Here is a 168,391-nt window from a genome sequence, read left to right on the forward strand (position 1 = left end):
CCCGCCCCGCGATGCGCCGGCCGGCGGCGCCGCACCCCCGCCGCCGACCCCGGCCCCGTCCGGCGCGCCCGCGCCTCCGTCGCGCGACGACGCCGCCGCCTCGTCCCCGGTGCCCGTCGACGCCGCGGGCCCGTCCACGTCGTCCGTCGACGCCGCCGGCCCGTCCTCGTCGCCCGCCGACGCCGCTGCGCCGCCCCCATCGCCGCCGGCCGCAGCCGCGCCGCCCGCGTCCTCCCCGAGCGCGGACGCGGTCCGGCGCCTCGCCGCGGAGCTCGAGCTCGTGCGGGGCCAACTCGCGGACGAGGTGGCCGGCCGTGCTGGGCTCGAGGCCGAGCTCGAGATCGCGCGCAACGAGCTCGCCGACGAGGCCGCTGATCGGGCGCGGGTCGAGGCGGAGCTCGAGCTCGCGCGCCGTCAGCTCGCGACGCAGGCCGGTCATCACGAGAGCGCGGTCGAGCGTGCGAACGAGGTGGTGCGCCTCGAAGGCGACGTGATCGAGGCGCGCACGCGGGCCGAGGCCGCCGAGGCGGCGCGTGACGAGGCAACGACCCGCGCCTGGTCCGCCGAGGCCGAGCGCGACCAGGCGACGGCGCGATTCGCCGAGCTCGAGCGGGCGCGCACGGCGGCCGAGGAGGCGCTGAACGACGCGACCTCGCGGGCCGAGGCCGCCGAAGCCGCCCGGGATGCCGCCCTCGCCCGCGTGGACCAGGCGAACGCGCGCGCCGAGGCGGCCGGTGAGGACGCGTCCGCCGCCGACGCCGACCTCGCCGCCGCGATCGAGCGCGCCGAGCGGGCCGAAACCCGCGCCGCCGCCGCGATCGAGCGCGCCGAGCAGGCCGAAGCCCGCGCCGCCGCCACGGCCGCACGCGCCGGCGTCGACACGGCGGCTCAGGCTGCGTCTGGCGTCGGCACGCCCACGGCCGCGTGGCCCGCACCCGATGAGTCCGCGGACGTGGCCGCTGGCTCGGCGTTCGCCGACGTCGCCGACCCGCCGGACGCGCGCGGCGCCGGAGCCGGACTCGTCGAGGCGATCGAGCGCGCCGAGGCCGCCGAAGCGGCGCTCGCCGAGACGATCGAGCGGGCCGAACGGGCCGAGGCGCGGGCGGCGGACCTCGCGTCCGCGATCCGGCGCGGCGAGCGCAAGGAGCAGGCGCTGCCGGCGGAGCTGCCACCGCTCGAGCGCCCGGTGCGAAGCCGGCGTACCGAGGCGCATCGGCGGGAGTGGACGCCGACCGAGCGATTGGCGACGGTCGGCGGCCTCGTGCTCGTCGCGATCGTCCTGCTGATCCTCCTGCTCACGCTGCTCTAGAAGCAGGCCTATCAGCCGTCGGACGCGGGTATTGGGCCTGCATGACGCTCGCGCTCATCCTCGCTGCCGGCGGTGGGGACGACGCGCCGGCTGCATGACGTTCGTTCTGTTGTTTGCTCGTGCCGTTCGCTCGTGAGCGGGCGCCCCAGCCCGCCTGACCCTGTCTGGAGAGGACAAACTGATGGCCGCACACAGCACTGAAAGCACCACCGCGTCCGCGCTGGACCAGCACGCGTCACCCGTCTCCGACCACCGGACCGCCAGTGGCGCCAAGAACGGGATGGCGGTCGCCGCCATGATCGTCGGCATCCTCGCGATCCCGGCGATCATCGTCCCGATCCTCGCGATCATCCTCGGCGTCGTCGCGATCGTGCTCGGTGCCGTCGCCCGAAGCCGCGCCAAGAGCGGCGGGATGAGCGGCAGCGGCCAGGCGATGGCCGGCATCGTCTGCGGCGCGATCGGCATCGTCGGCGCCGTCGCGATCATCGCGCTCGCGGTGTCCGGCTCCGGCGCCTCCTAGGCGCTGCGCACCGCCAGCACCGCTTCGAGCGTGTCCGCCTGCGCCGCCGGCTTGTCCGGCCGGTGGCGCAGGACGCGCGCGAACCGCAGGGCGACCCCGCCCGGGTAGCGCGGACTCGTCTGCACCCCGTCGAACGCGATCTCGACCACCAGCTCGGGCCGCACGTGCACCACGTGTCCCTCGCGGCGCGTCTCGAGCTCGAGCAGCTTCTCGGTCTGCCACGCGAGCATCGCGTCGGTCAGCCCTTTGAACGTCTTGCCGAGCATCACGAACCCGTCCTCGTGGCGCGCGCCGAGCCACAGGTTCGAGAGCTTCCCGCGCCGGCGCCCCGAGCCCCACTCGACCGCGAGCACCACCAGGTCGAGCGTGTGCACCGGCTTGACCTTCACCCACGCCGACCCGCGCCGCCCCGCCTCGTAGGGCGCCTCCAGCGCCTTCACCACAACGCCCTCGTGCCCCTGCGCCAGCGCGAGCTCGAGCTGCTCGGGCCCGCCGCGCGGCACCCGCCAGCGCTCCGGCACCAGCGCGTGCAACGCCGACACCCGCACGGACGCGGGCTCGTCGAGCAGATCGACGCCGTCCAGGTGCATCACGTCGAAGAACAGCGGCGTCAGGAGCACGGTGCCGGACTTGCTCGCGAACCGGCTGCCGGTCACCTGGAACGGGTGCGGGCGCCCATTTTCCCGCAAGGCGATCGCCTCGCCGTCGAGCACGAAGGACCGGGCGTCCAGCGCCAACGCCGCCTCGACCACCTCCGGGATGCGCGCCGTCACATCGTCCAACGTCCGCGTGAAGATCCGCACCTTGTCACCGTCGCGGTGCACCTGGATACGCGCGCCGTCGAGCTTCCACTCGACCGCGGCCGGCCCGGTCTTCTCCAGCGCCGCGTCCACGTCCGGCGCGGTGGAGGCGAGCATGGGGGAGATCGGCCGCCCGACCTCGAGCCGGAATTGCCCGAGATCCTCGCCCGCGAGCGCGACCGCCGCCACCGCGCCGAGGTCACCGCGCAGCATCAGCGCTCGCCGGACGTCCTTGACCGGCACCTCCGCGGCCTTCGCGACGGCGTCCCCGACCACCGCCGCGAGTGCGCCCTGCCGGATGTCCCCGAGCACGAGCGCGCGCAGGAACGCCTGCTCGGACGCCGTCGCCCGCGCCATCAGCTCGCCCAGCGCGGCCCGGCGCCCCGCGACCGATCCCGCGCCGCTCAGCGACGCGACGCGCTCCAGCGCGGCGTCCACCTCCGCCACGGTCAACGACGCCTCCGCGGCCGGCGCGGGCGGGTCCTCCTTCAGCGACGCCCAGCCCACACCGAGCACCCGCTGGCGCGGCGAGCCGGCCAGGTAGGACGCGCCGGCCGCGCGCTCGTCAGGCGCGAGGCCGCGCAGCGCGGCCGCGATCCGCTCGGCCTTCGCGAGCCGCCCCGACTCGGCGCGGACGTCCTCGGTGGCAGCGGCGAGCTCGGCGAACAGCATCGCCGGTAGTTTCGCCGACCATGCCCAAGACCGTGCTCGTCACCGGCGCGTCCAGCGGGATCGGGCGCGCCGCCGCCATCGCGCTCGCGCGCCGCGGCTTCACCGTCTACGCCGGCACACGCGCCGCGCTCGACTACGACGGCGTCACGCCGGTCGAGCTCGACGTCACCCGGGACGTCAGCCATCTGCGCGAGCTCGAGCTCGACGCGGTGGTCAACAACGCGGGCATCGCCGTGATCGGCCCGTTGGAGTACCTACCCCTCGACGAGCTGCGCCGCCAGCTGGAGGTGAACACCGTCGGCCAGCTCGCGGTCATCCAGGCGTGCCTGCCGGCGCTGCGACGCACGCGCGGCCGGATCGTGAACGTCTCGTCGATCTCCGGCCGGGTCGCGCTGCCGCTCTACGGGCCGTACGCGGCGTCGAAGTTCGCGCTCGAGGCCCTCAGCGACGCGCTGCGTCAGGAGCTCCGGGGCTCTGTGCACGTCTCGCTGATCGAGCCCGGCGCCGTCGCGACGCCGATCTGGCAGCGCACCCTCGCCGTCACCGAGACGCCGCCGGAGCCGTATGTGCGGATCGCCGAACGGCTGCGCGCGATGGCGGAGGACGCCGAACGGACCGGCATGCCGATCGACGTCGTCGTCGGCGCGATCCACCGTGCGCTCACCGCGGCCCGCCCGCGCGCGCGGTACGTCCTCGGTCGCGACGCACGGGTCATGGTCACGCTCGCGCGTGTGCTGCCCGTGCAAGCGATGGACCGGCTGATCGCACGTATTGTTGAACAATCACGATGATTGTGGAACAATCGCCGTCATGTCCCGGTTTCAGGTCTTGCTCGCCTCGCTCTGCTTCGGCACCACCGGCACCGCCCAGGCGCTCGGTCCGGCGGGGCTGTCGCCGGCGGGGGTGGGCGCGGCGCGGATCCTGATCGGCGGTGCGCTGCTCGTCCTCGTCGCACTGCTGGCCGACGGGCTGCGCGGTCTTCCGCGGCGCCCGCTGCTGCTCGCCGCGGCCGCGGTCGCGGCCTACCAGCTGTCGTTCTTCGCCGCTGTCGCCGACACCGGCGTGGCCGTTGGGACGATCGTCGCGCTCGGCTCCGCGCCCGCCCTGGCCGGGGCGCTCGAGTGGCTGGTCGAGCGGCGGGCGCCCACCCGTGCGTGGGCGATCGCGACGGCGCTGGCGTGCGCGGGCGTCGCGATGCTGGCGCTGGCCGGGGCGGACGCGTCGATCTCGGTTCTCGGCGTGGCGCTCGCGCTGGTCGCCGGCGCGTCCTACGCGGGCTACACGTACGCGGCCAAGCAGATGCTGCAGGCCGGCCACACGCCGGAGCGCGTGATGGCGGGGGCGTTCGGGCTCGGCGCGGTCGTGCTCCTCCCGGTGCTGTTCATCACCGGCGCCGAGTGGCTGGCCACCACGGACGGGCTGCTGCTCGCGGTCTTCCTCGGCGTCGTCCCGACCGCCGGCGCCTATCTGCTGTTCGCGCGCGGGCTCAAGCGGCTCAGCGCGGCCGAGACGGCGACGCTCACCCTGGCCGAGCCGCTCACGGCGACCCTGCTGGGCGTGATCGTGCTCAGCGAGGCGTTGAACGCGCCCGCGGCGGTTGGCGCGGCGTTGATCCTGAGCGGGTTGCTCGTGCTGGCTGCGCCGGAAGTGCGCCGGCCGGTTACGGTCCCGGCGTGACCGCGGTCGAGGCTGTAACGGACGCTTTACGTCAAACGATCCTTGACGGGGAACGTCCCGCGGGGTCGCGCCTGGTCGAAGCGGAACTGTGCGCGCGATACGGCGTGGCGCGGCATTCGCTGCGCGCGGCGCTGCGCGCGCTGGCCGCTGAAGGCATCGTCGTGATCGAGACGAACCGCGGCGCGCGGGTCGCACGGCTGACAGCTGACACAATCGTGAGTCTGTTTGAGCTTCGCACGGCTCTGGAAATTGAAGCCGCGCGTCTGGCACTTGACCGCGGCCCGCTTCCGCCGAGCGTGTACGCGGCGTTGGCCGTGCTGGAGCGGGCGTGCGAGGCGGGCGCCTGGGGCGCGATCAACGACGCACACAACGGCTTGCACCGGGCGATCGTCGAGGCGGCCGACTCGCCGCGGATCACGGCCGCGCACGCGGCGCTCGACGGCGAGCTCCGGCTCTTCATGAACCAGCTCGAGCCGCTGTGGAGCGCGGAGCGGATGGCAACCGACCACGTCGCGCTCGTGCGGGGGCTGGAGCGCGACGGGCCGGCTGCGCTGCGGGGGCATCTCTCCGAGTCGGCAGCGGCGTTGGTCGCGGCGGAAAGGGACTCCGAGCGGCCGGGTCGTGTCGGCGACCCGGCCGCCCGGCGGAGGCGAGGGGGGAAGGCGGCCACGCGGGAGGCAGAACGAAGCGGCTGGCCCAAGATGCCCACGGGTCCAGGCGGGAAACGCGCCGTGTCAGTACTTGAACGAAAACGGGTGTGATGGGCGTTGCGGCGATCCAGCGGGGGCGCTTGTCAGACTTCTCAAGCGATGAACCGTAGATTCGACATCGGGCCGTTCGTGCTCGCGCTCGGCGCGCTCCTGCTGCTCGTCGGCCTGTTCCTCGACTGGTACGGCGTGTTCAACGCGTGGGCCGTGTTCGAGATCGTGGACCTGCTGCTCGCCGCCTGCGCCGTCGCGGCCGTGATCGGGGCCGTCGGCCTGCTCACCCCGGAGGTGGAGTACGTCGACAAGCGCGCGTTGCCGTGGCTCGTCGGCGTGGCCTTCGTCGTCGTGGCCGCCCAGCTGATGGACCCGCCGCCGGTGCCGGACGAGGATCTCGGGCTCGGCGCCTGGCTCGCGCTCGCCGGCGCGTTCCTGATGGTCGTCGGCGCGGTGCTCTCGTTCTCGAAGGTGTCGTTCGCCGTGGCGGTCGAGGGGCGTGACCGTCGGACGCGCGTGGCCGCCGTCGATCACCGGCCGCCGCCGACCGAGACCGGCCAGCATCCCGTGGCGCGCTCGAGCACCTCGCTGCTGCACCCACGGCCCACCGAAGAAGATCCCCCCGAGGCGCGCGAGACCAGCTGATGCCGGACGCCGCGGACGTCTCGTTCGAGCTCGAGCGCTTCGAGTGGACGGCGGACGACCGGCTCGTCGTCGTCGGCCGCTGGAACGGCGTCAGCGGACGGCGCCTGCTGCGGCCGGCGCTGAACGTCGACGCCGGTGGCCGTCGCACGCGCGTGACGGGCAGTGCGGAAGCTGACGAGGCCGGCTGGCGGGCCTCGTTCGACTGGGACGTCGCGCGTGGCGAGGTGCTCGGCGCCGAGCTCGAGCTCGGCCGCTCGCTCGTGGTCGAGCTGCCGCCGCCGCGCCGGCGTCGCCGCCGCGGCGCGCAGGCCACGGCGGAAAGCGACATGCGCGCCGTGCTCGCGGAGCTGCGCTCCGAACGCGACGCGCTGCGGGCCGAGCTCGACGAGCGCCCGGATCTGCGCGCCGAGCTCGCTGCCGCCCAGGCCGAGCTGGACGCGCTGCGCGACGAGCGTCCCGAGGCGGACCGCCTGGCCGCCGCGCGCTCCGAGGTCGAACGCCTCACGCGCGAGCTGGAGGCGCTGCGCGTGGACGCGGACGGTTCCCGCGCGGACGCCGAACGGCTTGCGAGCAAGGTCGAGGCGCTGCGCGCGGACGCCGCGGCGCTGATCGAGGCCCGCGCGGAGCTCGACGCGCTACGCGCCGAGCTCCAGGCGCTGCGGGGCGGCGCCGACGACGAGGCGGCCGCGCTGCGCGCGGAGGTCGAGCGGCTACGAGGCGACGCCGACGAGCTCGCGCAGGTCCGGGCCGAGCTCGAGCGGCTCTTGGCCGACGCCGGGGCGCTCACCGCCGCGCGGGCGGAACTGGAAGCCGCGCGGGCGGAGGCCGAACGGCTCGCCGCCGAGCTCGCCGCCCTGCGCGACGAGGCCCCGGCGGAGCTCGAGTCGCTGCGCACCGAGGCGCAGGTCGCGCGGGCCGAGGCGGACGAGCTCGCCGGGCTGCGGCTCGCGCACGGCAGCCTGAAGGCCGCGCACGAGCGGCTCGAGGACGAGCTGGAGCAGATGCGCGCCGTCCGCGAAGAGCGCGACGAGCTCGCCGGCCAACTCGAGCAGTTGCGCGCGGCGGCCGGCGACGACGAGCACCAGCGCACCGCGCTCGGCGAGGTCATCCGCGAGCTGCAGGAGCGGACCACTCGGGCCGAGGACTCCAACGAGCGGCTCACGAACGAGCTGGCCGTGGCCCGCGAGGACGTGGTGCGTCTCCAAGGACTGCTGGCCCAGCGCGAGGAGGCGCTGACCGCCGTGGAGGCCGAGGCCGACGAGCGCCTCGAGAGCGAGCGCGCGGTCACCACCGAGGTCCACGAGCGGCTGGCGACGGCGCGTGAGGAGGCGCAGCGGTCCATCGTCGCCGAGGCCGAGGAGACCGAGCGCCTGCGCGCGGAGCTCGACCGGTCCCGCGAGGACGCCGAGCGCCTGCTCGCGGCCGAGCGCGCCGAGGTCGCCCGCCTGCGCGAGGAGCTGCTCAACAGCGAGGTTCCGGACGGTGAGCCCGACGAGGCTTCGCGCCGCATGGTCGAGCGCATCCAGCGTGAGCTCGACCGCGAACGCGCCGCCGCCCGCGGGCTGCGCCGCGAGCTCGAGGTTCTGCGCGCGGAATCGGCCGAGGAGCGCCGCTCGCAGACCAACGGCACGCTGAGCGAAGACGTGACGCTGCCTGCCGCGACGGCGGCCGGCCGCGCCGGCCGGCCGCCCATGGACGCGTCCCGCCGCCGCGCTGCCGCCCGGCCGGGCGCGGCGCACCGGGTGCCGTCCTCGCGCCCGTCCCCGGTCGCGCTGTGGGCCGTGCGCGTGATCGCGGCGATCCTGATCGCGGCGATGGTCGTCGCGCTCGTGTACGTCGCGCAGCTCGTGGTGCCGTGAGCGCGCCCGCGGCGGCGCGTCCCCCCGAACGCTCGCGACGCGCTCGGGTGGGCGCTGCGCGATCGCGTGGGTCGTGGAGAGCGTCCGCGGCGGTCGCGGCCGCCGTCGTGCTCGCCGCGCTCTCGCTCCTGCTGCCGTGGGCGCTCGCGTTCGACCCGCTCGCGTGGCTGGTCTGGGGCCGCGAGACCGGGCGGCTCACGCTGGACACGACCAGCGGGCCGTCCTGGAAGCCGTTCCCCGTGCTGTTCACGGTGGTGTTCGCGCTGTGGGAGCAGGGCGCTCCGGCGCTGTGGCTGATCGTGGCCCGGACGGGCGGGTTGTTCGCGCTCGCCGGCGCGTACGTGCTCGGCGCGCGGCTCGCCGGGCGCTGGGCGGGAGCCGCGGCCGTGGCCGCGATGGCGCTGTCGCCGTGGTGGCTGTTCAACACCGCGCTCGGCAACTCCGAGGGCCTGCTCGCGGCCGCCGTTCTGTGGGCCGTGATCGCGCACCTGTCCGGCCGGACCGCCGCCGCGCTCGCGTGCGCGACCGCCGCCGCGCTGATGCGCCCCGAGGCATGGCCGTTCCTCGCCGCGTACGGCGTGTGGCTGTGGCGCCGCGACGAGGACCGCCGCGCCGTGCTCATCGCCGCCGCCGTCGTGCCGCTGCTGTGGTTCGGCCCGGACGTGATCGGCGCGGGCGGCGCGCTCGGCGCCTCCCACACGGCCCGCGGCGTCCCGAGCCCGGGCAGCGCGAAGCTCGAGTCCGTGCCGTTCCTCGCCGTCCTCGGCGACACCGCGACGATCAGCACGCTGCCCGCGGTGATCGGGGCGCTCGTCGCCGCACTGCTCGGCGGCCGCCTGGCCCGCTGGATCTTCGCCGCGGCCGCCGCCTGGGTCGTGCTCGTCGCCGTGATGACGACCGCGGGGTACGCCGGAAACCCGCGTTACCTGGTCGCCGCCGCGGCGCTGGGCGCCGCACTGGCCGGCGCGGGAGCGGTGCGCCTGGCGAAGCGCGCCGCGGGCGCCGCTCGCGCGGCGTGGGCCGGTCCGCTCGGCGCGCTCGTGCTCGTGGCGTTCGTCCTCGTGACCACCGGCGGCACCCTGCGCGACCAGTGGACCGAGCTCGGCGCGCGCGCCGAGGCCGCGGACGCCTTCGATCCCGTCATCGAGCGCGCGGGTGGGCCGGACGAGCTCGTCGCGTGCTCGCGGGTCCGGACCAGCGCGCGGGCGCGGTCGCTCGTGGCCTGGCGCCTCGACCTGCCGATGCGCGACCTCGACGCCCCGCCGGAACGGCCCGCGGTGATCATTCGGTCCAAGTGGTTCTACGGGCAAGGCCTCGAGCCGGCCGCGCCGAGCGGGTTCACGCCGCTCGTCACGACCGAGCGGTGGCAGATCGTCACGGTGTGCGGTCCGGCGCCCCAGCTCGACCCAGGCGACAGAGGCTCCCCGGCCGCGGCAGCTGGATCCAGCCTTCGACCTCTGCGAGCCGGGCCAACTCGGGCGGCGGCGGCACGGTCTCATCGACCGCGGCCGCGCGCGCGACCAGCGCGCAGACGACCGCGTCGAGGTTGTCGTCGAACGCCAGGCACGCCTCGATCTGCGCCGCCGACAGCGGCGCGACCTCCAGCAACGGCTCGAGCAGCACCGCGCGCCGCTCCCGCGCGTCGCGCTTGTAGGACGACCACGGCCCGCCGACCCAGACGCGCAGCGCCGCGTCCGGATAGGCCTCGACCGCGATCTCGCACCCCTCGATCAGCGTCACGCAGCGCATCGCGCAGTAGGCGATCCGGTCCGTGGTCACCGACATCGGCAGCTTGCCGATCTCGCGGTGTACGAAGCGGTCGGTCGCGCGGTGGGTCAGCACGCGCCGGTCGCGCGGCCACGGCGCCGCGCCCGACACGGCGGCGACGAACGGCTCCGGCCAGCCGAACGGCGCGTCGATCCCGGCGCGGTCGGCCCGGGCGAGCGCGGCGCGGATGGCGTCGTCGTCCACGCCGCGCACGAGCGAGACGTCCCCGCTCGCCCAGTCGATCTCGCACGCCGCGGTGTTCGCCGGCTGTGAGGCGAGGTCGATCCCGAGCGTCCGCATGCTCGTATCGTGCCCGCGGATGATCACCATGGTCGTCCACGGCGGCGCGGGCCACTGGCGCGAGGAGCAGCGCGCGCGGGCGCGCCAGGGGATCCAGGCCGCGGTCGACGCCGGTCACGCGATCCTCCGGCAAGGCGGCAGCGCGCTCGACGCCGTTCAGCGGGCGGTCGTGATCCTCGAGGACGACCCGGTCTTCAACGCCGGGCGCGGCGCCGTCTCGGACGAACTCGGCAACGTCTCCCACGACGCCTCGATCATGCGCGGCAGCGACCGCGCGGCGGGAGCGGTCGCAGCCGTGACCGGCATGCGCAACCCGATTCAGGCCGCCCGGGCCGTGCTCGACGAGGGCCGTCACGTCCTGCTCGTCGGGCTCCAAGGCTCCGACACGGCGAGCGACGCGACCGGGGGAGGGGGCAACACCGTCGGCGCCGTCGCCCGCGACCTGCACGGTCACCTCGCCGCCGCCACGTCCACCGGCGGCATCTCCGGCAAGCACCCGGCGCGCGTCGGCGACTCCGCGCTGATCGGCGCCGGCACCTGGGCCTCGGACACGGTCGCGGTCTCCTGCACGGGCGACGGCGAGGGCATCATCCGCGTGGCGCTCGCCCACGAGATCGACGCGCTGGTGCGCCACGCGCATCTCCCGCTCGACCACGCGGCCGACCGCGCGCTGCACCAGCTCGCGCCGTTCGGGACCGGCGGCCTGATCGCGCTCGGCGCCGACGGCGCCCCCGCGACCCCGTTCACCACGAGAGCGATGCCGCGCGCGGTCCGCATCGGCGATCATCCCGCCAGGATCGATGTCTGAGCAAGACCTGTACGCCCTTCCGCTCGAGGAGTTCATCTCCGCCCGCGACAAGCTGGCCAAGGAGATCCGCAAGAGCGACAAAGAGGCGGCGGCCAAGCTCGCGAAGCTGCCCAAGCCGACGCCCGCCGCCTGGACGGCGAACCAGGTCGCGCGCGAGGAGCCGGAGCTGATCGCCGCGCTGCTGGACGCCGGTGCCGCGCTGCGCGCCGCCCAGGACGCCGCGCTCGCGGGCGGCGGCGCCGACGTCCTGCGCCAGGCCACGCAGGCCGAGCGGCGCGCGATCGACGACGTCATGCGCTTCGCGGTCACGCTCAAGCCGGGCGGCAAGCCGCTCTCGCGCGCGATGGCCGACCGTCTGCGCACGACGCTGCACGCCGCCGCCGGCGACCCCGACCTGCGCGCCGCGCTGCAGGCGGGCCGGCTGGTGGGGGAGGCGCAGCAGGGCGGCGCGTGGCCGTTCGCGCTCGAGACCACCGACCTGCCCGCGCCGCCGCCGAAGAAGCAGCCCAAGCAGCCGCCGCCCGAGGAGGTCGACCGCCAGGCCGAGGAGCGCGCGGCCCGCGAACGCCAGCAGCTGGAGGACGAGCTGCGCGAGGCACGCGCGACGCTCAAGGTCCGCGAGCGCGTGGCCAAGGGCGCCGAGGAGGACGCGCAGGAAGCGGTGGACACGCTGCAGCGCGCACAGGAGGCGTTCGAGGAGGCCAAGCAGGCGCTCGCGGACGCCCGCTCGGAAGCCGAAACCGCCGAGCGCGTGCTCACCGGGGCGCGCAAGGAGCGCGACCGGGCGCGGGACACCGTCGCGCGGCTGGAGGAACGGCTGGATTGATGGCGCGCCACCGCTGGGTATGGCCCGCCGCATGGCTGAATTGACACCACTCGACGAGAAGCTCGCGGAGGTCCTCGGGCTCGCCCAGGCCGCGCAGCAGGCGACCAAGCAGGTCGCGGGCATGGAGGGCGCGGAAGCCTTCAAGGCCGACCTCGACCGCATGAGCGATCAGGCCGCGCAAACCGAGCAGCGCACCGACGCCTACATCGACACGCTCGAAGGCCGCAAGACCGCGATCCGCGAGAAGGCGCGCGAGACGAAGTCCGAGGCCGTTGACATGATGAAGACCTACCTCGAGGGCGAGGAGGAGGCGCTGGACGGCTTCGAGTTCCTGTCCATGGCCGAGGCGGGCGAGCTGTGCCACTGGGAGATCGTGCAGGTGATCGCCTTCACCACCGAGGACGCCGCGGTCAAGGACCTGGCGGACTGGGCGGTCGGTGTGCAGCGCGAGCACGTCGAAGGCGTGCGCCGGGCGTATTTGGACCTCGCCGCCGAGGAGGCGAAGGAGATGACCTCCGCCTAGGAGGTCCGCGGGTAGCAGGCGAGGGCGAGCCGGAAGGTGTGGCCCTCGCCGCCGCCGTACTTGGTCAGCACCTCGCCGAACGCGCGCTGGAGCTCGGCCACGAACGCCGCGCCGTCCTCCGGCGCCAGCGTCACGTCCCCCGCGATCCCGAACGACGGCAGCACGACGTTCCCCATCGCGAGCTGCGCCAGATCGCGCGACATCTCCTCGGTCAGGTTGAGCAGGTAGCCGAGGCCGAGCATGGCTTCCCGGGTGCGCTCGGGTCCGAGCCGGCCGACGCAGTCCGGCGAGACCCAGAACGAGCGCGCCACCGCCTGGTAGATCCCCTCCGCGATCCCGCGCACGCGCCGCTCATCCACGAGCGTGACCAGGCCGGCGGCCTGCAGGCGCTTGACGTGGTAGTAGATCGCCTGCGGCGTCTCACCGAGCTCGCCGCCGATCGCCGTGCACGTCGTGGGCTCGGCCAGGCGGCGCAGGATCTCGACGCGCTTGGGCTTGAGCAGCGCGTCGGCCTGCGCGACATCGTCGATGTAGAGCGTGTCGAGCACCTACAAACGCAGTTGTACGTTTCGCGCGATATTCCTGCAAGGGTGCCGACCGTTCGCGACACCACGTTCGACGTCCTGCGCCGGCTCGAGCTGACGACGATCTTCTCCAACCCCGGCAGCACGGAGGTCCCGTTGCTGGCGGGGCTGCCGGAGGATCTGCGCTTCGTGCTCGCGCTGCACGAAGGGTCGGTCGTGAGCCTCGCGTGCGGGTTCGCGCTGGGGACCGGCCGGCCGGCGCTCGCGCTGCTGCACTCGACGCCCGGGCTCGGCAACGCGGTCGCCGCGATCGCCACCTCGCGCCTGAACCGGGCGCCGGTCGTGGTGCTGGTGGGCCAGCAGGACCGCCGCCACCTCGCGCAGGAGCCGTTCCTGGCCGGCAGGCTGCGCGGGCTCGCGGGGGAGTACCCGGTGTTCGAGGAGCTGCCGGTGCGCCCGCAGGACGTTCCGGGCACGATCGTGCGCGCCTTTCACGCCGCGGAGACCGCTCGCGGGCCGGCGCTGGTGATCGTGCCGATGGACGACTGGCTCGCGCCGGCGCCCGAGCCGCACGAGATCCTCGGCCCGCAGCGGTTGGTCCGTTCGGCCGCGGCCGCGCCGGACGCCGTGCGTGAGCTCGCCGCCTTCCTGGGGGAGCGGCCCGCGATCATCGCCGGCGCGGGCGCGGACTGGGGCTCGCTGGTCGCGCTGGCCGAGCGGCTGGGCACGCCCGTCTTCCAGGAGCCGTTCGGCGGCGCCGCCGGGTTCCCGCAGGACCATCCGCAGTTCGCGGGGATCGCGCCGGCGCGGCGGGAACGGCTCCGCGCCGCGCTGGACCCGTTCGACACCGTGCTCGTCGTCGGGACGGGCGCGCTGCGTCAGTACCCATACGACGCCGGCCCGCTCACGCACGCCCGCCTGGCGGTGATCACGGCGGACCCGGACGAGGCGCACCGCAGCCCGGCCGAACTGGCGGTGCTCGGGGATCCGGCGGCGATCTGCTCCGCGCTGGCGGCGGTCGTGGAGCCGCGGCGCAGCGCGGTCGCGTTCGAGCGTCCCGCGCCCCCGGAACCCGGCGAGCCGCTGTACCCCGGCCACGCCCTCGCTGCGCTCGCCGAGCGGCTCCCGCGGGACGCGATCGTGGTGGAGGAGTCCCCGTCGAGCCGCCCTGAGCTGCACGCGCGCCTCCCGGCGACCGCGCCGGGCGCCTTCGTGAGCGCGATGGGCATGCTCGGCTTCGCCCTGCCCGCTGCGACTGGGCTGCGGATGGCGGGCGACCGTCCGGTCGTCGCGGTCGTCGGCGACGGCTCCTCGCTCTACCAGATCCAGGCGCTGTGGACCGCGGCGCAGTACGGCGTCGGCGTGTTGTTCGTGGTGCTGCGCAACGGCGGCTACGCGATCATGGACCGCCTCGCCGAGCACGCCGGTGCGCACGGCCCGTGGCCGAAGTTCGACATCGACATCGCCGCGATGGCCACCGCCCAGGGCTGCCAGGCGCGCCGCATCACGACGCACGCCGAGTTGCTCAGCGTGCTCGACGAGTCGCCCTGGGACCGCTCCACGCCGCTGCTGCTCGACGTCGCGGTCGCGCAGGACGAGACCTTCGACCCGTAGTCGAGGGTTTTCCTAAAGAGGGACAGTCCCTCTTTAGGAAAGGGCGTCGGCGAGCACCGCGGGGTCGCGTTCGCCCTCGGGGAGCTCCATCGCCATCAGGCGGGCGAGCTGGGCGCGGCCGCGGACGTCGAGCTTGCGGTAGATCTGGCCGAGGTGGTACTCGATCGTCTTCGGTGACAGGAAGAGCGCCGCGGCCGCCTCGCGGTTGGTCATGCCCTGGGAGACGAGCACGGCGATCTGGAGCTCGTGCGGCGTGAGCTGGTCGGCGGCCGCGGGCGCCCGCCGGCCTCCCGCGGGGCCGCCGGTCGCGCGCAGCTCGGTGCGGGCGCGTTCGGCCCACGGCTTCGCGCCGAGGCGCTCGAACTCGTCGAGCGCCTGTTGAAGCGGTTCGCGCGCCTCCGCGCGCTGCTTGGCGCGGCGCAGGCGTTCGCCGAGCGCGAGCTGCGTGCGCGCCGTCTCGAACGGCATCGGCAGGTCCGCGTGGTGCTGCAGCGCGCCTTCGAACACGGCGCGGAAATCGTCGTCGGGCGCGAGGAGGCCGCGGCAGCGCTCGGCCGCGGCGCGCACCCAGCGCGGGCCGACGCCGATTACCGGCAGCGCCGCGAGCGAGTCGGCGCGCAGTGGGCGCACGTTGGTCGCGGCCTCCACGGCGGCGGCGCGCCGGGCCGCGCGGCCCTCGGCGGTGTCGGCCTCGAGGCGTGCGAGAGCGGCCTCGGCCTCCTCGCGCCGGCCGGCGCGGACGTACGCCTCGATCAGGTCCGGCCGCAGCATGACGACCGAGGACGCGAGCCCGCGCCGGATCATCTGGCGCTCGCCCGTCTCCAGCGCCTCGATCGCCTCCGGGATGCGGCCGAGGGCCAGCTCCAGCTGGCCGAGGGCGGCGTGCAGGTAGGGGTCCTCGGAGCGCTCGAGGCCCTGCTCGGCGTGTGCGCGGCAGTCGGCCTCGTGGCCGAGCCCGGCCTCGACGAGCGTGAGCGCCGCCAGCGCGTGGGGGAGGAGCGCCAGCTGCCCGGCCTCCTCGGCCAGCTCGACCGCCTCCGAAGCGCCCGCGAGCGCCGCCGCCCAGCGTCCGCGCCGCAGGTCCAAATGCGCCTGCGCGGCCAGTGGGTGGATGAGCGCGGACACGGCGCTCGCGGCCCGCGCCGCGCGGACGATCCGCTGCAGCGTGCGCGTCGCGCGTTCCCAGTCCTCGACCCACGTCCACGCGTGCCCGGCCATGCCGACGATCTCGACCATCCCGAGCGGGTCGGCTTCCATCAGGTACGGCTCGCACGCGCGCAGCTCCGCCACGCCCTGCTCGACCTCCCCGAGCGCGATCTGCGCCTCCCCGATCACCGCCGTCGCGAGCAGCTCGACCGCCGGCTCGGTGCCCGCCGACAAAGACCGCGCCTTCTCGGCGGCGGCCACCAGCGCGCCGGGATCACCGGTCATCAGGTGCGCGACCGAAGCCTCCAGGAACATCGCCGCCGCTCGCCGCGGATCGCGCCCGCGGACCCGGTCCGCCTCGGCCACGAGCCGCTCGTTCGCGTCGACCGGCGACCCGCGCCGCATCTCCACGTGCCCCCGCAACCGCTCGACGTCCGCGACGAGCAGCGGATCGTCGTCCGACTCGATCGAGTCCAGGAGGGCGCTCGCCGCGTCGGCCTCGCCGGACCGGACCGCGTCGTCGGCCGCCGCGAGCAGCCGCCGCGCGCGCGATGCGGCCTCCGGCGTGAGCTGTGCCGCCCGTTGGAGATCCCGCGCGGCGGTGGCGTGCGCGCCGCGCCCGCGCGCCTCGAGCGCCGCGGCCTCCGGCGCGGCCGCCACCCCCTCGTCCGGAGCAACCCCCCAGGCCCGGAGGTTCCCCCCCCCCCCGCCGCCCTCGCCCCCCCCCGTCCGCGCCGCGTGCGCCGCCCGCCGCTCGACCGGCGTGGCCGAGTGATAGACGGTCGACCGCATCAGGGGATGACGGAACTCGAGCTCGCCGCCGCCCAGGACGACGATGCCGGCGGCCTCGGCGGGGCCGAGTGAGGCCAGCGCGGCCGCGGGCGACGAGCCCGCGGTGGCGGGCGGCGATACGGCGGCGGGCGGGGACGCGGCGGCCGGCGGGGATGCGACGGTGGCGGGCGGCGAACTCGTGGCGGCGGGCGGGGATGCCGCGGTGGCGGGCGACGTGCCCGCGGTGGCGGGCGGGGATGCGGCGGCGGGCGGGGATGCGGCGGCCGGCGGGGATGCCGCGGCGGCGGGCGGCGAACTCGCGGTGGCGGTCGGCGAACTCGCGGAGGCGGGCGGCGATGCGGCGGGCGGTGAGCCCGCGGTGGTCGCGAGCGCCCGCGCGAGCACGTCGAGGCGGCGCGTGCTCGCCGCCGCCGCGACGAGCAGCGCCGATCGGGTCTCTTGCGGCAGCGCGGCCAAGGCCACGGCGAACGCGCGCTCGACGCCCGTCCCTGGCGGGAGTGGGTCCGCCAAGGGCTCGCGGCCGGCCAGCTGTGATGCGGTCAGCAGCGCCGGGATCTCCAGCAGGGCGAGCGGGTTCCCGGCCGCGGTGGCCACCAGCCGGTCGGCGACGCTCGGCGCGATCGAGGCGTCCAACAGCGCGCGGGCGTCGTCGTCCGCCAGCGGCGAGACGGCGAGTCGCTCCATCCACGGAACCTCCACACGGCCGCGCGCGGCGGCGAGCATCGCCACGCCCTCCGCGACCAGGCGGCGGCCGGCGAACAGGAACGCCTCGAGGCTCGGCTCGTCCAGCCACTGGGCGTCGTCGACCACGCACAACACGGGTCCGTCGTCGGCGGCGCGCGCCAGCAGGGACAGCAGCGCGGCGGGCACGGTGAAGCGATCCGTGGCGGCGGCCGGGCCCAGCGCCAGCGCGGAGCGCAGGGCGGCGGCCTGCACCTCCGGGAGCTCGTCGACGAACCCCAGCAGCGGTCCGACCAGCTCGGCGAGACCGGCGTACGGGATGCCGGACTCGGACTCCATCCCGCGCGCTCGCAGCAGCGTGAACCCGTCGGCCTGGTCCACCGCGAAGCGCAGCAGCTCCGTCTTGCCGATGCCCGGTGGGCCGTGCAGGAGCAGCGCGCCGCTGCGACCCGAGCGAGCGGCGTCGATCAGGGCGGTGAGGCGGGCCTGCTCTTCCGTGCGGCCGACCATGGTGGTGCGAGTCTATGCGGCGGGTGGGGCGCGGTGTGCAGCACGCGCCGCGCTCGGGCCCGGTCCGCTCCGACGGCGGGCACCGATGGGGGAGGGTCCCGTCCGCGCGGCGGATGGATGCACGTTCGCGGTCGATCGGCGCGCTACGGGCGCCAACCGATCATCTTCCATCACGACCGCGCTCCGAACAAAGGGGGTGCGGTCGCTCGCTATCGCTGAGCGCAAGTTTCCGACCGCACCCCTCCGCGGAGCGTGATCGTTTCCTCGCATCCTCGCCGCGGGGCCGGCGCACCCACTCCCTCGATGCTGTCGTTCATCCCGCGTAGACGGTCGGCTCGCGGGAGACCGCGGCCGGATCGAACCCGGCCAGCATCTCAGACGGAGAAGACCCCGCTAGCCCCAACGACGCGCCCATCCAGGCCAGAGCCGCGGACGGCGCCACCTCCCGCAGCGTCACGTCCCCATGCCGCTTGGCGAGTCGCCGCCCATCCGGCCCCAACACCAGCGGCACGTGCGCATACGAGAGCTCCGGACAGCCCAACGCCCGCCCGAGCCAGATCTGCCGCGGCGTCGAGTCGACCAGGTCGGCGCCCCGCACGACCTCCTCGACGCCCTGCGCCGCATCGTCCACGACGACCGCGAGGTTGTAGGCGAACGCCCCGTCGTTGCGCCGCACGACGAAGTCGTCCACGAACCCGGTCTGCGCCCCCAGAACGCGATCGACGAACGCGACCTCGACGCCGCCTGCGTCTACCCGCAGCGCCGGCGCCCGTTCCGCCCGCCGCGCGGAACGCTCCGCCGCGCTCAATCCGCGACACGTCCCGGGGTACGCCCCGACCGGCCCGTGCGCGGCTGATGCGGCCGAAGCGATCTCCGCCCGCGTGCAGAAGCACTCGTACACGGGCAGCGCCGACAACGCCGCCGAATACAAGTCGCCACGCGCCGACTGCGACACCACCTCACCGTCCCAGTCCAGCCCCAGAGCGGCCAGGTCACTCAGCTGGCGCTCCGCGAACCCCGGCCGCACCCGACCGACGTCGAGGTCCTCCACCCGCACCAGGAATTCCGAGCCGGCCGAGCGGGCGAACAGCCACGCCAGCAACGCGGTGCGCAGGTTCCCGAGGTGCAGGACCCCCGTGGGCGACGGTGCGAAGCGCCCTTTCACACCGTGAACGGCAGCGAGTCAGCGACCTCGGCCAGCGTAGGTGCCGAAGCGTCGCGCTCCGAGTACAAGAGCTCGACCGCGCTCGGCCACTCGATCCCCACGTCCGGGTCGTTGAACTTGATCCCGGCCTCGGTGGCGGGGTCGTAGTAGTTGGTGCACTTGTAGACGAAGTCCGCGACCTCGCTGAGCACCAGGAACCCGTGCCCGAAACCGACCGGGATGTACAGCATCGCGCCGGAGACATCGTCGAGCTCGACACCTTCCCACTGGCCGAACGTCGGCGACCCGCGGCGCAGGTCGACCACGACGTCGAACACGCGGCCGCGGGCGACCCGCACCAACTTGCCCTGGCCCGGATGGGTCTGGAAATGGATGCCGCGCAACGTCCCCTGGCGGGAGCGCGAGTGGTTGTCCTGCACGAACTCCGTGGGGACGCCGTGATCGCGGGCGACGTCCGCGCGAAACGTCTCAATGAAGAATCCGCGTTCGTCTCCGTGCACCTGCGGCGCCAGCAGCACCAGTCCGTCGAGTCGAGTCTCAAGCCGTTGCATTAGATGGCAGGAGGTTAGGGAGCGATCGTCGAAAGATCGCCTCGCCATGCCGAGGACCGCCACGATGCCCCCGGCCGCCCGCGGCCACCAAACGCTTTCCACGTACATCTCCGCGCGCTTCGAGGAGTTCTCGCGCTCGCAGAAGGACGTGGCCCAGTACGTCGTCGATCACCTCGACGAAGTTGCCTTCCACACCGCCGAGGAACTGGCCCGGCGGGCCAACACGTCGAGCTCGACCGTCGTGCGCTTCAGCCAGGCGCTCGGCTTCGAGGGCTTCCCGGAGCTGCAGGAGGCGGCCCGGGAGGAGTACCGCCACCACCACCGGACCACCGCGGCGCCCGAGCCGAGCGCGCCGCTGTTCAGCCTCGACCAGTCGCCGTTCGAGCAGGCCATCGCCGCCGATCACGTCAACGTCGAGGACACGGCCCGGCGCGTGAGCCGCTCCGAGGTCGACGGCGCGATCGAGGCGATCGCCAACGCCGAGAAGATCCTGATCGCCGGCACGGACCAGATGGCGTTCTTCGCCTCCTACCTGCGCCACCTGCTGATGCTGCTCGACGTCCGCGCGGAGATCGCCGCGAGCCCGAGCCAGGAAGCGCTGTCCCGGCTCGGCCGCATCGACGAGCGCACGCTCGTTATCGGCCTGTCCGCCGGCCGCCCGCACCCGCTGGTCCTGCGCGCGATGAAGATCGCCCGCCACCGCCGCGCGGCCACGCTCGCGATCGTCGATGCGACGCTCTCCGACGTCGCCAAGCTGTCGGAGCGCACGCTCTACTACTCGAGCAACTCGCCGGCCTTCGTCCGCAGCCACACCGGCCTGCTGAGCATCCTGCAGGCGCTCGCCTACGGCCTCTACGCGCGAGACAGCGCGCAGTACGACGACCGCATTCGCGCGTTCCGTCTGAAGTAGGGCGGGTACGCTCCGCCCGTGCTGGGCCTACCCGACCGCATCACCGCCCTCCTGTTCGACCTCGACGGCGTCCTCACGGACACCGCCGCCGTCCACGCCCAGGCGTGGAAGCAGACGTTCGAGGAGGAGGGCTACACGTTCGACATCGCGACGGACTACGTCCTGTACGTCGACGGCAAAGCGCGCGAGGACGGGATCCGCTCGTTCCTGGCCTCGCGTGACGTCCACCCGCCCGAGAGCGAGATCACGCGCATCGGCACGGTGAAGAACGACCTCGTCCTGCGCCTGATCCGCGAGCAGGGGGTGGAGGCCTACGAGGGCTCCCGCCGCTACCTCGAAGCCGCGAAGGCCGCCGACCTCCAGCTCGCGCTCGTGAGCTCGAGCGCGAACGCCGAGGAGGTCCTGAAGGTCACGGGCATGGATCGCTACATGCAGGAGCGCGTCGACGGCGTCGTCAAGCGCGAGCTCAACCTTCCGGGCAAGCCCGCGCCGGACACGTTCCTGGAGGCCGCGCGCCGCCTGCGTGTCGAGCCCGCACACGCCGCCGTGTTCGAGGACGCGCTCGCGGGCGTCCAGGCCGGGGCGGCCGGCCGGTTCGGGTTCGTGGTCGGCGTCAACCGGGCGAACCAGGCTGAGGCGCTCAAGGCCAGCGGCGCCGACGTGGTCGTGGACGACCTGGGAGAGCTCCTTTGATCACGCACCCGGCCTTCACCGTCGAGCCGTGGGCGGTCAGCGAGGAACGGCTGAACCTGCACGTGCTCGCACAGGCCGAGTCCGTGTTCGCGCTCTCCAACGGCCACATCGGCCTGCGCGGCAACCTCGACGAGGGCGAGCCGTTCGGCCTGCCCGGCACCTACCTCAACGGCTTCTACGAGACGCGCCCCCTGCCGTACGCGGAGGCCGGCTACGGCTACCCGGAGGACGGCCAGACCGTCGTGAACGCGACCAACGGCAAGCTGATCCGGCTGCTGGTCGACGACGAGCCGTTCGACATCCGTTACGGCGAGCTGCTCGCGCACACGCGCTCGCTGGACCTGCGTGAGGGGGTCCTGAGGCGCCACGTGCGCTGGCGTTCGCCGAGCGGGCGCGAGATCGAGATCAACTCGACGCGCCTGGTCTCGTTCGTCCAGCGCTCGGTGGCCGCGATCCGCTACGAGGTCAAGGCGGTCGACGACGAGCCGCTGCGGATCGTCGCCCAGTCCGAGCTGGTGGCCAACGAGCCGAACGCGCACAAGACCCGCGACCCACGCGCCGCGGCCGCGCTCGAGGCGCCGCTCGACGCCGAGGAGCAGGAGGTCCACGACCTGCGGGTCGTGCTCGTCCACCGCACGCACAAGAGCAAGCTGCGGATGGCGGCGGGCATGGACCACGTGTTCGAGAAGGTCGACGGGATCGTGTGCGGCGCCGAGGCGGCACCGGACCTCGGCCGCGTGTGGCTGACCGCCGAGCTGCAGCCCGGCCAGAGCCTGCGCTTTACCAAGTTCCTCGCCTACGGGTGGTCGAGCCGGCGCTCGCTGCCGTCCGTGCGCGACCAGGTGGACGCGGCCGTGGCCTCCGCCAAGCGCACGGGCTGGGACACGCTCGCCGCCCAGCAGCGCGAGTACCTGGACGCGTTCTGGGAGCACGCGGACGTCGAGATCGACGGCGACGGCGAGCTCCAGCAGGCCGTTCGCTTCGCGCTCTTCCACACGTTGCAGGCGGGCGCCCGAGCGGAGCGCCGCGCCATTCCCGCCAAGGGCCTGACCGGCCCGGGCTACGACGGCCACGCGTTCTGGGACACGGAGACCTACGTCCTGCCGGTGCTCACGTACACGCTGCCGACCGCGGCCGCCGACGCGCTGCGCTGGCGCCACGCGACGCTCGACCTCGCGCTCGAGCGTGGCAAGACGCTCGAGCTGGAAGGCGCCGCGTTCCCGTGGCGGACCATCCGCGGCCAGGAGTGCAGCGCGTACTGGCCCGCGGGCACGGCCGGCTTCCACGTCAACGCCGACATCGCGGACGCCGTCATCCGCTACATCCGCGCGACCGGGGACGTCGAGTTCGAGGCCACGACCGGGCTGGAGCTGCTCGTCCACACCGCGCGGCTGTGGCGCTCGCTCGGCCACCACGACCACGACGGCCGCTTCCACATCGACGGCGTCACCGGCCCGGACGAGTACTCCGCGATCGCCGACGACAACATCTACACGAACCTGATGGCCGAGCAGAACCTGCGCCACGCCGCGCTGGTCGCCTCCCGCCACAACAACCACGCGCGCCAGCTCGGCGTCGACATCGAGGAGATCGCGGCCTGGCGGGACGCCGCGTCAGCGATCCACATTCCGTACGACGAGCGGCTGCAGGTGCACCCGCAGGCCGAGAACTTCACGCACCACAAGCTGTTCGACTTCGACGGCGTGCAGTACCCGCTGCTGCTGCACGTGCCCTACTTCCGGCTCTACAGCACGCAGGTGGTCAAGCAGGCCGACCTCGTGCTCGCGCTGTACATGCGCGGCAACCGCTTCACGCCCGAGCAGAAGGCGCGCGACTTCGCCTACTACGAGCCGATCACGGTGCGTGACAGTTCCCTGAGTGCGTGTGCGCAGGCCGTGGTGGCCGCGGAGGTCGGGCACCTCGACCTCGCCTACGACTACTTCGGCGAAGCCGCCCGCATGGACCTCGGTGACCTGATGGACAACACGCGCGACGGCCTGCACATCGCCTCGCTGGCCGGTTCCTGGATCGCGGCCGTGGCGGGCTTCGGCGGGATGCGGGACTTCGGCGGCGACCTGTCCTTCCGCCCGCGGCTGCCGAACGCGATCACGCGGCTGGAGTTCCGGCTCCGCTACCGCGGAAGCTCGATCCGGGTTCGAGTCCGCCACCGCGACGTCACCTACGAGCTCGTCGACGGCGAGCCGTTCGAGATCCTGCACTACGACGAGAAGATCCTGATCGATCGGCCCGTGACGCGCGAATGGCACGTGGACGACCCCGGGCCGGAGCCGAAACAGCCGCCCGGGCGCGAACCCCGGCACCGGCGCGTGCGTGGATAACATCGTCTGGCAATGAGAGACGAGGCGACGTTCCGTGTGAAGGCCGGTCTGGCCGAGATGCTGAAGGGCGGCGTCATCATGGACGTCGTCAACGCCGAGCAGGCGAAGATCGCCGAGGACGCCGGTGCGGCGGCCGTCATGGCGCTCGAGCGCGTTCCCGCCGACATCCGCCGCGACGGCGGCGTGGCGCGCATGTCCGATCCGATCCTGATCAAGGGCATCCAGGAGGCCGTGACCATCCCGGTCATGGCCAAGGCGCGCATCGGCCACTTCGCCGAGGCGCAGGTGCTGGAGGCGCTCGAGGTCGACTACATCGACGAGTCCGAGGTGCTGACGCCCGCGGACGAGGCCAACCACATCGACAAGTGGGGCTTCAAGGTGCCGTTCGTGTGCGGCGCGACCCACCTGGGCGAGGCGCTGCGCCGGATCGGCGAGGGTGCGGCGATGATTCGCTCCAAGGGCGAGGCCGGCACTGGCGACATCGTCGAGGCCGTGCGCCACCTGCGCTCGATCCGGTCCGAGATCCGCCGCCTGGGCACGCTGGACGACATGGAGCTCGCGACCGCCGCGAAGGAGCTGCAGTCCCCGCTCGATCTCGTGCGCCAGGTCGCGGCCGACCAGAAGCTCCCGGTGGTGCTGTTCTGCGCCGGCGGCATCGCGACCCCCGCGGACGCGTCGCTGGTGATGCAGCTCGGCGCCCAGGGCGTGTTCGTGGGTTCGGGCATCTTCAAGTCCTCGAACCCGTCCGAGCGCGCGAAGGCGATCGTCGAGGCGACCACGCACTTCAAGGACCCGGCGCGCGTCGCTCAGGCGTCCGAGGGTCTGGGCGAGGCGATGCAGTCGCTGGAGACGCGCAAGCTCGAAGATCAGCAGCTGCTCGCCACGCGCGGTTGGTAGTCGGCGTTCTGGCGCTTCAAGGCGACTTCGAAGCGCACCGCAAGATGTTGGAGGACCTCGGCGCCGAAGTGCGCGAGGTCCGCGTGCCCGCCGACCTCGACGGGCTGGACGGGCTGGTGATGCCGGGCGGCGAGTCGACGACGATGACGCTCGGCATCCAGCGTGAGGGCCTCGGGGACCCGCTGCGGGACTTCGTACGGAGCGGGAAGCCCGTGCTCGGCACGTGCGCGGGGATGATCATGCTCGACCGCGAGCACCTGGGCGTGATGGACACGCTGGCGCGGCGCAACGCGTTCGGCCGCCAGATCCGCTCCTTCGAGGAGGACCTGGAGATCCCCGGGATCGAGGGCCCGGTGCGCGCGGTGTTCATCCGCGCGCCGTGGCTGGCCGAGTACGGCGACGCGGTCGAGATCCTCGCCGAGGTCGATGGGCACCCCGTTGCCGCGCGCCAGGACAACATGCTCGTGATCTCGTTCCACCCGGAGATCGCGGGGGAGACGCGCGTGCACGAGCTCTTCCTGCAGGGCCTGAAGCCTTGATCGTCTACTTCACGCGGCACGGCGAGTCGCGCTTCAACGTCGCCGAGCGCAACGGGCGGCCCGAGCCCGAGGACGGCGATCACCTGTCCGAGCGGGGCTGGGAGCAGGCGCGCGGGGTGGGCGAGCGCCTGCGCGGCGAAGGGATCGAGCGCATCATCGCCTCACCGTACGGTCGCGCGCAGGAGACGGCGCAGGGCATCGGTGAGGTGCTGGGCCTCGGCTTCGACACCGACGAGGACCTGCACGAGGCGGTCCAGTCCGACGCCTACCGCGCCGTCTCGCCGAACTTCAACGGCGAGGGCCACATCTCATGGATGCCGCGGTCCGCGCCCGATCACGCCGAACCGGGCGCGGAGTCGTTCAACGACATCGTGGGGCGTGTCGCGCGCGTGATGGAACGCCTCGAGGAGCGCGTGGAGAGCGAACGCATCCTCTGCGTTTCGCACTGGGGCTTCATTCACTACTTCACCGGCGCGGCGCTCTTCCGGGAGGAGTTCTCACCCGCCCACCTGCCGGCGCTGTACCGGATGGGGCACATCAACACCGGCATCACGATGTTCCAGCAGCGGCGCGACTACTTCATCGAAGGCGAGCGCTTCGATGGCTGGGCGCTGCTGACGTGGAACGATCAGGCGCACATTTGAGCACCTCGAGCCCGTGCAGCACCACCGTGAGGCCGATGAACGCGATCGGCCACAGCGGCCAGAAGTAGTCCGCGCCGGTCGCGGCCCAGACCGCGAGGCAGATGACCGAGACGGTGATCCAGAACCCGAGGTGCCCGCGCAGCTCGCCGACCTTGCGCCGGCGGAGCGCCTGCGGCGTGCGGGTCTCGTCCGGCAGGTCGGCGGTGAGCGACTCCAGCTCGCGGAACGTCTTGGCGCTCAGCGCGGCCTCGAGCCGCTCATCGAGCTCGACCGGGTCCAGCCGGCCGGCCCGCGCGTGGCGCTGCAGCGCGCCGACGACCCGCTCCCGGTCGTCGTCGCCCACACGCAGGTCCAGCTCGGACATCAGAATTCGATGACGAGGGAGACCACGCCGTAGGAGCCGAGCTTCGGGTCGCCGGTCCCGACGGTCAGCTTCAGCCCGGCCTGCGGGCCCTTGCGGGCCTCGACCGCCTCGCCGACCTTCTCGAACGCGGGCTTAATCAGCGCCATCTTCTGCCGCACGACCTCGTCGCTCGGGCTGCCGCCCTGCGCGAGGTGGGCGACGACCTCGTTGATCGCGGCCTCGGCCTGGACCACCGCGGCCGTGATCTCCTCCAGCGGCGGGCGGTCCTCGACCGTCTCGTCGCCGCCGATCGGGATCTTGACCGTCGCCGCGAACTTCGACCAGTCGTTGCCGGCGCCCTTGCGCAGCTGTGCGTCGAAGCTCAGGCCCTTGATCGAGGCCTTCAGGCCGACCGAGTCGCCCGCGAACGCCGCCTGGCCCATGACCGAGGCGTCGCCGCTCTTGACCGTCGCCGAGGCGCCGTCCTTGTCGGCCTTGACCGTGACCGGTCCGGCCTGGACCTTGGCCTCGCCGGCGAAGGCGAACGTCAGCGTGCCGGGCCCGGCGTGCAGCGAAAGCTCCTTTGGCGGCTTCGGGATCGAGTTCAGGATCCGGGCCGAGACCTCCTGCTGGCGGCCATCCGGCGTGACGACCTTGCGCACGGGCGGCGGCGTGTCGCCGCCGAGCACCTCGACGATCACCATCTCGATCTGGAACGGCGTCGCGGCCAGCGCCTCGGGCACGTTTTGGCGGACCTGGTTGACCAGCTCCGGCATCGAGATCGTGCCGTCCATGTTGTGGAGCTGGATCGCGAGCCGCATCCGCTCCAGGTAGGCGACGACGCGCATCTTGATCGCGTCTTCCATCGGCTGCGGCGGGCCGAGGCGCGGGACCAGGTCGGGCAGCTGGCGGTTGAGCATCGCGCGGGCGATCGCGGCGTTGCCGACGCCCGTCTGGAGCTTGAGCATCTGCTCCTGCTCGCGGGTGAGCGGCGCGTCGGGTTCCTTGCGGCGGGCGACGTGCCGTTGGTGCTCTTCCAGCTGCTCGCGCGTGAGCGTCACGGTTCGACGATACCGGACACCTCGGCGATGCGCACCCGGGTTCCGGGCACCGCGCGGCTGCGCAGCAGGGCCAGCGCGAGCGGGCCGCGGGTGGGGTGGACGACCGCGGTGCCGATCGTGCCCAGCACGCCCGCTTCGTCGTGGACCTCGGCGCCCTCGGGGACGGGCGCGTCGAGCGCGAGGCGCCGCAGCGCGCGGTGGACCGTGCCGGAGCGCTGCTGGCGCAGCACGGTCTGCATGCCCGGGTACATGCCCTTGTCCGTGCGCACCAGCGTCCCGACCAGGCCGGCTTCGGCGGGCAGCGTGCGTTCGTCGATGTCGCGGCCGAGCGCCGGGATGCCGCGCTCGACGCGTTCGAGGTCGGACATGGGCGGCTCGTGATGCTCGAACGGCGTCAGTTCGACCATCCAGCCGACCCGTCCGCGCTCGAGGGCCTGCCGCACCGCCGCCTGCTCGGAGAAGACGCGGAAGCCTTCGGCCGCGCGCTCGAGCCGCACGAGCCCGAGCAAAGTGCCCTTGGGCGCCAGCAGCGCGCCGTGGGCGTCCTCCGCGACGCGACACGTCAGGTGCGCGTCGAGGTACGCCGCCGCCTCCGGGCCCGTCACTTCAAGCAACGGCCGCCACCCGCGCCTGCGCGAAGTCCAGGACCTGCTCGGCCACGAGCCGCAACTGCGGCCGCGCCGCGTCCACGCCCTCGTCGACGACGTTGTGCGCGATCCCGAGCGGCGTCGGCCAGCCCTGCAGCGCGTGCACGGTGAGCCGCAGCGCCTGGAGCGTCGCGTTCGGCCCCTGCCAGCCGTCGCCCGTGGCGATCAGGCCGACGGGCCGGTCGCGCAGATACGGCCGCGGCCGGTCGCGCAGCGCCTCCAGGTGGTCGAGCGCGTTCTTGAGCAGCCCGGTCATCCCGCCGTGGTAGGAGGGCGAGGCGAGGATCAGCCCGTCCGCCCGCTCGACGGCGTCGATCACGTACTGCGCGGCTGCGTTCGGGTCCAACGCGGGATCGTAGGTGGGCAGGTCCAGCCGAGCGCCCGTGATCAGCAGCGTCTCCGCGCCGAGCCCGGCGGCGTGCTCCATGGCGATCTTGAGCGCGCGCTCGTTGGAAGAGCCGAAGCGCATCGTGCCGCCGAGTCCGACGAGAAAGGGCATGGGTCCATTGTGAAACCTCAAGTACGCTTGAATTCAAGTGCCGCAGCTTCTGACGATCGGACAGGTGGCGGAACGCACCGGCGTGGCCACGAGTGCGCTGCGTTTCTACGAGGAGCGGGGCCTGATCGCGTCCGAGCGCAACGGCGGCGGCCATCGCCGCTATCCGCGCCCCGTGATCCGGCGCGTCGCGTTCATCCTCTTCGCCCAGCGCGTCGGGCTGACGCTGGAGCAGATCGGCGAGGAACTGGCCCGGCTGCCCGCGGGGCGGACGCCCAGGCGCGAGGACTGGGCCGCGCTGTCGGCCGGCTGGCGAGCGCGCGTGGATGAGCAGATCGCGCAACTCGAACGGCTGCGCGACTCGCTCACGGACTGCATCGGCTGCGGCTGTCTGTCGCTGGACCGCTGCGCGCTCGTGAACCCGGAAGACCGCTTGGGCCGTGAGGGCTCAGGGGCTCGGCGACTTTAGGATCGCCCTCGCCACCGCGGCGACGTCGGCGCCACGGACGTGCGGCTCGGGCATCGCGACCGGATAGGCGAGGTCGGTCCGCGAGACCCAGGCGGTCTTCAGGCCCGCGAAGGTCGCACCCGCGACGTCCCACCAGTGACCGGCGACGAACCAGGCGTCGGTCGCGCCGAGCTTCTCCAGCGCGGCGCGGTAGGCGAGGTCCTCGGGCTTGAAGGCGCCCGACGCGGGTGCGGAGATCACGTCCTCGAAGTGCTCGCGGACGCCGGCGTTCGTCAACGCCAACTCGGAAGGCTCGACCGCGGACTGGGTGAGCACGGCGAGCTTGAAGCCGCCGTCGCGCAGCGCCTGCAGCGCGTCCGGCACGTCCGGATAGGCCGGCATGGAGCTCAGGTCGACCTCGACCGGCTCGCGCCCGGCGCGCTCGAGCCCGCGCCGCAACGCGGCCTCGAACAAGGGCTTGAAGGTCGTCTCGCGTCCCGCCAGGACGGTGACCATGGCCATCATGTTGGCCTCGTCGAGCGCGGCGATCGGGATCTCCGGCGGGTCCAGCAGCGCGGCGGGATCGAGCAGCGTCCCGTTGAGATCGAAGAGCACCCACATGGGCTTATAGGGTGCCGCACATGACCAAGATGCGTGCCGCGGTGTTGGAGGAGTTCGGCAAGCCGCTCGTCGTCCAGGAGGTCGAGCTGGCGGACCCGAAGCCCGGTGAGGTGCTGGTCCGGCTGGTGGCGTGCGGCGTCTGCCACACGGACATGTACACAGCGTCCGGGGCCGATCCGTCCGGGTACGCGCCGGCCGTGCTCGGGCACGAGGGCGCGGGCGTGGTGGAGAAGATCGGCGAGGGCGTCAAGGACGTGGCGGTCGGTGATCACGTCGTGACGCTGTTCTCGCCCCAGTGTCGTGAGTGCGAGCACTGCCTGTCGCCCAAGACGAACCTCTGCATGGCGATCCGCGCCGAGCAGAACCAGGGCCACCTCCCGGACGGCACGGTGCGCATCTCCCGCAACGGCGAGCCCATCCGCCACTTCATGGGCACCAGCACGTTCGCCGAGTACACGGTGATGCCGGAGATCGCGCTGGCCAAGGTGCCGCAGGAGGCGCCGCTGGACCGCTGCGCGCTGTTCGCCTGCGGCCTGTCCACCGGCCTGGGCGCGGCGATGTTCACGGCCAAGGTCGAAGCGGGCTCGACCGTCGTCGTCTACGGCGCCGGCATGGTCGGCCTCGGCGCGGTCGCGGGCGCGCGCCTGCAGGGCGCGGAGCGCATCATCTGCGTCGACATGAGCGAGGACCGCCTCGAGCTCGCCAAGGGCCAAGGCGCGACCGACACCTGGATCGGCGGCGACGAAGTCGTCCAGCGCGTCCTGGACGAGACGGGCGGGATGGGCGCCGACTACACGATCGAGGCCACCGGGCTGGTGAGCGTGATGCGCCAGGCCGTCGAGTCCGCGCGCATGGGGTGGGGCCTGTGCACCGTCGCGGGCGTCGCGGGCAAGGGCGAGACGCTCGACATCGTCCCGCGCTACCTGATCACGGGCCGGCGCGTCGCGGGCTCCTCGTTCGGCGGCGTCAAGGGCCGCGATCAGGTGCCCCAGCTCGTCCAGCTCTACCTCGACGGCCAGCTCGACGTGGACCCGTTCATCTCGCACCGGATCACGCTCGACGAGGTCAACCACGGGTTCGATCTCATGCACAAGCAGGACGGCATCCGCAGCGTCATCGAGTTCGCTGGGTAAGACCCGTAGATGCCGACCGATTGGACCCTGATCTCGCTCGCCGACCTCGTCCGCCGTGCCGTCGCGATCGTCGATCCGCCCGGCGAGGATGCGGCCGTGGAGGAATTCGCGGTGCGCTTCGAGGATGCGGACCAGCCCGTGCGCGGCATTCTCGACGGGCTCGAGGAGCGGGTCATGTGGGGCGTCGACGAAGACGCGCCGATCGTGATGGCCCAGGCCGTGACCCTCTACCTCGCGCACCGGCTCGACGAGCTCGAGAACACGCCCGAGCACATCCTCGCGCACGCCGCCAAGGCCGAGTTCGACGGCAAGCCGCCCGAGAACGTCAAGGCCTGGCTCGCCGACCAGGGTGTGAATTTGAACTGAGGCGGGCATTGAGCCGGAATGGGGAGGAGAGGCCTCGTTCCGGTTCTGGCGAGCGCGCTGCTCGTGGGCTCGTGCTCGCTGGAGGACCCGCCCGGCGGCGACGATCGCATGTCGATCGCCACCGGCGGCTCCGGCGGCGTTTACCAGGTCTATGGCGGCGGCGTGGCCGAGATGTTCTCGGCCAACGGCCATCCCACCACGGCGGAGACCACGAGCGCCTCCGTCGACAACCTCTTCCTCGTCGCCGACGGTGACAGCGAGGTCGCGTTCACGCTCGCCGACACCGCGATCGACGCGGTCCAGGGCAAGGAGTCGTTCGACGGCGAGAAGCTTCCGCTGCGGGCGCTCGGGACGCTCTACTCCAACTTCACCCACGTCGTCGCGCTCAAGTCGTCCGGGATCGAGAAGATCGAGGACCTCAAGGGCAAGACCGTCTCGCTCGGCTCGCCGAACTCCGGCACCGAGGTGATCGGGCTGCGGCTGCTGGAGGTCGCGGGCCTGGACCCGGACGAGGACGTGACCAAGCGGTCGCTGGGCGTGGGCGAGTCGGCCGCGGCGCTGCGCGAGGGCTCGCTGGACGCGTTCGTCTGGTCCGGCGGCCTGCCGACGGGGGCGATCACCGACCTCGCGACCACCGACGACATCGTCCTGCTTCCGCTGGACGCCTATCTGCCCGAGCTCAACGAGCGCTACGGCGAGGCGTACGTGGAGGCCGAGGTGGAGGCGGGCGAGTACCCGAACGTCGCGCCGGTGAAGACGATCTCGGTCCCGAACCTGCTGATGGTGCGCGAGGACATGGACCCCGCGCTCGCCCACGACCTGCTCAAGCTCATGTTCGACCACAAGGCCGAGCTCGCCGAGGTGCACCCGTCCGCCGAGAAGCTGACGCTCGAGGACGCGCAGAAGGTCGTCGAGCCGGTCGAGCTGCACGAGGGTGCGCAGCGCTACTACGAAGAGGCGGCCGAATGACTCGCGGTGCGCGCTCGCATTCGGTGTCGGGAACTCGCCTGGCGGCTCGTTCCCGCGGCGCCGCCGCCGTGGCGGCGGTGGCGCTGACCGGCTGCGGCTCGAGCGGGCCGGCGGTCGCCGCGCTCGACGGCGAGGGGCGCGAGTACGCCAGCGCCCCGCTGCCCGCCGACGGGCGCTTCGCCCTCACCTACCGGCACTCCGTGTACAAAGCGACCGCCGAGGAGCGCTTCCGCGCCACCGACGGCGGCTTCGAGCTCGACGCCGTCGCCTCCCGCGACGGGCGCGTGCTCGACTACTACGAGCTCGACGGCGACCGCACGCGCGAGGGCGACGTGTGGGTGCTGCACCCGTACGAGCCGGCGAAGTTCCGCACCATGCCGCTCGCCGCGACCCGGCGCGGGCAACGCACGCTCGTCGCCGGCGGCCAGCGCGTGCCGCTGTACGGCGGCCCTGTCCATCTGCGTCTCGTGGTGGAGCGATGACCAAGACCGAAGAGCTGCTGGACGAGTACGAGCCCGAGCGTCCCGGCCGCACGCTCGAGGGCTTCCCCGCGCGGCTCGTCGCCGTCCTCGGCGCCGGGCTCTCGATCTTCGCCATCTTCTGGGTCTTCCAGCCGCTGGCGCCGCAGGTCTACCGGCCCGCGTTCCTGGCGGTCGCGCTGCTGCTGACGTTCGTCGCGTTCGGCCGCGCCAAGCGGCCCACCGCCGCGGACTACGTCGTCGCCGGTCTCGCGCTGCTGGCGATCGGCTACGCCGTCTTCACGCCGGACCTCGTGCGCCGCGCGGCGCGGCCGGAGACGCTGGACATCGTGTTCGGCGTCGCGGCGATCCTCGTCGTGCTCGAGGCCACGCGCCGCACCACCGGCTGGGCGCTACCGGCGATCTGCCTCGCGTTCCTCGTCTACGCGTTCTTCGGCGGCCTGATCCCCGACTGGCTCGCGATCGGCCACAAGGGCTACGGCATCGACCGCATCGTCGGCCAGTCCTACATGGGCCTGGAGGGCATCTTCGGCATCCCGCTGGACGTCGCCGCGACCTACATCGTCCTGTTCGCGATCTACGGCGCGGTGCTCGAGTTCAGCGGCGCGGCGCGCTTCTTCGTCGAGATCTCGTTCGCCGCCTTCGGGCGCTCGAAGACCGGCCCGGGCCGCACGAGTGCGCTCGCGGGCTTCCTGCTCGGTACGGTCTCCGGCTCCGGCGTCGCCACCACGGTGACGCTGGGCAGCGTCGCCTGGCCGCTGCTGCGCAAGGCCGGGTACCCGAAGGACCAGGGCGGCGGCGTGATGGCCGCCAGCGGCATCGGCGCGATCCTGAGCCCGCCGACGCTCGGCGCCGCCGCGTTCATCATCGCCGAGCTGCTCGAGGTCAGCTACCTGCAGGTGCTGGTCTACGCGCTGATCCCGTCGGTCCTCTACTACGTCGGCATCCTGATGGCGATCGAGGCCGACGCGCGCCGCCACGACGTGCACGGCCTGGACATCGACACGCCCGGCGTCGGCAAGCTGCTCGCCCGCTGGGGCTACCACTTCTCGAGCCTGTTCCTGATCGTGATCCTGCTCGCGGTCGGCTTCTCCGCCTTCCGCGCGGTGATCATCGCCACCGTCGTCGCGTTCCTGCTCAGCTTCCTCGACCGCCGCGACCGGATGGGGCCCAAGGACGTCTGGGAGTCGCTTGTCGCCGGTGCGCGCAGCGTGCTGCCGATCGCGGCCACCACCGCCGCCGCCGGCATCATCGTCGCCGTCGTCACGCTCACCGGCCTCGGGCTCAAGCTCGCCGGGCTGATCGTCGATGTCGCGGGCGGCTCGCTCGCCCTTACGGCGATCCTGAGCGCGGTCGCCGTGCTCATCCTGGGCCTGGCCGTGCCGGTCACGGCGAGCTTCATCATCGCCGCCGCCGTGGTCGCGCCCGCGCTGATCGCGCTCGGCGTCGAGGACTTCGCCGCCTACATGTTCATCTTCTACTACGCGGTCCTGAGCGAGGTGAGCCCGCCGACCGCGCTGTCGGCGTTCGCCGCGGCGGCGATCACGGGTGGCAACGGCTTCAAGACGATGATGCTCACCTGCCGCTACACGCTGCCCGCGTTCCTGGTCCCGTTCGCGTTCATCCTCGCCCCGCGCGGCGAGGGCCTGCTGATGCAGGGCGGGCTGGAGACGATCGCGTTCGCGTTCGTGGTCTCGGTGATCGCGGTGATCGCGCTCGGGCTGGCGCTCGAGGGCTGGCTGAAGGGCCGCATCGCGTGGCCGGCGCGCGCGGTGATCGGCGCGGCCGCGCTGCTGCTGCTGTGGCTGGAGCCGACCGTGGCCCTGATCGGCCTCGCGGTGCTGGCCGCGGGCCTGGCGCTGCACTTCGTCACGCGCCGCCCGCCGGACGACCCGTCGTCCGGCGAGCGGTTCGCGCGCGGCGAGCCGGTGGCTCAGGCGGCGCCGTCGTCGCCTTCGAGCTCGTCGTGATAGCTGTCCTCGCGCGCCTCGGCGTCCGTCTTGGGCTCGTCGGGCTTGGGCGTCCGCGTCTCGTAGTCGCGGATCGGGGCGGGCTTGTCGTCCTTGTCGTCGTCGCCGAACATCACTCTTCGCCCTCGGCCTGATCGTCGGTCGTGGGATCGTCCTGCGGCGTCTCGGGCGCGTCCGTGTCCGGGTCCTGCTCCGGGTCGTAGTCGGCCTCGTCGTTGCGCGGCGTCTCGTCGATCATGGCTTCATCGCTGCCCATCCGGCGCGCGGCGCAACCACTGCTCGACCGTCTCCGGCGGGTTCAGGCGCCGCAGCCGCGCTTCCACGTCCTCGTCGTTGGCCTCGCAGACGAGCACGACGAAGTCCCGGGTGGTGTTGAGCACGCCGCGCCAGTCGTGCGCGAGCAGGAGCCGCCCGACCGCTTCGCCGACGGTGTCGTTGGGGTCGTCGACCGCGGGCGCGCCCGTGCGCAGCAGCGTGCCCTCGTCGTCGTCCATCCGCACCCACTCGGGGGCGGCGCCGCCGGGAGCGTCGTAGAAGGGGAAGCGCTCAGCGCGGTCGGCGAAGCCCACGTAGATCACCGCGAACGGGCCGTGCTGGCTGTAGTTGTCCAGCCACAGCGCGTCGACGGGCCGCTGCCGGTCCCGGTCCCGCCAGGCCGTGAGCGCCTCGATGACCGCGTCGGCGTAGCCCGGCGCGCGCTCGGCCAGCAAGGCGTCGAACGGCGGACCCGGCCGGTGCAGCAGTCGATCTCCTCGTACTCCTCGATGGCGACGAGCCGTTCGCCCGCGTAGAGGTAGCGCTCCTCGCTCCGTGGCTGTATTCGGTCCGCACGACGCGCCCGTCCACCAGCGTGTGCCGGATCAGCTGGAACAGCTGTGCCGCCCGGCCTTCCCCCGTGAACGTGACGATCACGACGGTGCCGGGGTCGCGAAGCACGCTCCGGCTCGGCCAGGTCAGAGTCGAACCGTGAGCTCACGAACGCGGTCCTCGGCCAGCGCGTCGAGCGGAGGGCGCAGGTTCGCCCACACGTCGTCGCCCGTGCGCGCCCGCATGATCGCCTTCAGCGCCGGGATCGGCGGGAAGCCCTCGAGGAACGAGCGCGTCTCGGTCAGCGCCGCCTGCTCGGCGTCGGCGGCCGCGTCGCCCGCTTCCCACAGGTCGTAGACGCGCCGCGACTGCGCCGCGGTGACGTTGCAGGTGGCCGAGATGCAGCCGTCCCCGCCCCAGCGCAGCGTGTCCAGCAGGAAGCGCTCGGTGCCGGCGAACACCGTCAGCTGCGGGAACTGCTTGCACAGGCGCTCGATCCGCGCCGCGTCGCCCGCGGAGTCCTTCGTCCCGGCCACGACGCCCGGGTACGCGTCCAGCAGCCGGCCGATCAGGTCGGGCGTGAAGCCCACCTGGGCCATGGGCGGGATGTGGTACAGGAACAGCCGCAGGCGGTCGTCGCCGACGCGCTCGATCAGCTCCGCGAAGAACCGCAGCAGGCCGTCGTCGCTGACGCCCTTGTAGTAGAAGGGCGGCAGCGCGAGCACGCCCGGCGCGCCGACCGCCAGCGCCTCGCGGGCCAGCGTCACCGCGTCGGGCAGCGCGCACGCGCCCGTCCCCGGCAGCAGGACGTCCGCCGGGATGCCGTCCTCCACCAGGCCCTCGCACGCGTCCACGCGCTCGCGCACCGACAGCGAGTTGGCCTCGCCGGTGGTGCCGAAGATGCCGAGGCCGTGGCAGCCGTCGTCGAGCAATCGGCGACAGTGCGCGGCAAAGGCGGCGCGGTCGACCGACAGGTCCTCCCGCATCGGGGTGAGCACGGCCGCGAAGACACCTTTCATAGGGGCCGACAGTACCCTGGCGCGCATGAAACGCGAGCCGGAGCTGCTGAGCGTGGTGGCGCCGATGTACGAGGAGCAGGACACGGTCGACCCGTTCACGGACCGGGTCGCGGCCGCCCTGGGTGACCTCAACTACGAGCTGATCCTCGTCAACGACGGCTCCAAGGACGGCACGCGGGACGCGATGGCCGCTGCCGCGGCGCGCGACCCGCGCGTGAAGGTCGTCTCGCTCGCGCGCAACTTCGGCCACCAGCCGGCGCTCACAGCCGGGCTCGAGCACGCGCGCGGAGACGCGATCGTGATGCTCGACGGCGACCTCCAGGACCCGCCGGAGGTGATCCCGCAGATGCTCGACCAGTGGCGCGCGGGGATCGACGTCGTCTACGCGGTGCGCGAGCAGCGGCTGGGGGAGACGGCGTTCAAGCGCGTCACCGCGCGCGGCTTCTACCGGACGTTCCGGCGCCTCACCGGGCTCGACCTGGCCGTGGAGTCCGGCGACTTCCGGTTGATGGACCGGCGCGCGCTGGACGCGCTGCTGTCGATGCCCGAGCGCAACCGCTTCCTGCGCGGGATGACGGTGTGGATCGGCTTCAGCCAGATCGCGGTGCCGTTCGTGCGCCAGGAGCGCCACGCGGGCGTCACCAAGTACCCGCTGCGCAAGATGCTGCGCTTCAGCTTCGACGCGATCACGAGCTTCTCGTCGACGCCGTTGCAATGGGCGACGTTCCTCGGCTTCTTCTTCAGCCTCGTCGCCTTCCTGGCGATCCCGCTGACCGTCGTCGCGCGCTACGCGAACATCTTCGAGCGCGGCGTGCCGACCACGATCATCATCGTGCTGCTGCTCGGCGGCATCCAGCTGATCACGCTCGGCATCATCGGCGAGTACATCGGGCGGATCTACGACGAGGTCAAGCACCGGCCGCTGTACGTGGTCGGCGAACGCATCAACGTGGAGGAACCGAGCCGGTGAGAATCGCGGTGCTGGGGGCCGGCGTCGCCGGCCTCACCGCCGGGCTGCGCCTGACGCAGGCCGGCCATACGGTGGACGTGTACGAGCGCTGGCCCGGGCTGGGCGGCCAGGCGGCGACGATCGACGTCGGCGGCGGGCACCGGCTCGAGCGCTACTACCACCACCTGTTCAGCACGGACCGCCACATCGCGGCGCTCTACGACGAGCTCGGGATGCCGGACGAGCTGGAGTGGCTCTCCAGCTCGGTCGCCTACTTCGCCGACGGCCGGCAATGGCCGTTCGTGACTCCGATGGACCTGCTGCGCTTCAAGCCGCTGCCGCCGCTGGCCCGCGTCCGGCTCGGCGCGGCGGTGCTGGCGATCCAGCGCGGCCCCGGCGCGCCCGGCCCGTTCGAGCGCGTCACCGCCCGCGCGTGGATCGAGCGCTACATGGGCAAGGACGCCTACCGCGTGCTGTGGGGTCCGCTGCTGCGCGGCAAGTTCGGCGAGCGCGCCGACGACATCGCGATGGTCTGGCTGCAGAACAAGTTCCGGCTGCGGCGTGGCGACGACGCCGCCGAGGAGAAGCTCGGCTACCCGAAGCGCTCGTGGGAGCCGCTCTTCCACGCGCTGCAGGAACGGATCCAGGCCGGGGGAGGGCGCGTGCTGATCGACCGCCCGATCGCGCGCCTGTCCGCCGACTTCACGGTCACCCCGGGTGCGCCCAACTCCTTCCGGCGCGGGCACGATCCCCGCGCGTTCGACACGATCGAGCCCGAGCGCTACGACGCGGTCCTGGCCACGCTGCCCAGCGACGTCTTCGAGCAGGTGCTCGAGCCGGGCGTGCTGCCCGAGGCCTACCTCGCCCGCGCCCGCAGCATCGAGTACTTCACCGCGCTCTGCCTGCTGCTGGAGATCGACCGCCAGTTCTCGCCCTACTACTGGACCAACATCGGCGACGAGACGCTGCCGTTCGTCGGCCTGATCGAGCACACGAACCTGATGGGCGCCGAGCGCTACGACGGCCGCCGCTTCCTGTACGTGGCCAACTACCTGCCGCGCGGGCACGAGCTGCTCGACCTCGACCCCGAAGCGCTGCTGGCGCGCTACACGCCCGGGCTGAAGGCGATCAACCCCGCCTTCGAGCGGGCGTGGGTCAAGCAGATCTGGTCGCACCGCGAGCCGGCCGCGCAGCCGATCGTCACCGTCGGCTACCGGGACAAGATCCCGCCGATGAAGACGCCGCGCCGAGGCCTGGTGCTGGCCAACACGACCCAGATCTTCCCCGAGGATCGCGGCACGAACTACGCGGTACGGGAGGGGGAAGACGCCGCGCGCGCCATGTTGGAATGGCTGCCGCGGTCCGGAGCGTGACGCACCTCACCAACATCGGCTACCTCTAAACATAAGTTCGGTTTGTCCCCCTGGAGAACCGACTCCCCGCTGCCGATACTGAGATTGCGATGCCCTCCTCCTCCCCCGACTCCAACTGGCTCTCCCGCGCCCTGAAGCGTTCTCCCCGCCCGCACGAGGACGAGCTCCATCACTGCGCCGCCTGCGGCAAGGACTACGTCAACCCCGTCGAGTGGGAGCCCGTCACGCCTGAGGCGTGGTGGATGCGCCTGCGCTGCGGCGAATGCCACGTGTGGCGTGAGGTCACGGTGACCAACACCGTCGCTGAGCGCTTCGACGTCGAGCTCGACCGTCGCGCCGACCTGATCCACCGCGCGCTGGCCAAGATCGACCGCGAGCACATGGTCCAGCAGGTCGAGACCATGATCGGCGCGCTGCGACACGGGCTGATCGAGCCGGCCGACTTCGCGCGCCCCGCTTAGATTTCTAGGCGTTCGTCCTCCAGGTCGAGCTCACGCTCGATCCGGTGCATGACGTCATTGGAGATCGTGCCCTCGTTCCGCAGCCGCACGATCTCCGCGCGCTGGGCCTCGAGCACCGAACGCACGATCGTCTGGTACTGCGTCGAGCGGTCCTCGAAGCCCTCGTCGTCCTCGATCTTGCCCGCCCGCGCCTTCAGCCGCCGGCGCCGGTACTCGTACGCGCCGCGCATGCGCTCGATCGTGTCGTCGCGCGTCCACTCCTCGCCGCCGAGCTCCTCGAGCCGGACGAGCGCCGCCTGCGTGGCGTAGAGGCGCGCGGTCAGCTCCTCGCGCTCCTCCTCGGAGCCGTCGTCGAGCACGCCGAGCATCCGGATCAGCGGCGGCAGCGTCAGCCCCTGCAGCACCAGCGTGACGAAGATGACCGCGAACGTCAGGAACACGATCTCGTCGCGGAACGGGAAGTCGACGGGGAGCGCGAGCGCCGCCGCGAGCGAGACCGCGCCGCGCATGCCCGCCCAACCGATGATGCTGCGCTCCTGCCAGCGCGTCCGGGGCCGGGTGCGCATGACCGCGCGGCGGTCCAGCCAGCGGATCGGGAACACGGTGAACCAGCTCCACAGCAGCCGGACGAACACGACCGCGGCGCTCACGGCGACCGCCCAGCCGAGCAGCGTGAGCGGTGACGTGTCCTCCAGCGCCTCCAGGATCGACGGCAGCTGCAGCCCGATCAGGATGAACAGGAAGGCGTTGAGGATGAACTGCAGCAGCTCCCACATCCCGAACCCCATCAGGCGGGTCGCGGGGGAGGCGATCCGGGGCGCCATCCAGCCGACGTAGCAGCCGACGGTGACCGCGGCCAGCACGGCCGAGACGTGCAGCAGCTCGGCGGGGACGTAGGCGGCGTACGGGCTCAGCAGCCCGATCGTGTTCTCGATCAGCGGGTCGTTGAGCCGCTGGCGGACCTGGGCGATCACGAACCCCACCACGAGCCCGATCGCGATCCCGCCCGCGGCCTTCCACGCGAAGTCCCAGGCCGCGTCGAGGAACGAGAACGCGACCGCGCTGGTCGTGGCCGCGATCGCGATCCGGTAGGCGACCAGCGCCGTGGCGTCGTTGACCAGCGCCTCGCCCTCCAGGACGGTCACGATCCGGCGCGGGACGCCGAGCCGGCGCGCGATCGCGGTCGCGGCGACCGGATCCGTCGGCCCGACGATCGCGCCCAGCACGAACGCCGCCGGCCACGAGATGCCGTCAATCAGCGCGTGCGCGGTGGCCGCGACGGCGACCATCGTCAACAGCACCAGCCCGATCGCCAGCAGCGAGATCGGCCGCACCGCGGTCCGCAGCTCGCGCAGGTTGGCGAAGAACGCGCCGCTGTAGAGCAGCGGCGGCAGGAACAGCAGCAGGACCAGGTCCGGGTCGAGCTCGATCTCCTCAAGCCCGGCGAAGCCCAGCAGCGCGCCACCGATCACCAGCATGATCGGGTACGGCACGTTGATCGCGCGCGCGGCCGCGGCCAGCAGCGAGACCGCCAGCAGCAGCGCGACGAGGATGACCTCCAGCTCGTCCACTAGGTCGTAGTGAAGCGAACGACGCCGGCGTGCTCGGTTTCGATCACGTCACCGCGCTCGATCAGCAGGTCCACGTGCCCGAGGACCTCGCTGAGCGTGAGCAGCGCCTGCGTGAACGCGGGCTTGCCCCAGGTCTCGAACGCGATCTCGTGCGCGGTTCGCGGCGCCTGGGCGATCAGCGCCGCGAACTTGCGCGCGCGCCGCTCGTGCATCGCGAAGCGCTCCTCGATCAGCGTCGCGTGGCCCGTGAACGTCGCCCCGTGGCCCGGGAACACCGTCCCGACCGGTTGCTCGCGCGTCTGCCGCAGCGAGCCCATGTAGGTCGCCAGGGTGTGCGGGCGCTCGGCCTCGGGCCCGGCCGTCGGCGGCAGCGCGATCAGCGGGTTGGAGGAGATGTGCCGCAGCAGATGGTCGCCGGCGAGCAGGTCGCCCGACGCCGGATCCAGGAAGGTCGTGTCCGTGGGGGAGTGGCCCGGTCGGTGGTGGACGGTGAACGCGCGGCCCGCGAAGCCCAGCTGCCCGCCGTCGCGCAGCACCTCGCCCACCGGCGCGCTCGCGCCCCATGCGCGGTACCCGCGCGTGACCGCGCCGAGCGTGATCACGACCTCGTCCGGTACGCCGTGGCGGCGCAGCAGTGCCTGCGCGAACGTGTCGTTGCGCTCGGCATAGCCCTCGAAGTCCTCCAGGATCGGGACGAGCGCGTCGAGCGCGCAGACGGCGGCGCCGGAGCGCTCGGCGAGCACGTCGACCAGGCCGAGGTGGTCGGCGTGCTGGTGGGTGATCACGATCCGCTCGAGCTCCTGCACGCGCCGGCCGAGGCGCGCCAGCCCCGCCTCCAGCGCTGCGAGCGAGCGGGCGGAGCCGGGGCCCACGTCGACGAGCGTGAGCGGGTCGTCCTCGATCAGGTACGCGTTGACGTCGCCGACCCGGAACGGCGTGGGGATCGGGAGCTGATGGATCACCGGGTGGCGACTATGACGTGTTGGAAGGTGAAGGGCGTGATCGGCGGCGCCAGCCGATCCAGCCGGCTCCCGCGCGTGAGCAGCCAGCGGCGGCGCACGACGGTGTGCGGCTGCAAGCCGGCCTGGCGCACCAGGTCGAGCGCGTCCCGGCGGGTGAACCAGCGCAGGTGCGTGGCGTCGAAGATCCCCTCGGGCCGGCGGGGCCAGCGGCCGCGGGCGAGATGAGCGAACGTGCTCCAGTGATTGACGTTCGGGAGGCTGACGACGACGGTCGCGCCCGGCTCGAGCAGCTCGGCGTAGCGCCGCAGCGTGGCCCACGGATCGACGAGGTGCTCGAGGATGTCGGCGGCGATCAGCGCGTCGAACGGCCCGTTCACGGTGGCGGTCGCGACGTCGCCCTCGATCACGGCGTCCAGCCGGGACGCGGCCTCGCGGGCGTACTCGGGCTCGATCTCGATGCCGGTCACGTGCGCGGCCTGGCGCTGCTTGAGCGCGGCGCCGGTGGTGCCGGTGGCGCATCCGAGGTCCAAAACACGGCGGGCGCTCGTGGGGACGTGATCGACGATCTCGGGCCGCGCGCGCTCGTAGGCCGCGGCCCGCGCCGCTCGCTGCGCGCGATCCATGGTTCGGATGAGGGTACGGCTAGCCCCCGTCACAGCTTTCAAAGAATCGAATAAGAAAAGGCGACACGTCATCCGGACCGGTGCGTCTACCCGGTCGACCACCCGCCCGCCCCGAGCCACCCAGGAGGATCCCCTGCCCGCCCACGAGGACACGTTCGCCGCCGAGTTCGAGCGTCATCGCCCCGTGCTGGCACGGCAGGCGCGGCGCTTGCTGCGCGGGTCAGGCCACGACCCCGAGGACATCCTGCAGGACGTCTACCTGCGCGCCGACGCCGCCCTGCGCGGCGGCGTCGTCCCGATCGAACCGCGCGCCTGGCTGCTGCGGCTCGTGCGTAACGCCTGCCTGGACGAGCTCCGGCGCGCGCGGGTGCGCGCGGCGGCCGGCGACGTGGAGCTCGAGACGCTGCCGTCGACGGGCGAGCAGCTCCCCGAGGTCCTGGTCGACCGCACGGAGGCCCGTGCCCTGCTCGGCGACATCCACCGGCTGCCCGACCGGCAGAAGTCCGTGCTCGTGATGAGCGCGTTGGATGGCCTGTCGCACGAGGAGGTCGCCGTCCGTCTGGACACGACCGTGGACACCACGCGCTCCTTGCTCGCCCGAGCCCGCGCGAACCTGCGCCAGACCGCGCAGGCGCGTGAGACGTCCTGCCTGTCGGTCCAGGACGCGCTGGACTCTGCCGCGGCCAGCGGCGTGCGCGCGAGCGAGATCGCCCGCCGCCACCTGTGGACGTGCGGCGAGTGCCGCGCGCACCAGGCGTCGCTGCGCGAGCGGCCGTCGCGGCTGCGCCGGCTCGCGGCCTGGAGCCCGTGGGGGATCGTGGCGCAGCTGCTCGGCGGCGGCAGCGTCGCGACCGTTCAGAAGGTCGCGGTCGGCGCGTGCTGCGCGATCGTGGTCGGCGGCGGCGCCGTGACCGTCCCCGTGGTCAAGCACCATGCGGCCGAGGACCCGGCGGCGCAGCTCGCGATGCTCTCGCCCGAGGACGTCGACGCGGCCGAGCCCAAGCGGCGCCCGGCGCGCAGCGCCGACGACGCGCCCGCGCGTCCGGTGCCCCCGGCGCCCGCCGCGCCGGTCGCGACCCGCACGCCGTCGTCCGCGCCCGCCACGACGCCCAAGGCGAAGGCCGAACCCAAGCGCAAGCCGCGCCCGCGGCGTGCCGTGGCCGTTCCCGCGCGCTTCGACGAGCAGCGCCACTACTCGATGCTCATGCGCGCGTTCCTGCGCTCGAACCCGACGCCGGCCGAGCGCGCCGAGGTCTTCCGCCGCGCGCGCAAGTTCATGATCTCGCCGAGGGGCTCTCGTGCCCGCTCGCGCGCGCTGGTGGAGCTGCAACGGGCGACGACGATCCTGCGCGTCCCGCGTCCCGCTCCGCCCAAGGGCCTGCCCGCGCCCGCCCGTCCGGTCCCGACCGCGACGCCGATGCCCAAGCCGGTGCGCACGGCCGAGCCCACGCCGGTGCAGCGGGTCGCTCCCGCGCCGGTCGAGACACCCGTGCCGACCCCGGTGGCGACCGCCACGCCGGCGCCGGTCGAGACCGCCGTGCCCACGCCGGTCGCGACCGCGACGCCCGCTCCGGTCGAGACCGCCGTCCCGACCGCGGTCGCCACGCCGTGAGGTGAGCGGGGCGGCCCGCCCGGCCGCCCCGCCCGACCCACCCGCGCGTTTCCTAAAGAGGGACAGTCCCTCTTTAGGAAACATCGGCGGAAGCGACCCGCCGAGGTCGCTCCCCGCGGTCAAATCGGCGCCAGCGAACTTAAAGAGGGACAGTCCCTCTTTATGTGCGTGTCCCGTCACACCAGCCTCGCCGCGATCGATTCCGCCTGCGCCGCGGTGGGCGCGGGGGCGACGCGGGCCACGATCGAGGAGCCGCTCGCGCGCACCGCGAGCGTCGGCCCCGGGTTCGGCGCCGAGGACTGCGCGGCCACGGCCCGGGTGCTGGCCGTCGCCTTGGTCGCGCCGCTGCGGATCACGACGACGTAGCCCGAGTGCTCGCTCTCGATGTGGAACCACTCGATGTCGTCGAGCGACAGCGTGCCGGTCACCGCCCGCCGCGCGCCCGACCGGTCCACGGCCGAGACCGTGGCCTTCGAGCCCCAGCTCGGGAACACGACCTCGACCCGCTTGCCGCTCGCGCCGTCGACGTCCCAGGCCGTCTCGATGTAGGAGGCGGCGAAGCGGTGCGTGGTGGTGATCGTGATGCCGTTGCGCTCGACCTTCCCGCGCACGCGCAGGCTCGTGAACGGCCCGGCGTGCGGGGGGTTGGTGAGCTTGGGGGCGAGCAGGTCCAGCGGCGAGTCGTCCTGGTAGGAGCGCTGGGAGGCGGCGATGATCGTGCCCGAGGCCTCGCGCACGACCACGCCGAACGCCGCGGGCGGGCGCCCACCGACGCCGCCGGCCACCTCCTGACGGCCGTCGAACAGGCGCGCGAGCTCGATCCCGCCGTACGGGAAGGCCTGGCGGTTCACGCCGACGACCGCGGTGTTGTAGTGCGGCGTCGTCACCGCGAGGCGGCCGACGTCCGGGTCGTAGGCGTACAGCGGCGGCGGCTCCTCCGACGGCTTGCTGCCGAGGCCGAGCAGCGCGGCCTGCGCGACGTTGGACTGCACGCGCGCGGCCGCCAGCACGGCGGAGCTCTCGTTGCCGTCGATCGACGGCACGCCGAACGCGTTCGCCGGCGGAACGCCGCCCGCGCGCTCGGTCCAGCGGTCGAACAGCTCGAACGAGCGGTCGAGCATGTGCTTGGCCCAGTTGCCGTTGCGGGCGAGCTCGGGCGCGACGGCCATGCCGAGCAGCGCCGCCTGGGAGAGCCCGAGCTTCTTGCCCTGGTGCCAGCGCTTGAAGCCGAGGCCGGTGTCCCAGTTCAGGTAGCCCGCGTGCGTCCAGTAGCCGCACATCACGCGCTCGGACCAGTTGCGGATGACCGCGCTGCGGGTGGAGTCCAGCGGCTGCATCCCCGCCTCGCGCGCGACCGCGTACGGGACCAGCACGCCGCAGACGATGTTCGCGTATTCGGCGCTGTCGAGGTTGTACTTGTGGTGCTCGGGCCAGCCCGGCAGGTAGTGGAAGCGGTAGGACGGGCCGAGGTTCGCGATCTTCGCGCCGCTCATCGGCTTCTTCGCGCCGTCGACGAACCGGCGCAGCTGCTTGAGCAGCTGGTCGTGCAGGTCCTCGCGGTCGCCGCCGACGACGCCCGCGGCAACGTACATGCGCGCGTACCAGTTGATCTGGTTCAGCCGCAGCGCGGGCCAGCGCCAGAAGTCACCGGTGGCGGTGCTGATGATCCGGTTGGCGATCAGGTCGCCGTCCACGCCGAGCACGTCCCGCGCGCGCCACGCATACGAGAGCGCCCACGCGATCTCGGTGTCCACCACGAGGTGCTGGATGCCCCCGCCGGCCAGCTCGCCGCGCCACCCGGGCACGTGGCCCTGCTTGCCGCTCGCGGGCTGTCTCGCCCAGGACGGGCCGTTGCACAGGTGCTCGACCAGCGCGCGGGCGCGCTCGTCCTGGCGGGCCGGGCCGGTGTGCCCGACGAGCGCCGCGGCCGCGTGCGTGAGCAGCATGTTCGCATTGAGCATCGACATCGCGGGCTGGTAGGCGCCGTTGCGCCACTTGGCGTCGAGCGCGAGCTGGAGGCGGTCGGCGTGGGCCCAGTAGGCGGCGTCGTCGAGGCCGGTGGTCACGGGTGCAGCATCCGCCTTCGGGGTCCGCGACATCGTCGGCAGCAGCAGCGAGGCGAGCAGGGCGGAGCCGCCGAGGACGAATCCGCGGCGCGTACTTGCGCAGGGGCGATCGGTCCCGCCGCGAGCGTGCAGCGGGACGCGACCGGCTGGGGCAGCCGGCATGGGGAGCACTTCCTTGGTCGTGTTAGAGCCGCCGGTGCGGTCTGTGCGGGGCGCGTGTCAGCCCCTGGGTCACCGGCGTGTCGACCGTGATGACGCACGGCTCTCCAGGCCGTGTCGGACTTTGTTTGCCTCTTCTAGAATCCGACGCATGGCCGGTCATTCCAAGTGGGCGGGGATCAAGCACAAGAAGGCGATCGTCGACTCGCGTCGCGGCAAGCTCTTCACCAAGCTCGCGCGGGCGATCACCGTCGCGGCGAAGGAGGGCGGCGGCGACGTCGACGGCAACCCGGCCCTCGGCTTGGCCGTGCAGAAGGCGAAGGCCGCCTCGATGCCCAAGGACAACATCGAGCGAGCGATCGCCAAGGGCACCGGCGCGGGCGCGGACACCGAGTCCTACGACGCCGTCATGTACGAGGGCTACGGCCCCGGCGGCGTGGCGCTGCTCGTCGAAGCGCTCACGGACAACCGCAACCGCACCAGCGCGGAGGTCCGCCACGCGTTCGGCAAGCACGGCGGCAGCCTCGGCGAGCCCGGCTCGGTCGCGTACCTGTTCGACAAGAAGGGCGTCTGCCTGGTCGACGGCCAGCGCTACTCGGAGGACGACCTGATGCCCGCGGTGGACGCCGGCGCCGAGGACATCGTCATGGACGAGGACGTCTTCGAGGTCATCTGCGAGCCGTCGGACCTGACCGCGGTGCGCACGGCGCTGACCGAGGCCGACATCGAGGTCACCGAGTTCTCGGTGCAGTACCGGCCGAAGACCACCGTGCCGCTCGACGAGGAGGGCGCGACCAAGCTCATGAAGCTGATCGACACCCTCGAGGACCTCGACGACACCGACGAGATCCACGCGAACTTCGACGTTCCCGCCGAAGTGTTGGAGCGGGTCGCGGGCTAAGGCTCGCCCTGCGGGCTCGCCTCAGCGGGGAGTGTTCGCCCAGGGGCGAAACTCCCGCCGCCAGGAGGGTCAGACGCGTCCGTACGATCGGAGCGTCTGGAGCGCTCCGATCGTCATCAGCCCGCTCCACTCGATCGCGATCGCGGGCGTCCACACGGGCCACGTGATGTCCCAGCCGCCGTGCTCGGCCTGGCGCGACTCGAGATGGTCAAGGGAGGCGTTGAGCTCCTCGTCGGAGAACCACTGCCGCGCGAGGCTGTCGGCGCGCTTGGCGAAGTCGTGCGGGTGGTGGATCTCGCCCTCGCCGTAGCCCTCGGGCTGCGCGCCGACGAGGTTCTGCTCGCGGACGAGCTGCCCGAGGCGCTGCGCGGCGGCCTCGGCGCGCGGGCGGTCCGAAGCGGCGTCCAGGAACGTGACCGCGGCTTCGACCTCGTACGGGTGCGTGGTCTCGATCGCGTCGACCGCGTCCCACAGGAACGTCTCCGCGCGGTTGAGCCACGGGTGCGCGACGTGCTTGGACAGCGGCGCGAACAGCAGGGCGGTCGCCAGCAGCGAGCCCTCGGTGCCGATCGCCCACCACGGCGCGACCGGCCACTCGGCCATGTTCGGCGTCGCGACCGGCACGCCGCCGTCCGGCGCGGTGATCGCCTGGAGGTGGTCGGGCACGCGCGGGTCGGTGGCGTCGACGTCCTCCAGCGTGTCCAGCGCGGTCCAGATGTGCGGCGGCTGGCTCGTCGGGCCGCGCCCATCGGGCTCCAGCGCGTAGCCGTAGCCGCCGTCCGCGGTTTTGTAGGGCTCCAGCGCGGCCTTGACCGCCGCGGGGTCGCCGTCCTTGAACACGGCCTCGAACCGCCGCTGCTCGAGCACGCGGGCGGTCTTCCAGATGTACTGCTCGGCTCGGTCGATCATCCCGCCGGACGGTACGCGCCGGGCGCACCGACCGCTTGAACGGAACGGACACGTTCGCCCGCCGCGCCGGCTCCCGAGGCGATCAGCTCGGCGGGCGTGCGCCCGGAGAGCCGCTTGGCCTCGCGCGTCAGATGCGCCTGGTCGGCGTAGCCCGCGTCGAGCGCGAGCCGAGCGAGATCGCTGCCGCGCCCCGAGAGCTCCAGGAAGTGCTGGAAGCGAAGAATGCGGCCGAGCGTCTTCGGTCCGTAGCCGACCGCGTCCAGGAAGCGGCGCCGCAGCTGGCGCTCGCTCACGCCCAGCTCGGGCGCCAGGCTCGCCACCCGCGTCTCGGGGCGCGCCATCGCCAGCGCCGCCGCGCGGTCCAGTGGGTCCACGGGCCGCAGCCGCGCGCGCACCAGCTCCAGCAGCGCCGGCATCCCGCCCGCGGCCACGCGCTCGGACGCGCCGCGGCCGAACACCTCCTCGGCGTCCACGGCGGCGTCGGCCAGCTCCACCGCGGGCAACCCGAGCGCCGCGCCGGCCGCGCCCAGCCGGAAACGCACGCCGAACACCGGCACGCCGAGCGGCACGCCGGCCGCGACCGCCGCGGTCGCCGGGCCCGCGACGATCAGCCGGTCCCCACGCCAGACGACGTCGACGCAGCCGTCGGGCAGGATCACGCCGCCGCGCGAGACGCTCGACCACACGCACGCGACCGAGGCGGCCAGGTCGGGCGGGGGAGCGAGCTCGCGGTACACGTGACGATTGTCGCAACGGATTCCGGGAACATGAATGCCCGGGGATGCTGCGCTCACCGTACTCGCCGCCCGCGCTGCTGCTCGTGCTGCTGATGGCGGCCGGTTCGATCGTGATGTGGATCGGGGTCCCGCTGGGGTTGATCTACGCCGCCGCGCAGCTCGCCGACTCCTCACGGCCGAGCGCCGGCCCGTACCTGCTGATCCTGGTCGGCCTACCGATCGGGATGGCGATCGTGGCCAAGCTGCTCGGCTGGCTGGACCGCCTGCACAGCCGGCTGACGGGCCGCGAGCGGGGGCGTCACCGCGCGTCGTGGCTGCGCTCGATGCGCGCCGAGCGCACGTCAACCGCACGCGGCGGGGTGCTCGACACGGTGATGATCGTGTCGGTCGCGCTCGCGCTGGTCGTGTTCGCGGTCTGGTTCTTCGGCTTCGCGGGCTCGTCCTTGCCCACGTAGGAAGGCGTCCGACCCTCCGCGCAGAATTCGGGGGGTGCACGTGATCGTCCTCGGGATCGACCCTGGCGTCGCCAACACCGGCTACGGCGTAGTCGCGCACCAGCGCGGCCGCGTCGTCGCGCTGGACGGCGGCGTGATCGAGACGCGCGCGGGCACGGACGCCGGGCTGCGGCTCGCCCACATCCACGCCCGCGTGGGGGAGCTGATGGACACCTACAAGCCCGAAGCGGTGGCGGTCGAAGACCTGTACTTCGGCAGCAACGCTCGCAGCGCCTTCGCGGTCGGGCAGGCGCGCGGCGTGGTCATCCTCGCCGCCGGCCAGCGCGCGGTGCGCTGCGCGTCCTACACGCCCCAGCAGGTCAAGACGGCGGTCACGGGCTCCGGCCGGGCCGGGAAAGAGCAGGTGCAGCGCATGGTCCAGACCCTCCTGTCGCTGCCCGAGCTGCCGACGCCCGACCACGCGGCCGACGCGCTCGCGGTCGCGATCTGCCACGCCAACGGCGCGCCGCTGCAGGCCGCGCTCGAAGGGGCGGCGCCCCACGCCGCGGCGCGGCGCGCCGCCAGCCCGCGCGGGGTGAGCGCGTGATCGCGCTCGTCTCCGGTGAGGTCGCGGTGCGGCGCGGCGACCACGTCGTCGTCTCGTGCGGCGGCGTCGGCTACCGCCTCAACGTGTCGGCCGAGACGCTGAGCCACGTCCCGCGCATCGGCGAGGACGTGACGCTCTTCACGCATCTGATCGTGCGCGAGGACGCGATGACGCTGATGGGCTTTGCCACCGAGGAGGAACGCGACCTGTTCCTGCTGCTGATCGGTGTCCAGGGCGTCGGGCCGAAGATGGCGCTGGCGGTGCTCAGCGGCGGCCCGCCGCGCGAGCTGCTCTCCGCGGTGGCCGCATCGGACACGGCGCGGCTCACCGCCGTGCCGGGCATCGGCAAGCGCACGGCGGAGCGCATCATCGTCGAGCTCAAGACGAAGATCCCGGACGTCCAGCACGACCCGATCACGGTCACCAAGCTCGGCGACGACCCGCACGCGCAGGCTCGCGAAGGCCTGATCGGCCTGGGCTTCGCGGCGCACGAGATCGACAAGCTGCTCGACGGCGCGTCCGGTGACACGCCGGAGGCCCTGATCACCCACGCCCTCAAGGTGTCGCGCCGATGATCCGCACCCCCGGCGCCGACGTCGACCGGATTCAGACCCCGCACGTGCGCGAAGACGACGAAGCTGAGCAGTCGCTGCGCCCGCGTCGGCTGGACGAGTTCGTCGGCCAGCCCGCGCTCAAGGCACAGCTGCAGGTGTCCATCCAGGCCGCCGCCGCCCGCAACGAGGCGCTCGACCACGTGCTGCTGGCGGGCCCGCCCGGCCTGGGCAAGACGTCGCTGGCGCGGATCGTGGCCGAGGAGCTCGAGGTCCCGTTCGTGCAGACGGCCGGCCCGGCGCTCGAGCGCAAGGGGGACATCGCGGCCTTCCTGACCGACCTCGAGCCCCGCAGCGTCTTCTTCGTGGACGAGATCCACCGGCTGCCGCGCGCGGTGGAGGAGACCTTCTATCCCGCGATGGAGGACGGCGAGCTGCCCATCACGTTCGGCGTGGGAGCGGGGGCGAAGGTCGTCACGCTGCCGATCCCGCCGTTCACGCTGATCGGGGCGACCACCCGCGCGGGCCTGCTCAGCACCCCGCTGCGCGACCGCTTCGGCATCCAGCACCGGCTGGATCTCTATGACGCCGAGGAGCTGGCCGCGATCGTCGCCCGCAGCGCGCACGTGCTCGGCGTGGCCGTCCACATGGACGGTGCGCGCGCCGTCGCCGAGCGCTCGCGCGGGACCCCGCGCGTGGCCAACCGCCTGCTCAAGCGCGTGCGCGACTACGCGCAGGTCCACGGCAACGGCGCCGTGGACGCGCAGACGGCCTACAAGGCGCTCGACGCCATGGGCGTCGACCACGAGGGCCTGGACCGGCTGGACCGCGAGATTCTCGCCGTGATCTGCGAGCGGTTCGGAGGCGGACCAGTTGGTTTGTCCACGCTCGCGGTCGCCGTGCACGAGGAGCAGGACACGATCGAGGACGTCTACGAGCCGTACCTGCTCCAGTGCGGCTTCATCCAGCGCACCCCACGGGGGCGCTGCGCGACCCCGCACGCCTTCCGGCACCTGGGCCTGGAACCCCCGCAGGAGCCGGCCGGGCTGTTCTAGCCAAACAGCCCATAGCGTCCGTTTAAGGCCAGGGCTACCCTCACTTCTCTGATGGCCCATCTGTTCATCTGCCCGAACTGCGGCAACCGCACGACCGCCAATGAGCGGACGTCCGGCTTCCGCAACGTGCCCAAAGGGTGCTCGAAGTGCGGTTTCGGCTTCCTGTTCGAGCTGTTGGACGACTACTACCCCGCGCCCAACGCCGCCTTCTTCGTCTGTGACAAGGAGGGCCGGATCATCGGTTGCGGCCGTGGCTCTCGCGAGCTCACCGGTCTCTCCGACGAGAAGGTCATCGGCCGGCCGGTGCGAGATGTCCTCGGCCTCGACTTCGACGGAGGCGAGGATCATGTCGGGACGGCCCTGGAATGGGGAGTCCGCCGTCTCGGGAAGTCGGTCGTCGTCAACGCCGAAGGCGATCTGCCCGCGAAAGCGGTCGCGGATCTGTTTCCGGCCTACGATGATGACGGCGGCTTGTTGCTCGTCCTGACGCCGTCCAGGTAGCGCCAGAAAACCTATCCGTCCGCGCAGCGGCCGTCGCCGCGCCCGAGTACCCTCTTCGCGTGATTTCGCATGTCTGAACGCCGCCGATCATCTTTCATCCTGCTGCTCGTAGCCCTCCTGGTCGGGGGATCGATCTACGTCGTGGCCACCAAGCCAACGGTGCTGGGCCTGGATCTCCAGGGCGGCTCGCAGCTGGTCTACAAGGCGGAAGGCACGCCTCAATCACCGCTCACGCCCGAGGCGATGCAGCGCACGCTGGACCTGATGCAGCAGCGCGTGAACGAGTTCGGCGTCTCCGAAGCCGAGCTCATGCAGACCGGCAACGACCAGATCGAGGTCAACCTGCCGGGCGTCACCGACGCCGAGGCCGCGGCCGAGCAGGTCGGCTCGACCGCCCAGCTGTACTTCTACGACTGGGAAGCGAACCTCCTCAACGAGGACTGCAAGACCGACCCGGACCAGAACTCCAACCAGCGTCAGGCGATCAGCGGACTGCGCACGGCCGTCGAGCAGGCGTCCAAGTGCACGGACGTCGGCATCGGCACGGGTCTGAACCCGCTCGACGACGACTCGCCCGGCGGCCCGTCCGTCGCCGCGCGCGAGCCGGCCTTCTACGTGTTCAACCGGGACACGAAGGAGCCGATCGGCCCGTCCGGCAGCAACTTCCCCTCGCGTGAGGACGCGCTCGACTCCGTCCCGGAGAACCTGCGCAGCAAGGCCGAGGTCATCGAGGTGCCCGCGGGCGTGCTGGTCCTGCGCGAGCAGAAGGCCGAGCCCGACGATCCCGATCCCGACCGCTGGTGGGTCATCCAGGACCGTCCCGGCCTCTCCGGCACGGACATCAAGGACCCGGAGCAGAGCTTCGACACGACGCTCGGCAACGAGCCGATCGTCACGTTCAACTTCACCGACAAGGGTCGCGCCGCCTTCCAGGCGATCACGCGGCACGTCGCCGAGCGAGGCGCGGACAACGCCCTCGGCGGGGACCCGCTGCAGACCTCGCAGCACTTCGCGATCGCCCTCGACAACGAGCTCGTCTCCGCGCCGTACATCAACTGGCGCGAGAACTCCGAGGGGATTGACGGCTCGACCGGCGCGCAGATCTCCGGCTCGTTCACGATCGAGTCCGCCCAGGACCTGGCGACGATCCTCAAGATCGGCGCCCTGCCGCTGGAGCTCACCGAGGTCTCGCGCTCGCAGGTGTCCGCGACGCTCGGTCAGCAGGCGCTCGACCAGGGCCTGCTCGCGGGCATCGCCGGCTTCATCATCGTCGCGCTCTTCCTGATCGTCTTCTACCGCGTGCTGGGCATCGTCGCGACGCTCGCGATGGTCATCTACGCGCTGTACACGTTCGCCGTCGTCAAGCTGATCCCGATCACGCTGACGCTGCCGGGCATCGCGGGCATGATCCTCACGCTCGGCGTCGCCGCGGACGCGAACATCGTCATCTTCGAACGCGTCAAAGAGGAGGTGCGGGCCGGGAGATCGGTCGGCACGGCGATCGTCACGGGCTACCGCAAGGGCCTGACGGCGATCGTGGACGCGAACATCGTCACGTTCCTCGTCGCGTTCATCCTCTTCATCCTCGCCACCTCGGGCGTGCAGGGCTTCGCCTTCACCCTCGGCCTCGGCGTCATCCTGTCGCTGCTGACCGCGGTGCTCGCGACGCAGGCGATCCTGTACTCGCTGCGCAACACGCGCCTGCTGAGCGGCAAGTGGGCGCTCGGCGCGGGCGAGAAGAAGCACGACTTCAAGATCGACTACATGGGGAAGGCCAAGTGGTTCTTCTCCGCGTCGGGCATCATCCTGCTGGCCTGCGCGCTGGCGATGTCGGCCAACGGCATCAACTTCGGCATCGACTTCGAGGGCGGCTCGCGGATCACCGCGCCGCTGCGCGAGGCCGCGACGGTCGACCAGGTGCGCGAGACGGTCGCGCCGCTCGGTCTCGCCGACGCGAAGATCCAGACGCTCGACAACGAGGCGCTCGGCCCGAATGTCGTCCAGATCTCCACGGAGGAGGGTGTCGACGTCGACGCGGTCAACAACGCGCTCGACGACGAGTTCGGCAACCCGGAACCGAACGTGGAGGAGATCGGCCCGAGCTTCGGCGAGTCGGTCGCGAACTCCGCCTTGATCGCGATCATCGCGTCGCTGCTGGTGATCACGGTCTACCTGGCGCTGCGGTTCGAGCCCAAGTTCACCGTGCCGGTCTTGATCGCCGTCATGCACGACATCCTGATCGTCGCCGGCGTCTACGCCTTGCTCGGCCTGGAGGTGACGACGTCGACGGTCGCGGCGCTCCTGACCGTCTTGGGTTACTCCTTGTACGACACCATCATCGTGATGGACCGAATCAGAGAGAACGTGCCACGCATGCCGAGCGCCGCGTTCTCGCAGATCGTGAACCGGTCGCTGTCGGAGGTCATCGTCCGCTCGCTGGCGACGTCCTTCTGCACGCTGCTGCCGGTGCTCGCGCTGATGCTGTTCGGCGGCGAGACCCTGCGGGACTTCGCGTTCGCGCTGTTCATCGGCATCGCGTCCGGTACCTACTCCTCGATCTTCATCGCCACGCCGGTGCTCCAGCACTGGAAGGAACGCGAGCCGGCGTTCCGCGCCCGCCACGCGCGCATCCTCGAGCGCCTCGGCACGGTGCCCGCGTACGCGGTCGCCGACCAGGGCGGCCCGATCGACGTCCAGCCCAAGGAGCGCAAGCGCCGTTCGGTGTCCGCGCCTCCCGGCCAGGAGGTCTCGGCGACCGAGTTCCAGGAGATGGTGCAGGACCTCGGGATCCAAGAAGAGTCGACCACGCGCCAGCCGGCCGCGACGGCGGCGGCGGCGGCCGCCGGCGGGCGCCCGGTGGGTGGCCGTCGCGCCCGCGCCCGGGCGAACGGCGGCGTCACCCCGCCGAGTGGTGGGGACGGCAGCACGCCGCCGGCCAACGGCGGCAACGGGGACAACGAAGCGGCCAAGGAACGCAAGCCGCGCAACCGGCGTCACGGGAGGCCGCGCTGATGGCTCTGCTGATCTGGGCCATGATGGGCCTCGCCCTCTGGCACTTCACCGTCTTTTTGCCCGACCACTTCTGGGGCGGGATCGTGGGCGCGTTCGTGGGCGCGCTGGTCGGCTCGATCCTGTTCGGGCTGCTCGTCAACCTGGGCGTTCCCGGCCAGGACGACACGAACTTCCTGGTCGGCCTGGAGGCAATCCCGGGCGCCCTTCTGGGCATGGGGTTCTTCTGGTGGCTCGGCCTGCGCCAGATGCGCGCCGAAGGCCGCATCGCGACGCACTAGATGGGAAGGCGGGGCAGCCCACCGCCCCACCCCGATCATCCGACCTTCTCGGGCCGCCCGGTTTCTCGGGCGGCCCGCGGTGGTTAACGGCGGCGCACGGCCCAGACGGCCCAGAGGCGGTCGCCCGAGCCGGTAAGCGACGTGCGCAGGTCGCTCTCGGCGCCGCCGAACGCGGGCGCGCCGTCGAAGTACTTGCGCAGCTTGCGCACGCGGCCCGCGTCGTCGGCGCCGCCGACGAACGAGCACACGAAGTGCCCGCCCGGCTTGAGCACGCGTGCCACCTCGACCAGCGTCTCGTTCGGGTGCGCGAGCCCGCGCAGCAGGCACACGACGTCGTCGAACTCGGCGTCGGCGTACGGCAACTCCGTCCTGTCCTCGCCGTCGAACTCGACCAGCGCGTCCGGCGGCACCTCGAAGTACTGGTAGCCGCCACCGCACAGGTCCAGCACCCGCCCGTCGATCTCCAGGTCGCTGTACAGATCCCGCAGCGCGGCGATCGCCCCGTCGTCCATGCCCTCCAACATAAACGGGCCTGGCCCGTTTGGGTTCGCGGTTCCGTCCACCCGCGGACCTAGCGTTCTGGGTCGTGGACGCGCGGATGTCAGTGGCACCGTACGAGTTCGCGGCGGCCGCGCGGCTCGCCGCCGAGCTCAGCTGCTCGCACGTGCTGGCGCAGGTGCTGGTGCGGCGCGGACTGGGCGAGCCGGAGGCGGCGCGGACGTTCCTGGCCGCGGGCGTCCGGCACGGGCTGGAGGAGTGGCCTGGGTTGATGGAGGTCGCCGAGCGGATCCTCGGCCACGTCCGGCGCGGCGCACGGATCACCGTGCACGGCGACTACGACGTGGACGGCGTGTGCTCGACGGCGATCCTCGTACGCGCGCTGCGAACGCTCGGCGCCGACGTGGACTGGTACCTGCCGTCGCGGATCGACGACGGCTACGGGCTCGCGCTGGCGACCGTCGAGAAGCTCGCCGCGCGCGGGACGAACCTGCTCATCACGGTCGACTGTGCGGTCACCGCGGTGGACGAGGTCGCGGCGGCGCAGGCGCTCGGCCTGGAGGTCATCGTCACCGACCACCACTCGCCGCGCGCGGACGGCCGCCTCCCGGAAGCGCCGATCGTGCACCCGCGTGTGAACGGCTACCCGTGCCCGGAGCTGTGCGCGGCGGGCGTCGCGCACAAGCTGGCGATGGCGCTGCTGGCGGCCAACGGGATGGACCCGAACTGGGCCGAGGAGGACCTGGATCTGGTCGCGCTGGCGACGGTCGCGGACGTCGTGCCGCTGCAGGGCGAGAACCGCCGGCTCGTGCGCGAGGGCCTGAAGGCGCTCGCGGCCACGCGCAAGGTCGGCCTGCGCGCGCTGATGGACGTCGCCCGCGTGGACCCGAGCGGGCTCGACGAGAGCGCGATCGGCTTCCGGCTCGGCCCGCGCCTGAACGCCTCCGGCCGCCTGTACCGCGCGGACGCCGGACTCGAGCTGCTGCTCACGGAGGACCGTGAGCGCGCCCGCGCCGTCGCCGCCGAGCTGGACGCGGTCAACACGGAGCGCCGCGACGTCGAGACCCGCATCCGCTTCGAGGCCGAGGCGCTGGTCGCCGAGCATCCGGAGGGCAACGCGCTCGTGCTCGCGGCCGAGGGCTGGCACCCGGGCGTGATCGGGATCGTCGCGTCGCGGATCGCCGAGCGCCACCACCGTCCCGCGGTCTTGATCGCCCTCGAAGGCGAGGAGGGCTCGGGCTCGGGCCGCTCGATCCCCCGCTTCGACCTGCTCGGCGGGCTCAACGCCAGCGCGCAGCACCTGCTGCGCCACGGCGGTCACAAGGCCGCGGCCGGCCTGACGATCGCCGCCGACCAGGTGGACGCGTTCCGCGCGGCGTTCCTCGCGCACGCCAACGAGGTGCTCAGCGAGGAGGACCTGCGCCCCGAGGTCCGCGTGGACGCCGTCGCCCAGGGCGACGCGCTGACGATGGACCTCGCCGAGGAGCTCCAGCAGCTCGCCCCGTTCGGCGCCGGCAACCCGCCTATCACGCTGCTCGTCCCGTCCGCGCACCTGATCAACCCGGAGCCGATGAGCGAGGGCCGCCACGTGCGCTTCACGCTCAGCGCGGGCGGCGCGAAGTCCCGCTGCGTCGCGTTCGGCAACGGCGGCACGCTCCCGGTCGAGCCCGACGAGCCCGCCGACGCCGCCGTCCGGCTCGAGATCGACCGCTGGAACGGCGCGGTCTCGCCGAAGCTCGTGCTCCGCCGCGCCCAGCGGTGCAGCGCCGCCCCGATCGAGCTGGTCGGCGAGTCCGCGTTCGCGCCGGGCCTGCTGCGCGAGTTCGACCGCGACCTCGCCGCATGGGACGAATCCGGCGGGGGCGCCGCCGCGCGCCTCGCCGCGCCCGCCCACGCCGGGCACGCCGCGCCTGCCCACGGCCACGCCGCCCACGGCCTCGCCGCGCCCAACCGCCTCACTCGCGACCTGCGCGGCTCCGGCATCGCCGGCCTCCTCGGCGATCTCGTCGCGTCAGGCGAGCCGGTTCTCGCGGTGACCGCGCACGCACCACACAGAGCGCGGGTGCTCGCCGAGCGCGTCGGCGGATTCGCGCTGACCTCATGGGCGGCGCTCGAGGACGCTCCCGAGCTGGCGGACCGGTACGTCCACCTGGTGGCGGTGGACCCGCCGACTCGACATGCGGTCCTGCGGGGTGAGGGATGGACCCACCTGGCGTGGGGTACCTCTGAACTAGACTTTGCTCTACGAATACACGAATGGGACTTCGCCCTCCGCGACCCGCTGACCGCCGTCTTCCGCGCCCTGCGCGAGTGCCGGGGGTGCAGCGGTGAGGCGGCCGAGCAATTGCTTCGGGGCGAGGGGCCGCAACCGAGGTCCGCGGCGCTCGCGGGCCGCGTGGTGCGGGTCCTCTCCGAGCTGGGGCTCGTCAGCTTCGATCGGGAAGGGCCGGGCCTCCAGGTGGCGGAGAACCCGCAGCGCACCGCGCTCGAGAACTCAGCCGCATATGTGGCCTACCAGCGACGGCTTGAGGACGGCAGACGATTTCTGACCAGCGCGAACATGAGGCGACAAGCGGCCTGATCGAGGAGGAGTCGATCGACGGCCACAGCCCCGTGACCGGCAACGGTGACGGGTCCGTCATCGCGATCGCGCAGCACAAGCCGGTCGACCTCGCGGGTTGTGAGGACGACGGCGCCTTCGACATCCCGGACGACCTGACGCCGCTCGAGCACGAGCTGCTGCAGGACCTGTTCGCGATCGTCTCCGAGCACGCGGACGAGGTCGCGCGGCCCGTGGACCGCCAGAAGGTCCTGCAGGCCTTCCTGTTCGCGTGCGAGCACCACGCCGATCAGCGCCGCCAGTCGGGCGAGGACTTCATCACGCACCCGGTCGGTGTCGCGCGCATCTGCGCCGGCATGCGGCTGGACACCGAGACGCTGTGCGCCGCGCTCCTGCACGACACGGTGGAGGACACGACAGCGAGCCTGGACGAGGTGCGCGAGGGCTTCGGCGACGAGGTCGCGGGCCTCGTGGACGGCGTCACCAAGCTCACCGGCATCACGTTCCAGTCGCGCGACGAGGCGCAGGCCGAGAACTACCGCAAGATGATGGTCGCGATGGCCACGGACATCCGGGTCATCCTGATCAAGCTCGCCGACCGCCTGCACAACATGCGCACGCTCGGCGCGATGCCCAAGCAGAAGCAGATCGAGAAGGCCAAAGAGACCCTCGAGATCTACGCGCCGCTCGCGCACCGCCTGGGTATCCACGCGATCAAGTGGGAGCTCGAGGACCTCGCGTTCGCGACGCTGCACCCGCGCAAGTACCAGGAGATCAAGGGCCTGGTCAACCAACAGCGCGAGGAGCGCGAGCGCTACGTGGCCAAGGCGGGCGGCTACCTGGCGAAGGAGCTCGAGGCGCTCGGCATCCGCTCGGAGATCTCCGGCCGCGCCAAGCACTTCTACTCGATCTACTCGAAGATGACCCGCAAGGGCCGCGAGTTCAACGAGATCTACGACCTCACGGCGATGCGCGTGATCGTCGACTCCGTCAAGGACTGCTACGGCGCCGTCGGCGTCATCCATTCCCTGTGGAAGCCCCTTCCGGGCCGCTTCAAGGACATGGTGGCGATGCCGAAGTTCAACATGTACCAGGCGCTCCACACGACGGTGATCGGGCCTGAGGGGCGCCCGCTGGAGATCCAGATCCGCACCAGCGACATGCACGAGACGGCCGAGTACGGCGTCGCCGCGCACTGGCGCTACAAGGAGGGCACCAAGGGCGCCGTCGACGCGACCAGCGCCCGCCTGCAGTGGCTCAAGGGCCTGCTGGACTGGCAGGGCGATCCCGACGACCCGACCGAGTTCACCGACCAGCTGCGCGGCGAGCTGATCGAGGACGAGGTCTTCGTCTTCACGCCCAAGGGCGAGGTCAAGTCGCTCGCGATCGGCGCCACGCCGCTGGACTTCGCGTACGAGATCCACACGGACGTCGGCCACCGCTGCGTCGGCGCGCGCGTGAACGGCAAGATCGTCCCGCTCCACTACGAGCTGCAGAGCGGCGACATCGTCGAGATCCTCACGTCCAAGCGCGAGCGCGGCCCGTCGCGCGACTGGCTCGCGCTGGTCAAGACGACCCGCGCCCGCAACAAGATCAAGGCCTGGTTCAAGGCCGAGAGCCGCGACGACTCCGAGCACACCGGCCGCGAGCTGCTGCAGGAGCACCTCAACAAGGCCGGCCTGCCCGCGCAGAAGCTGACGGGCTCGCCCCTGCTGGCCGACGTCATCCGCGAGCTCGGCTTCAAGAAGGCCGACGACTTCTACATCGCGCTCGGCGGCGCGAAGATCTCGCCCAAGGTCGTCGTCAACAAGGTCCTGCAGCGCCTCAAGCAGGGCGAGGCCGGCGTCGAGGAGCCCAAGCCGGGCGAGGACCTGCTGCTCGAGCGCCGCAAGGCGCCCGCGCTGCGCCGCCCGGACGGCAACGCGGCCAAGTTCGGCATCCGCGTCGAGGGCGTCAGCGACGTCCCGCTGCGGCTGGCCAAGTGCTGTCGACCCGTCAGCGGCGACCCGATCGTCGGTTACGTGTCGCTCGGCCGCGGCATCACGATCCACCGCGACGACTGCCCGAACGTCGAGCAGCTGCGCAAGGACCCGGAGCGCTTCGTCCCGGTCTCCTGGGACGGCGACAACGAGACGGGCTTCAAGGTCGAGATCCAGGTCGACGCCTGGGACCGCCACCGCCTGCTCGAGGACCTGAGCCGCACGTTCGCCGAGGCCGGCATCAACATCGTCGAGGCGCGCTGTCTCGTCCAGCACCCGATGACGCGCAACCGCTTCGTGATCGAGGTGGGGGACACGCAGGCGCTGAAGGCCGCGATCAACCGCCTACGCGCCATCGACAGCGTGTTCGACGCGTACAGGGTCATCCCCGCCGGCGGCTGACGCCGCCATCCGGTATGACCACCGCCGGCCCCTAGGCTGACCCGCCGGCCGCCGGCGGCTGACGCCGCCACGTCATTGCCGCGCGGCGATGCGTCAGAACCCCGGCCGCTCCGATTGGACGCGCGGAGCCTGGGGCAGGACGAAGGGCGATGAACCTGAGCAGCCTGTTCCCGCCCACGATCCTCGCACGGTTGCTGGACGACCTCGGGGCGGTCGCCGACGCTGCCCGCCGCCTCCCCGAGCTCGAGAAGAGCGTGCTGCTGCGCGTCGACACCATGGCGACCGAGCTCGTCGCGGTGCGTGAGGAGATCACGGCGGTCCGCAAGGGCATGGACGCGCTGCGCGAAGAGGTCGCGCCGATCAAGGAGATCTCCAACGTGCGGGCGGGCGTCGAGACGCTCGGCGGCAAGCTGGACGCGTTGCGCGGCGACGTCCGGCCGATTCAGGAGCTCTCGGCGGTGCGCGAAGGCGTGGAGGCGCTCAATGAGCGCATAGCGCCGATCAAGGAGATCTCATCCGTGCGGGAGGGCGTGGAGGCGCTCAATGAGCGCATCATCCCGATCCAGGAGATCCGGGAGGTCCGCAAGGGCATCGAGCCGCTCGACGAGGACATGCGCGCCGTGCGCGACTCCGTCGACGAGCTCGAGCCGCTGATGCGCGACGTGATTGCCCGCCTGGACGCGCTGCGCGAGGATCTCGGGCCGCTCGGCGAGCTGGCCGACAAGATCCCGGGCATCGGGCGCTAGCGGCAGAGCAGCGACGCGCGGACGAGCTCGCGCTGACGATCGTGCGCGGTGCGCTTGGCCAGCGCGGCGGCGACCAGCTGCGGGAGCTTCGGCTGAGGCTGGGGGGAGGTCATGTCCCGAATGGTCTCGCGACCCGCACCGAACACCTATGGGCCTACCTGGCCAAAGGGTGGGGGGCTGGCCGCACGTACGAGCGTCCGGCCAGCCTCCACATCCTCACCGCACGGTGATCGTGGTGCGCTTGAGCGGCGAGCGGTTGCCGGCGATGTCGGTCGCGCGCAGCTCGACGCGGTAGCGGCCGGGCCGGGCGCCGCGGACGGTGACGCTGCGCGTCCCGGTGCCCTCGACCGTGGCGGTCTTGATCGTCCGGCCCCCGCGCGTCAGGCGGACCTGGACCGTGGATTCCTCGTCGACGCGGAAGCGGACCCGGACGGCGTGCCCGGACGCGCGGCGCACCGAGACGGACGTCAGGCGCGGCTTGGCCTTGTCCTCGTCGACCTTCTCGAGCGTGACCGGGGACGCGTCCTGGTTCTCGAACGGCTGCTGGTTCGGCGGCAGCAGCGCGGGCGGCGTCACCGCGGTGCCGACGTACACCGTCCCGACCATCGAGGACGAGTGCACCGTGCAGACGTACCGGTAGACGCCGGGCGTGGCGAACGTGAACGACGCGTCCGGCGCCGGCACACCCAGCGGGGAGTTGAACGAGGCCCACGCCGGGTCGGCGGGCTCGGAGCCGTTGCCGGCGACGTGGTGCGCCTGCTGGGTTCCGGGGAACGTCCAAGTCACCGTCTCGCCCGGCTGGATGCTGACGGCCTCCTTGTCCCACTTGAGCCCCACGTCGAGCCCGGTGACGACCTGGTTCTCCGCCCACGCCGGGGAGGCGAGCGCACCGAACGCGAGCACCGCACCGGCCAGCGCGCGCTTCATCGCTCCACCTCCAGCTGCAGCATCATCGCCTTGTCGCCGTGCTCGAGCGCGTGGCAATGGAACACGTAGCGCCCCGTGTAGGGCACGAACCACGGCTGGACGGTCACGGTCTCGCCCGCCAGCACGCCCACGGTGTCCTTCCAGCTGCGATCGGCCGGATGGATGACGCCGCTGGAGCGCTCGACGATCCGGAACAGCATCCCGTGAAGGTGCATGGGGTGGATGCGGTTGGACGGGTTGTGCCACTGCCACAACTCGCTGGTGCCCAGGCGCGGACGCACGTCGATCCGCTCGGGGTCATAGCCGCGGTCCGCGATCCGCCACTGCACCCCGGAGGCGGTCGCCAGCGACAGGTCCCAGCGCCGGCTCGCGTTCGGCGCGGGCAGCTTCTCGATCGTGCGCATCCGGCCGCGGGGGACCTTGAACTCCTCGGCTCCGCCGCCCCGCTCGACGTCGAAGCGCAGCACGTTGCGCGTGCCCGCGGACTCACCGTCGATGTTCTGGAGCACGATCTCCGAGCCGGGTCGGAAGCCGCGGAAGTCGACGAGCAGCTCGATCCGCTCGGCCGGGTGGATCAGCACCGTGGACCGCAGCACCGGCTGCTCCAGCAGCCCGCCGTCCGACGCGACCTGCAGCAGCGTACGGCCGTTGCCGAGCTTGAGCGTGTAGGAGCGCGCGTTGGACGCGTTCAGCAGCCGCAGCCGGTAGAGCCGGCGCTTGACCGCCATCCGCGGCGACACCGCGCCGTTGACGAGGATCGTGTCCCCGCGGAACCCGAGGTCCACGTTCTCGGAGTAGCGGAAGGACCCGTCCTTGTTGAACGCGTGATCGGCGATCGTGAGCGGGATGTCGAATTCGGGGTCCGTCGGCAGCCCGAGCTCCTCCTCACGGTCGTCCGACAGCAGATAGGAGCCGACCAGGCCGTAGTAGAGCGTGTGCGCAGTCCGCCCGTGCGCGTGATCGTGGTACCAGAGGTAGGCCGCGTCCTGGTCGTTCGGATACGTGTAGTCGAAGCTCTTGCCCGGAAGGATCACGTCCATCGGGTGTCCGTCGTGCGCGGACGGTACGTACCCGCCGTGCAGGTGCACGTTGGAGTCGAACGACAGCTTGTTCGTCTGACGCACGATCGTCGGGCGGCCCTTGCGCGCGCGGATCGTCGGCCCCGGATAGATGCCCTCGTAGCCGTAGATCGGCGTCTCGAACCCCGGCAGGATCTCGGTGAGGCCCTCCTGGATGTCCATCGCGTAGACGTCGACGCCCTGGCGCGTCGAGACCGGCGAAAGCGTGGGCGGGATCGGCAGATCGCGGCTGAACGGCGTGAACGGCGTCGCCGCCTTGAAGCGGCGCCCGGCCGACGTCGGCGCCGTGGACCGGGTGATCTCAGCGCCCTTGAGCGAGCTCTGCGCGGCGAACGTGCAGACGAGCGCGAGCGAGCTGAACCCGTTGCGCATGAAGTCACGCCGGTTGGAGCCGGCGCCGAAGGGCGGCTGCTGCGGCGTCATCAGCGCTTCACCTTCACCGACTTGCGCTGGACGGCGGCTTGGTTGCCGCGTGCGTCACGCGCCTGGAGCTCGAAGCGGTAGCTCCCGCCGGTGAGCCCGCGGACCGTGAGCGAGCGCGCGCCGGACCGCGCGGACAGGCGGATGGTCTTCACGCTCGACTTCCCCTTCTTGACGCGGACGGTCACGTTCGCCGTCTCCGACAGCGAGAACGACACTTTCGCTCCGCGCTTGACGGCCTTGAGCTTGATCCGGCTGATGACGGGCGCGACGGTGTCGCCACGTGCCGCCCCGACCGGCGCCGGCGTCGTGCGATCCATCCCCGGCGTCGGGGTGGGCGTCACCGTCGGTCGCACGGTCGGCGCCGGCGTGGGCGTGCCGGTGGGCGTCCCCGACGGGGTCGGCGTCGCCTCCACCGGGTCGCCCGTGACCGTCACGGTCCCGAACATCGTGCTGGCGTGGGCGTCGCAGATGAAGCGGTAGGAACCGGGCTGCGTGAACGTGAACTCGAGCTCGCCGTCATTGCCGAAGCCCGAGTTGGCCTTCAGCCAGTTCGGGTCCGTCTCCGGTCCCGACTCGCCGCGGACGTTGTGCTGCTGTCCGGCCCGCTCCCAGCGCCACGTCACGGTGTCGCCGGTATTGATGCTGACATTCGGCTTGTCCCACGCCGTCTCTCCCGCGATGCCGATGAGCTCGTCCGCCGCGCGCTCCTCGGCCGCCCCCGCCACACCGACGGACCCGACGAGCGCTCCGGTCAGCACGACCCCGATCGCGGCGTGTACGACTCGCCGCTTCCCCTGCGCCATGTTCTCCTCCAACACCGATCTGCTCCCCAACCTACCGAATCGGCCAGGTACTTCAGCCGTCCGGTATTCCAAAGCGGTGACCTTGGCTCTGATTGGCTGGTAGGTTACGGCAAGTCGTAGCTGAAATGCGCAGGGGGAGATCGGGAGAGAATGCGGTCCGCACGGACGTCGCTTGCTCTGGGAGCAGTCGTGTTGGGAGGCGCGCTCATCGGTCCGGCGGGGACCGGGAGCGCCGCGCCGGCGGGTGGACAACCCGCAGCGGTCGATGGATGTTTGATTGACAGTTGCAGCGCGCTTCGGACGATCCGCGCCGCCGAGACCAGCATCCTCGACACGATCGGAATCACCCGCGCCGACACGCGGAGCAAGAGCCAGATTCGGGGTGGCTACTCGTTCAAGGGCGACCTCATGCCGGAGTCCAAGAGCGTCACCGAGGGCCCGAACGACACCGTCGACGACGTCCCGCTGCGGATGCCCGACACGACCGGCAACGTGGCCAACCTCGCCGCGTTCAAGGGCCAGGTGCTCGAGCTGCCACCAGGGCAGCAGCGCCGGTACACGAAGCTGCACTTCTTCGGCACCACGACCGACGGAGACGGCGGCGGCGAGTTCACGCTCACGTACACCGAAGGGCCGGACCAGAAGGTCACGGTCGCGTTCCCCGACTGGTGCCAGTCCGGCACACCGGACGCGCACATCGCGATCGGGCCGGTTCCGGGGCGCTACACGACCACCGGGGAGGACGGCGCCCCGTGCTCGATCTTCCACGTCGTGCGCAACCCGGACCCGGCACGCACCCTGAGGTCCGTGACACTGCCGTCCGGGACGAGCGGGGGCGGCGATCGCGTCGCGCACCTGATGGCGCTCACGCTCGAGGGCGCGGAGTCCTCGTTCACGATGCCCTACCTCGACGGCGTGAACCCGTACCCGAACGACGGCGTCGCGCCGACCACGTCCGGCGCGCTGGCGGGCACGCCCGACACCAGCGGGTGGCACCGCACGCCGCCCACGCTCACGATCGGCGCCGACGACGGCGACGGCTCGGGCGTCGAGCGCATCCAGTACCGCGTCAACGGCGGGCCCGGCCGCACCTACTCGGGGCCGGTGGCGATCACCGACGAGGGTGACCTGAACATCGAGTACCGCGCCTACGACCGGGCCGGCAACCCGAGCGCGTTCAAGAGCATCCGGGCCAAGGTCGACGCCACCGCGCCGGCGACGTCCGCGGTCACCTACCCGCAGTCGCCGCCCGCGAACGGCTGGAACGACAGCGACGTCAAGGTCACGCTGGGCGCGCAGGACGGCTCCGGCTCCGGCGTCACGAGGACCGAATATCGCGTGGGGGAGGCCCCGGTGACGCCGTACGCCGACACGTTCGCCGTCGGCGGGACCGGCACGCAGGTCGTGCAGTACCGGTCGGTCGACGCCGCCGGCAACGAGGAGCCGTGGAAGTCGATGGACATCCGCGTCGACACGCTCGCGCCCACGACCACCGTGCTGCTCAACGGCGCGGCGCCGGTGGCCGAGTACGTCAACGCGGCGCGCGTCGCGTTCACCCGCTCGGACGGGGAGGACAGCTCGGGCGCGGTCAGCACCGAGTACCGCGTCGACGGCGGCGCATGGAAGCCGTACGAGGGCGCGTTCGACCTGACCCACCGGCAGGTCTATCAGCTCGACTTCCGCTCGACCGATCAGGTGGGCAACGTCGAGAACTACAGGAGCGTTCGCTTCACGGTCCGCGCCCCGACGGTGCTCGAGGCCCCGCGCCAGCAGGCCCCCTCCACGACGGCGCCGAAGCCGTTCGCCGCGATCGCGGACGTCTCGACCCGGGTGCGGACGCTCACCGCGCTGCGCGCCGGGCGGTTCCGCGTGAATGTGAGCTGCCAGGGCGTCCGGCGCGGGAAGCTGATCGCGACGGTCACCCGTGCCATCGCTCGCAAGCTGAAGCTGAAGTCGAGCACGCTGGCGTCCAAGACGCTCGACTGCGGGGAAGAGGGTCGCGCGACGGTGTCGCTCAGGCCCTCCTCCGCCATTCGCACACGGCTCGCGCGGACGACGGGGTCCGTGCAGGTCAAGTTGACGCTGCGCATGACGGGTGCGCCGGCCGACACGCAGACGGTGACGTTGAAGGGGAAGTCGTGATGTTCGACAGGGGAGAGCAGGCAATGAGGGGACGTTGGCTGTGGGCACTGGTGCTCGCACTCGCGCTCAGCGCGTTCGGTGCGGGGACCGCCCAGGCACAGACGGGCCCGAAGGTGCTCGTGCTCAAGGGCGCCGACAACGCGACCAACACCGCGGCGGTCGCCGCGATGAAGGCCCTCGGGACCGCCAACGGGTTCACGGTCGAGGAGGCCGCGGGTGTGGACGACATCAACTCGTCCAAGCTCGCCGACTACCAGTCGCTGGTGTTCCTCAACGTCGGCGGCGACGTCCTCGACCCCGGCGGCGAGGCGGCGCTGCAGAGCTACGTCGAGCGCGGCAACGGCTTCCTCGGCATCGGTTCCACGGCCACGCTGCAACCCGGTTCGGACTTCGTCACCAGCCTGATCGGCGCGCGCCCCACCTCGGCGGGCGAGACCGCCGCCAAGACGCTGGTCGCGGGCGACCGCGTGCACCCGGCGACGCGCGAGCTCCCGCTGCAGGCCGAGCGCAACGACGTCTGGTACCAGTGGCGGAGCCGCCCGACCGGCAAGACGCACGTGGTCGCGCGCTACCACGCGCCCACCGAGAGCGCCGGCGACGGCACGGCGGTCGGCGGCACCGACCATCCGATCTCGTGGTGCCATGACTTCCAGGGCGGTCGCTCGTTCTACATGGGCATGGGCCGCACGACGGCCGCCTGGGACGACACGCTCTCCAAGCACGTGCTCGGCGCGCTGCAGTGGACCACGGGCCTGGTGCGCGCCGACTGCAAGGCGACGATCAACAGCAACTACAAGGCGACCAAGCTCATGAGCTCCGGGGCGACCGTGACCGGCCTGGCCACGAGCGGTGAATCCCACGGCCTGTCGATCGCCGACAACGGCTGGGTGCTGTACATCGGCCGCGGCGACTGCCGCACGGACGCCGAGCGCGGCGCGCTGATCGGCGTCCCGGCGTTCGCGCGTGCCTTCAACCACGCGGACCCGAACGTCGGTGTCGGCTGCGGCTCGGTGCACATCTTCGACCCCGCGCAGTACACGGGCGCCGAGAACAGCGGCGTCACCCGCGCCGGCACGCTCGCGGTCTACGGCGACGGCGGCCAGGGCGGCGAGCGCACCGACCAGGACAACCACAAGATGGAGTACGGCCTGATCGGCATCGTCGCCGACCCGAAGTTCTCCGAGAACGGCTACGTCTACCTGCAGTACTTCCCGACCTTCAACCCGGCGACCAAGCCGGCCGGCCTGCCGCTCGAGCGGCGGATCTCGAAGCTGTCGCAGCCGCGCATCTCGCGCTTCACGGTCAACCGGCAGACCAAGCAGCTCGACCTGGACTCCGAGCGGATCATCTTCAAGTACGACGCCCAGATCTACTCCTGCTGCCACGTCGGCGGGGGCATGGGCTTCGACAGCCAGGGCAACCTCTACGTCACCACGGGGGACACGAACTCCTCGCAGAACGCGGGCGAGGAGGCGGTCACGGGCCCGCTCGGCTACTCGGGCAACAACCCGCTCGCCAAGTGCCCGGTGGGCCCCGCGGGCGAGGCCTCCAGCGCGCACTGCGGCACCGCCAACTACTCCTACCAGGACGCGCGCCGGACCGCGGGCAACACGAACGACTACAACGGCAAGCTGCTGCGCTTCAATCCGCTTGAGGACATCCCGGCGGGAACCGAGCCGGGGGTCGGCCGCACGTACTCGCTGCCGGACGCCAGCTCGCCGAACGGCCCGAACCTGTTCGACGGCCAGGAGGGCGGGGGCGGCAAGACCAAGCCCGAGATCTACGCGATGGGCCTGCGCAACCCGAGCCGCCTGTCGATCGACCCCAAGACGGACACGCCGTACACCGCGTGGGTCGGCCCGGACGCCCAGCAGCCGAACGCGACCTGGGGTCCGTCGACCTACGAGAACGCCGCCCAGATCACGCGGGCCGGCAACTATGGCTGGCCGTACTGCATGGGCTCCAAGCAGGCCTACCGCGACCGCCTCGCGGACGGCAGCCCGCGTACGGCCAACGGGCCGGGGTACGTGCCCGGCGGCCCGGCCTCGGGCGGCACCGACGGCTGGTACGACTGCGACAACCTGCGCAACGACTCGCCCAACAACACGGGCCTGGTCGAGCTGCCGCACGAGACCGGCACCGGCGCGGACGCCGGCAAGGTCCGCGGCAACAACCTCTGGTGGTCGCGTGGCAACAAGGGCGGCAACAACGGCTGCCCCGAGTTCGAGCGTCCGCGCTCGAGCGGCGGCACGATCGCCGCACCGAACTACGACGCGACGCCCAAGCAGGGCTGCGCCTACGTGACCGCCAACGGCCTGACCGTGATGAACGGCCCCGTGTACCGCTACGCGGCCGGCGCGGACAACTCACGCCGCTGGCCCGCGTACTGGGACGGCCGTTGGTTCCTGCACAACAACGGCAACGACTCCGTCAAGCACGCGCTGTTGCTGGATCCGGCGACCGCCGGCACGGGCGGCCTGCCGGTGTGGGCCGACTCGCTGCGGACCATGCTCACGTGGAACGGCTCCTACATGGACTCCAAGTTCGGGCCCGACGGCGCGCTCTACGTCCAGACCTACGACGGCTTCTTCCGCGCCGGCACCCGCGTCGGCCTGTACCGCTACGACTACGTCGGTGGCGCCCCGACCCCGGGCGCGAACCCGCGGGCGTTCGCGATCGGCGACCTCGCCGCGCGCTTCTCGAGCCGCGGCTCGGGCGGCAAGACGTTCGAGTGGGACTTCGGTGACGGCTCGGCCAAGTCGACCGACGCCAACCCGACGCACACGTATCCGCGCGCCGGCAGGTTCACCGCGACGTTGACGGTGACCTACGCCGACGGCGCCAAGGACAGCAAGACGGTCCAGGTCGACGTGATCGCGGAGACCGACGCGACCGCGCCGGTCACGACCGCGACGCTGACCCCGGCCACGCCGGACGAGGCGCCGAACGTCTACCGCCGTCCGGTCACGCTGACGCTCAACGCCGCGGAGGCCACGCCGGGCAGCGGCGTGGAGAAGACCGAGTACCGCGTCAACGACGGGCCGTGGCTGGGCTACTCGGCCCCGATTCGCCGTCAGCAGGCCGGGGACTACAAGGTCGAGTACCGCTCGACCGACCGCAAGGGCAACGCCGAGGAGGTCAAGTCTGTCGCGTTCGCGATCCGGCCGGCCGCGAACTGCACGCCGAACCTCGACGACGAGTTCAACGCCACGGCGCTCGACCCGCGGTGGACGGTCCTGCGTGAGGACGCGGCCGCGCGCTCCTTCGTCGAGGGCGCGCTGCGGCTGAAGGTCCGCGCGGGCGACATGATCGGCGACCAGGCCTCGGCCAAGAACGTCCTGCTCCAGAACGCGCCCGACGGCGGCTGGCAGGTGCAGACCAAGATCGACGTCTCCACCCTCAACGCCGAGGGCCAGCAGGCCGGCATCGTGCTGTGGCAGAGCGAGGGCGCTGACAACACGTTCGCGAAGATCACCTACATCGCCAAGAACGGGTTCTCCCAGTACGAGTGGGTGGCGACGCGCGACTCCGAGGAGGAGATCAAGGCCGGGCCGGAGATCTCGACGCCCAAACACGTGTACCTGCGCGTGAGCACTGACGGCTCTGGGACGTACATCGCCGAGGGCTCGACCAACGGCGAGACCTGGCAGCAGATCGGGCCGGAGCTCGACGACCTCGGCGACCCGAACTCGCTGAAGATCGGCCTCAAGGTCTCCGACAACGCAGATTCCGAGAGCTACGCCGCGTTCGACTGGTTCCGCGTGGACTGCTCGGACCGCTTCGCGCCGCGCACGACGGCCACGCTGACCGGCGGCACGCAGGGCCAGTTCGGCTGGTGGACGTCCGCCCCCGCGGTGGAGCTGAAGGCCGACGACGGCGCCCGTGGGCAGCTGGACAAGGTCTACTACCGCGTCGGCGAGGGCCCGGAGCGCGTCTACGAGGGCCCGTTCACGATCAGCGAACCGGGCGAGCACGTCGTCAGCTACTACGCGACCGACGCCAACGGCAACGTCGAGAACACCAAGCAGCTCGCCTACCGGATCGACGGCGCGGCCCCGGCGATCGAGGCCGAGCAGGTGGGCAACCCGGCGACCGGGCCGGTCAAGGTCACGCTCGACGCGCAGGACGGCGACGCCGGCTCGGGCACGGTGCTGACCGAATACCGGGTCGACGGCGGCCCGTGGACGACATACTCGGCCGTCGACGAGCACGTGCTGCTCGACGAGTCCGCGAGCACCCTCGCGCAGTGGCAGCAGGTGGGTGACGGCGGGTTCGAGCGCATGGAGCCCGGCGAGAAGGACGTGGACCTGGGCGGCATCTCGCCGACCGAGAGCGAGTCGCTCGGGATGCTCTACTACAGGACGCAGGACTTCGGCGACTTCCGCTTGAAGCTGCAGTTCAAGGAGGGCCGCCCCGAGGGCGACTCCAACGGCGGCGTGTTCGTGCGCTTCCCGAACCCCGAGCAGACGCCGCGGGTGCACGAGTGCTCGAAGGCCGGCGCCGCCGCGGACGAGCCGGCGTGGGTCGCGATCAACTGCGGCCACGAGATCCAGCTCTACGACGGCGAGGAGGGCGAGTCGCGCAAGACGGGCTCGGTCTACACGTTCGACAACAACGGCATCGAGGACATCGGCCTGCCGAAGCGCGGTCAGTGGGAGGACTACGAGATCGAGGTCGTGGGCCAGCACTACAAGATCAGCCGCAACGGCGACGTGATCAACGAGTGGGACAACCTCCCGGGCCTGAACTCGGATCGCGCCGGGGACCCGAGCACGACGCTGCGGCAGTTCGCCCGCGGCTACATCGGCCTGCAGAACCACGGTGGCGAGGACCGGATGCAGTACCGCAACGTCACCATCGAGGACCTCACGCCGGGCAAGCCGAAGGCCGAGGACGCCAAGCCCAACATCCAGATCACGGGGGCCGGGCCGCACACGATCGAGGTCCGCGCGACCGACGAGGCCGGCAACACGAGCCGTGAGACGTTCGATCTGGCGATCGGCGACCCGGCCGCGCCGGGCGGTGCGACGCCGCAGCCGGCGCCGCTGCCCCCGACGAGCACGATCCTGCCGCCCATGATCGACTCGCCGGCGACCTACCGGCTGGGCTCGCTGAGCTCGCGCGTGACGCGCACGTCGTTCACCAAGCGCGGCCTGAAGGTCCCGATCAGCTGCACCGGCGCGATGGACGGCACGGTGAAGCTGACCGTCTCCAGCCGTGACCGCAAGCGGCTCAAGCTCAAGAGCGCGACGCTCAAGAGCACCGATGTCCGCTGCTGGGGCCCGCACCGCGTGACGGTGACGCTCAAGCCTTCGTCGGCGATCGCGAAGCGCTTGGCGGCCAAGGGCGGGCCGAAGCGCGTGAAGCTGACCCTGTCCGTGCAGATGCGCGACTGGGGCAAGCCCGCGGCGACGACGCGACGGACGATCACGCTCCAGCGGTAGCGATCAGGCCACGACGTGAAGCGCGCTCGGGATGATCCCGAAGCGCGCTTCCGTCACGTCTTCGATGTGGTCACCGTCGACCTGGATCGGGATCGTGCGCCCGTCGGTGGAGCGCACGACCGCCTCGTGGAAGGCGCCGAACGCGTCCACGCCCTTGTGCTTGGCGATCCGGGCGGCGCCGGACAGCGCACGGAAGGTGACCGTCGGGACGTCGTAAGGACGGGCGCGCGTGAGCACGACGCCGGCGAGGCTGCCCGAGTCGAAGCGCGCGCCCTCCACCAGCGGGACGGCGCGCGCGTTGAAGTACGTGTAGTTCTCGGCGTTCTGGACGAACAGCGACACACCGCCGACGGTCCGGCCGTCCACCTCGACCTCCAGCCGTGGCGGGTTCACGACGTACTTGGACAGGAACGTCGTGATCGCGCACTCGACGTAGTAGAACGGGCCGAAGCGCTTCTTGAGGGCCGGGTTGCGGTCCACGCGCTCGACGACGCTCGCGTCCAGCCCCATGCCGGCGGCGAACGTGAAGTGGCGGCCGTTGACCGTGCCGAGGTCGACCGTGCGCGGCGCCCACGCGTCGGCGAGGCCGAGCAGGTGCTCGGTGGCGTCGACGACGTCGGTCGGGATGCCGAGCAGCTTCGCGACGACGTTGTTGTTGCCGCCGGGCAGCAGCGTGAGCGCGGTCTCGGTGCCGACGAGGCCGTTCGCGACCTCGTTGACCGTGCCGTCGCCGCCGAACGCCAGCACGGTGTCGTAGCCGTCGGCCGCCGCCTGGCGCGCCAGCTCGACGCCGTGGCCCTTGGCTTCGGTGTCGGCGGTCGTGACCTCGTAGCGGCCCTGGAGGGCGTAGACGACCAGGCTCTTGAGCCGGTCGGACATCTTCGTCGCGACCGGGTTGATGATCACGAGCATCCGGCGCCGTTGCGGCGCCGACTCTAGAGCCATCCCCGCCGCTTGAAGACGGCTGCGACGCCGACCACGACCGCGACCATCACGCCGATGATGATCCAGAACGGGACCATGTTGCCGTCCTGGCCCGGCACGTGGACGTTCATGCCGAAGATGCTCGCGATCAGCGTCAGCGGCAGGAAGATCAGCGAGATCGCCGTCAGCGCGCGGAACGTCTCGTTCGTGCGGTGCGCGATCGCCGACTCGTTCGTGGCCTCGAGCCCTTCCACGACCTCCTTGAAGTTCTCGAGCATGTCCCAGCCGCGCTCGGACGCGTCGATGATGTCGTCGAAGTAGATGTCGAGGTCCTCGGCGATGTAGCGCGCCTTGTTGCGCTCGAGGTCGCGGAAGGCGACGCGCTGCGGCCGGACGATCTTGCGGAAGTTGATGATCTCCTGCTTGGCGTTGGAGATGTCGCGCACGACGTCCTCGCCCTCGTCGCCCTCGAAGATCGCTTCCTCGATCCGCTCGAGCTTGTTGCCGATCTTGCCCAGCATCGGGAACGCGGCATCGACGCAGTCGTCGACGATCTTGTAGAGCAGGTAGCCCGAGCCCTTGGAGAACAGCTGGTCGCGGAACTCCTCGTTGGTGCGGCAGCGTTCGAACAGGTCCTCGACGCGCTCGACCGGCTCGTTCGGGAGCGTGATCAGAAAGTCGGGGCCGACGAAGAAGTCGACCTCGGCGGCGTTCAGCCGCGCGACCTTCTTGTCGTAGCGCGGGAAGTGGAGCACGATGAACAGGTAGTCGTCGTACTCGTCGACTTTCGGGCGCTGGTTGCGCGAGCGCACGTCCTCGTAGTCGAGGGCGTGGAAGTCGAAGTGCTCCTCCAGCCACGCCTGCTCGAGCGAACGCGGGCGCTCGATGTTGATCCAGCGCAGGCCGGGGGACTCGACGATCTCGACGCGCGGCTCGGTGCGCTCAGGCGCGACCTCAACCGTCGTGCGACCGCGCCGACCGAACGGGCTTCTGGGCAGGCTCGGCATAGCCGGGACTGAGCGGATCGTCGGTCGGGGGCAGCATCAGGTCATGGATTCTATCTTCACTGCCGATAGATCCGCTACGCTTCGCCACACATAGCTGGACGCATCAAGAGGGGGGGAGGGATTGGCCCTGTGAACCCCCGCCAACCTGCTCCCGGTCGCACACCGGGAAGAAGGTGGCAATTCCATCAGGCTCCAACGAGTAGGCCTGGGAGATGCGGTTGGGGTTCTCCCGGTGCACCTGCCGAAGAAGACTCCGCCGCACACCCGGGCGGAGGATTCAAATCACATGCCGGCAGATGCCCTGAAGTGCAAGGAATGCAAGACCGAGTACCCGCTCGAGGCCCGCTTCGTCTGTGAGCGCTGCTTCGGTCCGCTCGAGGTCAGCTACTCGGCCCCGAATGGGGACCCCGCCGAGATCAAGCGCAGGATCCAGGCCGGGCCGCACACCATCTGGCGCTACGCGGACTTCCTGCCGCTGGCCGGGCCGGCGCGCAGCGCGCTGCCGACGGGCTGGACGCCGCTGGTGAAGGCGGACCGCCTGGCCGAGAGGCTCGGGCTCGGCGAGGTCTGGATCAAGAACGAGACCGCCAACCCGACGCACTCGTTCAAGGACCGCGTCGTGTCCGTGGCGCTCGCGCGTGCAACGGAGCTCGGCTTCGACACGCTCGCGTGTGCCTCCACGGGCAACCTCGCCAACGCCGTCGCCGCGCACGCCGCGGCCGCCGGGCTGCCCGCCTACGTGCTGATCCCGCACGACCTCGAGGAGCAGAAGATCCTCGCCACGGGCGCCTACGGCGCGCAGATCGTCGCCGTCACGGGCAACTACGACGACGTCAACCGGCTCTGCACGCAGGTCTCGGGCGAGCGCCCGAACTGGGCGTTCGTGAACATCAACATGCGTCCGTACTACGCCGAGGGCTCCAAGACACTCGCGTTCGAGACCGTCGAGCAGCTCGGCTGGGAGCTTCCGGACCGCGTCGTGGGCCCGATCGCGTCCGGCTCGCAGTTCACCAAGCTCGCGCGCGGCTTCCAGGAGTTCATCGACGCCGGGCTCGTCGAGGGCTCGGTCCCCACGATGAACGGCGCCCAGGCGCTGGGCTGCTCGCCCGTCGCGACCGCCTTCGCGGCCGGGACCGACGTGTGCAAGCCGGTCAAGCCGGACACGATCGCCAAGTCGCTCGCCATCGGCAACCCCGCCGACGGGCCGTACGCCGTCGAGCTCGCCCGGTCGACCGGCGGCTCGATCGACTCCGTGACCGACGACGAGATCCGCGCGGGCATCCGCCTGCTCGCGGAGACGACCGGCATCTTCACCGAGACGGCGGGCGGCGTGACGATCGGCACGCTGGCCAAGCTCGCCGAGCGCGGCGACATCGGCCCCGAGGAGCGCGTCGTGTGCATGGTCACCGGCGATGGCCTGAAGACCATCGACGCCGTGCGCGACACGTTCGAGGTCGCGACCATCCCGGCCGACCTCGACGCCTTCGACGAGCGCTTCGCGCCGGCGGTGGCGTGATGGGCGTCACGGTCAAGCTCCCCACGCAGCTGCGCGACGCCGCGGGCGGCTCGAGCGCGGTGACGGTCGAGGGCGGCACGGTGGGGGAGGCGTTGAACGGCCTCTACTCCGAGCACGCCGAGCTGCGCGAACGGATCGCGGACGGCGACGGATCCCTGCGCCGCTTCGTCAACGTGTACCTCAAGGGCGAGGACATCCGCTTCCTCGACGGCCTGGACACCGAGGTCGCCGACGGGGACGAGGTCACGATCCTCCCGGCGGTGGCGGGCGGATGACCCGCATCGACGACAAGCTCGGCGCTGAACCGATCGTCTCGTTCGAGTTCGGCCCGCCGCGCAGCGTCGAGGCCGAGCTCGCGTTCTGGAGCGCGATCGAGGAGTTGGCGGCGCTCGAGCCGGCGTTCGTGTCGGTCACGTGCGGCGCGGGCGGCACCACGCGCGACCTGACGCTCGCGGTGGTGCGACGGCTGGCCCGCGAGCGCGCGCTGGTGGCCGTCCCGCACGTCACCGCGACCGGCTTCACCCGCGACGAGCTCGTCGCGTTGCTGGCCGAGGCCGCGGCGGGCGGCGCCGACAACGTGCTCGCACTGCGCGGCGACCCGCCGCGGGGCGAGGCGACATGGCGCGCGCCGGAGGGCGGCCTGCGCTCGTCGCTGGAGCTGACCGAGCTGGCCGCAGAGGCCGGCTTCTGCGTCCTCGGCGCCGCCTATCCCGAGCCGCACGCGGACTCGCGCGGCTGGGCCGAGGATCTCGCGCACCTGCGCGCCAAGGTGGACGCGGGCGTGCGCGTGCTCGTCACCCAGTTGTTCTTCGCCAACGACGACTACCGCCGCCTCGTCGACCGCTTGCGCGCCGGCGGGATCGACGTGCCGGTGTTGCCCGGGGTCATCCCGATCACGAGCATCGCGATGATCGAGCGGATCACGGCGCTGTGCGGCGCCACGATCCCGGCGGTGCTGCGCCGCGAGCTGGAGGCGCGCCAGGACGACCCCCGTGCCGTGGCCGAGCTCGGCGTCGCCTACGCGACCGCGCAGGCCGCGGAGCTGCTGGACGAGGGCGCGCCGGGCGTGCACCTGTACACGCTCAACCGCTCCCCGGCCACGCGGGCGATCGTGTCCGCGCTGCGCGCGGCGGGCAAGTTGCCGGCAGCGACGCCGGCCGCGTAGCGGGGCGGGAAGAAGGCGAGCGGGGCGGCGCGGGGATCGGAGGCGTGGCGGCGCGGCTCGCCGGCCCCGCGCGGCTCGTCGCCCCCGCTGCGCGGCACCGGCTCGTCGCGCGCTAGGCGGCGGCGCCGCGCGGGCGGAAGTCGTCGGCCGAGACCAGGTCCAGCGCGAGCGCGTGCTCGAAGCACGTGACGAGCGCCTCCATGCTCTCGGCCACGCAGCGCTCGTAGCCGGCGACGATCTTGGTGCGGTACTCGGCCTGCAGGCGATCCAGCTCGCGCATGTCCGCGCGGCTGTGCGGCGCCTTCAGCCACGTGTTGCAGTCTGAGCAGCGCAGCTCGACGAGCATCACGTCGGCCGCCTTCGCCTCGCAGCGCAAGGGCTGCAGGAAGTGGGACCCGCAGCGCGGGCACATGGTCATCGCGGCCACGTCGGCGACGCTATTCGGCACCCCGGACGGAATGACGGTTGTGCCATCCGCCTCGAACGGCCGATCAACCAGGTATGGACGCCCCGCAACCCACGCCCGATCCGACGCCGCCGCCGAGCGACGCCGAGCACCTGGCCGAGCTCACGAAGATGAGCGTGGATTCCTCACGGACCTTCCTGGAGTTCCACTCGGGCGCGCGCTGGTTACGCCGCGACCGCGACTAGCGCGGCCGCGACGAGAACCGCATCGACCTACGGCGCCGTCGTGGACAGCGTGAAGGTCAGCGTCTTGCTGTAGGTGCCCGTGCGCAGCGGATCGGTCTCCTTGATCAGCTGCTTGAACGTGACGTCGACCTCGTCGTTGGAGACGGGGCCGTCCCACGACGTCTTCTCGAGCTCGACGCGCAGCGGCTCGGGCAGCGTGAACGCGCCGTTGCTCAGGTGGCCGGGCGCCGAGACGCTGAGCGTCGCGTTGCCGGCGGTCGAGATGACGTTGGCCATCGTGGACGTCGTGTATTCGCGGGTCACGCCCGGGACGAACGTGTTGAAGCTCGGCGTGCCGTTGAGCGTCAGCGACAGCGTCGCGGGCACGGTGCCGGTGACCTCGTTGCCCGGGAAGGTCGAGCTCAGGAAGAAGTTCGCCGGGGTCAAGCTGGGCTTGCCGGCCGTGCGCAGCCACTGAGTGAAGTAGACGTCCAGCTTGCGGAGGTTGGTGGCGTCGAAGCCGCCCCGGTCGCGCGCGATCCGCTTGGCCAGCTCGATGAACGCGTCGGTCGTGATCGTGCTGTAGCTGAACTCGTCGATCAGCGCGCGCTGGAAGGCCCAGAACGCGGGCTCGCCGACGATCTGGCGGTAGCCCTCGAGCATGGCCGCGGACCGGTTGTAGGTCGGGAAGCTCGGGACGAACATGTTCTCGGGGCCGGGCAGCGCCGCCGGGATGTACTGCCAGTTCGGCGTTGCGTTCGCGTAGACGTTGGCGAACTGCTGCTGCGTCGTGATGCCGCCGTTCTCCTTGTTGCTCCAGTACCAGTTCCACCACGTGGCCCAGCCCTCGTTGAACCACAGCTCGTCCCAGGTCCGCGGACCGATGCTGTCGCCGAACCACTGGTGGGCGATCTCGTGCGCGAGCGTGCCGTGCGGCACGGGGTTGGGCTGGCTGCTGGAGAAGTGCGACTTCGTCTGGGACTCGAGCGCGTAGTCGAGCTGCGCGTCCGCCGCGACCACGCCGTGCGACTCGAACGGGTACGGCCGCTGCAGTGCGTCGGCCATGAACTTGATGATGTCGTCCTGACGCTGCGTGCCCGTGTTCGCCGCGGTCTTCTGCTCAGGGCTGTAGGTGCTCTCGATCGCGTCGTAGAGCTCCAGCGGCGCGCCGCTCTTGCCGATCGCCAGCGGGGAGTTCCACTTCGTGTAGTCGAACTTGCCGACGGTGGCGGTCGTCAGGTAGGTCGCCATCGGATAGTCGAGCGACCAGTTCCAGGTCCGCAGCCCGTTCGCGGCGGCCGGCTTGCCGGTCGCGTCGAGCGCGCCCGTGAGCTCACCGTTGGCGATCGAGATGTAGTCCTCGGGGATCGTGACGTGGTAGTCGTAGGTCGCCTTGTCGGCGGGATGGTTGTTGCTCGGGAACCAGCCCATCGCGCCCATCGGCTCGTTGACCACGAACCCGCCGGTGGGGATGCGCGCCCAGCCCTCGGTCGAGTTGTCGGGATCGATGACCTCCAGCGGCGCGCCCGCGAACTTCACGATCGTCTGGAACACGCGCCCGTTGGCGATTCCGGCCGCGGGGGTGACGACGAGCTTGTCGTCCACGCGGGACGTCGTCGCGGCGGCACCGTCGATCGTGACCTCGGAGACCGTGTAGGCGCGCAGGTCGAGCGAGAACTCCGACAGGCCCTGCGTGGCCTTCATCGTGATCACGGTCTGCGAGCCCGGCAGCATCGCGTTGTTCACCGGGTCGTAGTTGAGCGTGACGTCGTAGTGCTGCGCGTCGTAGCCGCCGTTGCCGAGCGCCGGGAGCAGCCGGTCGCCCAGGCTGCGTGAGCCCGGCGAGAACTGCGCGAGCGCGGGCGTGCTCAGCGCGAGACTCGCCAGCAGCCCTCCGACAATGGCCAAAGGCCGACCCCTCATACGAACCCTTCCATCCGTGGATGCGTGCCACCCCGCACGCCCATTGGCAGCGAAAGTACCGAGAGGACCGGCAGCAAACAAGCAGACGGATGTCCAGTTGCCCCATGTTCACCCGGGTGGCGGAACCCGGACGTGCAGTTCGGCGACGAGCGCGCGAGGGTCCTGCTCGACGTGGTCGGCGCCGAACTCGAGCGCGGTCGCGCGCGTGCTCGCCGTCCAGAACTGGCCGCCGGCGACGATCAGCGGGCGCGGGTCGAGCGCCCTGAGCGCGCGGAGCACCTCCGCGACGCCGTCGAGCGCGCTCGCTGTAGCGGTCGAGAGGGCGACGAGATCCGGCTGCTCGTGTTCCACGAGCGAGACGAGGTCCACCGCCGGGACGCCCTGCCCGAGCAGCATCACCTCCCAGCCGTCGGCCTCCAGGAAGTCCGCGACCATCCGCGAGCCGACCGCGTGCTGCTCACCGGGCGTGCCGGTGACGATCGCGAGCCGTCCGTCCCGCGGAGGGCGCTGAAGCCGGCGCGAGAGGCCGTCGAGGATCGACTGCACCACGGCGGTCGCGTAGTGCTCCTCGGCGACGTTGATCTCGCCCATCGCCCACTTGTGCCCGACCTCGCGCAGGGCCGGGGCGAGCACGTCGAGGTAGAGGTCCGGAACCGGCGTGCCGTTGTCCAGCGCGGCCTCCACCGCCCGCCGCGCGCGCGCGGAATCACGAGCCAGCACGGCGTCAAGGAAGTTGGCGCGATGCTCGTCCAGGCTCACCGCGCCCGGAATATAACCCTGGACTTCCGACGGGTGGCGGTACAAAGCCCGGAGGCGTAACGTCAAAAAACATGACGCCGCCGCCTCAGCACGACAAGGAGCCGAAGGCCGCGCCGCTCGAGAACGCCGACGCCGCGCGGCACCTCCAGCATCTCGGCATGGACGCGAACGCCGCAAAGACCTCGCGGCCTACCACTCCGGGTTGTACGCCGCGTTCAGACCGCGTTAGGGATTCCCCTGATGCGCCGGGAGGCTTGCGGGCGCAGCATGACGGCATGCTCCCCGTCCTCCGCCTCCTCGTCGTCTCACTCGGTGTCCTGCTGATATCCAGCTCGGCCGCGCAGGCGGCCTCCAAGTCGCTCGCGCTGCCCGCCGAGGGCCAGGTCGCCGTGACCTTCGCATCCGGCGTCAAGAGCGTGAAGGTCAAGTCCGCGCCGGCGGGCGTGACGGTGGCCGGAGGCGTGAAGGGCGGCAAGCTGGCCGTGGCCGTGGTGCGGCCGCGGGGCGCGGCCGCGAGCGGCAAGGTCGTGCTCACGCTCAAGGGCAAGGCGAAGGGCGCGAAGACGGTCGCGGCCGCGCTCGACGGCGGCAAGGCACCGGTCTGCGCCGGCCTCGACAAGCTGCTGGCCAAGCGCCTGAAGGGCACCGCCGACGTCAAGGGCCTGGCGGCCGTGCTGGCGGCGAAGCTGTGTGGCCGGCCCGCGCCGGCGGACGCCGCGGCGACGCTCGGCGCCCTCGGGCTCGGGGCCGTCGTCGCGCCCGCTCCGCCCGCCGCGTCCGGCGTTCCCGCGCCCGCCACGCCCGCGGCGGGCGGCCGCCTCAATCAGCCGGGTCCCGGCCCGACCCCGACGCCGCCGGCCGGTGGGGGCAAGCCCTGCACGAACGGCGCCGACGACGACAACGACGGCCAGACCGACCTCGAGGACCCGGGCTGCGCCGACGGCAGCGACGGCTCGGAGACCGGGGAGGTGCCGGTCTCGGCCGAATGCCTGGACAACCGCTCGGGCGTCGGTCAGGGGGAGGCCGACAACGAGCTGACCGTCGGGATCAACCGCTGCGGTCAGTTCACCAGGGTCCGCGTCGACGCCGCGCCCGGCGTTGCGTCCTGCGAGATCTTCACCGGCGGCGTGCCGTGGACGTGCACGGCGTCGGCGGGGCGCGGCGTTGCGACCGGCCCGGCGATCGACACCGCGGACGCGCTGGTCAAGCTGACCGGGCCCGCGAACTGCGCCCGCAAGGTCACGCTCGCGCTGTATCGCCCGAACGGCGAGGTGGCCGAGCTGCACACGGCGATCCGCGGCTGCGGCGCCAAGCCCGCGTGCGAGAACGGCAAGGACGACGACGGCGACGGGATGATCGACGACCACTTCGCCGAGGGCGCGACCGACCCGGACCCGGGCTGCTCAGCGACCGACGACACGACCGAGAACTCGGAGATCCCCGCGCCGGCGGGCTGCCGCATCGACCTGGGCGTGTGGGACGACGAGGGCTTCGTGCCGGGGGCGATGACACAGGGCTGCGGCGCGATCCAGGGCTTCTGGTTCCGCGCGCCGGGCACCGTCCAGCGCTGCGTCTACCGGCTGGGGGAGGGCGCGGACCTGGCGTGCCAGAAGGTGCGGCAGACCGGCGGGACGATGTTCGACATCACCGCGGAGGACCTGCGCGTCGGCGTCGAGCTCACCCAGGCGGTCCGCTGCGAGCCGATGACGCTCGCGCTGATCAAGGACAACCACCAGACCTGGTTCTTCCGCGGCACGCTCAACGGTTGCTGAGGTACACGGCGCGCCACGCCGCCCACCAGCTGTCCGCGGTCGCCTCGATCGTCCGCGGCCCGGTCACCGCGACGTCGGTGCGACCCCGGTACGGGTCAGCCTGGTCGGCGGTGTTGAGCTGCACCGTGATCGTGCAGGGCGCCCCGGGGTCGTAGACCGGGGCGTCCTGCGGGGCGGCGAGCGCCGCGCGCACCGCCTGCTCGAGCTCCTCGCGAGCGCGCGCGGGAGCGTGATGCCGGGCGCTGTAGCGCCCGAGGGCGGTCTTGACCGCGAGCGTCTGCAGACCGGGGCCGAGCAGCGCGGCGGCCTCGGCGCACACGACGTCGTCGCCGGTGACCAGCGCCACGGGACAGTTCCACGTGCCGCACAGCGCCGCGTTGATGCCGACCTCGCCGACCTCGACGCCGTTGAAGTAGAGGGCGTGCCAGTTGGTCGAGCTGACGGTGTGCGAGAGCACGCCGCGCTCGGCGCCGGCCATCGCGTGCTGGCCGACCAGCAGCGCGACGTCGCAGCCCTGCTCCAGGAAGCCGGTGTACTCGGTCCAACGCGTCTGCACCACGAAGTCCGCGCGCGGGTCCAGGCGCTCCGGGACGAGGCTGTTGAACGCGCGATCGCCGCCCGCGCCGTGGCAGTCCATCACCACGACGTCGGTCGCACCCGCCGCGAACGCCCCGCGCACGGCGGCGTTGAGCTCCTCCGTGTAGAGCAGCCGGCCCTCCTCGTAGGCGGGCCGCCCGGCCAGCACCTGATCCCACCGGCAGATGCCGGCGACGCCCTCCATGTCGGCGATCACGAAGACCTTCACGGGCCGCAAGTGATACCCATTGACCGCCAGGGAGGCACCCCGGACCGTTGACCGCCATGAGCTTCTGCCCCAACTGCGGCGCGCACGTCGACGCCGGCGCGAGCGCCTGTCCGTCCTGCCGGGCACGCCAGGAGCAGTTCGTGGTGCCGGCGTTCATCGCCGCCGTGATCGCGGGCACGACGGCCGCGGTCGTCGTGCTCGTCGCGGGGCTGCTGATCGCGCTCGTCACACCCGACTCGTCGATCGTGGGCGTCGCCGGCGTGGACGCGTCGCTGCTCATCGAGACCTGCCGGCAGGCGGTAGGGACGCTGCTCGCGCCGATGGTGGAGCCGGGGACGTTCCTGCTCGCGGGCAGCCGGCGCATCCACCCGATGGTGCTCCTGGCGATCCCGCTCGCGGCGCTCGCGCTGGCGACGCGCTGGCAGCTGCCGCGCACGGCGGGTGCGCCGGCCATGGCGCGCTTCGGCTGGGCGCTGTTGATCGCGCTGCCGTTCAGCCTCCTCGCGTTCGGGTTCGCGCTGATCGGGGGCGAGACGGAGAGCACCCAGGTGTCGGTGTCCGCCCTCAGCACGCTCGCGGTGGGCGTGCTGTGGGGGCTGCTCGGCGGCGCGATCGGCGCCGCATCCGCGCTTCCCACACGCGAGCTCATCACGCTGTCGCCCGTGGGCGCGCGCGTGCTGGCCGCCGTGCGCGCGACACTGCGCCCGCTCGCCGGCGTCGCCCTGGTGAGCACGGTGCTCGCGCTCGCCGGCTGGCTCGTGCAGATCGGCGCCAACGCCGGTGACGTCCGCAGCGGCCGGTCGACGGCGACCGCGCTGATCGAGGAGACCGTCTACGCCGCCGAGCACGGCATCCACCTCACCGCGCTCAGCGCGGGCGCGCTGTTCCGCCCGGACGCGCCGGCGACCGTCGGGTTGCCGTTCCCCGTCGAGGACCCCAACGCGCTCCCGGGTGACTTCCGCATCTTCAGCTACCAGGACGCGCTCTCGGACGCCGTCTTTCTGCCCGCGCTCGTCGTCCTGCTGTGCGTGATCACGCTCGGCGCGCTGTACGGCGGGTTCGCGGCCGCTCGCGCGGCGGGCGCCGAGCGTCCGGCGACGGCCGCGGCCTGGGGCGCGCTCACCGGTCCGGTCTGGGCGCTCGCGATGGCCGTCGCCGTCGTGCTCGCGGGCGGGCTGTTCCACGGCGACGCGGCGGACGGCTCGGTCTTCGGCCTGTTCCTGGTCGGCGGCGCGCTGCTGGGCGCGGCGGGCGGCGCGCTCGAGCGCGTACGCGCCTGACTTCGTGCCCAGCCGTTACAACCTTCCAAAGTGGTGATGCATTCCTTGCACGCCGCGTTTAGAGTCGGCGGTTGTAAATGGAGAGTGCGTCCCATCTCCAGCGGATCAGCTGCCACTGCGCGGCGATCGCCCGCCGCATGGACCTCGACGACGAGCTGATCGGCGCCGCCAGCCGCCTGCACGACGTCGGCATGAACGGCGTCGCCGACCGCCCGCTCCCGCTCACCGGCCCGGAGCGCCAGGCGCTCGAGCAGCACCCCGAGACCGGGCACGCGATGCTCGCCGGCTCTGGCCAGCCGGCGTTCGAGCTCGCGGCCGAGATCGCCCTCACCCATCACGAGCGCTATGACGGCCAGGGCTACCCGCGCAGGCTGCACGCGGAGGAGATCCCGCTGGCGGGCCGGATCGCGGCCGTCGCGGACGCGTTCGACGCCCTCACGACCGACCGCGTGTACCGGCCCGCGGGGACGGTCGAGCACGCCGTCGCCGCGCTCCGAACCGAGCGCGGCGGCCAATTCGACCCGACCGTCCTCGACGCGTTCATCGACTGCCTCGACGCCGCCGTCGCCGCACTCGAGCGCCACCCCCCCGAGCCGCCGGTCGCGCCGCTCGACGAGACGTTCCTGACGCTGCAGGCCGCGGCCGAGGCGCTGCGCATCAACCCGAGCCGACTGCGCCGGTGGTCGGACGAGGGCCGCATCGAGACCCAGCGCACGCTGGGCGGCCACCGCCGCTTCCCGCTCGCGGCCGTGCGCCGGCTCGCGGACGAGATCGGCGTCCAGCCGGTCGTGCGCCCGATCGACCCGCCCGACGACCCGGTGCTCGCGCTCGCCGAGACGCTGCGCACGCACGGGCCCAGGCTCGCCGCCGCGGCAAGCGCCTCCATCTACCGCGACGGCCCGCGCGGCTGGTTCGCGAGCAGCGACGCCGAGATCGTGATCGGCGAGTGGATCGACACCCTCGCCGAGTGCTGCGCCCGGGGCCGCTACCTCGCGGCCGGGACGGCCTCCGAGGGCCTGATGCGCTACGCCCACGTGCACGCGGCGTCGCTGCTCGAGCGCCACCTGTTCCTGGAGCGCTTCGCGCAGCTCACGCTGCGCGTGATCGTCCGGGGGGAGCGCTCGCGCGAGGAGATCAGCCAGGCGCGGCAGGTGTTCAGCGCCATCCAGCAGCACCTGCTCGACGTGACGCGCCCGACAGGATTCGAACCTGTGACCTCGCGCTCCGGAGGCGCGCGCTCTATCCACTGAGCTACGGGCGCTCGGGGCCGCTAGCTTAGCGGTCTCCGTGCTCCTTGCGGTGATCTCCGACACGCACATGCCGCTCGGGAAGCGCCGCCTCCCGGTCGAGCACCTGGTCGGCGCGGACGCGATCCTGCACGCGGGGGACTTCTCGGCGCGCTCCGTGCTGGAGGAGCTGCAAACGCTCGGACCGCCGGTGCACGCGGTGCGCGGGAACGTCGAGGACCCGTGGATCCACACGCACCTGCCGCTCCAGCGCACCCTCGAGTTCGCCGGGGTGCGGATCGGGATGATCCACGACGCCGGCCCGGCCGCCGGGCGGCTCGCGCGGCTGCGGCGGCGCTTTCGGGACGAGGACGCGGTGATCTTCGGCCACTCGCACATCCCCCTGCACGAGACGGCCGAGGACGGGTTCCAGATCTTCAATCCCGGCTCACCGACCGAGAAGCGGCGCCAGCCGAAGTTCACGATGGGGTACGCGCGGGTCGACGATCGAACCGTCACGTTCGAGCTCGTCGAGCTCGGCTAGATCGCTTGCGAATTTCATCGGTTGATGAAATCATCGGTTGATGAATTCGACAGCGATCAAGGTCGAGGGCCTGCGCGTCGACCGCGGGCACCGCACCGTCCTGAACGGGCTCGACTTCGCGATCCCGGCCGGCGCCGTCACCGGCCTGCTCGGCCCGAGCGGCTGCGGGAAGACGACGCTGATCCGGTCCATCGTCGGCGTCCAGCGCGTCAAGGCCGGGACCGTCGAGGTGCTCGGCCGCCCCGCCGGGGCGAAGGCGCTGCGCTCCCGCGTCGGCTACGTCACGCAGGCGCCGTCCGTGTACGCCGACCTCACGGTCGCCGCGAACCTGCGCTACTTCGCGTCCGTGCTCGGCGTGCCGGCGGACCGTGGGGACGCGGCGCTGGACGCGGTCGCGCTCGCGGACCGGCGGGGCGACGTCGTGGGCCGGCTCTCCGGCGGCCAGCGGGCGCGTGTCTCGCTCGCGTGCGCGCTGCTCGGCGAGCCCGAGCTGCTGGTGCTCGACGAGCCGACCGTGGGGCTCGACCCGCTGCTGCGCCGGGATCTGTGGCGTCTGTTCCACGACCTCGCCGCGCGCGGCACGACGCTGCTCGTCTCCAGCCACGTGATGGACGAGGCCGACCGTTGCGACCGCCTGCTGCTGATGCGCGAGGGCGCGATCGTCGCCGACGGCACGCCCGCCGAGCTGCGCGAGCGCACCGGCGCGGACGACCTCGAGGACGCGTTCGTGCGCGTCGTGGAAGCGGTGGCGGCATGAACGCGCGCGTGACGCTCGCCACCGCCCGCCGCGTGCTCGCCCAGCTGCACGGCGACCATCGCACGGTCGCGCTGCTGCTGATCGTGCCGTGCGTGCTGATGGCGCTGCTGTACTGGGTCTTCGACGGTGACGAGCGCGTGTTCGGCCGCGTCGGCCTGATGCTGCTCGGCGTCTTCCCGTTCGTGACGATGTTCCTGGTGACGTCGGTGGCGATGCTGCGCGAGCGCACGAGCGGGACGCTGGAGCGGTTGCTCACGACGCCGCTGGCCAAGCTCGATCTGCTGCTCGGCTACGCGCTCGCGTTCGGGGTGGCCGCCCTCGTCCAGGCGGCGCTGGCCTCCGCGCTCGCGCTCGGCCCGCTCGGGCTCGACCCGGCCGGCTCGGTCACGCTCGTGCTCACGCTCGCGGTCGCCAACGCGGTGCTGGGGATGGCGCTCGGCCTGCTGGTGAGCGCGTTCGCGCAGAGCGAGTTCCAGGCGGTGCAGTTCCTGCCCGCGTTCGTGCTCCCGCAGCTGCTGCTGTGCGGACTGATCGCGCCGCGCGACCAGATGGCGGGCGCGCTGGAGGCGATCAGCACCGTGCTGCCGATGACCTACGCTGTCGACGGCATGAACCAGCTCGCGCGCACGTCGGAGTTGAGCGGCGACCTGCTCGTCGACCTGCTGGTGGTCGTGGGCGCCGCGGCCGCCGCGCTGGCCCTGGGCGCCGGGACGTTGCGCCGTCGCACGGCCTGATGGCCCGCACGGGCCGCCGGCGAGGGGAGAGCGGGACGCGCGAGGCGATCCTCGACGCGGCCCGCGCATGCTTTGCCGAACGCGGCTTCTCCACTACGTCCGTGCGGTCCATCGCGGCCGCGGCGGGCGTGGACCCGGCGCTCGTGCACCACTACTTCGGCACCAAGGGCGAGCTGTTCGCCGCCGCCATGGAGCTGCCGCTGGACCCGGGCGCGGCCGTCCCCGCGCTGCTCGAGCCCGGCATCGACGGCCTCGGCGAGCGGCTCGTCCGGTTCTTCCTGGGCGTCTGGGACGAGCCCGCCGCGCGCCAGCGCGTCCAGGCCGTGCTGCGCAGCGCGCTCACCGAGGAGGCCGCCGCGGCGCTGCTGCGCGACTTCGTGACCACGCAGGTGCTGGGTCGCGTCGCCGCGGCGCTCGGCACGCCCGACGGCGAGCTGCGCGCCTCGCTCGTCGGCAGCCAGCTCGTCGGGCTCGGCCTGCTGCGCTACCTCGTGCGCGTCGAGCCGCTCGCGTCCGCCGACGAGGACACGGTCGTCGCCGCCGTCGCGCCGACGATCCAGCGCTACCTCACGGGAGACATGCATCAGCCGGGCTGATGGCTGCCAGCAGAAGCATGAGTTCGACTTGGGAAGCAGGCGCTGGCACGATGAAGCCATGGAGCTCCGCCATCTGCGCACCGTCGAAGCCGTCGCCCGTCACCGCTCGCTCACGAAGGCGGGCGAAGAGCTCTTTCTCACGCAGTCCGCGGTCTCCCAGCAGATCCGGCGCCTGGAGACCGAGCTCGGCGTCGACGTCTTCCACCGCACCAGCCGCCGCGTCGAGCTGACGGCCGAGGGGCGCGTGATCCTCGGCTACGCGCAGCGTGCGCTGGCCGAGGTCGACCGCCTGCACCAGGAGCTCGAGCAGATCACCGGTCTGCTGAGCGGCGAGCTGCGGATCGGCGGCCTGTACCCGACCGGCCACTTCGACCTGTTCGCGCTGCTGGCCGAGTTCCGCGCCGCGCACCCGGGCGTCGCGATCCACATGACCGAGGGCACGCAGGACGACACGTTCGCCGCCCTGGGCGCCGACGAGCTCGACCTCGCGTTCATCGCGCACGATCCCGACGCGATCGGCGAGGAGTTCTCCGCCGACCTGCTGTTCAAGGACGAGCTCGTCGTCGCGCTGCCCGTCGACCACCCGCTGACGGCCCAGAGCGCGGTGAGCTTCGAGGACGTCGCCGCGACCGACCTCGTCGCCTACCGCGAGAACTCCGCCATGCGGCTGCGCCTGGAGCGCAAGATGGCCGCCCGCGGGCTGCAGCCGCGCAACGCGTTCATCTGCACGGAGATCGCCGCCGTGCGCGCGTTGACCAGCAACGGGCTCGGCGTCGCCGTGATCCCCCGCTCGGTCGCCGAGCAGCCCGGCCCCCCGATCGAGCTGCGCCCGTTCGGCCCCGACCCGCTGACGTGGCCGGTCGCGCTGGTGTGGCGCGCCGCGCGCCGCCAGTCCCCGGCCGGCAGCGCGTTCCTGGAGGTCGCCCTCGACTACGCGCGGCGCACCGAGCGCCCGCGCCTGCGCGTCGCCTAGCGGCTGGGCGGCGCCGCGCTAGCCTCGCGGGCCGATGGATCTCAGCGTCTTCTTCGCCGGCACCGCGGGTTCGGTTCCCACCCCGAAGCGCGGCCTACCCGCGATTCTGCTGCGCGCGGGCGGCGAGCGGATCCTGTTCGACTGCGGCGAGGGCACCCAGCACCAGCTGCTGCGCAGCGTCGGCCTGCCGGATTTGGACGCGATCTTCATCACCCACCTGCACCTGGACCACTGGCTCGGCCTGCCGGGGATGATCAAGACCTTCGACATGCGTGACCGCGACACCCGGCTGGAGCTCTTCGGCCCGCCCGGCTTCGTCGCCACCTTCGAGAAGGTCGTGCGCCCGGTGATCGGCCGCACCAAGTACCCGCTGGACGTGATCGACCTCGAGCCGCACGAGGAGATCGGCTTCGACGACTTCGTGATCACCGGCTTCCCGGTCAAGCACCGCGTCGAGGCGTTCGGCTACGCGTTCATCGAGGACGACCGCCCGGGCAAGTTCGACGCGGCCGAGGCCGAGCGCCTCGGCGTGCAGGCGGGCCCCGACTTCGGCCGGTTGCAGCGCGGCGAGATCGTGAACGGCGTCACGCCCGAGCAGGTCATGGGGGAGGACCGCCGCGGCCGCCGGATCGTCTACTCGGGCGACACGATGCCGTCCCAGACCACCGAGGTCTACGCCGCCGACGCCGATCTGCTCATCCACGAGGCCACCTTCTGCGAGGACGAGCGCGCCCGCGCGCGTGAGACGGGTCACAGCACGGCCGCCCAGGCCGCCGCGCTGGCCCGCGACGCCAACGTCAAGCTGCTCGCGCTCACCCACCTCTCCACGCGCTACTTCCCGCGCGAGATCCGCGAGGAGGCGCGCGGCGTGTTCGAGAACACGGTCATCCCGCGCGACTTCGACGCCATCGAGGTGCCGTTCCCGGAGCGTGGGGACCCGCACCTCGTGCGCGCCGAAGACGTCGTGACCCCCTGCTAGGTTCACCGCGTCCCTTTAACCCGGTCCGGAGAGGCCAGGAAGGAACCGCATGCCTGAACCGAAGGTCGTCCTCGACGAGGACGACATCCGCCGCACGCTCGTACGCATCGCGCACGAGGTGGTCGAGAAGAACAACGGCCGTCCCGTGGCGCTGGTGGGCATCCACCGGCGCGGCGCCCACCTCGCCACCCGCCTGCATCAGCTCGTGGAAGACCTGCTGGACGAGCAGGTGCCGCTGGGCGACATCGACATCGCCTTCTACCGAGACGACCTGAGCACGCGCGGCCCCGATCCGCACGTGAACGACTCGAACCTCGACTTCCGGCTGGAGGACTACACGGTGGTCCTCGTCGACGACGTGCTGTACACGGGGCGGACGGTCCGGGCCGCGATCGAGGCGTTGTTCGACTACGGGCGGCCGCAGCGGGTGCAGCTCGCGGTGCTGGCCGACCGCGGCCACCGGGAGCTGCCGCTGCGCCCCGACTACGTGGGCAAGAACCTGCCGACCGCGCGCTCGGAGCGCGTGAACGTCCGCGTCCGCGAGGTGGACGGGGTCGACGACGTGATCATCACCGAGCTCGAGGAGGCGTTCGCCTGATGCGGCACCTGCTGTCGATCGACGACCTGGATCGCGAGGCGATCGAGCGCATCCTGGACCGCGCGAAGACGTTCACGGACGTCTCCGAGCGGGAGATCAAGAAGGTGCCGGCGCTGCGCGGGCGCCGCGTCCTGAACCTCTTCTACGAGGCCTCGACGCGCACGCGCAGCTCGTTCGAGCTCGCCGCCAAGTCGCTGTCCGCGGACGTCATCAACTTCGCCGCCTCCGGCTCCGCGGTGGACAAGGGCGAGTCGCTCAAGGACACGGTGCAGACCCTGTCCGCCTACCGGCCGGACCTGATCGTCATCCGCACGCCGTTCGTCGGCGCCGCCCAGCTGGTCGCGAACTGGACCACGGCCGGCGTGGTGAACGCCGGCGACGGCAAGCACGAGCACCCGACGCAGGCGCTGCTGGACGTCTACACGCTGCGCGAGCGGCTCGGCACGCTCGAGGACAAGAACATCTGGATTGTCGGCGACATCACGCACAGCCGCGTCGCCCGTTCCTGCATCCTCGCGTTCCAGAAGATGGGCGCGAAGGTCACCGTTGCGGGCCCGCCGACGCTGATCCCGCGCGGGATGGAGGCGATGTGCGAGGTCGCCTACGACCTCGACCGCCTGCCCGAGGCCGACGTGGTCTACGCCCTGCGCATGCAGCACGAGCGCATGACCGACTCGTTCGTCCCGTCCCTGCGCGAGTACGCCGCCGTCTACCAGATCGACGGCCGCCGGCTCGGCGCCCGCCAGGTGCTCATGCATCCCGGCCCGGTCAACCGCGGCGTGGAGCTGTCCGCCGAGGTGATCGACTCGCCCCAGGCCGTCATCGGCCAGCAGGTCGAAGCCGGGGTGGTTGTCAGGATGGCGGTGCTCTACGAGCTGCTGACCGGCCGCTCGGCCCCGAAGCCCGCCCTCACGACCGCAGTCCCAGCCTGATGCTTGACCACCGACCCACTGAATCCGCCGACGTCCTGATCCGCGGCGCCCACGTCCTGGACCCGCGCACGGGCATGGACGAGCGCCTCGACGTGCTCGTCCGCAACGGCGAGATCGCCCAGATCGGCGAGAATTTGCAGGCCGACGTCGAGGTCATCGACGGCGGCGGCCGCCACCTGTTCCCCGGCTTCGTGGACCCGCACGTGCACCTGCGCGTCCCGGGCCAGGAGCACAAGGAGGACCTCGAGTCGGGCACGCGCTCGGCGGCCGCCGGCGGCTTCGTCGCCGTCGTGGCGATGCCGAACACGACGCCAACCGTGGACTCCGCGCCCGTCCTGCGCTCCCTGCGCGAGCAGGCCCGCCGCGAAGCGCGCATCCCCGTCGGCTTCCTCGCGTCCATCACGCAGGGCCTGGCCGGCGAGGCGCTGACCGAGATGGCCGAGCTGCGCCAGTGCGGTGCGCTCGGCTTCACCGACGACGGCAAGCCCGTCCACCGCGCCGGCATCCTGCGCAAGGCGCTCCAGTACCAGAAGCTCGTCGGCGGGATCATCGCCCTGCACGAGGAGGACCCGACGCTCTCCGGGCGCGGCGTCATGCACGAGGGCGTGGTGAGCGCCCGGCTCGGCCTGGCCGGCATCCCGAGCATCTCCGAGTCCACGCTGATCGCGCGCGACGCCGCGATCGCGGGCTACGAGGGCGGCCGCATCCACATCCAGCACCTGAGCGCGCGTGAGTCGGTCGAGGCGATCGCCGAGGCCAAGTCGCGCGGTGTGAAGATCACCTGCGAGGCATCGCCGCACCATCTCACGCTCACCGACGAGGCGGTCGCGGAGAAGCTGGACACGCGCCTGAAGATGAACCCGCCGCTGCGCACGGAAGAGGACCGCCAGGCGCTGATCGCGGGCCTCAAGGACGGCACGATCGACTGCATCGCCACCGACCACGCGCCGCACGCGCGCGAGGAGAAGGAGGTGCCGTTCGAGCAGGCCCCGATGGGGACCACCGGCCTGGAGACGGCGTTCGCGGCGGTCTACACCGCCGACATCCTCCCGCTCGCGCTGATCGTCGAGAAGCTGAGCGCCGGCGCGCCGCTGATGGGCCTGCCGACGCCCGAGATCGCCGTCGGACACGCGGCCGACCTCGTGCTGATCGACCTGGACGCCGAGTGGGAAGTCGGAGCGCAAGGCTACGAGAGCCGCTCGGAGAACTGCTGCTTCGCCGGCCGGCGCCTGAAGGGCAAGGTCGTGACCACGATCGCCGCCGGCGGGATCGTCTTCCGGCAGCGGGAACTGGCCGCGGTATGAGCTCCTTCGTCCTACTGGAAGACGGCACCCGCTTCGACGGTGAAGCCGTCGGGGCGGAAGGCTCCGTGACGGGCGAGGTCGTCTTCACGACCGGCATGTCGGGCTACCAGGAGTCGATGACCGACCCCAGCTTCGCGCGCCAGTTGATCACCTTCACGACTGCGCACGTCGGCAACTACGGCGTGTCCGAGCAGGCGATGGAGTCCGACCGCATCCACGCGGCGGGCGCGATCATGCGCGCGGCGGTCGACTACGACGACGCGCCCGGCGCCGAGCAGGGCTGGCTGAGCTGGCTGAAGGCCAACGGCATCCCCGGCATCGCGGGCGTGGACACACGCGCGCTCGTCCGGCACATCCGGGAAGCGGGATCGATGCGCGGCGGGATCTTCTCCGCCGACGTGCCGGTCTCCGAGGCCCGCGAGCGGATCGCCGCCGAGCCGAGCATGGTCGGCCGCGACCTCGCGCGCGAGGTGACGATCGCCGCGCCGACCGTCTTCGCAGGTGAGGGCGACGGTCCGCGCATCGTCGCGCTCGACACCGGCATCAAGCGCTCGATCATCCGCAACTTCACGTCGCGGGGCGCGACGCTCGAGATCTACCCGTGCACGACCCCCGCCGAAGAGCTGCTCGCCGCCGACCCGGACGGCTTCTTCCTCGTCCCGGGCCCGGGTGACCCGGCCGCGCTCGATTACATCGTCGAGAACATCCGGACGCTGCTGACCACCAAGCCCGTGTTCGGCATCTGCCTCGGCCACCAGCTGCTGTCCCGCGCCGCCGGGCTGGAGACGTTCAAGCTCCCGTTCGGCCACCGCGGCGCCAACCACCCGGTCAAGGACCTGCGCACCGGGCGGATCGCGATCACCTCCCAGAACCACGGCTTCGCGGTCGCGGGGAAGCCGGGGGAGGTCATCGAGTCCGAGCTCGGCGCCGCCCAGCTCACGCACGTGAACCTGTACGACAACACGATCGAGGGCATCCGCCTGCTCGACGTCCCCGCCGGCTGCGTGCAGTACCACCCCGAGGCCGGCCCCGGCCCCAACGACTCGCTCGGGCTGTTCGACGAGTTCATCGCACTGTTCGAGAAGGCCGGAAATGCCTCGTAGAGACGACATCCAGAAGATCCTCGTCCTCGGATCGGGCCCGATCGTGATCGGCCAGGCCGCCGAGTTCGACTACTCCGGCGCGCAGGCCTGTAAGGTCCTGCTCGAGGAGGGCTACGAGGTCGTCCTCGTGAACTCCAACCCGGCGACGATCATGACCGACCCGGAGTTCGCGACCGCGACCTACGTCGAGCCGCTGCTGCCCGGCCCGGTCAAGCAGGTGATCGAGCGCGAGCGCCCGGACGCGCTGCTGCCGACCCTGGGCGGTCAGACCGCGCTCAACCTCGCCAAGGCGCTGTACGAGGACGGCACGCTGGAGGAGTTCGGCGTCGAGCTGATCGGAGCCAACTACGACGCGATCAACCGTGCCGAGGACCGCGAGCAGTTCGACGCGACGATGCAGAAGGCGGGCCTGCGGACCGCGCGCAACACGATCGCGACCACCGTCGAGGAGGCCAAGGGCGCGCTCGAGCAGTTCGGCCTGCCGCTGATCATCCGCCCGGCGTTCACGCTCGGCGGGCGCGGCGGTGGCATCGCGCGCACGCCGGAGCAGGTCGACGAGATCGTCCAGCGCGGCCTGGACGCGTCGCCGATCGGCCAGGTGCTGATCGACGAGTCCGTGCTGGGCTGGGGCGAGTTCGAGCTCGAGGTCATGCGCGACCACGCGGACAACGTCGTGATCGTGTGCTCGATCGAGAACATCGACCCGATGGGCGTCCACACGGGCGACTCGGTGACCGTGGCGCCGCAGCAGACGCTGAGCGACCGCGTCTACCAGAAGCTGCGCGACCAGGCGATCGCGGTCATCCGCGCCGTGGGCGTCGAGACGGGCGGCTCCAACGTCCAGTTCGCCGTCAACCCGGCGACCGAGGAGATCGTCGTCATCGAGATGAACCCGCGCGTGTCGCGGTCCTCGGCGCTCGCCTCCAAGGCGACCGGGTTCCCGATCGCCAAGATCGCCGCGCGCCTGGCGGTCGGCTACACGCTCGACGAGATCCCGAACGACATCACCAAGGCCACGCCGGCCTCCTTCGAGCCGACGCTCGACTACGTCGTCGTCAAGTGGCCGCGGTTCGCCTTCGAGAAGTTCCCGGGCGTCGACACGACGCTCTCCACGCACATGAAGTCCGTGGGCGAGGTGATGGCGATCGGCCGCACGTTCGGCCAGGCCTTCGGGAAGGCGCTGCGCTCGCGGGAGCTCGACACCCAGCCCGACCTGTCCGGCACCGACGAGGAGTTGCTGACGCGGCTGGAGTCGCCGAGCGCAGACCGCTTCGACGTGCTGCTCGAGTGCCAGCGCCGCGGCATCTCCGACGAGGAGCTGCGCGCCCGCACGGGGATCGATCTCTGGTACCTGCGCGAGTTGCGTCAGGTTGACGCGGCGTTCGAAGGCGTACGGACCTACCGCGCCGTGGACACGTGCGCGGCCGAGTTCGCGGCCGAGACGCCGTACTTCTACTCCGCCTGGGAGCGGGAGGACCGCTCTGAGGTCGTGCGTGGCGACAAGCCGAGCGTGATGATCCTCGGCTCGGGCCCGAACCGCATCGGCCAGGGCATCGAGTTCGACTACTGCTGCGTGCACGCCGCGATGACCGTGCGCGAGTCCGGCCGCGACGCGGTGATGGTCAACTGCAACCCGGAGACCGTGTCAACCGACTACGACACGAGCGACCGGCTGTACTTCGAGCCGCTCACGCTCGAGGACGTGCTCGCGATCGTCGAGATCGAGCAGCCCGAGGGCGTGATCGTGTCCTTCGGCGGCCAGACGCCGCTGCGGCTCGCCGCCGGGCTGGAGCAGGCCGGCGTCAAGCTGCTCGGGACCCAGCCCGACGCGATCGACCTCGCCGAGGACCGCGGGCGCTTCGGCGCGCTGCTGGAGCGGCTGGAGCTCAAGGCGCCGCCGTACGCGCTCGCGCAGTCGCCGCAGGAGGCGCTGGGCGCCGCGCCAGGCGTCGGCTTCCCGCTGCTCGTGCGCCCGTCCTACGTGCTCGGTGGGCGCGCGATGGAGCTCGTCTACGACACCGACATGCTCGCGGACTACTTCGCGCGCACGCGCCCGCAGGGCGAGATCTTCCTCGACCGCTTCCTCGAGAACGCGATCGAGGTCGACGTGGACGCGATCTGCGACGGCGAGGACGTCTGGATCGGCGGCATCATGCAGCACGTCGAGGAGGCCGGAATCCACTCGGGCGACTCGGCCTGCGCGCTTCCGCCCCATTCGCTTGGTGCGGAGATGCTCAACGAGATCCGCAGCGCGTCGAAGGACCTCGCGCTCGCGCTCGGCGTTGTCGGCCTGATCAACATCCAGTACGCCGTCTACGGGGACGACCTGTACGTGATCGAGGCCAACCCGCGCGCGTCGCGGACGGTCCCGTTCGTGTCCAAGGCGACAGGCCAGCCGCTGGCCAAGATCGCCTGCCGGGTGATGCTGGGCGAGAAGCTCGCGGCCATGAACCTGCCCGAGGACCCGTGCGGTCCGCACGTGTCGGTCAAGGAGGCGGTGCTGCCGTTCGACCGCTTCGCGGGAGCCGACGCGCTGCTCGGCCCGGAGATGCGCTCGACCGGTGAGGTGATGGGGGTCGCGACCGACTTCCCGGCCGCGTTCGCGAAGGCCCAGGCCGCCGCCGGCACCCAGCTGCCGACGCGGGGGACGGTGTTCCTGACCGTCACGGACTCCGACAAAGCGGCCGCGATGGGCATCGCCGCCCAGCTGCACGACCTCGGGTTCAGAATTGTGGCCACTCGGGGGACCGCCTCCGCGATCAAGCGGATGGGCATCCCGGTCGAGACGATCAACAAGATCCAGGATGGCTCACCACACGTGCGCGACTGGATCGACCGGGGCGATGTCGACCTCGTCATCAACACCCCGACCGGCACCGCCGCGCGGTCTGACGGATACGAGATTCGTCGAGCCGCGGTGGGTCGCGGCGTGCCCTGCATCACGACGATCGCGGGGGGTATGGCGGCCGCTCGGGCGATCGGCGCAGCGCGCTTCGGCGAGCCCCCCGTCATCTCGTTGCAAGAGCTCCACCGCAACGGGGTGCACGCCTAAATCGATGGGATAGAGTGCGCCCGCACCTTCTGCGTGCGGGCGCAGATCTTGGGTCTGTACGGCTAGTCCTCACGGACTGGACGGTCAGTCCATGCCTCGACCAACGTCCAGGAAAAGCCCTGCAAACGCGTGGCTTAGGCTCGCACACCCTCTCCAGGATTGAACCTCAAGTTCAGGTGAAGCGATGTTTCGGTCAGGACCCTTGTCGGCGGCTCCCAGCGCTGTAGACTCGCCGCCCATGCCGCCAGCGACGAAGACGCCCGCCAAGCCCACCACGGCTGCTCCAGAGCGTTCCCTCGTCCAGCGCATGGAGGCGCTCCAACGTGCGAATGAGATCCGAACCAAGCGTGCGTCCCTGAAGCGCGACCTCAAGGCTGGGCGTGCCAGCATCCACCTGCTCCTGATGGAGCCTCCCGACTACATCGAAACGGCGAAGGTCTTCGACATGCTGCTCGCGGTCCCGAAGTACGGGCGCGTAAAGGTGAACAAGGTCTTGCAGGTCTGCCGTATCTCACCCTCGAAGACCATCGGCGGTCTCTCGGAGCGTCAGCGCGCCGAGCTGATCTCCATGCTTCGTCGATAGTTGTCCGGGACCGTCTTTGTCATCACCGGCCCTTCGGGGGTCGGGAAGGGAACGCTGATCCGCACGCTGCTCGAACGGATGCCCGAGCTCGAGCTGGCGGTGTCCGCCACCACGCGCTCGCCGCGGCCGGGGGAGGAGCACGGCGTGCACTATCACTTCCTGGACGACGTGGAGTTCGATCGGCGCGTCATCGAGGGTGATTTCGTCGAGCACGCCGAGTACTCCGGTCGCCGCTACGGGACCCTGCGGTCCGAGCTCGAGAAGCGCATCGCCGAGGGGCACTCCGTGGTGCTGGAGATCGAGGTGCAGGGAGCCCGCCAGATCGCGCAGACGATGCCGGACGCCGTCCGCATCTTCATCGCCCCGCCGTCGGAGGAGACGCTGCGGCTGCGCCTGGTCGGGCGGGGCACCGACGACATGGACCAGATCGAGCGCCGGCTCGAGGTCGCCAAGGCCGAGCTGGCCGCGCAGGACGAGTTCGCGCACATCGTGCACAACGACCGCCTGGACGAGGCGGTCGGCGAGCTCGAGCGGATCGTCCGCGGCGCCTAGTCCACCACGCGCATGCTCGCGCCGCTGTCGGCGTAGTTGCCCTCGGCGTCGCGCAGCTCCCAGGACAGCTCCAGCTCGGGCCGGCTCAAGCGAGCGAGGCGACGCAGTCGCGCCGGGCTGATCGGCAGCCGGAGCGTGCCGGGCTGCACGATCGTGTCGCGGCTGGAGAACGGGTCCTCGCCCGCGTCGGCGAGGTGGATCCCGAGCCGGACCGGCTCGCGGACCGTGACCTTCAAGCCGCCGTGGCGCCGCAGCGCCGCGAGCCTCACGCGCTTGGCCGGCTTGGGCGTGATCTCGATCTCCGGCGCGGTGGAGTCGCAGCCGTGGGCGGGCGCGCCGATCGTCGTGCGCTGCAGGCGGGCGCTGCTGCCGAGCCAGAGGCCGCCGTCCGGGGCGAACTCGATCGACCAGCTGGGAAGTGCGGTCGGCGTCTTCGTGATCGTGCCGTCGGCGTTCGCGCGCGCGATGTGGCAGCGGCCCGTGGCGAACCACGCCGCGCCGTCGGGTGCGAGCGCCACGTCATAGGTGCGGCCCGCGCCACGCAGCTTCGTAACGCGGCCGCGCGCGTCGATGTGGCCGGCACTCTCGAAGATGGAGCTGAGCCACATCCCACCCGCGGCGTCGGGCACCAGCCGCTCCTCCCCGGACCTCCCACTGGGCACGTCGGCGATCGTGACCGGCGTGCCGCCGAGCGGCAGGCGGACCATGCCGCACCGGCTCGTGAGGAACCACATCGCGCCATCGGAGGCGCGGGCGAGCGCGTCCACGCGCAGCCCCCTGCAGCCCGGGACCTTGAACGGCGTGCTCGTGATCCGGCCGTCGGGCGTGCTGCGCTGCAGCCCGTGCTGGGCCGTGTGCCACCAGGCCAGGCCGTCCGGTCCGGTAGCCAGCGCGTCGACGAACGTATCGCTCACCGTCGTCACGGTGCCCGCCGCGTCGACGCGCTCGATCGTGCCACCCGTCAGCACCCAGGGCAGCCCGTCCGGACCGAGCGCCATACCGTTGAGCCCGGACACCGACGAGACGCGCGCGGTCCCGTCCGGCTCGACGCGGTGCACGGCCGCCCCGCCGCGCACCCAGGCGCCGGTCCACGCGCCGCCGTCCGGCGTGGCCAGCACGTGGCCGATGGCGTCGCCCAGACCGACGCGGAGGACGTCCTGGGCGTGCGCGGGCGCCGCCAGCGCCAAGAAGGCGATGGCCGTGAGGAGCGCTCTCACCGGGTCACTCGTACCCGGAATGCGTGTCCGCGCTCGTTGCCTTCGTCGTCGGTGACGCCCACGGTCATGAAGATCGTCGTCGAGCGCTTGATGCGGCGGCGATCGGCGTAGGCGACGCGCGCGAACACGCGGCCGGCGCGCGCGAGGACGCGCTCGGTCGGGATCGGGCTGAAGGTCGCGTTCGGCACGTTCACCGTGGTGCCCGCGGTCACCCGCGCGCGCCCGGAGACGCGGATCGGGATGCCGCGCCGCAGCGACGCGAACGAGACCCTGCGCGGGACGTGGACGCGCGGCGCGGCGCCGCGACAGCGGCCCTCGAGCCCGCGCGCCAGCCGCGCGCGGTTCGCCAGCCAGATCGCGCCCGTGCCGTCGAACGCGAGCTCCCGGGCGGCGATCGGCGCGGCGATCAGCCTGACCGCGCCGTCCAGACCGACGCGCGCGATGGTGCAGCGGCCGAACGCGATGAAGGCGCTGCCGTCGGGCGCGGACGCCAGATCGGTCGGGGCGCCGAGCGCCCGCGGCAGCCGCGTGTCGGCGACCTGCCCGTCCGCGGCGGCGTGGGCCACGGTGGCTGGAACGGCGCCGCGGCGCAGGAACCAGACGCCGCCGGCCGCGTCGGCCACCAGCCCGTCGGGGTACGGGTTCACGTGGAATTGCACGCCTTCGCGCGTGAGCCCGCCACACCGGTCCGCCGTCCACAGCGCGCCGTCCGCGGTCCGGGTCATCCAGTAGCCGTCGGGCCAGTCGTCCGAGCACGCCTCGCGCCTGCTCGGGACGTACGTGAGCGTGCCGTCCGGGGCGATCCGCGCGAGCTGGTCGTGCTCGACCGTGCTCGACCAGATCGAGCCGTCGGGCGCGCCCACCAGCGGCAGCGCGGGCACCGCGCCGGTGGTGGGGGTGAGCGCCACCGCGCGCGGCGTGCCGGCCGGATCGACGCGCAGCGCCCGGAAGGGGTCCGTGCCGTACCAGGCGCTGCCGTCGGCGCCCACGGCGCCGCCGACGAGATCGCCGACGTCGGGCGTGCGTACGACGCGCCCGTCCGGCAGCGCGCGGACGATGTCGGTGTCGCCGCGGCGACTGACCTGCACGTACGCGCCGCCGTCGGGTCCCGCCAGCAGCCCGTGGACGTCCTCGCGCAGCCCGACGCGGGTCACATCCGCGGCCTGTGCGGGCATGCTGAGCAAAGCGAACACCGCTGCGGCTAGAATTGCGGTGTGATTTCTCCGCGCGTAGACCGCCTTCTCGAGCATGTCGACTCCCCGTACGCGAGCGTGATCGTCGCCGCCAAGCGCGCGCGGCAGATCAACTCGTACTACCACAACCTCGGTGAGGGCACGTTCGAGGAGTTCCCGCCGCCGATGGTCGACACCGCGTCGAAGAACTACCTGACCATCGCGCTCGAGGAAGTCGCGACGGGCAAGGTCGCGTACCGCTACCGCTAGCGCTCTGAATGCCGCGCATCCTTCTCGGTGTGTGCGGCGGCATCGCGGCCTACAAGGCGCTCGAGTTCACCCGCCTGGCCACCAAGGCCGGCCACAGCGTGCGCGTGGTGCAGACGGAGGCCTCCACGCGCTTCGTGGGGACCGCGTCGTTCGCGGGCATCACCGGCGCGCCGGTGCTGATCACCGAGTGGGAGCCGGACCCGCTGCGCGGCGTGTTCCCGGGCGACCCGCTGCCCGAGCACGCGCCGCTGTCGCACCTCGCGCTGGTCGAGCACGCCGACGCGTACCTGATCGCGCCCGCGACCGCCGAGACGCTGGCCAAGCTCGCTTGCGGGCTGGCGGACAATCTCCTGACGGCCGCCGCGCTCGCGTGCCGGCGTCCGCTGATCGTCGCCCCGGCCATGAACAACGCGATGTACGAGCATCCCGCGACGCAGGCGAACCTCGCCACGTTGCGGGCGCGCGGTGTGACGGTGCTCGAGCCCGGGGTCGGGCCGCTCGGCTCGCCGGGGGAGTTCGGCGTGGGGCGGCTGCCCGAGCCGCCCGAGCTGCTGGCAGCCGTGGAAACCACGTTCGACGCCTCGCTGCGCGGCGTGAACGTGCTCGTGAGCGCGGGCGGGACGCGCGAGCCGATCGACGCGGTGCGCTTCATCGGCAACCGCTCCTCGGGCCGGATGGGGTTCGCGGTGGCCGAGCAGGCGCAGCGCCGGGGCGCCAACGTCACCGTCGTGGCCGCGAACGTGTCGCTCCCGCGGGCCACGGGCATCGAATATGTCGACGTGGTCACCGCCGCCGAGCTCGCCGACGCCTGCGCCGCGCGTTTCGACGCCTGCGACGTGCTGATCATGGCCGCCGCCGTCGCCGACTACCGGCCCGAGGCGGCCCACGGCGGCAAGCTCAAGAAGGATCAGACCGGCGAGGAACTGAACCTGCGGCTCGTACGTACCACGGACGTGCTCTCCTCGCTCGCGGACCGCCGCCGGCCCGGCCAGACGATCGTCGGCTTCGCGGCCGAGCACGGCGACGGTGCGCTCGCTTACGGGCGCGGCAAGCTCGAGCGCAAGCATCTCGACGCCGTGGTCGTCAATGACGTCAGCGGCGCCGGCATCGGGTTCGACGCCGCCGACAACGAGGTGTGGATCGTCACGGCCGAAGGCGAGCACCACGTCCCCAAGACGTCCAAGGATGCGGTCGCGGCCGCCATCCTCGACGCGGTCTTGAACCACTCTTCATCAAACGACACAAAGGTCCGCTGAATGGAACCCCTCGAGGAAGCCGTCCCTGAGCGCCTGGCGCAGGCGGAGATCGACGCCGCGGTCTCGGTGGCGCGCCGGCTCGTTCAGAACATCCGTCGGGCGGTCCAGGTCAATGATGACGTCCTCGAGCATGTGATCGTGACGATGCTCTCCGAGGGGCACATCCTCGTCGAGGACTACCCGGGCGTCGGCAAGACGGCGCTCGCGCGGTCGGTCTCGCGCTCGATCGACTGCCAGTTCGCGCGCGTGCAGTGCACGGCCGACCTGCTGCCGGCGGACATCGTCGGCACCCAGATCTACAACCAGCGCGAGTCGCGCTTCGAGTTCCGGCCCGGCCCGATCTTCGCCAACGTCGTGCTGGTGGACGAGGTCAACCGCGCGTCGCCGAAGACGCAGTCCGGCCTGCTGGAGTGCATGCAGGAGCGCCAGGTGACCGTCGAGGGCATGTCGCACGAGCTCGCGCGCCCGTTTCTGGTGTTCGCCACGCAGAACCCGGTCGAGTACGAGGGCACCTATCCGCTGCCGGAGGCGCAGGTCGACCGCTTCATGGTCCGGCTGTCGATGGGCTACCCGACCGCCGACCAGGAGGCCGGGATGCTGATGGGGCACGAGTCCCATGACCGCGTGATGGACCTCGAGCCGGTCGCGGATCGCGCGGAGATCGTCGAGGCCGTGGAGACCGCGCATCGCGTGCACGCCTCACGCGCGCTGCGCGAGTACATCGTCGCGCTGCTGCGGCGCACCCGCGAAGACGACCGCACCGAGCTCGGCGCCTCCCCGCGTGCGGGCCTGATGCTGCTGCGCGCCGCCAAGGCGCGCGCGCTGGTGCACGGTCGCGACCACGCGCTGCCCGACGACGTGCAGGCGCTCGCCGACGCCGTCCTCTCGCACCGCATCATGCTCGCCCCCGAGGCGGCCGGCGTGCAGCGCTCGGAGATCATCCGGGACGCGATCACGGCCGTCCCGGCGCTATAGGAGCCATCGATGAATACCGCCACACCTGCTGCGGCCCATCCGCTGCACCACATCAGGCGCACCGCCCATTCCTCGAAGGACTCCTAGGGGTACGGGGTTGCGCTCGGCGCTCAGCTGTGCAGGGCTCGGCGTCCTGCTGCTGCTCGTCGCGGGCACGTTCGACGCCGAGCCGTTGTACGTGACCGGAGCGGCGCTGCTGCTGCTCGGCGCGGGCGCGCTGGCCTGGATCGGCGCAGGGTCGATCGGCGCGCGGCTGACGCGCGAGATCGGCGTTCGCTCGGTCATCGAGGAGCAGCCGCTGGAGGTCAAGCTGTTCGCCCAGTCCGGCCGGCTGCCGCTGCCGCCCGGCTGGATCGACGAGCCGCTGCTGCCTGAGCCGCTGCGCCTGCCGGCCGGGCGCCGCCAGGCGCGCGTGCGGATCGAGGTCACGTTCGGCCGCCGCGGCCGCCGTCAGCTGCCGCCGCCCGCGCTGGTGCTGCGCGACCCGTTCGGGCTCGCCCAGCGCGTGATCACCGGTCCCGCGACCGACGAGGTGCTGGTGCTGCCGCGGATCTTCCCGGTCAGCGTCACCGCGGGCGGGGGAGACGCGACCCCCGCGCACGCGCGCGCCTCACTGCTGGCCGCGGCCGAGACCGAGATCGACGGTCTGCGCCCGTGGCGCGAGGGCTCGCCCGCCTCGCGCATCCACTGGCAGTCGTTCGCGCGCGGCGCGGGCCTGATGGAGCGCAAGCTGATCTCCGAGGCCGACTCGCGCCCGCTGGTCGTGATGGACCCGCGCTCGCCCGCGTCGCCCGAGGCGCTGGACGCGGCCGTCCGCGCCGCCACGTCGCTGATCGTGCACTTCGCCAAGCGCACCGGGTGCTCGGTGCTGCTGCCCGGCGACCGGCGGGCGAACGTCGTCGAGCACGACATGGCCGCCTGGCCCGCGCTGCACGTGCGGCTCGCGCTGCTCGGCGAGGAGGTCGGCCCGTCGCTGTCGGCCGCCCAGAACCGGCGCGGGCTCGTGCTGTACGTCGCCGCCCGCCCGGTCGATCGCGCCCCGCGCGGGCTCGGCCGCACGCCAGGCGGCTGCCTGATCGTCGTCCCGGGCCAGATGGGCGGCCGCCGCGCGATCCTCGAGGTCGCGGGCTGCTACGGCTACCCGGCCGGCCGCCACTCGGGCGGGGCCGCCGTGGCCGCGCTGGAGGGCGCGGCGTGAGCACCACCGTCGCACCTGCGCGGGGCGACGACGGGACGGTCACGGCCAAGCCGATCACCACGCCCGCGCCGCCCCGGCGCGGCGACGCGGGCCGGCCGCTCGTCCCGCGCGCGGCGGCGCGGCTGATCGGCTTCGCGGCACTGGCGCTGTGGGGCGCCTTGCACTGGATGCAGCTGCTCGAGCCGGCCGAGCCCGGGCGGGCGTGGCTGGTGGTGCTCGTGGGGCTCGCCGCCGCGGGCGCGATGCTCGCCGCGGGGCGTCTGGGCGCCGCGCGTGCACGCACGCTCGCCGCCCTGGGCGCGCTCGTCCCGATCGCCGCGCTGATGCTGGTCGCGGGCCGGGTCGCGGACGAGCTCGTCCTGCCGACGGGCTGGACCGAGCTGGCCGGCGGGATCTCACGCGCGGTCGAGGATCTCCCGGGCGTCCGTGTGCCGTACCGCGGGCTGGACGAGTGGGTGCGCACGGCGATCCCGCTCGGCGGCTCGGCGCTGGTCGCGCTCGCCGCCGTGCTGGCGTTCTGGCCGCGCCGCAGCAAGCTCGGCTTCCCGGCGCTCGCGCTGCTCGCGCTGATGACCCTGTACGTGGTGCCGGTGGTGGCGCTGGTGATGGAGCACGAGTTCTGGCGCGGCGCCGCCTTCACGTTGCTGATGGTCGCGTTCCTGCGGCTCGAGACACTGCGCCGGACGGACACGGTCGCGGCGGCCACGCTCGCGCTGGCGGCGACGGTGGTCGCGTTCGCGGCGGCGCCCGCGCTCAACCGCGATCAGCCGTGGTTCGACTACGAGACGTGGGCGGCGGAGACGTCGACCTCCAAGTCGACGACGTTCACGTGGACCCACAACTACGACGGGCTCAACTGGCCGCGCGACGGCCGCGAGCTGCTGCGGGTCAGCGCGCGCCAGCCCGCGTACTGGAAGGCCGAGAACCTGGACTTCTTCGACGGCGAGAAGTGGGTGCGCAGCCGCCTGGGCTCCGCGACGCCGGACATCCCCGAGGACGACCCGCGGCTCGTGCGCCGGTACACGCAGGAGATCAAGGTGTCGATCCGCAACCTGCGGACGGATCAGTTCATCCTCGCCGGCGTCGCGCGTGACGTCCAGATCCCGCGCCTGAACGACCTGCCGACGCTCGACGGCCTCTACCGCTCGCCGCGCACGCTGCGCCGCGGCGACGCCTACACGGCGGTCGTCTACACGCCGCGGCCGACCGAGAACCAGCGCCGCCGGGCGACGACCGAGTACGACGAGTCCCTGCGCGAGTACGCGTCGATCCTCGCCACCGACCCGAACCTCACCGGCGCGCCGCGTGACTTCCTGCAGTTCCCGTTCTTCGGCGACGACCCGGCGCAGATCTTCACCCGCAACGGCACGTTCGGCGACGCGCCCGGCCTGATCCGCCGCGCCGGGCTCGAGCGCTCCTACGCGCTCGCGCGCGAGCTCGCCGACGGCGCCGAGACGCCGGAGGAGTACGTCCAGCGCGTCCTCTCCTACCTGGGCGACACGGACCGCTTCACCTACAGCGAGACGCCGCCGCCCGAGGCGCGCACGCTCGAGGGCTTCCTGTTCGAAGCGCGCCAGGGCTACTGCCAGCAGTACTCGGGTGCGATGGCGCTGCTGCTGCGGATGGCCGGCATCCCCGCGCGCGTGGTCACCGGCTTCAGCACGGGCGCGACCGACACCAAGACGGGCGAGTACGTGGTCCGCGACTTCGACGCGCACTCGTGGGTCGAGGCCTACTACCCGGGCTACGGCTGGGTCACGTTCGACCCCACGCCGGCCGCGAGCCCCGCCCGCAGCCAGCCCGCAGACGCGGCCAGCGCCTCCGGCTCGCCGAGCAGCTCGATGCCGATCACGCCCGCGGACCCGCTCGCCGAGCGCGGCGGCGGCATCCCGGTCGCGGCCGAGTCGCGTCCGTGGTGGCACTACCCGGCCGGCGCACTCCTGCTGCTCGCGCTCGCGGGCGGGATCGTCCTGCTCGTCCGTCGCCGGCGCGCCGGCGCGCCGCCCGCGCTGTCCGAGCTCGAGCGGGCGCTCAAGCGGACCCGTCGCCAGCCCGCGCCGGGCACCACGCTGCACGCGCTCGAGCTGCGCTTCGCCCAGCACACGCCGGCGGCCGCGGGGTACGTGCGGGCGCTGCGCGAGAGCCGCTACCGGGACGAGCCGGCACGGCCGACGCGTGCCCAGCGACGCGGCCTGCGGTCCGAGCTCGGACGCGGGGGAGGCCTGGTCGGCCGCCTGCGCGCCTGGTGGGCGTTGCCCCCGCGTTAGAGGGGGTGGACACGCCGCCCGCGGGCCTACAATCCGAGGGATGGACGATGTCTATGACCTCTATCAGCGGGGGATGGCGCTGCTGGAGGACGGGCACTTCCACCAGGCCGTGATCCCGCTGTCCAAGGCCGCTGACCTGGACCCCGAGAAGACCTCGATCCGCGAGGCGCTCGGCCGGGCGTACTACCGCAGCGGCAACTACGAGCCGGCCCGGGTGGAATTCGAGGCCGTCGTCGAGCGCGCACCCACGAACGACTACGCCCTGTTCTGCCTCGGCCGCAGCCTGATGCAGCTCGGACGCCACCGCGAAGCCCGCAAACCGCTGACGCTGGCGGCGAACATGAACCCCCGCCGCCGCGACTACGCGATCTACCGCGACCGCGCGCGCAAGGCCGCCTGAATTTGAAGTGGGGACATCCCCTCCGCCCCACCCCGATCATCCGACCTCAAATGGGATCCCGCTGCTAACCTGAATCCACAAGCTTTTCGCGGCCGCAAGGCCACGTTTGGGAAGCGGGCGAAGAGCCCGCTTTTTTATTGCACTAGGGAGGTGGAAATGAGCGATATCCAGGCCGAGATCGAGGCCCGTCTGGCAGAGGCGGAGCCCGAGGTCGAGGTGCTGCTCGCCGAGGTCCGCGGGGACCTCGTCCGCCTCTTCATCGACCACCCGCAGGGCGTGACGCTGGACCTGTGCGAGCGGGTCACGCACCAGCTCCCGCAGATCCGTGAGCAGTACGCGCTGGAGGTCTCCAGCCCGGGCGCGCAGCGCCCGCTCACCAAGCCCGAGCACTTCCGCCGCTATGTCGGCCGCAAGGCGAAGGTCCGCACGCGGGAGGCCAAGGACGGCCACAAGTCATTCACCGGCGAGCTGTTGAACGCCACCGATCTCGCGGTCACCGTGGCCGCGTCGACCGGCGTCGTGTCGATCGCCTACGCCGACATCCACCGTTCGAATCTCGTGGGAGACTGAGGCCTATGTCCGCTGAGATCGTCGAAGCCGTAAAGACTCTCGGGCGCGAGAAGGGCATCTCCGAGGAGAAGCTGATGGGCGCGCTCGAGGACGCGCTGCTCAGCGCGTACAAGAAGCAGCCCGGCGCGGCCCGCTACGCCCGCGTGCGCATGGACCGCGACTCCGGCGACTTCATCGTCGAGGAGTTCCTGCTGCCCGAGGACCTCGAGGACCAGCTGCTCGACGAGGCCGAAGAGCAGGCGACGGGCGCGCTCGAGCGCCGCGTGGACCCGGAGACCGGCGAGGTCATCATCCCAGAGGCCCCGGACATCGATCCCGCGCGCCTGAGCGACTTCGAGGACCAGATCGAGATCCGCGACGTCACGCCGCACGACTTCGGCCGGATCGCCGCGCAGACCGCCAAGCAGGTGATCCTGCAGCGCATCCGCGAGGCCGAGCGCGACATGATGTTCGAGGAGTACCGCGACCGCGTGGGCGAGCTGATCACCGGCATCGTCCAGCAGTCCGACTCCCGCTACACGCTCGTGCAGTTGCGCGAGCGCGTGGAGGCGCTGCTGCCCAAGTCCGAGCAGGTCGACGGCGAGCGCTACGACCATTCACAGCGCATCAAGGCCGTGATCAAGGAGGTCTCGTCCTCCACCCGCGGCCCGTCGATCATCGTCTCCCGGCGTGACCCGGAGCTGATCAAGAAGCTGTTCGAGCTCGAGGTGCCCGAGATCGCCGACGGCCTGGTGGAGATCACCGGCGTCGCGCGCGAGCCCGGCTACCGCTCCAAGATCGCCGTCGTCTCGCACGCCGACGGCGTGGACCCGGTCGGCGCCTGCGTGGGCCCGCGCGGCTCGCGCGTGCGCATGGTCGTGTCCGAGCTGCGCGGCGAGAAGATCGACATCATCCCCTACAACGACGAGCCGGCCCGCTTCGTGGCGAAGGCCCTCAGCCCCGCGCGTGTGCGCGAGGTGCTGGTGGATGACACCAACAAGCAGGCCACGGTCATCGTGCCCGACGACCAGCTCAGCCTGGCGATCGGCCGCGAGGGCCAGAACGCTCGCCTCGCCGCCCGCCTGACCGGCTGGCGCGTGGACATCCGCAGCGAAACCGAGTTCGCGCGCGAGGAGCAGGACACCGGGACCGAGGAGGAGGAGACCGGTGGCCGCTGCGCCGCGATCCTCGGCAACGGTCGCCGCTGCCCGAACGCCGCGCTTCCGGGCTCGCGCTACTGCGGTCTGGACGCCCACCAGGCGCTCTCCAACAAGGACACCGACCGCGTCGGGGCATAGCCCAGAGCGCCGCTGCATTGGCTGCGGGCGGGTCGCGCCACGAGCGCACCTCGCCCGCTTCGCTAACGTGGACGGTTGCGCGGTGCCGGATCCTCGCGCGTCCTTGCCCGGTCGGGGCGCCTGGCTGCATCCCAACCGCGACTGCTTTGAGGCAGCGACGGCTCGTCGCGCCTTTCACCGCGCGTTCCGCGCGCCCGTAAACCTCTCACAGGAAACCGTAGACTTAACCCAAACATGGCCAAGAAGCGCGTCCACGAGCTAGCCAAGCAGTACCAGATGCCAGTGCCTGAGGTGCTGAAGCGCCTCCAGGGCTACGGCCTCGACGTCAAGGCTGCCGCGACCGCCGTGGACGAGAAGCTCGCCGACGCTGCGCTCACGGGGAAGCCCAAGCCGAAGGCCGCCGCCTCCAACGGCGCGGCCAAGAAGCCCGCTGCCACGCCGATGCAGGCGCGGGCCGGCTTCGGCCACGGCACCGCCCGCGCCCCGCGCGCGGAGAACCTCGCTCCGCCCAAGCCGAAGGCGAAGCCCAAGCCCAAGCCCGGCGCCCGTGACGGGCAGGGTGGTGGCGGAGGCCGTGACAACGGCCAGCAGCGCCGGCCCACGCGGTCCAGCCTCCAGGGCGAGCGTGCTCCGGGCCAGGGCGGCGTTCGCCGCGTCGTCATCGACTCGCAGGCCTCCCGCCGTCCGGGTGGCCCCGGCGGCCCGGGCGGCGGTCCCGGTGGCGGCCCCGGCGGCGGTCCGCAGCAGCGCCCGCCGCGGCGTCGCGGTGGCCGGCGCCGGCGTGGCACCTACGAGGAGCCCGTCGCGCAGGACAAGAGCGAGCTGAAGGCCGACGTCATCCGCATCAACTCGGGCTCGACGGTCAAGGACGTCGCCGAGTACCTGGGTGTCGCGGTGCCGGAAGTGATCAAGAAGCTCATGGGTCTCGGCGAGATGGCGACGCTCACGCAGACGCTGTCCGACGACGCCATCCAGGTGCTCGCCGACGAGTTCGAGAAGAAGATCGAGATCGTCACGGCGGCCGAGGACGTGAACGCCGACCCGACCTACGAGGACGCGGACGAGGACCTCGAGCCGCGCCCGCCGGTGATCACGATCATGGGTCACGTCGACCACGGCAAGACGTCGCTGCTGGACGCCATCCGCGAGACCGAGGTGGCCGCGGGCGAGGCCGGCGGCATCACGCAGCACATCGGCGCCTACCAGGTTCACAAGAACGACAAGGTCATCACGTTCCTGGACACCCCGGGCCACGAGGCGTTCACCGCCATGCGTGCCCGCGGTGCCGAGGCGACCGACATCGCCGTGATCGTGGTCGCCGCCGACGACGGCGTGCGCCCGCAGACCCGCGAGGCCGTCGATCACGCGAAGGCGGCCGACGTGCCGATCGTCGTGGCGGTCAACAAGATCGACAAGGAGGGCGCGCAGCCCGACCGCGTCCGCACGGAGATGACCCAGCTCGGCCTCCAGCCGGAGGAGTGGGGTGGGGACACGATGTTCGTGGACGTGTCGGCCAAGACGCACCAGGGTCTCGACGATCTGCTCGAGGGCCTGCTGCTGACCGCCGAGATCGAGGAGCTCACCGCCAACCCGGACGCGGAAGCCTCGGGCACCGTGATCGAGTCCAAGCTCGATCCGGGCCGTGGCGCGGTCGTCACCGTGCTGGTGCAGCGCGGCACGCTCAAGATCGGCGACGCGATCGTGGCGGGCGCCCACTGGGGCCGCGTGCGCGCGATGTCCGACTACACGGGCAAGCGCGTGAAGACCGCGACGCCGGCCGAGCCGGTCGAGATCCTCGGCTTCGACACCGTCCCGGAGGCGGGCGAGTTCGTGCGCGTCGTCGAGAACGACCGCAAGGCCCGCCAGATCGCCGGCGAGCGTGGGCATCGCCTCAAGCAGGAGGCGCAGGCGCGTCGCGGTGGCATCAAGTACTCGCTGGCCAAGCTGTTCGAGCAGCACGGCGCCGGGCTCAAGGAGCTCGGGGTGGTCATCAAGGCCGACGTGTCCGGCTCGCTGGAGGCGTTCGAGGACGAGATCGCCAAGCTGCCGCAGGACGAGATCCTGGTGCAGATCGTGACCTCCGGCGTCGGTGGCATCACGGAGTCCGACGTCAACCTGGCGGCCGCGTCGGAGGCGATCATCATCGGCTTCAACGTCCGGCCCGTCGGCGAGGCGGCGCTCCTGGCCCAGCGCGAGGGCGTCGAGATCCGCACGTACTCGGTCATCTACCGCGCGATCGACGAGCTGCGCGACGCCATGCAGGGCATGCTGGCGCCGGAGACCGTCGAGGACGTGGTGGGCGAGATCGAGGTGCGCGAGACGTTCCGCGCGTCGAAGATCGGCATCATCGCCGGCTGCATGGTCACCGACGGCAAGGTCACGCGCGGCGCGAAGGTGCGCCTCATCCGTGACGGCGCGGTCATCCATGACGGCGAGATCGGCTCGCTGCGCCGCTTCAACGACGACGTGCGCGAGGTCCTGCAGGGCTTCGAGTGCGGCATCGTGCTCGCCGGCTACCAGAACGTGCAGCCGGGCGACACGATGGAGGTCTACGAGACGCGCCAGGTGGAGCGCACGCTGTCATAGGGTCGTGGACGCGTTTGTCGTCCTCATGCAGGTCGATCTGTTCTTTCCGGAGTCCGGCTCGCTGAAGGGCAAGCGAGCCGAGCTCAACCGTGTCAAGGCGCTCCTGCGGGAGCGCCTGCACACGTCCGTGGCCGAGGTGGGCCATCAGGACACGTGGCAGCGCTCGACGCTCGCGGTCGCCATCGCGGCGCGCTCCGCCGGCATCGCGGAGGAGACCGTGGACACCGTTCGCCGGGCGCTGGACAGCCGTTTCCCGCAGGGGGTCAGCGTGAGCTATCGGCTTACAAGCTGGGAAGACCTGGAGTCACTAGGATGACGTCCGATCGGATGCGTCGGGTCAACGAGGCCATGAGGGAGGTCTTGTCCGGCGCGATCACCACAGAGCTGAAGGACCCCAGGGTCGGATTCGTCACCGTGACGTCAGTCGAGACATCCGCTGATCTGCGCCATGCGCGCGTATACGTGTCGGTGCTCGGCAACCCCGGCGAGCGCCGCCGCTCGCTGAAGGCGCTCGACAGCGCGCACGGGTTCCTCCAACGCCGGATCGGGGCCGAGCTGCGCATGAAGAACACGCCGCAGCTGCAGTTCGTCTACGACGACACGCCGGAGCGCGGAATGCGGATTACAGAGCTGCTCGACAAGGAAGACCCGTCGTAATGGGGGGATCGAACGGGTCGCTGCCTGCGCGGGAGGAGGTGCTGCAGGCGATCCGCGCGCACCAGCGCTTCTGCCTCACCACCCACGAACGCCCCGACGGCGACGCGGTCGGTTCGCTCGCGGCGATGCAGGGCGTGCTCTCCGGGCTCGGCAAGGAGGCGCTCGCCTTCCTCCCGGCGGAGGAGTTCCCGCTGCCCTACGAGTACCGCTTCATCCAGCTCGAAGGCCTGGTCACCGAGCCACCGGACGACCTCGCCGACCGCGTGCTGATCTTCCTGGACTGCGGCAACATCGACCGCTCGCCCGTGGGTGAGTCCAACGCCCGCCTGGTGATCAACGTCGACCACCATCACGACAACACGCGCTTCGGGGCGATCAACCATGTGGACCCGCAGTCCTCGTGCACGGCCGAGATGGTGTGGGACCTCGCGCACGGGCTCGGCGTCACGACGGCGCCGCCGATCGCTGAGGCGCTGTACGTCGGCCTGGTCACGGACACGGGCCGCTTCATGTACGAGAACACCGGGCCGCGCGCGCACCAGATGGCGGCGGAGCTGATCGCGAACGGCCTGCAGCCGCACGAGATCTACCGGCACCTGTACGAGGGCGTCCCGCAGGGCAAGCTGGTCCTGCTGGCGCGCGGGCTGACGAACGTCGAGCGCTTCGACGACGGCCTGCTGACGGTCACCCAGCTCACCGCCGACGACTACGCGCACGCGGGCGCGGACGAGTCCTTCTCCGAGGGCGTCGTCGATCACCTGCGCTCCGTGGAGGGCACCGCGGTGGCGGGCCTCGTGCGCGAGCAGCTCGGCAGCGGCGGCGCGACGCGCAAGGTGTCGCTGCGCGCGACCGACGATCGCGTGGACGTCTCCGCGATCGCGCGGGCGGGCGGCGGCGGCGGGCATCGCCGCGCGGCCGGCTTCTCCACCGAGCTCGACTTCCCCGAGTTGGTCACGTTCCTGCGGGAACAGCTGGCGCAACAGCTCTGACATGACGGACGGGGTGTTGCTGGTCGACAAGCCTGCGGGCGTGACGTCGCACGACGTGGTGGCGCGGATCCGGCGCGGGCTGCCGAAGGGCACGAAGGTCGGTCACGCCGGGACGCTGGACCCGTTCGCGACGGGGCTGCTGCTGATCCTGATCGGCCGCGCCACGCGCGTCCAGCGCTTCTTGATGAAGCAGCCCAAGCGCTACGAGACGATCGCGCGCCTCGGCTACACGTCGACGACCGGGGACCCGGAGGGCGAGATCCGGCCCGGCAACATGCCCGGCGAGGAGCTCGAGCTCCCGACCGGGATCATCACCCAGCGCCCGCCCGCGTACAGCGCGGTCAAGGTCGGCGGCAAGCGCGCCTACGCGCTCGCCCGCGCGGGCGAGGACGTCGAGATCCCCGAGCGCGAGGTGCTCGTCGCCCGCTTCGACCTCGAGTGGCGCGAGTACGGCCGCGCGAAGTTCGTCATCGAGTGCTCGTCCGGCACCTACGTCCGCTCGCTGATCATGGGCCTCAACGACGCCTACTGCGTGGAGCTGCGGCGCACCCGGATCGGCGACTTCGACGTCGCCGACGCGTCGGAGGAACGCCTGATCGGGCTCGACGACGCGTTGGCGTTCATGCCCGCCGTCGAGCTGGATACCGAGGACGCCGCAAAGGCGTCGCACGGCGCCGCGGTTCCCGGGCACGCCAAGGGCATGGTCCGGTTGCGCGACGAGCAGGGCCTGATCGCGCTCGCCGAGCCGCGTGGAGGCGGAACGCTCAAGCCCGTCGTAGGCTTCCGCGCGTGAAGACCGTCTGGCTCCCCGACGCGACTCCTCGCGAGCGCCGGCTCGCCGTGGGCGAGTTCGACGGCGTGCACGTCGGCCACCGCGCGGTGATCGACGGCGCCGACAGCGTGCTCACGTTCGAGCCGCACCCGCGCACCGTCGTGGCGCCGCAGGCCGCGCCGAAGCTCCTGACCACGCTCGAGCAGAAGGCCGACCTGATCGCCGGCCTTGGCGTCGACGAGCTGATCGTGATCCCGTTCGACGGCGAGCGGATGGCGCAGACCGCGCAGGACTTCATCGACCACGAGCTGATCGAGCGGCTCGGCGCGACCTGGGTGTCGGTGGGTGAGAACTTCCGCTTCGGCAACCGGGCGCGCGGCGACGCGGCGCTGCTGAGCGAGCAGACGGCGTTCACGACGCGCGTCAGCCGGCTGGTCGAGCTCGACGGCGAGATCGTGTCCTCCACGCACATCCGCGGGCTGATCGCCGGCGGGCAGGTGGCGGAGGCGGCGCGCTTCTTGGGCGCGCCGTTCGAGACGCGCGGGATCGTCGCGCACGGCGACAAGCGCGGGCGCACGCTCGGCTACCCGACCGCCAACCTCGTCCCGGACCCGGCGCTCGCCGTCCCCGACCACGGCATCTACGCCTGCCTGGCCACCGTGCCCGGGATGGGGCAGTGGACGGCCGCGGTGTCGATCGGCGTGCGGCCGACGTTCGTCACCGGCCGCGGGCTGCTCGTCGAGGCGTTCCTGCTCGACTTCGAGGGGGACCTCTACGGGCGCGAGCTGCGCCTGCAGTTCATCGACCGGATCCGCGGGGAGAAGCGCTTCGACACCGTCGAGGCCCTCATCGAGCAGATGGGCCGCGACGTCGACGAGATCGCCCGTCTGGTCTGACAACTCGGCGTTCGTTCGAGTCTCGCCGAACCGTCCAGGGGGTATAGAGGCTCAATGCGGGTGCTGTTAGCCCATGCGTTGACCCCGAAGCGGCGCAGGATCGCTCGGGTGCTGGCCGAAGCCGGGCATGACGTATACGAGACCGACGACGCCGATGAGGCGCTCGAGCGCTGCCGGACCTGGGAGCCAGCCGTCGCGCTGATCCATGTGGAAGTCGGCGACCTGGTGTGTGCCATCAAGTCCGATCCCGTCGCCTACAGCACGGCGATCATCCTGATCGAGCGGCCGGGGCTCTCGCCCCAGGACGCGCTCGCGGGCATGCGCCGCGGCGTCCAGGACTACTTGATCGAGCCGGTGACCGACGGCGAGGTGCTCACGCGCGTCGAGGCGGCGTCGCGCACCAAGGAGCTCCAGTACGAGCTCGTCGCTCAGGGCGCGCGGCTGGAGGCGTTGCTGCGCGAGGACGCGCTCACCGGGCTGTCCAACCGGCGCGCCATCCTCACCCAGCTCGCGGGCATGGTGTCCGGCGCCCGCCGTCACGGCCACCCGCTGTCGATCGCGGTCTGCGACATCGACCTCTTCAAGCACGTCAACGACCGGTACGGGCACAAGACCGGCGACGAGGTCCTGATCGCCGCGGCGCACGCCATGGGCACGCATCTGCGTCAGGAGGACCAGCTCGGCCGGCTCGGCGGCGAGGAGTTCCTCGTGCTGCTGCCCGATACCGACGGCGACGCCGCGATGGCCGCCGCCGAGCGCATCCGGCACGAGGTCGCCAACGCGCCGTCGCCCGTCGCGGTGACGGTCAGCATCGGGATCGCGACCTGGGAGGAGGGCGAGTCACCGGAGGCGTTCCTGCACCGGGCCGATGAGGCGCTGTATGCAGCGAAAGACGCGGGGCGTGACCGCGTGCTGGCTGCTACTCTGCACGACCGCACATGAGCATGACCGCAGAGCAAAAGCGCGAGATCATCTCGCGGTTCGGCAAGGACGAGAACGACACCGGCAAGACCGAGGTCCAGGTGGCGCTGCTTACGCATCGCATCAACCACCTGACGGAGCACCTGCGCGAACACAAGCATGACCACCATTCGCGCCGGGGCCTTCTGATGCTCGTCGGCCGCCGTCGTCGTTTCCTCAACTACCTCCAGAAGAATGATCTCGAGGGCTACCGCTCGCTGATCCGCGAGCTCGGCCTGCGTCGATAGCAGTGGTCGTCGCGGCCGGAAATCCCGCGCCCGACTTCACGCTCAAGACGGAGGAGGGAGAGGCGTTCACGCGCGAGCAGCTGCTCGGGCGTACGACCGTGCTCGTGTTCTACCCCTTCGCCTTCTCGCCGGTCTGCACGGACCAGCTGTCGGTCTACAACGACCTGCTGGAGGATTTCAGCGCGCGCGGCGCCACCCTTTACGGGGTGTCGTGCGACGCGTCGCCGTCGCAGGCGGCGTTCAAGCAGCAGCTGGGAGTGCAGATCGAGCAGCTCTCGGACTTCGAGCCCAAGGGCGCCACGTGCCGCGCCTTCGGCGTCTACCACGGGGGCGGGTTCGCGCAGCGCGCCCTGGTCATCGTCGGCCCGGACGGCGTCGTGCAGTGGTCGCACCAGGCGGAGAACCCGGGCGTGCTGCCCGGCGCCAACCTCATCTTCGACGCGTTGTCCTGAGCGACCTCGGTTCGTCCCCGCTGGCCCCGATCGGGCCCTCTGACCATGTGCGTGGGCAGGGTGCGCTGGTGATCGTCTACGGCGACTATGAGTGCCCGTTCTGCGCGGCGCTCGACCTCCGGCTCGCCGAGCTGGACGTGCAGGTCTGTTTCCGGCACTTCCCGGTCAAGAGCTCGCACCCGCGGGCATGGCCGGCGGCGTGCGCGGCCGAGGCGGCGGCCGAGCAGGGCGCGTTCTGGGCGATGCACGACGCGCTGTTCGCCGACCAGGGCCGGCTCGAGGACCCGCATCTGTGGGCCCGCGCCGAGGCGCTGGGGCTGGACGTAGAGCGCTTCGACGCCCACCGCCGCTCCGACACGATCCACACGCGGGTGAAGTCGTCCTTCCGGGCGGGTGTCTCGTGCGGCGTCGTGACGACGCCGAGCGCGTTCCTGGACGGCGTGCTGCATCCGGGGCGCGAGATCCTGGACGTCCTCGCCACCTGAGAAGGCTCCACCCCTCTATCTTCGGCGGGGCGTCGAACCGGGAAGCGGACCGGCGCGTATTTCACAACGTCGATGTCTACGGACGCTCAACTGCTCGCGCGCATCTCGTCGGATACCACCGGCGAGGCGCTTCGTGAGCTCTACCGGGTGTATGCCGGTGAGCTCTATGGCTTCGCCCTGAACGCACTCGGGGACCGGGGGACCGCCGAGGAGGTCGTGCAGGAGGTGTTCACGCGCGCCTGGCGGCACGCGGACGCCTACGACCCGACGCGCGGCAGCGTCCGCACGTGGCTGTACCAGATCGCGCGGCACGCGATCATCGACACGCGCCGGCGCGCCGCGGTGCGCCCGGCGCTGGCGCTGCACGAGCCGCGTGAGGAGCAGGACCCCGAGGGCCTTTCGATCGAACGCGCGATGCTGGGATGGCAGGTCGCCGGTGCGCTCGAGAAGCTCACCCCCGAGCATCGTCAGGTGATCCGCCTGGCCCACGTCCAAGGACTGTCGGTCAGGGAGATCGCGGAGCGGCTCGGGCTGCCCGAGGGCACCGTCAAGAGCCGTACGTGGTATGCGCTGCGCTCCCTGCGGCTGATTCTGGAGGAAATGGGGGTGCGGGCATGACGCACGTCCACGAGGACATCGGGGCCTACGTGCTCGGTGCGCTGGACGCGGAGAACGTCAAGCGCGTGGAGGCCCATCTGGCGGAGTGCGCCGAGTGCGCGGCCGCCCACGCCGAGCTCGCCGGGCTGCCGGCGCTGCTCGACCTGGCGGTGGTGACCGGCGCGACGGACGAGGAGCCGCTCCCGCCCGCGATCGAGGAGCGGATCCTCGACCGCTTCGCGCGCGAGCACTCGCCTGAGCCCAAGCAGCGGCGCCGCTGGCGGCCTCGGATCGCGATCGCGATCCCGAGCGCGCTCGTCGGTGCCGCGGCGGCGGCGGCCGCGCTGGTCCTCGGGTTCGGCTTCGAGCGGGCGCCGGAGCGCCCCGCCAACCAGTACCGGCTGGTGCTGCAGCCGATCAGCGCCGCGGCGCAGAACGGCAGCGCCCGCGCCGGGCTGCGGACGACCGCCGAGGGCACCGTCGTCCGGCTGTGGGTGTACGACCTGCCGGGCGGCCCGCAGGACATCTACGAGGTCTTCTGCGACGCGAAGGGCTGGAGCGCGAGCGCCGGCACGTTCCGCGTCGACGCCCAGGGCAACGGCTACGTCATCCTCACCTCAGCCGTCAAGCGCGGCCAGTACGAGGCGTTGCGCATCGTCCGCCGCGCACACTACGCGGGCGGCGACGTGCGGGACATCGACATCCTGCGGGCCAAGATCTCGTGAACCTCGGGATGCGCGCTGCGTATCCCGAGTTATGAGACGTATCGCAGTATTCGCGGCGAGTGCCGCGCTGATGTTCGCCGCGTGCGGCGGTGACGAGGAGGAGCCCGCCGCCACGCCCGCCGCCACCGAGGCGGCGACCGAGGCGCCCACGGAGGCGCCGACCGAGGAGGCCGCCGCGAGCGGGGGCGGGGCCACGCTGGCCATCGCCGCCGACCCGGGCGGCGCCAACGCCTTCACCGAGACCGAGCTGGAGGCCGCCGCCGGCGACGTCACCATCGAGTTCGCCAACGAGTCCTCCAAGCCGCACTCGGTCGTCATCGAGGGCGTCGACGGCGCCGCCACCGAGACCGTTCAGGCAGCGGACGCCCCGCCGGTCGACGTGACGCTGGAAGCGGGCGAGTACACGTACTTCTGCCCGGTCGGCAATCACCGTGCCGACGGCATGGAGGGCAAGCTCACGGTCCGGTAGTCGAAGATCCGCTCGAGGTCGCGGCGGACGAACGCGAGGTGGGCGAGGCCGCCGAACACGCCGAACGGGAGGGCGTAGCGGACGATGTCGCGCACGATCGTCCCGTCCCCGTCGGCCTCGAACTCGTGGGTGTGGTGCCAGAGGGCGTACGGGCCGTGGATCTGCGCGTCGACGAAGCGTTCGCCCGGCACCCACTCGTCGATGCGGGTCAGCCAGCTGATCGGCAGCCCGTGCAGCCTGAGCTCGTACTCGATCAGCGTGCCCTGGCGCATCTCGATCGGGCGCGGCGTGACGATGTGGAAGCTCAGCCAGGGCGGCGTGATCGACTCGAGGTTGCCCGCGTCGGCGAAGAAGCCGAAGACCGTGTCGGGGTCGCCCTGGACGCGCTGCTCGCGGCGGATGACGTGATGGCGGAACACACCCGTGGTACGGGGCGCGTCAGCGTGCGGCTCTCTCGAACGCCTGCTCGAGGATCGGCCAGCCCTGCTTGCGCCGCTCGTGCCACTGGACCCGGTTCCACGTCTTCCAGCTGTAGCGACGCCCGTCCACTCGGATCGACGCCACGCGCCGGAACGTCACGCCCGTCGCGCCGGGTACGAAGACCGTGCGCGAGGACGGATCCGCGAAGCCGAGCAGCAGCCACGGGATCCGGAGCTCGACGTCGCTCCCGCTGCCCGCCGCGAGCCGCCGGACGTCGCTGCCGCCCCAGCGCACGGTGCCGAGATCCAGGTACTCCGGCGCGAGCTCGCGCCCGGTGGTGGGCTCGGTCAGCGGCAGGCTGAGGATCAGCCGGGGGGAGACCCACTCGTCCAGGCGCAGGCCGACGCGGAACACGCTCGGGATGGGGTCCAGCGCACTCGGCTGCTGCAGGCGCGCCCGGCGGCCCGGGCCGAGGATCACGCGCAGGTCCGGCCCGCCGCCGGGCCGCGTGTCGATCTCGATCGTGCTCGGCGTGCGTGCTCGCAGGTACAGGTAGGCGGCGTCGTGCTTGATGCGCGCGCCGCGCCACTCGCGGACGCGCCCGTCGAGCTCCACGACCGGCCGGCGGCCGGGGTCGACCGCGATCACGCCGAACTGCGTCTCGTTCGTGAGCACGTTGTGCCACAGCGGCCGCCGCTCCACGGGGCGCGCGACGTCCTGCGTGTTCCAGGTGCGCTTGAACCATTCGTCGGTCCACTCGAAGAGCACTGCGCCCGAGTAGCCCTCCTGCTCGATCTCGCGCATCATGGCGGCGTCGATCCGCGCGGCCTCGCGCTCGTCGTGGTCGCCCTGGTCGCGTCCGAGCGGCCCGCGGTGGGCGGCGCCGAGCCCCGTCGGCACGCCGAACTCGGTGACCATCAGCGCCTGGCCCTGGTGGTGCTGCCTGAGCTGGCGCAGGTAGGCGGCGTACGGCGAGGGCTGCCCGCCCGGGTACTCCAGGCGCAGGAAGTCGGGGTAGTAGGGATACGCGTGGTAGGAGGCGAAGAAGCCGCCCGGCCACGAGGGGGTCGCCTGCACGTGCATCGCGTCCACGCTCACCGCGTCCTCGAGCGCGAGCGGCTCCATCGGGTGGCTCAGCGGGTCGACCGTCAGCCAGTTGGTGAACGTGATCGGGCGGCTCCACCCGCGCCGCGCCTCGAGCGTGGCGAGATGGTCGAGCCGCGCCGCGATCCAGCTCTCCATCGGGGTCGCGTTCGGTGTGGACTGGATGAAGCGGCCGAGGTGCGGCGGCGCGCCGGCGTTCACCTGATCGGTGTTCACGACCGCGTCCGGGTCCCACTCGACGCCGGGTGACCAGGCGAGCAGCCAGCGCGAGACGTCGGTCCGGTAGCGCCCGCTCGCGTGCCCCCGGCGCGGCCGGAGCGTCGCGTCGCCGTGCACGACGGCGACCGCGTCGGCGATCTCGCGGTCGAACTCGCCGGTCGTCGCGTACGCGTTTCTGGTGGCGAGGAAGTCCTCCTCGGGGATCCACACGCCCTGGATGAAGTACAGCGGCGTCTTCGGGTGCCGCCGGTTGTGCGCGGCCAGCGCCTCGTAGAAGCGCGGGCGCAGGATCGTGTAGACGCGCACGACGCGGACCCCGAGGTCCTGCATCCCTTCGAGCCAGCGGTCGTAGTCCTTGCGGGACGGCGCGAGCTCGCCGGGCGCGTGCCCGGGCACGGTGGCGCCGAGGTTGACGCCGGGCCAGAAGCGCGTGGCGAAGCTCCCGCCGATCGCGAGCTGCACGTCTTCGCCGGACACGCGCGCGGGCAGCGTCACCCCGTCCTGGCGGATGGGCCGGCCGGCGTACGAGGCCGCCTCGGCCGAGGACGCCAGCGCGAGGAACGTTGCCACCACCAACAAGAGCTTCACGGCGATCCGGTTACCCGAAGCGCTGCCTCGGCAGTACGGCAGGTCACATCTGGCGCCGGCGGCGTCGGCGCACGAGCAGCAGCCCCGTGGCCGCGAGCGCCGCGACGCCGGAACCCGCGGGCGCGACGATCCGCACCACGTCCGGCCCGCTGCCCGGCCGCTGCGCGTGCGTGCTCAGCAACGTCGTCGTGTGGCGCGCGAGGTCGCGCACGAACACGCCCGCGATCCCATCCGGCTTGCCCTCGGCCAGATTGCCGCCGGTGGAAGCGAACGCGACGCGCTGTCCGTCGGCGGAGATCGCCGGGTCGGTGGCCAGGCCGTCGCCGGGCTCTCCCCGCCGGCCCGCCGCGCGGCTGACGAGGGTGTTGCGGCCGGTCTGCAGGTCGTGGCGCCAGATCCGCGAGCGCAGGCTCTTCTGCGTGCCGTTCGGACGCCCGACCCGAACGACGAACGCGACGTAGCGCCCGTCCGCCGACAACGAGGGGGAGCCGGCGTCGGCCTTGATGGCGCCCGTGACGAGCCGAGTGGCACCGGCCTTCAGGTCCCGCACGTAGACGTCGGCGCGGCCGTCGCCGCCCAGGTTGCGCGCGCGGCTGGTGAAGGCGACGTAGCGGCCGTCGTGCGAGACGCTCGGGTCGTACGCGTCGCCGTCTGCCGGGGCGCTCGCCCGTGAGACCAGCGTCGTCTTCCTCGTGTGGAGGTTCGTGCTGTAGATGTGCGTGAGGCCCGCGTTGTCGGCTTCGGCCGACGTGTAGACGACGGTGCGCCCGTCGCCGGCGACCTCGGGCAGGTACGCGGCGCCGCGCGAGCTGGCGGTCACGAGCCGCTCGCGTCGGCGCGCGCGATCGACCACCCAGAGGCCGTTCTCGGACGGTGTGCCGTTGCGGCCGGCGTCGGTGGCCTCGAAGGCGACGACGTTTCCGTCGGCCGAGAGCGCCGGGTTGAACGCGGTGCGGGTGGGGGCGCCCTTGGGCCGGAAGGCGTGGCTCACGCGCGTCACGGCGCCCGTCGCGAGGTCGCGCACGTGCACGGTCATCTGGCCGACCCGCTTGGCCAGCGGATAGGTCGACTCGGCCGTCTCGAACGCGACCGCGGTGCCGTCGGCGGAGACGACGGAGTTGTAGGCCGAGCGGGGGCGCCGGGTCTCCGCGCGCGGCGGCGTGACGGAGAACTTGCGCTGGCCGAGCACGGCCGCGCGCACGTGGATCTCGCCGAAGCGCTCGGCCTGGGCGACGTCTGCGCGGTACGCGTCCCACACGACCGTCAGCCCGTTGGCGGACAGGCTGGGGTGCTTGGCGGCGTCGGCTTCCGGGAGGTCGGGCTTGTTGGCGCCGCCGGACGGGCCGTTGTAGCGGTGCTGCCCCAGCCAGCGCGGGACCTGGCGCAGCTGGCGGTCGAGCATCACCTCGGCCTGGGCGGGCGGCAGGGAGCCATCACGCACGCCGCGGGCGGCCGCCTCCCGCAGCGCGTCCGACACGCCCTTCTGCGCCTCGACGCGGGTCTTGCCGTTGAGCTCGCAGATCTGCAGCGGGCTGAGCTCCGCGCGCCGCAGCTTGAGGAACTCGTCGCGGTCGCGCGTGCCGAAGATCACTGTCGCCTTCTCGGGCACGGCGGTCTGGTGCAGGGCGTGGAAGAGGATGTGCTGGCCGAGGTGGCCCTGGGTGAGCGTGCGCTCGGCGCGGTCGGCGAGCTCGCGCAGCTTGGCCGCGCTCACCGTGCCGCGCCGCGGCTCCACCAGCGCCTCCGCGAGCTTGCGCGGCTCCCAGCCGTTGGTGCGGGCGAGCTCGGCGATCGTCTTCTCGTCGCGGACCCAGCGGAACACGTCACCGCGCGAGTGGCCGATCAGCTCGTACAACCGCGCCTCCTCGTACGGGAGCCACAGGTAGTTGATCCAGTCCTCGTTGGCGAGCCAGTGCTTGGGCGCGCCGTCGGGCGCCTCCGGGTCCTGGGCATGCGCGGGCGCCGCGGCCGCGAGCGTCGCGGCGAGGGCGAGGGCGGCGGTTCGGGTCCTCACGCGGCCTCCTGGAGGATGAGCGGCTCGACGGGATGCAGGTGGACGGGCGGTGCGGCGGCCCAGGCGTCGTGCCAGAGGCCGAACGCGATCAGCGCCCACAGCGAGCGGCCCAGGTCCTCGCGGCGCGCGAGGTGGCGTTCCAGCAGCCGCGTGACCGTGGACGGGTTCAGCCAGCCCTGGCGCGCGACGCGGTCCGGGGCGAGCAGGTCACGCGCGAGCGGCTCGAGCGGACCGCGCAGCCAGGCGGCGACGGGCGTGCAGAAGCCGCGCTTGGGCCCGCGCACCACCGCTTCGGGCAGCAGCTGCGCGGCCGCCGCGCGCAGCACGCGCTTGGTCTCGAGGCCGCGCACGCGCGCGTCGACGGGCAGCGCGTAGGCCAGCTCGGCGACCACCGGGTCCAGGAACGGCACGCGCACCTCCAGCCCGTGCGCCATCCCGGCGCGGTCGGCCTGGGGGAGCAGGTCGTCGGCGAGGAACGTGCCGGCGTCCACGTCCTGCAGGCGGGCGATCGGGTCCAGGCCGTGCGTCTCGGCGTAGCGGGCGCGCAACGGCGCGAGCGGGTGGCCGCTCCAGCCGAGCAGCTCCCGCCGCAGCGCAGCGCTGAACGTCTGCTTGAACGCGTGGTGGCGCTCCAGCGGGCCCAGCCCGGCGCCGAGCGCGAGCCGCCGCAGCTGGAAGTCCAGGGAGAGCCGGCCGGAGGAGCTCGGGAAGCGCGCGACCGCCGGCGCGAGCGCCTGTGCGGCGCGGGCGGCGGGCGCGCCGAGCCGGTCCGCGACGTAGGTCTGGTAGCCGCCGAACAGCTCGTCGGCGCCCTCGCCGGTCAGCACCGCCTTCACCTCGCGGGCCGCGAAGCGCGCCAGCAGCCAGTACGGCAGCGCGGTCGCGTCGCCCGAGGGCTCGTCGTAGGTGGCTGCGACGCCCTCGAGCTCGGCCGCGTCGTCGGCGGCGAGCCGCAGCTCGTGGTGGTCGGTGCCGTAGCGCTCGGCGACGGCGCGCGCGTGCGTCAGCTCGTCGAACGCGGCGATGTCGAACCCGACGCTGAACGTCTTGACCGGTGCGCCGGCGACCGCGGTCACGAGGCCCGAGTCGATCCCGCCGGAGAGCAGCACGCCGACGGGCGCGTCCGCCTGCAGGTGCGCGCGCACCGAGGCCGCGAGCCGCTCCCGGGCTTCGGCCGCGAGCGTCGCCAGCGGCTCGGTGCGGTGCTCGGCCGCGGGGCGCGGGCGCGCGTACCGTTCGAGGCGGATGCCGGCCGGCGTGACGATCAGCCGGTGCCCGGGTTCCAGCTTGCGCGCGGCGCGGAAGATCGTGCCGGGCGCCGGGACCGCGTTGTGCGCGAGGTAGGCCTCGACCGCTTCCGGGTCGATGTCGCGCGGGAAGCCGGGCAACGCGAGCAGCGCCTTGAGCTCGGACGCGAACGCCAGCCGCCCGGGCAGCAGTGCGTAGACAAGCGGCTTGATCCCGTACGGATCGCGGGCGAGCACGAGCGTCCGGCGGCGAGAATCCCACAGCGCCACCGCGAACATGCCGCGCAGCTGCTCCACGAACGCGGGCCCGCGCTCCTCGTACAGGTGCACCAGGACCTCGACGTCCGAGCCGGTGCGGAACGTGTGCCCGCGCCGCTCGAGGGAGCGGCGCACCGCGCGATGGTCGTAGAGCTCCCCGTTGGCGACCACCCGCACGGTGCCGTCCTCGTTGGCGATCGGCTGCTGCCCGCCGACGGGATCGACGAGGGCGAGCCGCCGGATCGCGAGCGCGGCCGTGGCGTCGAGGTGGAAGCCGGAGCCGTCCGGGCCGCGGTGCGCGAGCGCCGCGCTCATCGCCGCGAGCTCGTGCCGCGACGGCGGCGCCCCGTCGGGCAGCGCGAGCAGGCCGGCGATCCCGCACATCAGCACCGCCCCCAGGCCTCGAAGCGCTCCGTGCGGGCGATCAGCGCGTGGCCCGCGGGCGCGGCGGCGATCGCGGTGCCATCGGCCGGGACCTCGTAGACGTTGAGCGCCGCGCTCTCGTCGTGCGGCGGGCGGACCGCGAGCGCCAGGCCAGGACCGGTGGCGTCGAACGTGCGGTCCGAGCGGGCGCGCACGCCGCTCGCCGGCGCGTCGAGCGCCCAGCGGATCTCCGGCAGCAGCTTGTGGTTGGGCACCGTGATCGGCCCGCACGCGGCCGCGGCGGCGACTTCGGGCCGCGCGAGCAGGCCGTGCAGCTCCGCGCGAAGCTCGGGCCGCTCGTTCAACGCCCGCACGAGCCCCGGCCCGCTGAGCCGCGCGGCCGTGTAGGCGCCGCCCACCACCGCCGCGAAGATCGCCACGCTCATCCACACCGTCCGCATCCGTGACGCCGGCAGCCGCGCCCAGCCCGCCAGCGCGAACGCCGCGAACAGCACGCCGCCGATCCCGGTCAGCAGCAGGTAGCGATAGACGCCGGCCAGCCCGCCCGTCGCGATCACGAGGTAGCTCGCCAGCGTGACCAGCGCGACCGCTGCCGGCACCGCGAGCGGCACGGCCCGCGCGCGCAGGGCGAGCACCACGCCGATCCCGGCCAGCAGCAGCACCGGCAGCTTGAGGATCTCGGTCAGCAGGAACAGCGTCATGTGCGGGATCTCGCCGAGCGGGATCTCCCGCTGGAGCTCGGCCGCGAGCGCGTCCGTGTGCCGGATCGAGAACAGCGGGTCGCCGGTGACGGCGAGATCGAGCGCCATCCAGATCGCCGGCGCCGCCAGCGCGGGCAGCGCCGCCTGTGCACGGCGGATCAGCCCGCCGCGCCCGATCCAGAGCCCGTACAGACCGGCGAGCAGCCACGCCTCGGGCCGCAGCAGCCCGGCCAGCCCGAGCAACCACCACACCGCGCCGCCGCGCCGCGGCCGTTCCGCCTCCAGCGCCATCGCCCACGCCACGAACGCGCAGTACGGCACGTCCAGGTACCCCTTGGACGCGAGCAGGCCGAAGTTGAACCGGCTCAGCAGCAACCCGGCCGCCACGAAGCCGCCGACCGGCCCCGCGGCCAGCTTCCCGAGCCGGTACACGGCCGCCACCAGCGCGACCAGGCCCGCGAAGCAGAGCGCGATGAACAGCCGCGCGCCCGCGTCCCCGAACGGGACCAGCAGCAGGCCGACTGGCAGCAGCAGCGGATGCTGCGTGGGCGTGCGGTAGCCGTCGAAGCCGGGCGTGGTCCCGTCGAGCAGCTCGCGGGCCCACAGGAGGGCGTAGAGCGAGTCGTACGCGGGATAGGTCGGGTAGGCGAGGAAGACGGCGAGGCCGGCGGCGGTGACGAGAGCGAGCGCGCAGGCCGGAGCGCTCAGCGCGAATCGCCGAGAGGGTGCAAGCGGTATGAGCCACGGGATCGTGCTCATCGGCACGACCCTACGTGGGGGTCCGGCGGAACCGTCAAAGGCGGCCACCGAGGGGGAAAGGAGCGGCGTTTCGCTCGCGCGCCTGGGCTCAGCGCCTCCCGGGCTCCGCGTGGCTCGGTCGGGGCGGCGTGCGGCGTACCGACAGATACGGGCTACGGAGACGACGTGGGGCCGCGCGGCGAGGACCGGCCTCGTGCGGATCTCGCGGAAACGAACACGCGCCGGAAAAGGGGTGCGGTCGGAAACCTGCCCTCAGGGCAAGAAATCGACCGCACCCCCCTTGTTCGAAGCGCGGTCGTGATCGAATGCGACCGTTCGGGCGTGGTGCAGGCGCGACCGACCGCGCCTTCTCGATGCGCCGTTCGGGCCGGCTACGGAGTTCGGGCGAGGCCGGCACTGCGCGCCCCGGCCTCGAAATCCGAGAGGCCGAAGGCCGAGATCGGCCCGAGCACGCCCGCGGCGCCCGAGACCTCACGCTGCGCGGCCCATGCGATCAGCGACGCCGTGAAGTCATACGGATCCGGCCCTACCAACTCCACCCGCGCGAGCACCTCGCCGCCCGCGTCGAGCGCCTCGGCCACGATGTCCGAGCGCACGTCCCCCGTGGTCCCCGCGTCCGGCCCGCCGACGAGCGACACCGCCCGCTCGCCCCAGAAGCGCATCGTCGGCCGCGCGAGCGGCAGCTTCTGCACCGCCGTGCCCACCAGCGACCCGGCCTGCAACGCCCGCGAGAGCGGCCCGAGCCCGCCGAGGTACACGTTGACCTCGCGCAGCCCTTGGTACGTGGCCGGCAGCGCGTAGTGCTCGGCCCCGCCGATCGAGACGGCCTCGCGGGACTTGCCGTCGACTTCGAAGGACCGCACGCGCTCAGCGGCCCGCACGGTGCTCACGGCGCCGTCGCGGAACGCGAAGTGGTCGCCGACGGTGACGCCCACGAGCGACTCGCGCGTTCCCGCGGACAGCGACGTCGGGCCCGCGCCGAGCGCGTAGTAGCCGACGTCCACCCGCGCCGCACCGTCGCCCGCCTCGTCCAGCGCGAGCGCACCCGCCAGCGTCCCCGCCGCGAACTCGTAGGACAGCGACGGCAGCAGCCGCGCACCCGACCGCGAAGCCGGCCCGTCCAACTCGTCGAACAACCGCCGGATGAACTCCGGCTCGCCGCTGGTGTCGATGTACGTGCAGCCGGCGGCGACCGCGGCGCGCGCGGCCGGCAGGCCCCACTTCACGAACGGCCCGACGGTGGAGACGAGCACATCGGGGGGCCCGACCAAATCGAAGACGGTGTTCTGGCGCATGGCGTCGGCGCGCGTCCACTCGAGGCCGCCCAAGCGCTCGGCCAACGCTGACAAGCGGTTTTCCGAGCGCCCGGCCAGTACGGGCCGCACGCCCGCGGCCACCAGACGCGCCGCGATCAGCTCGCCCGTGTAGCCCGTGGCTCCGAAGACGACGATGCGATCAGCCATTGGCGGCAGACCCTACCCACCTGCGCTCGCGCACAAAGCGCTTACTAACATGGATGTCAACGACTACCGAAGCGTCAAGACGATGCAGAGGACCTCGCCGACTTCCGAGGCGGGGCAGAGAAAGGGACATATGTCTGAAGTGCACCGCGTCGCCGTAGAAATCGGCGGTACGGAAATCGCCTTCGAGACGGGCAAGATGGCCAAGCAGGCCTCCGGTGCGGTCACGGTCACCGCCGGCGACACGATCGTGCTCTCCACCGCGACCGCGGGCAACGCTCGCGACGTCGACTTCCTCCCGCTGACGGTGGATGTCGAGGAGCGCATGTACGCCGCGGGCAAGATCCCGGGTTCATTCTTCAAGCGCGAAGGCCGCGCGGGGGAGAAGGCGACGCTGATCGCGCGCCTGATCGACCGTCCGCTGCGCCCGCTGTTCCCGAAGGGCTGGCGTCGTGAGACGCAGCTCGTCGCGCTCACGCTGTCCGTCGACGGCGTCAACCCGTACGACATCCTCGCCATGAACGGCGCGTCCGCCGCGCTGATGGTCTCCGACATCCCGTTCCCGCAGGCCGTGGGCGCCGTGCGCATCGGCAAGGTCGAGGGCAACTTCGTCGTCAACCCGACCGAGGAGCAGCTGCTCGAGGCCGACATGGACCTCGTCGTGGCCGGCACGGACGACGCGCTGCTGATGGTCGAGGCCGGCGCCAACGAGGTGCCCGAGGCCGAGATCCTCGACGCGCTGGACATCGCGCACTCGGCGATCAAGAAGATCACCGCCGCCCAGCGCGAGCTGGCCGAGAAGGCCGGCAAGCCCAAGGACGAGATCGTCGTCCAGGGTCCCGACCAGGACCTGATCGCGAAGATCCAGAAGAGCCACGGCAAGGACCTCGACAAGGCCACGCAGGTCGAGGACAAGCTCGAGCGCCAGGCGGCCACCAAGGAGGTCGAGGAGGCCGTCCTCGCCAAGTACTCCGGCAAGGAGGACGCCGCGGACTACGCCGAGAAGCGCGCCGCGGCCCAGAAGGCGTTCGACGCGCTCGAGAAGAAGATCATCCGCGAGCGCATCGCCGTCCACAAGAAGCGCCCGGACGGCCGCAACGAGACCGAGATCCGCAAGATCTCGATCGACATCAAGCCGCTGCCGCGCACGCACGGCTCCGCGCTGTTCACGCGCGGCCAGACGCAGGCGCTGAGCGTCGTCGCGCTCGGCACCACGCGTGAGGAGATGCGTCTGGACAACCTCGGCCTCGAGACGTCCAAGCGCTACTTCCACCACTACAACTTCCCGCCCTTCTCCGTGGGCGAGGCCGGCTTCATGCGTGGCCCCAAGCGCCGCGACATCGGCCACGGCGCGCTCGCCGAGCGCGCGCTGGTCCCGATGATCCCGGACCAGGAGAAGTTCCCGTACACGATCCGCATCGTGTCGGACATCCTGGAGTCCAACGGCTCGTCCTCGATGGCGTCCGTCTGCGGCTCCTCGCTCTCACTGATGGACGCCGGCGTGCCGCTCACGCGGCCGGTGGCCGGCATCGCCATGGGCCTGATCAAGGAGGGCGACGACTACACGATCCTCTCCGACATCGCCGGCGTCGAGGACCACCTCGGCGACATGGACTTCAAGGTCGCGGGCACGTCCGAGGGCATCACCGCCCTGCAGATGGACATCAAGATCACGGGTGTCACGTTCGAGATCATGCGCGACGCCCTCCAGCAGGCCAAGGAGGGTCGCGAGTTCATCCTCGGCAAGATGGCCGAGGCGATCGAGGCCCCGCGCGAGCAGCTCTCCGAGCACGCGCCGCGCATCAGCTCGATCCAGATCGACCCGGAGAAGATCGGCCTCCTCATCGGCAAGGGCGGCGAGACCATTCGCTCCCTGCAGGAGGAGTACGAGTCCCAGATCGACGTCAACGACGAGGGCCAGGTCCTGGTCTACGCCGTCACGGGCGCCAAGGGCGACGCCCTGGTCGAGCGCATCCGCTCGATGACCAAGGAGGTCGAGGTGGGCGACGAGTTCACCGGCAAGGTCGTCAAGACCACGACCTTCGGCGCCTTCGTCGAGCTGGCCAAGGGCACCGACGGCCTGCTGCACATCTCCAACGTGTCGCCGGGCAAGCGCGTCGACACCGTCGAGGAAGTGCTCAACAAGGGCGACGAGATCGCGGTCCGCGTGGTCGAGGTCGACAAGGAGCGCGGCCGCATCGGCCTGCGCCTCGCCGAGGACCCGGACATCGCGGGCAAGACGAAGGAAGAGCTGGCGTCCGTCGGCACCGGCGACCCGAGCATGGGCGGCGGGGGCGGCGGCGACCGTCCGCGCGGCCGTGGCGGCGACCGCAACGGCCGTGGCGGCCGGGACCGTGACCGTGCCCCCCGTGGCGGCGCCGGGCGCGATCGCGACCGTGCCCCGCGCGCGCCGCGCGGCGATCGCGACCCGGACCGCGGGTAAGCGCCCTGCCCGGCCATCGCATCACGGAGCTCGAATCGGGGCTGCGGATCGTCACGGAGCACATGCCCTCCGTCCGGTCCGCGGCCCTGGGCTTCTTCGTGCACACCGGCTCGCGCGGTGAATCCGTCACGGAGGCCGGGCTCAGCCACTTCCTCGAGCACCTGCTGTTCAAGGGCACCGCGCGCTACGCGAGCGCGGAGATCGACCAGCTCTTCGACGGCATGGGCGCCGAGCTCAACGCCGGCACCGACAAGGAGAGCACCGCGGTCTACGCGCGCATGCTCGACCAGCACCTGCCGGCGGCGTTCGACGTCATGGCCGACATGGTCTGGCGCCCTGCGTACAACGACGTGGACCCCGAGCGCGAGGTCGTGCTCGAGGAGATCGCGATGTACGAGGACGACCCGCAGGACACGGTGTTCGACGTGCTCGGCGAGGCCGTCTTCGGCGACCACCCGCTCGGGCGGCCGATCATCGGCCGCGCGCCGGTGATCCGCGACACGCCGATCGACGTCATCGCGGACTTCCACAAGCGCCGCTACGTGCCCGGCAGCGTCGTCATCGCCGCCGCCGGGTCTGTGGACCACGACGCGATCGTGGAACTTGCCCGCGCGACCCAGTCAGGATCGCACGGCGTCGAGCCGGTCGCGGCGCCCGAGCCCGCTCCGAGCGACCCGGGCGCGCGCGTGCGCTTCGTGCGCAAGGACACCGAGCAGGTGCACGTCACGCTCGGCGGCCTCGGCCTGCAGCGCGGGGACGAGCGCCGCTTCGCCGCCCGCGTGCTGGACGCGATCTTCGGCGGGCTCTCCAGCTCGCGGCTCTTCCAGGCCGTGCGCGAGGAACGCGGCCTGGCCTACAGCGTCTACTCGTTCGCCGGCCAGTACGCCGACACGGGCCAGGTCGGCCTGTACGTGGGCACGCGCCCGGACAACCTCGTCGAGGCGATGAAGGTCGTCGGGGACGAGCTCGAGCGCCTGCGCGAGCAGCCGGCGACCGAGGAGGAGCTCGTGCGCGCGCGAGAGAACGTCAAGGCCCGGATCGTCCTCGGCATGGAGTCCACCGGCTCGCGCATGCACCGGCTCGGCGGCTCGCTGCTGTTCGGGCTCCCGCTGCTGGAGACCGAGGAGGTCATGGAGCGCATCGACGCCGTGAGCATGGACGACATGCGTTCGCTCGTCGACGACCTGTGGGCGCCCGGCCGGCTCTCCGCGGCCGGCATCGGCCCGGACGAGGACAAGTTCTGCGACGCCGTGCGCGGCGTCGCGGGGGAGGCCGTGAGCGCGTGATCAAGGTCGCCGTGGCGGGCGCCGCGGGGCGCATGGGCGCGACCACGTGCGAGGCGGTCGAGGCCGCCGACGACATGGAGCTCGTCGGCCGTGCCGACCCGTCGCTCGGCACGTCCGTCGCCGACGTGCTCGAGGGCACCGACGTGCTCGTCGACTTCACGCTGCCCGATCAGGTCGTGGCGAACGTCCAGCTCGCGGCGGCCTCCGGCGTGCACTGCGTGGTCGGCGCCACCGGCTGGGACGAGGACGAGCTGCGCGCAGCGGTCGCGGACCGTCCGGGCAACGTCTTCTTCGCGCCCAACTTCGCCATCGGGGCCGTGCTCATGATGCGCTTCGCGGCCGAGGCGTCGAAGGTGATGTCAGGCGCGGAGATCATCGAGTATCACCACCCGAAGAAGGTCGACGCGCCGTCGGGCACCGCGAAGCGCACGGCCGCGCTGATGGAGGGCGAGGTGCCGATCCACTCGGTGCGCCTGCCCGGCATCGTCGCCGACCAGGACGTGATCTTCGGCGAGGAGGGCCAGTCGCTGATCATCCGCCACGTGACCTCGGACCTCGCGAGCTTCATGCCCGGCGTGCTGCTCGCGATCCGCAACGTGGCCGAGCTGCCCGAGTCCCCGGTGATCGGGCTCGAAAAGCTCCTGTGGCCCTCGTAGCGGTCACCGATCACGCGGCCGAGCGCTACCTGCAACGCGTCCGCGGCGCGCTCGACCCGAAGCTCGAGGTCACCTCGCGCGTGTCCCGCGCGGTCGAAGCGGACCGCGTCGAGCCGGGAGAGCGCGGCGCCGTGCTCGTTCGCGACCTCGAGGACGCCGAGCTCGTCTTCATCTGCATCGAGGACGTCCCGCGCGGCGAGCTGATCGTGATCACGCTGTGGGAGGGCGGGGAGGACCCGCGCGTCCCGAAGCGGTTCACCGACGAGCTTCGCCGAGCCGCGCGCGCAACACCCCGTTCCTGGGTGTGACGACCTCGACCTCGACCGCGCCGCCCGCGCGGTCCAGCCGCAGCGCCACGCTCCGGCGCCGGCCGGCGGGCACGCGCACGCGCCGCTGAGCCACACGGCCACCGTCCACGCGCAGCCGGCCCGTGCACGCGCGTGCCGCGCGACAGGACAGCACGATCTGCGCCGACCGCACGCCCACACGGGTGATGCCATGCAGGATCAGCCGGCGCGCACCGCTGACGTGCGGGCACCACGTGTCCTCGTCGGCCGTGTCGATCGTCGCGCGGTCGCCGTCGAACGGGCCGCCGCAGCCGACCGCGTCTCGCTCGCCGTCGCGCGCGAGCAGGACGTCGGTGCCCCGCTCGCCGTGGAGCTCGTCGCGTCCGGCGCCGCCGTCGAGCCGGTCGTTCCCGTCGCCGGCGTAGGTCGTGTCGGGGCCGGCGCCGGCGTCCAGCTGGTCGTCGCCGGCGTCCCCGGTCAGCCAGTCGCGGCCGCCGCGCGCACGGATCACATCGTTCCCGGGACCGCCGTTGAGGGACTCGTTCCCGTCGCTGCCCTCGATCACGTCGGCGCCGTCGTGGCTGTGGATGATCACGCCGCCACCGAGCGGGGCGCGCAACACGTCCGGACCCGACCCGCCGTAGAGGATCTCGGTTCCGGGCGCGATCTGGTCGTTCTCGCCCGCAGCGCCCGCCGTGCCGCCCGCCAGATCCACGGTCACGCCTTCGGCGTGGTCGCTGTAGTCGAGCGTCTCGGCCGTCATCACGTCCGCCCCGGGGCCGCCGAGGACGCGTTCGCCGGCGAGCGTGTCGTCGCCCGGACCGCCGAGGACGAGCGCAGCCAGCGGGAACTCGACGATGTCGTTGCCGTCACCGGCGTCCACGTTCGTGTTCACGCCGTAGAGCCCGAGCGCCTGCGACACGCGGTCGTCGCCGTCGCCCAGGCTCACGCGCAGGATCCGTCCGCCGTGCGGCGGGCACGAAGCGGTCTGCGGATCCTCCTGGACACACGGGGGCGTGGCCGTGATCCCGGCCGGGTCGCGCAGGCGCAGGCCGTGCCCCGCCGTCTCCGTCAGCTCGAGCCGGTTGACCTCGCCGGGTGCGGCGACGTAGTCGACGTCGCGCCAGTCGAGAGATCCCAGGCGCGTGTCGAGCTCCACCCGGTCGCGGGCGGTGACGGTGGCCGCGGGGGCGGGCGCCGTCCAGAGCAGCAGTCCTGCGACGATCCCGAGCGTGCCCGAGGTGAAGCTCACCAATCCCGACAAGGTCCTCTTCCCTGACGACGGGATCACGAAGGCCGAGTTGCGCGATTACTACTCAGCGGTCGCCGACGTGATGGTGCCGCACGCGCGCGACCGGCCGATGAACCTGTGGCGCTGGAACAAGGGGATCGCGGCCGACGTCGTGATCCAGCAGTCGCTGCCGAAGGGCGCGCCGGAGTGGGTCGCGCGCTGCGAGGTCCCGCGCCGCAAGGGCGGGGACATCACGCACGGGATGGTCAACGACGCCGACACGCTGCGGTGGCTCGCTCAGCAGAACTGCATCACGCCGCACGTCTGGAACGCGCGCTGCGACAACCGCGACAAGCCGGACCGGCTCGTGTTCGACCTGGACCCGTCCGACGAGGACTTCGACGCGATCCGGAAGGCCGCGCTGGCGGTGGCGGACCTGCTGCGCGAGATCGGGCTCACGCCGTACGCGAAGCTGTCGGGCTCGCGTGGGATCCATGTCATCGCGCCGCTCAAGCGGCTGCGTTCGGCGGACGAGGTGCGCGCGGCGGCGGGCGCGCTGGCTGAGCGGGTCGCGGGTGAGCATCCCGACGCGCTCACGACCGAGTGGCGCAAGGACAAGCGCGACGGGCGGATTCTCGTCGACGTCGCCCGTAACACCTACGGGCAGACGCTCGTGGCCGCCTACGCCGTGCGGGCGTTGCCGGGCGCGCCGGTCTCGGCGCCGGTCACCTGGGAGGAGGTGGCGGACCCGGCCCTGGCGCCGCACGCCTTCACGTTGCGGACGATGCAGGAGCGGCTGTCGGCGGTCGGGGACGTGTGGGCGGACATCGCTGAGCACGCCGGGACGATCCCGAAAGCCTTGATGATGTCTTGATACTCCGCGGACGCGGACTTGAGAGAGGGCTCCGATCACCCAGGTAACCCGATCACCTGTAGGAGCGACCCTCTTGTCTTTCATCCCCACCCGAATCGGCTTGCGCGGCAAGCTGATGGCCGGCTCAGCCGTCCTGTTGGCCTTCACCGGCACCGTCGGTGCCTTCGGCGTCCACGACATGAACACGGCCAACCACCACGCCGACACGCTCTTCACCGGGTCGGCGGAGCCGCTCGCCGAGCTCGGCACGGCGCGCGCGAAGTTCAATGAGAACCGCGCGTTCGCCAACAACCACATCCTCGAGTCGACCGCCGCCGAGAAGGCCAAGGTCGAGGCGAAGATCAAGGCCAACGTCCAGGTCGTCGACTCCAACCTCGCCAAGGTCAAGGACTCGGTCCGTGGCAACGCGGAGCTCGCGCGTGAGTTCGAGGCGGTCACCGCCGGCATCGCGTCCTACCGCGCCAATCGCGACAAGGTCATCGAGTTCTCCAACGCCGGCCGGGCCGAGGAGGCCTACGCGTACAACAAGGCCGAGGCCGTCCCGGACGCCGCGGTCGTCGCCGAGGCGTTCACCAAGCTCTTCGAGGGCAAGGTGGCGCAGGGCCAGGAGGCGTACGCGCAGATCGAGGCTGACGCCGTGACGAGCCGCAACCACGCGCTCGTGATCATCTTCGCCGCGATCGTCGTCGGCTTCGGACTGGCGTTCTGGTTCTCCAGCAAGATCGTCAAGACGGTGCGCGAGATCCAGCATCGCCTGACGATGCTGCGCGACAACTGCACCGCGGACCTGGCGAAGGCGCTCGACCGCGTCGCGCACGGTGACCTGACCGTCGAGGTCGAGCCGGTCACGCCGCTGCTCGAGCGCACCTCCAACGACGAGATCGGGGACATCGCCGAGTCCGTCGGCGCCATCCGCAACGCCACGGTCGCGTCCGTCGCCGCCTACAACGACATGCGCGCCAAGCTCGCAGACACCATCTCCCAGCTGTCCGAGCAGGCCCAGACCGTCGCCGCCGCGTCCCAGCAGATGGCCGCCACCTCCGACGAGACCGGCCGCGCCGTGTCGGAGATCGCCGCCGCCGTGACCGAGGTCGCGCACGGCGCCGAGCGTCAGGTCCGTGGCGTCGAGGCCACGCGCGAGGCGGTTCAGCAGGCTGCCCTGTCCGCGTCCACGAGCGCCGAGGTCGCGCTGCAGACGGCGCAGGCCGCCGACGAGGCCCGCAACGTCGCCCTCGAGGGCGTGTCCGCCGCCGAGTCCGCTTCCGCCGCGATGCGCGAGGTCGCCGAGTCGTCGGCCGCCGTCGGTGGCGCGATCAACTCCCTGACCGAGCGCAGCGAGCGCATCGGCGGCATCGTCGGGACGATCACCGGCCTGGCCGAGCAGACGAACCTGCTCGCCCTCAACGCCGCGATCGAGGCCGCCCGTGCGGGTGAGCAGGGTCGCGGGTTCGCGGTCGTCGCCGAGGAGGTCCGCAAGCTGGCCGAGGAGTCCCAGGGCGCCGCGGCCGAGATCTCGGCCCTGATCGGCGAGATGCAGGCCGAGACGGCCCGCGTCGTCGGCGTCGTCGAGGACGGCACGCAGCGCACGCAGGACGGCGTCCAGACCGTCGCGCGCACCCGCGAGGCCTTCGAGGCCATCGGCGGCGCCGTCGAGGACATGGCCGCCCGCGTGGCCGAGATCTCCACCGCCGTCGACCAGATCTCGTCGGAGGCCTCCCGCGCCGAGAACGAGGTCGTCGAGGTCGCCGCGGTCGCCGAGGAGTCCAGCGCGTCGGCCGAGCAGGTCTCCGCGTCCACCCAGCAGACCAGCGCCTCGGCCCAGGAGATCGCCGCCTCCGCCCAGACGCTCTCCGGGACCGCCGAGCACCTGAACTCGCTCGTCGCCCGGTTCACGGTCGCCGCCTAGGCCGACGAAGCCGCGTGGCGCCGCCGCGCTTTTGATCGGGCCGCGCCGGCCCGCCACGCACCGAAAGGGCCCGCCGTCGGCGGGCCCTTTCGCGCTTCTTGACGAAATCTTGCGGTTAATCGGATCAAACGCGGGTGGACCGACCGGTCGAGCTGCCGATCTAAGTGTCAGACAATCTTCCATCCGCTCACCGGAGGCACCTCCTTGTCCCTGACCATCCGCACGAAGCTGCTTGCCGGCTTCGGCACCGTCCTGTTGATCCTCGCGGGCGCCATCTTCGTCGGCGTCAGCGCTGCCGGCTCCGTCAACGACAACGCTCAAAGCGCGTACGTCGACGACGCGATCCCGCTCAAAGCAGCCGCCCAAGACCTGCTGACCGAGATGGTCAACCAGGAGACGGGCGTCCGCGGCTACCTCGTCACCGCTGATGAAGCCAGCCTCGAGCCGTACTACGCCGGACGCAAAGGTGTCCGGGCCGAGCTCGAGGAGATGCGGCCGCTGCTCGCCAAGCATCCGATCATGGCGGACCTCGTCGCCAAGGCCGAGCCGCAGATCAAGGCGCTCGAGGACTACTTCGAGTCCCAGATCGCCCTCGTGAAGTCGGGTCCGGCCGGCCAGGCTGAGGCGCAGAGCCGCATCGGCGAGGGCAAGGAGGAGTTCGACGCGTTCCGCAAGTCCTACGCCGCGATCGAGGCCGACACGGTCAAGTTCGTCAACGACGCCAAGAACGAGCAGGACGCGGCGTTCGCGAGTGCGCGCACGCAGCTGATCGGGCTGGGCGTGATCGGCGCGCTGGTCGCGCTCGGGATCGCGTGGCGGATCACCCGCTCGATCGTCGGGCCGGTGCGCACGATGATGCGCGCCGCCGACGGGATCGCCGAGGGCGACGTCGACCAGACGATCGCGGTCAAGAGCCGTGACGAGCTGGGCGCGATGGCCCAGGCCTTCGAGCGCATGCTCGACTACCTGCGCGAGCAGGCCGAGGTCGCCGAGCGCGTCGCCGGCGGCGATCTGACCGTCATGCCGAACCCGCGCTCGGAGCGCGATCTGCTCGGCGGCGCGATGCAGCGCCTGGTCGTGGACCTCGAGCGGGTCGTCGGGGACGTCACCGCGAGCGCGAGCACGGTCGCGAGCGCGTCGCAGCAGATGGCGTCGACCTCCGAGGAGGCCGGCCGCGCCGTCACCGAGATCGCCTCGGCCGTCGGCGACGTCGCCCAGGGCGCCGAGCGTCAGGTCCGGATGGTCGAGACCGCGCGCGACAGCGCGCTCGAGACCACGCGCGCGGCCCGCGCCTCGTCGACCGCGGCCGCCGAGGCCGCGACCGTCGCCGGCGAGGCGGGCGAGGTCGCCCGTCACGGCGTCGCCGCCGCCGAGCAGGCCACGGACGCGATCCAGCACGTGGCCGACGCGTCGCGCGAGATCACGTCCGCGATCGAGAACCTCGCGCAGCGCTCCGAGCGCATCGGCGGGATCGTCGACACGATCACCGGCATCGCCGAGCAGACCAACCTGCTCGCGCTCAACGCCGCCATCGAGGCCGCCCGCGCGGGCGAGCAGGGTCGCGGGTTCGCCGTTGTGGCCGAGGAGGTCCGTAAGCTGGCCGAGGAGTCCCAGGCCGCCGCGTCGCAGATCTCGAGCCTGATCGGCGAGATGCAGACCGAGACCAACGCCGTCGTGGTCGTCGTCGAGGAGGGTGCGCGCCGCACCGAGGACGGCGTCTCGACCGTCCAGGAGACGCGTGACGCGTTCCAGCGCATCAACACCGCCGTGTCCTCGATGAGCGAGCGTGTCGCGGAGATCGCCGCGGCCAGCGAGCAGATCTCCTCGGACTCCGAGCGCATGCAGGACGAGATCGCCGAGGTCGCCTCCGTCGCCGAGGAGTCCTCCGCGTCGGCCGAGCAGGTGTCCGCGTCCACGCAGGAGACGAGCGCCTCCACCCAGGAGATCGCTTCCAGCGCGTCCGAGCTGGCGCGCACCGCCGAGCGCCTCGAGGAGCTCGTCGGGCACTTCCGCGTCGCGCACGCGTAGCCGCGCACAGCACCCCGGACCGCGAAGGGCCCGCCATGTGCGGGCCCTTCGCGATACCGTCGTGCCATGGGCTTCCTCGACAAGGCCAAGAAGCTCGCCGAGCAGGCGCAGACCAAGCTCGACGAGGTGCAGTCCCAGATCAACCAACAGGGCGCGCCGCGCCCCGGCGGTCCTGGCCAGCAGCCGGGCGGGTACGTCGAATACGACGCGCACGGCCGCCCGATCCGGCCACAGCAGCCGCCGGGCGAGCAGATCCAGTACGACGAGCACGGCCGGCCGGTCCCGCCGCAACAGTCCGCGACGCCGCCGCACGGGGACCCGCTCGCCGGCCCGCCGCCCGCGCCGCCCGCCTCCACAGGGCCGGTGCCGGACTCGAACTCCCCGGGCTCGGTGACCCACGGTGACCCGCTCGGCGGCGCCGCCGCGAGCGGCCCGCCGTGGGCCGGCCAGTCCCAGAGCCCGTCGTGGCCGGCGCCCGGCCACGCGCCTGGGGCGCAGAGGGGGGGGGCCTCGTCAAGTGGCGCCGGCTGGGCGCCTCCGTCGGGTCCGCCCTCGCCCGGCGGCCCGCCGCCCGCACCGCCGGCCTCGTCCGAACCCTCCGGCTGGGGCCCGCCGCCCGCCAGCCCCGCCGCGCCGTCCGCCAACGCGCCGTCGTCTTCGGACCCGGCCAGCTGGACGCCGCCCGGGCCGCCCGCTCCGGCGCCGCCAGGCTCCGCGGACTGGACGCCGCCGCCGACGCCCGGCGTGCCGCCCACGGAGCCGCCCAGCGGTCCGCCCGCTCCCGCTGAGGGCGCGGTGCCGCCGCCCGAAGCGCCCGGGGTGCCGTCCGGGCCGCCGCAGCCGCCGGCCGAAGGTGCGGGCAAGCCGCCGGCCATGCCGGGCGCGCCCGGGGCGGAGGAGGACCGCAACCAGCCGTCGTACGCACCGCCCAAGCTCAGCTCGGGGGACCCGCTCGCGGGCTGACCGGCGAGCGTGCCATCCTAAACGCCATGCGTCCCTACGAAGGCCTGCTGACGGCCATGATCACGCCCTTCCGTGCTGACGGCTCCGTGGACGAGGAGGGCGCGGTCGCGATCGGCCGCCACCTGCTCGCGAGCGGCTCGCACGGGCTGGTCGTGGCCGGCACGACGGGCGAGGCCGCGACGATGACCGACGAGGAGCACCTGAACCTCATCGCCCTCATCGCGCGCGAGCTCGGGGACGAGGCGATCGTGATCGGTGGCACCGGCTCCAACGACACGCGCCACGCCGTGCACCTGACCGAGAAGGCGGTCGAGGCCGGCGTGGACGCGGTCCTTTCCGTGACGCCGTACTACAACAAGCCCAACCGCCGGGGGATCATCGCGCACTTCAGGGAAGTCGCGAAGGCCGCGGGCAACACGCCCGTGATCCTCTACAACATTCCCGGCCGGGCGGTGGTCAACATGCCGCCGGATCTGCTCGCCGAGCTGGCGCAGCTGGAGAACATCGAGGCCGTCAAGCAGGCCAACAGCGAAGAGCTGCAGCTGATCGACGGCCTCGCGGTGATGGCGGGCAACGACGACATCTACGCCAAGTGCCTGGACATCGGCGGCACGGGCGGGATCTGCGTCGCTTCGCATGTCGTCGGCCCGGAGATGCGCCGCATGTACGACGAGCCCGAGCACCGGGCGGAGATCGACGCGAGCCTGCAGGAGATCTACGAAGCCATGTTCTGCACGGCCAGCCCCGCCCCGGTCAAGGCCGCCCTCAAGATGCTTGGACACGAACCCGGAACGCTGCGCCTGCCGCTCGTCGAGTGCGACGAGCAGGAGCGTCAGACCGTGCACAACGCGCTCGCCCAGCACGGACTGCTGGCCGAGGTCTCCGCCCGTTGAGCGGGACACTGCGAGTCCTCCCGCTGGGAGGCGTCGGCGAGATCGGCAAGAACATGACCGTCGTCGAGTACGACGGGCGGATCGTCGTCGTGGACTGCGGCCTGCGCTTCCCGACGGCCGAGATGATGGGCATCGACCTCGTGCTGCCGGACTTCACGTACCTGCGTGAGCACGTCGACGCGATCGAGGCGATCATCATCACCCACGGCCACGAGGATCACCTCGGGTCGCTGCCGTGGGTCATTCGCGACCTCGGCCAGGAGAAGATCCCGGTCGTCTACGGTGGCCAGCTGACGATCGCGATGGCGCGCTCGAAGCTGGACGAGCACAAGCTGCGCGACGTCAACCTCGAAGTGCTGCCGATCGGCGACGAGGTCGACGCCGGCCCGTTCACGCTCGAGCGCGTGCACCTCACCCACTCGATCCCGGACGCGTCCGGCGTCGCCATCGGCACGCCGCTCGGCACCGTCTTCTTCACGGGCGACTACAAGTTCGACCAGACACCGGTGATCGGCGCCCCCGCGGACATGAGCCGCCTGGCCGAGCTCGGCCGTGAGCGCCTGCTGCTCCTGCTGGGCGACTCCACGAACGTGGACCGACCGGGCATCAGCGACTCCGAGTCGATCGTCGGCCCGCACCTGGACCGCGTGTTCGGGCGCTGCGAGGGGCGCATCGTCGTCACCTGCTTCGCGTCGAACATCCACCGCGTCCAGCAGGTCGTGCACGCGGCCGAGAAGAACGGCCGCAAGGTCGCGCTCGTCGGCCGCTCCATGCGCAAGAACGTCAACATCGGCCGCAGCCTCGGGCACATCGACATCCCGGAGGGCATGCTCGTGCCGCCCCGGGAGATCGACCAGTGGGCCGACGACAAGATCGTCGTGATCTCCACCGGGTCCCAGGGCGAGCCGCTGTCCGCGCTGCGCCGCATGGCCTACCGCGACCACCCGCAGGTCGAGCTCAAGCAAGGCGACACCATCGTCTTTTCCGCCACGCCGATTCCGGGCAACGAGCGCGCGGTCAACGAGACGATCGACCGGCTCTACCACATCGGCTGCAAGGTGGTCACGGCGCGCGACGCGCCGATCCACGCCTCCGGCCACGGCTACGCGGAGGAGGTCAAGATGATGATCAACCTCACGCGGCCGAAGTACGTGATGCCGGTCCACGGCGACTTCAAGCGGATGCTCATCCACGGTGAGCTGGCCCAGGCGGTCGGCGTGCCGCGGGAGAACATCTTCCGCAGCGAGAACGGGACGCCCCTGGAGATCACCGCCGAGGGTGCGAAGTTCGGCAAGCCCGAGCACTCCGGGATGATCTTCGTGGACGGCGTGGATATCGGCGACGTGAGCGACGTCGCGCTGCGCGATCGGCGGATGCTGTCCGCGGACGGCATCTTCATCATCGTCGCGACGATCTCCGAGGAGGACGGCTCGTCCGTCGTCCCGCCCGAGGTGATCGCGCGCGGCGTCCCGTTCCTGGAGGGGAACGACCGGTTCACGGACGATCTGCGCGAAGCGGTCGAGGACTCGCTCGACGCGGCCGCCGAGCAGCAGATCACCGAGGTCGACGTCCTGCAGAACCATCTGCACGACGACCTCGCGCAGTTCATCTACGACCGGCTCAAGCGCCGTCCCATGGTCTTGCCGGTCGTGGTCGAGGTCTGAGCGGCCCGTCGCTCGAGGCGCGGCCGTAGCAGCAGCGCCAGGATCACCAACGCCAGGATTCCCGCGCCCGCGAAGGCAAACGCGGTGCGCGGGGAGCCCAGCGCGGTGAGCAGACCGCCGAGCAGGAAGCCGATGCCGGGCATCGCCGCGCCGATCGACTCCAGCAGCCCGGACATGCGCGCCTGGAACTCGGTCGGCGTGACCTCCTGCAGCGCGGTCATCACCGCCACCCACTGGATGCCGTTGCCGGCGCCGCCGATCACCGACATCACGCACGCCAGCCACAGCGTGCCCGCCTGGGACATGCCGAGGTAGGCGAGCCCGACGAGCGCGCTGGAGAACACGATCAGCCCGAAGCTCGACCGGTTCTTGACCGCGATGTACAGCAGGCTGCCCAGCACGATGCCGGCGCCCCAGGAGGACAGCAGCACGCCGAAGCCGGCGTCGGTCGTGCCGAGCGACTCCTTCGCGTAGATGACCTCGATCGGCACGACGATCGTGAAGCAGATCAGCGCAAGCGACTGCCCGAGCAGCAACGTGCGGATCGTCCGCTGCGAGCGCGCGAACGCCATCCCGTCCCGGAAGCGCCGGTGCCACGGCTCGTAGTCGTGGTGCTCGATCTGCGGTAGGTCGCGCGCCGTCGCCAGCCACACCGCGATGATCAGGAACGACGCAGCGTCGACGAACAGCGCCGCCGACAGCCCGAAGGCCGCGATCAACCCGCCCGCGATCGCCGCCCCGAACACGGAGGCCGCCGCGAACCCGAGATTCATCAAGGCGTTGCCCTCAGCAATCAGCCCGTGCGGCTGCAGCGCGGCCGCGACCGCCCCGCGCGTGAGCCCCCGACCGGTGATCGCGAGTGTCCCGTCAATGAGCCCGAGCGCCAGCACGAGCGGCAGGAAGAAGCGGTCCCCGATGGCCAGGAACGCGAGCGCGGCGAACACGAGCGCCTCGATGCCGTAGATCGTCGGCAGCACGCGCCGCAGCGAGAAGCGGTCCAGGTGCGCCGTCAGCCCGGTGGAGAACAGCGCGGGCAGGAACTTGGCGACCAGGAAGAACCCTGCAGTCGGCGCAACGTCCCCCGTGCGGTCGAAAACGAGCACGGACAACGCGACGACCCCGATCGAGTCCCCTAAGTCGTTGACCGTGTACGACCCCAGCAACCGGCCGAACGGCCGCACCCGCAGCGGTTCGAAGCGCCTCCGCACTCTGGCGCACTGTACCCCGGATGGCCGAACGTGTCCTGCGTGGATGTAAAAGGGGGGAGGGTTTCGCTGCGGAAATTGCGTCTCCTGCCGATGAGCTTGGAAGCATGCGTTCGCGCCAACTCACCATTTCCGTGGTCGCTGCGCTCGTGTTTCTCGGCACGGCCGTCGTGGCATGGATTGCCAACGATCAGGCCGATTGGCACCCGCTGAGCCTCGTGGTGCTCCTCTTGCTCCTCGCGATCGTCAGTGACGCGGCCTTCGTCGAGATCCGTGGGCTGCGTCTGTCGGGCTCCTTCCTGGCACTCGTGTTGGCTATGGCGTTGCTCGGTCCCGGTCCGGCAGTCGCGATCGGAGTCGCCTCATCGGTCGTGGACGGATTCGTCTCTCGCCGATCGTTGGATCGAGCCTTGGCCAATATCGCGACCTACACCCTTTTCCCGCTGATCGGCGGGCTGATGGTCAGGTTCATCGTCGGCGCCGACATCCACGACGTCGATCGATTCAGCTTCGCCGCCGTGGTCCTGCTGGTCTTCGTCGTCACGAACACGATCAACTTCGCCGTGGTCGCCGCCGGCTCCGCGTACGGCTACGACGTTCCGATGCCGTTGATGCTGCGCTCATTCGTGACAGCACTGCCGTCGGAGTTCGCGACAGCGCTGCTGACCGCTGGCATCGCGATCACCTATTTCGAGACCGGGGTCGGCGCGGTGGGACTCGCGGCCGTCGTCATCTTCGTCTTCCAGTACCTGCTGCGTACGAGCATCGCGGCGGATGAGCGCGGGGAAGAGCTCGAGCAGCGCACGCGCGAGCTCGCCTCGCTCCAGATGGGCCTGCTGACCACGGTCGTGCAGACGCTGAACATGCGCGACGCCATGACCGCCCGCCACTCCACGGCGGTCGCACGTTACTCGCGTGAGGTGGCGAAGATGTTGGGACTCGACGAGCGCGAGCAGGACCTCATCCACACCGCGGCACTGCTGCACGACATCGGCAAGGTCGTCCTCCCGGACAGCATCCTGTTCGCCGAGCGCAAGCTCGATGACGACGAGTGGCAGCAGATCAAACTCCATCCGGTGCACGGCGCGAAGCTCGTCGAGCGCATCGAGGGCTACGGCCCGGTCGCCGAGATCGTGCTCCACCATCACGAGCGCTTCTCCGGCGGCGGCTACCCGGCCGGGATCGCAGGGGACGAGATTCCCCTCGGCGCACGCATCCTGTCGGTCGCAGACACCTACGACGTCATGACCGCGCGTGACTCCTATCGCCGCCCGGTCAGCTCCGAGGCTGCGTTGGAAGAGCTGCGCCGGGTCGCCGGCACGCAGCTCGACCCGCAGGTCGTCGAGGTCTTCGAGCGGATGATCCTGGAGAGGGGCGTGGCCTTCAGCCACACCGATGAGGCCGACTTCGAGGCCGAGTTGGCCTTCGAGAAGCGGGTCGCCGACTACGCCCGTCCTCGGCTGGCGGCCGCCTAGGGATGGGGCATCGCCGGCGACACTCGGCCATCGGCCGCCAACCGCACCCCACCCGCCTGACCAACCCGCTCGTGCCACACATCTGGACGTTTGTCCGATTCAGTCGCCGGCCGAATCGGCCGTTAACGAGAACGAGCGCCTCAAGGCGCTCGCTCGCAGAGTGATTAGAAGCGCCAACCCATGACGTGGCTCCTTTCTGCGTGATCCTCATTCGCCGCGCTGCAACGCGGTTCGTGAGGCTTGAGGTGTGTTCCCTTCGACAGGACGCATCTTCGCCTCTGGATGTTCGCTCCCAAATAGGACGAACGTCCAGAAGCGCTTAAGTGTTCGCGCGCGGACAAAACGCTTGCGATCGCCAGAACACGTGCCGACTAACTGAGTGATGCCGAAACTCCGCGCTATCGCCGCGTTTTTAGGGGCCGCGTTGTTCGCGGGCAGCCTCTCGCTCGGCGCTTCCCTCGCGGAAGGCGACTCCCCCGAGCGGGGGAGCCACTACACGCCGGCGGGGCTCTGCGTCCTCGTCGAGCCGTCCACGAAGGACTGAGCGCGCAGCCGCGCGGCGTCGCGGCCGGGCGGGAGCCCGAACTGGCGCCGGTACTCGCGGCTGAACTGCGAGGCGCTGTCGTAGCCGACGCGGAACGCCACCGTGGCGACGTCGTCGCGGCCGCTCATCAGCAGCAGCCGTGAGCGCTGCAGGCGGATCTGCTTCTGGAACTGGATCGGGCTCAGCGCGGTCACCGCCGCGAAGGCGCGGTGGAAGGCGGACACGCTCATGCCGCACGTGCGGGCGAGCTCCTCGACGCGGAAGGCGCGGTCGTAGTGCTCGGTGATCCAGCGGACGGCGCGGCCGATGTGGGTGAGCGAGCTGTCGGCCACCCCGATCGCGCGCACGCTCGGGCCGAGTGGCCCGGTGATCAGCCGCCACAGGATCTCGCGCTCGAGCATCGGCGCCAGGACCGCCTGGTCCTGCGGATGATCCAGCAGCCGGACCATGCGCACGACAGCGTCCAGGAGGTCCGCGGACGCGTCGGCGACGCCCAGACCGGACGGTGCGGGGCCGCCGGCGTCGACGTCGAGCAGCAGCTCGGCGATCACGGCCGGTCGCAGGACGAGCCCGAACCCGAGCGCCGGCGCCTGCGTGTAGTGGCCGGTGATCGGCAGGTCCACGGATGCGACGAGGTACTGCCCGGGCCCGTAGTCGTAGACGCGCTCGCCGATCGCCAGCCGCTTGGAGCCCTGCGCGATCAGCGCGAACACCGTCCCGGTGCTGGACGCGCGCGGCTCGCCCGCGACGTCCGTCGCTGAGAGCAGCACGCCGTCGATCGCGGTGGTCTCGTCCGGCCGGGCGTGCCGCGCGATCAGCTCGCGCAGGATCAGGCAATCATCCGCGACTTCTGTTCTCACGCTCCCGGCCATCGGCGCCCGATCCTACAGGCCATGACCAAGATCGCTCTCGTCACCGGCGCAGGATCAGGCATCGGCCGCGCTACCGCCCAGCTGCTCGCGGACCGCGGCTTCGGCGTCATCACGACCTACCACCGCAACCCCGCCGACCACGTCGGCCTCCCGCTCGACGTCTCCGACACCGCGACGTTCCCCGCGTTCGCCGACCGCGTCCGCGACGCGCTGCAGGAGCACTGGGGTCGCGAGGACCTCGACTTTCTCGTCAACAACGCCGGCATCGGCGGCCCCTCGCCGTTCGACGCCACCAGCGACGACGCGTACGAGCGCTACCACCGCACCCTGCTCAAGGGCCCGTTCTTCCTCACGCAGACGCTGCTCCCGCTGATCCGCGAGGGGATCGTCAACGTCAGCAGCAGCTCGACCCGCCCGGGCGTCACCACACCCGGCTACGCGGCCTACGCGGCGATGAAGGGCGGCGTGGACATGCTCACCCCCTACCTGGCCAAGGAGCTCGCCCCGATCCGCGTCAACGCCGTCAGCCCCGGGCCGACGCGCACCAACCTCGGCGACAACGGGTTCGAGCGCTACCCCGAGGCGATCCCGCCGATCATCGCCGAGACGACGCTGAACCGGCTGGGGGAGAGCGAGGACGTCGGCAAGGCCATCGCCGCCCTGCTCTCGGACGACCTCGCGTGGATCACCGGCGAGGTCATCGAGGTCTCCGGCGGCTTCAAGCTCTAGCGAGCAGCGCGCCCAACGCGGCGGCGCACTCGGCCGGCCGCTCGAGCGTCGCGGTGTGCCCGCAGCCCTCGATCGGCGCGAACACGGCCCCCGGGATGCCCGCCGCCAGCTCCTCGCCGTTCTTGAACGCGATCAGCTGATCCTCGCGCCCGTGCACGACCGTCGTGGGGCACGCGATCGACGCCAGCAGCGGCCGGGAGTCGGCGCGCGCGATCACCGCCTCCTGCTGGCGCACGTAGACGTCCGGCCCGACCTCGGCCGCCATCGCCCGCGACGTCGCGAGCAGCGCCTCGTCGTCGACGCGGCTCTCGGCGACCATCTTCGGGAAGGCCGCGTCGACGACCTCGTCGAAGCGGCCGGCCTCGACCCGTCCGAGTTGCTCGCGCCGAGCCGCCGTCTGCTCGGGTGAGTCAGACCTCGCGGACGTGCTCATCAGCGCGAGCGCCGCCACGCGCGACGGGGCCTGGCGCATGACCTCGAGCGCGACGTAGCCGCCCATGCTCAGGCCGACCAGCGCGAAGCGCTCGGGCGCGCCGGCGAGCAGCCGCGCGGCGATGCCGGCGATCGAGTCGTCGCGGCGCGTATCCGCGATCGTGACGGCGCCGAAACCCCACACGGCGGGCAGGACCGGCTCGTAGAGCCGGGGTGAGCAGAGCAGGCCGGGGACGAGGATGGTGTGCACCATCCCCGTCTACCCAGGTGCAGCGAAACCGCTAGGCGAGCGCCTTGCCGACCGCCTCGAGCACGCGCTCGGGCTTGAACGGCTTGACGACGAAGTCGCGGGCGCCGAGCTTGATCGACTCGAGCACCTTGGACTCCTGACCCAGCGCGGAGCACATGATCACGCGGGCCGAGGGATCAAGCTCGATGATCTCCTTCAGCGCGGTCAGACCGTCCTTCTCGGGCATCGTGATGTCGAGCGTCGTGAGCTCAGGCTTGAGCTCCTGGAAGCGCTCGATCGCCTCCGCACCGTTGCCGGCCTCGCCGACGACCTCATGACCGCCCTTGGTGAGCGCGTCAGAGACCATCTTCCGCATGAAGGCGGCATCGTCGACTACCAGGATTCGGGCCATCCGGCCACCTCCATTCCAGAATCACTGTCGTTTGCGTTTTCGAGGACGTGCTCGATGCGCACGGCCCAGTCCGTCCCGTCCACGACTACCAGACGACCGGTCGCGAACTTGGTTCCGTTCACATATAGGTCGATCGCGTCGTCCGCCTGCTTGTCGAGCTCGACCACCGCTCCCGCCGGCAAGCCGACGACCTGCGCCGAGGGCATCCGCGCGCGGCCCAGCTCGGCCCACACCCGCACGTGAATCCCGGCCAGCGAGGGCTTCGCGGTCGTGGAGCCCTTCGGCCCGGCGCCCGCCGGAGCGTCCGGCGCGGCGCCGACGACCTCGGAGCCGATCTCGTCAAGCGCGCTGGACATGCGCACCACGAACGCGCTCGGCACCAGCTGTACGAGCCGCGCCGGCTCGCCGCAGATCGACATCGCGATGCGCACCGCGTGCGGGGTCGAGGGGTAGGCCGCGCCGATGTCGTCGCCCGAGCTGAAGGTCTTGGTGTCGGGCGTGGAGATCTCGACCTCGTTGCCGAGCACGACCGACGTGGCGGCCGCGGCGGAGGCCATCATCTGGTTCATCGCCTCGGACACCGCGGAGAGCTCGAGCTCGCTGAGCTCCTCGGCGTTCGGGTCCTCCGGCTCGTCCATGCCCATCATCGACGCCGCGAGGTTGCGCGCGCCGTCGAGCGTGATCAGGAAGACGTTGCCGCCGGTCACGCCGTCCACGTAGGACACCGACATCGCCACGCAGGGCACGGGCACGCCGTCGAACGCCTTCTTGGGATCGTCGAGGGTCGTGACATCACCCGTGGAGACCTTGTCGGCGGCGAACATCTCGAGCACGCCGAGGCACGCCTCCGCCGTCGACTCGCCGAGCTTGGTCAGCGCCTCGGACGCGCTCATCGCAGGCCGCCCTTGGCGATGTTGGCGGTGACCTGCACCGCGCGGCGGCTGCCGCTGCGGCCCGGGCGGCCCGTGTGGACGGGCACCTGGTCGGCGTAAAGCGTGATCCCGGCCGCGGCGGGCGAGTTCAAGCGCAGCAGGTCGCCCTCCTTGAGCGCCAGCACGGCCTCGATCGGCATCATCACCGACGCCACCTCGGCGCGGACCATCATCTCGACGGAGCCGACGGCCTGGCGCACGGAGCTCTTCTCGTCCTCGCTGCGCGGGCCCTTGGAGTCCTCGCGCGAGCCGAACTGGTCGGCCACCGGCGCGATCGCCGACCACGGGATCAGCAGCGCCATCGTGGCGGAGATTCCGCCCAGGCGCGCCTCGACCATCATCGAGAGCGTCGGCTCGGACACCGAGACCATCTGCGCAGTCTCCAGATGCTGGTCGACGGTCTCCAGGTTGAGCGACAGCCCGGCGACGTCGGTCCAGATGAGCGTCAGCTGCGCGAGCAGGCGCTCGAAGAAGTGCCGGCCCAGCGCCTGGTCGATGTCGGTCATGCGGCGGTCCTTGACGCCGCCGTCGATCGACCCGCCGAGGAGCAGCTCGATGGCGCCCAGCAGCAGCGTGCTCTCGGTCGAGAGCAGCATCCGGGTGCCGATCGGCTCGACCTCGAAGATCGCGGACGTGGAGGACGAGGGGACCGCGGAGTGCGCGTTGGCCCACGTGAGCTGCGACGAGGTCAGCAGCTCGAACTCCAGCGGCACGCGCAGCTCGGCGGACAGCCGCGTCGACGCCGTGCGGCAGAAGGCCTCCAGCGTGCGGCCCAGGCGGCGCTCCTGCTCGGCCGTGAACTTCGTCGGGCGCGTGAAGTCGACCGCGCGCATGCGGCGGCGCCGCTGCGGGACGGGCTTCTCCTCGGGCAGCCGGCCGTCGCGCGCCGCATCGACGAGGGCCGCGATCGCGTCCTCGCTCAGAACGGGTCCGCCGGCGCTCATGCGGCCAGCCTCGTGGCTCCCGCCACCAACACCTTCTCGACGCCACCGGCCTCGCGCACGGTGACCTTGTGCGAGCCGACGTAGACGCGGATCGTGCGCCCGCGCGACCCACCGGTCTCGGTGGCGATCACGTTGATCCGGGCAGCACGCAGCAGCTCGCGCACCGCGGCCTCGTTGCGCTGACCGACCTCGAGCGAAGATTTCGACACGGAGAACATGCTGGCACCACCGACGAGCACAGCCTCAAGCATCGGCCGGCGCGCGCCGAACTTGACCACACGATCGATGAGCTCGGGTACGGCGAGGTCGGCGAACTTCCACGAGCCCGGGGCCGCGTTGCCGCCGCTGGCGGGCAACACGACGTGCGCCAGCCCGGCGACGCCGGCGCGCCGGTCCAGCAGCGCGAGCCCGATGCACGAGCCCAGCCCGAGAGACACGAGGACGTCTCCGGCGACGGCCGAGGCGGCGAGCTCACCCATCCTGACCATCGTCTCGGCCATGCAATTACACGCCCAGGCGCTCGAGCATCTGGTCCACGCCGCCCTGGTCCGGGACGAGCAGGAACGACACCGAGCAGTCCTCGCCCTCGACCACGAGGTCGGAGTCCAGCAGCAGGGCGACGTCACCGGCACCGGCGCGCTCGGCCAGCACGGTCTCGACGATCGTGCCGAGCATGTCGGTCGCCGCGGCGGGCGGGGTCGGCTCGAGCTCCATGCCGATCATCTGCCCGAGCGCGTTGATGTAGGACGCGCCGACGATGTTGCCGATCTCCATCAGCGCGGACTCGCCGAACTCGCTGCCGGCCTCGACGCCCAGCAGGCCGCACATCAGCTCGGCGTCCTTGGGCGTGAACAGCAGCAGCACTGAACCCGGCATCTCGCCGACGATCCCCAGCACGACGCCGGTGGCCTCGGACTCAGGGTCGCCGATCGTGCCGACGGCCTCGGCCATCGGCATCACGAACGCGCTGGGGACGGAGATGTCCACGCTGCGCCCGAGCATGCTCGAGAGCGCGGTCGAGGCCGTGCCCGATCCGATGTTGGCCAGCTCTCGCAACGCGTCGAGCTGGGTGTCCGTATAGCGGCTCAACGTTCGTCCTTTCTGATGCTCAGGCGGAGACGGGGACGTCGACGACCGCGTCGCAGTCGACGATGAGGGCGATCTGGCCGTCCGAGAGCACGGCCGCGCCGGACAGAGCGGCGCCGTCGGAGATCTCGGGCGGCAGGGGGCGGGTGACGAGCTCGTGCTGGCCGATCATGCGGCTGACGGTCAGCGCGAAGCGATCGCCGTTGCCGCGGACGACCACGGCGTACTCGGCCTCCGGGTTGGTCGGCCCGCCGTAGTGCGAGGACGCGTCCACAATCGGAAGCACGCCGTCGCTGAGGACGAGCATGCGGCGCCCGGCGACCGAGCGCACGGCCTGGTCGGCGACGCGCACGGTGCGCTCGATGCGGTCCAGCGGGATCGCGAACGGGCGGTTGTCGGCCTCGACGATCAGTGCGGCCATGATCGCCAGCGTGAGCGGCAGGCGGATCTGCGAGCTGGTGCCCTTGCCGGGCTCGGAGGTCATGATGACCTCGCCGCCCAGGCCGCGGATCGCGGCGCGGACCGCGTCCATGCCGACGCCGCGGCCGGAGATGTCGCTGGTGACCTCGGCGGTGGAGAAGCCGGGCGTGAACAGCAGCTCGACGGCGCGCGCCATGTCGATGGAGTCGACGCTGGCCGGGTCGATCAGCCCGCGCTCGGCGGCCTTCTCGGCCACCTTGCGGGCGTTGATGCCGCGGCCGTCGTCGGCGACGGTGATGATCACGTTGCCGCCGGCGTGGCGCGCTGAGATCTCCAGCGTGCCCGTGGCCGGCTTGCCCGCGGCGACACGCTCCTCCGGCCCCTCGAGGCCGTGGTCGAGCGAGTTGCGCACGAGATGCACGAGCGGGTCGCCGAGCGCGTCGACCACGGTGCGGTCGAGCTCGGTGTCCTTGCCCACGAGCTGCAGGTCCACCTGCTTGCCGAGCTTGGTCGAGAGGTCGCGCACGAGCCGCGGGAAGCGCAGGAACACGGCCTCCACCGGGATCATCCGGACCTGCATGACCATCGACTGCAGGGCGTGCGACGTGCGTGTGAGGTTCTGCATGGCCTGCGAGAGGCCCGGCACGTCGGCCTGCTGGATGAGCGCCTCCACCTGCGTGCGGTGCAGGACGAGCTCGCCCATGAAGTGCATCAGCTGGTCCAGGCGCTCGGCGTCCACGCGGACCGTGGAGGAGCCGCCGTGCTGCTTGTTGGCGGTGGCCTTCTCCTTCGGCTTCTCGGCCACGGGCGCCGGCGCGGGCGCGGCGGACGCGGGCGCAACGGGCTCGGGCGCCTCGCCGGCGGGCGTGTCCGTGGCGAGTGCCTCGACCGGGGGCGGAACGGGGGCGGTGACCTCCTGCTCGACCTCGTCGGGAGCCTCGAGGGCGGCGTCCGGGACGGCCTCGAAGACCTGCACCTCGGCCACCTCGGGCACGGAGGCGACGGCGTCCTGGATCTCGGTGTCGGTGCGCTCGGAGACCACCCAGGCGTCGATCTCACGCCCGTCGAACGTGTCCACGTCCTCGGGGGTAGGGCTGCACCTGAGCGTCTCGCCGTAGCCGGCGATCACCGACAGGACCATGTAGGCGCGCACGGCCGCCATCGAGACGTCCTCGTCCAGGCGCGCGGAGATCTGGATCACGCGGCGGCCGTCGGCCAGCGCGGACAGCTCGTCCGACGGCGGGATCGCGAGGCCCGCGCGCTCGGCTTCTTGCTCGGGCGTGCGCTCGCGCACCAGCCCGCGCAGGCTCTCGATCAGCGCCTGCGGCTGGATGTTCTCCGCGCCGGTCTCGTCGATCGACTCGACCGCGGCCGAGAGCGCGTCCAGGCACTGGAACAGCACATCGACCGCGACCCGTGGGAGCCCGGTCGTGCGCTGGCGCAGCAGCTCGAACACGTCTTCCATCTCGTGCGTGAGCGCCGCCATGTTGGCGAAGCCCATCGTCGCGCTCATGCCCTTCAGGGAGTGCGCGATGCGGAAGATCTCGTCGACCGTGGCCTGGTCGTCGGGTGTCTCCTCGATCTGTACGACCGCGAGGTTGAGCTCCTGCAGGTGCTCACGCCCCTCGGCCAGGAACATCGGGAGATACTCGTCCATTTCAGCTCTTCTGGTAGATGAAGTGGAAGGGCGACGTCAGCCCGAGGCCCTTCGGGTCCGAAACACGCTCCGAGGTGCCCACCACGAGGTAGCCGCCGGGAGAGAGGGCCTTGACGAGCCGCTCGTGCAGCGCGTCGCGAACCTCTTCGGTGAAGTAGATCACGGTGTTGCGGCAGAAGACCACGTCGTACCGTGCGGAGGGAACCGCCATACGCAGAAGGTCCCCATTTTCGAAGCGCACCATGCGCTTCAGTTCGGGCTTGGCCTGCCAACCGCCTTCCGGGCGGGGCTCGAAGTGCTTGGTGAGCAACGCCTTCGGCGAGGTGCGAGCGTCCTCAGCGGTGAAGTACCCCTCACGGGCACGGGCGACCATGCGCTTGTCCAGGTCCGTGCCGACGATCTCCACCGGGATGTTCGGGATCGTCTCACGCGCGACGGCGGCGATCGTATACGCCTCCGCGCCGTAGGAGGAACCGGCGCTCCAGATCTTCAGGCGCTTGCGCTCGGCCAGCTGCGGCAGGATCTGCTTGCGCAGGACGTCGAACTGGTCCTCGTGGCGCCACAGGTGGCTAACGTTGATCGTGACGCGGTCCAGGAAGGCGTCGAGCTCCTCGGAGTCCTTGCGCAGGATCTTGCCGTACTCGGCGAGGTCCGGCGTGCCCCGGCGCTCGGTCCAGGTGCGCACGCGGCGCTCCATCTGGTTGCGCTTGTACTGGAGCAGGTCGACGCCGCAGAGCGAGCGCACGAGCTCGCACAGGGCGGTGAAGTCGTCGGCCTTGAGGCTCGCGGTGCCGACCGTCGGCCGCGCGGGCGCGGCCGGGCGGGCCGGGCGCGGCGGCGCAGGCGTCGCCGCGCGCGGCGTCAGCGGCGCGCGGGGCGTGAGGGGAGTACGAGGGGGAAGGGTCATGCGCCGGCCTCCCGGGCAATCGCGGCGGGCAGGTCGTGAAGCGGGAGGATCTCGTCGGCGAGGCCGGCCTCGGCCACCGCGCGCGGCATGCCGTAGACGACGCAGGTCGACTCGGCCTCGACCAGGATGCGGCCGCCGGCGGCCTTGACCGCCTTGGCGCCCTCCAGGCCGTCCTTGCCCATGCCGGTCAGCACGACCAGCAGCAGGCTCGGGCCGTAGATCTTGGCGACGTCGGCGATCGTGAGATCGGCCCGCGGGCGCAGGCCGCCCATGGGCGCGTCGTCGGAGAGGCGCACGCGGCCGTCGGCCTCCATGCGCAGGTGCGCGCCGCCGGGGGCGAGCAGGAGGCGCTTGGCGTCGACGGCGTCGCCGGCCTTGGCCTCGATCACGTTCAGGGGGGAGGTGCCGTCCAGGCGCGTCGCGAGCGACGCCGTGAAGCCGGGCGGCATGTGCTGCACGATCACGGACCCGGAGCCGAGCGGTGACGGCAGCTTCGGGATCAGCTCGCCGAGGGCCTTCGGGCCGCCGGTCGAGGACGCGATCATCACGAACTTCTTGCCGGGGCGCGGACGGACCGCGGCGCGCGAGGCGACCGGCGTGACGGGCGCGGCCGGCTTGGCCGCGAGCGGTGTGACCGGCGCGACACGACGGCGGGCGCGGGCCTTGCCGCTGTCGGCGGCGTCGTTGACCTTCTTCGCGAGCTCCTTGGTGAACTCGTCCATCGACTCGCCCATCGCGGGCTTGGCGACGAGGTCGAACGCGCCCTCGGCCAGCGCGTCGACCGCGCGGGCGCCGTGGGCGGGGGAGAAGGCGGAGACCACGATGACGGGGACGCTCGTGGCCTTGCCGGCCTTGAGCGCGCGCAGCACGCCGAGGCCGTCGAGGCCCGGCATGTGCAGATCGAGCGTCATCGCATCGGGCCGGTGCTGATTGCAGGCGGCCAGCGCCTCGTCGCCGTCGGCCGCCGCGGCGACCACTTCAAAGCCCTGGCGTCCGAGGGCGTCGGAGAGGATGCGGCGCATCAGCCGCGAGTCGTCGGCGACGACGACCCGCGGGCGCGCATTCGTGTTCAAGAGGCTGGCCACCGGACTACTGCTTACGCCGCGGCGAGCTCGTCGGCGCGAGCCGAGGCGAACAGCCCTTCCGGGTTGAGCAGGATCACGAGGCGGTCGCCGATCTTGGCGATCGACTCGATCGTCTGGATGTCGGCGGACGGGACGGCCTCGAGCTGCTCGGCCGTGACGGTCAGGACCTCCTCGACGTCGCCGACGACGACGCCGGCCTGGCCGGTGCCCGTCTCGACGATGACGATCTTGCCGAACTCGGCGTCGCCGGCGTCGATGCCGATGCGCGAAGCGAGGTCGTAGATCGGGATGATCTTGCCGCGCAGGCCGATGACGCCGCGGATCCACGGCACGTCGGAGGCGACGGAGCGGGGCTCTGAAAAGCGGATGATCTCGTGGACCGAGCCGATCGGGAGGGCGTATTCCTCCGACCCGAGGCTGAAGACGACGAGCTGCTGGGAAGTGGTGTCAGACATGTCCTTCTGTCCATCGGCATCAGCGGCGATGGCTTGAGGGCATGTGAGCTTCTAGGGGGAGGCCGGGAACCGCACCACGAAGCGGGCTCCGCGTCCGTCGAGGGGCGGCTCGAGGCTCACGCTGCCGTGGTGGCTCTCGGCGACGGCCCTGACGATCGCCAGACCCAGCCCGGACGAGCCGCTGCGGTCGCCGTGGGCGCGGAAGAAGCGCTCGAACACCTTCTCGCGCAGCTCGGGCGCGATGCCCGGCCCGTCGTCCTCGACGGCGAGCACGATCTGGTCGCCCTGGCGCTCGACGCTGGCCTCGACGGCCGTGCCGGGATCGGTGTGGCGCAGCGCGTTCTCCATCAGGTTGAGCACGAGCCGGTGGAGCTCGTCCTGCACACCTTCGATCCACGCGCCCGGGCGGGCCGTGATCGAGATCTCGTGGTCGCCGGCGACCGGCTCGAGCTCCGCCGCGGCGGCGGCGACGATCTCGCTCAGGTCCACGGGGCGGTGCTGGATCGGCACGCGGCCGGCGTCCTGGCGCGCGAGCAGCAGCAGGTCGGCGACCAGCCGGCGCATGCGCTTGCTCGAGCGCAGCGCGGACGCGGCGGCCTCCTTGTGCTCGCCCGTGAGCGTCTCCTCGAGCAGCTCGAGGTTGGCCAGCACGGACGTCAGCGGCGTGCGCAGCTCGTGCGAGGCGTCGGCGACGAACTCGCGCTGGCGCTCGAGCGTCAGCGCCGTCTCGGCCCGTTCCTTCTCGAGCGCCTGCAGCATCTCCTCGAACGTCGTGGCCAGCTCGGCGACCTCGTCGTCGGCCTCCGGGCGCGGGATGGCGACGGTCGCATCGCCCGTGCGCTCGACCTCGCGCGCGGTCGCGGTGAGCTCGGCGATCGGCTCCATCGCGCGCCGCGCCGTGGCCAGGCCGGCCAGCAGCGCGAGCCCGGCGCCGCCGAGCACGCCGAGGCCGAGGAACACCTTCACGCGGTTGGCCGTCGCCCGCACGTCCGACATCCGCCGCGCGTACTGGATCGCGAGCGTGTAGTAGACGGCGGTGCCGGGCCGCGAGAGCGGCGCCTCACGCGTCTCCACGCGCCAGCCGTCCACCTCCTTGCGGCTGGCGTCGGGCGCCCCGAACGACGGCGCGTTGCGCGACCCGTCGAACCGCTGCCCGTTCAGGTACACGACGCGCACCGCGGCGTTGGTGCTCGACACGTACGAGTCGAGGTCGATGTTGGGCGTGTACTGCGGGTTGCCGTTCGGGTCCAGCTGCTTGAAGTCGTAGCGCAGCTGGGCCTCGAGCCGGTCGGCGGCGCTCGCCACCTGGCGGTTGAAGTCGCTGTAGATGGCGCGCGTGGTGAGCGTGCCGACGATCACGGCAAAGCCGAGCAGGATGACCAGCGTCAGCGCGGCGGACCCGCCCGCGAGCCGCCAGCGGATGGGCTGCCGCTTATACGCGGAGTACGTAGCCTGCGCCGCGGACCGTGTGGAGGAGACGGGGCTCGCCACCGGCTTCGAGCTTTCTTCTGAGGTTGGACACGAACACCTCGATCGTGTTCGTGATGGAGAACGGGTCGTAGCCCCAGACCTCGTCGAGCAGCTTCTGGCGGCTGATCACGAGGCGCTCGTTGCGCATCAGGTACTCGAGCAGCTCGAACTCGCGCTGCGTCAGGTCGATCTGGCGGTCCCCCCGCGCCACTTCGTGCGTGTCGGGGTTGAGCGTGAGGTCGCCCACGCGCAACGGGGCCATGCCGCGCGGAGGCCGGCGCCGCAGCAGGGCCCGCAGGCGGGCCAGCAGCTCCTGGCGCTCGAACGGCTTGACCAGATAGTCGTCGGCGCCGACATCCAGGCCCTGCACGCGCGATTCCAGCGCGTCACGGGCCGTGAGCATGAGGATCGGCGTCTCGTCGCCGTCGTCGCGCAGCCGCTTGGCGACGTCGATGCCGTCCAGGCGCGGGAGCCCGAGATCGAGGACGATGATGTCCGGCAGGAAGGCATGGGCCTCGTCCAGGCCGCTCACGCCGTCGGCTGCGAGCTTGACCTCGTAGCCCTCAAGGCGGAGCGAGCGCTGCAGGACCTGGGCGATCTCCTCGTCGTCCTCGACGACGAGCACGCGCACGGGACGGCTGGCGGCATCCATTACTTAAAGATGGTACGCGGCGACCGGACGAAACGGCCCGACGTTTTAGCTGCTCGTGAGCATTTGGCAGGGGAGCGCGGGCGCGCGTCGAAGGGGCTCGGGCCAGATGCCTGCCGCGAAGAAGAAGCCCAAGAAGAAGCCCGCCGCTCGCGCGCGCCAGTCGGCGCCCTCGCGCGGCCTGCCGGTGCTCGAACAGCGCCAGCTCGACCTGATCGGCCTGGGGCTCTTCGGCCTCGGCCTGTTCTTCGGATTCCTCGTCTACATGGGATGGGAGGGCGGGCGCGTCGGCTCTGAGGCCGTCGAGGGGCTCAAATGGCTGCTCGGCGCCGGGCACTACCTCGTGCCGCTGGCGCTGATCCTCGGCGGCGCGATCGTCGTCCTGCGTCCGGTGCTGCCCGCGGTCAAGCCGTTCCGCGCGGGCGCGATCTGCCTGTTCCTGTCGGTGACGCTGGCGCTGTCGGCCGGGACGCTCGGCCTCGGGCCCGACGGCGCGCGCCCGGACTGGTGGGACGCCGAGTGGGTCAAGACGCGCGGCGGCATGGTGGGGGAGACGCTCGACTGGGGTCTAGAGACGCTGTTCGGCGCCGTCGGCGCGCACATCGTCGCGATCTTCGTGTTCATCGCGGGCGTGCTGCTGCTCACGGGCGCCTCGGTCGCGAGCGTCATCAAGTTCACGACCGATTCGGTGTCCTCGACCACGCGCGAGCTGCGCACGGCGGCCGCCAAGGCGCCGCGGCCGCGGCCCCGCCCGCGGGTCCGGGACGATCTGGCGACGCTCGAGCGCTCCACGCGCGTGAAGGTGTCCACGAAGACACCACCGGCGGAGATCGAAGAGCCGCCCGAGTACGACTCGCTGTGGGACACGACCGTGCCCGACGAGCCCGAGGTCGAGGTTCGGCCGCTGTTCGAGGACCCGGAGCCCGAGCCCGAGTTGATCGCGCCCGAGCTCGACGAGCCCGAGCCCGAGCCGGAGATCGAGGAGGTGCCCGAGCTCGAGCGCCTCGCCGAGGACCCGGCCGAGGACGAGCCGGGCGTCACGCGCGGCCCGGCCAAGCCCGTCGAGCCCGAGCAGCTCACGCCGCAGGGCCGCTACCGCAGCGACGTCACCGACTCACCCGACTTCGTGTGGGAGCTCCCGGACGCCGGCGAGCTCACGCGCTCGAGCGAGGACGCCTCGCGGCCGGACACCGCCGGGCAGGAGAAGGTCGCGGCGGCGCTGCTGGAGGCGCTCGCGCACTTCAAGATCGAGGCGAAGGTCATCGGCATGGTGGCCGGCCCGCACATCACGCGCTACGAGCTCCGGCTCGCGCCGGGCATCAAGGTCGGCAAGGTCGCGCAGCTCAAGGACGACCTGGCGTACGCGCTGGCCGCGTCCGACGTGCGCATCCTCGCGCCGATCCCGGGCAAGCAGGCCGTGGGCATCGAGGTGCCGAACGCGCGCCGCCGGATCGTGCACCTCGGCGACATCTACCAGCAGCCGCCCGAGGACTGGTCGCCGCTGACGGTGTGGCTCGGCAAGGACGTCGCGGGCCGCGCGATCGGCGCCGATCTGGCCAAGATGCCGCACCTGCTCGTCGCCGGGACGACCGGCGCCGGCAAGTCCGCGTGCGTGAACGCGATGCTGTCGAGCATCCTGCTGCGCGCGACGCCGCACGAGGTGCGGATGGTGCTCGTGGACCCCAAGCAGGTCGAGCTCACGCACTACGACTCGATCCCGCACCTGCTGACGCCCGTGATCACCTCGCCGCGCCAGGCCGCGACCGCGCTGCAGAACCTCGTGCGGGAGATGGAGCAGCGCTACGGCGCGATGGCGCTCGCCCGCACCCGGACGCTGAAGGACCTCAACAAGGTCCGCGCGACGCGCGACCAGCCGCCGCTCCCCTACATCCTGTGCGTGATCGACGAGCTCGCCGACCTGATGATGGTCGCGCCCGCCGACGTCGAGGACTCGATCATCCGGATCGCCCAGAAGGCGCGCGCGGTCGGCATCCACCTCGTACTGGCGACGCAGTCCCCGCGCGTGGACGTCATCACGGGCATGATCAAGGCCAACGTGCCGTCGCGGATCGCGTTCGCGGTGTCCTCGCAGACCGACTCGCGCGTGATCCTCGACCAGAACGGCGCCGAGGCGCTGCTCGGCATGGGCGACATGCTCTTCTCGCCCGTCGGCTCCTCCCGGCTGCAGCGCATCCAGGGCGCCTACATCGACGAGCCGCAGATCGAGGCCATCACGGGCGCCTGGCGCGACCAGGGCGAGCCCGAGCTGCGCGAGGACCTGCTGGAGGAGGTCGAGGAGGAGGGCGCCGCCGAGGCCGAGAGCGCGCCCGACGAGTTCGACCCGGACGAGGACCCGCTGCTCGAGGACGCGATCCGGCTCGTCGCCGAGATGCAAACCGCCTCCACGTCGATGCTGCAACGCCGCTTGCGGCTGGGCTACACGCGAGCCGGGAGACTGATCGACATGCTCGAGCGGCGCGGCGTGATCTCCGGATACGAAGGTTCCAAGCCACGTCAGGTGCTCGTGACCGAAGCAGATGTCCCGCGCATCCTCGAAGCGCTGGCCGCTTCGCCGGCCAAAGTGCCGGACAGCGACGTAGACGGCGACTGAGGCGCTTGTAGCCTCGTAGAAGCTGATGCCGGAGATCGGTGAGACGCTTCGCGAGACACGGATGCGCCGCCGCATCGACATGACCGAGGTCGAGGCGGCGACGAAGATCCGTGCCAAGTACCTGCGCGCGCTTGAGAACGAGGAGTGGGACCTGCTGCCAGGTCCCACTTTCGTCAAGACGTTCCTGCGCACGTACGCCGAGTACCTGGACCTCGATCCCCGGCTGCTGGTGGAGGAGTACCGCCAGCGTTTCGAGCGGCCGACCACGCAGGACCTCACGCCCTTCCGGCGCGAGCGGCCCGGGCGCCAGCGCCAGCGGGCGCGGCGGCCGATCGGGCCGTTCGTGGTCGTCGGGCTGGCGATCCTGATCGTGCTCGGCGCGCTCTACATCCTCGGCCAGCAGGGGCCTGACGAGGAGGAGCCGAACGTCGTCTCCACGCCCACGGCCACGCCGACCGCAACCGCCGCGCCGACCGAGACCGCGTCCGGGAGCAAGCGCAAGAAGAAGCGGGGGCCGGCGCGCGTGTCACTGAAGCTGACCGCGACCGACCGCGTCTACGTGTGCCTGGTGGACGCCACGGGGAAGGCCGTCGTCAATGGCGAGTACATCGAGAAGGGACGCTCCACGCGGACGTTCCGCTCCAAGTTCTTCCGCGTCAACCTCGGCAACAGCTCGGTGCGCATGAGCTACGGCGGCAAGCGCTACGGCGCGGCGAACATCGGCCAGCCGATCGGCTACGAGCTGCGGCCGGGCAAGCGGCCGAAGCGCCTGAAGGAGTCGGTGCGGACGGGGCTCTGCGCCACTTGAGCGTGCGCGCGGGCATCGTCGTCACCGGCACCGAGGTCCTCTCGGGGCTGATCCGGGACGCGAACGGGCCGTGGCTCTCTGAGGCGCTGCGCAGCTTCGGCGTGTCGGTCGAGCAGATCGTCGTCGTGGGGGACCGGCCGGACGATGTCCGGCGCGCCCTGGACTTCTTCGCGGACTTCGACCTGGTGTTGACCACCGGCGGGCTCGGGCCGACCGCGGACGACCTCACGGCCGAGGTGGTGGCCGGTTGGCACGGAACGTCGATGGTCTTGGACGAGGCCCTGGAGGAGCGGATCTGGGGGATCGTCAACGGCCTGCGCAAGCGGATCGGGGGCGAGGAGGCGCCGATGCGGGCGGGTGCGCGCAAGCAGGCGCACGTGCCGGTCGGAGCGGTCGTCCTCGAACCCAAGGGCACCGCTCCCGGCTTCCTCGTGGGGTCGTCGCCGCTGGTCGCGGTGTTGCCGGGGCCGCCGCGCGAGCTGCAGAGCATGTGGGCCGACGCGGTGAAGGTCGAGCCGCTGGCTTCGTTGCTGGCGTCCGCGGGCGCGCTGGAGCGTCGGATCCTGCGCTTCTTCCCGCTGAGCGAGCCGCAGATCGCGGCGACGTTGCGCGAGCTGGACGAGGGGTCGCTGCCGTTCGAGGTCACGACGTGCCTGCGGCGTGGCGAGCTCGAGGTCGCGACGGTGTACCGGCCCTCGGAGGCGGCGGCGTACGAGTCCTTCGAAGCGCAGTTGCGTGCCCGGCACGGTGAGGTGCTGTTCTCCGACGACGGCGCGACGATCGACGAGGTCGTTCAGCGCGGGCTGGACGGGCTGACGATCGCCGTCGCCGAGTCCTGCACGGGCGGGCTGATGGCGGGCCGGCTCACGGACCTGGCCGGCTCTTCCGCCCATGTCCTCGGTGGTTTCGTCGTGTACTCGAACGAGGCCAAGACGAAGTTCGCGGACGTGGACCCGACGTTGATCGAGGCCCACGGCGCGGTTTCGCCCGAAGTCGCGCAGGCACTGGCGTTCGGCGCGCGCTCGCGCTTCGGTGCGGATCTCGGCATCGGGATCACGGGGATCGCCGGACCGGGTGGTGGGACGCCCGAGAAGCCGGTCGGCACCGTGTGCCTGTGCGTCGAGGCGCCGTGGGGGCGCGACGATCGCGTGGTCCGGTTGCCGGGATCGCGTGCCGACGTGCGCGACCGGACGACCACGGTGGCGCTCCACATGCTGCGTGGGCTGCTGGCGCAGCGGCGCTGAACGGCTCACCGAGGGGGAAGGAGCTGGCGTTTCGCTCGTGCGGCGGGCGAAGCGGCGCCTCGCGGGCTCCGCGCGGTGTTCGCCTCCAGGAGGCGGGGTGGGCGACGAAACTCTCGCCCAGCGATAGTTTCGTCGACTACCCAGAGCGAGGGCGTGTTCGTTTCCCCGAGATCCGCAGCAGGCGGACCGAAGCACGGCGCTCCACGTAGTCTCCGGAGCCCGTACCTTGACGGTACGCAGCACGCCGCGACTCCCTTGCCGCGCGGAGCCCGAGAGGCGCTGAGCCGGCCGTGCGAGCGAAACGCCAGCTTCTTCCCCCTCGATGCCCGCCGTGCTGCGCCTCTTTGTCGCCCTCGACCTCCCGAACGAGCTCCGCGCCACCCTCGCGGCGCTCCGGATAGACGAGTCCACGTGGCGCCCGATCCCCGAAGAGGCGCTCCACATCACCCTCGCCTTCCTCGGCGCCCGGCCGCCCACCGACGTCGACCTGATCCGCCCAATCATCGAAGCCGAGCGCGCGGCGCCCGAACTCGTCATCGGCAACGTCCTCCTGCTCCCACCGCGCCGCGCCCGCGTCCTCACGGTCGAGCTGGAAGATCCCACGAACGCGCTCCGCGAACTGCAAGCGCGGGTCTCGCACGGGCTCGAGCAGGCCGGCGTCCACACCCCCGAGAAGCGCCCCTTCCGCGCCCACGTCACGGTCGCCCGCATGCGCCCGCGCGTCACGCCGCCCCGTGAAGTCCCACTCGACCTCGAGCCCACCCGCTTCCACGGCCGCTCGCTCACCCTCTACCGCTCGCAGCTCCATCCCAGCGGGGCGAGCTACCACGCGCTGATCTCCCAACCTCTCGGCTACATTCAGCCGTGATGCGGAGGCTCATCTTCGGGGCGCTGCTCGCCCTCGCGGCGCTCACGGCCCTCCCGACCACGGCGCACGCGGCGCTGCAGTGGCGCTCGTGCGTGGACTTCAACGGCGTCCAGTGTGCGACGCTCGACGTCCCGCTCGACCGCGCGAACACCATGCCGGGCACGGTTCCCCTGCGGATCGCCCGCGCGGGCCGGCGGTCCGGGCCGACGCTGATGTACCTGTCCGGCGGCCCGGGCGGCGCCGGGGTGAGCGAGATGATCGGCGTGCTCGCGGCCGTACCGTTCCTGCTCGATCGCTTCCGCGTCATCGGCTTCGACCAGCGCGGCACCGGTCGCTCGGGCCTGCTGCGCTGCCCGCGGCTCGAGAAGGACCCGTACCTGCGGGACACGGGGGCGGCCGAGGAATGCGCGGCCCGGATCGGCCCCGCGCGGCGCTTCTACACGACGCCCGACTCCGTCCAGGACATGGAAGCGATCCGTCAGCAGCTCGGCAGCGCGAAGCTGACGCTGTTCGGCATCTCCTACGGAACCGAGCTGGCCGTCGCCTACGCGCGCGCCTTCCCGCAGCACGTCGAGCGGCTGATCCTGGACTCGGTGGTCGACTACGACGACCGCGACCCGTTCGCCACCGTCAACTTCCGGGCGATGGGCCCGTCGCTGAAGTCGCTGTGCCCGGGTGGCTGCCGCGGCATCTCCGCCGACCCCGGCGCCGACCTGGCCAAGCTCGTGGCCCAGCTGCGTGTGACGCCCCTGCAGGCATTCGCCTACGACCGGCTCGGCCGCTCCACGCGCGTGCGCATCACGCCCACGGCGCTGTTCGACCTGATGCTGCTCACGGACTACCTGCCGGCGCTGCGCGCGGCGGTCCCCGCCGGCGTGCAGGCCGCGCTCAAGGGCGACGGCGCGCTGCTCGCGCGCCTGATCCGGGAAGCGCGGCGGCTCGAGGGCTTCGGCTCGCCGCGGGACTTCTCGGTCGCCCGCTACTCGACCGTGTGCGAGACGACGCCGCTGCCGTGGGACCCGGGCACGCCGATCGAGGCCCGCGCCGCGATCACGCAGCAACGGCTCGCGGCCGTCGCACCGAACGCGTTCGCACCGTTCGACGCCGCGGTGGTGCTCGAGGACGAGATCGACCTGTGCCTGCGCTGGCCGGACGTGCCGCGCCCGGTCGTCGACGTCCCGGCGCCGCCGTACCCGACCGTGCCGACGCTCATCCTGCAGGGCAACGAGGATCTGCGCACGCCGCCGGAGTGGTCGCAGAACGTCGCTTCGCGGATCCCGGGCGCGCACCGGATCGTCATCCGCGGCGTCGGCCACTCCACGGTCAGCGACCCGCGCGACTGCGCGGCCTCCGCGATCCTGCGCTTCGTCACCCGGCGCACGCCGCCGCGGACGTGCAAGCGCGTCCCGACCGGCGTCCCGGCGGTCCTGTCGGCGCCCGCGTCGTTCGAGTCGCTGCGCGGCCTTCCGGGCTACTCGCGCAAGACGGGCCGCACGCTGCGCGCCGTGCTCGCGACGATCGACGACCTCGACCTCGTGCTCTCGCCCGCCACGCTCGCGAGCGCCGGCGGCGGGCTGCGCGGTGGGTCCTGGTCGGTCGCCGGGCGCCGGCTGCGGCTGAGCGACTACCAGGCCGTGACCGGCGTGACGGTCGGCGGCGGAGGAGACCTCACGCGCTCGCTCACGCTGCGGATCGCCGGCACGAAGGCCGCCAAGGGGACGCTCGTGCTCAACGCGCGCGGGCTCACCGGCCGGCTGGGCGGACGGCCGGTCCGACTGCGGCTCGACGCGGCCCGTGCCAGCCTCGTGCACGAAACCGTGCAGCTGCAGAAGTTGGCGCGCTGACAGACCGAGAACTGGTCGGCATCGCGACGCTACGGTCCCTGCCTCCGTGGGCGAACTGGAGCGTGTAAGCGGTCTCCCGTTGGCGAGCTTCCGCGACGAGCACGTCGACGAGCAGGTGGCACGCGCGTGCCGCCGTCTCGACGTGCCCGACGTGCTGTCTCTGGCGCGCGTACTGCGCTCCGACGAGGCCGCGCGCCGCCGGTTCCGGCGCTCGATCGCGATCTCGCACGCAGCGATGTTCCGCGACCCCGAGCAGTTCGCGCTGCTAGAGGAGGAGCTGTTGCCGCGGCTGCTGGCGGGGACCGCGCGGATCAGCGCGTGGTCGGCGGGCTGTTCGGACGGCTCCGAGCTCTACTCGCTCGGGGTGGTGCTCGAGCGCCTGGGCGCGCTCAACCGCTCCTTGCTGCTCGGCAGCGATCTGCTCGAGGAAAACCTCGCATTGGCGCAAGTCGGGGCCTTCGACGGCGTTTCGGACGCTGTGCGCGCACGTGCGCGGTTCGAGCGACGGGACCTGACGGCGGACGGCCCGCCGCCCGGTCGCTGGCGCCTGGTCCTCTGCCGCAACGTCGCGATCTACATGGGTCCGGCCGCCCGCGAACGGCTCTACGGCACGCTGGTCGCCGCCCTGGCGCGCCGCGGCGTGCTGCTGCTCGGCCGCAGCGAGCGCCTGATCGACCCGGCGCGGTACGGGCTGTGCGCGATCGCGCCGCACGCGTACGAGCGGGTGGGCGGATGACCCGCCGGACCATCCTCGGCTCGCTCAGCCTCGTGCTGATCGTGTTCGCCGTCATCGCGCTGCTGTCTTGGGCGGTCGCCCGCCAGCAGGCGACGGCGGCCCGGGCGCTGGAGTCGCAGGAGGTCATCGCCGCCGCCAACCTCACGCAGCAGCGGCTGCTCGCGGTCCAGACGAACGTCCGCGGCTACCTGATCTCCGGCAACGAGGAGCTGCTGCAGGAATACCAGCACGTGCGCAGCGCCCTGCCGGACGCCGCGACGGCGCTCGCCGCGCTCGTCGCCGACGATCCCGAGCAGGCGCGCCGGGCGGCGCGGATCCGCGACGAGGCGCTCTCCTACGTCAACAACTACGCGGAGAACGTGGTCACCCGCACGCGTCAGGACGGCGTCGGCGCCGGGCGGGAGTTCGCGGCGGCCGCCTCCGGGACCCAGCGCGCGAAGGTCGTCGAGGACCGGATCGCGGCGCTGTCGGCGGCCGAGCAGATCCGGTCCGTACGCGAGTCGCGGGAGGCCGACGCCGCGTCCGAGCGCGCGTCCAGGATCGCGCTCGTCGGGCTGCTGGTGTGCGTGCTCGCACTGGCGATCGTGACCTTCTACGTGGCGCGACGGATCGCGCGCCCCGTGAGCCGGCTCGCGGTCGCGGCCGACCGCGTGCGCAGCGGTGACCTGGACGCGACGGTCCCGACCTCCGGCCGCGGTGAGATCGGCCGGCTCGCCGCGACCTTCAACGCGATGGCGCGCTCGCTCCAGCAGTCGCGCGACGAGCTCGAGCACCAGAACACCGAGCTCGAGATGCAGGCGATCGCGCTCGAGGAGCGCCAGGAGGAGCTGACCGCGGCGGGCGAGGAGGTGCGGGCCCAGCGCGACGAGCTGTCGCTGACGGCGGCGCAGCTGGCCGAGGAGAAGCGGCGCGCGGAGGCCTACGGCGCGTTCGCGGACTCGCTGGCCGCCGAGCGGGACGCGCGCGTGCTCGCCTGGATCGCCCTGTCGGGCCTGGTCGAGGCCGCGGGGGCGGACGTCGGCGCGCTGTACGGGGCGTCCTGGGCCGAGGAGCAGCGCTGGGCGCGGCTCGCAGCCGTCGGGCTGGACCCGGAAGCCCTGGCCGAGCGGATGGCAGCGGGCGGCGAGGGCGCCGCGGCGCGGGCGGTCCTCGCGCGCGAAGTCGTGCTGATGGACTCCTCGGCGCTGCGCGTGCAGACGCTCGGCGGCGAAGCGCCGGTGCGCTGGGAGCTACACGTGCCGCTGCAGATCGGTGAGCGGTCGATCGGCGTGGCGACGCTGGGCGGGATCAGCTCGGACGCGTTCGACGCGGACGAGAGCGAGCTCGTCCTGCGGCTGGCCGCACAGGCCGCGACCGCGTTGGCCGAGGCTGACGCGCTGGCCCAGCAGGACTGGCTGTCGCAGGTCAACGCGGCCGTGCTGGACGGGGTCCGCGAGGGCATCGGCCTGGTCGGGCTGGACGGCGAGCTGGTGTTCGCGAACGCGGCGATGGCGGAGCTGGCCGCTCGTGCGGACATGCCGGTGGCCGCGGCGATCGGTGCCGACCGAGGGCCGCTGCCGGCGTCGTTCGACGGGGACACGTACTTCGCCGACTGGGAGGCGGTGCTGGCCGACTCCGACGAGCCGACCGCGGACGAGCTGGCCGTGTCCGGCTTCGTGCTCGAGCGCTACACCGCGCCGATCGACGACGCCCGCGGCACGCGGATCGGCCGCCTGGTGGTGCTGCGCGACGTCACGCGCGAGCGCGAGGTGGACCAGCTCAAGTCGACGCTCATGCAGACCGTCTCGCACGAGCTGCGCACGCCGCTGGCTTCGGTCGTGGGGTACACGGAGCTGCTGCGGACGCGGCGGCTGGACGCGGACTCGCGCGCGGAGATCCTGGGGACGGTGCACCGCGAGGCCAAGCGGCTCTCGTCCTTGATCGACGACTTCCTCGATCTGCAGACGATCGAGGAGCAGCGGCTGGAGCTGTCGCTGGCGCCGTTCGACGTCGGCGCGCTGCTGGCGGAGTCCGTGGCGGTGTTCGGCGGGCAGAGCGAGGCGCACACGCTCGTGCTGCTGCCGTGCGAGCAGCCCGTGGTGGCGGTCGGGGACCGCGCGCGGGTGGCCCAGGTGATCGCGAACCTGCTCTCGAACGCGATCAAGTACTCGCCGGACGGCGGCACGGTGCGCGTGTCCGCGCAGTGCGGGGAGGGTGTGGTGCGGATCTCCGTGGCCGATGAAGGGCTCGGCATCCCGCTGGCCGCCCAGCCGCGCGTGTTCGAGAAATTCTTCCGGGTCGCGCGCGAGGAGACGGTGCGCGTGGCCGGGTCCGGGCTCGGCCTGGCGCTCGCGCACGACATCGTGGTCGCGCACGGCGGGGAGATGGGCTTCGAGAGCGTCGAGGGCGACGGCTCGACGTTTTGGTTCACCTTGCCCACGGCCTGACACAGAAGTGTTCCTTTTGTGTGCCAAATGCGCACACGCGTTCGCATCCGTCCGATCCTGGTCGTAGCTTGATCGTCATGAGCAACCAGGACCCCTTGAAGGCACGAGACACAGCCCTGCAGGGCGCCCTGTCGCAGATCGAGCGCCAGTTCGGCAAAGGCTCGGTCATGAGGATGGGGGACCCCGGTGCTCAGGTGAAATGCGAAGCGGTTCCTACAGGGGCGCTGTCGCTGGATCTCGCGCTCGGCATCGGCGGCATTCCGCGTGGCCGCATCGTGGAGATCTTCGGCCCGGAGTCGTCCGGTAAGACGACGCTGATCTACCACATCATCGCCGAGGCCCAGAAGCTCGGCGGCGTGTGCGCGTTCATCGACGCCGAGCACGCGATGGACCCGCTGTACGCGCAGAGGATCGGCGTCAACATCGACGAGCTGCTCGTCTCGCAGCCCGACTACGGCGAGCAGGCGCTGGAGATCGCCGACATGCTCGTGCGGTCCGGCGCGGTGGACGTGGTGGCCGTGGACTCCGTCGCGGCGCTGACGCCGCGGGCCGAGCTCGAGGGCCAGATGGGCGACCAGAGCGTCGGCCTGCAGGCCCGCATGATGTCCCAGGCCATGCGCAAGCTCGCCGGCAACCTGAACCGGACGAAGACGCTCTGCCTCTTCACGAACCAGATCCGCGAGAAGGTCGGCGTCATGTTCGGCTCGCCGGAGACCCAGCCGGGCGGCCGCGCGCTGAAGTTCTACGCCTCCCAGCGCCTGGACATCCGCCGTATCGAGACGCTCAAGGACGGCACCGAGGCCGTCGGCAACCGCGTCCGCGTGAAGGTCGTCAAGAACAAGGTCGCCGCCCCGTTCCGCCAGGCCGAGTTCGACATCGAGTTCGGCCGCGGCATCTCCACCTCGGGCTGCATCCTCGATCTCGGCCTCGAGCACTCGATCGTCTCCAAGTCCGGCTCGTTCTTCTCCTACGGCGACGAGCGGCTCGGCCAGGGCCGCAACAACGCCAAGGGCTACCTCGACTCCCACCCCGAGGTCGCCAAGGAGATCGAGTCCAAGGTCTACGAGGTCCTCGGCGTCAACCAGGACCTCGTCGAACCGATCGAGGGCGACGCCAAGAAGGCCGCGGCCCTCGTCGGCGCCTAGCGCCGGAAAGCGTTCCGAGCATGGGCAGCGCCGCGGAGCCGCACGAACGCTCCGCAACCCCGCAGGCCGAAGCCTCCGCCGACACGGAGGCCACGCCCGGCGCCGCCCACCCGGGCACCACCGCCGCCGCGTCC

The 168,391-nt window shown here is 71.9% G+C and carries 154 protein-coding genes, 1 tRNA gene, 2 pseudogenes and 1 riboswitch; of the genes and pseudogenes, 102 read left to right on the top strand and 55 right to left on the bottom strand.

The window, feature by feature from the left end; genetic code table 11:
* Window positions 1-1,309: pseudogene (locus tag OJ962_RS09245) on the top strand (hypothetical protein); the annotation flags it as partial.
* 181 nt (window positions 1,310-1,490) lie between these two features.
* Window positions 1,491-1,829 (top strand): DUF4190 domain-containing protein, encoded by a 339-nt coding sequence (locus OJ962_RS09250; RefSeq protein ID WP_202953046.1) that lies wholly within the window; start codon window positions 1,491-1,493, stop codon window positions 1,827-1,829.
* Here the strand turns inward: OJ962_RS09250 and OJ962_RS09255 are convergent.
* A complete protein-coding gene (locus tag OJ962_RS09255; RefSeq protein WP_202953045.1) occupies window positions 1,826-3,301 on the bottom strand; it encodes an ATP-dependent DNA ligase in 1,476 nt (491 codons plus the stop codon). The genes OJ962_RS09250 and OJ962_RS09255 overlap by 4 nt on opposite strands.
* A 20-nt stretch (window positions 3,302-3,321) precedes the next feature.
* On the opposite strand from OJ962_RS09255, the gene OJ962_RS09260 reads away from it, so the two are divergent.
* The 5 genes from OJ962_RS09260 to OJ962_RS09280 are packed head-to-tail and all read left to right on the top strand — an operon-like array spanning window position 3,322 to window position 8,183.
* Window positions 3,322-4,092 carry an SDR family NAD(P)-dependent oxidoreductase gene (locus OJ962_RS09260; RefSeq protein ID WP_202953044.1) on the top strand — a complete coding sequence of 257 codons (771 nt, stop codon included), beginning with the start codon at window positions 3,322-3,324 and terminating at the stop codon, window positions 4,090-4,092.
* A gap of 19 nt (window positions 4,093-4,111) precedes the next feature.
* On the top strand, window positions 4,112-4,978 hold the full coding sequence (locus OJ962_RS09265; protein ID WP_202953043.1) for an EamA family transporter: 867 nt from the start codon (window positions 4,112-4,114) through the stop codon (window positions 4,976-4,978).
* Window positions 4,975-5,739: a GntR family transcriptional regulator gene (locus tag OJ962_RS09270; RefSeq protein ID WP_270006304.1), complete on the top strand. Its 765-nt coding sequence runs from the start codon at window positions 4,975-4,977 to the stop codon at window positions 5,737-5,739. Before OJ962_RS09265 ends, OJ962_RS09270 begins: the two co-directional genes overlap by 4 nt.
* A 48-nt stretch (window positions 5,740-5,787) precedes the next feature.
* Entirely contained in the window at window positions 5,788-6,324 is a 537-nt protein-coding gene (locus OJ962_RS09275) for a hypothetical protein (protein WP_202953041.1), read from the top strand.
* Window positions 6,324-8,183 carry a coiled-coil domain-containing protein gene (locus tag OJ962_RS09280; protein ID WP_202953040.1) on the top strand — a complete coding sequence of 620 codons (1,860 nt, stop codon included), beginning with the start codon at window positions 6,324-6,326 and terminating at the stop codon, window positions 8,181-8,183. The genes OJ962_RS09275 and OJ962_RS09280 overlap by 1 nt, the downstream gene beginning before the upstream one ends.
* Before the next feature lie 1,374 nt (window positions 8,184-9,557).
* Here OJ962_RS09280 and OJ962_RS09285 read toward each other — a convergent pair.
* Window positions 9,558-10,250 carry a DUF429 domain-containing protein gene (locus tag OJ962_RS09285; protein WP_202953038.1) on the bottom strand — a complete coding sequence of 231 codons (693 nt, stop codon included), beginning with the start codon at window positions 10,248-10,250 and terminating at the stop codon, window positions 9,558-9,560.
* A 19-nt stretch (window positions 10,251-10,269) separates the two neighbouring features.
* Between OJ962_RS09285 and OJ962_RS09290 the strand changes: the two genes are divergently transcribed.
* The 3 genes from OJ962_RS09290 to OJ962_RS09300 are packed head-to-tail and all read left to right on the top strand — an operon-like array spanning window position 10,270 to window position 12,407.
* Entirely contained in the window at window positions 10,270-11,058 is a 789-nt protein-coding gene (locus OJ962_RS09290) for an isoaspartyl peptidase/L-asparaginase family protein (RefSeq protein WP_202953037.1), read from the top strand.
* The gene (locus OJ962_RS09295; RefSeq protein WP_202953036.1) at window positions 11,051-11,884 is read left to right on the top strand and encodes a hypothetical protein; all 834 of its coding nucleotides are present in this window, start codon (window positions 11,051-11,053) and stop codon (window positions 11,882-11,884) included. Before OJ962_RS09290 ends, OJ962_RS09295 begins: the two co-directional genes overlap by 8 nt.
* Before the next feature lie 31 nt (window positions 11,885-11,915).
* A complete protein-coding gene (locus tag OJ962_RS09300) occupies window positions 11,916-12,407 on the top strand; it encodes a hypothetical protein (RefSeq protein ID WP_202953035.1) in 492 nt (163 codons plus the stop codon).
* Here OJ962_RS09300 and OJ962_RS09305 read toward each other — a convergent pair.
* Complete coding sequence (locus tag OJ962_RS09305; RefSeq protein ID WP_202953034.1) at window positions 12,404-12,955, bottom strand: ArsR/SmtB family transcription factor; 552 nt, start codon at window positions 12,953-12,955, stop codon at window positions 12,404-12,406. The genes OJ962_RS09300 and OJ962_RS09305 overlap by 4 nt on opposite strands.
* Before the next feature lie 42 nt (window positions 12,956-12,997).
* Between OJ962_RS09305 and OJ962_RS09310 the strand changes: the two genes are divergently transcribed.
* Window positions 12,998-14,545, top strand: a complete 1,548-nt coding sequence (locus tag OJ962_RS09310) for a thiamine pyrophosphate-binding protein (RefSeq protein WP_202953033.1) — start codon at window positions 12,998-13,000, stop codon at window positions 14,543-14,545.
* A 33-nt stretch (window positions 14,546-14,578) separates the two neighbouring features.
* Here the strand turns inward: OJ962_RS09310 and OJ962_RS09315 are convergent, their stop codons facing one another.
* From OJ962_RS09315 to rfbC, 3 genes are all read right to left on the bottom strand, one after another.
* Window positions 14,579-17,674, bottom strand: a complete 3,096-nt coding sequence (locus OJ962_RS09315) for a helix-turn-helix transcriptional regulator (protein ID WP_270006305.1) — start codon at window positions 17,672-17,674, stop codon at window positions 14,579-14,581.
* Between the two features lie 313 nt (window positions 17,675-17,987).
* Window positions 17,988-18,839 carry a tRNA glutamyl-Q(34) synthetase GluQRS gene (gluQRS, locus tag OJ962_RS09320; protein ID WP_202953031.1) on the bottom strand — a complete coding sequence of 284 codons (852 nt, stop codon included), beginning with the start codon at window positions 18,837-18,839 and terminating at the stop codon, window positions 17,988-17,990.
* The gene (gene rfbC / locus OJ962_RS09325) at window positions 18,836-19,390 is read right to left on the bottom strand and encodes a dTDP-4-dehydrorhamnose 3,5-epimerase (protein ID WP_202953030.1); all 555 of its coding nucleotides are present in this window, start codon (window positions 19,388-19,390) and stop codon (window positions 18,836-18,838) included. Before rfbC ends, gluQRS begins: the two co-directional genes overlap by 4 nt.
* A 46-nt stretch (window positions 19,391-19,436) precedes the next feature.
* On the opposite strand from rfbC, the gene OJ962_RS09330 reads away from it, so the two are divergent.
* The 6 genes from OJ962_RS09330 to OJ962_RS09355 are packed head-to-tail and all read left to right on the top strand — an operon-like array spanning window position 19,437 to window position 25,412.
* Window positions 19,437-20,300, top strand: coding sequence for a MurR/RpiR family transcriptional regulator (locus OJ962_RS09330; protein ID WP_202953029.1), 864 nt, complete (start codon window positions 19,437-19,439; stop codon window positions 20,298-20,300).
* An 18-nt stretch (window positions 20,301-20,318) separates the two neighbouring features.
* Window positions 20,319-20,993: a beta-phosphoglucomutase family hydrolase gene (locus OJ962_RS09335; protein ID WP_202953028.1), complete on the top strand. Its 675-nt coding sequence runs from the start codon at window positions 20,319-20,321 to the stop codon at window positions 20,991-20,993.
* Complete coding sequence (locus tag OJ962_RS09340) at window positions 20,990-23,332, top strand: glycoside hydrolase family 65 protein (RefSeq protein WP_202953027.1); 2,343 nt, start codon at window positions 20,990-20,992, stop codon at window positions 23,330-23,332. Before OJ962_RS09335 ends, OJ962_RS09340 begins: the two co-directional genes overlap by 4 nt.
* Window positions 23,333-23,344: 12 nt before the next feature.
* Window positions 23,345-24,229, top strand: coding sequence for a pyridoxal 5'-phosphate synthase lyase subunit PdxS (pdxS, locus tag OJ962_RS09345; protein ID WP_238930985.1), 885 nt, complete (start codon window positions 23,345-23,347; stop codon window positions 24,227-24,229).
* Window positions 24,223-24,768: a pyridoxal 5'-phosphate synthase glutaminase subunit PdxT gene (gene pdxT, locus OJ962_RS09350; RefSeq protein ID WP_255525660.1), complete on the top strand. Its 546-nt coding sequence runs from the start codon at window positions 24,223-24,225 to the stop codon at window positions 24,766-24,768. Before pdxS ends, pdxT begins: the two co-directional genes overlap by 7 nt.
* The gene (locus tag OJ962_RS09355) at window positions 24,765-25,412 is read left to right on the top strand and encodes a histidine phosphatase family protein (protein WP_202953026.1); all 648 of its coding nucleotides are present in this window, start codon (window positions 24,765-24,767) and stop codon (window positions 25,410-25,412) included. The genes pdxT and OJ962_RS09355 overlap by 4 nt, the downstream gene beginning before the upstream one ends.
* Here OJ962_RS09355 and OJ962_RS09360 read toward each other — a convergent pair.
* Genes OJ962_RS09360 through OJ962_RS09375 form a run of 4 tightly spaced genes read right to left on the bottom strand, consistent with a single transcriptional unit; the run spans window position 25,348 to window position 27,962 of the window.
* The gene (locus OJ962_RS09360) at window positions 25,348-25,776 is read right to left on the bottom strand and encodes a DUF1707 domain-containing protein (protein WP_202953025.1); all 429 of its coding nucleotides are present in this window, start codon (window positions 25,774-25,776) and stop codon (window positions 25,348-25,350) included. The two genes, OJ962_RS09355 and OJ962_RS09360, sit on opposite strands and share 65 nt — an antisense overlap.
* Window positions 25,776-26,816: a hypothetical protein gene (locus OJ962_RS09365; RefSeq protein ID WP_202953024.1), complete on the bottom strand. Its 1,041-nt coding sequence runs from the start codon at window positions 26,814-26,816 to the stop codon at window positions 25,776-25,778. The genes OJ962_RS09360 and OJ962_RS09365 overlap by 1 nt, the downstream gene beginning before the upstream one ends.
* Complete coding sequence (locus tag OJ962_RS09370; protein ID WP_202953023.1) at window positions 26,813-27,430, bottom strand: hypothetical protein; 618 nt, start codon at window positions 27,428-27,430, stop codon at window positions 26,813-26,815. Before OJ962_RS09370 ends, OJ962_RS09365 begins: the two co-directional genes overlap by 4 nt.
* A complete protein-coding gene (locus tag OJ962_RS09375) occupies window positions 27,423-27,962 on the bottom strand; it encodes an NADPH-dependent FMN reductase (RefSeq protein WP_202953022.1) in 540 nt (179 codons plus the stop codon). The genes OJ962_RS09370 and OJ962_RS09375 overlap by 8 nt, the downstream gene beginning before the upstream one ends.
* 37 nt (window positions 27,963-27,999) lie before the next feature.
* On the opposite strand from OJ962_RS09375, the gene soxR reads away from it, so the two are divergent.
* Complete coding sequence (gene soxR / locus OJ962_RS09380) at window positions 28,000-28,428, top strand: redox-sensitive transcriptional activator SoxR (RefSeq protein ID WP_202953021.1); 429 nt, start codon at window positions 28,000-28,002, stop codon at window positions 28,426-28,428.
* On the opposite strand, the gene OJ962_RS09385 is transcribed toward soxR, so the two are convergent.
* Window positions 28,408-29,028, bottom strand: coding sequence for an HAD family hydrolase (locus OJ962_RS09385; RefSeq protein WP_202953020.1), 621 nt, complete (start codon window positions 29,026-29,028; stop codon window positions 28,408-28,410). The genes soxR and OJ962_RS09385 overlap by 21 nt on opposite strands.
* 20 nt (window positions 29,029-29,048) lie before the next feature.
* Here OJ962_RS09385 and OJ962_RS09390 point away from each other — a divergent pair, with 20 nt between their 5' ends.
* The 5 genes from OJ962_RS09390 to OJ962_RS09410 are packed head-to-tail and all read left to right on the top strand — an operon-like array spanning window position 29,049 to window position 33,945.
* Window positions 29,049-30,161 (top strand): alcohol dehydrogenase catalytic domain-containing protein, encoded by a 1,113-nt coding sequence (locus tag OJ962_RS09390; RefSeq protein WP_202953019.1) that lies wholly within the window; start codon window positions 29,049-29,051, stop codon window positions 30,159-30,161.
* Between the two features lie 9 nt (window positions 30,162-30,170).
* Window positions 30,171-30,527: a hypothetical protein gene (locus OJ962_RS09395; RefSeq protein WP_202953018.1), complete on the top strand. Its 357-nt coding sequence runs from the start codon at window positions 30,171-30,173 to the stop codon at window positions 30,525-30,527.
* An 18-nt stretch (window positions 30,528-30,545) separates the two neighbouring features.
* Window positions 30,546-31,496 (top strand): TAXI family TRAP transporter solute-binding subunit, encoded by a 951-nt coding sequence (locus OJ962_RS09400; RefSeq protein WP_202953017.1) that lies wholly within the window; start codon window positions 30,546-30,548, stop codon window positions 31,494-31,496.
* Complete coding sequence (locus OJ962_RS09405; protein WP_202953016.1) at window positions 31,493-31,978, top strand: DUF1850 domain-containing protein; 486 nt, start codon at window positions 31,493-31,495, stop codon at window positions 31,976-31,978. The genes OJ962_RS09400 and OJ962_RS09405 overlap by 4 nt, the downstream gene beginning before the upstream one ends.
* Window positions 31,975-33,945 (top strand): TRAP transporter permease, encoded by a 1,971-nt coding sequence (locus OJ962_RS09410; RefSeq protein WP_202953015.1) that lies wholly within the window; start codon window positions 31,975-31,977, stop codon window positions 33,943-33,945. The genes OJ962_RS09405 and OJ962_RS09410 overlap by 4 nt, the downstream gene beginning before the upstream one ends.
* Here OJ962_RS09410 and OJ962_RS09415 read toward each other — a convergent pair.
* The 4 genes from OJ962_RS09415 to OJ962_RS09430 all read right to left on the bottom strand — a co-directional run bounded on the left by OJ962_RS09415 (window position 33,909) and on the right by OJ962_RS09430 (window position 35,771).
* Window positions 33,909-34,058: a hypothetical protein gene (locus tag OJ962_RS09415; RefSeq protein WP_202953014.1), complete on the bottom strand. Its 150-nt coding sequence runs from the start codon at window positions 34,056-34,058 to the stop codon at window positions 33,909-33,911. The two genes, OJ962_RS09410 and OJ962_RS09415, sit on opposite strands and share 37 nt — an antisense overlap.
* Entirely contained in the window at window positions 34,058-34,183 is a 126-nt protein-coding gene (locus OJ962_RS09420; RefSeq protein WP_270006306.1) for a hypothetical protein, read from the bottom strand. The genes OJ962_RS09415 and OJ962_RS09420 overlap by 1 nt, the downstream gene beginning before the upstream one ends.
* Before the next feature lie 4 nt (window positions 34,184-34,187).
* Window positions 34,188-34,655, bottom strand: coding sequence for a hypothetical protein (locus tag OJ962_RS09425; RefSeq protein WP_202953012.1), 468 nt, complete (start codon window positions 34,653-34,655; stop codon window positions 34,188-34,190).
* 243 nt (window positions 34,656-34,898) lie between these two features.
* On the bottom strand, window positions 34,899-35,771 hold the full coding sequence (locus OJ962_RS09430; RefSeq protein WP_202953011.1) for a dihydrodipicolinate synthase family protein: 873 nt from the start codon (window positions 35,769-35,771) through the stop codon (window positions 34,899-34,901).
* A gap of 25 nt (window positions 35,772-35,796) precedes the next feature.
* Between OJ962_RS09430 and OJ962_RS09435 the strand changes: the two genes are divergently transcribed.
* From OJ962_RS09435 to OJ962_RS09445, 3 genes are all read left to right on the top strand, one after another.
* Entirely contained in the window at window positions 35,797-36,741 is a 945-nt protein-coding gene (locus OJ962_RS09435) for a glycosyltransferase family 2 protein (RefSeq protein WP_202953010.1), read from the top strand.
* Complete coding sequence (locus OJ962_RS09440; RefSeq protein ID WP_202953009.1) at window positions 36,738-38,093, top strand: NAD(P)/FAD-dependent oxidoreductase; 1,356 nt, start codon at window positions 36,738-36,740, stop codon at window positions 38,091-38,093. The genes OJ962_RS09435 and OJ962_RS09440 overlap by 4 nt, the downstream gene beginning before the upstream one ends.
* A gap of 89 nt (window positions 38,094-38,182) precedes the next feature.
* Complete coding sequence (locus tag OJ962_RS09445) at window positions 38,183-38,554, top strand: hypothetical protein (protein ID WP_202953008.1); 372 nt, start codon at window positions 38,183-38,185, stop codon at window positions 38,552-38,554.
* On the opposite strand, the gene OJ962_RS09450 is transcribed toward OJ962_RS09445, so the two are convergent.
* Genes OJ962_RS09450 through OJ962_RS09460 form a run of 3 tightly spaced genes read right to left on the bottom strand, consistent with a single transcriptional unit; the run spans window position 38,551 to window position 41,710 of the window.
* On the bottom strand, window positions 38,551-40,125 hold the full coding sequence (locus OJ962_RS09450; RefSeq protein ID WP_202953007.1) for a Na+/H+ antiporter: 1,575 nt from the start codon (window positions 40,123-40,125) through the stop codon (window positions 38,551-38,553). The two genes, OJ962_RS09445 and OJ962_RS09450, sit on opposite strands and share 4 nt — an antisense overlap.
* Entirely contained in the window at window positions 40,125-41,087 is a 963-nt protein-coding gene (locus OJ962_RS09455) for an MBL fold metallo-hydrolase (RefSeq protein ID WP_202953006.1), read from the bottom strand. The genes OJ962_RS09450 and OJ962_RS09455 overlap by 1 nt, the downstream gene beginning before the upstream one ends.
* Complete coding sequence (locus OJ962_RS09460; RefSeq protein WP_202953005.1) at window positions 41,084-41,710, bottom strand: class I SAM-dependent methyltransferase; 627 nt, start codon at window positions 41,708-41,710, stop codon at window positions 41,084-41,086. Before OJ962_RS09460 ends, OJ962_RS09455 begins: the two co-directional genes overlap by 4 nt.
* Window positions 41,711-41,717: 7 nt before the next feature.
* On the opposite strand from OJ962_RS09460, the gene OJ962_RS09465 reads away from it, so the two are divergent.
* Window positions 41,718-43,322, top strand: coding sequence for a sigma-70 family RNA polymerase sigma factor (locus OJ962_RS09465; RefSeq protein WP_255525659.1), 1,605 nt, complete (start codon window positions 41,718-41,720; stop codon window positions 43,320-43,322).
* A gap of 176 nt (window positions 43,323-43,498) precedes the next feature.
* Here the strand turns inward: OJ962_RS09465 and OJ962_RS09470 are convergent, their stop codons facing one another.
* Window positions 43,499-45,550, bottom strand: a complete 2,052-nt coding sequence (locus tag OJ962_RS09470; protein ID WP_202953003.1) for a hypothetical protein — start codon at window positions 45,548-45,550, stop codon at window positions 43,499-43,501.
* A gap of 148 nt (window positions 45,551-45,698) precedes the next feature.
* Between OJ962_RS09470 and OJ962_RS09475 the strand changes: the two genes are divergently transcribed.
* Window positions 45,699-46,448, top strand: a complete 750-nt coding sequence (locus OJ962_RS09475; RefSeq protein WP_202953002.1) for a YebC/PmpR family DNA-binding transcriptional regulator — start codon at window positions 45,699-45,701, stop codon at window positions 46,446-46,448.
* Window positions 46,449-46,517: 69 nt separating this feature from the next.
* Here the strand turns inward: OJ962_RS09475 and OJ962_RS09480 are convergent, their stop codons facing one another.
* Window positions 46,518-47,357 carry a hypothetical protein gene (locus OJ962_RS09480; RefSeq protein ID WP_202953001.1) on the bottom strand — a complete coding sequence of 280 codons (840 nt, stop codon included), beginning with the start codon at window positions 47,355-47,357 and terminating at the stop codon, window positions 46,518-46,520.
* Complete coding sequence (locus OJ962_RS09485; protein ID WP_202953000.1) at window positions 47,354-48,094, bottom strand: helix-turn-helix domain-containing protein; 741 nt, start codon at window positions 48,092-48,094, stop codon at window positions 47,354-47,356. The genes OJ962_RS09480 and OJ962_RS09485 overlap by 4 nt, the downstream gene beginning before the upstream one ends.
* A gap of 44 nt (window positions 48,095-48,138) precedes the next feature.
* Between OJ962_RS09485 and OJ962_RS09490 the strand changes: the two genes are divergently transcribed.
* The 7 genes from OJ962_RS09490 to OJ962_RS09520 all read left to right on the top strand — a co-directional run bounded on the left by OJ962_RS09490 (window position 48,139) and on the right by OJ962_RS09520 (window position 54,532).
* A complete protein-coding gene (locus OJ962_RS09490) occupies window positions 48,139-48,549 on the top strand; it encodes a hypothetical protein (protein WP_202952999.1) in 411 nt (136 codons plus the stop codon).
* Window positions 48,550-48,583: 34 nt separating this feature from the next.
* Window positions 48,584-49,135: a crossover junction endodeoxyribonuclease RuvC gene (gene ruvC / locus OJ962_RS09495; protein ID WP_270006307.1), complete on the top strand. Its 552-nt coding sequence runs from the start codon at window positions 48,584-48,586 to the stop codon at window positions 49,133-49,135.
* The gene (gene ruvA, locus OJ962_RS09500) at window positions 49,132-49,710 is read left to right on the top strand and encodes a Holliday junction branch migration protein RuvA (RefSeq protein WP_202952998.1); all 579 of its coding nucleotides are present in this window, start codon (window positions 49,132-49,134) and stop codon (window positions 49,708-49,710) included. The genes ruvC and ruvA overlap by 4 nt, the downstream gene beginning before the upstream one ends.
* On the top strand, window positions 49,707-50,741 hold the full coding sequence (gene ruvB / locus OJ962_RS09505; protein WP_202952997.1) for a Holliday junction branch migration DNA helicase RuvB: 1,035 nt from the start codon (window positions 49,707-49,709) through the stop codon (window positions 50,739-50,741). Before ruvA ends, ruvB begins: the two co-directional genes overlap by 4 nt.
* 51 nt (window positions 50,742-50,792) lie before the next feature.
* Complete coding sequence (locus OJ962_RS09510) at window positions 50,793-51,242, top strand: PAS domain-containing protein (RefSeq protein WP_202952996.1); 450 nt, start codon at window positions 50,793-50,795, stop codon at window positions 51,240-51,242.
* Between the two features lie 69 nt (window positions 51,243-51,311).
* Window positions 51,312-54,254 (top strand): protein translocase subunit SecD, encoded by a 2,943-nt coding sequence (gene secD / locus OJ962_RS09515; RefSeq protein ID WP_202952995.1) that lies wholly within the window; start codon window positions 51,312-51,314, stop codon window positions 54,252-54,254.
* A complete protein-coding gene (locus OJ962_RS09520) occupies window positions 54,254-54,532 on the top strand; it encodes a hypothetical protein (protein ID WP_202952994.1) in 279 nt (92 codons plus the stop codon). Before secD ends, OJ962_RS09520 begins: the two co-directional genes overlap by 1 nt.
* A gap of 83 nt (window positions 54,533-54,615) precedes the next feature.
* Here OJ962_RS09520 and OJ962_RS09525 read toward each other — a convergent pair whose 3' ends face one another.
* Window positions 54,616-55,044 (bottom strand): methyltransferase domain-containing protein, encoded by a 429-nt coding sequence (locus OJ962_RS09525; RefSeq protein WP_202952993.1) that lies wholly within the window; start codon window positions 55,042-55,044, stop codon window positions 54,616-54,618.
* Window positions 55,045-55,130: 86 nt separating this feature from the next.
* Between OJ962_RS09525 and recJ the strand changes: the two genes are divergently transcribed.
* The 3 genes from recJ to OJ962_RS09540 all read left to right on the top strand — a co-directional run bounded on the left by recJ (window position 55,131) and on the right by OJ962_RS09540 (window position 60,717).
* Window positions 55,131-57,611 (top strand): single-stranded-DNA-specific exonuclease RecJ, encoded by a 2,481-nt coding sequence (recJ, locus tag OJ962_RS09530; RefSeq protein WP_238931242.1) that lies wholly within the window; start codon window positions 55,131-55,133, stop codon window positions 57,609-57,611.
* A 32-nt stretch (window positions 57,612-57,643) separates the two neighbouring features.
* Window positions 57,644-59,971 (top strand): RelA/SpoT family protein, encoded by a 2,328-nt coding sequence (locus OJ962_RS09535; RefSeq protein WP_270006308.1) that lies wholly within the window; start codon window positions 57,644-57,646, stop codon window positions 59,969-59,971.
* Window positions 59,972-60,120: 149 nt separating this feature from the next.
* Complete coding sequence (locus OJ962_RS09540) at window positions 60,121-60,717, top strand: hypothetical protein (protein WP_202952991.1); 597 nt, start codon at window positions 60,121-60,123, stop codon at window positions 60,715-60,717.
* 216 nt (window positions 60,718-60,933) lie between these two features.
* Here OJ962_RS09540 and OJ962_RS09545 read toward each other — a convergent pair whose 3' ends face one another.
* The 3 genes from OJ962_RS09545 to OJ962_RS09555 are packed head-to-tail and all read right to left on the bottom strand — an operon-like array spanning window position 60,934 to window position 63,949.
* On the bottom strand, window positions 60,934-61,644 hold the full coding sequence (locus tag OJ962_RS09545; protein WP_202952990.1) for a plastocyanin/azurin family copper-binding protein: 711 nt from the start codon (window positions 61,642-61,644) through the stop codon (window positions 60,934-60,936).
* On the bottom strand, window positions 61,641-63,146 hold the full coding sequence (locus OJ962_RS09550) for a multicopper oxidase family protein (RefSeq protein ID WP_202952989.1): 1,506 nt from the start codon (window positions 63,144-63,146) through the stop codon (window positions 61,641-61,643). The genes OJ962_RS09545 and OJ962_RS09550 overlap by 4 nt, the downstream gene beginning before the upstream one ends.
* The gene (locus OJ962_RS09555; protein WP_202952988.1) at window positions 63,146-63,949 is read right to left on the bottom strand and encodes a cupredoxin domain-containing protein; all 804 of its coding nucleotides are present in this window, start codon (window positions 63,947-63,949) and stop codon (window positions 63,146-63,148) included. Before OJ962_RS09555 ends, OJ962_RS09550 begins: the two co-directional genes overlap by 1 nt.
* Window positions 63,950-64,222: 273 nt before the next feature.
* On the opposite strand from OJ962_RS09555, the gene OJ962_RS09560 reads away from it, so the two are divergent.
* Complete coding sequence (locus tag OJ962_RS09560; RefSeq protein WP_202952987.1) at window positions 64,223-66,091, top strand: OmpL47-type beta-barrel domain-containing protein; 1,869 nt, start codon at window positions 64,223-64,225, stop codon at window positions 66,089-66,091.
* A 23-nt stretch (window positions 66,092-66,114) separates the two neighbouring features.
* Entirely contained in the window at window positions 66,115-71,535 is a 5,421-nt protein-coding gene (locus OJ962_RS09565) for an OmpL47-type beta-barrel domain-containing protein (RefSeq protein WP_202952986.1), read from the top strand.
* Window positions 71,536-71,538: 3 nt separating this feature from the next.
* On the opposite strand, the gene OJ962_RS09570 is transcribed toward OJ962_RS09565, so the two are convergent.
* Both OJ962_RS09570 and OJ962_RS09575 read right to left on the bottom strand, forming a co-directional pair.
* Window positions 71,539-72,480 (bottom strand): diacylglycerol/lipid kinase family protein, encoded by a 942-nt coding sequence (locus tag OJ962_RS09570; protein ID WP_202952985.1) that lies wholly within the window; start codon window positions 72,478-72,480, stop codon window positions 71,539-71,541.
* Complete coding sequence (locus tag OJ962_RS09575; RefSeq protein ID WP_202952984.1) at window positions 72,471-73,466, bottom strand: magnesium transporter CorA family protein; 996 nt, start codon at window positions 73,464-73,466, stop codon at window positions 72,471-72,473. The genes OJ962_RS09570 and OJ962_RS09575 overlap by 10 nt, the downstream gene beginning before the upstream one ends.
* A gap of 97 nt (window positions 73,467-73,563) precedes the next feature.
* Window positions 73,564-73,685, top strand: a riboswitch (SAM riboswitch).
* Window positions 73,686-73,752: 67 nt separating this feature from the next.
* On the opposite strand from OJ962_RS09575, the gene thrC reads away from it, so the two are divergent.
* From thrC to OJ962_RS09590, 3 genes are read left to right on the top strand one after another with little or no spacing between them, the layout of a single operon-like run.
* Window positions 73,753-74,982: a threonine synthase gene (gene thrC, locus OJ962_RS09580; RefSeq protein ID WP_202952983.1), complete on the top strand. Its 1,230-nt coding sequence runs from the start codon at window positions 73,753-73,755 to the stop codon at window positions 74,980-74,982.
* Complete coding sequence (locus tag OJ962_RS09585) at window positions 74,982-75,257, top strand: ubiquitin-like small modifier protein 1 (RefSeq protein ID WP_202952982.1); 276 nt, start codon at window positions 74,982-74,984, stop codon at window positions 75,255-75,257. The genes thrC and OJ962_RS09585 overlap by 1 nt, the downstream gene beginning before the upstream one ends.
* A complete protein-coding gene (locus tag OJ962_RS09590; protein ID WP_202952981.1) occupies window positions 75,254-76,147 on the top strand; it encodes a methylenetetrahydrofolate reductase in 894 nt (297 codons plus the stop codon). Before OJ962_RS09585 ends, OJ962_RS09590 begins: the two co-directional genes overlap by 4 nt.
* Before the next feature lie 112 nt (window positions 76,148-76,259).
* On the opposite strand, the gene OJ962_RS09595 is transcribed toward OJ962_RS09590, so the two are convergent.
* Complete coding sequence (locus OJ962_RS09595; RefSeq protein ID WP_202952980.1) at window positions 76,260-76,574, bottom strand: hypothetical protein; 315 nt, start codon at window positions 76,572-76,574, stop codon at window positions 76,260-76,262.
* A gap of 74 nt (window positions 76,575-76,648) precedes the next feature.
* On the opposite strand from OJ962_RS09595, the gene OJ962_RS09600 reads away from it, so the two are divergent.
* Window positions 76,649-76,798 (top strand): hypothetical protein, encoded by a 150-nt coding sequence (locus tag OJ962_RS09600; protein WP_202952979.1) that lies wholly within the window; start codon window positions 76,649-76,651, stop codon window positions 76,796-76,798.
* 27 nt (window positions 76,799-76,825) lie between these two features.
* Here the strand turns inward: OJ962_RS09600 and OJ962_RS09605 are convergent, their stop codons facing one another.
* Together OJ962_RS09605 and OJ962_RS09610 are read right to left on the bottom strand one after the other, a co-directional pair.
* Window positions 76,826-78,685, bottom strand: coding sequence for a M1 family metallopeptidase (locus tag OJ962_RS09605; RefSeq protein WP_202952978.1), 1,860 nt, complete (start codon window positions 78,683-78,685; stop codon window positions 76,826-76,828).
* Between the two features lie 123 nt (window positions 78,686-78,808).
* Complete coding sequence (locus tag OJ962_RS09610) at window positions 78,809-79,459, bottom strand: cobalamin B12-binding domain-containing protein (RefSeq protein ID WP_202952977.1); 651 nt, start codon at window positions 79,457-79,459, stop codon at window positions 78,809-78,811.
* Window positions 79,460-79,734: 275 nt separating this feature from the next.
* On the opposite strand from OJ962_RS09610, the gene OJ962_RS09615 reads away from it, so the two are divergent.
* Window positions 79,735-81,231: a hypothetical protein gene (locus tag OJ962_RS09615; protein WP_202952976.1), complete on the top strand. Its 1,497-nt coding sequence runs from the start codon at window positions 79,735-79,737 to the stop codon at window positions 81,229-81,231.
* Here OJ962_RS09615 and OJ962_RS09620 read toward each other — a convergent pair.
* Window positions 81,218-82,036 carry a M55 family metallopeptidase gene (locus OJ962_RS09620; protein ID WP_202952975.1) on the bottom strand — a complete coding sequence of 273 codons (819 nt, stop codon included), beginning with the start codon at window positions 82,034-82,036 and terminating at the stop codon, window positions 81,218-81,220. The genes OJ962_RS09615 and OJ962_RS09620 overlap by 14 nt on opposite strands.
* Before the next feature lie 56 nt (window positions 82,037-82,092).
* Between OJ962_RS09620 and OJ962_RS09625 the strand changes: the two genes are divergently transcribed.
* Window positions 82,093-83,316: a zinc ribbon domain-containing protein gene (locus tag OJ962_RS09625; protein ID WP_202952974.1), complete on the top strand. Its 1,224-nt coding sequence runs from the start codon at window positions 82,093-82,095 to the stop codon at window positions 83,314-83,316.
* 77 nt (window positions 83,317-83,393) lie between these two features.
* Window positions 83,394-84,071 (top strand): annotated as a pseudogene (locus OJ962_RS34365) (HD domain-containing phosphohydrolase); the annotation flags it as partial.
* Window positions 84,072-84,504: 433 nt separating this feature from the next.
* Here the strand turns inward: OJ962_RS34365 and OJ962_RS09630 are convergent.
* Window positions 84,505-84,577: transfer RNA gene (locus tag OJ962_RS09630), tRNA-Arg, on the bottom strand.
* 26 nt (window positions 84,578-84,603) lie between these two features.
* Between OJ962_RS09630 and OJ962_RS09635 the strand changes: the two genes are divergently transcribed.
* From OJ962_RS09635 to gmk, 13 genes are all read left to right on the top strand, one after another.
* On the top strand, window positions 84,604-85,086 hold the full coding sequence (locus tag OJ962_RS09635) for a metallophosphoesterase family protein (RefSeq protein ID WP_202952971.1): 483 nt from the start codon (window positions 84,604-84,606) through the stop codon (window positions 85,084-85,086).
* 40 nt (window positions 85,087-85,126) lie between these two features.
* Window positions 85,127-85,843 carry an ABC transporter ATP-binding protein gene (locus OJ962_RS09640; protein ID WP_202952970.1) on the top strand — a complete coding sequence of 239 codons (717 nt, stop codon included), beginning with the start codon at window positions 85,127-85,129 and terminating at the stop codon, window positions 85,841-85,843.
* Window positions 85,840-86,577: an ABC transporter permease gene (locus tag OJ962_RS09645; RefSeq protein ID WP_202952969.1), complete on the top strand. Its 738-nt coding sequence runs from the start codon at window positions 85,840-85,842 to the stop codon at window positions 86,575-86,577. The genes OJ962_RS09640 and OJ962_RS09645 overlap by 4 nt, the downstream gene beginning before the upstream one ends.
* Window positions 86,577-87,173, top strand: coding sequence for a TetR/AcrR family transcriptional regulator (locus OJ962_RS09650; RefSeq protein WP_202952968.1), 597 nt, complete (start codon window positions 86,577-86,579; stop codon window positions 87,171-87,173). Before OJ962_RS09645 ends, OJ962_RS09650 begins: the two co-directional genes overlap by 1 nt.
* A gap of 58 nt (window positions 87,174-87,231) precedes the next feature.
* A complete protein-coding gene (locus OJ962_RS09655) occupies window positions 87,232-88,146 on the top strand; it encodes a LysR family transcriptional regulator (RefSeq protein ID WP_202952967.1) in 915 nt (304 codons plus the stop codon).
* Window positions 88,147-88,180: 34 nt separating this feature from the next.
* The gene (gene rnz, locus OJ962_RS09660; RefSeq protein WP_202952966.1) at window positions 88,181-89,125 is read left to right on the top strand and encodes a ribonuclease Z; all 945 of its coding nucleotides are present in this window, start codon (window positions 88,181-88,183) and stop codon (window positions 89,123-89,125) included.
* Window positions 89,126-89,174: 49 nt separating this feature from the next.
* Complete coding sequence (pyrR, locus tag OJ962_RS09665) at window positions 89,175-89,723, top strand: bifunctional pyr operon transcriptional regulator/uracil phosphoribosyltransferase PyrR (protein WP_202952965.1); 549 nt, start codon at window positions 89,175-89,177, stop codon at window positions 89,721-89,723.
* Window positions 89,723-90,655 (top strand): aspartate carbamoyltransferase catalytic subunit, encoded by a 933-nt coding sequence (locus OJ962_RS09670; RefSeq protein ID WP_202952964.1) that lies wholly within the window; start codon window positions 89,723-89,725, stop codon window positions 90,653-90,655. The genes pyrR and OJ962_RS09670 overlap by 1 nt, the downstream gene beginning before the upstream one ends.
* Entirely contained in the window at window positions 90,655-91,959 is a 1,305-nt protein-coding gene (locus OJ962_RS09675; protein ID WP_202952963.1) for a dihydroorotase, read from the top strand. The genes OJ962_RS09670 and OJ962_RS09675 overlap by 1 nt, the downstream gene beginning before the upstream one ends.
* Window positions 91,956-93,062 (top strand): glutamine-hydrolyzing carbamoyl-phosphate synthase small subunit, encoded by a 1,107-nt coding sequence (gene carA / locus OJ962_RS09680; protein ID WP_202952962.1) that lies wholly within the window; start codon window positions 91,956-91,958, stop codon window positions 93,060-93,062. Before OJ962_RS09675 ends, carA begins: the two co-directional genes overlap by 4 nt.
* Window positions 93,052-96,114: a carbamoyl-phosphate synthase large subunit gene (carB, locus tag OJ962_RS09685; RefSeq protein ID WP_202952961.1), complete on the top strand. Its 3,063-nt coding sequence runs from the start codon at window positions 93,052-93,054 to the stop codon at window positions 96,112-96,114. Before carA ends, carB begins: the two co-directional genes overlap by 11 nt.
* 238 nt (window positions 96,115-96,352) lie before the next feature.
* Window positions 96,353-96,697 (top strand): integration host factor, actinobacterial type, encoded by a 345-nt coding sequence (gene mihF, locus OJ962_RS09690; protein ID WP_202952960.1) that lies wholly within the window; start codon window positions 96,353-96,355, stop codon window positions 96,695-96,697.
* Window positions 96,698-97,249: a guanylate kinase gene (gmk, locus tag OJ962_RS09695; RefSeq protein ID WP_202952959.1), complete on the top strand. Its 552-nt coding sequence runs from the start codon at window positions 96,698-96,700 to the stop codon at window positions 97,247-97,249.
* Here the strand turns inward: gmk and OJ962_RS09700 are convergent.
* Window positions 97,246-98,466: a virginiamycin B lyase family protein gene (locus tag OJ962_RS09700; RefSeq protein WP_202952958.1), complete on the bottom strand. Its 1,221-nt coding sequence runs from the start codon at window positions 98,464-98,466 to the stop codon at window positions 97,246-97,248. The genes gmk and OJ962_RS09700 overlap by 4 nt on opposite strands.
* Window positions 98,463-99,641: an NHL repeat-containing protein gene (locus OJ962_RS09705; protein ID WP_270006309.1), complete on the bottom strand. Its 1,179-nt coding sequence runs from the start codon at window positions 99,639-99,641 to the stop codon at window positions 98,463-98,465. The genes OJ962_RS09700 and OJ962_RS09705 overlap by 4 nt, the downstream gene beginning before the upstream one ends.
* Before the next feature lie 39 nt (window positions 99,642-99,680).
* On the opposite strand from OJ962_RS09705, the gene rpoZ reads away from it, so the two are divergent.
* From rpoZ to OJ962_RS09810, 22 genes are all read left to right on the top strand, one after another.
* Window positions 99,681-99,908, top strand: a complete 228-nt coding sequence (rpoZ, locus tag OJ962_RS09710) for a DNA-directed RNA polymerase subunit omega (RefSeq protein ID WP_028065114.1) — start codon at window positions 99,681-99,683, stop codon at window positions 99,906-99,908.
* An 8-nt stretch (window positions 99,909-99,916) separates the two neighbouring features.
* Window positions 99,917-101,164 (top strand): bifunctional phosphopantothenoylcysteine decarboxylase/phosphopantothenate--cysteine ligase CoaBC, encoded by a 1,248-nt coding sequence (coaBC, locus tag OJ962_RS09715; RefSeq protein WP_202952956.1) that lies wholly within the window; start codon window positions 99,917-99,919, stop codon window positions 101,162-101,164.
* Entirely contained in the window at window positions 101,165-102,139 is a 975-nt protein-coding gene (locus OJ962_RS09720) for an AAA family ATPase (RefSeq protein WP_202952955.1), read from the top strand.
* Window positions 102,140-102,236: 97 nt separating this feature from the next.
* The gene (locus tag OJ962_RS09725) at window positions 102,237-103,337 is read left to right on the top strand and encodes a DUF58 domain-containing protein (RefSeq protein ID WP_202952954.1); all 1,101 of its coding nucleotides are present in this window, start codon (window positions 102,237-102,239) and stop codon (window positions 103,335-103,337) included.
* Window positions 103,334-105,604, top strand: a complete 2,271-nt coding sequence (locus OJ962_RS09730) for a transglutaminase family protein (RefSeq protein WP_202952953.1) — start codon at window positions 103,334-103,336, stop codon at window positions 105,602-105,604. The genes OJ962_RS09725 and OJ962_RS09730 overlap by 4 nt, the downstream gene beginning before the upstream one ends.
* Before the next feature lie 40 nt (window positions 105,605-105,644).
* The gene (locus OJ962_RS09735) at window positions 105,645-106,004 is read left to right on the top strand and encodes a tetratricopeptide repeat protein (protein WP_202952952.1); all 360 of its coding nucleotides are present in this window, start codon (window positions 105,645-105,647) and stop codon (window positions 106,002-106,004) included.
* Between the two features lie 156 nt (window positions 106,005-106,160).
* Window positions 106,161-106,574, top strand: a complete 414-nt coding sequence (locus tag OJ962_RS09740) for a ribosome maturation factor RimP (RefSeq protein ID WP_202952951.1) — start codon at window positions 106,161-106,163, stop codon at window positions 106,572-106,574.
* Window positions 106,575-106,579: 5 nt separating this feature from the next.
* Window positions 106,580-107,851, top strand: a complete 1,272-nt coding sequence (gene nusA / locus OJ962_RS09745) for a transcription termination factor NusA (RefSeq protein WP_238930982.1) — start codon at window positions 106,580-106,582, stop codon at window positions 107,849-107,851.
* A gap of 16 nt (window positions 107,852-107,867) precedes the next feature.
* Entirely contained in the window at window positions 107,868-108,113 is a 246-nt protein-coding gene (locus OJ962_RS34370; protein WP_202953373.1) for a YlxR family protein, read from the top strand.
* Window positions 108,086-110,437, top strand: coding sequence for a translation initiation factor IF-2 (infB, locus tag OJ962_RS09750; RefSeq protein WP_202952950.1), 2,352 nt, complete (start codon window positions 108,086-108,088; stop codon window positions 110,435-110,437). Before OJ962_RS34370 ends, infB begins: the two co-directional genes overlap by 28 nt.
* A gap of 4 nt (window positions 110,438-110,441) precedes the next feature.
* Entirely contained in the window at window positions 110,442-110,753 is a 312-nt protein-coding gene (locus OJ962_RS09755) for a DUF503 domain-containing protein (protein WP_202952949.1), read from the top strand.
* Window positions 110,754-110,764: 11 nt separating this feature from the next.
* On the top strand, window positions 110,765-111,094 hold the full coding sequence (gene rbfA, locus OJ962_RS09760; RefSeq protein WP_202953372.1) for a 30S ribosome-binding factor RbfA: 330 nt from the start codon (window positions 110,765-110,767) through the stop codon (window positions 111,092-111,094).
* Entirely contained in the window at window positions 111,094-112,083 is a 990-nt protein-coding gene (locus tag OJ962_RS09765) for a DHH family phosphoesterase (RefSeq protein ID WP_202952948.1), read from the top strand. The genes rbfA and OJ962_RS09765 overlap by 1 nt, the downstream gene beginning before the upstream one ends.
* A gap of 1 nt (window position 112,084) precedes the next feature.
* Window positions 112,085-112,876 (top strand): tRNA pseudouridine(55) synthase TruB, encoded by a 792-nt coding sequence (gene truB, locus OJ962_RS09770; RefSeq protein WP_202952947.1) that lies wholly within the window; start codon window positions 112,085-112,087, stop codon window positions 112,874-112,876.
* Complete coding sequence (gene ribF, locus OJ962_RS09775; RefSeq protein WP_202952946.1) at window positions 112,873-113,751, top strand: riboflavin biosynthesis protein RibF; 879 nt, start codon at window positions 112,873-112,875, stop codon at window positions 113,749-113,751. The genes truB and ribF overlap by 4 nt, the downstream gene beginning before the upstream one ends.
* A 108-nt stretch (window positions 113,752-113,859) precedes the next feature.
* Entirely contained in the window at window positions 113,860-114,693 is an 834-nt protein-coding gene (locus OJ962_RS09780) for a GGDEF domain-containing protein (protein WP_270006310.1), read from the top strand.
* Window positions 114,690-114,959 (top strand): 30S ribosomal protein S15, encoded by a 270-nt coding sequence (rpsO, locus tag OJ962_RS09785; protein ID WP_121256122.1) that lies wholly within the window; start codon window positions 114,690-114,692, stop codon window positions 114,957-114,959. The genes OJ962_RS09780 and rpsO overlap by 4 nt, the downstream gene beginning before the upstream one ends.
* A gap of 2 nt (window positions 114,960-114,961) precedes the next feature.
* The gene (locus tag OJ962_RS09790; RefSeq protein WP_202952944.1) at window positions 114,962-115,411 is read left to right on the top strand and encodes a redoxin domain-containing protein; all 450 of its coding nucleotides are present in this window, start codon (window positions 114,962-114,964) and stop codon (window positions 115,409-115,411) included.
* A 68-nt stretch (window positions 115,412-115,479) separates the two neighbouring features.
* Window positions 115,480-115,896 carry a DsbA family protein gene (locus OJ962_RS09795; protein ID WP_202952943.1) on the top strand — a complete coding sequence of 139 codons (417 nt, stop codon included), beginning with the start codon at window positions 115,480-115,482 and terminating at the stop codon, window positions 115,894-115,896.
* 72 nt (window positions 115,897-115,968) lie between these two features.
* Complete coding sequence (locus OJ962_RS09800; RefSeq protein WP_202952942.1) at window positions 115,969-116,514, top strand: sigma-70 family RNA polymerase sigma factor; 546 nt, start codon at window positions 115,969-115,971, stop codon at window positions 116,512-116,514.
* Complete coding sequence (locus OJ962_RS09805) at window positions 116,511-117,218, top strand: zf-HC2 domain-containing protein (RefSeq protein ID WP_202952941.1); 708 nt, start codon at window positions 116,511-116,513, stop codon at window positions 117,216-117,218. The genes OJ962_RS09800 and OJ962_RS09805 overlap by 4 nt, the downstream gene beginning before the upstream one ends.
* A gap of 31 nt (window positions 117,219-117,249) precedes the next feature.
* The gene (locus OJ962_RS09810) at window positions 117,250-117,687 is read left to right on the top strand and encodes a cupredoxin domain-containing protein (protein WP_202952940.1); all 438 of its coding nucleotides are present in this window, start codon (window positions 117,250-117,252) and stop codon (window positions 117,685-117,687) included.
* Here the strand turns inward: OJ962_RS09810 and OJ962_RS09815 are convergent.
* From OJ962_RS09815 to OJ962_RS09840, 6 genes are all read right to left on the bottom strand, one after another.
* Window positions 117,645-118,106, bottom strand: coding sequence for an SRPBCC family protein (locus OJ962_RS09815; RefSeq protein WP_202952939.1), 462 nt, complete (start codon window positions 118,104-118,106; stop codon window positions 117,645-117,647). The two genes, OJ962_RS09810 and OJ962_RS09815, sit on opposite strands and share 43 nt — an antisense overlap.
* Before the next feature lie 19 nt (window positions 118,107-118,125).
* A complete protein-coding gene (locus OJ962_RS09820) occupies window positions 118,126-120,018 on the bottom strand; it encodes a hypothetical protein (RefSeq protein ID WP_202952938.1) in 1,893 nt (630 codons plus the stop codon).
* A gap of 43 nt (window positions 120,019-120,061) precedes the next feature.
* A complete protein-coding gene (locus OJ962_RS09825; protein WP_202952937.1) occupies window positions 120,062-122,032 on the bottom strand; it encodes a TolB family protein in 1,971 nt (656 codons plus the stop codon).
* Window positions 122,029-123,921, bottom strand: a complete 1,893-nt coding sequence (gene asnB, locus OJ962_RS09830) for an asparagine synthase (glutamine-hydrolyzing) (RefSeq protein WP_202952936.1) — start codon at window positions 123,919-123,921, stop codon at window positions 122,029-122,031. Before asnB ends, OJ962_RS09825 begins: the two co-directional genes overlap by 4 nt.
* On the bottom strand, window positions 123,921-125,381 hold the full coding sequence (locus OJ962_RS09835; RefSeq protein ID WP_202952935.1) for a hypothetical protein: 1,461 nt from the start codon (window positions 125,379-125,381) through the stop codon (window positions 123,921-123,923). Before OJ962_RS09835 ends, asnB begins: the two co-directional genes overlap by 1 nt.
* 371 nt (window positions 125,382-125,752) lie before the next feature.
* Window positions 125,753-126,844, bottom strand: a complete 1,092-nt coding sequence (locus OJ962_RS09840; protein ID WP_202952934.1) for a saccharopine dehydrogenase NADP-binding domain-containing protein — start codon at window positions 126,842-126,844, stop codon at window positions 125,753-125,755.
* A gap of 130 nt (window positions 126,845-126,974) precedes the next feature.
* Here OJ962_RS09840 and OJ962_RS09845 point away from each other — a divergent pair, with 130 nt between their 5' ends.
* The 4 genes from OJ962_RS09845 to OJ962_RS09860 are packed head-to-tail and all read left to right on the top strand — an operon-like array spanning window position 126,975 to window position 131,534.
* Window positions 126,975-129,284, top strand: coding sequence for a polyribonucleotide nucleotidyltransferase (locus OJ962_RS09845; RefSeq protein ID WP_202952933.1), 2,310 nt, complete (start codon window positions 126,975-126,977; stop codon window positions 129,282-129,284).
* 47 nt (window positions 129,285-129,331) lie between these two features.
* A complete protein-coding gene (locus OJ962_RS09850; protein WP_270006315.1) occupies window positions 129,332-130,570 on the top strand; it encodes a M16 family metallopeptidase in 1,239 nt (412 codons plus the stop codon).
* Window positions 130,567-131,226 (top strand): 4-hydroxy-tetrahydrodipicolinate reductase, encoded by a 660-nt coding sequence (locus tag OJ962_RS09855; RefSeq protein ID WP_202952931.1) that lies wholly within the window; start codon window positions 130,567-130,569, stop codon window positions 131,224-131,226. Before OJ962_RS09850 ends, OJ962_RS09855 begins: the two co-directional genes overlap by 4 nt.
* The gene (locus OJ962_RS09860; RefSeq protein WP_202952930.1) at window positions 131,214-131,534 is read left to right on the top strand and encodes a hypothetical protein; all 321 of its coding nucleotides are present in this window, start codon (window positions 131,214-131,216) and stop codon (window positions 131,532-131,534) included. Before OJ962_RS09855 ends, OJ962_RS09860 begins: the two co-directional genes overlap by 13 nt.
* Here the strand turns inward: OJ962_RS09860 and OJ962_RS09865 are convergent.
* Entirely contained in the window at window positions 131,482-132,765 is a 1,284-nt protein-coding gene (locus tag OJ962_RS09865; protein WP_202952929.1) for a calcium-binding protein, read from the bottom strand. The genes OJ962_RS09860 and OJ962_RS09865 overlap by 53 nt on opposite strands.
* Here OJ962_RS09865 and ligD point away from each other — a divergent pair.
* From ligD to OJ962_RS09895, 6 genes are all read left to right on the top strand, one after another.
* Window positions 132,746-133,618, top strand: coding sequence for a non-homologous end-joining DNA ligase (gene ligD, locus OJ962_RS09870; protein ID WP_202952928.1), 873 nt, complete (start codon window positions 132,746-132,748; stop codon window positions 133,616-133,618). The two genes, OJ962_RS09865 and ligD, sit on opposite strands and share 20 nt — an antisense overlap.
* 73 nt (window positions 133,619-133,691) lie before the next feature.
* Window positions 133,692-135,524: a methyl-accepting chemotaxis protein gene (locus OJ962_RS09875; RefSeq protein ID WP_202952927.1), complete on the top strand. Its 1,833-nt coding sequence runs from the start codon at window positions 133,692-133,694 to the stop codon at window positions 135,522-135,524.
* Between the two features lie 204 nt (window positions 135,525-135,728).
* The gene (locus OJ962_RS09880; RefSeq protein ID WP_202952926.1) at window positions 135,729-137,552 is read left to right on the top strand and encodes a methyl-accepting chemotaxis protein; all 1,824 of its coding nucleotides are present in this window, start codon (window positions 135,729-135,731) and stop codon (window positions 137,550-137,552) included.
* A 66-nt stretch (window positions 137,553-137,618) separates the two neighbouring features.
* On the top strand, window positions 137,619-138,515 hold the full coding sequence (locus tag OJ962_RS09885) for a hypothetical protein (RefSeq protein WP_270006311.1): 897 nt from the start codon (window positions 137,619-137,621) through the stop codon (window positions 138,513-138,515).
* 26 nt (window positions 138,516-138,541) lie between these two features.
* Window positions 138,542-139,408 (top strand): 4-hydroxy-tetrahydrodipicolinate synthase, encoded by an 867-nt coding sequence (gene dapA / locus OJ962_RS09890; RefSeq protein WP_202952924.1) that lies wholly within the window; start codon window positions 138,542-138,544, stop codon window positions 139,406-139,408.
* Window positions 139,405-141,072, top strand: a complete 1,668-nt coding sequence (locus OJ962_RS09895; RefSeq protein ID WP_238930980.1) for a ribonuclease J — start codon at window positions 139,405-139,407, stop codon at window positions 141,070-141,072. The genes dapA and OJ962_RS09895 overlap by 4 nt, the downstream gene beginning before the upstream one ends.
* On the opposite strand, the gene OJ962_RS09900 is transcribed toward OJ962_RS09895, so the two are convergent.
* Window positions 141,018-142,280 carry an MFS transporter gene (locus OJ962_RS09900; RefSeq protein ID WP_202952923.1) on the bottom strand — a complete coding sequence of 421 codons (1,263 nt, stop codon included), beginning with the start codon at window positions 142,278-142,280 and terminating at the stop codon, window positions 141,018-141,020. The genes OJ962_RS09895 and OJ962_RS09900 overlap by 55 nt on opposite strands.
* A gap of 104 nt (window positions 142,281-142,384) precedes the next feature.
* Here OJ962_RS09900 and OJ962_RS09905 point away from each other — a divergent pair, with 104 nt between their 5' ends.
* The gene (locus tag OJ962_RS09905; RefSeq protein ID WP_270006312.1) at window positions 142,385-143,752 is read left to right on the top strand and encodes an HD-GYP domain-containing protein; all 1,368 of its coding nucleotides are present in this window, start codon (window positions 142,385-142,387) and stop codon (window positions 143,750-143,752) included.
* Between the two features lie 492 nt (window positions 143,753-144,244).
* On the opposite strand, the gene OJ962_RS09910 is transcribed toward OJ962_RS09905, so the two are convergent.
* On the bottom strand, window positions 144,245-145,168 hold the full coding sequence (locus OJ962_RS09910; protein WP_238930979.1) for an AraC family transcriptional regulator: 924 nt from the start codon (window positions 145,166-145,168) through the stop codon (window positions 144,245-144,247).
* 21 nt (window positions 145,169-145,189) lie between these two features.
* Between OJ962_RS09910 and OJ962_RS09915 the strand changes: the two genes are divergently transcribed.
* Window positions 145,190-145,897, top strand: coding sequence for an SDR family NAD(P)-dependent oxidoreductase (locus OJ962_RS09915; protein WP_202952920.1), 708 nt, complete (start codon window positions 145,190-145,192; stop codon window positions 145,895-145,897).
* Here OJ962_RS09915 and OJ962_RS09920 read toward each other — a convergent pair.
* Genes OJ962_RS09920 through OJ962_RS09975 form a run of 12 tightly spaced genes read right to left on the bottom strand, consistent with a single transcriptional unit; the run spans window position 145,887 to window position 156,578 of the window.
* On the bottom strand, window positions 145,887-146,579 hold the full coding sequence (locus OJ962_RS09920; RefSeq protein WP_202952919.1) for an alpha/beta fold hydrolase: 693 nt from the start codon (window positions 146,577-146,579) through the stop codon (window positions 145,887-145,889). The two genes, OJ962_RS09915 and OJ962_RS09920, sit on opposite strands and share 11 nt — an antisense overlap.
* 31 nt (window positions 146,580-146,610) lie before the next feature.
* Window positions 146,611-146,970, bottom strand: coding sequence for a response regulator (locus OJ962_RS09925; RefSeq protein WP_202952918.1), 360 nt, complete (start codon window positions 146,968-146,970; stop codon window positions 146,611-146,613).
* Window positions 146,952-147,863: a FliM/FliN family flagellar motor switch protein gene (locus tag OJ962_RS09930; protein WP_202952917.1), complete on the bottom strand. Its 912-nt coding sequence runs from the start codon at window positions 147,861-147,863 to the stop codon at window positions 146,952-146,954. Before OJ962_RS09930 ends, OJ962_RS09925 begins: the two co-directional genes overlap by 19 nt.
* Entirely contained in the window at window positions 147,860-148,846 is a 987-nt protein-coding gene (locus tag OJ962_RS09935; RefSeq protein WP_202952916.1) for a flagellar motor switch protein FliM, read from the bottom strand. Before OJ962_RS09935 ends, OJ962_RS09930 begins: the two co-directional genes overlap by 4 nt.
* Entirely contained in the window at window positions 148,843-149,325 is a 483-nt protein-coding gene (locus OJ962_RS09940; RefSeq protein ID WP_270006314.1) for a chemotaxis protein CheD, read from the bottom strand. The genes OJ962_RS09935 and OJ962_RS09940 overlap by 4 nt, the downstream gene beginning before the upstream one ends.
* Window positions 149,326-149,350: 25 nt before the next feature.
* Window positions 149,351-149,935 carry a chemotaxis protein CheC gene (locus OJ962_RS09945; RefSeq protein WP_202952914.1) on the bottom strand — a complete coding sequence of 195 codons (585 nt, stop codon included), beginning with the start codon at window positions 149,933-149,935 and terminating at the stop codon, window positions 149,351-149,353.
* A 19-nt stretch (window positions 149,936-149,954) separates the two neighbouring features.
* The gene (locus tag OJ962_RS09950; protein WP_202952913.1) at window positions 149,955-152,009 is read right to left on the bottom strand and encodes a chemotaxis protein CheA; all 2,055 of its coding nucleotides are present in this window, start codon (window positions 152,007-152,009) and stop codon (window positions 149,955-149,957) included.
* Between the two features lies 1 nt (window position 152,010).
* A complete protein-coding gene (locus OJ962_RS09955; RefSeq protein ID WP_202952912.1) occupies window positions 152,011-152,916 on the bottom strand; it encodes a CheR family methyltransferase in 906 nt (301 codons plus the stop codon).
* A complete protein-coding gene (gene cheB, locus OJ962_RS09960) occupies window positions 152,913-154,001 on the bottom strand; it encodes a chemotaxis-specific protein-glutamate methyltransferase CheB (RefSeq protein WP_202952911.1) in 1,089 nt (362 codons plus the stop codon). Before cheB ends, OJ962_RS09955 begins: the two co-directional genes overlap by 4 nt.
* A gap of 11 nt (window positions 154,002-154,012) precedes the next feature.
* Window positions 154,013-154,456: a chemotaxis protein CheW gene (locus tag OJ962_RS09965; protein ID WP_202952910.1), complete on the bottom strand. Its 444-nt coding sequence runs from the start codon at window positions 154,454-154,456 to the stop codon at window positions 154,013-154,015.
* 51 nt (window positions 154,457-154,507) lie between these two features.
* Window positions 154,508-155,947 (bottom strand): sensor histidine kinase, encoded by a 1,440-nt coding sequence (locus OJ962_RS09970; RefSeq protein ID WP_202952909.1) that lies wholly within the window; start codon window positions 155,945-155,947, stop codon window positions 154,508-154,510.
* On the bottom strand, window positions 155,889-156,578 hold the full coding sequence (locus tag OJ962_RS09975) for a response regulator transcription factor (protein ID WP_202952908.1): 690 nt from the start codon (window positions 156,576-156,578) through the stop codon (window positions 155,889-155,891). Before OJ962_RS09975 ends, OJ962_RS09970 begins: the two co-directional genes overlap by 59 nt.
* Window positions 156,579-156,684: 106 nt before the next feature.
* Between OJ962_RS09975 and OJ962_RS09980 the strand changes: the two genes are divergently transcribed.
* The 8 genes from OJ962_RS09980 to recA all read left to right on the top strand — a co-directional run bounded on the left by OJ962_RS09980 (window position 156,685) and on the right by recA (window position 168,257).
* Window positions 156,685-159,186: an FtsK/SpoIIIE family DNA translocase gene (locus OJ962_RS09980; RefSeq protein ID WP_202952907.1), complete on the top strand. Its 2,502-nt coding sequence runs from the start codon at window positions 156,685-156,687 to the stop codon at window positions 159,184-159,186.
* A gap of 25 nt (window positions 159,187-159,211) precedes the next feature.
* Entirely contained in the window at window positions 159,212-159,994 is a 783-nt protein-coding gene (locus OJ962_RS09985; protein ID WP_202952906.1) for a helix-turn-helix domain-containing protein, read from the top strand.
* Window positions 159,991-161,238 (top strand): competence/damage-inducible protein A, encoded by a 1,248-nt coding sequence (locus tag OJ962_RS09990; RefSeq protein ID WP_202952905.1) that lies wholly within the window; start codon window positions 159,991-159,993, stop codon window positions 161,236-161,238. Before OJ962_RS09985 ends, OJ962_RS09990 begins: the two co-directional genes overlap by 4 nt.
* A 322-nt stretch (window positions 161,239-161,560) precedes the next feature.
* Entirely contained in the window at window positions 161,561-162,106 is a 546-nt protein-coding gene (thpR, locus tag OJ962_RS09995) for an RNA 2',3'-cyclic phosphodiesterase (protein WP_202952904.1), read from the top strand.
* Window positions 162,106-163,950: an alpha/beta hydrolase gene (locus tag OJ962_RS10000; RefSeq protein ID WP_202952903.1), complete on the top strand. Its 1,845-nt coding sequence runs from the start codon at window positions 162,106-162,108 to the stop codon at window positions 163,948-163,950. Before thpR ends, OJ962_RS10000 begins: the two co-directional genes overlap by 1 nt.
* Window positions 163,951-163,996: 46 nt before the next feature.
* Window positions 163,997-164,686, top strand: a complete 690-nt coding sequence (locus OJ962_RS10005; RefSeq protein ID WP_202952902.1) for a CheR family methyltransferase — start codon at window positions 163,997-163,999, stop codon at window positions 164,684-164,686.
* Window positions 164,683-167,112, top strand: a complete 2,430-nt coding sequence (locus OJ962_RS10010; protein WP_202952901.1) for a sensor histidine kinase — start codon at window positions 164,683-164,685, stop codon at window positions 167,110-167,112. The genes OJ962_RS10005 and OJ962_RS10010 overlap by 4 nt, the downstream gene beginning before the upstream one ends.
* A gap of 77 nt (window positions 167,113-167,189) precedes the next feature.
* Window positions 167,190-168,257, top strand: coding sequence for a recombinase RecA (gene recA, locus OJ962_RS10015; protein WP_202952900.1), 1,068 nt, complete (start codon window positions 167,190-167,192; stop codon window positions 168,255-168,257).
* Window positions 168,258-168,391 lie beyond the last annotated feature (134 nt).

This window comes from Solirubrobacter deserti (assembly GCF_027587175.1).
Taxonomy (GTDB): Bacteria; Actinomycetota; Thermoleophilia; order Solirubrobacterales; family Solirubrobacteraceae; genus Solirubrobacter; species Solirubrobacter deserti.

What these genes read in the sequence shown, in the direction of transcription:
- OJ962_RS09250 (WP_202953046.1), top strand. Translation starts at nt 1,491, where the DNA reads ATGGCCGCACACAGCACTGAAAGCACCACCGCGTCCGCGCTGGACCAG.
- OJ962_RS09255 (WP_202953045.1), bottom strand. Translation starts at nt 3,301, where the DNA reads ATGCTGTTCGCCGAGCTCGCCGCTGCCACCGAGGACGTCCGCGCCGAG.
- OJ962_RS09260 (WP_202953044.1), top strand. Translation starts at nt 3,322, where the DNA reads ATGCCCAAGACCGTGCTCGTCACCGGCGCGTCCAGCGGGATCGGGCGC.
- OJ962_RS09265 (WP_202953043.1), top strand. Translation starts at nt 4,112, where the DNA reads ATGTCCCGGTTTCAGGTCTTGCTCGCCTCGCTCTGCTTCGGCACCACC.
- OJ962_RS09275 (WP_202953041.1), top strand. Translation starts at nt 5,788, where the DNA reads ATGAACCGTAGATTCGACATCGGGCCGTTCGTGCTCGCGCTCGGCGCG.
- OJ962_RS09280 (WP_202953040.1), top strand. Translation starts at nt 6,324, where the DNA reads ATGCCGGACGCCGCGGACGTCTCGTTCGAGCTCGAGCGCTTCGAGTGG.
- OJ962_RS09285 (WP_202953038.1), bottom strand. Translation starts at nt 10,250, where the DNA reads ATGCGGACGCTCGGGATCGACCTCGCCTCACAGCCGGCGAACACCGCG.
- OJ962_RS09290 (WP_202953037.1), top strand. Translation starts at nt 10,270, where the DNA reads ATGATCACCATGGTCGTCCACGGCGGCGCGGGCCACTGGCGCGAGGAG.
- OJ962_RS09295 (WP_202953036.1), top strand. Translation starts at nt 11,051, where the DNA reads ATGTCTGAGCAAGACCTGTACGCCCTTCCGCTCGAGGAGTTCATCTCC.
- OJ962_RS09300 (WP_202953035.1), top strand. Translation starts at nt 11,916, where the DNA reads ATGGCTGAATTGACACCACTCGACGAGAAGCTCGCGGAGGTCCTCGGG.
- OJ962_RS09315 (WP_270006305.1), bottom strand. Translation starts at nt 17,674, where the DNA reads ATGGTCGGCCGCACGGAAGAGCAGGCCCGCCTCACCGCCCTGATCGAC.
- rfbC (WP_202953030.1), bottom strand. Translation starts at nt 19,390, where the DNA reads ATGCAACGGCTTGAGACTCGACTCGACGGACTGGTGCTGCTGGCGCCG.
- OJ962_RS09330 (WP_202953029.1), top strand. Translation starts at nt 19,437, where the DNA reads ATGCCGAGGACCGCCACGATGCCCCCGGCCGCCCGCGGCCACCAAACG.
- pdxS (WP_238930985.1), top strand. Translation starts at nt 23,345, where the DNA reads ATGAGAGACGAGGCGACGTTCCGTGTGAAGGCCGGTCTGGCCGAGATG.
- OJ962_RS09360 (WP_202953025.1), bottom strand. Translation starts at nt 25,776, where the DNA reads ATGTCCGAGCTGGACCTGCGTGTGGGCGACGACGACCGGGAGCGGGTC.
- OJ962_RS09375 (WP_202953022.1), bottom strand. Translation starts at nt 27,962, where the DNA reads ATGCCCTTTCTCGTCGGACTCGGCGGCACGATGCGCTTCGGCTCTTCC.
- OJ962_RS09385 (WP_202953020.1), bottom strand. Translation starts at nt 29,028, where the DNA reads ATGTGGGTGCTCTTCGATCTCAACGGGACGCTGCTCGATCCCGCCGCG.
- OJ962_RS09390 (WP_202953019.1), top strand. Translation starts at nt 29,049, where the DNA reads ATGACCAAGATGCGTGCCGCGGTGTTGGAGGAGTTCGGCAAGCCGCTC.
- OJ962_RS09395 (WP_202953018.1), top strand. Translation starts at nt 30,171, where the DNA reads ATGCCGACCGATTGGACCCTGATCTCGCTCGCCGACCTCGTCCGCCGT.
- OJ962_RS09400 (WP_202953017.1), top strand. Translation starts at nt 30,546, where the DNA reads ATGGGGAGGAGAGGCCTCGTTCCGGTTCTGGCGAGCGCGCTGCTCGTG.
- OJ962_RS09405 (WP_202953016.1), top strand. Translation starts at nt 31,493, where the DNA reads ATGACTCGCGGTGCGCGCTCGCATTCGGTGTCGGGAACTCGCCTGGCG.
- OJ962_RS09410 (WP_202953015.1), top strand. Translation starts at nt 31,975, where the DNA reads ATGACCAAGACCGAAGAGCTGCTGGACGAGTACGAGCCCGAGCGTCCC.
- OJ962_RS09415 (WP_202953014.1), bottom strand. Translation starts at nt 34,058, where the DNA reads ATGTTCGGCGACGACGACAAGGACGACAAGCCCGCCCCGATCCGCGAC.
- OJ962_RS09420 (WP_270006306.1), bottom strand. Translation starts at nt 34,183, where the DNA reads ATGATCGACGAGACGCCGCGCAACGACGAGGCCGACTACGACCCGGAG.
- OJ962_RS09430 (WP_202953011.1), bottom strand. Translation starts at nt 35,771, where the DNA reads ATGAAAGGTGTCTTCGCGGCCGTGCTCACCCCGATGCGGGAGGACCTG.
- OJ962_RS09435 (WP_202953010.1), top strand. Translation starts at nt 35,797, where the DNA reads ATGAAACGCGAGCCGGAGCTGCTGAGCGTGGTGGCGCCGATGTACGAG.
- OJ962_RS09445 (WP_202953008.1), top strand. Translation starts at nt 38,183, where the DNA reads ATGCCCTCCTCCTCCCCCGACTCCAACTGGCTCTCCCGCGCCCTGAAG.
- OJ962_RS09460 (WP_202953005.1), bottom strand. Translation starts at nt 41,710, where the DNA reads ATGGATCGCGCGCAGCGAGCGGCGCGGGCCGCGGCCTACGAGCGCGCG.
- OJ962_RS09465 (WP_255525659.1), top strand. Translation starts at nt 41,718, where the DNA reads ATGAGGGTACGGCTAGCCCCCGTCACAGCTTTCAAAGAATCGAATAAG.
- OJ962_RS09470 (WP_202953003.1), bottom strand. Translation starts at nt 45,550, where the DNA reads ATGCCGGCTGCCCCAGCCGGTCGCGTCCCGCTGCACGCTCGCGGCGGG.
- OJ962_RS09475 (WP_202953002.1), top strand. Translation starts at nt 45,699, where the DNA reads ATGGCCGGTCATTCCAAGTGGGCGGGGATCAAGCACAAGAAGGCGATC.
- OJ962_RS09480 (WP_202953001.1), bottom strand. Translation starts at nt 47,357, where the DNA reads ATGATCGACCGAGCCGAGCAGTACATCTGGAAGACCGCCCGCGTGCTC.
- OJ962_RS09490 (WP_202952999.1), top strand. Translation starts at nt 48,139, where the DNA reads ATGCTGCGCTCACCGTACTCGCCGCCCGCGCTGCTGCTCGTGCTGCTG.
- ruvB (WP_202952997.1), top strand. Translation starts at nt 49,707, where the DNA reads ATGATCCGCACCCCCGGCGCCGACGTCGACCGGATTCAGACCCCGCAC.
- OJ962_RS09510 (WP_202952996.1), top strand. Translation starts at nt 50,793, where the DNA reads ATGGCCCATCTGTTCATCTGCCCGAACTGCGGCAACCGCACGACCGCC.
- secD (WP_202952995.1), top strand. Translation starts at nt 51,312, where the DNA reads ATGTCTGAACGCCGCCGATCATCTTTCATCCTGCTGCTCGTAGCCCTC.
- OJ962_RS09520 (WP_202952994.1), top strand. Translation starts at nt 54,254, where the DNA reads ATGGCTCTGCTGATCTGGGCCATGATGGGCCTCGCCCTCTGGCACTTC.
- OJ962_RS09525 (WP_202952993.1), bottom strand. Translation starts at nt 55,044, where the DNA reads ATGGACGACGGGGCGATCGCCGCGCTGCGGGATCTGTACAGCGACCTG.
- recJ (WP_238931242.1), top strand. Translation starts at nt 55,131, where the DNA reads ATGTCAGTGGCACCGTACGAGTTCGCGGCGGCCGCGCGGCTCGCCGCC.
- OJ962_RS09540 (WP_202952991.1), top strand. Translation starts at nt 60,121, where the DNA reads ATGAACCTGAGCAGCCTGTTCCCGCCCACGATCCTCGCACGGTTGCTG.
- OJ962_RS09545 (WP_202952990.1), bottom strand. Translation starts at nt 61,644, where the DNA reads ATGAAGCGCGCGCTGGCCGGTGCGGTGCTCGCGTTCGGTGCGCTCGCC.
- OJ962_RS09550 (WP_202952989.1), bottom strand. Translation starts at nt 63,146, where the DNA reads ATGACGCCGCAGCAGCCGCCCTTCGGCGCCGGCTCCAACCGGCGTGAC.
- OJ962_RS09555 (WP_202952988.1), bottom strand. Translation starts at nt 63,949, where the DNA reads ATGGCGCAGGGGAAGCGGCGAGTCGTACACGCCGCGATCGGGGTCGTG.
- OJ962_RS09565 (WP_202952986.1), top strand. Translation starts at nt 66,115, where the DNA reads ATGAGGGGACGTTGGCTGTGGGCACTGGTGCTCGCACTCGCGCTCAGC.
- OJ962_RS09570 (WP_202952985.1), bottom strand. Translation starts at nt 72,480, where the DNA reads ATGGCTCTAGAGTCGGCGCCGCAACGGCGCCGGATGCTCGTGATCATC.
- OJ962_RS09575 (WP_202952984.1), bottom strand. Translation starts at nt 73,466, where the DNA reads ATGCCGAGCCTGCCCAGAAGCCCGTTCGGTCGGCGCGGTCGCACGACG.
- thrC (WP_202952983.1), top strand. Translation starts at nt 73,753, where the DNA reads ATGCCGGCAGATGCCCTGAAGTGCAAGGAATGCAAGACCGAGTACCCG.
- OJ962_RS09585 (WP_202952982.1), top strand. Translation starts at nt 74,982, where the DNA reads ATGGGCGTCACGGTCAAGCTCCCCACGCAGCTGCGCGACGCCGCGGGC.
- OJ962_RS09590 (WP_202952981.1), top strand. Translation starts at nt 75,254, where the DNA reads ATGACCCGCATCGACGACAAGCTCGGCGCTGAACCGATCGTCTCGTTC.
- OJ962_RS09600 (WP_202952979.1), top strand. Translation starts at nt 76,649, where the DNA reads ATGGACGCCCCGCAACCCACGCCCGATCCGACGCCGCCGCCGAGCGAC.
- OJ962_RS09615 (WP_202952976.1), top strand. Translation starts at nt 79,735, where the DNA reads ATGCTCCCCGTCCTCCGCCTCCTCGTCGTCTCACTCGGTGTCCTGCTG.
- OJ962_RS09625 (WP_202952974.1), top strand. Translation starts at nt 82,093, where the DNA reads ATGAGCTTCTGCCCCAACTGCGGCGCGCACGTCGACGCCGGCGCGAGC.
- OJ962_RS09640 (WP_202952970.1), top strand. Translation starts at nt 85,127, where the DNA reads ATGAATTCGACAGCGATCAAGGTCGAGGGCCTGCGCGTCGACCGCGGG.
- OJ962_RS09645 (WP_202952969.1), top strand. Translation starts at nt 85,840, where the DNA reads ATGAACGCGCGCGTGACGCTCGCCACCGCCCGCCGCGTGCTCGCCCAG.
- OJ962_RS09650 (WP_202952968.1), top strand. Translation starts at nt 86,577, where the DNA reads ATGGCCCGCACGGGCCGCCGGCGAGGGGAGAGCGGGACGCGCGAGGCG.
- OJ962_RS09655 (WP_202952967.1), top strand. Translation starts at nt 87,232, where the DNA reads ATGGAGCTCCGCCATCTGCGCACCGTCGAAGCCGTCGCCCGTCACCGC.
- rnz (WP_202952966.1), top strand. Translation starts at nt 88,181, where the DNA reads ATGGATCTCAGCGTCTTCTTCGCCGGCACCGCGGGTTCGGTTCCCACC.
- pyrR (WP_202952965.1), top strand. Translation starts at nt 89,175, where the DNA reads ATGCCTGAACCGAAGGTCGTCCTCGACGAGGACGACATCCGCCGCACG.
- OJ962_RS09670 (WP_202952964.1), top strand. Translation starts at nt 89,723, where the DNA reads ATGCGGCACCTGCTGTCGATCGACGACCTGGATCGCGAGGCGATCGAG.
- OJ962_RS09675 (WP_202952963.1), top strand. Translation starts at nt 90,655, where the DNA reads ATGCTTGACCACCGACCCACTGAATCCGCCGACGTCCTGATCCGCGGC.
- carA (WP_202952962.1), top strand. Translation starts at nt 91,956, where the DNA reads ATGAGCTCCTTCGTCCTACTGGAAGACGGCACCCGCTTCGACGGTGAA.
- carB (WP_202952961.1), top strand. Translation starts at nt 93,052, where the DNA reads ATGCCTCGTAGAGACGACATCCAGAAGATCCTCGTCCTCGGATCGGGC.
- mihF (WP_202952960.1), top strand. Translation starts at nt 96,353, where the DNA reads ATGCCGCCAGCGACGAAGACGCCCGCCAAGCCCACCACGGCTGCTCCA.
- OJ962_RS09705 (WP_270006309.1), bottom strand. Translation starts at nt 99,641, where the DNA reads ATGCCCGCACAGGCCGCGGATGTGACCCGCGTCGGGCTGCGCGAGGAC.
- coaBC (WP_202952956.1), top strand. Translation starts at nt 99,917, where the DNA reads ATGCCGCGCATCCTTCTCGGTGTGTGCGGCGGCATCGCGGCCTACAAG.
- OJ962_RS09720 (WP_202952955.1), top strand. Translation starts at nt 101,165, where the DNA reads ATGGAACCCCTCGAGGAAGCCGTCCCTGAGCGCCTGGCGCAGGCGGAG.
- OJ962_RS09735 (WP_202952952.1), top strand. Translation starts at nt 105,645, where the DNA reads ATGGACGATGTCTATGACCTCTATCAGCGGGGGATGGCGCTGCTGGAG.
- OJ962_RS09740 (WP_202952951.1), top strand. Translation starts at nt 106,161, where the DNA reads ATGAGCGATATCCAGGCCGAGATCGAGGCCCGTCTGGCAGAGGCGGAG.
- nusA (WP_238930982.1), top strand. Translation starts at nt 106,580, where the DNA reads ATGTCCGCTGAGATCGTCGAAGCCGTAAAGACTCTCGGGCGCGAGAAG.
- infB (WP_202952950.1), top strand. Translation starts at nt 108,086, where the DNA reads ATGGCCAAGAAGCGCGTCCACGAGCTAGCCAAGCAGTACCAGATGCCA.
- rbfA (WP_202953372.1), top strand. Translation starts at nt 110,765, where the DNA reads ATGCGTCGGGTCAACGAGGCCATGAGGGAGGTCTTGTCCGGCGCGATC.
- OJ962_RS09765 (WP_202952948.1), top strand. Translation starts at nt 111,094, where the DNA reads ATGGGGGGATCGAACGGGTCGCTGCCTGCGCGGGAGGAGGTGCTGCAG.
- truB (WP_202952947.1), top strand. Translation starts at nt 112,085, where the DNA reads ATGACGGACGGGGTGTTGCTGGTCGACAAGCCTGCGGGCGTGACGTCG.
- rpsO (WP_121256122.1), top strand. Translation starts at nt 114,690, where the DNA reads ATGAGCATGACCGCAGAGCAAAAGCGCGAGATCATCTCGCGGTTCGGC.
- OJ962_RS09800 (WP_202952942.1), top strand. Translation starts at nt 115,969, where the DNA reads ATGTCTACGGACGCTCAACTGCTCGCGCGCATCTCGTCGGATACCACC.
- OJ962_RS09805 (WP_202952941.1), top strand. Translation starts at nt 116,511, where the DNA reads ATGACGCACGTCCACGAGGACATCGGGGCCTACGTGCTCGGTGCGCTG.
- OJ962_RS09810 (WP_202952940.1), top strand. Translation starts at nt 117,250, where the DNA reads ATGAGACGTATCGCAGTATTCGCGGCGAGTGCCGCGCTGATGTTCGCC.
- asnB (WP_202952936.1), bottom strand. Translation starts at nt 123,921, where the DNA reads ATGTGCGGGATCGCCGGCCTGCTCGCGCTGCCCGACGGGGCGCCGCCG.
- OJ962_RS09835 (WP_202952935.1), bottom strand. Translation starts at nt 125,381, where the DNA reads ATGAGCACGATCCCGTGGCTCATACCGCTTGCACCCTCTCGGCGATTC.
- OJ962_RS09840 (WP_202952934.1), bottom strand. Translation starts at nt 126,844, where the DNA reads ATGGCTGATCGCATCGTCGTCTTCGGAGCCACGGGCTACACGGGCGAG.
- OJ962_RS09845 (WP_202952933.1), top strand. Translation starts at nt 126,975, where the DNA reads ATGTCTGAAGTGCACCGCGTCGCCGTAGAAATCGGCGGTACGGAAATC.
- OJ962_RS09885 (WP_270006311.1), top strand. Translation starts at nt 137,619, where the DNA reads ATGGGCTTCCTCGACAAGGCCAAGAAGCTCGCCGAGCAGGCGCAGACC.
- dapA (WP_202952924.1), top strand. Translation starts at nt 138,542, where the DNA reads ATGCGTCCCTACGAAGGCCTGCTGACGGCCATGATCACGCCCTTCCGT.
- OJ962_RS09905 (WP_270006312.1), top strand. Translation starts at nt 142,385, where the DNA reads ATGCGTTCGCGCCAACTCACCATTTCCGTGGTCGCTGCGCTCGTGTTT.
- OJ962_RS09910 (WP_238930979.1), bottom strand. Translation starts at nt 145,168, where the DNA reads ATGGCCGGGAGCGTGAGAACAGAAGTCGCGGATGATTGCCTGATCCTG.
- OJ962_RS09915 (WP_202952920.1), top strand. Translation starts at nt 145,190, where the DNA reads ATGACCAAGATCGCTCTCGTCACCGGCGCAGGATCAGGCATCGGCCGC.
- OJ962_RS09925 (WP_202952918.1), bottom strand. Translation starts at nt 146,970, where the DNA reads ATGGCCCGAATCCTGGTAGTCGACGATGCCGCCTTCATGCGGAAGATG.
- OJ962_RS09930 (WP_202952917.1), bottom strand. Translation starts at nt 147,863, where the DNA reads ATGAGCGCGTCCGAGGCGCTGACCAAGCTCGGCGAGTCGACGGCGGAG.
- OJ962_RS09935 (WP_202952916.1), bottom strand. Translation starts at nt 148,846, where the DNA reads ATGAGCGCCGGCGGACCCGTTCTGAGCGAGGACGCGATCGCGGCCCTC.
- OJ962_RS09940 (WP_270006314.1), bottom strand. Translation starts at nt 149,325, where the DNA reads ATGGGTGAGCTCGCCGCCTCGGCCGTCGCCGGAGACGTCCTCGTGTCT.
- OJ962_RS09950 (WP_202952913.1), bottom strand. Translation starts at nt 152,009, where the DNA reads ATGGACGAGTATCTCCCGATGTTCCTGGCCGAGGGGCGTGAGCACCTG.
- OJ962_RS09955 (WP_202952912.1), bottom strand. Translation starts at nt 152,916, where the DNA reads ATGACCCTTCCCCCTCGTACTCCCCTCACGCCCCGCGCGCCGCTGACG.
- OJ962_RS09965 (WP_202952910.1), bottom strand. Translation starts at nt 154,456, where the DNA reads ATGTCTGACACCACTTCCCAGCAGCTCGTCGTCTTCAGCCTCGGGTCG.
- OJ962_RS09975 (WP_202952908.1), bottom strand. Translation starts at nt 156,578, where the DNA reads ATGGATGCCGCCAGCCGTCCCGTGCGCGTGCTCGTCGTCGAGGACGAC.
- OJ962_RS09980 (WP_202952907.1), top strand. Translation starts at nt 156,685, where the DNA reads ATGCCTGCCGCGAAGAAGAAGCCCAAGAAGAAGCCCGCCGCTCGCGCG.
- OJ962_RS09985 (WP_202952906.1), top strand. Translation starts at nt 159,212, where the DNA reads ATGCCGGAGATCGGTGAGACGCTTCGCGAGACACGGATGCGCCGCCGC.
- thpR (WP_202952904.1), top strand. Translation starts at nt 161,561, where the DNA reads ATGCCCGCCGTGCTGCGCCTCTTTGTCGCCCTCGACCTCCCGAACGAG.
- OJ962_RS10000 (WP_202952903.1), top strand. Translation starts at nt 162,106, where the DNA reads ATGCGGAGGCTCATCTTCGGGGCGCTGCTCGCCCTCGCGGCGCTCACG.
- OJ962_RS10010 (WP_202952901.1), top strand. Translation starts at nt 164,683, where the DNA reads ATGACCCGCCGGACCATCCTCGGCTCGCTCAGCCTCGTGCTGATCGTG.
- recA (WP_202952900.1), top strand. Translation starts at nt 167,190, where the DNA reads ATGAGCAACCAGGACCCCTTGAAGGCACGAGACACAGCCCTGCAGGGC.